The sequence below is a fragment of the Saccharopolyspora taberi genome, assembly GCF_039534165.1.
Classification (GTDB): domain Bacteria; phylum Actinomycetota; class Actinomycetes; order Mycobacteriales; family Pseudonocardiaceae; genus Saccharopolyspora_D; species Saccharopolyspora_D taberi.
Genome location: NZ_BAAAUX010000019.1, coordinates 341,316 through 572,001, shown reverse-complemented (window position 1 = coordinate 572,001; position 230,686 = coordinate 341,316). Strand labels below are relative to the sequence as shown.

The window sequence follows — 230,686 nt, the reverse complement described above, 5'->3', positions numbered from 1 at the left end:
TCGACCTCGCCGCCACCGGGCTGGACGTGGTTCCCACCGAGCTCGTCCACCCCGGGCGCTCGCCGGTCTGGCCGGTGGGCCCGTTCGTGGTCAAGCCCGCGGTGGGAGCCGGTTCGCGCGGCGCCGCCCGGTTCGACGGTGATCTCGACGCCGCGCGGGCGCACCTCGACGCGCTGACCGGGGTCGCGGTGTTGCAGCCCTACCAGCGGGCGGTCGACACCGAGGGGGAGACCGCGCTGGTCTTCCTCGGCGGCGTGTACTCGCACGCGTTCGTCAAGGGTCCGATGCTGTCGGAGTCGGCGGTCGTGGACGGGTCCGGGCTGTTCGTCGAGGAGCGGCTGCGCCCGGTGGACCCTGCCCGCGACCTGCGCCGGGCCGCGGAGGACGCGATGGACGCCGCGGCCGGAGTGCTCGGCCTGCACCGGTCGGATCTGCTTTACGCGCGGGTGGATCTGGTGCGCGGAGGCGAGGGCGAACCTCTGCTGCTCGAACTGGAACTGGCCGAGCCGTCCCTCGGATTCCGCCAGACCGACGGCACGGCGCGGCAGCGGTTCGCCTCGGCCGTCCGCGGCGCGCTGGCACGGCGCTGACCCCGACTCGCGGGCACCGGGTACTGGCTTCCGCGTTTGCCTTCGCCTATCTTTTCAGCGACGACTAAAGTCGATCTCAGAGGAGCAGGCGTGGCCGAGTACGCGCAGCGCACCGACCGTCCCGCGATGTCGGAGTGGATCGAGCAGATGGCCGCCCACTTCGAGGCGACCGAGGCCATGCCGCTGATCGCCGGGCGCATCCTGGCGTTCCTGCTGATCTGCGACCCGCCGGAGCGCACCGCCGCGGAGCTCTCGCACGCGCTGAGCGCCAGCACCGGCTCGGTCAGCACCAACGTGCGGCTGCTCATGCGGCTGGGCATCATCTCCCGGACCACCCGGCAGGGCCGGGAGGCCGCGTTGTACCGGGTGGAGGAGGACCGCTGGCCGCACCTGGTCCGCCACCGCATGCAGCGCGTCACCGAGCTCGAGGAGCTCACCGAGGCGGGCCTGCGGATGTTCAGCGGCCAGGGCGAGCGAGCCCGGCGGCTGCGCACGGTGCACGAGTTCTACCGGTGGCTGTCCGGCGAGATGCCCGAGCTGTGGAAGCGGTGGGAGCGCGAAGGGCGCCCCAAACTCCGGTTCTGACCGCCGCATTCCGGAAGCGGTGGTCAGCCGCTTGGCGGAAACGTCAGGCCGCGACGGTTTCCTTGGCGGGGCTCGGCTCGGCCGGGACGGGGCCGCGGAAGCGGGACTCGCCCCACAGCAGCGCGGTCACGATGATCACCAGCGACGCGCCGGTCACGTGCAGCACCACGAGCGCGGCGGGAACGCCGATCGCGTACTGGATCGACCCGAGCGCGCCCTGCGCGAGGACCAGCACGCACGCCGCCACGTACGCCCGGAGCAGCCCCTTGGTCGGCCGCGCGCTGCGCAGCCACACGCCGAACACGGCGAGCAGGCAGACGTAGGCCATCACCAGCAGCCCGTGCACCTGAACCAGGGTCGGGATCGGCAGGTCGAGCCGGGGCGTGTCGGGGTCGCCCGCGTGCGGGCCCGCGGCGGTGACCAGCGTGCCCGCGGTCAGCATCGCGGCGGTCACGACCGTGACCGCGACCAGCAGCCTCCGCATCGCCGGGGTGACCACCAGGACCGGCTCCCGGTCGCCCTCGCGGGCGGCCTTGAACAGCAACGTCGCCAGCCAGATCAGCACCGCCGAGGCCAGGAAGTGGATCGACACGCTCCACCACTCCAGGTCGACCAGCACGGTGATGCCGCCGATGACCGCCTGCGCGAGCACGCCGACCGGCATCACCAGCGCGAGCCGGACCAGCCGCGGCCTGCGCGGGCGCACCCGCAGCGCGGCGATGAAGCAGCCCAGCGCGATGAAGCCGACCACGCCGGTCAGCGTGCGGTTGCCGAACTCGATCACCTGGTGCAGCGTCGCCACCTCGGGGTGGGCGACCGGGACCATGCTGCCCGGGAAGCACTGCGGCCAGGTCGGGCAGCCGAGCCCGGAGCCGGTCACCCGCACCACCGAGCCGGTCACCGAGATCAGGGCCTGGGTGACGACCACGGCCAGCGCGAGCACGCGCACCCAGAACGAGGCGGAGCGAGGAGTTCGGGAACTCTGCACGGAACCGATGGTAAGTGCAAGCCCGATTCACGTTGCCGCCAGGGCTTGACAGCCCCGGGCCCGACTCTCAGCGCTTCGCGAACAGGCCCGGCGGGAGTGCTCCCGCCGCCAGCAACGCCCTGCTCAGCTGGGACCCGTTGCCCAGCAGCACGTCCAGCTGGTCGCCGCTCAGGGACTCCCACGGACCGGCCGACATCGCGTCGGTCTCGGTCTCGACCTCCTCGCGCAGCGCCGCGCCCTGCTCCGTGATCGCCCCGTCGGCGTCGACCAGACCGCGCTGCCGCAGTTCCGAAACCCCGGCCGCCCACTCGTCCTCCGACCACACGCGGGTCCTGCGCGCGGCCTCGGCCGTGAACCCCTCGCCGGTGGCCACGTGCAGGACCAGCGCCTGGAGCCCGCTGAGCCCGGCGCGCTGGAGGGCCGTGATGTGCGCGTCGCCGCGGAACTCCCGGAGCAGCGAGACCGCGTGCCACAACCGCAGGTGCGGCTCCTCCGGCCACGCCAGGTCGGCGTGCGCGGCGTAGAGCGGCTTGCCGTCCGGCCGGAGGTCCTGGGTCGCCGCCTGCGCCAGCTCGGCGGTCGTGGCCACCAGGTCGGAGGTCACCTCGGCGCCGAGCAGCCGCCGCAGCGCGCCGTCTACCGCGCGGAACCGGGCCGCGATCACGTCGGAAGGCGCGGCGATCGACCAGGCGCGCGGGATCTCCGCGGCGACTTTGGCCGGGTTGAAGTTGTAGAAGGTCGCGCTGACCACGCCGGCGCCGACGGCACCCATCGGTGCCGACCGGCCCGCGAGGTAGGACATCAGGCCGCGGTCGAGCCCGAGCGCGGCGAACTCGTCGGCGGCCTCGGGCGCGAAGTAGATCATCGAGTGCAGGAGGTCCAGGGAGCTCTTCCCCCGGCGGGCGATCGTCGTCATGCCGTCACCCTACTGCTCGGTAACCCGATCAGATGAGCTTCGTCGTGCGACTCGCGATCCAGCCCGCGACCACGGCCCACCCGGCCAGCACGGCCAGCGGCACCGGACCCGGGAACGCACCGCCGGTCAGCGCCGCGTCCAGCGCCTCGGCCAGCGCGCCCGAAGGCAGCACCCCCGCTACCGCGGCGATCGGCCCGGGCAGGTCGGAGGCGGGCAGCGCCAGGCCGCCCGCGAGCAGCAGCACGAACCAGATCGCGTTCGCCAGCGCGAGCACGATCTCGGCCCGCAGCGCGCCGCCGACCAGCACCCCGGCGGCCCCGAACGTCAGCGTGCCCAGCACCAGCAGCGGCACCGCCGCCAGCAGCCCGGCCACCGACGGGGTCCAGCCCAGCAGCGCGGCGGCGATCCCGAGCACCACGGCCTGCAGCGCCACCACGAGCAGTGTGGCCAGCACCCGCCCGCAGATCAGCGTCCAGCGCGGCAGCGCGGTCGCCGCGAGCCGCTTGAGCACGCCGTAGCGGCGGTCGAAGCCCAGCGCGATCGCCTGGCCGGTGAACGCCGTCGACATCACCGCCAGCGCGAGGATGCGCGGCATCACCGAGTTCACCCGGGGCTCCGGCAGCGACCCGATGGGCAGCGTGGACAGCCCGATCAGCAGCGCCAGCGGGATGATCAGCGTCAGCAGCGCCTGCTCGCCGTGGCGCAGGATCAGCAGCGCCTCGATCCGGGTGTGCGCGGCCAGCATCCGCCCCGGCCTGCCGCGGCCGGGGGCGGGGGCGAACGTCCCCGCCGGGAAGGTCGTCTCGGCGCTCACGATCGGAGCTCCCGTCCGGTCAGTTCCAAGAACACGTCCTCCAGGCTGCGCCTGCCGACCCGCAGTTCCTCGGCCAGCACCCCGTGCCGGGCGCACCACGCGGTCACCGTGGAGACCACCTGCGGGTCGATGACCCCGCGGATGACGTACTCGCCCGCGCGCGGTTCGGCGGCCTCACAGCCCTCCGGCAGCGCCGACAGCAGCAGGTCCAGCTCCAGCGCCGACTGCGAGCGGAACCGCAGTTCCTGCCTGCCGTCCTCGGGCTCGGTCAGCTCGGCCGCGGTGCCCTCGGCGACCGCGCGGCCGTGGTCGACGATCACGACCCGGTCGGCCAGCGCCTCGGCCTCGTCCATCAGGTGCGTGGTCAGCAGCACGCTCACGCCGTCCCGGCGCAGCGCCGAGACCAGGTCCCAGACCAGCCGCCGGGCCTGCGGGTCCATCCCGGCGGTCGGCTCGTCGAGGAACACCAGCTCCGGCCTGCCGATCAGGGCGCAGGCCAGCGAGAGCCGCTGCTGCTGCCCGCCGGAGAGCCGCTTGTACGGGACGCGCCCGACCGAGGTGAGCCCCAGGACGTCCAGCAGCCACGCCGGGTCCAGCGGATCGGCGGTGCAGGAGGCGACCAGCCGCAGCATCTCCCCGGCGCGCACCCCGGGGTAGGCGCCGCCGCCCTGCGGCATCACGCCGATGCGGGGACGCAGCCGGTCACCCTGCGTCGCCGGGTCCAGGCCGAGCACCCGGACGGTCCCCCCGTCGGGGCGCTGGAATCCCTCGCAGATCTCCACCGTGGTCGTCTTGCCCGCGCCGTTGGGACCGAGCAGGGCCAGCACCTGGCCGCGCTCCAGGCGCAGGTCGAGGCCGTTGACGGCGACCACGTCCGCGAAGCGTTTTCTCAGCCCGCGCAGCTCGACGGCCGGACTGTCGGCGTTGCTCACGACAGTCAAGCCTATGCCGTGGCACGGCGCGCACCGCTGCGGGTCGGGCCCGGCCACGGCACCCTGCCGCGCACCAGCCAGACCAGCACCGCGAACGCCACCAGCGCGGCGATCACCGCCAGCGGGATCTGGTACGCCCGCAGCTCGTAACCCGATCCGGTGGGTGGCACGAACAGCGCGACCAGGGCGCTGATCGTGGTCGCGGCGATCCGGAACCGGCTGTCGTTGGTCGAAAGCGCCAGCGGCACCAGCGCCCACAGCAGGTACCAGGGGTGCAGGACCGGGCCGAACAGCGCCAGCGCGCCGAACGTGATGCCGAGCCCGGCCAGCGGCTCGATGCGGCCGCGGAACGACAGCCACAGCATCCGCAGGCACACCGCCGCGGCCGCGCCGTAGCCGAGGATCTTGGTGATGACCAGCACCGCGTCGGTGTGGTTGCCCAGCCCGAGCAGCATCGAGATCCCGCCGCCGGTCATGCCGACCGCCGACATCGGGGCCAGCCAGGTCTTGAGCCGGTTCGGCACGTCGTAGGTCTCGATCCAGCCCAGGCCCCAGCCGCTGGCGACGGTGATGACCGTCATCGTCACCAGGAACACCGCCGTCAGCAGCGCGGCGGCCTTGACCAGGTCGGAGAACCGCCCGCCCCAGCGCCGCGCGATGTGGACGCCGAAGAAGCCCAGCGCGATGAACCCGGGCGGCTTGATCGCGCCGCCGATGGTCAGCAGCACGGCCGCCACCACGATCCCGATCACCCGCTTCCAGCGCAGCCCGAGCTCGATGGCCGCGAGCATGATCCCGACCAGCAGGGCCTCGTTGTGCATGCCGCTGACCACGTGGAACAACGTGATCGGGTTGGCCACGCTCAGCCACAGCGCGCACGACGCGTGCACCCCGCAGCGGCGCGCGAGCCGGGGGATCGCCCAGATCGCCAGGGCCAGCCCGGTGAGCATGATCACCCGCCACAGCAGCACGCCGAACACGACGTTGTCGCCGACGACGGCGGAGATGACCCGGCCGAACATCAGGAACAGCGGGCCGTACGGGGCCGGGGTGTCCCGCCAGATGTTGTTGACGTTGCTGGTCAGCGGGTGGTCCACGCCCAGGCCGGTGAGCGGGCTGAGCACGTAGGGGTCCAGCCCGCGGTGGGCGATCTCGCTCTGCGCGAGGTAGGCGTACATGTCCCGGCTGAACAGCGGCGGCGCCAGCGCCAGCGGCAGCGCCCACATCGCCACCGTGCGGGCCAGCTGGGTCACCGTCACCAGCCGGTCCCGGCCCGGCCAGGCCAGCTTGCCCAGCCACAGCCAGGAGATGACGATCATCAGCATCCCGAGCCAGGCGCAGGCCATGGCCACCGTGGGCATCCGGGCGGGCAGCCCGATCAGGCGCACCCCGGACAGCGGGTTGTCCACCGGCGCGGCGCCCGCGCCGATCGCGCCGACGGCCAGCACCAGCGAACCGGTCGTGCCGAACCGGCGGACCAGGTCCAGCTGGCGCCGCTCCGCGCGGTCCAGCGGTGCCGGTTCCGCCGGGTCGTCCTCGTTCGCCCGGCCGCTGTCGAGTCCGCTTGCGTCAGCTGCCACCACGATGACGAAGGGTAGTGGGCAGCCCGGCCGCGCTCGCCGGGCATCGCCCGACCGGTGGCTTGCGGTGGCTCGATGGTGAGTCAGGTCACGTGGTGGCCCCGGTCTCTGGTGTGCTCGCGCTAAATAGGTAACATTCGTGTTGTGAAAAACGCCGGAACGCCACCCACGGCTGCGGCGGCCGAGTCGGGCCCCGCGGCCCACCAGGCCGGGCAGCACGCGGACGGGCGCACCCGGCACGCGGTCGCGCGGTTGCTTCTGGAGCGCGGACCGATCACCGCCGCGGCGGTCGCCGACGAGCTCGGCGTCAGCCCCACGGCGGTGCGCAGGCACCTCGACGTGCTGCTCGCCGAGGGCGAGGCGTACACGAGGGACGCGTCCCCCCGCAGCCGCCGCGGCCGGGGCAGGCCGGCGAAGCTGTTCCTGCTCACCGAGGTGGGCCGGGCCCGCTTCGGGCACGCCTACGACGACCTCGCGGTGGCCGCGCTGCGGTTCATCGCCGAGACCGACGGGGAGCAGGCGGTCCGCACCTTCGCCGAACGGCGGATGGCCGCGCTGGTGGCCAACCACCGCGAGGCGCTGGCGGCCAGCGACGACCCCGCCGAGCGGGCCGAGGTGCTGGCCAACGCGCTGACCCGCGAGGGCTACGCTGCCTCGACGCGAAGCGTCGGGAGCGGCGAGCAGCTCTGCCAGCACCACTGCCCGGTAGCGCACGTGGCTGCGGACTTCCCGCAGCTGTGCGAAGCCGAGACGGCGGCCTTCGCCGAAGTCCTCGGCACCCACGTGCAGCGGTTGGCCACCATCGCCAACGGCGATGCGGTCTGCACGACGCACGTACCGCTCGCGCGGTCCGAGCGTGCGGAAACCGATCCGAAATCTGCCGCCCCGGTCCCGAAGGGACGGCAGGAGACCGCCCCGATTCCTGATGGAGGGGAGCCCGTATGACTGCCGCTGCGGAGCAGCGCACACCCACCACGGTGCCGAACACCTCTGGCCAGCTCAGCCAAGAGGAGACCCTGGCGACGCTGGGCAACTACGAGTACGGCTGGGCCGACCCGGACACCGCGGGCGAGGGCGCTCGACGCGGTCTCAACGAGGACGTCGTCCGGGACATCTCGGCCAAGAAGGACGAGCCGGAGTGGATGCTCGAGGCCCGGCTCAAGGCGCTGAAGCTCTTCGACCGCAAGCCGATGCCCAACTGGGGCGCCGACCTGTCCGGCATCGACTTCGACAACATCAAGTACTTCGTGCGGTCCACCGAGCAGCAGGCCCAGACCTGGGACGACCTGCCCGAGGACATCAAGAACACCTACGACAAGCTGGGCATCCCGGAGGCGGAGAAGCAGCGGCTGGTCGCGGGCGTGGCCGCGCAGTACGAGTCCGAGGTCGTCTACCACAAGATCCGCGAGGACCTGGAAGCCCAGGGCGTGATCTTCCTGGACACCGACACCGGCCTGCGGGAGCACCCGGAGATCTTCAAGGAGTACTTCGGCTCGGTCATCCCGGCCGGTGACAACAAGTTCTCCGCGCTCAACACCGCCGTGTGGTCGGGTGGCTCCTTCATCTACGTGCCGCCGGGCGTGCACGTCGACATCCCGCTGCAGGCCTACTTCCGGATCAACACCGAGAACATGGGCCAGTTCGAGCGGACCCTGATCATCGTCGACGAGGGCGCCTACGTGCACTACGTCGAGGGCTGCACCGCGCCGATCTACTCCAGCGACTCGCTGCACTCGGCGGTCGTGGAGATCGTGGTCAAGAAGGGCGGGCGCTGCCGCTACACGACCATCCAGAACTGGTCGACCAACGTCTACAACCTGGTCACCAAGCGCGCCAAGGCCGAAGAGGGCGCGACGATGGAGTGGGTCGACGGCAACCTCGGCTCCAAGGTCACCATGAAGTACCCGTCGGTGTTCCTGATGGGCGAGCACGCCAAGGGCGAGGTGCTCTCGGTCGCTTTCGCCGGCGAGGGCCAGCACCAGGACGCGGGCGCGAAGATGGAGCACCTGGCGCCGCACACCTCCTCGACGATCGTGTCCAAGTCGATCGCCCGGGGCGGTGGCCGCACCTCCTACCGGGGCCTGGTCAAGGTCGCCAAGCGGGCCAACCACTCGGCCTCCACGGTCAAGTGCGACGCGCTGCTGGTCGACACGATCAGCCGCTCCGACACCTACCCCTACGTCGACGTCCGCGTCGACGACGTGTCCATGGGCCACGAGGCCACCGTCTCCAAGGTCAGCGACGACCAGCTGTTCTACCTGATGCAGCGCGGCCTGACCGAGGACGAGGCGATGGCGATGATCGTGCGCGGCTTCGTCGAGCCGATCGCGCGCGAGCTGCCGATGGAGTACGCACTGGAACTGAACCGCCTGATCGAGCTGCAGATGGAAGGGGCCGTCGGCTGAGATGACGACGAGTACCACTACTCCCGACGGTGCCCAGCACGGCCTCGCCGAGCACTCCCACGGAGGACCGGTCGTTCCGCAGTCCTCCCGCGGGCAGCGCTTCACCTCCTACGACGTCGAGGCGTTCGAGGTCCCCGGTGGCCGCGAGGAGGACTGGCGGTTCACGCCGACCAAGCGGCTCAAGGGCCTGCACGACGGCACCGCCACCGCGACGGGCTCGGTCAAGGTGACCGTCGACGCCGGTGACGCCGCCTCGGTCGAGACCGTGGGCCGCGACGACGCCCGCCTGGGCGACGGCGGCGTGCCCGCCGACCGGGTGGCCGCGCAGGCGTGGAGCTCGTTCACCGAGGCCACCGTCGTCACCGTCCCCAAGGACACCCAGCCCGCCGCGCCGATCAGCATCACCGTGGACGGGCCGGGCGAGGGCCAGACCGCGTTCGGCCACCTCCAGGTGCGCGCGGAGCCGTTCGCCGAGGCCGTCGTGGTCATCGACTACCGGGGCTCCGGGGTGCTCGGCGACAACGTCGAGTTCGTCGTCGAGGACTCCGCCCGGCTGTCGGTGGTCTCCATCCACGACTGGGCCGACGACGCCACCCAGGTCAGCTCCGAGCACGCCGGCCTCGGCCGCGACTCGGTGTTCCGGCACCTGGCCGTGACCCTGGGCGGCGACCTGGTCCGGGTCAACACCACGGTCAACTACGGCGACAAGGGCGGCGACGCCGAGCTGCTCGGCCTGTACTTCGCCGACGCGGGCCAGCACCTCGAACACCGGATGCTGGTCGACCACGCGGTGGCGAACTGCCGCAGCAACGTGCTCTACAAGGGCGCGCTGCAGGGCGACGGCGCGCACTCGGTGTGGATCGGCGACGTGCTGATCCGGGCCGAGGCCGAGGGCACCGAGACCTTCGAGCTGAACCGGAACCTGGTGCTCACCCAGGGCGCTCGCGCCGACTCGGTGCCGAACCTGGAGATCGAGACCGGCGAGATCGAGGGCGCCGGGCACGCCAGCGCCACCGGCCGCTTCGACGACGAGCAGCTGTTCTACCTCATGGCCCGGGGCATCCCGCAGGAGCAGGCACGACGCCTGGTGGTGCGCGGGTTCTTCGGCGAGATCCTGCAGAAGATCACCGTGCCCGAGGTCCGCGAGCGGCTGGAGGCCGCCATCGAGGCCGAACTCGCCGTGGTCGGCGCCTGAACACCGCAAAGCTTTCGCACACACCAGGAGAAACGAAACAAATGGCCACCCTGGAGATCAAGGACCTGCACGGCTCGGTCGTGACCGAGGAAGGCGCCAAGCCGATCCTCAAGGGCGTGAACCTGACCGTGAACTCGGGCCAGATCCACGCCATCATGGGGCCCAACGGCTCCGGCAAGTCGACGCTGGCCTACGCCATCGCCGGCCACCCGAAGTACCAGATCGACTCCGGTCAGGTCCTGCTCGACGGCGAGGACGTGCTGGAGATGAGCGTGGACGAGCGCGCCCGCGCCGGTCTGTTCCTCGCCATGCAGTACCCGGTCGAGGTGCCGGGCGTGTCGATGTCGAACTTCCTGCGCACCGCGGCCACCGCGGTCCGGGGCGAGGCCCCGCAGATCCGGCACTGGGTCAAGGAGGTCAAGCAGGCCATGAGCGACCTGGACATCGACCCGGCGTTCGCCGAGCGCAGCGTCAACGAGGGTTTCTCCGGCGGTGAGAAGAAGCGGCACGAGATCCTGCAGCTCGACCTGCTCAAGCCGAAGTTCGCGATCCTCGACGAGACCGACTCCGGTCTGGACGTCGACGCGCTGCGGGTCGTCTCCGAGGGCGTCAACCGCTACACCTCCGAGGGCGACAAGGGTGTCCTGCTGATCACCCACTACACCCGGATCCTCAAGCACATCACCCCGGACTTCGTGCACGTGTTCGCCGACGGCAAGGTCGTCGAGTCCGGCGGTGCCGAGCTCGCCGACGAGCTGGAGACCAGCGGCTACGTGCGGTTCACCGGCAAGAAGGAGGCGGCTGCCCAGTCATGACCGTTCAGCCTCCTCGTACCTCGGGTGCGAGCACACCCCTGGACGTCGCGGCGATCCGTTCGGACTTCCCGATCCTGAGCCGCACCGTCCGGGACGACCGACCGCTGGTGTACCTGGACTCCGGGGCGACCTCGCAGCGCCCCCGCCAGGTGCTCGACGCGGAGCGCTCCTTCCTGGAGTCCTCCAACGCTGCGGTGCACCGCGGTGCGCACCAGCTCTCTGAGGAGGCTACGGACGCGTACGAGGGCGCCCGCGAGAAGATCGCGCGCTTCATCGGGGTCGGCGCCGACGAGGTGGTGTTCACCAAGAACGCCACCGAGGGCGTCAACCTGGTCGCCTACGCGATGAGCAACGCCGCCACGTCCGGGGCGGAGGCCGAGCGCTTCCGCCTCGGGCCGGGCGACGAGATCGTGGTGACCGAGATGGAGCACCACGCCAACCTCGTGCCGTGGCAGGAGCTGTGCAGGCGCACCGGGGCCACGCTGCGCTGGTTCGGCGTCACCCCGGAGGGCAGGCTCGACCTGTCCGACGTGGACGGTGTGATCACCGAGCGGACCAAGGTCGTCGCCTTCGCCCACCAGTCCAACGTGCTGGGCACGGTCAACCCGGTCGAGCCGCTGGTGACGCGGGCCAAGCAGGTCGGCGCGCTGACCGTGCTCGACGCCTGCCAGTCGGTGCCGCACAAGCCGGTCGACTTCGGCTCGCTGGAGGTGGACTTCGCGGTCTTCTCCGGCCACAAGATGCTCGGCCCGTCCGGGGTCGGCGTGCTCTACGGCCGCCGCGAGCTGCTGGCCGCGATGCCGCCGTTCATCACCGGCGGGTCGATGATCGAGATGGTGCACATCGACCACTCCACCTACGCCGAGCCGCCGCAGCGGTTCGAGGCCGGGGTGCCGATGACCTCGCAGGTCATCGGCCTCGGCGCGGCCGTCGACTACCTGTCGGTGGTGGGCGTCGAGCGGATCGCCGAGCACGAGCGGCGGCTCACCGAGCTCGCGCTGCACGAGCTGTCGGCGATCGAGGGCGTGCGGATCATCGGGCCGGAAAGCACCGAGAGCCGCGGGGGTACAGTGTCGTTCGTGGTCGACGGAGTGCACCCGCACGACGTCGGCCAGGTGCTGGACAACGAGGGCGTAGAGGTCCGCGTCGGACACCACTGCGCCTGGCCGCTGCACCGCGTGATGGGGGTTCCGGCCACCGTCCGCGCGAGCTTCTACCTCTACAACGAGCTCGACGAGGTCAAGGCGCTGGTTGGTGCGGTGCGCGAATCGCAGCGCTTCTTCGGTGTGGCGTAGAGGGGCGCTATGCAGCTGGAGCAGATGTACCAGGAGATCATCCTGGACCACTACCGGAAACCGCATCGGCACGGGCTACGCGAGCCGTTCGACGCGGAGTCCTTCCAGGTCAACCCGACCTGCGGCGACGAGGTGACGCTGCGGGTCCGGCTGGCAGGCGAGGGGCCGGACGCGGTCGTGGAGGACGTCTCCTACGAGGGCCAGGGCTGCTCGATCAGCCAGGCTTCGGTGTCGGTGCTGACCGATCTGGTCGTGGGCCGCACCGTCGGGGAGGCGTTCGAGACGCAGGCCGCGTTCGGCGAGCTGATGCAGGGGCGGGGGCAGGTCGAGCCCGACGAGGACGTCCTCGAGGACGGCGTTGCCTTCGCCGGAGTGGCCAAGTACCCGGCCCGCGTGAAGTGCGCGCTGCTGGGCTGGATGGCTTTCAAGGACGCCGTTTCCCGTGTCGACGCGCAGGAGGCATCGTGAGCGACCGTGCTTTCCCCGCTCGTGGTGCCGACCGGGTGCGAGTGACCCGCAGAACACAGGAGGCATCATGAGCGACGAGACCCAGGTCCAGGACGTCCAGCGCGGTGTTGAGGGCATGCCGGAGCCGCCGGCGCCGAAGGCCGATCTCGCCGCGATCGAGGACGTCGAGGAGGCCCTGCGCGACGTGGTCGACCCCGAGCTCGGCATCAACGTCGTCGACCTCGGCCTGGTCTACGACGTCCGCGTCGAGCAGGACAACTCCGCGACCGTGGACATGACGCTGACCTCGGCGGCCTGCCCGCTGACCGACGTCATCGAGGAGCAGGCCCGCGCGGCGCTGACCACCGGACCCGGTGGTGGCCTGGTCAGCGACTTCCGCATCAACTGGGTGTGGATGCCGCCGTGGGGTCCGGAGAAGATCACCGAGGAGGGGCGCGAGCAGCTGCGAGCGCTCGGCTTCACGGTCTGATCCGAGCAGTTTTCGAGGGGCGCTCTCCCGAGTGGGGGAGCGCCCCTCGCTGTTGTCTCAGCCGAGTTCGACGGGGTCCGAGGCGCGGATCCGGCCCGGCTGGACCACCTCGGCGTAGACGCCCGCGACCGCGGACGGCCCGGAGCCGGCGACGTTCATCCGGTTGTGCTGGGCAGGGATGCGCAGCGCCTCGCGGTTGACCGGGAGATCGCCGTGCGCCAGCGTCGGAATCGCGCACCTCGGCGTCGGGATCAGCACGCGCAGCACGACTTCGGCACCGATCCGCACCAGCCGCTCGCCCCAGTCGTTCTCGGCGAAGCCGGTCAGCTCGGGCGTGTCGATTATGATGTTGGGCCGGTACCGGATCGGGTCGACGGGAGCGGTCGCGTGCTCGTCGATCGCGGCCAGGGTGGCGGTGGTGATCAGGTGCACCGGGGCGAAGTCGACCAGGGTCTCCGGTGGAACGGCGGCCCCGAACTCGTTCTCGGCGACCGCCACCCGCGCGTCCAGCCCCTTGTCCAGCACCTCGTCGGGGTCGGACCGTTCGAGGATGGCGCCGCCGGGCCTGCGGTCGATCAGCGCGACCTTCCTGCCGAGGTAGCTGCTGAGCACCGCTTCGGTTTCGGCGGAGTCGGCGGCGGACACGGTCGCGTCGGGCAGCGTCATGGTGACGGATTCGCCCGTACGAGCGCGGATGGTCGGCATGCCGCGCCACAGCCGCGGGTTCTTGGCACTGACCACCCGCCCGGACTCCACGTCGAGCAGCGCGTACCTGCGGTCGCCCACAACGCCCCGCGCGGTGATCTCGCACGACTGCACGGTTTCCCCGAGCATCGATTTGACCGGATAGCGGCGCAGGGTGGACACGACTCCCACTCGGGACATTCCGGCTCCTTATGCGGTTCGGCTCCACCCCGCACGTTAGCGCTTGGCGCAGGGCGATTCCGGCGCGGAGCCGGGACCGGTGCCCCAGTCGGACGGCCGGTCCGACAACGAGTGGTCGATCGACCCGCCGCGCAGCTGCTCCAGCCCGACCCACACCTGCTCGTGCGGACCGCCAGAGACCTGCACCTGGTCGATGTACTGGAGCTTGCGTGGGTCGGCACCACGAGCGGTGATGGTCAGCGGCTTCCCGCCCGGAAGCTCCACCACCGCCCGTTCGAACCGCGGAGCGTTGAGCACGAACTGACCGGTCCCCGGCACCGCCGGGTACAGGCCGAGCGCGCTGAAGACGTACCACGCCGACATCGTGCCGAGGTCGTCGTTGCCGGTCACGCCGTCCGGTGCGTTGGTGAACAGCGTCTGCTGGGCCCGCGCGACGGCCGAGGTCTTGGCGGGCTGCCCGATCAGCGAGTACATCCACGGCGAGTGCAGGTCGGGCTCGTTGTTGGGGTTGTAGCGGAATTCGCCGTAGTAGTCGTACGGGTCGATGACCCAGTCCTCGCGGGCCGTGCGCGCGGGATCGACCAGCAGCTTGTCGTAGGCGAAGAAGGTGTCCAGCCGCTTGCCCGCCTGCTCGGCACCGCCCACGGCGTCGACGAGCCCGGGCACGTCCTGCTGGGTCAGCCATTGGTACTGCCACGCGGTGCCTTCGTGGAACCCGGCGTCGGACACCGGTTCGTAGGGCTCGACCCAGGAACCGTCCTGCACGCGGGGACGGGGGAACCCGGTGAAGCCGCGTTCGGGGTCGTGGACGGCAGGATCCCAGACGTTGCGCCAGGACCGGCCGCGTTCGGCCAGCTCCGCGGCGTCGGCCTGCCGCCCGAGCGCACCGGCCATGATGGACAGCGAGCAGTCGGCCAGCGCGTACTCCATCGTCGCCGAGCCGCCGTGGTGCGGGTCGACGTCCTGGCCCTTCTTCGGGAAATCCGTGTCGTACTGGACGAATCCCTGCGACAGGTAGGACTCGTTGCCCGCGCGCCCCTCGTACTGCGACTCCGCGGGAGGGACTTCGTCCGCGTTGCGCCGCAGCGCCCGGTACGCCTGCTCCTCAAGCCCTCGCAGCGCTCCGAAACGCCACAGGTCGACCAGGAACGGGGTCACCGGATCACCGGTCATCGTGTTGGTCTCGTAGTTGGCGTACGCCCAGCGCGGCAGCCAGCCGCCCTGCTCGTCGATGGTGAGCACCGACCGCGCGATGTCCCGCGCCCGTCCGGGAACGAGCAGCGCCAGCAACTGGTTCTGGGTGCGGTAGGTGTCCCACAACGAGAAGAACTGGTGGTAGGTCCAGCCGTCGGCGACGTGGATCCGCTCGTCGAAGCCGCGGTACCGGCCGTCCGCGTCGCTCGCGGTCAGCGGCTGGAGCAGCACGTGGTACAGGGAGGTCGCGAAAACCGCCTGGTCGTCGGCACTTCCGCCGGACACGCGGATGCGGCCGAGCTCGCGGCGCCACACGTCCTGCGTCCGTTCGCGGATGTCGTCGAAGCCGAGGAGGCGGCCCCGGTCGGTTCCCTCGGCCGCGAGGTTGGCGTCCGCGCCCGCCTGGTCGACGTGCGAGATCGACGTCGTCGCCGTGACCTGCCGCTCCCCGAAGGAAAGCCACGCCCCGCGCAGCCCTTCGCCACCGGAGACCGCGGGGCGCCCGGCCTGCCCGCCGTCGGGCTGCCAGGTGCCGAAAGAGCTGATCGGGCGGTCGAACCTGGTCGTGAACCAGACGGTGTACTCCCGTCCGCCGCAGAAGCCGATGCTGCGCACCCAACCCCGCACGGTGTGGTCGTCGACGACCTCGACCCCGCTGCCGGTGACCCGGTTCCTGGCGTTGGCCTGCCCGACGTTGACGAAGACGTTGCCGGGCGCGGCACCGTCGAACGTGTAGCGCTCCACGCCCGCCCTGGTGCTGGCGGTCGCTTCGACGTCGATGCCGTCGTAGTCGGTGAGCCGGGTCCGGTAGTAGCCGGCGTCGCCGACCTCGCCGTCGTGGGTGTAGGCGGCGGCGTAGTTGTTGTGGTCGAACTCGGCGGGCTGCGTGGTGTCGAAGTCGTTGCCCTGGCCCGGGCCGATCGATCCGGTGGTCGGCAGGGTCGAGATCAGCCCGCCCTGTTCCCAGCACCCCGCCCCGGACAGGAAGAAGTGGCCGAAGCCCCGGATCCGCTCGTCGGGGTACTGCCAGCCCGCGTAGTGCGTTCCGATCGGGCTGACCTGCGTCATTCCGAAGGGCGCTGACGCGCCGGGGAAGGTGTTGCCCTCGTCCTGGGTGCCGGTGAAGGTGTTCACCGCCTCGACCGGGTCGGCGGGCTGCGCGACGGCCGGAGCGCCCGCGGCGACCAGCGAGGTGAGCGCGGCCAAGGCGGTGATGAAGACGCGGCGCGGACGTCGTGGCATGGCTGCTCCCGTGGACAACGTTGTCATAGGGGCGAACCTCCTCAACCTATGAGGCGGCCTCGGGCGGGAGCAATGCGGAAGACGAGTGATCGCGGGTTCACCGGATCCAGCTATGGCGAACGTCAGTTCGAATCCGGGATCATCGTAGGTATGAGGCAGATGGCGAATTTTCATCCACAGTGGACGTCTTGGTGCTCGCGACTGGCTCGGTCGCGTCCACGACTGAATCGGCCGCATCCGCGACTGAATCGGCCGCATCCGCGACTGGCTCGGTCGCGTCCACGGCGGACTCGATTTCGTCCACAGTGGACCATGTCATGTCCGCGGTGGACTCGGTGGCACCCGCGGTCGACCCGCTGGGGAGCCCGGCTAGCCGTGGCTTTCCGGGTCGTGCGAAGGGAATTCGGGCGGCGGCTCGACCTGGCCGCGCAACACGTCGATGCGATCCGAGCCCGGGCGCGACATCACCCAGCTCGATCCGCGCAGCGACTTGGCGTGCCGCTTGAGCGGGGCGAGCTGCTGCGACACCTCGTCGTAGCTGGAGATCACGCTCTGGGTGCACACGAAGGTCGCCAGCGACAGGCTGACCTCGACCCCGCCCGCGGCGCGCGGCGGGTCGAGCAGCATCTCCGACAGCGGCACCAGGTCGTCGAGGTCGGAGACCAGCAGGAAGTCGTCGCCGCCGACGTGGCCGACCTGGACCGAGCGCAACGAGGCCGCGGCGTCGGTCAGGCTGCGGCCGATGGAACGGATCAGGTCGTCGCCCGCCGAGAACCCGGCGGTGTCGTTGACCGTCTTGAAGGCGTCCACGTCCAGCCAGCTCACCGCGAACACCTCGCCTGCCGAGATCCGGCGGGCGACGTCGCGCGCTATGGCGTCGCTGCCCGGCAGCCGCGTCAGCGGGTTCAGCGCGGCGGCCTCCTCGACCTTCAGGTCCGCCATGCCGCGGATCAGGTGACCCGCGCGGACCGCGCCCAGGCAGCGGCCCGACTCGTCGACCACGATCGCGTCGTCGTACATCCGGTACTGGTCGGACCCGGTGATCAGGCTCAGCGCCTCCATCGCCGTCGTGGCGGTGGTGACCACCCGGGGCTCGTCGGCCAGCCGCGACGCGGGGCGCTTGGCGTGCAGGGCGTGGCCGTAGGGGCCGGTCACCGCGAGCAGGAAGCGGTTGCGCTCGATCGTCCACTTCGGATGGTTCTGCGCGTCGACCAGCACCACGCCGCTGATCTCGGGGTGGTCGGCCAGCACCTGGCGCACCTTGTCGGCGGTGACGTCGGTGGGCAGGGTCGTGGCGGGGGAGAGGAACTCGGTGACCCGCGGTCCGGCGGCCAGCGTGGAGACCGACGGCCCGTGCGGATCGGTGACCTCGCCTGCCAGCCCGGGAACGGTCAGCACGGTCGGTGGCCGCCGGGCGGCGGGCGCGAGCAGGTTGCCCTGCACCAGGCGGATGCCGTTGCGGCGCAGCGCGGTCAGCTGCCGCTCGTTCTCGACGCCCTCGGCGACCAGCAGCGCGTCCGTCGAGCTGCACAGGTGCCGGGCGGCTTCGAGCACCGCCACGCGGCCGGGGACGTCGGGCAGGCCGTCGACCACGGCGCGGTCGAGCTTGACGACGTTGGGCTGCATGTCGGCGATCAGCGTGAGCGGGACGTCGCCCTCGCCCACGCCGTCGAGGGCGATCTGGTAGCCGTCGGCCCGGAGCTTCTCCGCCCCGGCGATGAGGTCGGCCGGTTCCAGCCGGGCGAACGGCGGCCCGATCTCCAGGGTCACCTCCTGCTCGCGCCTGCCGATGCGGTGCAGGGTCTCCCGCAGCAGGTCGAGCCGGGCGAGGTCGTGGGTCACTGTCCCGCCGAAGATGTTGATGTGCAGCGGGAGCAGGGTCTCGTGTTCGGATGCGGAGTTCAGGGCCGCGACCGCGAGCTGGACGTCCAGCTCGGTGAGCTTTCGCTGGCGCGCGGCCTCCCGGAAGAGGTCGTGCACATGCGCACCGGTTGGCCTGGCGAGCGCTTCCACCGCCACGATGGCACCGGTCTTCACGTTGATCAACGGCTGGAACGCGAAGCGCACTTCGTCCACCAGCGCAAGCACGAAGTCGATGTTGCCCGCACTCATGCCGCTCCATCGAGCTTGTTCACGACCTGTTCACCGACATCTCAGCTCCACCTCGTTTCCGAGGACGGCGGGTCCAAGGGCCCAACTTAACGGGTCTGACCAGCCTGTAACAGCAGGAGGTCCAATGCACTGTGTCGATTGACACAGCGAAGTGAAACCGTTCCGTCGCGTTCCGTGCGCGTTTGCCGCAGCGCGGTCGACTGTTCGCGGGGCGACGGATGAATTCTAGGTCAACGGGGTTGCGCGACGACAGTTCACCATTTACGGAACGGAGTAGTGTAGATTGGCGTTTTCCCAGTTCGCGGGAACTCGAGGGCTCTCCGGTCGGGGCTTCGCGGTCGAGATCGGTACAAACGTGCCAATGCTGGCCCAATGCTGTCAACAACCGGCAAATTGTGGCGGATCTTCGCCAGGTATTTACCGTTGGTGGCGCGCACTTCCGGCCGGAGATCAATGGGATGTGAACGGGCCGCGACATTGGTTCGTCCTATTCTGAGGCGAAGGGAAGTGAGATCCCCGATTCCGATCAACACCACGTCGAGATCGCTTAGTGGCGTCCCGATCTCCGAAGCGGCTCCGGTCCGACGGGGACGCTCGGGTGGGCTCCAAGGCGGGCGTTTTTGATCTTGGACGGCGGCGCGGGTCATGCGGGCGGTCGTGCGGGTCGCGTGGGTGCATGGATCGTGCGGTCCTGCGGGGTGTGGGTGCGTGGGTCGTGCGGTCGTGCTGTTGCGCGGGTCGTGCGGCGGCGCACGTCGTGCGGTCGCGTGGCTGGTGCTGCTGCGTGGTTGGTGCGGTCGCGCGGCTGGTCCTGTTGCGCGGGTCGTGGTCGCGTGGCTGGTGTGGTTGCGCGGGGCGTTTCTGAGAACGGGTGGTTCTGCGGCGCTCGCCGCCGCCCCAGTCCCCAAGCGGGTCTCCGGGCGAGAAGTGGCTCTGCCGCTTCACGCCCGCCCGGCACAATGCGCGCGGAGACTTCTGTCTTCGGCTGGGCGCGGGGCGTGGCGGTGGAGTTCGCGGCCGTTCCGCGCGAGCGGCGAGGCGAGGCGCTTACAGACCGCCGAGCCCGTGATGGGCGTGCGGGCGTCCCAGCGAAAGCCCGCCGGCGACGAGCCGACGGCGGATCCGCCAGGGCGCGCGCCCGAACAGTGCCGTCATCGCCGCTGCCGTCGCGGCCGGGTCGCCGTCTGAGGACAGGAACGCCCACTGGTGGCGCAGGTCCAGCGAGAAGAACGCCTCGAAGAACTCGGGGACCAGCTCCGGTGGGAACGCCAGCAGCGCCTGGAGCGCGCGTCGGCGCAGAGAGTGCGCGGCCAGCGCGCGCGGCGGCCAGAGGATCGACCACGCCGCCCGGGACGCGGCGATCGGTCCCGAGGGCAGCCCTGCGCTGATCGCGGCGGCGACCCACGGCGCCTGGCGGAGCGAGCTGGCGATGCTGAAGCCGGTCGCCGGGTGGATGAGGCCCGCGGTCGCGCCGAACGGGATCACCCGTCCCGGCCGGGGCAGCGGGTCGTCGACGGGGAACCGCACCCGCTCCTCGGCGGCGGCGTCCGGCACGGCGATCCCGGCGTCGGCCAGCCGGTTGCGCAGGCGCCTGCGCAGCAGTGCCAGCGGCAGCGCGGGACGGCGTGCCAGCGAGGTCTCCTCCAGCAGCACCTGGCCGTCGCCGAGGCGCACGCCGTAGAGGAACGTGGGCCAGCCGCCGCGGGTGTCGGGTGCGGGCCGCCAGTCCATGAACAGGCCGGTGCCCGGCGGGACCAGGTCCGCCACCGCGTCCTCGTCGAGCGCGAGGCCGACGGCGGTCTGCTGCGCGGGAGTGCGCGGCGGTCGTCCTCCGGAAAGGATCCGGGAGGCGCCGGAGGCGTCGATGACCACTGCCGAGGCGATCCTGCGGTCGTCCTTCAGACGCACGGTCGATCCGGTGGGGCCGTGCTCCGCCGACACGACCCGCCCGGCGATCTCGGTGATGTCCTCGCGCCAAAGGTGCTTCCACAGCGCCGTGTTGTCCACGACCGCGTAAGGCCGCGCCCACTCGTGCTGCGTGGTGCCGACCGCCCGCATCCGGTCCATGACCTCGGCCATGGCCGTGTCCGGCACCGACGCCGGCAGCTCGTCACGCCAGGAGGCGTAGGTGTGCGGCCACACCCGCCTCGGGTTCGGGTCGATCAGGGTGACCCGCAGTCCCGTGTCGCTGCACGCGGCTGCGACCGCGCGGCCTGCGGGACCCGCGCCCACGACTACGACATCCACCACGTGAGCATGAGATCACGGCGGCGGTGCGCGGTGCCGTCCGACCGGGCGGCTTCGACTAGCGTGTTGCCATGCTGAGCTCGGAACCATCCAGGACAGGTCGTCGCAGCGAACGGACCGGACACCGGCAGCTGGCCGGCGACGTGGCGGTCGACCCGTTCCGGGCGGACCGGGACCGGGTGTCGAGCTCGGCGTTCTTCGCGCGGCTCGGCGGCGTCACCCAGGTCGTCAGCCCGAGCGGGTCGGGTCTGCTGCTGCACAACCGCCTGACCCACAGCCTCAAGGTCGCCAACGTCGCCAGGGCGCTGGCCGAACGGCTGCTGCGGGATCCGGCCAACGCCGACGCCCTGTCCCGCCTCGGCGGTCTCGACGGCGATGTCGTGGAGGCCGCCGCGCTCGGCCACGACCTCGGCCACCCGCCGTTCGGGCACCTCGGCGAAGCCGTGCTCGACCGGCTGGCGCGGGAGCGGTTCGCCCTGCCGGACGGGTTCGAGGGCAACGCCCAGTCCTTCCGCATCGTCAGCCGGATCGACGTGCGCGGCATCGAGGCCGAAGGGCTCGACCTGACCGCGGCGGTCCGCGCGGCGCTGCTGAAGTACCCGTGGACCCGGCTCGCCCGGCCGCAACCGCATCCCCGGCACATGCCCTCGCCGCCGCGCGGGGCTTCCGAACCGGAGGAGGCGCCGGGCACCGGAAGCGCGAAGTTCTCCTGCTACATCACTGAACTGGATGACATGCAGGACTGCCGCGCCGCCTTCGCGGGCCGGATCGAGGACTGGCAGCAGACCGTCGAGGCGTCGATCATGGACACCGCCGACGACATCGCCTACGCGATCCACGACGTGGAGGACTTCCACCGGGTCGGCATCCTCCAGCACACCACCGTCTCGCACGAGCTGACCGCGTGGCTCGGCCAGTTCGCCGAGTTCGGCACGCTGACCGACGCCGAGCTGGCCGCGGCGAGCAGCAGGCCCGGGCTGTCGCTGGAGCGGCTGCGCCGCAGGCTGAAGGCCAAGGACGCGTGGATCGCCGACGACGAGGCGTTCGTCAGCGCCGTCAAGAAGGTGGTCGCGAACCTGGTCACCAAGCTGCTGGAGGTCCCCTTCGACCGGTCCAAGCAGGCTGAGCAGGCAGTCGCGGCGTTCTCCGGCGAGTGGACGCGGCGGCTCGTGGAGGGCATCCGGCTCGACGAGCACCCGACCACCAGGTCCGGTCACGTCGCGCTCGCGGTCGAGCAGTGGCACGAGGTCCAGGTGCTGAAGTTCGTGCACCGGCGGTTCGTGCTGCAACGCCCCGACCTGGCGCTGCACCAGCGCGGGCAGGACCGGCTGCTGACCAAGCTCGTGGAGGCCCTGGACAACTGGCTGATCGACCGCAGCGAAGCGGCCCGGCTGCCGTACCGGCTGCGCGACCTGTTCGACGGTGCCCGCGACGAACTGCGCGCGTTGCAGACCGACGCCCCGGACGCGCTGGTGCGGCCAGGGGAGACGCTGCCCTCAGGTGCGGAGCGCGAGCGGCACCTCGAACGCATGGCCCGGGGCCGCGCGGTCATCGACTTCGTCGCGTCGCTGACCGACGAGCAGGCCGCCGCGCTGCTGGAGGCCCTTTCCGGTCGCACCACGCAGCTGTGGAGCGACACCTTCGTCCTGTGACAGGCCGTCCTGTGACAGGCGGTTCCGTGCGGATCAGGCAGCTTCGTGAGGATGGGTGCAGGCGATGCCGCCCAAGGTCAGGGAACTTCCCGGTGGCGGCCGTGCCGTCGAGGTCGCGCCGGAGCGGCTGGAGGGCTGGTTCCGGCGCTTCGCCGAGGGGCACGGCGGAGTCAGGCGGACTCTGGTCGGGCCCGACCGGGTCGAGGCCGAGGCCGACGACGGTTCGACCGCCGCGGTCGCGGTCCCGTTCGGCCCGCTGCCGCCTCCGCACGGCGAGCACGACGGGCTCGCGGTCGAGTCGCTGGTCGACCACGTGACCGCGCCGAGGCGGATCGGGCTGGTGCTGGTCCGGCTCGGCGCGCACAGCGTCGGGATCAGCCGGGGCGGCCGGGTCGAGCAGTCGTCGACCGATCGCCACCTCGTGCACGGCCGGAACAAGGCGGGCGGGTGGTCGCAGCAGCGGTTCGCCCGCCGCCGGGAAGGCCAGTCGCGGCGGTCGCTGGAGGCGGCGGCCGACGCCGTGGCGCGGATCCTGCTGCCCGTCGAGCGCGAACTGGACGGGATCGTCCTCGGCGGCGACCGGCAGGCGCTCGAAGCCCTGCGCGCCGACTCCCGGCTGACCGCGCTGCTGTCGTCGGCCCAGCCGCGGGTGCTCGACGTGCCCGAACCCCGCCGGGCCGTGCTCGACGAGGCGGCCCGGCGCGCGGTGGCCGTCGAGGTGGAGATCCGCGATGTGTGAGCAGGGCTATGCGACGTGCGGACAATTCGCTGGACGCCCGTCGGTACACTCGACTGGTGGTTCATGAGCGTCCAGTAGTCCGGGTTCGGGTTACCAGAAGAACCTGGCACGCCGATTAGCGGCGACCGCGCTCACCGGTTCCCGCGCCTGCCGCGGGCTCGGCCGGTGGGCGTTCGCATGTGATCGCTCGACCACCGACTCCCGGAGTTTTCCTTGATCTCTGCCACCGGACTCGAACTGCGTGCGGGTTCCCGCATCCTGCTCTCCGAGGCGACCCTGCGCGTCCAGCCCGGCGACCGCGTCGGTCTCGTCGGCCGCAACGGCGCGGGCAAGACCACGACGCTGCGGGTGCTCGCCGGTGAGGGCCAGCCCTACGCGGGCGAGGTGATCCGCCGCGGCGAGCTCGGCTACCTGCCGCAGGACCCGCGCGAGGGCGATCTGTCGGTGACGGCCAAGGACCGGGTGCTCTCCGCCCGCGGCCTGGACCAGCTGCTGCGGGACATGGAGAAGGCGCAGACCGAGATGGCCGAGCTGGCCGACGACCGCCAGCGCGACAAGGCGGTCGCGCGCTACGGCAGGCTCGAGGAGCGCTTCGCCGCGCGCGGCGGGTACGCCGCCGAGAGCGAGGCGGGCCGGATCTGCAGCAACCTCGGGCTCGCCGACCGGGTGCTGCACCAGCCGCTGCGCACGCTCTCCGGCGGTCAGCGCCGCCGGGTCGAGCTGGCCCGCATCCTGTTCGCGGCGTCCGAGGCCGGGCCCGGCGGCAAGTCCGCCACCACGCTGCTGCTCGACGAGCCCACCAACCACCTCGACGCCGACTCGATCAACTGGCTGCGCGAGTTCCTCAAAGCCCACGACGGCGGTCTCGTGGTCATCAGCCACGACGTGGACCTGCTGGCCGCGGTGGTCAACAAGGTCTGGTTCCTCGACGCGGTCCGGGGCGAGGCCGACGTCTACAACATGGACTGGAAGCGCTACCAGGAGGCGCGCGCCGCGGACGAGAAGCGCCGCAGGCGCGAGCGCGCCAACGCCGAGAAGAAGGCGTCGGCGCTGATGGCGCAGGCCGACAAGATGCGGGCGAAGGCGACCAAGGCGGTCGCCGCGCAGAACATGGCGCGCCGCGCCGAGAAGCTGGTGTCCGGCCTCGAGGCCGAGCAGGCCCAGGACAAGGTCGCCAAGATCCGCTTCCCCGAACCGGCACCGTGCGGGCGCACCCCGCTGACCGCCGACGGGCTGTCGAAGTCCTACGGCTCGCTGGAGATCTTCAGCGGCGTGGACCTGGCCGTCGACCGCGGCGCCAAGGTCGTCATCCTCGGGCTCAACGGTGCGGGCAAGACCACCCTGCTGCGCCTGCTCGGCGGCATGGAGAACGCTGACTCCGGCGAGATCGTCCCAGGTCACGGCCTGCGCATCGGGTACTACGCGCAGGAGCACGAGACGCTGGACCACGACGCGAGCGTCTGGGAGAACGTCCGCAGGGCCGCCCCGGACGCCCCCGAGCAGCAGCTGCGCACGCTGCTCGGCGCCTTCCTGTTCACCGGCGAACAGCTCCAGCAGCCCGCGGGCACCCTGTCCGGCGGGGAGAAGACGCGGCTCGCGCTGGCCGGCCTGGTTTCCAGCGCCGCCAACGTGCTGCTGCTCGACGAGCCGACGAACAACCTCGACCCGGCAAGCCGCGAGCAGGTGCTCGACGCGCTGCGCAGCTTCACCGGGGCGGTCGTGCTGGTCACGCACGACCCCGGCGCGGTGGAGGCGCTGGAGCCCGAGCGGGTGATCCTGCTGCCCGACGGCACCGAGGATCATTGGTCCGACGACTACCTGGAACTGGTCCAGCTGGCCTAGCGCCGAGGCCGGTGCGCGGTGGCGTCCGGCAGTCGGCGCGGGGCCCCGGCCGGACCCGCCATGTGGGTCACCCGGCGGATGATCCGCGTTCTCACCAGGCACGCAGCGGTTCGGCGGCCAATACCACGTGCAAGCAGGCGCCGGTGGCTACTACGGATGGATTAGTGCATTCCGGTGATCGCCGGGGTGTGAACCTCGGCTGATGGCGGATCTTTTTCCATGATCGCCTGGCGTTTGCGGCCTTCCTGTTCGATCATTGCGCTGACAGGGGTCGCGAGCGGCCCGACCTGCTCGGAGGGAAGGCGGGGACACTGTGGCTGACCTGAAGAAGGGTGCGCGAATCACCGGAAGCGCACGGGACAAGCTTGCCAGTGACCTGAAGAAGAAGTACGAGAAGGGGGCCAGTATCCGCGCTCTGGCGGAGGCGACCGGCCGGTCCTACGGATTCGTGCACCGGGTTCTCAGCGAATCGGGCGTGCAGCTTCGGGGTCGCGGGGGCGCGACCCGCACCAAGAAGAAGTGAGCACGACCGTCGCCTGTCACCAACTGCGCAGCACCGGGCGTCGCGCCTGGTGCCGTCGGCGCCGTGCGCACGCGGAAGCTCCTTGATCGGCGGGTACGCTAGTCGCCGACCGATCAACGCACATCTGCATCGGAGGCCCGCGTGGCGGAGTCGACAGTGGACGCCGACCTGTTGGATCGTGGCGGTGTGGGGCTCACGATCCACGGTCGGCGGGCCACGATCACTCTCAATCGCCCGGACAAGCTCAACGCGCAAACCCCCCATACGTGGTTCGCGCTGCGTGAGATCGGGCAGAAACTCGATCCCGAGGTCCGGGTCGTCGTCGTGCGCGGCGAAGGCCGGGCGTTCTCCGCGGGTCTGGACCGCAGGTTGTTCGGGACCGAGGACGTCGACGGCTCACCGGGCCTGATCTCGCTCGGCAAGCGGCCGACCGAACAGGCCGATGCCGAGATCGCCGGGTTCCAGCAGGGTTTCAGCTGGTTGCGCGAGCCCGACCGGGTCACCATCGCGGCCGTGCAGGGCCACGCGATCGGCGCAGGCTTCCAGCTCGCGCTGGCCTGCGACCTGCGGGTGCTCGCCTCGGATGCGCGGCTGCGGATGGCCGAGACCAGCCTCGGGCTGGTGCCCGACCTGGGCGGAACGCTGCCGCTGGTCCGCGCGGTCGGCTACGCCAAGGCCGTGGAGATCTGCCTGACCGGGCGCGAGGTCACCGCCGACGAGGCGGCGCAGATCGGCCTGGCCAACACGGTCGTGCCCGCCGATCAGCTGGAGAGCGCCGTCGACCAGCTCGCCGAGGCCGTCGCGCAGCCGGCCGCGGGCGCGGCGCGCGAGACCCTGGCCCTGCTGGTGCAGGCCGAGGAGGCGGTGGAACCGGAGCAGCAGCTCGCCGCGGAGCGGTCGGCGCAGTTGCGCCGGATCGCGGAGATGGCGGAGCTGCTCGGCTCCTAGCCGACGACACGGGAACGGGCCCGCGGTGTTCGACCGCGGGCCCGTTCCCGTTTTCGCTTACAGGAGTCCGGGAACGCGCTTGCCGTAGTTCTCCAGGTTCGCGGCGTTGGCCTCGTCGCCGCCCACGGTGTTCGAGCTGCGCCAGACCGGGAGGGCGAGGTCCCGCTGGCCGGCCGTGTTGTGCAGTTCGACGAGCAGCATGTTCCACAGGAACACGTTTGCCAGCGACGAAAGCGGGGCGGTCACCGGGGACTCGGCCGGGTAGCTCGCGTCGCCGCCGGGCACGAGGGTGTCCAGCACGATGTCGGCCTGCTCGGCCAGCGTGGTGCCCGCCCGCTTCGGGGCTTCGGCGCTGGCCGCCGGCGAGGTGAAGGCGATGACCTGCGAGCCCGCTTTGCGGGCGGTGATCGCCAGTTCGACGGGGTAGGGGTTGACCCCGGAGTTGGAGAAGACGACCAGGACGTCGGTGCCGCCGCGGAAGCCGGCTTCGGTGATGATCTCCTCGGCCAGCCCGGTGCGGCGTTCGGTCCGGGTGCTGGGCACCGCGCCGTGCAGCGGCAGCAGGTCCGGGTGGTACAGCGGGCGGACCGCGGCGAGGCCGCCCGCCCGGTAGAAGGTCTCCATCACGGCGGCGAGCGAGTGCCCGGCGCCCGCGGTGAAGACCAGTCCGTCGGCGCTGATGTGGTCGGCCAGCACCCCCGCTGCCTCGCGCAGCCGGGTGGCGTTGTGCGCGCCGATCCGGCGGAGGTGGGCGAGGCAGGGTTCGGCGTGCGCGGGCGCGTTTTCGGGCATGGCAGGGCACTCCCCGGAGAGCGGCGATCAGGACACAAAGAGGTCTATACCAATGCGCGGAGCGAGGTCAACCGGCGTCCGCACCCGGCCCACCACTGCTGTGGTTCCCGGACTAGGGTGTTGATCACGCCGGAAGACCGATCCGCCAGGGGATACATGCCACAGCGAGGCAATCGACGCGAACTGCTCGCCGAATGCGCCATCGAGGTGCTCGCGCGCGAAGGTGGCCGCGGCCTGACGCACCGCGCGATCGACCGCGAGGCCGGGGTGCCGGAAGGGACCACGAAGAACTACCACCCGACCCGCGGCTCGCTGCTCGTGGCGGCTGCCCGGCACATCGCCGAGGAGCACACCGCCGCGCTCCGGGCGTTGCGCGACCAGATGCCCGCCGAGGTGACCAGGGCCGACATCGCCAAGCTGTACGCGACGATGCTGCGGCGGATGGTGACCGAGGCGCGTTCGCGGTTCCTCGCGCTGTTCGAGCTGCACCTGGAAGGCGTCCGGCGGCCGGAGGTGCGCGCCGCGCTCGGCGAGATCGGCCTGGCCAACGTGGACACCGCGGTGCACCTGCACGCCGCGGTGGGCGAGCGGATCAGCCGCCGCGGCGGTGGTCTGCTGGAGGCCGGTCTGCTCGGGGTCGCGCTGTCGATGCTGAGCATGCCCGACGACGTGGTGCACGAGATCGGGTTCAACGATCCCGATCCCCTGGCCGCCGCGCTGCTGTCGATGACGGCCGAGGACGACCCGCCCGTGGAAGCGGTGAACGAGGTGCGCGGCCGAGCGAGCTGAGCACCCGGTGGCGCTGCGGATCCGCGGTGTCACTCGCGGTAGTCTTGGCGCGATCAAGGTGCTGCTGGTCGGTTGGTCGGCACGACTTGGCATCATGGCCGGCGGAGTCCTTCGCGCAACAAGTCCGGGGTGTCCCCAGCGAACCAGTGGACGCCCACGAGCCATTGGATGTAGGGAAGGCATGTCGAATCCGCCATCGCAAGACGAGCCCGGCCTGTTCGAACCTCCCGCGTCGGTTTTCGCCCGGCTGACCGATGTTCCGCTGGACGTCGTCGACAAGCTGATCGAGACCACCAACGCCGTCTACGGGGACCTGAACAAGGTCCAGGGGCACCCGTACTGGGGCGATCTGGTGTACCACCAGGGCGCCGCGATGCGGGCGCTGCGCGAGGCGCGCGAGTGCTTGGAGGGGCTGCGTGCCGAAGCCGTCGGCGCCCGCAACACCGAGCTGGGCATCACGGTCGCGACCGCCGTGGTCGACGGGGAGCGGCACTACGCCCACTCCGAGGACGACAAGGCGAACCTGGTGAACAAGGTGCTGCGGCCGAGCGGTCCGGGCGCCGGGCACTTCTTCGTGTGGGACCGGCCGTTCGACAACGACGAGGTCGCGGGCCCGTTCCAGCAGATCCGGGTCGTCACCGACCCCGAGGCCGAGGTCGGGGTGCTCAACTACACCGAGGAGACCGAGGACGGCGAGCTGCTGTCCTGGCACACCTTCAACCCGCAGCCGCTGCCGGAGGCGCCGCCGCTGCGCTTCGACGCCGGGAGCGCGCTGCGGTTCCCGCGGAATTCGGTGCTGCGGTTCCGGGATCTGCGCGCCGCACTGGTGGAATTCGCCCGCGGCGGGCAGCGGCCCGGTGCGGTCGAGTGGCAGACTGCGCGGTGGGGCGAAGCCTGATCCGCCGGTTCCGGGATTTCGCCGGGTAACGGTTCGGTGCAACCAGGTGGCGAGACCCGGCGACATTCCCTGTTAAGCATTGACGAACACGGTCCGTTGATGGTTCTTTCTTCTCACTCGCCGCGAAGGAGTGGTTTGACGTGGGAAGAAAACTGGCCGTGCTGTGGGCGGTGCTGCTGGTCGGGCTGGCCTTCCCGGCCTCGGCGCCCGCCTTCGCGCAGGAGGGTGAGCGGGGTGCGACCCTGCGCGTGGGTCTGCAGCAGCAGTTCGACTCGCTGAACCCGTTCCTCGGCTACACCCTGGCCTCGACCGAGGTGTTCCGGCTGATCTACCCGACGCTGACCAACTACAGCCAGCACGACTTCTCCCCGGTGCCGGAGCTGGCCGAGAGCTGGGAGCCCTCGCCGGACAAGCTGACCTGGACCTTCCACATCCGGCCGGGCGTCACCTGGTCGGACGGAGCGCCGGTGACCGCCCGGGACGCGGCGTACACGTTCAACCGGATGATGACCGATCCGGCGGCGGGCACCGCCAACGGCAACTTCGTGGAGAACTTCGAGACCGTCACCGCGCCCGACGACCGCACGCTGGTGATCAGGACCCGCACGCCGCAGGCGACCATGCTGGCGATCGACGCCCCGATCGTGCCCGAGCACGTTTGGTCGAAGATCGGTGACGTCGCGGGCTTCCCGAACGACCAGGAGCCGGTGGTCGGCAGCGGTCCGTTCACGCTGACCGAGTACCAGCCCGAGCAGTACCTCACGCTGCGCGCCAACAAGCAGTTCTGGCGCGGTCCGGCCAAGATCGACGAGCTGCGCTTCGTCAACTTCAAGAACAGCGACGCCGCCGTGCAGGCGCTGCGCAAGGGCGAGATCGACGTCGTGCAGAAGCTCACCCCGGCGCAGTTCGACGCGCTGAAGGGCGAGCAGGACATCACCCAGGTCAAGGGGCAGGGGCGGCGCTTCTACGAGCTGATCCTCAACCCCGGCGCGGCCAACAGCACCGGCGCCCGGATCGGTACCGGGCACCCCGCGCTGACCGACGTCCGGGTGCGGCGGGCGATCGACCAGGCGATCGACCACCAGGCGCTGGTGGACCGGGTGCTGGGCGGCTACGGCCAGGTCGGTGGCGGCTACCTGCCGCCGATCTTCTCCGACTACCACTGGACCCCGCCGCAGCCGCGGCGCTTCGACATCGCCGCGGCGAACCGCGCGCTCGACGAGGCCGGGTACGCGCGTGGCGCCGACGGCATCCGGCGCACCCCGCAGGGCGAACCGCTCAACTTCGACTTCGTGCTGCACGGCGACGAGTCCGCCGACGCCCAGGTGGGTGAGTTCGTCAAGCAGTGGCTCGGCGAGCTGGGCATCGCCGTCGAACTGCAGCCGGTGTCGGACAACCAGCTCAACGACCGCACGACCGCCGGTGACTTCGACATGGTGATCAGCGGCTGGTCGGCCAACCCCGACCCGGACTACGTCCTGCGGTTGCAGACCTGCGGCGCGCGGCCCAGCCCGGACGGCGGCGGCAACGTCGACACGTACCTCTGCGACAAGCAGTACGACGACGCCTACGCGCGCCAGCTCGGCGAGTTCGACCCGACCGCGCGGCGGGCCGCGGTGCAGCAGGTGCAGGAGCGGTTCTACGACCAGGCAGCCGGGCTGATCCTGTACTACCAGAACTCGCTGGAGGCCTACCGCAGCGACCGGTTCAGCGGTTTCACCATGCAACCGGCGAACGAAGGCGTTATCACTGGACAGCAGGGCTACTGGGGCTACTACGGCGCCCAGCCCACCGAGCTGGCCAGGTCGGACGCGAGCGGTGGTGACTACGGCACCGCCGCCCTGGTGCTCGGCGGGGTGGTGGTTCTCGCCGGTGTCGTCGTGGTGCTCGTCGTCTTCCGCAGGCGGGCGACCGCGGACAACCGGGAGTGAAACGTGGCGGACCTACTGGCGAACGCCCCCGAAGCGGCACCGGAGCCCGGACGCGCCCGCCGCGGGCTGGGCACCTTCCTCGCGGCCAAGCTCGGCGGCGGGCTGGTCAGCCTGTTCCTCGTGGCGGTGCTGGGTTTCTTCCTCTTCCGGGTGATGCCGGGCGATCCGGCGCGGACCATGACGCGCGGTGCGCCGGTCAGCGAGGACCAGCTGGTCGCGCTGCGCGCGCGGTTCGGCCTGGACCAGCCGCTGTGGAAGCAGTTCCTGGACTTCCTCGGGAACCTGCTGCGCGGTGATCTCGGCACCTCCTACACCTACAGCCGGCCGGTCGGCGACCTGATCCTGGAACGGCTCGGGCCGACGCTGCTGCTGGTCGGCACCGCGACGGTGCTGGCGGTGGTGCTGGGGCTGTGGACCGGAACGCGCGCGGCGTGGCGGCACGGCAGCGCGTTCGACAAGTCCTCGACCTCGATCGCGCTGACGCTGTGGTCGGTGCCGACGTTCTGGCTCGGCCTGATCGTGCTGATGGTCTTCGGCGTCGGGATGGGCCCGTTCCCCGGGCTGTTCCCGGTCGGCGGCATCTCCTCGCCCGACGTGCCCGACGGCCTGCTGCCGCAGGTGCTCGACGTGGCGCACCACCTGGTGCTGCCCGCGCTGACGATGGTGGCGGTGATCTACGCCGAGTACCTGATGGTGATGCGCTCGTCGCTGCTGGAGGAGATGGGCGAGGACTACCTGACCACGGCGCGGGCGAAGGGGCTGCGCGAGGACCTGGTGCGGCGCAGGCACGCCGTGCCCAACGCGCTGCTGCCGACCGTGACGCTGATCTTCCTGCGGCTGGGTCTGGTGGTCATGGGCGCGATCACGGTGGAGACGGTGTTCTCCTGGCCGGGCCTGGGACTGCTGACGTTCGAGGCGCTGCGGGTGCCGGACCTGCCGCTGCTGCAGGGGATCTTCATCGTGATGGCGGGAAGCGTGATCCTGATGAACGTGCTGGCCGACATGCTCTACCGGGGCCTGGATCCGAGGGTGCGTGAGTCATGACCGCCACCGCGAAGCAGATCGCCCGGCAGCGCCGCCGCGCGCGGGCGGACGAGATGTGGCAGGCGTTCCGGCGCGACCGCGCCGGGCTGACCGGCCTGGTGCTGCTGGTGCTGATCGCGGCGCTGGCGCTGCTGGCACCGCTGCTGACCGACGCCTCCGGCCTCGACGTCACCCGGGCCACCGGCGAGGCGTTGCAGCCGCCGGGCTCGGAGTTCTGGCTCGGCACCGACGAGTCCGGCCGGTCGGTGCTGCTGCTGACCTGGTGGGGTGCGCGGGTGTCGCTGGTGGTCGGGCTGTCGGCGGCGCTGCTGTCGATGGTGATCGGCACCCTGTTCGGCGTCACCGCCGCGCACTTCGGCGGCTGGACCTCGACGGTGCTGATGCGGGTGACCGACTTCTTCCTGGTGCTGCCGTCGCTGGTGCTGGCGATCGCGCTGTCGACGGTGCTCGCGCGCGGGCTGCCGACGATCGTGCTCGCGATCGGCGTGACGGCCTGGCCCGCGACCGCGCGGCTGGTGCGCGCGCAGACGCTGACCATCGAGGCCCGCCCCTACATCGAGCGGGCGCGTGCGCTCGGCGGCGGACCCGGTCACGTCATCGGCAGGCACGTGCTGCCCGCGGTGCTGCCGCTGGTGTTCGCCAACACGACGTTGCAGGTGGCCAGCGCGATCATCGCCGAGTCGACGCTGTCGTTCCTGGGGCTGGGCGACCCGAGCCGGGTGTCGTGGGGCTCGATGCTGAAGTCGGCGATGGACACCGGCGCGGTCACCGCGGGCGCGTGGTGGTACCTGCTGCCGCCGGGCCTGGGGATCGTGGCGGTGGTGCTGAGCTTCACGCTCTGCGGCCGGGCGCTGGAATCCGTGTTCAATCCGAGGCTTCGGGGGCAGGCGTGAGTCCCATCCTGCAACTGCGCGACGTGTCGGTGTCCTACCGGACGGCCGGCGGGCTGGTGCCCGCCGTGCACGACGTGAACTTCAGCCTGGAGCAGGGCGAAACGCTCGGACTGGCGGGGGAGTCCGGCTGCGGCAAGACCACGCTGGCGATGTCGGTGCTGCGGCTGCTGCCCAAGTCGGCGGTGATCGACGGCGAGGTCCTGCTGGACGGCGTGGACGTCCGGTCCATGACCTTCGGCGAGTTGCGCGCGGCGCGGTGGGCGAGCGCGTCGGTGGTGTTCCAGGGCGCGATGCACGCGCTGAACCCGGTGCGGACCATCGGCGCGCAGATCGCCGAGCCGATCCGGCTGCACTCCAGCTCGACCGGGGACCTGCGCAAGCGGGTCGCCGAGCTGCTGGAGCAGGTCGAGCTGCCCGCGAGCCGCGCCGACGCCTACCCGCACGAGCTGTCCGGTGGCCAGAAGCAGCGGGTGATGATCGCGATGGCCCTGGCGTGCGAGCCTCGGCTGGTGATCGCCGACGAGCCGACCACGGCGCTGGACGTCGTGGTGCAGGCGCAGATCCTGGAGCTGATGAGCAGGCTGGTGGCCGAGCGCGGGATCTCGCTGATGATGATCAGCCACGACCTGTCGGTGCTGTCGGTCAGCTGCGCGCGGCTGGCGGTGATGTACGAGGGACGGATCGTCGAGCACGGCCCCTCGCACCAGGTGATGACCAAGCCCGAGCACGCGCACAGCCGCGCGCTGGCCGACGCGTTCCCCACTGTCGGCGATCCCGCTTTCCGCTACACCAGCGGGGAAGGCGCCGGCTCTGCGCTGCTGGCGGCGAAGGGCGTGTCGGTGGACTTCACCGACCGCTCGGGTAACCGGGTGCGCGCGGTGCGGGGAGTGGATCTGGACGTCGCTGACAACGAGATCGTCGCGCTGGTCGGGCAGTCGGGGTCGGGCAAGACGACGCTGGCCCGGACGCTCCTCGGGCTCCAGGAGCCGACCGGCGGTGCCGTGCACTTCGACGGTTCCGCGCTGCCGACCTCGGCTGCCGGACTTCGCGAGTACCGCAAGCACGTCCAGCTGGTCCTGCAGGACCCGACGGGTGCGCTCAACCCGCGCCACACCGTCTACGAGGCGGTCGCCGAGGGGCTGCGCATCCACGGGATCGAGGGCGACGAGCGGGAGCTGGTCGCGGCGGCGCTGGAGGCGGCGGAGCTGCGCCCGGCGGAGAAGTTCTTCCCCCGGCTGCCGCACGAGCTCTCCGGCGGTCAGCGGCAGCGGGTGGTGATCGCCGGTGCGCTGGTCCTCCAGCCGAAGGTGCTGGTGGCCGACGAGCCGGTGGCGTCGCTGGACGCGACCGTGCGCGGGGAGATCCTGGCGCTGCTGCTGCGGTTGCGCGTCGAGCGCGGGCTGTCGACGCTGGTGATCACCCACGACCTGGGGCTGGCGTGGAACATCGCCGACCGGGTGGCGGTGATGTACCGCGGCGAGATCGTCGAGGTCGGCGGGGTCGAGCAGGTGCTGCTCGATCCGCAGCACGAGTACACCAGGACGCTGTTGTCCGCGGTGCCCACGGTCCGGCGGTTCGCCGAGGACTGAAGCCTTGTCCGGCGACGCGGGATCTGGTGCTGTGATTCCGGGATCGTTGGCGGACCTGGAGGTCGTCATGAGCGACGCTTGTTCCCCGCTCGTGATGGCCGACCGGGTGCGGGTGTCCCGCATGACCTGGAGGTCGTCATGAGCGACGCTTGTTCCCCGCTCGTGATGGCCGACCGGGTGCGGGTGCCCCGCATGACAAGGAGATTCGCATGACTCGTCGTGGTGTGGCCGTGCTGGGCGGCGTGGTTGCGGTACCGATCCTGGCGCTGAGCGCCAGTTCCGGTTGGGCCGGGGGAGAGGCGCACGAGGTCAGCCTCGCCGTCCACTGTGGAACGGATGCGCTGGTGCGGGAGGAGACCCCGCCGGAGGTGGGCGCGCAGTACGAGGCGATGTTCCAGAAGGCGCTCCGGGCGGGGCACGAGGTGCTCGGCAGCGGCGGCCGGGCAGTCGACGCAGTGCAGGCGGCCGTCGTGGTGCTGGAGGACGACCCGCTGTGCAACGCCGGGCGCGGCGCGGTGTTCAACACCGACGCCGAGCACCAGCTGGACGCGTCCATCATGGACGGTCGCAACCTCGACGTGGGCGGCGTCGCCGCGGTGGAGAACGTCAAGAACCCGGTCAAGGCGGCCCGGCTGGTCATGGACGAGACGCCGCACGTGCTGCTCGCGGGCGAGGGGGCGGACGACTTCGCGGCGGCAAGCGGGCTGGAAACCGCTACGCAGGACTATTTCTGGACCCAGAAGCGCTGGGACTCGCTGCTGGAGGCGAAGCGGGACGCCGCCGCGGTCGCGGGCGAGGAGCACGGCACGGTCGGGGCTGTGGCGGTGGACTCGCACGGCGACCTCGCCGCAGCGACCTCGACCGGCGGCCTCACGAACAAGATGGTCGGGCGGGTCGGCGACTCGCCGATCGCGGGTGCGGGAACCTACGCGGACAGCAGGTTCGTCGCGGTTTCCGGTACGGGCAAGGGAGAATCGTTCATCCGGGCCAACGCCGCCCGCGAGGTCGCGGTGCAGATGGAGCACCGGGGACTGGACGTGGCCGACGCGGCGCGGGCCGCGATCGACCGGGTGGTCCGCGCCGAGGGCGACGGCGCGCTGATCGCGCTCGGCCGGGACGGCGAGTTCGCGGCACCGAGCACAGATTCGGCGAAGTACGGCTGGATCACCAGGTCCGGCGAGGTCGAGACCCGCTTCTACCGGGACTAGGCGGAGGGCGACGCCCGCGGACAGCAAGCGACCCTCCGGGCTCAAGAACCGCCGCTACTCCAGACTGTCGACGACGGCGGGACGCCCGGGCCGGTCGGCCCGGACGAGCGCATCGGCCACCCGCTCCGGACCGACTTCGTCGGCGTAGCGCCGGAAAGCGGGCAGCTGCCACGAGGTGACCCGCCGTTCGAGCGCCGCGGGCGGCAGCCACAGGTGCACCGCGAAGTCGAACGGCAGCCCCGCGCCGAGCAGCAGCGGGCCGTCGACCACGGCTACGCCGCGGTCGGCCAGCCGCACCCGGTCCAGCCGGGGCGACCGGTCGGCCGCGGCATCCCAGAGCGCGGGCAGGACCTCGCCGGTCCCGTTGCGGGACAACGGATCCAGCACTTCGCGGCGCAGGCCGGCGAGGTCGAACCAGTCCTCGTAGTAGGAGTCCGGGTCCTCGCGCCCGCGTTCCAGCCGCAGGGACGCCGGGCGGAGGTAGTCGCTCATCCGGATCCGCACGACGTCGCGACCGCGGACCCGCAGCGGTTCGACGAGCGCGTCCGCGAGCTCGGAGGTGCCCGCTTCCGGAGCGCCGTCGACGGCCACCCTGGGCCACCGCGCGTCCACCGACTCGATGCGGTCCACGAGTTCGGACACCAGCAGTTCCGGGGACACGGGGCGGACACGCATGGGGCCAACCCTAGGTGTTCCTCCCGACCTCCAGTGCCCGGCGCAGGTCGGCGCGGGCCTGCTCGGCGGCCGGACACACCTAGGCGGCCAGGAACTCCCGGAGGTGGCGGAGGACTTCGCCGGGGCGCTCCTCGGCGAGGAAGTGGCCGCACTCCGGGATTCCCGCGCCGCGCACGTCGTCGGCGTACTCGCGCCAGACGTCGAGCATCGGCAGGCGGGCGGGCAGTCCGGTCGCGCCCCAGAGGGCGAGCACCGGCATGGTCAGGCGGCGGCCCGCCTCGGCGTCGGCGTCGTCGTGCTCGGCGTCGGTGGGGAACGAGGCGCGGTAGTCGTCGAAGCCCGCCCGCAGCGCCCCGGGGACGGAGAACGCCCGCACGTACTCCTCGACCGCCTCGGGTTCCAGGCCGTGCCGGTTGTGGGTCCAGTGCTCGAAGAAGTACCCCAGGTACCCGGCGACGTCCGCGCCCGCCAGGCGTTCCGGCAGGTCCGGCTGGAGGTGGAACAGCCAGTGCCAGTAGCCCGGCGCCACCCCGGCGTCGAGCCGCCGCCACATCTCCCGGGTCGGGATGATGTCGAGCACCCCCAGCCGCCGGACCTGCTCCGGGCGGTCCAGCGCCCAGCGGTGCGCGACCCGCGCGCCCCGGTCGTGGCCGACGACGTCGACCTCGCCGAACCCGAGCTGCTCGACCAGCGCGGCCATGTCGGCGGCCATCGTGCGCTTGTCGTAGCCGTCGCGCGGCTTGTCGGTCCGGCCGTAGCCGCGCAGGTCCGGGGCGATCACGGTGTGCGTGCGGGCCAGCTCCGGCAGCACCCGCCGCCAGCAGTGCCCGGTCTGCGGCCACCCGTGCAGCAGCACCAGCCCAGGGCCCTCGCCCGCGCGCCGGTAGTGCACCCGCACCCCGTTGGCGCTGGTCACGTGTTCGCTGACGTGCATCTCACGACTCCTAACTGTCTAAGACGGTTAGAATCGTAGCCGACTGGGCGGACGGCACAATGCGGATGCGGAGGACGGAGGACGCATGGGCGATTGGGTGTGGGACGGCGGACGTCCCTGCCTCGACCTGGTCAACACCGTCCGGGACCGGTACCTGGCGGGCCGCGAACTGCTCCGGGAACCCGCCGACCTGGCCGAGTGGCTGCGCCGCGCGGAACTCGCCGACGCCGTGCCGGCCGAGGACCAGCTGCGGGCGGCGCGGGAGCTCCGCGAAGCCGTCGACCGCGCGGTCCGCGCGGAGCGGCCGGACCCGGCCGACGTCGAGCTGATCAACTCCTTCGCCCGCGACCGGCACCGCGCCGCGACCGAGATCCGGCTCGCCGGCAACGGCTCCGCGGTGGCGTGGACGCCGCCGCCCGCGGACCCGGTGCGGGCCGCGCTCGGTGCGCTGGCGGCCGACGCGGTGGACCTGATCACCGCGGAACGCGCGCAGCGGGTGCGCATCTGCGCGTCGGACCGCTGCGGCATCCGGTTCGTCGACGCCTCGCCCGCCCGCAACCGCCAGTGGTGCTCGATGGCGCGCTGCGGCAACCGGGAGAAGGCGCGCCAGCACTACGCCCGGCGCAAGGCCGGGAGCTGAGCGCGGTCACAGCGGCAGCTTGAAGCCCTCGTGCGAGGCGGTGAAGCCGAGCCGCTCGTAGAACCGGTGGGCGTCGCCGCGGGTTTTGTCCGAGGTGAGCTGGACGAGTACGCAGCCCAGGGATCGTGCTTCGTCGATAGCCCAGCGCACGAGGGTTTCGCCGAGACCGAGGCCGCGCGCGGAACCGGCGATCCGGACGCCCTCGATCTGCGCCCGGAGCGCGCCCCTGCGGGACAGGCCCGGCAGCAGCGACAGCTGGAGGGTGCCGATCACCTGGTGATCGCGCTCGGCGACGACCAGGTGTTCACCGCGGTCGGCGTCGATCTGCGCGAACGCGTGCTCGTAGGGCGCGAGGTCGTCCGGCGACTCGCGGGTGCTGCCGAGCTCGTCGTCCGCGAGCAGGGCGACGATGGCGGGCACGTCGGCGCCGGTGGCGCGGCGGATGATCACGTCGGTCACGGGTACTTCCTACAGCAGCGCCGGTTGCAGGATGCTCAGCCTGCGGGCGTCGGTGTCGAGTTCGGCGGCGACGCCGAGCGGGATCGTGCGCTGGGCGTCGCAGTGGCCGAAGCCGAGCTCCCAGACGATCGGGATCCCCAGCTCGCCGAGCCGGTCGGCCATCACCGCCCGGACCTGCTCCGGCGGGCCGCAGTCGGTCCACGACCCGAGCGCGATCCCGCCCGCCCGGTCGAACCAGCCCGCCCGCAACAGCTGGGTGAGGAACCGGTCGAGCTTGTAGGGGGCCTCGGTGACGTCCTCCAGCATCGCCAGGCCGCGTTCCGGCGGGGTGGGAGCGTCCGGCGCGCCGAGGGCGCCCGCGACGATGCTCAGGTTGCCGCCGTAGGTGATGCCGCGCGCGCGGCCGGGGACCAGCGCGTCGGCTCCGGACCGGGTCAGGATCGTGACCCGCTCCGGCTCGAACAGCGTGCGCCGCAGGTGTTCCCGGGCCGGCGGGTCCTCGGCGAAGGCGCGGGTGGCCGGCATCGGGCCGAAGATCGTCACCAGGCCCAGCTGGGTCGCGAAGGCGTCGTGCAGCGCCGTGACGTCGCTGGAGCCGACCAGGATCTTGGGTCCGGCCGCGGCCATCGCCGCCCAGTCGAGGTGGTCGAGCACCCGCATGCAGCCGTAGCCACCCCGGACGCAGAACACGGCGCGGACCTCCGGATCGCACCACGCCTGCTGGAGGTCGAAGGCCCGGTCGGCGTCGGTGCCCGCGAGGTAGTCCAGCCGCGGGTGGCGCTCGCGCACGTGCTTGCCGACGGCGACCCGCACGCCCCACTCCTGGATCCGCTCCAGGCCGGTGTCGAGCAGCTCCGGCGGGACCGGTCCGGCCGGAGCCACCAGGGCGACCGTGTCGCCGGGCCGCAGCCGGTGCGGACGGCGCAGTTCACGCATGCTCATCGGCGAAGCTCCGTTCGCGCAGACCTCGCGATCTTGACCACTGCGGCTGAGCGTATCGGCACCGGGGACGGCGTGCCGGATCGGCGGGAATCCGCCATCGAGGGTGCACGTCGCGAACCTGCCAGACCGCGCGGCGTCCGGTTGGTCGACTGGGCGCATGACCACGATTTCGCGCACCGCTGGAGAAGCGGTGACCGGCCGGGGCGCCGTCGCGGCGGTGATGCTGGGGATCTTCGCCATCGTCACCACCGAGATCCTGCCGATCGGCCTGCTGACCTCCGTCGCGACGAGCTTCGAGGTCTCGGCCGGGGCCGCCGGGCTGATGATGACCATGCCCGGGTTCCTGGCCGCCGTCGCCGCCCCGGTCGTCACCGTCTCGACGGCGCGGCTGGACCGGCGCCGGATGCTGTGCGGCTTCGTGCTGCTGCTGGCGGTGGCGAACCTCCTCGCCGCTGCCGCGCCGGACTACCGGGTCTTGCTGGTGTCCAGGGTTCTGGTAGGGATCGTCATCGGCGGCTTCTGGTCGATCGGCGCCGGGCTGGCCCCGCGGCTGGTGCCGCCGGAGCGGGAGGGGCGGGCCAAGGCGGTGATCTTCTCGGCCGTCCCGCTCGGTTCCGTGCTCGGGGTTCCGCTGGGCACGCTGATCGGGCAGGTCTTCCACTGGCGGATGGCGTTCGGCGTGCTGGCCGTGTTCGCCTTCGGCGTGCTCGCCGCGCTGGTCGCGGTGCTGCCCCCGCTGCCCGCGACCCGGCCGACCAGGCTGGGCGTGCTGCGCGACGTGCTCCGCGGGACCGGAACCCGCTTCGGCCTGGTCGTGACCTTCCTCGTCGTCCTGGCCCACTTCGGCGCCTACACCTACGTGACGCCGTTCCTGGAGCAGGTCCCCGGGGTCGGCCCGGCGGTGATCACGGTGTTCCTGCTGGTGTACGGCGCGGCCGGGATCGCGGGCAACTTCCTCGCGGGGTCCTGGGCCGAGCGGAGACCGCGCGGCACCTTCGCGGTTGTCGCGGGCCTGCTCGCCACGGCGGTGCTGCTGTTGCCGGCCGCGGGTCGGTGGGGCCTCGGTGCGCTCGCGCTGCTCGTGGTCTGGGGAGTCGCTTACGGCGCAGTGCCGGTCTGCTCGCAGACGTGGTTCACCAAGGCCGCGCCTCGGTTCCCGGAGGCGGCCTCCGTGCTGTTCACCTCGTCGTTCCAGGCGACCATCTCCGCCGGCGCGCTGGCCGGGGGAGCCGTGGTCGACGCCGGGTCGCCCTCGGCGGTCATGGTGTTTGGCGGTGGTGTCGCGGTGCTGGCGGTTGCCGTGCTCGCGCGCGCCCGCGTGGCATGAGGACGTGCTCGCCGCGCATCCGGCCGCTTGCACGTGCTCGCGGTGGCGTGATCGAAGTCCTGTTCGCGATGAGCGAACGAGGCCTCCCGCGGGTGACCTGGGCGATCGTGCAGGAAGAACGGGTCGCCCGCGGGCGTTGATCCGGCTGGTCGCCGGTGGTGCGGCGGGAATCGGGGGGACGGCCGCGCACGCACCGGCCCCGGTGGCCTAGTGTCGGAGGTGTCATGGCCCGCGTCATCCACGTCTTCCGCCAGCCCGACCGGTTCGTAGCAGGAACGGTCGGCGAACCTGGCGACCGCGTTTTCTACCTGCAGGCGTCCGAGGACGTCCGCACGGTCAGCGTGCAGCTCGAGAAGCAGCAGGTGTCGGTGCTCGCCGAGCGCATCGGCGCGCTGCTCGACGAGGTGCGGCGGCGGTTCGACACCGAGCTGCCCGCCGAACCTCCCGAGGACCTGGTCGACACCGACCCGCTGCGCGTCCCGGTCGAGGAGGAGTTCCGGGTCGGCACCATGGGCCTGGGCTGGGACGCCGAGACCGAGGCGGTGGTGGTCGAGCTGCTGGCCGTCACCGAGGAGGAGGTCGACGAGTCGGTCGTGCTCGACGACACCGAGGAGGGCCCGGACGCGGTGCGGGTGTTCCTCAGCCCGGCGCACGCGCGGGCCTTCGCCGAGCGGGCCGAGCGGGTCATCAACGCGGGCCGCAAGCCGTGCCCGCTGTGCGCGGAGCCGCTGGACCCGGCAGGCCACATCTGCCCGCGGCAGAACGGTTACCGCCGCTCGGACGAGGACTAGCCCCGGTGGCGGCCGGGGAACCCGCCGTCCGCGAACTGCTGCGGCACGGGCGGATCGAGGTCCGGGGGCGGCTGGTCGAGGCGTCCAACGCCACCCTGCTCTGCGACGTCGAGCTCGACGGGCTCGCCGCCGAGTGCGTCTACAAGCCGGTCCGCGGCGAACGCCCGTTATGGGACTTCCCGGACGGCACGCTCGCCGGCCGGGAGGTCGCATCGCACCTGCTGTCCGAGGCCACCGGGTGGGACCTGGTCCCGCCGACGCTGCTGCGCGACGGCCCGTTCGGGCCCGGCATGGTGCAGCTGTGGGTGGACACCGAGGAGGGCTCGGAGCTGGTCGACATCGTCGCGCCGGACGCGGTGCCGGACGGCTGGCTGCCGGTCCTGCGGGCGCAGGACCACCACGGTTCCCCGGTCGTGCTGGCCCACGCCGACCACGAGCGGCTGCGGCTGCTGGCGGTGCTCGACGTGGTGATCAACAACGCCGACCGCAAGGGCGGGCACATCCTGCACGCGCCGGACGGGCGGGTGCTGGGCGTCGACCACGGGGTCAGCCTCAACACCGACGACAAGCTGCGCACCGTGCTGTGGGGCTGGATCGGGCGGGAGCTGCCCGCCGAAGCCGTCGAACGGCTCGGCGAGCTGCGCGCGCTGCTGGAGGGCGAGCTGGCCGAGGCGCTGGCCGAGCACATCACGCCGAAGGAAGTGCAGTCCGTGGTCCACCGGGTGGAGCGCCTGCTGGGGGACGGGGTGTTCCCGGCGCCGTCCGGGGAGTGGCCCGCGATCCCGTGGCCCGCGTTCTGATGCCGCGCGGGAGGTTCGCCGACCGGCTCGCGGCTCCGCTGCCCGGGTTCGGCGACGTGATGCGGCTGATGTGGGCCGGTGCCGGCCGCCCGCTGGCCGACGATGTGGACCGGGTGCCGGTGCTGCGGACCGGGCTGCCGCCGGTGACCGCCGGCGACACCGCGCTGACCTGGGTCGGGCATTCCACGTACCTGGTGCGCACCGGCGGGGTCTCGGTGCTGACCGATCCGGTGTGGTCGACGCGGATCCCCGGAGTCCCGCGCCGGGTCACGCCGCCCGGTGTCGCGTTCTCGGACCTGCCGCCGGTCGACGCCGTGGTGATCAGCCACAACCACTACGACCACCTCGACGCGCCGACGATCGCGCGGCTGCCGCGCCGGACCCCGGTGCTGGTGCCGCTCGGGCTCGGCCGGTGGTTCCGCGCACGCGGCTTCACCAGGGTCGTCGAGCTGGACTGGTGGGAGTCCGCGGAGGTCGCGGGCCTGCGGTTCGACTTCGTGCCGGCTCAGCACTGGAGCAGGCGCGGGCTGCACGACACCTGCGCGAGCTTGTGGGGCGGCTGGGTGATCACCGGCGACCGGCGCCTCTACCACGCGGGCGACTCCGGGTACGGGCCGCACTTCGCGGAGATCGGCCGCCGGATGCCCGGCATCGACGCGGCGATGGTGCCGATCGGCGCGTACGCGCCCCGGTGGTTCATGCGCCCGGTGCACATCGATCCCGAGGAGGCCGTGCGGGCGGTCGGCGACCTGGGCGCCCGCCGCGCGGCGAGCATGCACTGGGGCACGTTCCGGCTGACCCGCGAGCCGCTGACCGAGCCGCTGACCCGCCTGCGCAAGGCGTGGCAGGAGGCCGGGCGCGACCCGGCCGACCTCTGGGACCTCGCGATCGGGGAAACGCGGTTCCTGTGATCACCGGGGATTCCGGGATCATCGTGGGTTCCGGGACAATCAGGGATTCCGGGATCATCGGGGGATGCCGGAACTGAGCAGGGACCCGCTGCCGCTGCGGGACCGGGTCGCCCTGGTGACCGGGGTCAGCCGCAGGCAGGGGATCGGTTACGCCATCGCCCGCCGCTTGGCGGCCTACGGCGCGAGCCTCTACCTCCACCACTACCGCCCGCACGACGTGGACCAGCCGTGGGGCCCGGACGACGTCGACGCCGTCGTCGCCGGGGTGGCCGATCAGCTGGTGCCGACCGCCCGCATCGCCCACGGCGAGGCCGACCTGACCGGACCCGAACAGCCGCAACGGGTTCTGGACTCCGCGGTCGCCGAGTTCGGCCACGTCGACGTCCTCGTGTGCAACCACGCGCGCAGCGGCTCGGACGGAGCGCTGGGCGAGCTGGACGCGTCGATGCTCGACGGGCACTGGGCCGCGAACACGAGGTCGGCGATCCTGCTGGCGCAGGCGTTCGCCGCGCAGCACGACGGCCGCGCCGGGGGCCGGATCGTGTTCATGACCTCCGGGCAGCAGCTCGGCCCGATGCCCGGCGAGGTGGCCTACGCCGCGGCCAAGGGGGCGCTCGCCGAGATCACGACCACGCTGGCCGACCAGCTCGCCGACGCCGGGATCACGCTCAACACCGTCAACCCCGGCCCGGTGCAGACCGGCTACCTCGACGAATCCGCCTGGCGTGCGGTCGCGCCGATGTTCCCGTTCGGCCGGTACGGCGAGCCCGACGACCCGGCCCGGCTGATCGCCTGGCTGGCCACCGACGAGGCCCGCTGGATCACCGGGCAGGTCATCAACACCGAGGGCGGGTTCGGCCGCTGGCGGCCCAGGTCCGCAGAGGTCTGAGGACTTCTGCTAGCGTCCGGCGCATGACGCAGGAGTTCCGGCACGGCCCGCTGGTGCCGCAGGTCGAGGAGCGGCTCCGCGAGCTGCTCCGGCAGGAGCGCTGGCCGGTCGGCGCCCGGCTGCCCAACGAGGTCCGGCTCGCCGCCGAGCTCGGGGTGGGCCGGTCGTCGGTGCGCGAGGCGGTGCGGCTGCTGGCCCGCGAGGGACTGCTCGACGTGCGCCACGGCGCCGGGACGTTCGTCGCCGAGCGGCCCGCCGAGCCGGTCGAGGTCATGCTGCGGCGGGCGCGGCTGCTGGAGGTCTACGAGGTCCGCCGCGCGCTGGAGGTCGAGGCCGCGCGGCTGGCGGCCCGGCGGGTGCGGCCGGAGGACGCCGAGGCCCTGACCGAGCGGCTGCGGCGGCGGCAGGAACTCCTCGGCGGGACGCCGGGCGAGTTCGTCGACGCCGACCTGGAGTTCCACCGGGAGGTGGTGGAGCTGTCCGGGAACGCCGTCCTGCTGGGGCTTTTCGACTCCGTGCGGCCGCTCCTGCGCGAGGCGCTGGTCGACGCGGTCGTGCACGAACCCGACCTGCCCGACGTCTCGTGCGCGCACGCGGACCTGCTCGCGGCGTTGCACCGCGGCGACGCCGACGCCGCCATCGCGGCGACCGAGCGCAACCTGGCCGACGTCATGCGGATGATCAGCGAGAAGGTGGCCGAGCAGTGACCGGTTCCAGCGTCGTCCTCCGGGCGACCGACGTCGACGTGGTCCGCGAGGGCAACCACCTGCTGCGGTCGATCTCCCTGACCGTCCGGCGGGGTGAGCACTGGGCGCTGCTGGGCGCCAACGGCGCGGGCAAGAGCACCCTGCTCGGCCTGCTCGGCGCGGTGAGCCATCCGACGCGCGGTGTCGTCGAAGTGCTGGGCCGCACCCTGGGGCGCGTCGACATGCGGGAGCTGCGCTCCCACGTCGGGCACGTAAACCCGCGCCACCCGCTCCAGTCACCGCTGCGCGTCCGAGACGTGGTGCTGACCGGCCTGACGAACACCAACGAGCTCGTGCCCAGGTGGGAGCCGACCGGCGAGCAGCTGGCGCGGGCGGACCGGCTGATCGGCACGCTCGGCATGGCGGCCAGGAGCGCGGCGCGGTGGCCGACGCTCTCGCAGGGAGAGCGCGGCCGGGTCCTGATCGCGCGGGCGCTGATGCCCCGGCCGCGCCTGCTGCTGTTCGACGAGCCGGCCACCGGGCTCGACCTCGCCGCCCGCGAGCAGTTGCTGAGCAGTATCGACGCGCTGCGGGGCGAGCATCCCGAGCTGGCGACCGTGCTGGTCACCCACCACCTCGAAGAGCTCCCGGCCAGCACCACCCACGCACTGCTCCTGCGCGCGGGGCGGTGCCTGGAGTCCGGGCCGGTCGACGAGGTGCTGACCACCGAGCACGTCAGCAGGTGCTTCGGCCACCCGGTCCGGATCGCCCGGACCGAGGGCCGCTGGGCGGCGACCGCCGCCCGCGCGGCGGCTTTCGTCTGACCGGGCGGCGGCTTTCGTCTGACCGGCGGGGGCAGAAGGCCCCGGCGGATCCGCCGGGGCGAACCGAACGCGGCCCGGACCGCTCGAAACCCAGCGCGGCGACTCCGCACCCAGCGCGGCGGCTCCGCCTCAGTCGACCAGCGCCTGGTACACGAGCTGGTGCAGCTGGGTCCGGATGGGGTGGACGCTGGACGGGACCAGCTGGGTCAGGAACAGCACCGTCAGCTCCTCGGCCGGATCGACCCAGAACGCCGTGCTGGCCAGTCCGCCCCACGAGAACTCGCCCGCGGAGGACAGCACCTTGCCGGCCACCGGGTCGTCGACCACCGCGAAGCCCAGCCCGAAGCCCTTGCCCGCGTTGGTCACCTCGGAGAACGACCCCAGCGCGATCGACTCCAGGTCCGCGCCGCCGGGCAGGTGGTTGCGGGTCATGTACCGCAGCGTGCGGTTGCCGATGATCCGGACGCCGTCGAGCTCCCCGCCGCCGAGCAGCATCCGCAGGAACCGGTGGTAGTCGCCCGCGGACGAGACCAGCCCGCCGCCGCCCGAGAGCGCCTTGGGCACCTCCAGTCCGACGCGGCCGAACTGCTCGTTGCGCACCGCGCGGCCTGCCGGGTCGGCGGAGTAGAGGGCGGCGAGGCGGTCCGCGTCGGCCTCGGCGACGCCGAAGGTGGTGTCGTGCATGCCCAGCGGATCCAGGATCCGGCCGCGGAAGAACTCGTCCAGCCGCTGCCCGGACGCCACCTCCACGACCCGGCCGAGCACGTCGGTGGAGACCCCGTAGTTCCACGCCTGGCCCGGGTCGAACATCAGCGGCATCGCCGCCCACGCGTCGCAGCAGCCCTCCAGGTCCAGCGCGCGCGGGGTGCCGAACTCGAAGCCGCCCGCCCGGTACACCGCGTCGACCGGGTGCAGGTTGTGGAAGCCGTAGGTGAGCCCGGAGGTGTGCGTGAGCAGGTGCCAGACCAGCATCGGCTCCGCCGCCGGGCGGGTCACCGGCCCGCGCGCCGGGCCGCCGGTGTAGACCCGCAGGTCGGCGAAGGACGGGATGAACCGGCTGACCGGATCGGTGAGCTCCAGCGCGCCTTCCTCGTAGAGGATCATCGCGGCCAGCGAGGTGATCGGCTTGGTCATCGAGAAGATGCGGAACAGCGTGTCGGTTTCCACCGGCAGCCCGGCTTCGACGTCGCGCGCGCCGTGCGTCGACAGGTGCGCGATCCGGCCCTGCCGGGCGACCAGCACCAGCCAGCCGGGCAGCTTGCCGCTGTCGACGTAGCGGGCGAAGTGCCGGTCGATGCGCTGGAGCCGGGCCGGGTCGAACCCGGCCTCGCGGGGATCGACGTCGGGTTCCAGTGGGCTCACGGACTTCCTCCTCGGCGTCGTGCGCGCCGGACCAGGGTGAGCTCCCCTCGCGGCGACGCGGTCCTTTCTACCGGTCGGCCCCGCGCCGCGACCAGGCTCGCGTCAGTACGCTGGGGCGCTGTGCGAGGCGATGACGAATTCCGCGACCACGTGGCCGACACGCTGGCCGGGCTCCCGGCGGTGCGCGCGGTGGCGCTGGGCGGTTCCCGCGCGACGGGCGCGAACGATCCCGACAGCGACTGGGACTTCGCGATCTACTACCGCGGCCGGTTCGACCCGCAGGACCTGCGCGCGGTCGGCTGGCCGGGGGAGATCTCGCCGATCGGCGGCTGGGGCGGCGGCGTGTTCAACGGCGGCGCCTGGCTGGAGGTCGACGGCCGCCACATCGACGTGCACTACCGCGATCTCGACGACGTGGAGCACCAGCTGGCCGAGGCGCGGGCGGGCCGGTTCCACATCGAGGGGCTGATCTTCCACCTCGCGGGCATCCCCAGCTACCTGGTCGTCGCCGAGCTGGCGATCAACCAGGTCCTGCGCGGCGAGCTGGAACGCCCGGAGTTCCCGGACGCGCTGCGCAAGACCGCGCCGGAGCGCTGGTGGGGCGCCGCGCAGCTGACGCTGGGCTACGCCCGGCACGCGCACGCCGAGCGCGGGCACCTCGCCGAGACCGCGGGCGCGATCGGGACCGCCGCCTGCCAGGCGGCGCACGCGGCCCTGGCCGACCGGGGCGAGTGGGTGACCAACGAGAAGCGGCTGCTGGACCGCGCCGGGCTGCGCGAGGTCGACGCGGTCGCGGCGGGCCTGACCGCCGAGCCCGAGGTGCTGACCAAGGCCGTCGACGACGTGCTGGAGCTGCTCGACGCGCTGGTCGCCGCGGACTGACCGCACGAATTCGTGCGGTACGGCCCCGCGCGATCTTGATCATCCGTAGGATCCAGCGGGTGGACGGTTACCCGGGACTCGAACAGCCGCTCGTCACCATCGGAGACATCTCCGTGACGTCCACGACGGTGTTCACGCCGTCGGGACAGGCACCCGTCAAGGAGGTGCACTGGACGTTCACGGACATGAGCAGGACGACCACCGCCATCCCGACCTGGGCGATCGTGCTCGCCGTGGTCTTCTTCTTGTTCTGCTTCCTCGGCCTGCTGTTCCTGCTCGCGAAGGAGGAGCGCACCTACGGCTACGCGCAGGTGACCGTCCAGGGCCGGAACCTGCTGCACGTCGTCCAGATCCCGGTCGCCAACCCGATGATGGTCGCCGACCTCAACTCCCGGGTGAACTACGCGCGCTCGCTGTCGTACGGCCAGTGAGCCGTCCCGCGACTCGACACATCTGAAATCAATTCACGGTTTACGCGCGTTCGTCGGTGCGGGGCGGTAGCGTCGGACAGGTGACGAGCATCCCGACTCCACCACCCGGTCTTCCGCGCACCGCGGGCGAGTTGCGGGCCAGCGGCCACCTCCCGCGCGGCGTGAAGGCCGAGATCCGCGGCAACCTGCTGACCGCGCTGCGCTCCGGCCGGGCCGTGTGGCCCGGAATCGTCGGGTTCGACCAGACGGTGCTCCCGCAGTTGGAGCGGGCGCTGATCGCCGGCCACGACGTGGTCCTGCTCGGCGAGCGGGGCCAGGGCAAGACCCGGCTGCTGCGCGGGCTGGTCGAACTGCTCGACGAGTGGACCCCGGTGATCGAGGGTTCGGAGCTGGGCGAGCACCCGCTGGACCCGATCACCCCGGAGTCCCGGCGCCGCGCCGAGCAGGAGGGCGACGCGCTGCCGGTGGCCTGGCGGCACCGCGGTGAGCGCTACTCCGAGAAGCTGGCCACGCCGGACACCGCCGTCGGCGACCTGATCGGCGACGTCGACCCGGTCAAGGTCGCCGAGGGCCGGTCGCTGGGCGATCCGGAGACCATCCACTACGGCCTGGTCCCCCGCGCGCACCGCGGGATCGTGACCATCAACGAGCTGCCCGACCTGGCCGAGCGAATCCAGGTCGCGCTGCTGAACGTGATGGAGGAGCGCGACATCCAGATCCGCGGCCACAGCCTGCGGCTGCCGCTGGACGTGCTGCTGGTGGCCACCGCCAACCCCGAGGACTACACCAACCGCGGCCGGATCATCACCCCGCTCAAGGACCGCTTCGGCGCCGAGGTCCGCACCCACTACCCGCTGGAGCTGGAGGACGAGATCTCGCTGGTGCGCCAGGAGGCCGTGCTGGAGGCCGAGGTGGGCGACCACCTGCTGGAGGTGCTGGCGCGGTTCGTCGGCCACCTCCGGGAGTCCTCGGCGGTCGACCAGCGCTCCGGCGTCTCGGCCCGGTTCGCCATCGCCGCCGCCGAGACGGTCTCGGCCGCCGCGCTGCACCGCGCCGCCGTCACCGGCGAGGACCCGCCGGTGGCGCGCCCGGTCGACCTCGACGCGGTTCCCGCCGTGCTGCGCGGGAAGGTCGAGTTCGAGGCGGGCGAGGAGGGCCGCGAGGACGAGCTGCTCGGCTACCTGCTGCGCCGGTCGGTCGCCGACACCGCGCGCGGCGTGTTCGCCGGTCTCGACCTGCAGTCGCTGGCCGACGCCGTGGTGGACGGCCACCAGGTCGCCACCGGTGAGCGGATCGCCGCGCACGACGTGCTGACCGCGCTGCCGGAACTGCCGGTCCTGCACCAGGTCGCCGAACGGCTGGACGTGCGCGCGGGCGACCCGCCCGGCCGGATCGCCAGCGCGGTGGAGCTGGCGCTGGAGGCGCTGTACCTGTCGAAGCGGCTGAGCAAGGACGTCGAGGACGACAGGTCGGTGTACCGGCGATGAGCGGGAAACCTCGCCGCTACCGCTACCGCGCCTGGCACGGCGGGGCGGATCCGCTGGAACCACCGGTGGACCTGCGCTCCGCGCTGGACGCGATCGGCCGCGAGGTGATGGAGGGCGCGTCCCCGCGCGCCGCGCTCGAAGAGCTGCTGCGCACCGGCACGCGCGACTCCTCGGGGCTGGACGAGCTGACCCGGCGGCTGTGGCAGCGGCGCGCCGAGCTGCAGCGCAGGCACAACCTGGACGGCACCCTCAACGAGGTCCGCAGGCTGCTCGACCGCGCGCTTTCCCAGGAGCGGCAGGCGCTTTCGGCCGAGCAGGGCGAGGACGCGCGGTTCCGCGAGCTCCAGCTGGACGCGCTGCCCACCGACACCGCCGGTGCGGTCAACGAGCTCGCGAACTACGACTGGCGGTCCTCGGACGCGCGGGAGACCTTCGAGGAGATCCGCAACCTGCTCGGCAGCGAGTTCATGGAGCAGCGCTTCCAGGGCATGAAGGAGGCGCTCCAGCAGACCACGCCGGAGGACGTCGAGCGGGTCCGGCGGATGCTCGACGACCTCAACGACCTACTGGCCGCGCACGCGCGGGGCGACGACACCGGCGAGCAGTTCGACCGGTTCATGGCCGAGCACGGCGAGTTCTTCCCGGAACAGCCCCGCGACGTCGACGAGCTGATCGACGCGCTCGCGGCCCGTTCGGCCGCCGCTCAGCGGATGCTGAACTCGATGAGCGAGCAGCAGCGCTCGGAGCTGGCGGCGCTGTCGCAGCAGGCGTTCGGCGATCCGCGCATCGGCCAGGCGTTGCAGCGGATGGACGCGCAGCTGCGCGGTCTGCGCCCCGGCGAGGACTGGACCGGCCGGGCGCGGTTCCGCGGCGACCAGCCGATGGGGCTGGGTGAGGCGACCGCCGCGATGGCCGAGCTCGGCGAGCTGGACCGGCTGGCCGAGCAGCTGGGGCAGGCCTATCCGGGCGCGCGGCTGGAGGACATCGACCTGGAGGCGCTGGAGCGCCAGCTGGGCGGGCAGGCCGTGGTCGACGCGCAGCGGCTGTCGGAGATCGAGCAGCAGCTGCGGCGGCAGGGGCTGCTGGAGCGCGCGTCCGACGGCAGCCTGCGGCTGAGCCCCCGCGCGATGCGGCGGCTGGGCGAGACCGCGCTGCGTTCGGTGATCTCGCAGCTGCGCTCCCGCCGCGGCGAGCGCGACACCGACCGCGCGGGCGCGGCGGGGGAGCCGACCGGCACGACCCGGCCGTGGGCCTTCGGCGACTCCGAGCCGTGGGACGCCGGGCGGACGGTGCGCAACGCCGTGCTGCGGCGAGCCGCCGAGGGGACTTCCTCGCCGCTGCTGGACGTTTCGGACCTGGAGGTCGCCGAGACCGAGCAGCGGTCGCGGTCGGCGGTCGCGCTGTGCGTGGACACGTCGTGGTCGATGGTGCAGGACGGCCGCTGGGTGCCGATGAAGCGCACCGCGCTCGCCCTGCACCACCTGGTGGCGACCCGGTACCGCTCGGACGCCCTGCAACTGGTCACGTTCGGCCGCTACGCGTCCACTGTGGACGTCGGAGAGCTGGCGGCGCTGGAGGGCACCTGGGAGCAGGGGACCAACCTGCACCACGCCCTGCTGCTCGCCGGGCGCCACCTGCGGCGGCACCCCGACGCGCAGCCGGTGGTCCTGGTCGTGACCGACGGCGAGCCGACCGCGCACCTGGAACCGGACGGCACGGCGGTCTTCCAGTACCCGCCCGCGCCCCGGACGCTGTCGGCCACGCTGTCCGAAGTGGACTCGCTGAACCGGCTCGGCGCGACGCTGAGCGTGTTCATGCTCGGCGAGGACCCGCGGCTGGAGGCGTTCGTCGACATCGTCGCCCGCCGCGGCGGGGGACGCGTGGTGGCACCGACTCCCGACGGGCTGGGCGCCGCGGTCGTCGGCGACTACCTGCGGACCAAGCGCCGCCGCTGAGGATCCCAGGTGTCCCGGAGGTCAGCGGCACGGCACGTGCTTTGATTCCGGGTCGTGCCGCACCACGAGACACCCGCGACCGATCCGCTCCAGCCGCTGCGCTCCCTCCGCGCCACCCGGTGGTTCACCGGTGACGACGTCACCGACGACGTGCTGCGCCGCATCCTGGACACCGCCCGCTGGACCGGGTCCGCGCGCAACCGCCAGCCTTGGCGCTTCCACACCGTCCGCGACGCCGGGACGCGCGAGCAGCTCAGCACCTGCGGTGCCTACGCGCTGCACCTGCGGTCCGCGCCGGTGGTGCTGCTGCTGGCGCTGGACCGCAGCGGGCAGGACGCCGAGTTCGACGGCGGGCGCGTCGCGCAGACCGCCATGCTCGCCGCGCACCTGCTCGGGCTCGGATCCTGCCCGGTCACGTTCTTCCCCGAGGGCAACGCCGAACGGGCCACCGCGATCGCGGGGTTCTCCGACCCCTGGCAGGTGCGCACCGGGATCGCGCTCGGCCACCCGGCGCCCGCGCCTGCCGGAACCCGGGCGATCCCGGGCGGCAGGCACCCGCTCGACGTGCTGTGGTCGGTCAGCCCCTGACTGGTCAGTCCCTGGTCGGTCGGCCCTGGTCGGTCGGCCCGTGACCGGTCGGCCCCGTGGCCGGTCGGCCCCGTGGCCGGTCGACACTGGTCGGTCAGTCCGTGGCCGGTCGGCACTGGTCGGTCGGCCCCTGCCCGGTCAGCGCGCGGGAGCGAAGCTGTTGATCACCTGCGGGTTCTGCTCCGCCCACGTCCTGGCGGCCTGGGACTCCTGACCCTTGGGCGCGCTGTTGATCGCGTTCTCCAGCGACGCCAGCGTCCGGTCGTCCAGCCGGAACTTCTTGACCATCTCGGTCACCTCGGGGAAGTCCTGGGCGAACCCGGGCCTGCCGACCGAGTGGATCTGCTCGGCCGCGCCCATCGCGCCCATCGGGTCCTGCAGGTCCTTGATGGGGTAGCGGGCGTAGGCCCAGTGCGGGTGCCACAGCGTCACCACGATCGGCTTCTGGTCCTTGATCGACTTCTCCAGGGAGGCCAGCATCGCCGTGGTCGACGAGGTCTGCAGCTGGTAGTCCAGCCCGTACCGCGGGATCGCGTTCTCCTTGGTGACACGGCTGAGCCCCGCCCCGGGGTCGATGCCGGTGATGACCCCGCCGAACTCGCCGGAGCGGCCCTTGAGGTCGGCGATCGAGTTGACGTCGACCAGGTAGTTGGGCACCGCGATGTTCAGGGTGGCCTGGTCGTACCAGATCCCGAGGTCCTCCAGCTGACCGCTGTACTGCTTCCAGTAGTCGGCGTGGGTCTCCGGCAGCCAGGCGTCCAGGAACAGGTCGAGGTTGCCCTGCGCCAGCCCGGCGTAGATCGGTCCGACCTCCAGCTCGGTGGTGGTGACGTGGTAGCCGCGCTGCTCCAGCAGCACCTTGTAGAGGTTGGTGACGGCGATGTCCTCGTCCCACGCGATGTAGCCGATGTTGATCCGCTTCTGCTCCTGCCCGGTCTGCGCCTCCCGGCCGCCGCACCCGGCGGCGACCAGCAGCAGCGCGCACAGCGCTGCCAGCAGGGCGGTGAGCGTTCGTCCTCGCGTCATCATCATGGTTTCCGCCTTTCTCCGGTGACGGCGGCGGGCGCGTCACGCACCCGCGGCGGCGGCCCGTCGGGCCGCGCGGGCCGCCGGGGCGCGGTCGGAGAGCACGGCGGTGATGCGGTCCAGGTAGACCGCGAGGATCACCACCGCGACCCCGGCCTCGAAGCCCGGTCCGAGCTGCACCCTGGTCACCGCCGTGTAGACCTCGGTGCCCAGGCCCTCCGCGCCGACCATGCCCGCGATGACCACCATCGACAGCGACAGCATGATCACCTGGTTGATGCCGGCCATGATCGACGGCATCGCCAGCGGCAGCTGGATCCCGGTCAGGATCCGGCTCGGCGGCGCCCCGAACGCCTCCCCGGCCTCGACCACCTCGGTGTCGACCTGCCGGATGCCCAGCTCGGTCAGCCGCACGCCGGGCGGCAGCGCGAAGATCACCGTCGCGACCACGCCGGGCACGGTGCCGATGTTGAAGAAGAAGATGACCGGGATCAGGTAGACGAACGCCGGCATGGTCTGCATCAGGTCGAGCACCGGCCGCACGAGCAGGCTCACCCGCCGGTGCCGCGCCGCCAGGATGCCGACCGGCACCGAGATGACCACCGCGATCACGGTCGCGACCAGCACCAGCGCCAGCGTCTGCATCGCGGGCTCGAACTCCAGCATGCTGATCACCAGCCCGAAGCCGACCAGCGTGAACAGCGCGAACCGCCAGCCGCGCAGCCACAGCGCCAGCAGCACCAGGATCGCGAGCACGACCACCTCCGGCGGCCAGAGCAGGATCGAGGTCAGGCCCGACACCGTCGACCGGATCGCCAGGTCGACGAAGTCGAACACCGGGCCGATGCTGTTCTCCAGCCAGCTGACCAGCGCCTGGAACCAGTCCCCGAGCGGAACCCGGGGCAGCTGCGCGACCACGTCACCCATGGGACGCCTCCGGAGCCGTGCTGAGCGCGCCGAACAGCGCGTCAGCGGTGATCACGCCGACCAGCCGCCGGTCCCCGGCGATCACCGGCAGCGCCGTGTTCTCGCCGGCCATCAGCGGGAACAGCCGGTTCATCGGCGTGGTGTCCAGCACCGGGTCGCCGACGGTGTGGCGCAGGCGCAGCTCGGCCAGCACCTCGTCGAGCTCGCCGGAGGCGGGCCGGGCGACCGAGGCCGCGGTGAGCACCCGGCTGCGGTCGACGTCCTGCACGAACCGGGTGACGTAGTCGTCGGCGGGCTCGCTGAGAATCTGCTCGGAGGTGCCGATCTGCACGATCCGGCCCGCGCGCATCACCGCGATCCGGTCGCCGAGCCGCATCGCCTCGTTGAGGTCGTGGGTGATGAACACGATCGTCTTGCCCAGCCGGGACTGGAGGTCGACCAGCTGGTCCTGCATCTCGCGCTTGATCAGCGGGTCCAGCGCGCTGAACGCCTCGTCCATCAGCAGCACGTCGGTGCCTGCCGCCAGCGCCCTGGCCAGGCCGACCCGCTGGCGCATCCCGCCGGAGAGCTGCTGCGGGTAGCGCTGCTCCCAGCCCGCCAGCCCGACCAGCTCCAGCGCCTCGGCGGCCCTGTCCCGCACCTCCGCGGCGTCGGCGCCGCGGACCCGCAGCCCGTACCCGGCGTTGTCGGCGACCGTCCGGTGCGGAAACAGCGCGAAATGCTGGAACACCATGCTCATGGTCTGCTGCCGCATCCGGCGGAGGTTCTTTCCGGACATCGCGGTGATCTCTTCGCCATCGACGTGGACCTGCCCGGAAGTAGGGGTGAGCAGACCGTTGAGCATTCGGATCAACGTCGATTTCCCGGAACCGGACAGGCCCATCACGACGAACGTTTCCCCGGGGTGCACGGTGAAGTTCGCATCCACCACCGCGGCCGTCGCGCCCGCGGCCCGGACATCGTCCGGACCAGCACCTTCGCGGAGCATGCGGACGACTTCGGCGGGTTGCGGGCCGAATATCTTGAAAAGTCCATCCACCCGTACCGATGTCATCGATCGCCTCCGCTGCCCCGGGGAGTCCACGCCGGTACCGGCCGTCGATGTATCCGTTCGATCGTACGACCGGAACTGCGGGCGGCCTACCTGGCGGAGGTGAAGAAATCATTTCGATCCGCCTGGCGGAATTCGATCTAGCGCCATTTCGCGCTAATCGATCCAATTCTCCGGCGATGATTCCGGGCCGGCCGGGGCGACGCCGGAGTTCCGGGCGGTGTCCCACTCTGTGATACGTGCAATGGGCCGGACGGGGGCGTCGGGTCGGAGGGGACGGATAAGGTCGAACGCATGCAACCCTGGTCGTCGGTCCCAGTGCCCAAGGTGCCTGGCACAGCCCGCCCCCTGCGCCTCTACGACACCGCCACCGGTGAGGTCCGGCCCGTCGCCGCCGGGCCGACCGCGCGGATGTACGTCTGCGGGATCACCCCCTACGACGCGACCCACCTCGGCCACGCCGCCACGTACCTGGCGTTCGACCTGGTGCACCGGATCTGGCTGGACAACGGCCACGAGGTGCACTACGTGCAGAACGTCACCGACGTCGACGACCCGCTGCTGGAGCGGGCCGAGCGGGACAACGAGGACTGGGTGGTCCTCGCGATGCGCGAGACCGCGCTGTTCCGCGAGGACATGGAGGCGCTGCGGGTGCTGCCGCCCCGGGACTACATCGGCGCGGTGGAGGCGATCCCGGAGATCGTCGAGGCGATCGGCAAGCTGCTGGCCTCCGGCGCCGCCTACCGGGTCGACGGCGAGTACCCGGACGTCTACTTCCGGCACGCGGCCACCGGCCGCTTCGGGTACGAGTCCAACTACGACGACGCGACCATGCGGGAGCTGTTCGCCGAGCGCGGCGGCGATCCCGAGCGGGAGGGCAAGGAGCACCCGCTGGACGCGCTGCTGTGGCGGATGGCCCGGCCCGGGGAGCCGTCGTGGGAGTCCGAGCTGGGCGCCGGGCGCCCGGGCTGGCACCTGGAGTGCTCGGTCATCGCGCTCAACCGGCTCGGCATGGGCTTCGACGTCCAGGGCGGCGGTTCGGACCTCGCCTTCCCGCACCACGAGTACAGCGCGGCGCACGCCGAGGCGCTGGCCGCGGACTTCCCGTTCGCCCGGCACTACTGCCACGCGGGCATGATCGGCCTGGACGGGGCGAAGATGTCGAAGTCCAAGGGGAACCTGGTGTTCGTGTCCCGGCTGCGGGGCGACCGGGTCGACCCGATGGCCATCCGGCTCGCGCTGCTCGACGGCCACTACCGCACCGACCGCTCCTGGACCGCGGACGCGCTGACCGGCGGAGCGGCCCGGCTGGCGCGCTGGCGGGAGGCCGTCGCGCTCGACGCCGGTCCGGCCGCCGAGCCGGTCATCGACCGGCTGCGCGACCGGCTCTCCGACGACCTGGACACCGAGCGCGCGCTCAAGGCCGTCGACGCCTGGGTCGACGAAGCGCTCTGCCGTCGCGGCGAGGACCGCGGCGCGCCCGCGTCGATCCGCAACGTCGTCGACGCGCTGCTGGGCGTGCAGCTGTGACCCGCCCGGCGCGGGGCCTCGCGGTCCCGCGCCGGGCCGTCAGGTCTCGACCGGTTCGAGCATCCGGTGCGGGCGCCGCAGCGCCACGCTGACCGGGTCGTCCCGGAGCGTGGCGTCGGATCCGGGGCCGGGGCGCATCTCGACGTCGGTGAGCTCGACCGGGCGCCCGCATTCGGGGCAGCTGCCGCCGGGGTCGAGGCGGCTGCCGCAGTCGGCGTGGCTGAAGATCCGGCACGGGCCCGCCCCGCTGAGGTGCCGGTCGCCCCACCGGGACAGCTGGTGGACCACCGGCCACAGCTCCCGGCCCATCTCGGTGAGCAGGTACTCGTCGCGCGGTGGTGACGACTGGTAGCGGTGCTTGGTCAGCACGCCGGCGTCGACCAGCGTCCGGAGGCGTTCGGACAGCACCGCGCGCGGAATGTCCAGGTGCGCCAGGAAGTCGCGGTAGCGGCGCACGCCGTAGCAGGCGTCCCGCACCACCAGCAGGGTCCAGCGCTCACCGACCAGTTCGAGCGCGCGCGCCAGCGAGCAGTCCTGCTTCTCGTAGTTCTTGGCCAGCGGCATCCTGCCATCCTACGCCCGTTGGTTCAGTCAACGAACCGATGCTGCTAGCTTTGGGTTCAATCATTGAACTCAAAGGAGTTGGGGATGGACGCGGGAACCCTGGACCCGGCGAAGAGCCCGCCGCGCACGCGGGCGACGCTGCCGATCGCGAGCGCGGCGACGTTGCTCGCGCTGATGAACTACACCGCGCCGACGACGGTGCTCGCCGACGTCGCGCGAGAGCTCCGAGCCGACATCGGCGGGCAGACCTGGATCCTCAACGGCATCTCGCTCGGCCTCGCCGCGCTGCTGCTCACGGCGGGCAGCCTGGCCGACAACTACGGGCGCAGGCGGCTGTTCGCGATCGGCTCGCTGGTGCTCGCGGCGTCCTCCGTGCTCTGCGCCGCCGCGCCGACGGTCTGGCTGTTCGTCGTGGGACGCCTCGTGCAGGGCGCGGCCAGTGCGGCGCTGATCGCGGCCGGGCTAGGGCTGGTCGCGCACACGTACACCGAACCCGCAGCCAGGGCGCGGGGAACCGCCGTCTGGAGCGCGATGCTGGGCCTGGGCATCGCGCTCGGCCCGCTGGTGTCGGCGCTGTTCGGCGCGTTCACGCACTGGCGGATCTTCTACGTCGCGGTCTCGGTGGCTTCGGTCGCGCTCGCGGCCGGCGCGGTGCGGTGGCTGGACGAGACCCGCGCCGAGCGGGCCCGGCGGGTCGACCTGCCCGGGATGCTGACCATGACCGGCGCGGTCGCGCTGCTGGTCACGGCGCTGACGCTGGGCCGCACCGGCTGGTCGGACCCGGCGGTGTGGGTGTCGGCGCTGGGTGCGCTCGCGCTGCTGGCCGCGTTCGGCGTGATCGAGTCGAGGCGGCCGGAACCGATGCTCGACCTCGCCCTGCTCCGGCGGCCCGCGTTCGTCGGGGCCACCCTCGCCGCGCTGGTCACCGGGCTGTCGGTGATCGGGCTGATGAACTACTTCCCGCCGGTCCTGCAACAGGTGACCGGCATCGGGCCGGTGGCGGGCGCGCTGGTGTTCGGCATCTGGGCGGTCACGTCGTTCGTGGTGGCGCTGGTGGCCCGCAGGCTGTCCTGGTCGGCGGGCCGGCAGCTCGTGTGGGGGATGGTGCTGGCCGGCGTGGGGGAGCTCGCGATGTTCGGCGCGGCCGAGGCCGGTTCCTGGTCGCAGGCAGTGCCCGGCCTGCTCGTCGCCGGTGTCGCCAGCGGCGTGCTGAACGCCGCGCTGGCCGGGCAGGCGGTGGCCACGGTTCCGGCCGACCGCGCCAGTATGGGATCGGGTGCCAACAACACGGCCCGCTACATCGGTTCCTCGGTCGGCGTCGCCGTGGTGGTCGCCGTCGTGTCGGCCGGGCGGAATCCGGCCCACGGCATCGACCTGGCGCTGATCGTCTCCGCGGCGACCGCGTTCGCCGGTGCCGTCGGCATCGCCCTGCTCTCCCGGAAGAACTGACGTCGGTGTCCGCTGTGGAAGGCCGACTCCACAGCGGACACCGGCCGCGGGACCTCAGCTGTGGCCGTCGTGGCTTCGGGCGAACTCGTTGCCGTGGTAGACGTCCCAGTTGATCGACCACGCCATCAGGCCGCGAAGCCCCGGGTAGGTCCCGTGCGGCTGGTACGGGCCGCAGCCGGTTCCGCTCCGCAGGCAGTCCAGCGCCTTGTGCACTTCGGGCACCGGGGTGAAGCCGTTGCCCGCCGGGTTGGCCGCGGGCAGGCCGATGGCGACCTGCTCGGGCCGCAGCGGGGCGAAGGTGTTGTCCGGGTTGCCCGCCAACGGGAAACCGGTCAGCAGCATGTCGATCATCGCGATGTGGAAGTCGGCGGTGCCCATCGTGTGGTACTGGTCGTCGAGCCCCATGACCGGGCCCGAGTTGTAGTTCTGGACGTGCAGCAGGTCGAGGTCGTCCCGCAGCGCCTCGATGACCGGCAGGTACGCGCCCGCGCGCGGGTCGGCGCCGGTGCCGCCGCCGTAGTGCTGGTAGCCGACCTGCACGAAGAAGGTCTCCGGCGCCATGGTGAGCACGAACCGCTCGCCGTACTTCGCGTTGAGCGCCCGCAGCGCCTCGATGAGGTTGACCACGACCGGAGTGGTCGGGTTCTTCAGGTCGGTGTCGCCGGGGGCCAGTTCCAGCGAGTGGCCCTCGAAGTCGACGTCGAGCCCGTCCAGGCCGTAGCGGTCGATGATCGCGCCCGCGGAGGAGACGAACGCGTCCCGGGCGGCGGGGGTCTCCAGCCGGACCTGGCCGTTCGCGCCGCCGACCGAGAGCACGACCTTCTTGCCCTCGGCCTGCTTCTGCTTGATCCCGGCCTTGAACTCCTCCTCGGTCTCCACGTTCGGGCACTCGGCGACCGGGCACAGCTCGAACTCCAGCTGACCGGAGGTCGGGGAGGTGGGTTCGGCGAAGGCGAGGTCGATCACGTCCCACTCGGCGGGGACGTCGGCGATGCGGGTGTAGCCGGAGCCGTTGGCGAAGCTGGCGTGCAGGTAACCGACGAGCGCATGGCCCGGGATCTCGGGTGCGACGGCGGGGTTTTCGGGCGCGGAGGCAGGGATCTCAGTCGCGGTGGCTGGGTTTTCAGTCGCGGCGGCGGGGTTCTCGGGTGCCGAGGCGGGGTTCTCAGTCGCGGTGGCGGGGTTTTCGAGTGTGGAGACGGGGATCTCGGGTGCGGGTGCGGGGATCTGGAGCGCGGCGCTGGGGTTCTCAGCCGCGGAGACGGGGATTCCCGGGGCGGGAGCGGCGATCGCGGGGACGGGAGCTGGGCTCTCGGGCGCGGGAGCGGGGGCGAAGGGCAGCAGCGCGGTGCCGAGCCCGGCGGCGAGGGTGCGGAACATGCTTCCTCCGATCCGCGGCCGGGGCCGCGCGGTGAACAGCAGGATCGCATGATTGGACTGGACCATTCTGCGCGCTGTCAACGGATCTGGTCCGTTCGCCGGACCGGAGGGTGCGAAACGGCGAACGCCGCCGCGTGCAAGTGCACGCAGCGGCGTTGTCGGCGTCTCTTCTTGTTCTGCCTTCAGGCGGAGTCAGTCGCTTGGCCCGCGCAGGCAGCCTCTACCCGAGCACCAGCCCGGATCACCTCAACCGGGCCCGGGACCCAGCGGGCCCTTGCCGCCCGGCCCCCGGCGGCGCAGGTAGCGCTCGAACTCGGCGGCGATGGCGTCGCCGCTGGTCTCGGTCAGCTTCACCTCGGCGTCCCCGCGCTCCTCCAGCGCGCGGACGTAGTTGCGGACGTCCTCGTCCTCCTCGGCCATCTCGCTGACCGTGTTCTCCCACTCCTCGGCCTGCTCGGGCAGCGTGCCCAGCGGCACCTCGAGGTCGAGGGCCTCCTCGACCCGGTGCAGCAGCGCCAGCGTCGCCTTCGGCGAAGGCGGCTGCGAGACGTAGTGCGGGACGGCGGCCCAGAACGAGATCGCCGGGATGCCCGCCTGCACGCAGGCGTCCTGGAAGATCCCGACGATGCCGGTCGGGCCCTCGTACTTGGAGCGCTCCAGGCCGTAGCGGGCGGCCGAGGTGGTGTCGTAGGCGGCGCCGGTCACCGGGACCGGCCGGGTGTGCGGGGAGTCGGCGAGCAGCGCGCCCAGGGTCACCACGGTGCCCGCCCCGGACTGCTCCACCGCGTCGACCAGTTCGGCGCAGAAGGCGCGCCACCGCATGTTCGGCTCGATGCCGTGCACCAGGACGATGTCGCGGTCCGAGCCCGGCGGCCTGCACACCGACAGCCGGGTGGTCGGCCAGGTGACCTTCCTGGTGATTCCGTCGACCATCTTCACCGTCGGACGGGACACCTGGAAGTCGTAGTACGGATCGGGGTCGATCTCCGACAGCGGGGTCGCGTCCCAGGTCAGCTGGAGGTGCTCGATCGCGGCACTGGCGGCGTCTCCGGCATCGTTCCAGCCTTCGAAGGCCGCCACCACGATCGGGTCGGTCAGCTCGGGCTGTTCGCGCGAGTCTTCTGCGGGTGTGGGATCGCGATCGGTCACGGCGTCAGCCTACGACGCTGCGCCGACGAGAGCGCCCTCCGTCGGCGAACCAGGCGTGCCGCCCGCCGGACGGGTGCCCGGCCGGTCCGCCGGGAGGGCTACCGGCGGGGTCCGGAGGGCCACAGTGGATGATCGTGATCCGGGGTGGATCCGGGTGCGGCGCAACGGAGTTCAGACCGGCGGGGCGGTCCCGGACAGCTGCCCGGCGCCGCTGCACTGCGGGCAGGTCCGCCACTCGCCCAGCGTCATCCCGGTGTGCAGGTCCGCGGTGGCCTGGACGAGGTAGATCCGCGGCTCGCTGACCTTGCGGAACCCGCCGCAGGTGAAGCACACCGCGTTCGGCCCGGATGCGATGTCGAGCCCCTCGTTTTCCCCGTCCACGCCGACAGTGTCCTACAGACGGCACCGGAACGGGCAACGGGCGTCGAAGCGCGTGCACGCGGCGTCACGTCGGACACTTTCGCTGGGGCCCGGCCAGGGGCCTCTGCTGTACTGGGGCGGATTCGACCGCGACGTGAAACTGGGGGATCCCCGCGCGATGAGCTCGACCGGCCCGGCCGCCGTCCTGTTCGACATGGACGGCACCCTGATCGACTCCGAGAAGCTGTGGACCATCGCGCTCGACGACTACGCGGTCCATCGCGGGGGCAGGCTCAGCGAGGCCACCCGCGAGCACATGGTCGGCTCCAACATGACCCGCAGCATGGTGATGCTGCTGGCCGACATCGGCCTGCCCACCGGCCCCGACGAGGTCGACCGCGCCGCGTCCTGGGTCGCGGCCCGCACCGCCGAGCTGTTCCACGACGGCCTGCCCTGGCGGCCCGGCGCGCAGGACGCGCTGCGCGCGGTCCGGGCCGCGGGCCTGCGGTCGGCGCTGGTGACCTCCACGATCCGGTCGCTGACCGAGATCGCGCTCGACACCATCGGCCGCGAGCACTTCGACGTCACGGTCTGCGGTGACGAGGTCGACGGCCGGAACAAGCCGCACCCCGAGCCCTACCTCAAGGCGGCCCGGCTGCTCGGCGTCGAGCCCGGCGAGTGCGTGGCCGTCGAGGACTCGCCCACCGGGGTCGCCTCCGCCGAGGCGGCCGGTTGCCGGGTGATCGCGATCCCGTGCGAGGTCCCGCTCCAGCCTGGCGAGCGCCGCGTGCTGCGCGAGTCGCTGGAGGGCTTCGACGTGACCGCGCTGTCGGCCGCCTGATGGAACCGATCCCGGTCCTGCTCGCCGGGTGGGGGCCGGTCGGGCGCGAGTACGCCGGACTGCTCCGCGCCGCGGGCGAGCGGTTCGGACTGGACTTCCAGCTGGTCGAAGTCCGGGGCCACCGGACCCGCGCGGCCGTCCGCGGCGGCAAGGTCCCGGCGCGTGACGAGTGGGAGCCGATCGACGACCTGTCCGCCGCGCTGTCCCGGACCGGCGCTCGGGTGTTCGCGCAGGCGGTGCCCTCCGACGGTGACGACCGGGCCGGTGCCGAGGCGCTGACGGCGCTCGGCAGCGGAGCGCACGTGGTGACCGCGACCAAGTCGCACCTGCTCACCAGGTGGAACGAACTGGCCGGGACCGCCGAGGCGACCGGTGCGGCGATCCGGATCTCCGCCGCCACCGGTGCCGCCATGCCCGCGGGCGACCTCGCGCGCTCGGCGCTGCGCGGCTTCGACGTGCGGTCGGTGCGCGGATGCCTGAACGGCACGGCGACCTTCGTGCTCGACCGCCTCGCCGCCGGGGAGCCGCTGGCGGACGCCGTGGCCGAGGCGCAGCGGCTGGGCATCGCCGAGGCCGACGTCTCGGCGGACCTGTCCGGCCGCGACGCCGCGACCAAGATGCGGCTGCTCGCCGCGCTGCTGTGGGGCTGGGACCCGGCCGCGACCGAGGTCCGCGCCGAACCGGTGGCCGCGCGCCCGGTCGAGGCAGGCCACCGGCTGCGCCAGGTCGCCGCGGCCGACGCCGCCCGGCCCGGGATCGTCGAGGTCGGACTGGTGGCCGAACCGGCCGACTCGCCGCTGGGCGCGCTGACCGGCCCGGAGAAGGCGGTGCGCTACGACTGCGGCGACGCCGGGCCGGTGACCGTCTCCGGCGGTCGCTCCAGCCCGCGCGGCGCCGCGCTGGCGATGGTCAAGGACACCCTGGGCGCGGTGCTGGAGGGCACCGCGGGGTTCCGGTGAGCGCGGTGGCCGACCGCGCTGGTCACGGGTCCGCTGTCGGCGCCCGGGGCACCGGATGGAAGGATCGGAAGACGTGAAGACCTTCGACGAGCTGTTCGCCGAACTGCAGGAACGCGCCCGCACCCGGCCCGAGGGGTCGTCCACCGTCGCGGCGCTCGACGCCGGGGTGCACGCCCAGGGCAAGAAGGTCATCGAGGAGGCGGGCGAGGTGTGGATCGCCGCCGAGCACGAGTCCGACGAGCAGCTGGCCGAGGAGATCTCGCAGCTGCTGTACCGGCTGCAGGTGGTCATGATCGGCCGCGGCCTCACCCTCGAAGACGTCTACCGCTACCTGTAGCCGACGAGTTCCCCCCCGAGAAGAAGGAGATCAGTCCCATGCTGCGTGTGGCTGTGCCCAACAAGGGCACGCTGGCCGGTCCCGCGTCCGAGATGCTCGCGGAAGCCGGGTACCGGCAGCGGCATGAGCAGCGGGACCTGACCGTGCTCGACCCGGTCAACGACGTCGAGTTCTTCTTCCTGCGCCCCAAGGACATCGCGATCTACGTCGGGTCCGGCGAGCTCGACCTGGGCATCACCGGCCGCGACCTGGCGCTGGACTCCGGCGCCCCGGTCGACGAGCGGCTCGCGCTGGGCTTCGGCGGCTCCAACTTCCGCTACGCGGCGCCGTCCGGCGCGGGGGAGTGGAGCGTCGCCGACCTCGCGGGCAAGCGGATCGCCACCTCCTACCCGCGGCTGGTCACCGACGACCTGGCCCGCTACGGGGTCACCGCCGAGGTCATCCGCCTCGACGGCGCGGTGGAGATCTCCATCCAGCTCGGCGTCGCCGACGCCATCGCCGACGTCGTCGGCTCCGGCCGGACGCTGCGCCAGCACGGCCTGGCCGCCTTCGGCGACCCGATCTGCTCCTCGGAGGCGGTGGTCATCGAGCGCCGCGGGGCCGACGAGCAGGAGGCCAAGGACCGGCTGGTCGCGCGGTTGCAGGGCGTGGTGTTCGCCCAGCAGTACGTGATGCTGGACTACAACTGCCCGCGCCAGCTGCTGGACGCCGCGGCCAAGCTCACCCCGGGGCTGGGCTCGCCCACGATGTCGCCGCTGGCCGACGAGAACTGGGTCGCGGTGCGCGCGATGGTCTCCCGCAAGGAGGCCCCGGCGATCATGGACCGGCTGGCCGCCTTCGGCGCCAAGGCGATCCTGTCCTCCGACATCCGTTCGTGCAGGCTGTGATCCTGGAGACGGCCGTCCTGGACGTGGTCGAGGACCGGACGGCGGAGTTCGAGACCGCCTTCGAGGAGGCCAAGCCGCTGGTCGCGGCGACTCCCGGCTTCCTCGGGCTCGAACTCCGCCGCTGCGTCGAGCGGGACGGCAGGTACCTGCTGCTGATCCGCTGGCGGTCGGTCGCCGACCACGAGCAGGGCTTCCGGCAGGGGCCCGACTACCAGCGGTGGAAGGAACTCCTGCACCACTTCTACGACCCGTTCCCGGTCGTCGAGCACTACGAGCCGGTCACGGCCTGCTGAGCGGCAGTACCACGGGTGCCCGCGCGGCGTTCATAATGAGCACTCGAAACGATCTTGACCTGATCGGGGGTGCCAGATGGCCGTAGTGGAACCGGGGACGTCCCCGCCGCAGTGGGACCTCTACCCGGGGATGCCGTGCTGGATCGAGCTGATCACCACCGACGCCGAGCGGGCCTGCGAGTTCTACGGCGAGCTGTTCGGCTGGGAGTACGAGCGGCACCGGGACCCGGAGGCGGGCGAGCACCTGATCGCCTCCCGCGAGGGTTTCCCGGTCGCCAGCATCCGCGCCGCGTCCGGTGACCAGTCGGTGTGGCGGCTGTACCTGGCCACCCAGGACTGGCAGGCGGCGACGGCGCAGGCCGAGCAGCACGGCGCGGTGGTGACGGTGCCGCGCAACCACGTCACGGGGCTCGGCACGAAGGTGGTGCTGACCGGGCCCAGCGACGCCGAGTTCGGGCTGCTGGAACCGGAGGAGGGCTGGCAGTTCGACGTCGGCCTGCCCGGCACGCTGATGTGGGCCGAGCTGGTGACGATCAAGGCCCAGAGCGCGGACCTGTTCTTCCAGGAGCTGTTCGGCTACACCCACGAGCAGTTCGGCACCGAAGGGCGCTCGGACTACTCGGTCTGGTACCTCGGCGACGAGTCGGTGCTGGCCCGGGTCAGCATGATCCGCGACTTCATCACGCCCAACACCCGCCCGCACTGGCTGCTCTACCTCGGTGCCGACCGGGCGCTGGGCACCGACGAGGTGGTGCACCGGGCCATCGGGCTCGGCGGCCGGGTGCGGGTCGACCCGTACGACTCCAGCATCGGCCGGGTCGCCGTCCTGCGGGACCCGACCGGGGCGCGCTTCGCCGTGGTCGACCCGAGCCAGGCGGGTACCTTCGGCACAGCCGCCAACTTCGACCCTTACGACGATTAGCTGGTGGTTCGGCCCCGGTGCGAGCAGGCGCCCGGGTGGCTGTGCTCTGCGAAGGCCGCAGCCACCCGGCGGATCAGTCGGTGCGGTCCAGGACGGTTTCCGGACCCGGGTCGGGCTCGGGCCAGCCCGGGTACTCCGGCGGCGTGCCGCCGAAGGCCGGGCACAGCGCCTTGTGGTCGCAGTAGTCGCACAACCTGCTCGGATTCGGCCGGAAGTCGCCGGTGCGCCCGGCCTTCAGGATCGCCTGCCAGATCGCCTCCAGCGTCCGCTCGAAGCGGCGAAGCTCGGCCTCGTCGGGCGTGTAGGCGAGGGACTGCTTGTCCGCCAGGTACATCAGCAGCAGCTGGCGCGGGATCCGCCCGCGGGTGCGCCAGAGCACCAGTGCGTAGAACTTCATCTGGAACATCGCCTTGGCCTCGCCGATCTCGCGGGGCGCGGCGCCGGTCTTGTAGTCGACCAACCGGATCTCGCCGGTGGGGGCGACGTCCACGCGGTCGATGAACCCGCGCAGCAGCACCCCCGACTCCAGCTCGGTCTCCACCCGCAGCTCGCACGCCTCGGGCTCCAGCCGCCGCGGGTCCTCCAGCTCGAAGTAGGAGTCCAGCAGGGTGTTGGCCGAGTCCAGCCAGGTCACCAGCTCCGGGTCGTCGGCCCCGGCGAACAGCTCGCCCAGCTCGGGCTGGCCGGCCACCAGGTCCTCCCACGCCGGCGAGAGCAGCTCGCGCGCCCGCTCCGGCCTGCGTTCGGCGGTCGGCAGCGCGAACAGCCGCTCCAGCACCGAGTGGACCACGGTGCCGCGCACCTGCGCCCGGGTCGGCGTCTCCGGCAGCCGGTCCACGGCGCGGAACCGGTACAGCAGCGGGCACTGCTTGAAGTCCCCTGCCCGCGATGGTGAAAGCGCCGGTCGTCTGGTTCCCGTGGCCTGCTGGGCGGTGTCGACCATGGACCAGACCTTAGAGGAGCCCGCCGACACACCCGACGCCCCAGGGCGGGTCACGGCCGCCTAACAGGGCCCGGTCTACCCTGCGCGCATGGCCACCACTTCCGGACGAGACCGGCTGCGCCGAGCGGACGGCGGTCTGGTGCTGTGCCGGGTGTCCGGGGTCCCCGTGCTGCTCTCACCTTCGTGGTGGGTCGGCGCCGCGGTGATCGTCCTGCTCTACACCCCGCTGGTCGGCAGGCTGCTCCCGGGCGCGGGCGTGTGGACCAGCGGGCTGATCGCGGCGGTGTTCACCGTCCTGCTCGCGCTGTCGGTCCTGCTGCACGAGCTCGGGCACTGCGTGGTCGCGGTCCGGCTCGGGCTGCCGGTGCGGCGGGTCCGGCTGTTCCTGCTCGGCGGGATCTCCGAGATCTCCCGCAACCCGCCCGCACCGCGCCAGGAGGGGCTGATCGCCGCCGCCGGTCCCGCGGTGTCGGTGCTGATCGCGGCGGTCACCGGCCTCGGCTGGCTGGCGGTGGAACCCGGCGGGGCGGTCTGGCTGCTGGTGGCCCAGACCTGCGTCGCCAACATCGCGGTCGCGGCCTTCAACCTGCTGCCCGGGCTGCCGCTGGACGGCGGCCGGATGCTGCGGTCCCTGGCCTGGGCGGTGACCGGCAGCAGGCCCGTGGGCACCACGGCGGGCGTGATCGGCGCCGGGGCGGTCGCGGTCGGCCTGATCGTGTGGGCGCTGCTCGGGCTGGTGACCGACGCCGAGGACCAGTGGCTGCGCCTGGGCGTCTGCCTGCTGATGACCTGGTTCGTGGTCGCGGGCGCGGGCGCCGAGCACGCCGCCGAGCAGCGCCGCGGCTGGCCCGCCGGGCTGAGCCTGTCCGACCTGGTGCGCCCGGTGCTCCAGCTCCCGGCGGAGAGCCCGGTGCGGGACGCGCTGGTCGCCTCGGCAGGGCGCGGGGTGGTCCTGGTGCGCGCCGACGGCCTGGCCGTCGGCCTGCTCGACCAGACCGCCGCCGAGCGCCTGGCCGCGCAGGCCCCGCGGGAACCGGCCGAGCGCGCCGCCGAGCCGGTCGGCCCGGACACGATCCTGCTGGAGGACGAGCCGCCAGACGCGGTGCTGGAGCGGGTGCGGACGGTGCTGGCGTGGCAGTACCTGGTCCTCGACTCCGACGGGCGCCCCAGCGGAGTGCTGCGCCGCGAGGACCTGCGCAACGCGATGCAGTCCCGCACCCGACAGGGATGAGCTGGGAGTCCTTCTGCGACGATGGTCCGCCGTGCCCGCTGGTCGCCAGTGACAGCGGTGGGGCGACATCTCCAGGAGGTTCAAGCACGTGAGCACCGTCAGCGGTGAGTTCCAGCCGGGCGACCGGGTCCAGCTGACCGATCCCAAGGGTCGGCACTACACCCTCGTCCTCCAGCCCGGTGGTGAGTACCACACCCACCGCGGCGCCCTCGCCCACGACGAGCTCATCGGCAGGCCGGAGGGATCGGTGGTCACCTCCGCGGGCGGAACCTCGTTCCTGGCCGTGCGCCCGCTGCTGGCCGACTACGTGCTGTCGATGCCGCGCGGCGCCCAGGTCATCTACCCCAAGGACGCGGCGCAGATCCTGATGTGGGGCGACATCCGCCCCGGCGCGCGGGTGCTGGAGGCGGGGGCGGGCTCGGGTGCGCTGACCTGCTCGCTGCTGCGCGCGGTCGGCGAGGAGGGCAGCGTCACCTCCTACGAGGTGCGCGAGGACCACGCCGAGCACGCCGAGCGCAACGTCGAGAAGTTCTTCGGTTCCCGCCCGGGGAACTGGACCCTGCGGGTCGGCGACGTCAAGGACTACGACGGTGGTCAGGTCGACCGGGTCGTGCTGGACATGCTCTCGCCGTGGGACGTGCTCGACACGGTGTTCGCCAACCTCGTCCCCGGCGGGGTGCTGGTGGTCTACGTGGCGACCACGACGCAGCTGTCCCGGGTCACCGAGGCCATCCGGGAGCAGCAGTGCTGGACCGAGCCGCAGGCGTGGGAAACCCTGATCCGGCCCTGGCACGTGGTCGGCATGGCGGTCCGGCCCGAGCACCGGATGGTCGCGCACACGGCGTTCCTGCTGGTCACCCGGCGCCTCGCGGACGGCGTGACCCCGCCACGCCCGCAGCGCCGCCCGAGCAAGGGCTGAAACGCGGCGCGGCCCGTCCCGGAGGGTTCCGGGACGGGCCGCGCCGGGGTCCGCGTCGGTTCAGCCGCCGAGCTCGCAGATCTTCCACTGACCGTCCTCGACCTTGAGGACCATCGTCTGGTCTACAGGCATCGAGTCGCCGTTGGTGGAGAACGTGCCGCCCAGCTTCACCGTGGCCTGCTCGCCCTGCTCGGTGACCGAGCCCAGGCGCACGTTGAACTTCGACGGCTCCAGCTGGTTGAGCCCCTGCTGCAGCTGCTGGCTGTTGGCCTTGCACAGGTTGCTGCGCAGCCAGCCGAAGTCGTGCGCGTTGACCTTGTCGACCACGGTCTGGGCGACCGGCCGGGCCTCGCCGGGGCCCCCGCCCCCGAACAGGAACAGCCCGCCGACGACCCCGCCCGCCACGACGACGACCGCGATGACGAGCCCCAGGATCAGCGGCAGCTTCGACTTCTTCTCCGGCGGTTCGACGTCGGCGAAGCCGTTGGGCTCCTGGATCCAGCTGCCCGGGCCGAACTGGCCGCCCCACTCGGGCGCCTGCGGCGGGAACTCCTGCGGCTGCCCGGACACCGGCTGGCCCGGCACCGGCTGGCCGGGAACGGGCTGGCCCGGCACGGGCTGCGGGAAGTCCTGCGGCTGGCCGGGGGGCTGCTGGCCCCAGGGGGTGTGCTGGTTGCCGTACCAGGCGGGCTGCTGCTGCGGTGACGCCTGCGGGCCGCCCTGCGCGGGAAACCCTTCGCCCGCCGGCTGCTGGCCCCACCCGCCTGGACCGGGCTGTTGCGGCGGATAGGTCATTGCGTGTCCTTCCCCGAGTGGTGTTTCGAGTACAACGCGCCGCGCGAAGCACGGCGGCCGTAAGTAGACCAGAGCCCGAGTGCCCAGTTGTGGGGAGTGGACTTTTTCGGCACCGAATCGTGCCCGCCGTCGCACCGGGCGCGACGGCTCCGGAACGGTCTTGTTCCAAATGATGGGAGAAGTTCTTGGGGTGGGCGCCGAGATGACACCCGGTTGCCGGAGCTGTCCACCCGGATGCCCCCGCCCGCGTCCCGAACACGTGGCGCAACGCCAACATCCGGCGTCGTCGCACCGTGTCCGGCCCGGCCCGCGCGGCCGGACGAGGAGCGCCCGTGCCATGATCATCTACGCAGCGTGGCCGAACCCGGGGTTCGCACTCCCGTCACCCTGGTACCAACCTGACGTCATTCATGTGTAATCCCCGATTTTTGTGGCACGCTGGGCGATCCGGCGGGCAATCACGACGCCGCCGTCGTCGGTGATCGCCGGTACCGTGGTGGTACGAGCACGGGAGGAGGGTGCCGACATGCAGCACGACCGTCCCGGCAGCCGACCTGAGGAGGGCGGCGAGCAGCAGATCGGCGGTAATGCCGAGCTCAACAGCCAGGTTCGTCTTCTCGAAGACGAAGTGGCGATGCTGCGCCGCAGGCTCAACGAGTCCCCCCAGCAGGTCCGGTTGCTGGAAAAGCGGCTGGCCGAGGCATCCGAGAGAGTGAGCCAGCTCACCGAACGGAACGCCAAACTCACCGAAACCCTGAAGGAAGCGCGCAGCCAGCTGATGGCTCTGCGCGAGGAGGTCGACCGGCTCGCCCAGCCCCCCAGCGGCTACGGCGTGTTCCTCGACTCGTTCGAGGACGGCACGGTCGACGTGTTCACCTCCGGACGGAGGATGCGGGTCTCCGTGTCACCGAACGTGGCCACCGAGGAACTCCGGCTCGGCCAGTCGGTGCGGCTCAACGAGGCGCTGACGGTGGTCGAGGCCGGTGCCTTCGAGCAGACCGGTGAGGTGTGCACGTTCCGGGAACTGCTGCCCGTCGACGGCGGCAGCCGCACCCCGCGGGCCCTGGTGCTCGGGCACACCGACGAGGAGCGGGTGGTCTGGCTGACCGACCCGCTTGCCGAGTCCGGGCTCAAGGCCGGGGACTCGGTGCTGGTCGACAGCAAGGCGGGCTACGCCTACGACCTGGTGCCCAAGGCCGAGGTCGAGGACCTCGTGCTGGAGGAGGTGCCCGACGTCGGTTACAACGACATCGGCGGGCTGGGCAACCAGATCGAGCAGATCCGGGACGCGGTGGAACTGCCGTTCCTGCACTCCGACCTCTACGTCGAGTACCAGCTGCGGCCCCCCAAGGGCGTGCTGCTCTACGGCCCGCCGGGCTGCGGCAAGACGCTCATCGCCAAGGCGGTGGCCAACTCGCTGGCCAAGAAGGTCGCGGCGGCCCGGGGTGACGACGACGGGCAGGCCAAGTCCTACTTCCTCAACATCAAGGGCCCCGAGCTGCTGAACAAGTTCGTGGGCGAGACCGAGCGGCACATCCGGCTGATCTTCCAGCGGGCTCGGGAGAAGGCGTCCGAGGGCACCCCGGTGATCGTGTTCTTCGACGAGATGGACTCGATCTTCCGCACCCGCGGCAGCGGCGTCTCCTCCGACGTCGAGACGACCATCGTCCCGCAGCTGCTCAGCGAGATCGACGGTGTCGAGGGGCTGGAGAACGTCATCGTCATCGGCGCCTCCAACCGCGAGGACATGATCGACCCGGCGATCCTGCGTCCCGGCAGGCTCGACGTGAAGATCAAGATCGAGCGGCCGGACGCGGAGTCGGCCAAGGACATCTTCTCCAAGTACCTCACCAAGCAGCTCCCGATCCACGAGGAGGACCTGCGGGAGTTCGGCGGCGACCAGCAGTCGTGCGTGGAGGCGATGATCCAGACGACCGTCGAGCGGATGTACGCCGAGACCGAGGAGAACCGGTTCCTGGAGGTCACCTACGCCAACGGGGACAAGGAAGTCCTGTACTTCAAGGACTTCAACTCCGGCGCGATGATCCAGAACATCGTGGACCGGGCGAAGAAGGCCGCCATCAAGGCGGTCCTGGAGACCGGTCAGCCCGGCCTGCGGGTGCAGCACCTGCAGGACGCCATCATCGACGAGTTCGCCGAGAACGAGGACCTGCCCAACACCACCAACCCGGACGACTGGGCGCGGATCTCGGGCAAGAAGGGCGAGCGCATCGTCTACATCCGGACCCTGGTCAGCGGGAAGAACCAGGAGTCGGGACGGGCGATCGACACGGCCACCAACACCGGCCAGTACCTGTAGGACCGACGCGTTCCCGGGGCCGCCACCAGCCAGGTGGCGGCCCCGGTCGCGTCGAGTGTCGATCCCGGCCCGCACCCGTTAGTTTCGGGGCATGATCTCCACCGAACGGCTCGGCCTCGGGCTCGCCGCGCTCGGCCGCCCCGCATACATCAACGTCGGACGCGCCGGCGTGCTGCCGGAACTGCGCACCGCGCAGGAGATGCGGGAGCGGACCAGGGTCGTGCTCGACGCCGCGCACGCGCACGGTCTGCGGTGGGTCGACACCGCGCGTTCCTACGGCAGCGCCGAGGAGTTCCTGGCGAACTGGCTGTCCGAGCGCGGCCACGGGGACGTCACGGTGTCGAGCAAGTGGGGTTACGCCTACGTCGCGCAGTGGCGCATCGAGACCGAGGTGCACGAGGTCAAGGAGCACTCGGTCGAGCGCCTGCGCACCCAGTGGGCCGAGACCCGCGCGCTGCTCGGCGACCGGGTGCACCTCTACCAGGTGCACTCGCTGACCTCCGACAGCCCGCTGTTCGACGACCTCGCGCTCCAGCACGAGCTGGCCCGGATCCGGGACTCCGGGGTGCGGCTCGGGTTCTCCACCAGCGGTGCCGCGCAGGCGGACGCGATCGAGCGGGGGTGGGAGCTGGAGGTAGGCGGTGCCCAGCTGTTCAGCGCGGTGCAGTCGACCTGGAACTCGCTGGAGCCCTCGGCCGGGCGCGCCTTGGCCGAGGTGCACCACGGCGGCTGGCAGGTGCTGGTCAAGGAGAGCCTGGCCAACGGCAGGCTCGCGGTCGAACCGCCGGAACAGCTGGTGCGGCTGGCCGAACGGCACGGTGTCGGGCCCGACGCGATCGCCCTGGCGCACGTGCTGGCGCAGCCCTGGGCCGACATCGTGCTCATCGGTCCGGCCAGCGTCGAGCAGCTGAACTCGAACCTGGCCGCCCGCGCGGTCCAGCTCTCCGAAGGGGACCTCGCGGCCCTGGCCCCGCTCGCGCGGGACGCGGCGACCTACTGGGGCGAACGCGCGGCCCTGCCCTGGCACTGAGCCGGCCACCGCCCGCGGAGCGCTCAGCGCGCCTCTGCGTTCCTGGCGAACCACTCCTCGATGAACTGGCGCCCGTCGGGAACGAAGGGCCACCGCGGATCGCTCAGCCGCTCCCGCAGCTCCGCGAGCGGCATCCACCAGCCTTCGGCGACCTCCTCCGGCTGGTGGACGATCGGGCCGTCCCAGAGGACTTCGTGGAGGAAGGCGTGGAACCGCACCGATCCCAGGTCGTGGACGGTGCGGAACAGCGGCACCGGCCGGGCGGTCACGCCGAGCTCCTCGGCGACCTCCCGCTCGGCCGTCCGCTCGGGCTGCTCGCCCGCGGCGACCACGCCCCCCGCCCAGCAGTCGTGCATGCCGGGGAAGACGTCCTTGGTCCAGGTCCTGCGGTGGACGTAAACCGAAGCGCGGTCGGGGGACAGGACCAGGACCTCGCCCGCCGCGTGCCAGAGCCCCTCGGCCCGCATCCGCCGCCGGGTCGCGCTGCCCACGACACGCCCGGCCTCGTCGTACAGCGCCACCAGCTCGTTCTGCGCACTCACGGCGCTGATCATCCACCCGGACGCACCGGATCGGCACCGCGCAGTTCCGTCCGGCCCTCTGCCAACGGCCGCGAAACCCGTACGCTGCGAGGTATGCGGCGGATCATGGGAACCGAGGTGGAGTACGGCATCGTCGTGCCGGGCGATTCGAGCGCGAACCCGGTGCTGACCTCCACCCACATCGTGCTCGCCTACGCGGCGGCGGCCGACATCCCCCGCGCGCGGCGCGCGCGCTGGGACTACGAGGTCGAGTCGCCGCTGCGCGACGCCCGGGGCTTCGACCTCGGCGCGGCGGCGCAGCAGCCCAACGGCTCCGACGGCGACGACCTCGGCGCGGCCAACGTCATCCTGACCAACGGTGCCCGGTTGTACGTCGACCACGCGCACCCCGAGTACTCCGCGCCCGAGGTGACCAACCCGCGGGACGCGGTCGTGTGGGACAAGGCCGGGGAGCGGGTGATGGAGGAGGCCGCGATCCGCGCGGCGAGCGTCCCCGGCACCGCGCCGATGCAGCTCTACAAGAACAACGTCGACGGCAAGGGCGCCAGCTACGGCACCCACGAGAACTACCTGATGGCCCGCAACACCCCGTTCACCTCGGTGATCGCCGGGCTGACCCCGTTCTTCGCGTCCCGGCAGGTGATCTGCGGGTCCGGCCGGGTCGGCATCGGCCAGGCGGGGGAGAAGCCCGGGTTCCAGCTCTCCCAGCGCGCCGACTACATCGAGGTCGAGGTCGGGCTGGAGACCACCCTCAAGCGCGGCATCATCAACACCCGCGACGAGCCGCACGCCGACGCCGACAAGTACCGCAGGCTGCACGTGATCATCGGCGACGCCAACCTCGCCGAGACCTCCACGTACCTCAAGCTCGGCAGCACCGCGCTGGTGCTGGACATGATCGAGGCCGGGCAGCGCTTCGACGACCTCAAGCTGGCCGACCCGGTGCAGGCGGTGCACCTGATCAGCCACGACCCGACCCTCAAGCAGACCGTCGAGCTCTCCGACGGACGCCGCTTCACCGGCCTGGACCTGCAGCGGGCCTACCACGAGCGCGCCGCCCGCCACCTCGACGAGCACGGCGGCGAGCGCTCCGCCCGCGAGGTGCTCGACACCTGGGGCGAGGTGCTCGACCTGCTCGCGGGCGACCCGATGGACTGCTCCGACCGGCTGGACTGGCCCGCCAAGCTGCGGCTGCTGGAGAACTACCGGACCCGTGACAACCTGGGCTGGGCCTCGCCGCGGCTGCACATGATCGACCTGCAGTACTCCGACGTGCGGATGGACAAGGGCCTCTACAACCGGCTGGTGGCGCGCGGTTCGATGAAGCGCCTGGTCACCGAGGAGGAGGTGCGGGCCGCGGTCACCGACCCGCCGGAGGACACCCGGGCCTACTTCCGGGGCCGCTGCCTGGAGCGCTACCCGGCCGCGGTCGCCGCCGCGTCGTGGGACTCGGTGATCTTCGACCTGGGCCGGGAGTCGCTGGTCCGCATCCCCACCCTGGAGCCGCTGCGCGGCACCCGCGCGCACGTGGGCGAACTGCTCGACGCCGCGCGCAGCGCCGAGGAGCTCGTGGACTCCCTGACCAGGGGATGAAACACCACGTTTCGTGCACGTCAGCGGGCGGGGAAAGATCGAAAAGACGCCCGCATGGCTGTGGGCGAACGGGTGGTCGGATGGGTAGTGTTCACACCATGGATGCGCGGCACTGAAGCCGGTGTCCTCGGAAGGCGACCACCGGGAGGCAAGATGTCCCAGGAAAAGGTTCAGCGGCACGGCGGCGGCGACGGCGAAGAGGAATCGGGGCCGGAGGCCGCCGGTCAGGAACGTCGCGAGAAGCTCGGCGAGGACGTCGACGCCATCCTGGACGAGATCGACGACGTCCTGGAGGAGAACGCCGAGGACTTCGTCCGCGCGTACGTCCAGAAGGGCGGTCAGTAGTCCCCAGCCCGGACGACCCGGACCGGCGTGACCGGTCCGGCGCCGTCCGGGTGCGAACCTGACCGTCCGACGCCGCACCGGATCCTCGCGGAACGTCCGGTGTGGCAGGACCACGGCTAGAGTGCAACCGAAACTTCGAGCAGGAGACGATGTCGCCGATGGAATCCAGCTCGGCCCGGTTCCCGGGTCAGGCCCTGCCCGCCGCCTACCTCACCCCGGGGTCGTCGTCGTTCGCCGACTTCCTCCGCACCACCGCTCCCGAGCTGGTGCCGGGCGGCCGCCCGGTCCCGGACGGGGTCGTGGAGGCCCCGCACGGAACCACCATCGTCGCCATGACCTTCAACGGCGGCGTCCTGCTGGCCGGTGACCGGCGCGCGACCATGGGCAACCTGATCGCCCAGCGGGACATGGAGAAGCTCTACGTCACCGACGACTACTCCGCCGTCGGCATCGCGGGCACGGCGGGCGTCGCGCTGGAGATGGTGCGGCTTTACGCGATCGAGCTGGAGCACTACGAGAAGCTCGAAGGCGTGTCGTTGTCGCTGGACGGCAAGGCCAACCGGCTGGCCACCATGCTGCGCGGCAACCTCCAGGGCGCGATGGCCGGCCTGGCGGTGGTGCCGCTGTTCGCCGGGTTCGACGTCGACGCCGACGACCCGGCCACGGCCGGGCGGATCGTCTCCTACGACATCACCGGCGGGCGCTACAACGAGCTGGGCGGCTACCACGCGGTCGGTTCCGGTTCGCTGTTCGCGAAATCGGCGCTGAAGAAGCGCTTCGACCCGGAGGCCGACGCCGACACCGCGGTGCGCAACGCCGTCGAGGCGCTCTACGACGCCGCCGACGACGACACCGCGACCGGCGGCCCGGACCTGTCCCGCCGGATCTACCCGTCGATCATCACCATCACCGGCGCCGAGGGCGCGAACCGGCTGTCCGAGGAGCGGGCCGCCGAGATCGCGACCGAGGTCGTCAACGGCCGCATGGAGAACCCGGGCGGCTGACCCCCGCCCCCGATCGCCGTCAACCTCGCCGCGGGCGACCGATCCGACCAGGAGTGCACTGTCGTGACGATGCCGTTCTACACCTCTCCCGAGCAGTTGATGCGGGAGCGTTCCGAGCTCGCCCGCAAGGGCATCTCGCGGGGACGCAGCGTGGTGGTCCTGAAGTACGCGGGTGGCGTGCTGTTCGTCGCCGAGAACCCGTCGACGACGCTGCACAAGGTCTCCGAGATCTACGACCGGATCGGCTTCGCCGCGGTCGGCCGCTACAGCGAGTTCGAGAGCCTGCGGGTGGCCGGGGTCCGCATCGCCGACGTGCGCGGCTACTCCTACGACCGCCGCGACGTCACCGGCCGGGCGCTGGCCAACACCTACGCCCAGCACCTCGGCGCGATCTTCACCGAGCAGATCAAGCCGTTCGAGGTCGAGATCTGCGTCGCCGAGGTCGGCCAGACCGCCGACTCCGACCAGCTCTACCGGCTGACCTACGACGGTTCGATCGTCGACGAGCCGCAGTTCGTGGTGATGGGCGGCCAGGCCGACACCATCACCACCGCGCTGAAGGACTCCTTCACCGAAGGCCTGGAGCTGGCCGCTGCCGCCGAGGTCGCGATCCGGGCGTTGTCGACCGGTGGGGAGGGCTCGCGGGAGCTCGGCGCCGGGCAGCTGGAGGTCGCGGTGCTCGACCGCGCCAAGCCGAACCGCACCTTCCGCCGGATCACCGGCGCGGCGCTGAAAGCGCTGCTGCCCAAGCAGGACGAGCCGGAGTCCGGAAGCGACGACGAGAAGAGCTGACTCAGTCCACTGTGGCCGGACGGTAGACGCTCAGCACGTTCTCGTGCGCGGTGAACGAGAACCGCGTGCCGGGCTCGTGCACCTCGCCGTCGGTGGCCAGCGCCACCGGCGTCCCGCGGACCACGACGTCCATCGTGGACACCCGGCGCTCGACGTAGATGTGGCTGCTGTGCAGCGCGCCCGTCATCGCCGCGAGCACGAAGCGCAGCCGGGAGAAGCGGCGGTCGGCGCGGACCATCCGCACGTCCAGCGTCCCGTTGTCCAGACGGGGGCGCCACGCGGGCGCGAAGCCGTGCGGTGCGTAGGCGCCGTTGCCGACGAACAGCACCCAGACCCGGTGGTGCCGGCCGTCGATTTCCACGTCGAGCGGGCTGGACTCGTAGAGCACCCGGATCAGCGCCATCGCCGCGGCGGGCCACTTGCCCCAGCGCGGTTCCCACTTCTCGCGGAAGCGCACCATGTCCGGGTAGCCGCCGAGGCTGGCGGTGTTGATGAACCAGTCGGTGGGCCGGTCGTCGATGGCGACCCCGCCCAGGTCGACGGTGGCGCCGGATCCGCTCGCGACCGAGTCGGCGACCGAGGCCAGGTCCTCCACCCCGATGTCGCGGGCGAAGTGGTTGAGCGTGCCCGCGGACACCACGGCCAGCGGCAGCCCGTACTCGGTCGCCACCGACGCCACCGCGGCCACGGTGCCGTCGCCCCCGGCGACCCCCAGCGCGCGGACGGAGCCGCCTGCCTGGTCGAGCCGCTGGTGCAGCCCCTCGACCAGGTCCTCCGCCGGCTCGGGGTGCACGATCACGGCCTTCGGCCAGTTCTGGCAGATCCAGTCCTCGGGGTCGAGCTGGCCGTTGCCGGACCCGGGGTTGACCAGGGCCAGCATGCCTTCGCCGTCCTCCAGCGCCGGCACCTCCGACGGGTGCTCGCTGGCCGCGGGCTCGTCCGGCCGCAGCGGCCACCAGTGCCTGGTGCCCCAGGCCATCCCCGCCCCGACGGCCGCGCCGCACAGCACGTCGGTCGGCCAGTGCACCCCGGTGTGGACTCGGGAGTAGGCGACAGCCGCCGCGACCGGGACGACGACCGCCCCGGTCGCGGGGGACTCCATCGTGACGGCTGTGGCGAATGCGGCGGCCGAGGCGGCGTGGCCGGACGGGAACGACGACGACGTGGGCGGGTCGCTGAGCCTCCGGTGCCGGGGCATCAGCTCGGCCGCCGGGCGCCTGCGCGGGAACAGCGGTTTGCCGACCAGGTTCGCGGTCGCGCTGGCGCCGGCGATGGCGGCCACGCCGCGCAGCGCCGCCCGCCGGGTCGGGCCCTTGCGGCAGGCCAGCAGCGCGGCGGTGGTCAGCCACAGCACGCTGTGGTCGGCGGCGGTGGTCAGGGCCTTGAGACCGCGGTCGGCCGGGGAGGCGGGCAACCGGGCGCTGCGCCGCGCCAGCCTGCGGTCGCCGCGGTTGACGACCTCGCGAAACCTGTCCAGCACGCGGGCGACGTTACCCGCGGGTTCGACCAGCGGCTGCCCGGCCCGGAGGGTGCGGTTGAGCCGTCCGGACAACGGGAAAAAGGCCCTTGCGGCCCTGTCATCGCGTGATGACCAGGACGAACCTCACCCTGCGACACCGTTTTCCCGCGCAACGAAGCCCGAACGGCGGACCGCCGGTTGACGCAAATACGCCTAGTGTGGACATATGCAGCGGAGGATCTTCGGCATCGAGACCGAGTTCGGGGTCACGTGCACCTTCCACGGGCAGCGTCGGCTCTCTCCGGACGAGGTGGCCAGGTACCTGTTCCGGCGGGTCGTGTCGTGGGGGCGTTCCTCGAACGTCTTCCTGCGCAACGGCGCCCGCCTCTACCTCGACGTTGGCTCGCATCCGGAGTACGCGACCGCCGAGTGCGACGACCTCGTCCAGCTGGTGACCCACGACAAGGCGGGGGAGCGGATCCTGGAGGACCTGCTCATCGATGCCGAACGGCGGCTCGCCGACGAGGGCATCGGCGGCGACATCTTCCTGTTCAAGAACAACACCGACTCCGCGGGCAACTCCTACGGCTGCCACGAGAACTACCTGGTGGGCCGGTCGGGCGAGTTCTCCCGGATCGCCGACGTGCTGCTGCCGTTCCTGGTCACCCGCCAGCTCATCTGCGGGGCGGGCAAGGTGCTGCAGACCCCGCGCGGCGCGGTGTACTGCCTGTCCCAGCGCGCCGAGCACATCTGGGAGGGCGTGTCCAGCGCGACGACCCGCTCGCGGCCGATCATCAACACCCGCGACGAGCCGCACGCCGACGCCGAGCGGTACCGGCGGCTGCACGTCATCGTGGGCGACTCGAACATGTCCGAGGTGACCACCCTGCTCAAGGTGGGGGCGGCCAACCTGGTGCTGGAGATGGTCGAGCAGGGCGTGCAGTTCCGGGACTTCAGCCTGGACAACCCGATCCGCGCGATCCGCGAGATCAGCCACGACCTGACCGGCAGGCGCACGGTCCGGCTCGCGGGCGGCCGGGAGGCGTCGGCGCTGGACATCCAGCGCGAGTACTACGGCCGCGCGGTCGACCACGTCGCCCGGCGCGGTTCGGACCCGATGTCGGAGCGCATCCTCGACCTGTGGGGCCGGGCGCTGGAGGCGATCGACAAGCAGGACTACTCGCTGATCGACCGCGAGGTGGACTGGGCGATCAAGCTGCGGCTGCTGGAGCGCTACCGCAACAAGCACGGCCTGGAGCTGTCCAGCCCGCGCATCGCGCAGCTCGACCTCGCCTACCACGACATCCGGCGCGGCCGGGGCCTGTTCGACATGCTCCAGCGCAAGGACCTGGTGGACCGGGCGACCGAGGACGGCGAGATCGAGGCGGCCAAGGACACGCCGCCGCAGAGCACCCGGGCCAAGCTGCGCGGTGACTTCATCGCCGCGGCGCAGACCGCGGGCCGGGACTTCACGGTCGACTGGGTGCACCTGAAGCTCAACGACCAGGCGCAGCGCACGGTGCTGTGCAAGGACCCGTTCCGCGCGGTCGACGAGCGGGTGGAGCGGCTGATCAGCTCCCTGTAACCCGAGCAACCCGCAAGCACGAGCGACGGCGCGGCGCCTCCGATCCCGGGGGCGCCGCGCCGTTTCGCTGGTGCGCGGCGAAGTCGCCCCCCTGGTCCTCGTGGGGGTCGGCACCCTCCGGATTCTCGGGTTCCGGCACGTGCCCTCGGGTGCGGACACCATCGAATCGGTCTCGCCAGGACGCGACTCTTCTGGTCATGGCGATGCGGCAACGCGGGCCCATCCAAAGAGACCGACGCCCCTCGGGGCTGGATTTGCGAGAGTGTCCATGAACAAGACGTTGCGGAACTTCGGGGTGATCTTCGCGGGGGCGGCGTGCTGCGCGCTGGCACCGGCCACTGCCCTCGCCGCACCAGCGCCCTCCCCGGCCGGGATCCACCGCGACCTGGGCGGTTTCCACCGGGATACCGGTGATTACGGGAGCGGTTCGTCCTCGAGCGACAGCTCCGGCTCGGGGTCGGGCAGTGGCTCGGGCAGCAGCTCGGGCGGTTCCGGCTCGGGCTCGGACTCGGGCTCCACCGGTTCTTCGGGCTCTTCGGGCTCTTCGGGGTCCGGCTCGGGCACCGAGTCCGGCAGTGACTCGGGCACCCAGCAGGAGCCCGGCAGGCAGAACTTCCTGCCCGGTCTCCCGCTGCCCGGCCTGCCCGGAATTCCGCTGCCAGGTATCCCGTTGCCGGGGATTCCGCTGCCGGGCATCCCGCTTCCGGGGATCCCCGGGATCCCGGGGCTGCCGGGTGGTCCCACGCCCCCGCCTCCGCCGCCACCGCCGCCGATCCCGAAGCCGCCGATCGACATCTGCAAGCTGATCCCACTGCCCTTCGTGTGCGGCAATACGCCGAAGCCTCCGCCTCCGCCGCCGCCACCGAAGCCGCCGGTTCCCAAGCCGCCGATCAACATCTGCAAGATCCAGCCGAAGCTCTGCGAGCCGATTCCCAAGCCGGAACCCAAGCCCAAGCCCGAGCCAAAGCCCGAGCCGAAGCCGGAACCGAAACCGAACCCGAAGCCCGAGCCGAAGCCTGAGCCCAAGCCGGAACCGAAGCCCAAGCCGAAGCCTGAGCCCAAGCCGGAACCGAAGCCCAAGCCGGAACCCAAGCCTGAGCCGAAGCCGGAACCCAAGCCGAACCCGAAGCCCTACCCGGGGCCGAGCCCGTACCCGTATCCGGGAACTGACACGGGCAAGCCCGCGACGGGCGGTGCGCCCGGTGGCGTCACCTTCGCCGGTGACGAGGCCGCGCAGGTGACCGAAGTCCCGCAGGGCTCGGTCGACACCGGTGGCGGCGGAGCGGAAGGGCCCGACGGAACCCTGCTGGCCGCCGGGGCCGCGCTGGTCGCGGGTACCGCGGTGGGCGGATACGTCCTGCGCCGCCGGGTGACCGGCACGGACGACGAGGAGCGCAGGCCGTGAACGCGACGAACACGAGCCGGAACGGGGGCCGCCTGCTGATCACGGCGGCGGTCACCGTCCTCACCTTCCTGGTGCTGCTGTCCGGCTGGGCGCTGATGTCCGGCGGGCCGTCCTACCAGCCGGAGGCCGGGGTCCAGGCCGCCTCCGCGATGCCGGAGTCCAAGCCGGTGGCGGTCGACATCCCGGCGATCGGGGCGCAGTCGTCGCTGGTCGAGCTCGGGCTGGGCCGGAACAAGGAGCTCCAGGTGCCGCCGGTGTCGCAGCCCAAGCAGGCAGGCTGGTACCGGGGCGGGCCCACCCCCGGCGAAGCGGGTCCGGCGGTGATCGCCGGGCACGTCGACGGCGGCGGGCAGAAGGGGATCTTCAACCGGTTGCACGAGCTGCGGCCCGGCGACGTCGTCGACGTGCAGCGGGAGGACGGGTCGACCGCGCGGTTCGGCGTCCAGCAGGTGGTCCAGGTGCCCAAGTCGGCCTTCCCGACCCGGGAGGTCTACGGCAGCACACCGGACGCGCAGCTGCGGCTGATCACCTGCGGGGGATCGTTCGACAGCAAGGCGCACAGCTACCGCGACAACGTGATCGTCTTCGCGAACCTCGTGGCCTGACCGGGAGCGGACGTGGCAGGTGGGTTTTCCCGCCTGCCACGTTTCCGCGTGCTACCGCAGGGGATCCTGCCCGGTGGGGCGGACGACGATCTCGTTGACGTCGACCGAGGCCGGTTGCCGCAGCGCGTACAGCACGGCTTCGGCGACGTCCGCGGGCCGCAGCCTGGGCACCTCGTGCCGCGTCGGGGTGCTCATGTCCGTCTCGACCCTGCCCGGCTGGACGATGGTGACGCGGACGCCGGTGCCGACGCACTCGGCCCGGATGTTCTGCGCCATCCCGGTGACGGCCCACTTCGTCGCGGAGTACAGGTTGCCCGGCCTGATCCCGCGTCCGGCCGCGGAGCCGGTCAGCAGCAGGTGACCGCGCGATCGGACCAGCGCGGGCAGCGCGGCGCGGGCGGTGATCGCGGGGCCGTAGACGTTGGTCAGCACCATGTCGCGCCACTGCTCCGGTTCGGCGCCGCCGTTGCCCAGGAACGAGGTCTCGACGCTCAGCCCCGCGTTGGCCACCGCCGCGTCGAGCTGCCCGAAGTGGTCCTCGGCGCGTTCGACCGCGGCGCTGACCTGCGACCAGTCGGTGACGTCGCAGATCAGCGGGATCGCGTCGGCCGGGCCGAGCTCGTCGACCAGCGTCGAGAGCGGTTCCGCGGAGCGGGACAGCAGCGCCAGCCGGTATCCGGCGGCTGCCGCCGCGCGGGCGGTCGCCGCGCCGATTCCGCGGGAGGCGCCGGTGATGAGCATGACCGGTGCGGGCATGTGGGCCAGCTTAGGGCCCTCCGGGCACCCTCGATCATATTTGCCCGCGCGATTCCTTCAGTGTCAATCGAAATCAAGCCGGTGTTGTGGCGGGGATCGAACCGCTGTGCACCGGGAACAGCTGTGCACTGAGGACGGATGAGTGGGAAACGGCCCGTGAGGCAGGTATTTCTGCTCTGCCCGCCACCGGCTCCGCCGGGTGTACTCGGCACTGCTCACGGAGAACGCTTGCGGTGGCTGGGGAAACCGCAGCGCTGGGGACGACCCGGGAGCTTCGCCGAACGTGAGGACCACATCCGGTTCTCCGGAACCGGCGACCACCAGGGGGAGGTGGGGACCGTGTCCCGCGTGCTGTCCGAACTCGACGACCCCGAACTCAACAACCGAGAACTCGCGGCCCTTCGCGCGGTCGCCGCCGGGCGGGTCGAGATGACCTGCAGCTCCGAGCCGGACCTCTACGTCGACGGCCTGCTGTTCAGCGACCAGGCGACGGCGCGGCGGCTGGTCCACCGCGGCTTCCTGACCGGCGCCGTGGCGGGCGTGCCCGGCGCGCGGGTGCCCGCCGTGCTCACCGGCGACGGCGTGGCCTGCGTCGAGTCCGCGGACCCGAACACTTGATCACATGGTGTGGAGCTAGAGTTTCGAAGTGGCCACTATGCGTGCCGAACGCCTGGTGAACCTGGTGTTGTGCCTGCTGTCCACTCGCCAGTACCTCACGGCGGAGCGGATCCGGAGCATCGTGCCGGGCTACGCCGGCGCACCCAGCGACGAGGCGTTCTTCCGGACCTTCGAACGGGACAAGGCCGAGCTGCGAGACCTGGGCATCCCGCTGGAAACCGGGCGCAACTCGGCGTTCGACCTCACCGACGGGTACCGCATCGCCCGCCGGGACTACGAGCTCGGCGATATCGACCTGCGCCCGGACGAGGCCGCCGCGGTCGCGCTGGCCGTCCGGCTCTGGGACTCGCCGGAGCTCACGGGCGCCGCCCGCGGCGCGCTGCTGAAGCTGCGGGCCGCCGGGGTCGACGTCGACGAGCGGGCGTCCGCGGCCATCGAGCCCAAGGTCCGCACCAGCGAGCCCGCGTTCGGCCCGCTGCTGGCGGCGGTGCAGTCCGGCCGCGCGGTGGTCTTCGACTACCGGCGCCCGAGCAGCCAGGAGGCGCAGCAGCGCACCGTCGAGCCGTGGGGCGTGGTGTCGTGGCGGGGCCGCTGGTACCTCGTCGGCCACGACCGGGACCGGCGGGCCGAGCGCTGCTTCCGGCTGTCCCGGATGGGCGGGGAGGTCAAGGCGTTCGGGCCGCGGGACGCCGTGCAGCGCCCCGCCGACGTCGACCTGCTGCGCGTGGTCGCCGGTGACGAGCGGGAGCCCTCACCGAGCGCCCTGGCCAGGCTGTGGGTCGAGCGCGGCCGGGCGCAGGGGCTGCGGCGCCGGGCGTCGGTGGTCGGCGAGATGGAGCTGGACGGCGTCGCGGGCGACATCGTCGAACTCGACCTGGTGTACCCGGACTCGGCGGCGACCTGGATTGCCGGGTACGGCCCGGACGTGGCCGTGCTGGAACCCGACACGCTGCGCAAGACGGTGTACGAGACGCACCTCGGCGCGGCACGCGACCGAGGGGAACCTGGGGAATGAGGAGCGCGACCGACCGGCTGCCGCGGCTGCTCGCCCTGGTGCCGTACCTGCTGAGCCGGCCGGGCATCCCGGTCGCCGACGCCGCGGCCGACTTCGGGGTCGGCGAGCAGCAGCTGCGGCGCGACCTGGAACTGCTGTGGATGTGCGGGCTGCCCGGCTACGGCCCTGGCGACCTGATCGACCTGTCCTTCGAGGGCGAGACGGTCACCGTCACCTACGACGCGGGCATGAACCGGCCGCTGCGGCTGACCGCGTCGGAGGCCACCGCGCTGCTGGTCGCGCTGCGGGCGCTGGCCGACACCCCGGGCGTCGCCGACACCGACGCGGTGCAGCGGGCGCTGGCGAAGGTGGAGAACGCCGTCGGCCAGGCCCGTCCGGCGGGCGTGGTCGTCGGGCTAGCGGGCCGGGAGGGCGCGCTGGGCCCGGGCGTCCGGGAGACGGTGCAGCGGGCCACCTCGCAGGGGCGTGCGCTGCGGATGCGCTACTACACCGCCTCGCGCGACGAGATCAGCGAGCGGACCGTGGACCCGATGCGGCTGCTGCTCATCGACGGCCGCAGCTACCTGGAGGCGTGGTGCCGCCAGGCGGGCGGGATGCGGTTGTTCCGGCTGGACCGCATCGACGACGTCGAGGCCCTCGACGAGCCCGCGCAGCCGCCGCCGGAGGCCGAGCCCGCGGACTTCTCCGACGGCCTGTTCCGGCCGATGCCGGACCAGCCCGTCGCGGAGCTGGAGCTGGACCCGGACGCCCGCTGGATCGCCGAGTACTACCCGGTGGACGAGGTCACCGAGCTGCCGGGCGGCCGGGCCCGGGTGCGGATGCGCTACTCGGACCGGTCCTGGATGGTGCGGCTGGTGCTCGGGCAGGGCGGCCGGGTCCGCGTCTCCAGTCCCGACGACCTGGCCTGTGACGTGCGTCAACGCGCTGAATCCGCGTTGACGCGGGCACGTCATCTGCCGTCCACCTGAGGGGGTTACGGTGATCGCGTGCCGTATGTGTTGAGCCTGGTCCTTCTCGGCCTGGGGCTGCTGCTGCTCCTGTTCCTGGTGATCCGGATGTTCGCCGCGCTGCGCCGCTTCCGGGCCATGCAGCGGCGGGTCGTCGAGGACCTCGACGACCGCAGCGGTCTGCTGAAAGCACGCATGGCGGGCGTCCGAGTGGCGCTGGCCGAGCGTCGCCACGGGTCTGTTTAGCGGCGCTACTGACTACTAGCCTTTCCGCGTAGCATGGATGCGCCGGAACCAACGAAAGGGTGTGCACGGATGGGTCTGCCAGGTGGATGGGAGCTCGTACTCATCGTCGGTGTCTTGGTGCTGCTCTTCGGTGCCACCAAGCTGCCGCAGATGGCGCGCTCCCTGGGGCAGTCCGCGCGGGTCTTCAAGGCCGAGGCGCGCGGGATGAAGGCCGACGAGGAAGCCGCCAAGGCGGCGAAGGCCAAGGAGCCGCAGCAGCTCGCCCCCGGCGAGTCCAGCGCGCCCACGGCCGCGTCCTCCATCGAGGAAACGCAGCGCAACGACACCAAGAAGTGACTGAGGACGGGAACTCACGGTGGGTAGTCCGCTGCGCCGCCTGAACCCGTTCCGCGCCGATCGGCGCAGATGGGGTCGTCGGCACAACCCCGACGGCACGATGACTCTCGTCGATCACCTCTTCGAGCTGCGCTACCGGCTCGGCGTGGCCATGGTCGCGGTGGTCGTCGGCGGTGCCTTCGGTTTCTGGTGGTTCTCCAACACGCTGTTCGGCCTGCCGTCGCTGGGCGACCTGATCACCGGCCCGTACTGCGCGATGCCGCCGGAGATGCGCTTCAGCCCGACTCCTGGCAAGTGCCAGCTGCTGCAGACCAAGCCGTTCGAGGTCTTCATGCTCCGGCTCAAGGTCGGTGTCTCGGTCGGTGCGGTGCTGTTCAGCCCGGTGTGGCTGTACCAGCTGTGGGCGTTCATCACGCCCGGCCTCTACGCCAAGGAGCGCAAGTTCGCCGGCACCTTCGTGGGCTTCGCGAGCGTGCTGTTCGTCGCGGGCGCGGTCCTGGCGTACTTCGTGGTCCCGGAGGGCCTGACCTTCATGGCCGGGTTCGGCGGGGACACCTTCTTCACCGCCCTCACCGGTGGTGACTACATCAACTTCGTGCTGCTGATGCTGGTGATCTTCGGCGTGAGCTTCGAGCTGCCGCTGATCCTGGTGATGCTCAACCGGGCCGGTGTCATCACCTACGCCAAGCTGAAGAGCTGGTGGCGCGGACTGGTGTTCGCGCTGTTCGTCTTCGCCGCGGTGGCGACCCCGGGGCAGGACCCGATCTCGATGCTGGCGCTGGCCGCCGCGCTGAGCGTGCTGTTCGGCATCGCCGTGCTGATGTGCCGCGCGCACGACCGCTCCAAGGCCAAGAAGCTGGAGAAGCAGGGCATGAGCGGCATCGGCCTGGACGAGGCGTCGGAGATCGACTACCGGCCGTCCCAGCTGGACGTCACGCCCTCCGCGCCGCCCGCGTCGGACCTGTCGGCACCGCCCAAGCAGGACGACGTCACCTAGCGGTACCGCTTGGTCTGAGTGCTTCAGGTGTTCGCTGGCGAGGACAGTCCCGTTCGCTTGTATGGGGCTCCGAAGCGGCAGGACCGCTTCGGAGCCTCCGCCGTCTGAGAAGCTCAGCACGTCCCGCGACGCCTGTCGGTGTGATGTGAAAACCTTGAGGGGTGGCTGCAAGCCGTTCGAACCTCACCAAGCTGTCCCCGTCCGACGGGTACGCGGCGCACGCGCGGCGCAGTGCGCACCCGAAGCTCACCGACTTCACCGGGCAGCTGTCCTTCGAGCTCGACCCCTTCCAGCGCACCGCGTGCCAGGCCCTCGAAGCGGGCCACGGCGTGCTGGTGTGCGCCCCGACCGGCGCGGGCAAGACGGTGGTCGGCGAGTTCGCCGTGCACCTGGCGCTCTCGGAGGGCCGGAAGTGCTTCTACACCACGCCGATCAAGGCGTTGTCCAACCAGAAGTACGCCGACCTGTGCGAGCGCCACGGCGATGACGCGGTCGGGCTGCTGACCGGCGACACGTCGATCAACGGCAACGCCCAGGTGGTCGTGATGACCACCGAGGTGCTGCGCAACATGCTCTACGCCGGTTCCAGCACGATCGACCAGCTCGGCTACGTCGTGATGGACGAGGTGCACTACCTGGCCGACCGGTTCCGCGGTGCGGTGTGGGAGGAAGTGATCCTGCACCTGCCGGAGTACGTGCAGGTCGCGAGCCTGTCGGCGACGGTGAGCAACGCCGAGGAGTTCGGCGAGTGGCTGGTGGAGGTGCGCGGCGACACCACGGTGGTCGTCGACGAGCACCGGCCGGTGCCGCTGTGGCAGCACATGCTGGTCGGCCCCCGCATGTTCGACCTGTTCGGCGGGGAGACCCAGGACCGCGAGCTGCGGATCAACCCGAACCTGCTGCGCCACACCCAGGAGCTGGCCCGGGTGCACACGCCCTACGGGCGCCGCGGCGGCCCGAACGGCAAGCGCAAGGGGCCCAAGCCGCCGCGGTTCTACGCGCCGTCGCGGGTGGAGATCCTCAACGGGCTCGACGCGGCCGGGCTGCTGCCCGCGATCGTGTTCATCTTCAGCCGTGCGGGCTGCGACGCCGCCGTCAACCAGTGCGTGCGCGCCGGGATGCGCCTGACCAGCGAGGACGAGGTCGACGAGATCCGCGGGATCGTCGACGAGCACACCAGCAACCTGCCCGAGTCGGACCTGGCGGTGCTGGGCTACTGGGAGTGGCGGGACGCGCTGGAGCGCGGGGTCGCCGCGCACCACGCCGGCCTGCTGCCCGCGTTCAAGGAGACCGTCGAGGAGCTGTTCGTCCGCGGTCTGGTCAAGGCCGTGTTCGCCACCGAGACGCTCGCGCTGGGCATCAACATGCCCGCGCGGACGGTGGTGCTGGAGAAGCTGGTCAAGTTCAACGGCGAGTCGCACGTCGACCTCAGCCCGGGCGAGTACACCCAGCTCACCGGCCGCGCCGGGCGGCGGGGCATCGACATCGAGGGCCACGCGGTGGTGGTGTGGCAGCCGGGGATCGACCCGAAGCAGGTCGCCGGGCTGGCCTCGACCCGGACCTACCCGCTGCGGTCGTCGTTCCGGCCCGGCTACAACATGGCGGTCAACCTGGTGCAGCGGGTCGGCCGGGAGTCGGCGCGGGAGCTGCTGGAGCAGTCCTTCGCGCAGTTCCAGGCGGACCGCTCGGTGGTCGGCGTGTCCCGGCGGGTGGACCGCAACGCCGAGGCGCTGGCCGGGTACGCCGAGTCGATGCGCTGCCACCTCGGCGACTTCGACGAGTACTTCCAGCTGCGCAAGCGGATCTCCGATCGGGAGAAGGCGCTGGCCAGGCAGAACCGCGCGTCGCGCCGCGCGGAGGCGGCGAAGTCGCTGGAGCGGCTGCGCAAGGGCGACGTGATCGCGGTGCCCGCGGGCCGCCGTTCCGGGCTGGCGGTGGTCATCGACCCGGGCCTGGAACCGATGGGCGAGCCCCGGCCGCTGGTGGTCACCGAGGACCGCTGGTCGGGCAGGCTGTCGGTGGCCGACTTCACCTCGCCGGTGGAGGCGCTGGGCAAGATCAAGCTGCCCAAGCACGTCGACACCCGCTCGCCGAAGTCGCGCCGCGACCTGGCCTCGACGCTGCGCCAGACCGGCATCAGCACCCCGGGCGGCCGGTCCCGCCGCCGGTCCGACTCCGGGGACGACGCCGAGCTGGCGACCCTGCGGCGCGCGCTGAAGGCGCACCCGTGCCACGGCTGCGACGACCGGGAGAACCACGCGCGCTGGGCGGAGCGCTACGAGCGGCTGCGCAGCGAGAACGACGCGCTGCGGCGCAAGGTCGCGACCACGACGCATTCGCTGGCGCGCTCGTTCGACCGGATCATCGCGCTGCTGGCCGAGCGGGACTACGTGCTGCCGGACGACGACGAGGCCCCGGTCACCGAGCACGGCAGGCGGCTGACCCGGCTCTACAGCGAGTCCGACCTGCTCGCGGCCGAGTGCCTGCGGGTCGGCGTGTGGGAGAAGCTGGGCCCCGCCGAGCTGGCGGCGGTGGTGTCGTCGCTGGTGTACGAGTCGCGGCGGGAGGGGCCGATGGCGCCGCAGGTGCCGTCGGGCCCGGTCTCCGACGCGCTGGGCGCGACCTGGCGGCTGTGGGGCGAGCTGGAGGACGACGAGCGCAGGCACAAGCTGGACCGCACCCGCGAGCCCGATCCGGGCTTCGCCTGGCCGGTGTACCGCTGGGCGCGCGGCGAGTCGCTGGAGCGGGTGCTCACCGCGGCGGAGTCGACCGGGCACGAGCTCTCGGCCGGTGACTTCGTGCGCTGGTGCCGCCAGGTCGTGGACCTGCTCGACCAGATCCGCGACGTGGTCGGCAAGTCCGACCCGGTGGGCGGGACGGCGGCCAAGGCGGTCACCGCGATCCGCCGCGGCGTGGTGGCCGCCGGCGTGGTGTGAACGCCCGCATGGGCGGCGCGGCCGGAAATCCGGCTGTGGTTGGATTCGGTGTCGGATTTCGGATCACCGGCTTGGTGATCGGCGCGCGGAGGTGACGATGTCGAGCCCCTACGGGCCGCCCGGGGGACCGCCCCAGTGGGGACAGCGACCCCCCGGTCCTGGGCCGTACCAGGGCGGGGTTCCGCAGGCAGGGCCGGCGTACGGCAGGCAGCCCGGTTACCCGGCGCCGTCCTACGGCGCGCCGGGCTACGGCTACGGGCCGCCGCCCGGGTTCGGTCCCGGTGCTCCGGTCCCGGGCAAGAAGAAGCGCTCCGCGCTGCCGTGGGTGCTGAGCTCGGCCGTGCTGGTCGTGGTGGCCGCTGTGGTGCTGGTGCTGGGGTTCGTGACGCCGGGCTGGTTCGTCCGCACGGTGTTCGACGCCGCGAGCGTCGAGCAGGGCGTGCAGCAGACCTTGGAGGGCTCCTACCGGCTCGGCGCGGTCGAGTCGGTCACCTGCCCGTCCGGGCAGGCGGTCCGGGCGCAGACCAGGTTCGACTGCCAGGTCAGCGTCAACGGCGCCGAGAAGACGGTCACCGTGACGGTCAAGAACGACAAGGGCGTCTACGAGGTCGGGCACCCGCGCTGAAACCGCTCGACGGTCCGGTGACCGGCGGGCAGGATCGGCGTCGTGAGCGATCTCGACGTGCGGCCGGTGGCCGAATCCGAATTCCGCGACGCCAACTCCCTGTTCCTGCGGACCCTGCACATTCCCCCGGCGTCCGACGACCAGTGGGAGCGCAGCTCCGCGCGGTACGAGCCGGGACGGGTGCTGGGGGCGTTCGTCGACGGCGAACTGGCCGGGACCGCGATGGCGCAGTCGAGTTCGCTGGCCGTTCCCGGCGGTGCGGTGCTGCCTGCCGGTGCGGTGACCAACGTCGGGGTCCGGGCCGACCGGACTCGCCGCGGGGCGCTGACCGCGCTTAAGCGGGCGCAGTTCGCCGACGCCCGGGAGCGCGGCGAGCCGCTGACCATGCTGCACGCCTCGGAAGCGGTCATCTACGGGCGGTTCGGCTACGGCGTGGCCACTCGCGCGCGCAAGGTGCGGCTCGACCGCGCGCGTGCGGTCCCGCACCCGGACGTTCCGGCCGGGGGAGCCGTGCGGCTGGTGGACGCGGCGACGGCGGAGAAGGTCCTGCCCGAGGTGTACCGCCGGATCGGGTTAACCAGGCCCGGGATGATGAGCCGCCCGGACGGCTGGTGGCGGCACCGGTTGTCCGCGCTCCAGCAGAACGCGGTCGTCGTCGTGCACAGCGATGACCACGGCGTCGACGACGGTTTCGCGCTCTACGAGGCCAAGGCCAACGACTACCGCTTCGACGACGGCATGATCACGATCCAGGTCGGCGACGTGCAGGCCGCGGACACGACCGCGCTGGCGGGCCTGTGGCGCTTCCTGCTGGAGCTGGACATGGCGCACCGGATCGAGGCGGTGGACCGCCCGGTGAACGAGCCGCTGGAGTGGTGGCTGACCGACCGCAGGCAGTGCCGGGTCACCGGTGTCGGCGACGACCTGTGGCTGCGGCTGGTCGACGTGCCCGCCGCGCTGGGGGCGCGGAGCTTCGGCGCGGCCGATCCGGTCGTGATCGCGGTCCGGGATCCGTTCCTGCCGGAGAACTCCGGCTCCTACCGCATCGGGCCCGAGGCCGTCCGGTGCGCCGACGACCCGCAGCTGGCCGTCGGCGTCGACGTGCTCGCCTCGCTGTACCTGGGTGACGTGTCGGTGTCGGAGCTGGTGGCGGCGGGCCGGGTCGAGGTGCGCGATCCGGCCGCGGTCGCGGCGGCCGACCGGCTGTTCGCCACGGCCGAACCGCCCTGGTGCGGCACGGCTTTCTGACCGTCCGGCCCGCCTGCTTCCGGGCGGGCCGCTTCTTCCCTTGAAAATAAGTAGACCGACTGTCATATTTTAAGGGTGAAGAAGGGCGAACGGACCAGGCAGCAGATGCTCGACACGGCCATGGGGCTGTTCCAGCGGCAGGGCTACCACGCGACCGGCCTCAACCAGGTGCTCAAGGAGTCCGAGGCGCCGCGCGGCTCGTTGTACTTCCACTTCCCGGGCGGCAAGCAGCAGCTCGCGGCCGAGGCGGTCGAGGTCGCGGGCAGGCGGATGTGCGAGCTGATCGAGGAGTTGCTGCGAAGGGCCGAGGATCCGGAGCAGGCGGCGGCACTGCTGGTCGACGCGTTCTCCGCGGTGCTGGAGGGATCGGACTTCCAAAGCGGTTGTCCGATCGCGACGGTCGCGCTGGAGGCCACCGCGGACAGCTCCGAGGTGCGTTCCGCGTGCGGCGGCGCGTACGGCTCGTGGCTGGAGGTGCTCGAATCCCGTTTCGTCGACTGGGGAGTTCCCGGTGACGAGGCAGGTGATCTCGCCGCGGTCGCACTGTCCATGGTGGAGGGTGCGCTGCTGCTGGCGCGGGTGCAGCGGGACGTCTCGGTCCTGCGGGCCGTCGGCCGCAGGCTGGCCGCGCTGCTGGAGTCCGCCCGCCGATGAAACTGTTGCCGACGAGGGAGAACCGATGCGGGTGCACCACCTGAACTGCGCAACGATGCGGCCACTGGGCGGACGGCTGGTGGACGCGCGCAGCCCGCTGCTGGAGCCGGCGCGACTGGTCTGCCACTGCCTGCTGATCGAGACCGAGCAGGGGCTGGTGCTGGTCGACACCGGTCTCGGCACGCTCGACGTCACCACCCACCGGCTCGCCCTGGAGCCCAGCTGGCTCCGGCTCGCCCGCCCGGTGCTCGACCTCACCGAGACCGCCGTCGCGCAGGTCAGAGCTCTCGGGTACAGCGCGGAGGACGTGCGGCACATCGTGCTGACCCACCTCGACCGCGACCACGCGGGCGGCCTGCCGGACTTCCCGCACGCCCAGGTCCACGTGCTCGCCGCCGAGCACGAGGCGCGGGGCGACCGGCGCTACCTGCCGCACCAGTGGCAGCACGGTCCGAAGTGGACGCTGCACCGGCCGGAGGGGGAGCGGTGGTTCGGCTTCGAGGCGGTGCGCGACATCCCCGGCTTGCCGCCGGAAATCCTGCTCGTCCCGCTGCCCGGCCACACCCTCGGGCACACCGCGGTCGCGGTGCGGGCGGACGGCGGATGGCTGCTGCACGCCGGGGACGCCTACTTCTTCCACGGCCAGATGGAAACCCGCCCGTGGTGCACGTCAGCGCTGCGGTACTTCCAGCACCGCATGCAGGTCGACGGTCCCCGGCGGCGGCACAACCGCGACCGCCTGCACGACCTGGCGACCGCGCACCGAGGCGAGATCGAGGTGTTCTCCGCCCACGACGCGACCGAGCTAGAGCGTTACCGCCGCCAGTAGCCGGTCCGCGCTGGCCCCGAGCCTCCAGCGCTCCTGGAGCTCGGCGACCCGGTCGGTGTCCACGGTGGATGGCAGCGCGTCCTGCTCGCGGTCGACCACGACAGGCGCGTCCCGCACGACCCGCACCACCGACGGCGCCGCGGCGAGGTAGTCGGCGGCATCGGCGAGCATCGCCCGCACCCGGGGCGTCACGCCCGTGCCGCCGGCCGCCGCCTCCAGCAGCGCCTCCAGCGAACCGAACTGGGTGATCAGCTTGGCCGCGGTCTTCTCGCCGATGCCCGCCACGCCGGGCAGCCCGTCGGACGGGTCGCCGCGCAGCACCGCCATCTCGGCGTAGGCGTCGCCCGCCCGCTCCGGGGCCAGCCCGTACCGCTCGGCCAGCTCCGCCGGGCCGTAGTCCTGGGCTTTGGCCAGCCCGCCGCCGACGTAGATCACCCGCACCGGCGTCGGCTCCGCGCGGACCAGCTGGAACAGGTCGCGGTCGCCGGTGACGACCTCGACCGGATCGCGCTGCTCGCGGTGCGCCAGCGCGCCGATGACGTCGTCGGCCTCGAAGCCCTCGGCCTCGGCGGTGGCGATGCCCAGCGCGTCCAGCAGGTCCAGGATCACCGGGATCTGCGGGGTGAGCGTGTCCGGCACGTCCTCCTCGGCGGGGTCGGCCTCGGCGACCCGGTGCGCCTTGTAGGACGGCAGCGCGTCCACCCGGAACTGCGGTCGCCAGTCGTTGTCCAGGCAGGCGACCAGCCGACCGGGCCGCCGCTCGGCCACGAGCTTGGCGAGCATGTCGCAGAACCCGCGCACCGAGTTCACCGGCGTGCCGTCCGGCGCGGTCAGCGAGTCCGGCAGCGCGTAGTACGAGCGGAACCACAGCCCCGCCGAGTCGATCAGCATCAGAGGACCTGTCACGGCTGACCAGCCTGTCATGCCCCACCGACGGTCGCGACCAAGCCCCGCCTCCCCGAAGTTCCCGTTCGTCAGAGCGCTTCGCGCGCGGCGCGGCGGGCCCGGAGCGGATCGCGCTCGCCCAGCGCCGCCCGCGCGGCCCGTTCGAACCGCGCCAGCGGCTGCTCCGACAACGCGGCGCCCACGGCGGTCAGCGCGGTCGGAACCATCGACAGGCTGGTGATCCCGAGCCCGGCCAGCACGCCAGCCAGCAGCGGATCGGCGGCGGCTTCGCCGCAGACGCCGACCGGCTTGCCCAGCTCGCGGCCCGCCGAGCCGAGCATCGCCACCAGCCGCAGGAGTCCCGGCTGCCACGGGTCGTTGAGCGCGGCCAGCGCACCGGTCATCCGGTCGGCGGCGAAGGCGTACTGGGCGAGGTCGTTGGTGCCCACGCTGACGAAGTCGACCGCGTCGAGGATCTCCGCCGCGCACAGCGCCGCGGACGGGATCTCGACCATGACGCCGACGCGGCGGAGCCCCGCGGCGCGGGCACGCTCGGCGAACCACGCCGCCTCGTCGGCGGTCGCCACCATCGGCGCCATCACCGACACGTCGGCGCCGGTGTCGCCCGCGGCCGAGGCGATCGCGTCGAGCTGACGGTCGAGGATGTCCGGCCGGTCGAACGCGACCCGGATCCCGCGCACGCCCAGCGCCGGATTCGGTTCGGCTGCGGCGTTGAGGAACGGAAGCGGTTTGTCCGCACCGGCGTCCAGGGTGCGGACCACGACCGGCCTGCCCGCGCAGGGCGCGAAGGTCTCGGCGTAGGCGGCCCGCTGGACGTGCGGGTCGGGCTCGCTCGTGGCGGCCAGGAAGCAGAATTCCGTGCGGAACAGGCCGATCCCCTCGGCTCCGGCCGCGATGGCGGCCTCGGCGTCGGCGGGGGAGCCGACGTTGGCCAGCACCTTGACGGGCTGGTCGTCGGCGGTGCGCCCGACGCCGTCCCACTCCCGGTCGCGGACGGTCGTCGAGGTCTCCACGGCCACCAGCCGGTCGAGCAGTTCGACCGTCCCGGCCTCCCCGTCCACCCGCGCCGACTCGGCGGCACCGGCGAGCACCCCGCGGGCGGCGACCACGGCGGGAATTCCCAGCGAACGGGCCAGGATCGCGGTGTGGCTGGTCGGGCCGCCCTCCTCGGTGACCAGCGCGAGCACCAGGTCCGGGTCCAGGTCGGCGGTGTCGGCCGGCGCCAGGTCGCGGGCGACCAGCACCGCGGGCCCGGTCAGCTCCGGCACGCCGGGGACCGGGGTTCCGGTCAGCTCGGCGATCAGCCGGTCGCGGACGTCCCGCACGTCCTGGACCCGTTCGGCCATGTAGCCGCCCGCCGCGGCGAGCAGCCCGGTGAACTCCTCGGCCGCCTCGAACACCGCGCGGGCCGCGGGCAGGCGGTGCGCGGTAACCAGCTTCTCGGCGTTGGCCAGCAGCGAGGAGTCGGCGGCCATCGCCGCCGTGGTCTCCAGGATCGACCGGGCATCACCGGTCACCGCCCGCGCCCGATCGGACAGCCGTCGCGCGACGGCGTCGGACGCGGGCCGGATGCGGGCGGCTTCGGCGGCGGGGTCGGCGGGAGCGGGGCTGGAGGCCGGTTCGCTCATCGGCTCGGCCACCCGCGCGACCGGGCCGGACACGCGCCCGGCGCTGACGCCCACACCCTGCACTGTCGTCGTGGTCATGTCCGCTCCTCGGGTTTCCGGCTGTTGTCGAAGCCTTGACAATATGGCAACAAGAGTCACAATCAGGCAATACCAAACACGAACCGGAGGCAAACGGGCATGTATGGGGCGGAGCGGCAACAGCTGCTGGCGCAACGCGCACGCCGCGACGGCCGGATCGACGTGATGGCCGCGGCCGAGGAGTTCGAGGTCGCGCCGGAGACGATCCGCCGCGATCTCGGCGCGCTGGAGCGGCAGGGCCTGGTCCGCCGGGTCTACGGCGGCGCGATCCCGGTCGAGAGGCTGGACTTCGAACCGGGCGTCACGCAGCGGGACCAGACCAACGCCGCGGAGAAGGAGCGCATCGCCCGCGCGGCCTTCGACCTGCTGCCCACGCGGGGCACCCTCCTGCTGGACGCGGGCACCACGACCGGCCGGCTCGCGAGCATGATCCCGGCCGACCGCGAGCTGACGGTCGTGACCAACTCGCTGCCCATCGCCAGCCAGCTGGCGGGCCGCAGCACCGTGCACATGCTCGGCGGCCGGATCCGCGGCACCACGCTGGCCTCGGTCGAGTCGTGGGCGCTCAACGTCCTGGACGGCCTCACCGTCGACGCCGGTTTCTTCGGCACCAACGGCTTCTCGGTGGACCGCGGGTGCACCACGCCCGACCCCGCCGAGTCCGCGGTGAAGGCGGCCATGGTGCGGGCCTGCCGGCGGCGGGTGCTGCTGGCCGACCACAGCAAGTACGGCGACGACCAGTTCAGCCGGTTCGCCGAGCTCGCCGAGATCGACGTGGTCGTCACCGACAGCGGCCTCGACGACGCCGCGGTGGAGGAGCTGAACGCGCAGACGAAGGTGGTGTCGGCGTGATCGTCACGGTGACCCCCAACCCCAGCCTCGACCGCACGATCCTGGTCGGCGGGCTCGTGCGCGGTGCGGTGCACCGGGCCACCCAGGTCCGGCTGGACCCCGGCGGCAAGGGCGTCAACGTCTCTCGCGCCCTGGCCGCGGCCGACCGCCCGACCGTCGCGCTGCTGCCCTCCGGCGGAGCGGAGGGGGCCAGGCTCGCCGAGCTGCTGGCCCCGGAGGCGGTGCCGGTCGTCGAGGTGCCGATCGGCATGCCGACCCGCAGCAACGTGGCGGTGGTCGAGGCGGACGGCACGACGAGCAAGTTCAATGAACCGGGACCGGAGCTGACCCCGGCCGAGGTCGCCGTGCTGGAGACCAGGGCCGGTGAGCTGGCGGGCCGCGCGGACTGGCTGGTGAGCAGCGGAAGCCTGCCCAGCGGCTGCCCGGAGGACCTGCACGCGCGGCTCGTGCGCGTCGGTCACGGCGCGGGCGCCCGGGTCGCGGTGGACGCCTCCGGTCCGGCGCTCGCGGCGGCCTGCGAGGCCGGGCCGGACCTGATCAAACCCAACCTCGCCGAGCTCGCCGAGCTCTCCGGACGCGCGCTCGCGCGGCTGGGCGAGGTGCTCGGGGTGGCGCGGGAGATCCGCGCCGCCGGGGTGGCCGGCGTGCTGGTCAGCCTCGGCGAAGACGGAGCGCTGCTGGTGGACGGGACCGGCGCCTGGCACGCGGCAGGCCCGGCGACCGCGGTGCTCAGCACCGTGGGAGCGGGCGACGCGACGCTGGCCGGGTTCCTGCGCGCCGGCGGCAGCGGGCCGGAGGCGCTGCGGGTCGCGGTCGCCTACGGCACCGCGGCGGTCGGGCTGGCGGGCAGCCGGATGCCCGCACCGGAAGACCTGCGCACGGAAGAAGTCCGTGTGCACGAAGTGGACGAATCACTAAGCCTCAGCGGAGCGGCGGCATGAGCACCGAACTGATCACCACCGAACTCGTCGACCTGGAGCTGACCGCCACCGAGCGGTCCGCGGCCGTCCGGTCGCTGGCCCAGCGCCTGGTCGACGCCGGACGGGTCACCGACATCGAGCGGTTCCTCGCCGACGTCGAGGCCCGCGAGGCGCAGATGCCGACCGGGCTGGAAGGCGGCATCGGCATCCCGCACTGCCGCTCGGCGGCGGTCACCGAACCGACGCTGGCCTTCGGCCGCAGCACCGCCGGGATCGACTTCGGCGCCGAGGACGGGCCCGCGCGGCTCATCTTCCTCATCGCGGCCCCCGAGGGCGGTGGATCCGACCACATGACCGTGCTCGCCGCCCTCGCCCGCCGACTGGTGCGCGCGGAGTTCAAGCAGACGCTGCTGGAAGCCACCGATCCGGCGCAGGTCGCCAAGTACGTCCGCGAGGAGGTCACGCCATGAAGTTCGTCGCGGTCACCGCCTGCCCGACCGGAATCGCCCACACCTACATGGCCGCCGAGGCGCTGGAGCAGGCGGCCAAGGCGGCCGGGGACGAGATCCACGTCGAGACCCAGGGCTCGGCGGGCTCCACCCCGCTGTCGGCGGAGGACATCCGGACCGCCGACGCGGTGGTCTTCGCCGCCGACGTCGGCGTCCAGGACCGCGAGCGGTTCGCGGGCAAGCCCACCGTCGAGGCCACCGTCAAGCAGGCGATCAACGACGCGGCCGGCCTGCTGGACCAGGCCAGGACGACCGCCGAGACCGAGCCGGCACCGGACGCGGCCCAGGCCGGGCCGGAGCCGGAACTGGCGACCAAGGTCGTGGCCGGTGCCGGCATCGGCAGCAAGCTGCGGCAGTGGCTGATGACCGGTGTCAGCTACGTGATCCCGTTCGTGGCCGCGGGCGGGCTGCTCATCGCGCTGAGCTTCGCCCTCGGCGGCTACCAGATCTCCGACGCACCTAGCGTCACCGAGCAGTTCGACCCGGCCAGCCTGCTGAGCTGGGCGGCGCTGGCCAACCAGATCGGGTCGGCGGCGATGGAGTTCCTGGTGCCGGTGCTGGCCGGGTTCATCGCGTTCGCGATGGCCGACCGGCCGGCCATCGCCCCCGGGTTCGTCGGCGGGGCGATCGCGGTCACCGTCGGCGCGGGCTTCCTCGGCGGCCTGGTCGCCGGGCTGCTCGCCGGTGCCGTGGTCGGCGCGCTCAAGCAGATCCGCGTGCCCAGGGCGGTCGCCGGGGTGATGCCGGTGATGGTCCTGCCGCTGCTGGGCACGCTGGTGACGGGCGTGCTCATGTTCGTGGTCATCGGCAAGCCGATCGCGGCGGCCATGACCGGGCTGACCACCTGGCTCAACGGCCTGACCGGCGCGAACGCGGCCCTGCTCGGTGCGTTGCTGGGGGCGATGATCGCCTTCGACATGGGCGGGCCGATCAACAAGGTCGCCTACACCTTCGCCGTCGGCGGGCTCACCACCGGCAGCGAGACGGCACTGGAGATCATGGCGGCGGTGATGGCCGCGGGCATGACCCCGCCGCTGGCGCTCGCCCTGGCCGCCACCGTGCGGCGCAAGCTGTTCAGCCCGGCAGAGCGGGAGAGCGCCCGCCCGGCGTGGCTGCTCGGAGCCTCGTTCATCACCGAGGGCGCGATCCCGTTCGCGGCATCGGATCCGCTGCGCGTGATTCCGTCCATCGTGGTCGGATCGGCCGCCACCGGAGCGCTGTCGATGACCGTGGGAGCGACCCTCCGGGCGCCGCACGGCGGCCTGTTTGTGCTGCCCCTGGTCGGTCAGCCGCTGCTCTACCTGGTGGCGATCGCGGTCGGGGTTGCGGTCTCCGCACTCGCAGTGATCTTCGCCAAGCAGCTCGGCCGCACCAGCGCCGCCGAACCCGTTTCCCCTGGCACGTCCGCAGTTCCCGCCTGACCCCGGACGCGTCCGGCTGTCCCTGTGTGACCCGGACACGTCCGTCCCCAAAGTGCCCCGGGCACGTCCCGCTGTTCCCCGTCCGGCCCGGACACGATCGCTGTTCCCCCCGTCCGACCCCGAAACGTCCGTTGTTCCCGTCTGACAAGGAGATCACCATGCAACGTCGCGTCACGATCGCCTCGGCCGTGGGCCTGCACGCCCGGCCGGCCACGCTGCTCTCGCAGGCCGCCGCGGCCCAACCGGTCCCGGTCCGGATCGCCAAGGTCACCGACGGGGCCGCGGGTGCCGCCGTCGACGCCTCCAGCGTGCTGGGGCTGATGACCCTCGGCGTCCACCACGGCGAGGAGGTCGAGCTCTCCGCCGAAGGCGACTCGGCCGCCACCGTCCTCGAAGAACTCGCCGACCTGCTCTCACGGGACCTGGACAACGAACCGGTGAACGCCTGAGCCGAGGAGGACGGGATGCGCTTACCACGCAGAGGGTTCCTGATCGGTGCGGGCGCGGTGCTCGGCCTCGGCCTGACCACGGCGGCGGCCCCCGCGCGGGGCAGCCGCAAGACCCGCCAGTGGCGGCCGGAGTTCCACTTCACCCCCGAACGCAACTGGATGAACGACCCGAACGGGCTCGTCTTCCACGACGGTGAGTACCACCTGTTCTTCCAGCACAACCCGGAAAGCACCGAACACGCCAACCTCAGCTGGGGTCACGCGGTCAGCACCGACCTGCACAGCTGGGAGGAACTCCAGGTGGCGTTGCTGCCCGACGACCTCGGCGAGATCTACTCGGGCAGCGCGGTGGTGGATCACGACAACACCAGCGGGTTCTTCGACCAGGAACCGGGCCTGGTCGCGATCTACACCAGCGCGGGCGAAACGCAGCAGCAGAGCATCGCCTACAGCACGGACCGGGGCCGCACCTGGACCAAGTACGAGGGAAATCCGGTCATCCCGAACCCCGGCATCGCCGACTTCCGCGACCCGAAGGTCATCCGCCACGGCGAAAAATGGGTGCTGATGCTCGCTGCGGGCGACCGGATCGTCTTCTACGACTCGCCCGATCTGGTGCATTGGAACCGGATCAGCGAGTTCGGGGTGGACCACGGTTCGCACGGCGGCGTGTGGGAGTGCCCGGACCTGTTCGAGCTCCCGGTCGACGGCGACCCCGGCCGCAAGCGCTGGGTGCTCGTCGTCAGCATCAACCCCGGTGGCCCGGCGGGCGGTTCGGCCACCCAGTACTTCGTCGGTGGCTTCGACGGCACGACGTTCACCCCGGACGGGCCGCCGGAGCAAGTCCTGTGGGCCGAGCAGGGGGCGGACTTCTACGCCCCGCAGTCCTGGTCGGACGTGCCGGACCGCCGGATCTGGATCGGTTGGATGAGCAACTGGGACTACGCCAAGCAGGTCCCCACCGATCCGTGGCGCGGGGCGATGACGGTCCCCCGAACCCTCTCGCTGGCCACCACCCCGGCCGGTGTGCGGCTGGTGCAGCGCCCTGTCGAGGAACTCGACGGACGGCGGGGCGAACCGCAGCGGTGGAGTGGAGAGGTGTCGGATCAGCAGCCCGCCCCGGAGTTCTCCGGCGCGGCGCTCGACATCGTCGTGGAGTTCCGGATCGGCTCGTCCACGTCGTTCGGCGTGGACGTCTTCGTGGGAGACGGCCAGCGGACCCGCGTCGGCTACGACGTCGCGGCGCGGCAGCTGTTCGTCGACCGGACGCTGTCGGGGAAGACGGTCGTGAGCCCGGCGTTCCCGGCCCGGCACGCGGCCGAGCTGCTCCCCGACGGAGACGTGGTCCGGATGCGGCTGCTGGTCGACCGCTCCAGCGTCGAGGTCTTCGGCGGACGCGGTGAAACGGTCCTCACCGACCTCGTCCTGCCCGACCCGGGCGAGGTCGTGCGGCCGTTCGCGGAAGGCGGCAAGGTCGAGGTCACGTCGCTGGAGCTGTACCCGATGTGATCCGCCCTCGGTGAAACCGCCAAGATCTCTTGGCAGAGCGATCTTGGCGGTTCTACCGTGGCGATCGTGTTGGAGGAACGGCAGGAACGCGTACTCGACGCCAAAAGCCTTCGCGGACTCGCGCACCCGCTGCGGATCAGGCTGCTGGGCATGCTCCGCACCGACGGTCCGGCCACCGCGACGCAGCTCGCCAACCGGATCGGGGAACGGTCCGGAACGACGAGCTGGCACCTGCGCCAGCTCGCCGAGCACGGCTTCATCGAAGAGGACGCCGAACGCGGCAACAAGCGCGAGCGGTGGTGGCGGGCCAGCCACGAGCTGACGATCCTGGAAGCCGAGAAGTTCACCCGCGATCCCGAGCTGGAAGACGCCCTCGACGTCTACATGCACGAGATCGTCACCACCGCCTACCACCGCAATGGCCAGTTCCTCAGCGAACTGCGGGGCTGGAGCGAGGAGTGGGTGAAGGCCGCGACGGTTTCCGACAGCACCCTGTCACTGAGCCCGTCCGAACTGGCGGAGCTGACCAGGCAGATCGGCAGCCTCGTCGACTGGTACCGCCGCGAGCCCAGGGACGGCGACGAGCAGGTCGTGGTGCAGTTCCAGGCGTTTCCCCGGCGGTGCGCGCGCTAGCCGGCCGGTGGGGCAGCGGCGCGTCCGTCGCTCGCGGAGATGGCGTGCTGTCGGTTCGCAGTGCTGTTGCTGAAAGCTGCGTTGCTTGGCTGTGCTGCGCCGGCTGCAAGCTGGTTGCTCGGCTTGCGCTGTGCCCGCTGTAAGCCGCGTTCCTCGGCTGTGCTGCGTCCGCTGCAGGCTGCGTTGCTTGGCTGCGCTGCAGCCTGATGCAAGTTGCGTTGCTCGGCTGTGCTGCAGCCTGATGCAAGTTGCGTTGCTCGGCTGTGCTGCAGCCTGATGCAAGTTGCGTTGCTTGGCTGCGCTGCGCCCGCTGCAAGCCGCCCTGCTTGGCTGCGCCGCGTCGCTGCAAGCTGCGTTGCTTGGCTGCGCCGCGGCCGATGTAAGCCGCGTTGCTTGGCCGTGCTGCGACCGCTGCAGGCTGCGTTGCTTGGCTGCGCTGCAGCCTGATGCAAGCCGCGTTCCTCGGCTGCGCCGCGCCGGCTGCAAGCTGCGTTGCTTGGCCGTGCTGCGCCCGATGCAGGCCGCGTTGCTTGGCTGCGCCGCGACTGATGCAAGCCGCCTGCTCTGCCGCGATGCCGGTGGCTCATAGCCGCGGCGTTCGGCTGCGGTGACGGGAAAGCTGCGCTGTTCGCTGCGATGCCGCTGTTGCAAGTCGCGCTGGTCGGCTGCGGTGGCTGGAAGCCGCGCTTCTCGGCTGCGACGTCGCTGCCACCAACCGCGCTGCCACAAACCGCGCTGTCGGCTGTGCCGCCGCAAGCTGCGCTTCTCTGCTGCGATGTCACCGTTGCCTGCCGTGGCGCTCGGCCGCGATGCCCGTTCCAGGAAGCCGCGCGGCCGGGACACTGCATGCGGTGAGCCCGGACGGCGGCGCCAGCGCCACCGACCGCCGTCATGGCGCGCGAGCGGCACGGGATTAGGGTTGAGCGCATGGCCACCGTTTCGCTGAAGCAGGATCCGTCCGTGCTCTCGGCTCGCCTGGAGCGAGCCGCCGAAACCGCCGCGAACGCGGATCTCGACGCGCTGCTCGTGTCACCCGGCTCCGATCTGCGCTACCTCGTCGGTGCGGGCGGCGAGTCGTTCGAGCGGCTGAGCTGCCTGGTGCTGCCCGCCGCGGGCCGCGACGCCGCCCCGACGCTGGTCCTGCCGAAGCTGGAAGAGCTCGGCTACGCCGACGTCCCCGCCGAGGCCCTGGGCATCGAGGTCGTCACCTGGGTCGACGGCCAGAGCCCGCACGAGATCGTTGCCGACCTGCTCCGCCGCGGCGGAGCGACGCCCGCCCGCCTCGCTGTCGCCGACGTGATGCCGGCCCTGCACGTGCTCCAGCTGCGCGACGCGCTGCCGGGCGCGGAGCAGGTGCTCGCCGGCTCCGTCCTGCGCGAGCTCCGGATGCGCAAGGACGCGGCCGAGATCGAGGCCCTGCGCAAGGCAGGTGCGGCTATCGACCGCGTCCACGCCCGCATGGCGGAGTTCCTCAAGGCCGGGCGCACCGAGGCCGAGATCGGTGCGGACATCACCGAGGCGATCGTCGCCGAGGGCCACACCGAAGCCGAGTTCGTGATCGTCGGCTCCGGCCCGAACGGCGCCAGCCCGCACCACGCCCTGTCCGACCGGGTGGTCGAGAAGGGCGACGTGGTGGTCGTCGACATCGGCGGCCCGATCGCCGAGGGCTACAACTCCGACTGCACCCGCACCTACGCCGTCGGCGAGCCCGCTCAGACCGACGTGCGGGAGACCTACGCGGTCCTGGAGGCCGCCCAGCGCGCCGCGGTCGAAGCGGTCCGCCCCGGCGCCACCGCCGAGTCGATCGATGCCGCGGCCCGCGAGCCGATCGCCGCCGCCGGTTTCGGCGACTACTTCGTGCACCGCACCGGCCACGGCATCGGACTCGACGTGCACGAGGAGCCCTACATCGTTGGCGGCAACGCGATTCCGCTGGAACCGGGCATGGCGTTCAGCATCGAACCCGGCATCTACCAGCCCGGCCGGTGGGGCGCCCGGATCGAGGACATCGTGATCGTCACCGAGGACGGCGTCGAGAGCGTGAACAACCAGCCGCACGAGTTGGTGGTGCTGCCGGAGTGAGTGACCGAGCAACGACGCCCGCAGGGGATCTGGAAGCAACCGACCGGGCCATCCTGCGCGAACTCGCCCACGACGGCCGATGCAGCTTCACCGAGCTGGCCGAGCGCGTGGGACTGAGCGTCTCGGCCGTGCACCAGCGCGTCCGCAGGCTCGAACAGCGCGGTGCTCTGCAGGGCTACGTGGCCAAAGTGGACGGCGACCAGATCGGGCTGCCGCTGACCGCGTTCATCTCGCTGACGCCGATCGATCCGGCCGCCCCGGACGACTACCCCCAGCGGCTGGAACACCTCCCGCAGATCGAGTCGTGCTATTCGGTCGCGGGCGACGAGTCCTACATCCTCCAGGTGCGAGTGGCCTCGCCGCTCGGCCTGGAGGAGCTGCTGCGGCAGATCCGCGAGGCCGCGAAGGTGTCGACCCGGACCACGGTCGTGCTCTCGACACCGTTCGAGAACCGGCCACCGCAGATCTGACGACCAGGAAGGCAACGGTGTACGACCAGTTCGCCGACGACTACGCCCGCCACTCGGAGAACAGCCCGGCCAACAGGTACTACGACCGCCCCGCCATCCTGGCCCTCGCCGGCGACGTGGCTGGGCAGCGCGTGCTCGAACTCGGCTGCGCTGCCGGAGCCCTGTCCGAGCAGCTGGTCGACCGCGGCGCCGACCTCCACGGCCTGGACCGGGAACCGCGCATGGTCCAGCTGGCCACCGACCGGCTGGGGAACCGTGCGCGGTTCGACGTCGCCGACCTCGGCGAGCCGCTCTCGATGGTCGAATCCGATTCCGTTGATCTCGTGGTTGCCTCCCTGGTTCTGCACTACTTGAAGGACTGGTCCCGACCGCTGGAAGAACTGCACCGATGCCTGGCCCCGGGCGGCTCACTGGTGATGTCGGTGCACCATCCAGCGGCGGACTGGGAATGGGCGGGCTTCCCGGAGTACCTGACGACCACGCAGATCCACGACACCTGGCGGCTGGGGGACCGGTCTGTCCAGGTGTCGTACTACCGACGACCGTTGTCGGAGGTGTTCGGCCAGCTCCACAACGCCGGTTTCACCGTTGACCACCTCGTCGAACCGCGCCCCCTGCCGGAGCTGAGGGACATCGATCCGCGGGCCTTCGAGGAGCTGAACACCAAACCAGCGTTCCTCCACCTGCGAGCCCGCACCGCCTGACCTGGCCGGACGACCCCGCTGGCCGGTCGAATCAGGGGTGCGCCCCCTGCGCAGCCACGTCGGACGTCACGGCGCGGAGGTTCCCGCGCTCGTCCGCCCGGCAGGAGGCGGCCGGAGCCTCGCTCGCCAGGAACTCGCCCAGGCAGCGACCGAACTGGGCGTGCCCGGCAGCATTGGCGTGGAACGACTCCTGCATCGCATGCGGTGCGCGGTTCTCGTCCTCCTTGGTGCCCTGCCAGTCCACGGTGAGCCGGGTGAACCACTCGTTCTCGGCGGTCCGGCCCGGATCCGTGCACGCCTCGTGGCCCCGGCCCGCCTGGGACAGGTCGAGGAAGCGGGCACCGACCTGGTCGGCCACCTCGCGCAGACCGTCCGAGAGCTCCTGAACACCGGTGTCCCGGATCCAGGCCATGTCCTGGGTGAGGAACGGGCACCCGGACAGGTTCTGCAGCGCGGGCACGACCTCCGGCGCGACCGGGGACGCGTAGGACTGCACGACCAGGGAGTAGCTGTCCGGCGCGTAGCCGGCGCTGTCCATGGCGGTGCGGACGTCGTGCAGGGCGGCGAGCACCTTGGGCTTCATCCGCTCCACACGTTCCGGCCACTCCGCACGCATCTGGCCCTCGCACCCGGTGGCCGAACGACCCGCCCACGCCTCCAGGCACCGGAAGACGACATCGCCGAACCCAGGATCGTCGTTGGCTCCGATCTGCACGACGACGTCGGTGATGCGGTAGCGATGCGCCAGCTCGGCCAGCCGCTTGGACTGCGACATCTCCGGATGTCCGGGCGCGGGGTTCGCGCCGACCTGCTCGGCACGGGCTCCCGAGCAGGCGAGGTTGATCGGAGTCACCCCGGCGGGCAGCCGCAGCTGGTGCACGGCGGCAGCAGGCGAGCGGTGGCACCAGTTGCCGTTCTCGCCGTTGGTCCCCGGCTCGTAATTCCCGCCGCCCTCGCCGGACAGCGTGCTGTCGCCGAGCGTCACCACCGCCGACGGCAGCTGCTGCTCGGGCGGTTGGGGCCGCTCCGGCAGGTACCGGGTGCTGACCACGACGGCCAGCACCAGCACCCCCGCGATCACTACGAGGGTGATGATTTTCGACATGTGCGCCCGCATCACCGCGAATTCTATGGCGCAGGCCGTGGATCACGATCCTGGCCGATCGTGGTGCTGCTAACAGTGCCCCGTTCGCGTTTCCTCCCTCCCGTGGGAGCATTTGCCCGGTCTGGGACGTTGGACTGGATGTAAGCCACCGACCGGAGGTTCCCGACATCGTGCCGATCCTGGTGTTGCTCCTCGTCGCCGCCGTCGTCGAGATCAGCGTTCTCGTCGTCATCGGGCAGGCGATAGGACTGCTGCCCACCCTCGGCCTGCTGCTCGCCGCGGCAGTGCTGGGTACCTGGCTGGTGCGCAGGGAAGGACGCCGGACGCTTCGCGAGGTCAACGACGCCTTCCGCGCGAAGCGGCCACCGACCAGGGAACTCGCCGACGGAGTGCTCATCGCGGCGGGCGGGATCCTGATCGTGCTTCCCGGTTTCGTCAGCGACGTGCTCGGGCTGCTGTGCCTGTTCCCGCCGACGCGAGCGCTCCTGCGGGGCAGGCTGCAACGCGCCGCCGAACGCCGTTCCCGGAACGTGCAGGACCAGGTCTGGCTGCACGCCCAGCGCATGCAGCGGGAGCAGGCCGCTGCCGGTAGCGGACCCGCGAACGGTTTCCGGACTCCTGGTGGCGATGTCATCGACGGAGAAGTGGTATCCGTGGACGAGGACGACGAGCCTTCGCCTCGTGGAGATGGGGACACACCGGAGATCCAGGCTCGCTCGCAGCGCTCCGATCGCGGGAACGCGCAGGCAGAGCCGCCGGAGGACCGGCCGGGCCGGTGAGCCGGTCGGCGTGACGTCGACCTCGCCAGACCTGCGGGTAAGCTCGCCGGAACGATCGTGGCCGGGTGGCCGGGACCCCACGGCGTACGACTTACCGCGCAGTAGAACACCCGCAACACGGAAACGACTGGGACATGTCCGACACCACCCTGCTGCTCGGCGGCCGGATCTATTCGCCCGCCGGGCCCGATGCCACCGCGATGGCCGTCATCGGCGGAACCGTCGCCTGGGTCGGCAACGACCAGGTCGGCCGGGCACTGCACCCCGACGCCGAGGTGGTGGACCTCGAAGGCGCGTTCGTCACCCCGGCCTTCGTCGACGCGCACGTGCACGCCACCTCGACGGGGCTGCTGCTGAACGGCCTCGACCTGACCGGTTGCGCTTCCCTCACGGAGTTCCTGCACGCCCTGCGCGACCACGTGGAGGAACATCCCGGAACGCTCGTCTGGGGACACGGGTGGGACGAGACCTGGTGGCCCGAGCGCCGTCCGCCGACTCGTGACGAGATCGATGCCGCTGCCTCCGGCGCGCCGGTCTACCTGTCCAGGATCGACGTGCACTCGGCCCTCGTCTCCACCGCGCTGCTCGCCCGCACGCCGCTGGCGGTCGGCGCCGAGGGGTGGAGCGAGAGCGGGCCGCTGACGCGGGTGGCGCATCACCACGCGCGCCGTGCCGCACGGGAGCTGCTGGGCTCCGCGCAGCGGCGCGAGGCGCAGCTCGAGTTCCTGCGCAATGCCGCGTCCCGCGGTATCGCCAGCGTCCACGAGTGCGCCGGACCCGACATCTCCGGCTCCGACGACCTGGCGGACCTGCTCGCCCTGGCCGGTGAGGGCGGTGTGCCCGAGGTCGTCGGCTACTGGGGAGAGCTGGGCGCGCTCGAACGGGCTCGGCAGCTCGGTGTCCGCGGTCTCGCCGGCGACCTGTTCGTCGATGGTGCGGTGGGCTCGCGCACCGCGGCCCTGCACCAGCCCTACGCGGACGACCCGACCACATCCGGTGTGCTGTACCTGGACGCCGAAGCGGTCGCGGAACATCTCGTCGAATGCACCCGCGCCGGGCTGCAGGCGGGTTTCCACGTCATCGGTGACGCAGGGGTCTCCGAGGTCACCGAAGGCTTCCGCCGGGCGGCGAAGGTGATCGGAACCCCGGCGCTGGCGGGCATGCGGCACCGGTTGGAACACCTCGAGATGGTCGACCTCCAGCAGGCCGCCGAACTCGGCGGCTTCGGGGTCACCGCCTCGGTGCAGCCCGCCTTCGACGCGGCCTGGGGCGGACCGGCGGACATGTACGCGCGGCGCCTCGGCGTCGAGCGCGGAATCCGGCTCAACCCGTACTCCCAGCTGGCGGCCAACGGCGTGCTGCTGGCATTCGGCTCCGACGCCCCGGTGACGCCGCTCGACCCGTGGGGATCCGTGCAGGCGGCGGTGCATCACCGCACGGAGGGTTTCGGCATCTCGCCGCGCGCGGCGTTCACCGCGCACACCCGTGGCGGCTGGCGTGCGGCCGGGGTCGACGACGGCGTCACCGGCACCCTGACTCCCGGCGCACCGGCGACCTACGCGGTGTGGGACGCGGGGGAGCTGGTGGTCGCCGCACCGGATTCCCGTGTGCAGCGCTGGTCCACCGACCCGCGCGCCGGGGTGCCGGGACTGCCGGATCTCACTCCGGGCGCGCCGATGCCGCGTTGCCTGCGCACGGTCCTGCGGGGCGAGACGCTCTACGTCCGGGATTCCGACGAAGACGACAACTAGCACCACCTCCGCGTCCATCGTGGACAGTGGGCGGGGCGCGAGGTCGTCCGGCGGACGACCTCGTTCGTGCTTGCGCCTGCGGGCTTTTCGGACGAACGGCAGCGCGGAGGCGGGCGCCGTCCATTGAGGATTCCGGCATTGAGGATTTCGGTTGGCGAAGTTGCTCGGGTTCTGGCTCATGAGACCGAGTATCCGCGCTCGAACACGCGTTCGTCATCACTTGATCCGGTGAAGAACTCCGCGGCATGGCGGGAAATGCCCGAGACGCCCAAATCCGTGTCGCCGCACCGCCCGACGTCCTAAACTGCCGCCATGGACAGCCCAGACCCGACCGGCGGCCAGTCGTCCAACATCCGTGCCTCCGATGCCGAACGCACCGAGGTCGCGCAGAGACTGACCGACGCGGTGGGGGACGGGCGGCTGACCTTGGTCGAGTACACGCAGCGGGTCGACGCCGCCTACCAGGCCGTCACACGCGGAGAACTCGACGCGCTGGTGGCCGACCTACCGGTCGAGGTGCCGAACCTGCCCGAGGCGCCGACGGACGAGACCAAGCGCCGGTGGAAGCTGGCGATCATGGGCGGCTCCGATTACAAGGGCCGCTGGCGGGTGCCGCGCAGATCCGGGTTCTTCGCGTTGATGGGCGGGTCCACGATCGACCTGCGCGACGCGACGTTGCCCGGCCAGGAGATCGAGATCACGCTTGTGTCGATCATGGGTGGGAGCGACGTGATCGTGCCGCGCGGGGTGCGCGTGGTGGTGGATTCCTCGGACTTCCTGGGCGGCAACAAGGTCGAGGTGGACGAAGACTCGGAAATGCCCAACGCGCCGGTCGTGCGAATCCGCTGCTACTCGATCATGGGCGGCAACGACATCCGGCACCCCAAGGTCAAGGCGGACCGGTGAGGGCGCCGCGACGCCGGGCCGTCCGGGGCCGGTAGCACTCGGCGTACATTTGTCAGTGCGCATGCTGCGCCCTTGCGAGATGTACGTACGTTCCGGGATGTCGCGCCGGAACCACTGGCCGAAAAGGTTGATCAGGTGGTCGTCCCCACGTTGAGTGCGCAACGCCGTGCGAAGGGCGGTGGCGACAAGACCGGAGGACGATCGTCGAACGGCCTGGTGTGGCTGCGGATGCTGCTGGCCGTCGCGGCGGGTTTCTCCGTGTACGCGGTCTCGCCGCCGCATGACGTGTGGTGGCTGGTGCCGATCGCGTTCGCCGCGTTCGTGCTGGTCGTGCACGGTCGGCGGGCTCGGGCGGGGTTCGGTTACGGCCTCTTGTTCGGGTTCTCGTTCATGCTTCCGCTGCTGGGCTGGATCCAGGACTTCCTGGGCGCGCAGTTCGGGCCGTGGCCGTGGCTGGGAGTGGCCGCGGTCGAGGCGTTGTTCTTCGGACTGGCCGGCGCCGGAATGGCCCGGGTGAGCAGACTGCGCGCGGCCCCCGTCTGGATGGCCGCGGTCTTCGTGACGGCCGAGGCCGTGCGGTCGAGCTTCCCATTCGGAGGCTTCCCCTGGGGGCGTTTGGCGTTCACCCAGGCGCGTGGAGCACTGCTGCCGCTGGCGTCGCTGGGCGGCGCTGTTCTGGTGTCCTTCGCGGTCGCCCTGATCGGAGGTGCGGTCGCTCAGATCGTGCTGCGGGCGCGGCGTCGGAGCGGCCTCGTGGCACCCGCCGTGATGGTGGTCGTGCCGGTGCTGGCCGGTCTCGCCGTGCTGCCGACGGTCGGGACCGAGGCGAACGCGGGCACCGCGAAGGTGGCGATCGTCCAGGGCAACGCGCCCAACATCGGGCTCGATCTGCTGTACCAGGACGACGTCCTCCACGACAACCACATGCGGGCGGCAGAGGCGTTCGCCGACGACGTCGACGCGGGCCGCCAGCAGCGCCCGGACTTCGTGATTCTTCCCGAACAGGTCGGTTCCTGGGGGCCGGCCCGCACCGACCCCGCACTGACCCGGATCAGCGCGAAACTCGGCGTCCCCATGCTGGTCGGAGGTCTCGGCGTCGACCAGGACGGCCAGTTGCGCAACAAGATCGTGCGCTGGGATCCGGCCACCGGAGCGGGCGCCGAGTACGACAAACAGCACCTCGTGCCCTTCGCCGAGACGATCCCGATGCGCCCGGTCGCCCGGCTGGTGAGCCCCTTCGTCGACCGCTTCGAGCGCGACATGATCCCCGGCGACCGCCCGGGTGTGCTCGATGCCGGACCGGCGCGGGTCGGGGTGGGCATGTGCTACGACGTCGCCTACGACAACGTGTTCGCCGGAGCCGCGCAGGAGGGCGCGACCCTGCTCGCGGTGCCCACGAACAACGCCTGGTACGGGCACTCGGAGATGAGCTACCAGCAGCTCGCGATGTCCCAGCTCCGGGCGGTGGAGCACAGCCGGTCGGTCGTCGTGGCCGCTACCAGCGGCGTGAGCGCGATCGTGCGGCCCGATGGTTCGATCGTGCAGCAGACGGGTCAGTTCACCGCCCAGAACCTGACCGGTGAGGTGCCCCTACGATCGAACACGACGCTCGCGACGCGGCTTGGCAGCGCCCCGATGTGGGCATTCGCCGCCTTGGGCGCGGGAGCGGTTCTGCTCACCCTCCGGCGGCGTCCGCAGGACGCGTGAGGGTTCCTGGAAAAACGATGTTTCGCGCACTGCCGACGTGGCCCGGCGTCGGCAAGGAGGAATGGATGGCGAACCGGCAAGACGGCTCCACGGGGTGGCAGGGCGCGGCTCTGGTGGTGATCCCGACCTACAACGAGCGGGACAACATCGGCCCGATCGTGGAGCGGCTGCTGACCGCGCTGCCGACGGCGCACGTGCTGATCGTCGACGACGGCAGCCCGGACGGCACCGGCGCGGTCGCCGACGAGCTGGCGGCTGAGGACGAGCGGGTCCACGTGATGCACCGCGTGGAGAAGGCCGGGCTCGGCGCTGCCTACGTCGCCGGGTTCGACTGGGCGCTGCGGCGGGAGTACGACGCGATCATCGAGATGGACGCGGACGGCTCGCACGCTCCAGAGGACCTTCCCCGGCTGCTGGGGCAGCTCGGAGCGGGCGCGGACGTCGTGATCGGGTCGCGGTACGTGCCTGGCGGGCGGGTGGTGAACTGGCCCTGGTACCGGGAGGCCGTGTCGCGCGGGGCGAACCTCTACACCCGCCTCGCGCTGGGCGTGGCCGTCAACGACAGCACCGCGGGTTATCGGGTGTACCGGGGCGAGGTGCTGGAGAAGCTGAGGCTGCACGACGTCGCGTCAGCCGGTTACTGCTTCCAGGTGGACCTGACGCTGCGGGCGCTGGACGCCGGTTTCCGCGTCGTGGAAGCACCGATCACCTTCATCGACCGGGAGGTCGGTGAGTCGAAGATGAGCGGTTCGATCGCCCGCGAGGCGCTGGTGCGGATGACGAAGTGGGGGCTGCGGCGGCGCGGCGCGCAGCTGCGGGACCTGGTGCGCCAGATCCGCCGCTGAACACGGAAAGCGCCTGGGCCGGGGCCCAGGCGCTCGCGGTGTCCTCTGTCAGGCCGAGTGGCTGCGGCGACCACGCAGCATCTCGAGCCGTTCGTTGAGCAGCTCCTCGAGTTCGGGGATGCTGCGGCGCTCCAGCAGCATGTCCCAGTGGGTGCGCGGCGGCTTGGCCTTCTTCTGCTCCGGCTCGCTGCCGTCGACGATCTTCGACTCGGTGCCGTGCAGACGGCATTCCCAGGTCGGCGGGATTTCGGCGTCGTCGGAGAAGGGCACCTCGAACTCGTGGTCCTTGGTGCACGCGTAGCGCACCGTCCGGCGCGGTGCGAGGTCGTGGTTACGGTCGGTCTCGTAGCTGACCGCTCCGAGCCGGCTGCCACGCAGAACGCGATCGGCCATGACGGTTCCTTTCACTTCGGCCCGGAGGGAGTCCAGGCGGTTGTGCTCACCGAGTGCAACGACGGTGGGCCCGTCGTCTGTTCCCGATGTGGGTCTTCTGGTCGCCGTCGGTGACGTTCTTCACCCGTCAACGATGGCTTCTGTCCCTAGAGATGCAGTCGGTCCGCGTTCGTGACGCGTTATCCCCCTGCCAATCTATAGGTGCGTTCGAACGGGTGATAGTGCCAGATGTTCGGTCACCGGGGCCACGTGAGGTCGGGACAAACCCGACACAATGGGATCTAGATCACCACCGCTGATCGTGTTACAGCTGTGCAAATTGATAACAGAATGTAGCGATAGCTTGTTCGGCGGTGCCACGACGCTGTGTACTGGCATATTCCGATCATGAGAGTGACCTCGACGGACAGTGTCACCGGCTTGGAGCAGTCGCCGTTCGACTTCAGCGGGCGACCGGGTGATCACCATGAGCACACAACGAACTGCTCACAGCACGGATGGCGGCCGGTTCCCCACCGCCTCGATGGCCCGGCGCACGGGCACCAGGGCGACCAGGACGAGCCCGACCGCGAAGAACACGACGAGTGAGATGATCGCCAGCCGGAACGATCCCGTCGCCTGCCCGACCCCGGCGAAGACCAGCGGTCCGAGCCACGACGTCGACCGCTCGCCGACCTCGTAGAGCGAGAAGTACTCGGCCTCCTTCCCGACGGGTACCATCTGGCTGAACAACGAGCGGGACAGCGCGTTGGTACCGCCGAGCACGAGACCGATCCCGACCGCCAGGCCGTAGAACTGCATCGCCTGACCGGCCTGCACGAAGTAGGCGGCGGCGAGCACGAGCACCCACACCACCAGGCTGATCATGATCGTCTTCTTGGCGCCGATGCGGCGGGCCACCAGCCCGTGCAGGACCCCGCCGACGAACGCGATGAACTGCACGATCAGCAGCGTGATGATCAGCGAGTCCTGCGGGAGCTTCAGCTCCAGGCTGCCGTACTGCGCCGAGACGTTGGCGACCGTGGCGATGCCGTCGGTGTAGATCATGTAGGCGCCGAGGAACGCGAGCGTCAGCGGGAAGTGGCGCGCCTGCTTCACCGTCGACAGCAGCTGCCGGAACCCGGCCGTGATCACCGACGCGCCGCGCTCGCTGCCTTCGGGACGCTGGTGGCGCCGCAGCGCGGCCAGCGGCAGCAGGGTGAAGGCGGCCCACCACAGACCGGACGAGAAGAAGATCAGCCGGACCGCGGCATCGGTGCTGAGCCCGACTGCGTCGTGGCCGAGGTAGATCACCAGGTGCAGGCCCAGCGCGAGGCCGCCGCCGAGGTACCCGAACGCCCAGCCCCGGGACGACAGCTGGTCCCGTTCGTCGGCGTCGGCCAGCTCGGGGAGGAACGAGTAGTAGACGACCACCGACGCGCCGAAGCAGATGTTGCCCGCGATGAACAGCACCACGCCCAGCTGCCAGTTCGCGCCGCCGACCAGCGCGAGCAGCGAGGTCGCCACGGCACCGCCGAAGGCGAACAGCGCCAGCATCGCCCGCTTGTTCTGGGTCCGGTCGGCGATCGCCCCGGTGATCGGCAGCACCAGGACCTGGATCACGGTCGCCACCGACAGCAGGTACCCCCACAGCGAGCCCGCCGGGAACGTCAGGCCGATGATCGAGATGTCGCACTGCTGGAGCGCGTTGTCACCGGGGCATGCGTTCGGCCCGTTGCGGGCGACGTCGGCGCGGGCGGCCTGGGTGGCGACAGATGTCAGGTAGAGCGAGAGGAACACGGTCGTCACCGATGTCGGGAACACCGAGTTGGCCCAGTCGTACCAGCACCAACCGCGCTGTTCCCGCCGCCGCTGTGCGGCATCCGGGGCGAGCTCGCTGCCCATCACGCTCATCCGTCCGGTCCTCCAAGCCCGTGCTCACCTGTTCGGGGGTACCCGGACTTTACTGGCTCACGGTCACCGCAGAAGGATCACGCACCAACAATGCGTAGTTCCACTCAGGAGGGTTCCGGATCACCGAGCCGGTCCTGACTCGGCTCCGGGAACTGCCCGCGCGCCCGCAAGACCTCCCGCAGCACGTCGGGGCGGTCTGTGACCAGTCCGTCGACGCCCATGTCGAGCAAAGCGGTCATTTCGCGGGCGTCGTCGACGGTCCATGCGTGCACTTCCAACCCCCATTGGTGGGCGAGTCGCAGGAAGCGGGGGTCGACGACCTGGAGCCGCCCGTGCCGGGGCGGCACCTGCGCCGCGCAGCCCTCGATCCACGACCGGAGCGGCCAGCCGCCCCACCGCGATCCGGCCCAGAGCATGGTCGCGGCCCGCTGTCCCATCGACGTCAGCAGCCGGAGTCCACCGCCGCGTCGCAGCGCGTCGAGGCGCCGGTCGTCGAACGACGCAAGGCACACCCGGTCCCACGCGTTGTGCGCGGCGAGCACCTTGAGGATCGGTTGCACCGCGGAGTCAGCCTTGACGTCGATGTTGAAGAAGGCGTCCGGTAACTCCTCGAGCACGTCGTCGAGCCGGCTGACCGGCTCCTCGCCGGCGATCAGCGCCGACCCGACCACGCGCCAGGGGAGCCGTCGGATCGCGCCGCGTCCGTCGGTGGTGCGTTCCAGCGTCGCATCGTGGTTCACCACCACCACGCCGTCCGCGGTGGCGTGGACATCCGTCTCGATGTAGCGGAAACCCTCGTCAACGGCCCGGCGGAACGCGCTGAGCGAGTTCTCCCTGTCGTGGAGATCCCCGACGTGCCACCCGCGGTGGGCGAACGCGCGTGGCCAGGGACCTTGGAGGAAGGGGTGAGTCACGGGCACCACTGTGCCGGATCGGCGTGGCGGTGCTGCGCACCCGGGGGTGCCGGTTAGCGTTACCCGCCGTGGAACCCCTGCACGAAAGCGCACGGCAACGCGTCCGGCACTGCTCGTGGTGCGGCCGGCGCATTCCGGAGGCCGGACGCCAGGGCCGGCCCCGGCTGTACTGCGCCCAGTCCTGCCGACAGCGCGCCTACGAGCGCCGGACCGCCGTGCAGCGCGGTGGTCTGCCGGAGGACGCGGTGGTGCTCTCGGCGGCGGAGCTCGCGAATCTCCAGGACCGCCTGTTCCAGTTGCGCTGCGCGGCCGAGGACGTCGTCACCGCTGCCGAGGACGGTGCTGGTGACGCGGAGTTGCGGAAGATGGCCGCGCAGGTCGTCGACGTCGCGATCGAGCTGGAGCGCATCCGGTGACAGTGGTCACGTGAGATCGAATGGAGCATTGTCACCCTGATTCCCGGGGGTAAGGATGTACGCCCACAAGCCCGCCCCGGCGTGAGGAATCGAAGCCGTGCCCCAACACACCGCGGTCCGCGGCCTGCGTCGCGCAGAACTGATCACCGCTGATCCACTGGCCACGCTGACGTTCCACGAGGCGCTGCTCGGCTGGGTGCCGCTGGCATCCGGGAGCGGGTTCGACTGCTGGGTCGGCGACCGCCGGTGCGCCTCGGTGCGCACGCCGAAAGCGGGGGAGCGGACCGAACTGCGCGTCGTGTTCGCCGGAGCGGCCCACGACGGATCCCTGACCGGGCCCGACGACACCAGCGCCGAGATGACCAGGGGGCGAGCTCAGCACGGGCCGTGGGCGCCGGGACCGCGCAAGGGCGAACCCTGCTGGGTGGAGCTGTTCGCCGCCGACACCGCTCGTGCGGACGCGTTCTGGGCCGGCACGCTGAACTGGACGGTCGCGGAGTCGCTTTACGAAGCAGGCGGGCGGGTCGTGGCGGGGCGCAGCGACCGGCAGATTGACGGCCGGTGGGGCTGGCTGTGCTACTTCGCCGTCGAGGACATCGACGTCGCGGGGAACCGGGTGCTGGAACTCGGCGGCGCAGTCGTCGAGTGGACCAAGCATCCGGTGATCGGTGAGGCAGTCGTGATCTCCGATCCGGCCGGGGCCGTGTGCGCATTGGCGAGCACGGGGGAGTCCTGGGGCGGTCAGCGGTCCGAGAGCTCGCCGAGCACCTGATGGGTCCGGTTCGCCCGGACCGACATGCGCTGCTCGCGCGCGGTGACGTCGATGTAGGTCTGGCTTGAGTTGATCGAGGCGTGGCCGAGCAGCTTCGCGATCTCGGCGGCGTTCGCGCCGTCCTCCGCGAGCCGGGTGGCGAAGGTGTGGCGGAGAGCGTGCACCATGGCGCCCCGTTGCACACGGTCGGAGATGCCCGCCGCGCGCAGGGACTGGCGGACGAGGTACTGGAGTCCGCCGCGGCGCAGCGGTTCGCCGCGGTGATCGACGAACAGCGGCTCCGAGCCCGGCAGCCGTTCGCCGAAGCGGGCCCGCCGCGACTGGAGGTACGACTGGATCACCGAATCGAGCGCGTCCTCGATCGGGATGGACCGGTTCTTCCCGCCCTTGCCGCGGACGTGGAGGCGGCGGTCGCCGGCCCGGCCGGCCAGCGAAGCGACGGTGAGATCGAGCAGCTCGGCGGAGCGCACGCCTGTGCACAGCAGCGTCGCGAGGACGGCCAGATCGCGCTCCGGCCACGGGTTCCGCGCCTGGCGCAACCCGGCCGACACCGTGCGGAGCAGGCGTTCCGGGGTGTCCTCGCCCTGAAGCGGCTTCGGGGTCGGGGGTGAACTGCGTGGCTTGGGGATGACCTGCATCGGGTTGCCCGCCACGACTCCCTCGACGACGAGGAAGCCGAAGAACCCGTTCCACGTCGACCACGCCCGCGTGACCGACGACGCGGAGCGGGCGGCGGCGTGGCGGGCGAACGCCGAGCGGAGGGTCGCGGCGGTCAGCTCGGACGCCGGGAGCTCAGGGGTGCCGCTGAGCTCCCCGGCGACCGAGGTCAGGTCGAGGCGGTACGCGCGCAACGAGTTCGCGGCGAGCTTCCTGGCCTGCAGGTGCTCCAGGTACACCTCGATCCAGTGGGCTACCGACCCGTCCGCCACGCGACACCTCCGCAGATCAACTCCGGGGAGCCGATCGAACCAGACGGCACCGACAAGCTGATCACGCGTTGCGGATGAACCGGTCCAGCACCCTGGTCCCGAAGCGCAGCGACTCGACGGGCACGCGTTCGTCCACGCCGTGGAACAGCGACGCGAAGTCGAGGTCGGCGGGCAGCTTCAGCGGCACGAAGCCGAAGCAGTTCATGCCCAGCCGGCTGAACGACTTGGCGTCGGTTCCGCCGGACATCATGTAGGGCAGGGTCCGGGCGGTGGGGTCCTCGGCGATCAGCGAGGCGGTCATCGTGTCGACGAGGCGGCCCTCGAACTTGGTCTCCACCGGCGGCAGGCCGACCCACTCGCGCTCGACCTCCGGCCCGAGCAGCTCGGCCAGCTCGCGGTCGAAGGCCTCCTCCCGGCCGGGCAGGATCCGGCAGTCGACGGCGGCTTCGGCGACCGACGGGATGACGTTGTGCTTGTAGCCGGCGGTGAGCATGGTCGGGTTCGCGGTGTCCCGCAGCGTCGCGCCGACGATGCGGGAGAGGTTGCCGAGCTTGGCGACGGAGCCGTCGATGTCGTCGTCGGGGAAGTCCCAGCCGGTGAGCTCGGTGACGCCGTCGAGGAACTCGCGCACCGAGTCGGTCAGCACCAGCGGGAACCGGTACTGGCCGAGCTTGGAAACCGCGGTCGACAGCTTCGTCACGGCGTTGTCCTCGTGCACCATCGAGCCGTGCCCCGCGCGGGCGCGCACCCGCAGCTTCAGCCAGCGGATGCCCTTCTCGGCGGTCTGCACGAGATAGGTGCGCACGCCGTCCTTGAGCGTGACCGAGAACCCGCCGACCTCGCTGATCGCCTCGGTGCAGCCCTCGAACAGCTCGGGGCGGTGGTCGGCGAGCCACTGGGCGCCCTGGAAGCTGCCCGCCTCCTCGTCGGCGAGGAACGCGAAGACCACGTCGCGCGGCGGCGTGATCCCGTCGCGCTTGAGCCGCCGGGCCACGGCGAGGCTCATGGCGAGCATGTCCTTCATGTCGACCGCGCCGCGCCCCCACACGTAGCCGTCCTGCACGGCGCCGGAGAAGGGGTGCACGGACCACTCCGAGGGGTCGGCGGGTACGACGTCGAGGTGCCCGTGGACGAGGAGCCCGCCCCGCTCGCGGTCGGCACCGGGGAGCCTGGCGATGACGTTGGCCCGCCCGGGCTGGTCACCGGACTCGACGTAGGTGATCTCGTACCCGACCTCGCCGAGCTTCTCCGCCACGTACTCCGCGGCAGCGCGCTCGCCGACCAGCGTGTCGGGGTCGCCGGTGTTGGTCGTGTCGATGCGGATCAGGTCGCTGGCGAGACTGACGACCTCGTCCTCGGCCTGCCTGAGCCCGGGGTCGTCGGAAGCGCCGGAAGTGGGATCGATGTGCTCACTCACCTGGCTTTTCTACCACCCGCGAGCCCAAGTGGGGGGTGGGTTGGGACGGCCTTGAAGCGTCGGCTAATCTTATGTACACAACACAGCGGGGCCGCCCGGAATCAAGGGCGGACCCGAGGCGTCCGAGTGGCGGAATGGCAGACGCGCTAGCTTGAGGTGCTAGTGCCCTATTAACGGGCGTGGGGGTTCAAGTCCCCCCTCGGACACGGACACTATTCACCCGGCTCGCCGGGTGAATTTTTATTTGGGCCACCCGGTCGGCCGGTTCGTAGCAGACTTGCAGGTCAACAGCCTCGTAGAGGTTCGCCAGCCGTCCGGACTTGGTGCTCGACAGTGCTGCGCCGACGTCGCCGAGCGAATCGATCATGGCGTAGATCTCGGCATCGGTGAGTGCATTGGGTGCGGGTGCGTTGTTCAGTTCGGCTTGGGCGGCTGCGCGTTCGGCTTGGGCTTCGTTGATCGCCTCGGTCAGCGCTGCCGGATCTACTCCGGCGGCGATGGCGGCTTGGAAGCGCCGTAGCCGCGCCTCGGCGTCGGTGAGCCGCTGCTTGGCCTTCTCCTGTGTCGGTGCGCTGTTGGGTGCCTCTTGAGACGCGAGCAGTGCCTGGACGGTCTTGTCGATGTTCTCAGGGGCGAACAGCTCGCCGATCCAGCCGTTGGCGGAATCCCGGATGAGGTCTTCCCGGAGGTACACGGCCGGTGGGTGGTCGGCCAGGGCAGGCGAACCGGGCGCTAGGGTGCGCGCGGGGCATCGGTAGTACATGCCGTGCGTGCGGGGGCTTCCTTCCATCTTCCTGGTGCACACCGCGCAGCGGATGCGGCCCCGGAACAGGTAGGTGTGTTTGGTGGGTCGTCCGCTGCGTTCGGTCTTGCGCGCGGTCCGCAGTCCTCCCGAAGCCTTCGAGCGCCGAAGTAGCTGGGCTTGGGTGAAGTCCTCGACCGGCACGATCACGGGGTGTGCTGGCTTGCGGGAGCGGACGATGCGGTCCGGGCTGGATCGGCGGAAGCGGGTGACGTGCCCGGCGGCGACGTCGTCGGGGTCGAGCAGGGTTTCGTGCTTCGTCCAGCGGCCGAAGAACGCATAGCCGGTGTAGCGGGGATTTTCGAGGATGGATCGCACGGTACTGCCTTGCCATCCATCGGCGAGCCGATGCCGGTTCTGGTCCGGCCGTTTCGCCGAGGGACACGGAATGCCATCACGGTTCAGCCCGTTGGCGATCGCACGATCTCCCTTCCCACCCAGGTATCCGGCGAAGATCCGCCGTACGACCTCGGCCGCGGCGTCATCGATCGCCAGAACCTTCAACCGGTAGCCCTCGGCTGCCTTGCGCGGGTTGGGGTGCGGCCCGCCGTCGACGACCAGGTAGCCGTAGGGTGCTCGGCCGCCTTGGTGGCGGCCTTCGTTGAGGACCTGGGCGTCCATCGCCGCCCGCACTCGCGCTTGCACGTGCTGGCGCTCGGACTCGCTCATGCCGCCGAGCACGCTCATGAGCATCTTGTGTGAAGGGTTGCGGGCGTCGAACTTGCCGCCGAGTTCGGGAACCCACAGATCGACGCCGTAGGCGGCGAACCGGGGCGCGATCAGCGAGAACTGGTTGCCGAACCAGCAGCGCGTCCCTTCGCCGACCACCACGGCGTCCCAACCCCGGTTCGGATCCTTCAACGCCATCAGGAGTTGGGAGGCGGCTTCGCGTCGTTCCCACGGCACGGAACGGGATTGGCCCACGTCGAAGTACTCGGCGACGACGTTGCCGCCGAGCGGATCGACGAACTTCTGGGCGTTGCCCAACTGCCAGCCGTGGGAGGTTTCCGGGTCCTGGTTGTCCTCGGTCGAGCAGCGCCCGTAGAAGGCGACCGGCCCGATCCCGGCATCGGCGGTGTCGCTGACTTCGACGCCGAGCAGATCGTCCAGAACCGCCCACGGATCGCCGCTGATTTCAGCAGTCATGTGTTCCTTCCGTCGGAGGTCCACCGGGGACCTCGATCTCGGTCAACTCGACCAGTATGCCAAGCAGTATGCGGCTCGCTTCGGTTGTCAGTACAGGCAGTTCGGCTGGTTGGTGCACGGTGACGGCGTGCTGTTCCTGTCTGCCGTCTCTCATTGCTGATCAGCCTCTGGACCACCAGTAGAGCTGATTTCATCTGACCCGGCTCGGTCGATTGCCGCTCGGATGTCGGCGGTGAAGTAGCCGCGCACCCGTCGGACCTCGCCGTCCTCCGTTGGAACGCGGTGCCGAGTCGGCCGACATTCCAGCTCGCCCATCTGCTTCGCGAACACGCTTGGGTCCATGTCCAACGCGCCGGTGAGCTCGGCTGTGGGCACGAACTCGCGCTGGTCCAGGTCGTCGCCGAGGTAGTCGACGATGGACGCGAGCGGTTCCGGCAGGTCGGCCGGTGTGCCGCTGTTGGTGACACTACTGCCGCTCATCGCCTTGACGACGGCAGTGCGGTCGATCGCTCGCGGGCTGTCGTCGCCCGCCGCGTGGCCGGACAGGGTTCCCGCAGCATCCCTGAGAGCCCTGCCGCGCTCGCAGATCGACCGCCATTCGGCGTTGTTCATGTAGTAGGTCCGCGTGGTCGTCGCGACCGTGTCGGCACCGGCGTCGGTGTCGCCGTCCGGGCGAAGGATGCCGACCCCCTTGTGGCTGGGCAGCAGTGTCGACGCATCGAATCCGCGGGTGTTCATCTGCTCGCCAAGCACGATGTTGGAGTCGCGCCAGTCCATCACTCGCAACGCGAAGCGTGACCCGAGGACAGCCCGCAGCCGGGAGGGGATCGTGTTCGAGTCCGGGCGCTGGGTGGCGAGGATGACCACGACGCCTACGGCCGGTCCCTTACGTGCGAGGTAGGTCAGCAGGTCCGCGATGTACGCGCCGAGCGTGGTTTTCTTCCCCCCATACTCTTCGCGCGTCGTGTTCTCCAAATACACCTGGACTTCGTCGATGATCACGGCTGTGATCGGCATTCCGAGGTCACGGTCCCGCGAGATCGCCGGAGTGATCTTCGATTCGGGGCAGATGTCGTCGTCCAGCGCGGACATCCGAGAGAACCGCGCTTGCACCTCGGCGACCAGCTCGACCAGGTAATCTCGGACGGCTTCGACGTGCTCCTGTTCGTCGCCGCAGACGTATCGGTGCGCGACTGCTTCGGCGGCTTGCCAGTCCTTCCCGCCCTTGCCGTCGAAGACGTACAGCTGCGAGTACGGGTCGAGGATCAGTCCGGCCGCCGGTAGTCGAGTGGCACAGGTCTTGCCCTGCCGAGGGATCGCCCCGACAACCAACGAAGTCCACACCAGTTGCAGGTCGATCCTGCGATTGCGCGCGTCGCGCCCGAAGGGAACCGGCCGCCAGGCATCCCAGAACTCCACATCCAACAGCGGGAACCTCAGCGGCGGCCCGGAGTGCGGGTCATCGTCGGCAACCCACAGGAAGACGCGCCCAGCGTGGCCCCCTCTGCCGCGCACTCGCTCAACGATGAGCTGCAACTCATCGACCGCCAGCGCCGAAGCGAGCGCTTCCCGATGCTTGATGACGTCGACAGCCTTGCGCGTGGCAGGAAGGTCGATGGTGACGGCCCAGCCGGACCCGTCATGCGCGGCACGCTCGACCAGCCGCAGCGATTCGTCCTTACCGATCAGCTTGGCATCCCGGAAGGCGTCAACGAGCACCTGTGGGTCCATCGTCCAGGTCAGCGACCGCGGACCGGCGAGCACCGCCTTGCGCCCTGGCGCGCCGTCCTTGCGTCGGCCGAACATGGCCAGCGTCGCCGAGCCGAGGCCAGTAGCGATCCACAACGCCGTTCCGCCGTACACGACGTATGCCACGGCGATCGCCGCTGCACCCGCAAGCGCTACGACGCCCGTCACCTTCCAGCGGAACAGCGTGAGCTCGCGGATCTCGATGAACTTGTCCGCCAGCTTCTCGGACTGCTCGGCAGCATCCCGGTAGTCGTGCACGCGCACCCACCGACGCCAACCGCGCGCCGACGCCACCAGGCCGCGCGCGACAGCGCGGACGAACCGCCACGGTGACCGCAGCACGAACGCCAAGGTGTCCGTGGCTGCTTGCTTCGAGGCAAGCCGTGACTTCAAGGCCGCTGGCACGCGGGGTGAACGCTGCCACCAGTTCATGAACCGTCGCCACCAGTTCGGCTGCGGCTCGGACGAGGAATTGTCGACCAGTTCGGCGTCAAAGATGTGCGGTTCAACCTCGCGAGACCGTCCAGGGGTGGGAAGCGCTGCGTCGTTCATTGCTGCTTCACCTCGGCAGACAGCGACGCGGCGAGCCGGGAGGACAGACCGCGCGAGCAGCCGGTGACCTCCCTAATCCAGGCTGGGGTCACGGTCACGTCCGGATTCCATGCCTGCCGTGCACGGATCAGGTACTCGTCGAACGACGTCCGTCGCTTGGGGGCTAAGCGGTCCTGACCTGGCTCAGGTGCTCGTTCGGTGACTGACTCGGGCGCGGCGTTCGTGAACGCAATCCGGACCGCCTCGGTGAGATTGTCCCGAAGATCGGTTACAGCCTCGGCCGCAACGAAGACCACTAGCGGGGGCACCGAGTGCAGGACCACCATGTCCGCTTCCCTGGCCGCGTACGCGGCCCAGGTGTTCATGACGTACGTGGCCGCGAGCGTGAACCACTTGGCGCCGCGCACCCATCCGCCGGTGCGGATGCCGTACTGGGCGGTGACCTGCTCGGCCCGCAGGATCGCCAACAGCACCAGCGACACCATGGGATCGAGTAGCCAAGCCGCGAACCACGGCAGCGACCACATCGGTGATCCGGCAGCAGCGAACTGCTGGACGTTGGCCATGGTGAACGCCAAGCCGAGAAGGATTCCGGTCCAGCACAACCGGTCAACTTGCTTGCGGACGTTCTCGACGGACTCGGCGTCGGCGAGGGTGGGCGGCAACTGCCGCCCACCGTTCGCCACCGGGGACATGCGGACCCTCATCGCCGGCCCTTTCGCTGGCGAGGTGTGTCCACCGTGGTCGCGGTCAAGGCCCTGGTCAGCGTGTAGGACGCGAACAGAGCTGGTACGCCGAGGACAGCGAGCAGCAGCGGCGTGTTGCCGGGGTGCGTGATCACGATCCACTGCACGCCGACGATCGCGGCGGCTGTCGTCACGACCCGACCGGCAAGCGACATCAGCCGGGCACCGGCTCTTGCACCCTCGGCGGCCCGCCGCGTGGCACGCGCACTCGCACGCCACACCATGACCAGTGCGATCAAGCCGCCAATAGCAGCCAGGACTTCGACAGGCGTCAGTTGCAAAGTCATCGTGCGTGACCCCCTTCCGCGGCGTTGTTGCGGCGGAGCCAGTACGGATGCAGCGCTCGGCGGTCGTCTTCGGCCAGCGCACCCCACACGCCGACCGTGTGGGTTCCAGCCATCCGGAGCTCCAGTTCCAGGCATTCGTCCTCGACTGGGCAGCCCGCGCACAACAGCGCTGCCAGCTCGCGGTCGGTCAGTGGTTTAGCCGCCCACAGGGGGGCACCTTCGGTGAACTCCCAAAGGCACTTGCCATTGCGTTCCACCGCCTCGGCGAGCGCGGCACTCGGTACGGCACGGAGGCGGTCCAGCCGCCTAGCGATGTCGATCAGCCAGCGGTCGTTGGTCACTTCGCACCTCCGGCCTGCTGGTCGGAGTCGGTGTCGAGCGGCGAGCCGAGCAGCCGGGACAGCTCACTGGCCGGGATCACCTGACGGCCGTTCCGCTGCTCAGTGCGAACAGCGCCGACCCGGATGGCGCGGTGAAGGGACGAGGGAGCGACGCCGAGAATCCAGGCGGCTTTCCGAACGGTGTAGGACGCCGGGCGTCCGGAGTTGGACATGTTGGTCCGCATCAGAAGAAGTCCTTCGATCAAAGGAAGCTGATTTCGTCTAAATACTGATGATTTCAGCGCTCGAAAGAGCGCGAGAAGTCGAAGGCGCGGAATTCGCGCCAGGTCATGTCACGGAATGCGGCACGTAACGGCTAACCTCGGCGCTGAGGCGGAGCGCGGAGGAGTACGTGTCGGAAGATTGGGCGGCAGTCGCCAAGGCCATTAACGAGCGCGTCAACGCGCTCGGCTGGCGACAGCGCGAGCTCGCGGAGCGCTCGCACGTCTCGCAAGCGATCGTCCGCGAGATCCAGCACCACGTTGTGGAGCGCCGCCGGAGTTCGCGGACGCTGGAGTCTCTGTCGGTTACTCTCGGCTGGCATCCGCAGCACCTGATTTCCGTGCTGCACGGACGAAAACCGCCGGAGCCCGACGAGCCGGACACTGCCGGCTCGGACACGGTGTGGTCCCGTTTGGACGCTCTTGAGCAGCGCATGATCGAGATCACCGAACGCCTCGACGACCTGAAGAGTGATCTCGCGACGGTGATCGAACATGTCCGCACGGACCGCTAGGGCCGGGTGGTTTAGCTTGCTGGACCGGACGTTTTCCATGTCCTCAATTCCAGTCCGAATCCGCCCGGCAACCCATGCACCGGCGGTGCACATCCCGTGCAAGAGCAGTGCAGGAACGGTGCAGAAAGCAGCTACCGAGGGCGCGGCGCGATGGATTTAGCGACTGGCTGGACGGGACATGCGGCGTGCGCGCTCCAGGCCGCGTTGCGAATGAGCAATGAGGGGTTCGCTGAACACCTGGGAATCGCCGTCCGAACGGTCAGCGGGTGGCCCAAGAAGCCCACGTTGCGGCCGAAATCGGAGATGCAGCAGTTGCTCGATACCGCGCTTGAACAGGCTTCGGCGTCGGTCAAGGCTCGGTTCGCCAAGCTCCTCGATGACTCGGCCGATGGTCCGACTGATGCCATTCCGGCCGATCCTCCCGTTGACGCCCAAGCGGCGGCTGACGCCGAGCTGAGGATGACCGAGGACCCCAATATCGGCGCAGCGCTCGACTGGCTGGACGAACATGCGGGCTGGGAACCAGGCGCCAGCAGGCGGGAGGTGTCATCGCGGCTGGCGCGGCTGGACGTCCGTGAGTTGCAGAGCCGGGCGAACCGCCGTGGGCGCGTAAGTCAGCGCGACGTCGCGCAAGCTCTGGGCGAGTACTACGGCGCGCAGGTGGGGAGCCACGGAAGATACAGCGCTCGCTATGGAGGCGAGGTCCAGACGGAAACCAGCGTTCTGACGTGCGCTGACTGGCTGGATCTCGCATGTCCGCTGATCGCGTCCAACGATCGGCTTGCAGTCGTCAGCGCGGGCAAGGCCGATACGCGGCTCGACCCGGAAGCCGCGGGCCGCGCAGCGCAGCGGTTGGCCGAGACGCTCGCGATGGGTACAAGGTTGGTCGACATGCCGCTGTATCGGCTGCTCGGCATCGAGCCTTCGCAGGGATCGATCGGTGGGGCGGTCGGCGTCTCGCGGTTCGTCGAGTACGCCGTGACCATGGACCTGCTCGAAGGTGAGTTGATCGACGCCATTGCGGCTGACAGCCCGGCATCGCGTGGTGCGTTGCCGCTGCGGGACAAGTACTTGCCGGACATCGTTTCCGTTGTCGATGTCTCGGGGCGACTGTGCGCGGGTGGCCCGCTCGCGCTGTGCGCGATCGCTCGCCCCGCCAGCCAGTTCCGCGGTGAGGCCGACTACGTTCTCCTGGTGCAAGAACGCTCCGGCCACGTCCTCAACGCCGCGCGTCGCTTGGCGGTGATCCCCAAGGGGTTCCACCAGCCGATGACGGACCTGCGCGCCGATGCGCAGGTCGGTGCGACACTGCGGCGGGAGATGGAAGAGGAGCTGTTCGGGCGAGACGACATCGACAACACATTCGGCGACCAGCGGATGGCCGACCCGATGCACCCGAGCCGCCTCTCCGAGCCGATGCGCTGGCTTTTTGATGGCGCGGACCGGCTGCGAATGGAGTGCACCGGATTCGGACTGAATCTGCTCAGCGGGAATTTCGAATTCGCGAGCCTGATCGTCATCGATGACGAAGAATTCTGGTCGCGCTACGGCGGTCAAGTCGAAGCCAACTGGGAATCGGCAGGGCTGCGGCAGTACTCCAGCTTGGACAAGGAGCTGCTCGCCGAGCTGGTCGGTGATGTAGCGTGGAGCAACGAAGGGTTGTTCGCGTTGCTGCAAGGGCTTCGACGCCTCAGGGAAATCGGCGGTGACCGTGTCGGCCTGCCGCCGATTGACTGGGAGGTAATCTAGTGAGTCGAAACTGGCACCACGGGAACGCCGCGAAAGACGGCAGTGAAACCCGCGGTTGGTTGCTCGGCCACTTTATCGACCCGTCCGAGGGTGTCCGGTCAACGAAGGACGTTGAGGTGAAATGGGGGGTCCACCCTGCCGGTGAAAAGCGGCCTGAGTGGACAGCCGACGATCAGCGCACAACTATGCTGTTGTTGGTCCAAGGACGCTTCCGGCTCTACCTGACCGAAGGCACTGCCGACTTGGTCGAGCAGGGCGACTACGTGGTGTGGGGACCTGGAATTGATCACTCCTGGGAAGCGATCGCGGACTCGGTGGTCATCACTGTCCGCTGGCCGTCGGCGTCCAACTAGGCTCGATCGCTGGCAGCGTCACCCGCTCGTCGCCCAGTTCGCGCAGTCGCCGAATCCCCTGTGAGAGAGCGAAAAGTCCTTCGTTGCTCCATCCCTCGTCGGTCAGCAGCTCGCTCACCAGGTGATGGTCCATAGTGGAGTACAGGCGCAGCCCGGATGCTTCCCAGTTGGCTTCGATCTGTCCGCCGAACCGTGCCCAGAACTCGTCATCGTGAATCACGATCAGACAGGCGAATTCAAAGTTTCCGCTCACCATGTTCAAGCCGAAGCCAGTGCATTCCATGCGTATACGGGCGGGGTCCTCGGTGAGCCACTGCATTGGCTCCGATAGGCGGCCGGGGTGCAACGGCGCGGCCACGCGCGGTGTGTCAACGGTGCTGTCCAGGTCGCTTCTCCCGAACAACTCTTCTTCGATTTCGCGAAGCAGCGTCGTTCCCAGTTGTGCGTCAGCATGGATATCGGTCATCGGCTGGTGGAAACCTTTGGGGATCACCGCCAGGCGACGCGCGGCATTGAGTACGTGACCGGAGCGCTGCTGAATAAGGAGCGCATAGTCCGCTTGGTTGCGATATGAATCCGAGGGCCTAGCGATGGCGCACAATGCGAGCGCACCTCCCGCGCACAACCTATTTGGCAGATCAAGAACTGACTCGATGTTCGGCAGGTACTTGTCTCGCAATGGCAGGTCGAGGCGATCCGAAATGCCGTCGCCAATCGCATCGATCAGCTCTTTTTCCAGAAGATCCATGGTCACTGCATACTCGGCAAATGGCGCGATCCCGACCGAGCCGGAAATGGCACCTTTGCTGGCATTAATGCTCAGCAGCCGATAGAGCGGAACATTCGAGACACGCACGCCAAGCGCGGCGGCTTCAGCGAAGCGCCGCACCGCTTCTCCTGTCTCGGCGGTGCCGGACGCGGTGCGCAGGCCCGGCTCGGTGCTCAACGTAAGCCGGTCGCTGCCCTGCCCGAGCGCACACGCCAGGTCCAGCCAGTCCGGCCGCGTGAGGATACTCGTCCGGATCTCCACCTGGCCGTCTTGCACGCGGTAGGCCCCATGTCCAGGCGCGCCATCCCCGTAGTACTCCGACAAAGCACGGGCGATCTGGCTCCGGCGGACCTTGCCGCGTCGTGCTTGTCGGTTCAGCAGGTCCTCGGTGTTCAGCTTCCCGAGGTGCGACATGACCTCCCTGCGAGTCGTCTCGACGCTCCACCCCACGTGTTCGTCCAGCCACGCGAAGGACATAGCCATGTCAGCGCGAGTTTCCGGCGTCTGCACAGCTGGAGTCGGCATTCCGCGGCGGCCAACGCTGTGGCGCCGAGGCGGGTCCAGCATCGGTAGCGAACACAAGGCGGGCGCGGTTCCGCCACTGCCTGACGGTGGCTTCGGGCGGGCGAGTAGTTCATCAATGCTGAGATCGAAGATCCGTTCAAGCAGCCGCGCGGTTGCCGGGCGGAGGCTCCCCAGCGGCTGACCGTTCGGCTTACGCCCTGACGCCAGACGCTGTAGGTGCCGGACGCTGAGCGTTCCCGGCTCGTTGTGCTCGCGAGCGAACCTCTCCGCGAACTCGGCGAACTCCTGGAGCGTCTGCCTCCGCTCCCTGATCTTCAGTTCGAGCACTGTCCGTGCCGTCTGCATTGCCAACTCCCGTTCGCGCTACCGAGGCGTCGTGTGTCGTCAGCAGGTCGTGTTCAAGTCGTTCCGCTGATTCAGCGCTGATGAAAGCATGATTTCAGTCTGACACGGGCCGCCTCCTGGCGGTCCCCAAATCGTCCGGCGGCGTCACCGCGCCAGGAACGCTGTCGGGCATGGACCACGGCCGAACGGAGCCGGCCGGGTGCGCTCGGTTCTGGCCGTGGTCCTTCCAGATGGGAGAGATCACCTGTGGAAGCGACAGCTGAGCAAGCACAGTGGTTTCAGATCAGGCCGGGACTCGTCGTGGAGTCCCTGCGCATCGCGCACTGCGAGATGCCGACCAGCGAAGACGACGTAGTTCAGGCGTGGTGCTGGCTGAGGTTTCGCCCGGCGGACGTGGAGGAAACGACCGACCCAACGAATCCTCTGGCGCCGGGCAAGGCTCGTCCGTGCTCTCCGTGCGGCGCCTGCTTGTTGCGGCTTATGGCCGCGGCTGCTGCGGAGAACAAGAACGTTCAGCCCGCGATCTCGGCCGAGGATCCTCAGATGGCCGTGCTTGTGCGAAAGGCGCAGTGGCTTCTTGATGACGCCGCCAGCTACCTGCCGCTGGGGCGCGGCACCGCAAGGGATCGAGACGTGCTGGTGACGACGCTGGACGAACTCGTTACTCGGGTCCGTGAAGGGGGGAGACCAGGACTCCCGAACGGTCAGGCTGTCGGATGATTGTGTTCGCCGCACGGGTGGGACGGCATCGCCTTGGCCGTGAGCCGGACGGCTACGTCACGGCGTGGCAGGGCGATCTCAACCCGGATCTACCAACCAGAATCTTGTCGATCGCGGAGTTGCAGAGACCTCCGATCGGCGGGTTCGCAAAGCCGTCGCGCGAGGTCCATGTGGCTATCCTAGATGGACTGCGCCGTCTGTAGGCCGCGCCATCGGGCTTCCCCCTTTAGTCCGTGGTTCCAAAACGAAAGTTTCGTGACATGTTTCGTGACGTCGGCTAGGTGTCGATCGCTGTCACGAAACGTGTCACGGATGGGCTTTGATATCTGCTGGTGTGTGCCTGGGATGTGGTGAGGTGTTGCCGCCAGGGTCCGGTCGTGGACGGCGGGCGCGGTATCACGGAGCGGCGTGTCGGCAGCGAGCCCGGCGGGCGCGTTTGCAGGCAGCAGGCGGGCAGGACTGGGACGCACTAGAACGGACCGACGCCGCGATGGTCGCCGCGCGGCGGGCGATGACCAACGGCGCCGACCCACGGCAGGCAATCCGCGACTTGCTGGTAGCCGCAACCGATCTCGCGAGCGCGTACGGCGTCGCCGGACCAGCTCAGAAGCGCGCGGAGGAAAGCCCTTCTAGGGGCTAGGTCACGAAAGGTGTCACGGAAGACCTGGGCGCGGGTGCCGACACCGGGCACGATCGCACAGCGGACGAAACTGGCGAACCGTCGCAGGTACAACAGCATCCGCCCCGTCTGCCAGAACGAGACGGTGGACCTGGACACGGTTCGCGTCAAGCGGTCATCGGACTTCGAGCAGACCGGGCGGTGGACCATCCTCCGTAGTGCCCCCGCGTTGATCGTTCGCTGGCGCCTTGTCTGCGTGCCGCACTGTGTGTCGAGTTGTGCTCAGGACCGGGTTCACTGTCTGTCGGTGAAGTGGCCCTGCCTTTGGACAGCGCCCGTGTCCCGGTGCTGGGCGTCGTATTTGCGGCCCAGCCATCAGTCCAGGGACGCCTTGGGACACTGTGCAACGGCCGTCCCGAGCCGAGTCGATTGAGCGAATCCGCAGGTCATCTGGTACTCCGCCTGTCCTGCCGACCTGTCCAACGACCCGTCTCAACGGGCCAGACGGGACGCCTCGTCCACGGGGATACCACCTGCTCCACTGAAATGGTGCTGACCCGGCTGGCAAACCCCGAGACCCCGTGCTTGGGTAAGAACGCTCTCACAACCTGGGAGTTGTCACCGTTCTCCTGAATGGTAAGGGCTGCCCCCGTTTAAGCGCTCTTGCTCGCATGTGCGCTATAGTGCACAATGTTTGGAATGCTTCGCGAAGGTGACTAATACGAAACGGGCTGGGGGCAAGGATGAACGACGTAGCGACACACCTTCTTTTTTCTATAGTGTCGGGCAAAGACCCAGGAAAATTTGAAGGCGAGGCAAAGGAAGAGATTGACCGCATACGTCGAGCATTCAGAGAGCGGCTCGATGAAATCTCGATTAGGAAGCATCAAGCGGCCCTGGCAAGTGATGTAGCTACAGCTTTAGCGTATGGGGCCTTGCGTGACCGCAAGTTTCAAAAGAATCTCCGGAGTCTAATCGAGCGACTGCCCGACAGGATTGAGATCGACTCGATTGGTGAGGGTCTTGCGGGTCTAGGCAGTGGTGGTGAAGTTGGTCGCCTGGATCGAGATCTGAAGCTCGCGCAGAGCACGCTAGAGCCACTCCTTTTGGCATGGAGGCTCACGGAGGCATTGTACAATCCTGGTGTGGTGGAGCCAGAATATCCCGAGGATTCACAAATTCCCGAACTTTCGCTCTACACCGTAGCTGATGAGCCAGAGGAAGGGGTGCTGGATGCTCTGGCTGATCTGTTAGACGAGTTCAAACTGAATGTTTATGGCTATTCAATAGTTGAACATGGCTCGTGGTTTCGTCGGTGGACATTGAAAGTCGAAAATTCGGGCGCGGCGGACAGGATAGCACGAGTCGCAGATCAGATCGAACGTGCTGGAGCTTTGCATTATATAAATTCTCCGAGATCTGAAGTTGACGAACGAGAGGCGAATGCTGCGGTAAAGCTAATTGAGGCAATGAAGGACGGGCCGAATACCGTCGTCAAGCTAAGCTCCATGTTGGCGGTCAAAAACGACCAAGGAATCGCTGTTAGGGTTCTAACCGAAGAGGAATTGCGCCTGCTTCGTGATAGGCCAGAGCTTTTGAAGTCGCCCAATGAAATATTGGACAATCTTGGATCTGCTCGCGAGAATAACGCCGAGGAAAATGTTGAATGCGGCAACCTTACTTCTTTAGGTGATCGGAAGCAACTCTTCTGAATCACCTGGCTGCCCGGAGGCTGATAGTTCCCGAGGGGAGGACTGAGAGGTACGTCCGCCCGCTCTCGTGGAGGGATTGGGGCGCCGCGAGTCTGCGTCGTCCACAGTGGCCTGGCAAGGCAAGGTGGGTGTCTGCTCCGTTGTTGTGCCCATCTTGAGGTCAATCTTGCTCGTCGGCCGTTTTCATGTCACCTGCACTGTGCGGACCGCGCTGGGCTTCCTTCCTCGTCAAGTTCCACCAGGTCGAAGCGGTCTGCCTCCGCACACTGGACGTTCCCGGCTGCCGCCCGGCCGTGGCGGTGGCGCGTCCTAGCGCCCCGCCACGCCGCTTACTTCGCGTACCCGTTAGCTGCTGTCGGGCAGCGCGAGCCGGGTGGCTAGTGCGCAACTCCCCCCCCCTCGGACACTCGTTTACCCCAGGTCAAGCGCTTGACCTGGGGTTTTTGGTACCGGAAGTTTCGTTTGAGCTCTGCTGAAATCTTTTGACCAGCAGTTTTACTTGTGGGGTGCACGTCCCCTCCGGATTTGCGCACTAACCACACGTCGCGATCGCTGAGGCCGCCCCCGGCAACGGGCCCCTTGGAAGGGCCGTCCCAGCCATCCTTTAACCGATGCGGGTTGGGCAGAGCACCCACGACTCCGGGCACAACGACCAAGCTAACCAGTCTGGTTGCCGAGAGCTTTGAGGACGTCGGCCAGCCATACCAACGCATACGGAGGGACTTCGCCGCCACGCTCGCTCAGCCGTGCGAGGTTGCTCCAGGGTTCCGAGCGTTGGCCGACGGTCAAGAGGACCGGTCGAACCCGCCGCGGTCGTAGATGATTCACGCGGTGGCCCGCGTCAATGAGCACCGAAACCTGGTGCTCCCAGGAACGTCCGCTCAGCGGCCAGCCGTAAATCAGCACGACGGGGATGCCGCGCCGTGGTCCTCGTAGTGCAGCTCGGTGTGGGCTCATCCACGCTCGCCCGTCCAGCCCGCAGTTGACGAGTGTTCCCGACCGCCTCCGCGTCAATAACAGGCCCGGCTCGTGTTTTTCACCAGGATCGCGCAACAGTGCGGCCGAACGGTTGAGGCGACACCAGCCGCGCCGCGCCCGGACCTTTCTGGGCGGCCGGTCGAGACACCCCGTTCAGCCCAGCCGTGTCACCGATATGCAGCAACGCCCCGCAGGCAACTACGGCTGATCCCTGCCCGACGTCGGACCCCCTGGTCACGATGGTCGCCAAGACGCATTTCGCGAGGCGAGGAGCGCTGCCAGTGACGGTGATCGCGTTCTCCGATGACGACGCCTGTGTCGATCTCGACGCCCGGCTGCCCGAACTTGGCCAGCCCACAGGCCATTTCGACCGGACCCGGTTCCACGAAGACCGCCACGGCAGCGGCCCAGGGCATCATCGGGGGCGGCGGGTGGCCCGCTGCATCGAAGGCCACCGGGTCTACCTCAAACGCAACCCGCACCACGCGTCCTCCAGCCGGGAGGAACGCGACGAACACGGCTTCCACTGGGTTCACTTCCCAGGCGAGCAAGACTGCACCGGCCACGCACCGGCCTCCCCCTCCGAAAGCCAAGAACACAAGATCCTCAAAGCCCGCGCCGTGGTCGCTTTCCGCAGCGCAGGCAACGACCCGGTGCGCACCGAAGTTAATGGCACCAACCGCAGCTACCGCTCCGATGTGCAGTTCCAACGACCCGACGGTTCCAGGTTCGCCCTAGAGATCCAGGTCAGCGGCATCGACGCGGTCACCGCCCGGCGCCGCACCGACCTGACCCGCCGCGATGGAATCGAACCGCTATGGCTGACCTCCCGCGCCGAAGAGGACTGGCAGCAGTTGGTGCCGTGCGTGCGGCTGATCCGCCCACCCGGCGGCGACACCCGCCAACTCCGTATCGAACAGGTCGAGCTGTTCGTCACCGGCACCGTCGAGCCGAGCTGGGAACGCTGCGAAAACAGCCGCGGATGCTGGCGCCGCCGCCTGCACCGCACCACCAGCTGCCCCGGACACCTGCGATGGCGCACCACCACCGAGAGCGCCGGACAGGACATCGACGAGGTGACCACCCGCTACACCGACACCGCCCGAATGCTCGGCATCGACACCTTCGCCGAGCGCATCACCCGCGGCGAACTCGTCATCGTCCACGCAGCCCGCGACGACCGCCGCGGCACTTTCCCCGTCATCTCCACTCCCACCGCCCGGGTGGAAGCCCTCGACTACTCTCGCGAACTCCAGCAATGGCGCGAGTACAACCGCCGAGCACCGCGCCTCAGCCCGGCCACCGCCTATTGCACCCAACCCGATCGCTCCCCCGCAGGCGGCCACGACAATCCCGCCGCGCACGACGCGGTTCCCCCGCCGAGGCCACCGCTGTGGGGTCGCGCCTGCGAGCTGGCCAGGGCACGCGGCGTCTGGGTCCGCCCTGTGCCGGATCCGTCCGATCTCCTGCAACAATTACAGCTCCCCGGCACCGGACTCGTGCGCGGCGAGCTCCTGCTCGTAGCCACGCACACCGACCAGGAAACTCTGGCCGACGGCGGTCTCGACCCGAACCGGATCGCCGTAGCCGCTGACCTCACCACCACCGCACCCGAAGCCGCCTAAACCGGCGCCATGGCTTCGGCAGGAATAACCACGTCGGCCGCACGGCGCTGTGCCAAACTGCCATTTTCCTGCGCTGAGCACGCCGTGCACATCAACAATCGTCTCCGCTGGAGCAAAAGCTCAACCCCGCGCCGACGAAGAAGATCACCGACAAGCCGGGGGGTCCGGCCGGCTGCGGCGTCGGGATCTCGAACGCTGCGGCGGACTTGATCACGGCAAAACCGCAATCATGGCGTAGATCTCGGCGTTGGTGAGCGCATTCGGCGCGGGCTTGTTCTCCAGCTCGGCGCGGGCGGCTGCCCGTTCGGCTTGAGCCTCATTGATCGCCTCTGTCAACGCCGCCGGATCGACGCCAGCGCCGATCGCCGCCTGAAATCGGCGTAGCCGTGCCTCGGCGTCCGGGAGTCGCTTCTTCGCTGTCTCCTGTGTGCGGGGCCAGGATCAGCCCGGCCGCTGGTAGACGAGAAGCGCCGAGCGTCACGAAATGCGTCACGATTGGGGACGATCGATGCCTGCTGGCGTATGCCTGGGATGCGGCGAGCCGCTGCCGCCGGGCTCATCACGTGGACGGCGCGCTCGATACCACGGAGCAGCATGTAGGCAGCGCGCCCGCCGGGCCCGGATCCAGGCTGGCGATGCGCGTTCATGGGAAGTGATCGAACGCGCCGACGTCGCAACGGTGGCCGTACGGCGAGCGTTGAGTAGCGGCACCAATCCCCAGCAAGCGATTCAGGATCTGCTGACGGCCGTGACCGACCTCGCGGAAGCCCACGGTATTGCCGCGCCGGTTCCGGCAGAACAAGCTGCGGATGCGGGCGCTACCGAGCCCGATGTCACGGAAAGCGTCACGGAACTTGTTCCAGGCAATGACCGGAACGTTCCTGCCGAAGGTGAGCAGCAGGAGACGACAGCGGAAGTCGACAGCCTGCCACCCACGCGCCAGCTTCCAAGGCCGATCGGCCACTCTGAGACGGTGGACTTGGACACGGTCCGCATGGAACGGACTTCGGATTTCGAGCAGACACGGCGGTGGATCTTCCTATGCGGCGCTGGTGAGAATGAGCGCCTGATCGGTTACCTGGACTCGGACGGCACCAAGACGAAGAAGTGGCAAGCCCTCGGGCCGATGCTGACTCGGTTCTCCGGTGGCCCTTGCCGAACGAGGCAGGAAGCGCTACTCCGCCTCCTAGATCCTCACGCGCCCAAGCGCTGATCCATTCACCACCCAACTGGCGGGACAGGTGCCCCCACCCCAAAAGCCCCATACCCGAAGTCGTCGAATGCCATAAGACACTGATTAATATTCATGCGAGCCAGGTGGCTCATACGGCACAGCCGAGCGTGTAGGTGCTTTAGATGCAGAAATTTTTCGACGGCAGTCGATAATAAAAAGCATAATGCCTTCCAATGTAGAATCCACACGCACTGTCCTTGCGAGAAATTCCGTGACTTCGCTCGGATCCCTTTTGTGGCACATAACTATATAGAATCCGTGCGCAGCCCCTGCGGACCTCATGTAGATCGGCAGTTGGACCGATACCCCATGGCGCATTTCATCTAGTTTTTCGTCCTTTTTGAATTCAATAATAGCGGTTGACTTGTTCAGGCGTAGAGTGAAGTCCGTAGGGCCGCTCCCATGATCAGAGTTCAAATCCATTTGGATACCAAGTGATCCGAACGCTAGCCGGGAGAACATTCGAAACATCCCTTGATGCTGGCGTTCATGCATCACGTTGCCGGAGTCATCGTAAAGAAGCTTCCAGCCCCCTTGGGTCTCAACGGCATTTTGGAAGCGCTCTATAGCGTCCGCCACCGCGCTGAGGAGTAGTTCTTGATCCGGAATCCCCTGAACATCCAGGCGCAGAAGCTTCGAGGACCATTCGCCGCCCATTGAGAGTGCGGACAAATCTGTAACGCCAAGCCATTTGCCAGTGGTCGAACCATTTTGATATGCTTTCGCAAGGCCAGGGGATTGCTCACGGTAACCGGCGGCAATCAGGTCGAATTTCGAGTAAGAAGTCAAACGGCCAACGACCAGTGAAATATCGTCGCTGCCAGACATGTTGACAGAAGCCGTGCTTGTGATATTGCATTCGGCGCGCGTAACACCTTGGATGGAGTGGGAAGCCAGATCGATCTTGGCCTCACTTAGGCCTGGACCAAGGCTACCGTAGTTTGTAACGCCCGAGTGAACAAACCAGTCCCCTACCTCTGGTTCAAACGCTGTGATCTCTTTGAGTCCCAGCGCTCGAATCAAGTCGGCAACCATGCAGCCCACAAGTGCGGATTTCTTCATTTCGACCAAGCTTGACCGCTCGGCCGATTCCCAGATTTGGTCAAACACCAACTGGCTTACAGGAGGAAGAAGTCCGTATAAGGCATTTGTTCGCGCATAGTATGCCTGGAAAGATAGATCCGCGTCATCCCGCGCTGGAATTTCGTTCCAAGCCATGCGCTTACCCTTCTAAGCGTCAGTTCAAGTCAGTACAATCTGTGCGCCAATTTATCCTACCGAAGTGAGGCGCTGTGCTCGGGGCTAGCTGACTGTCGTTCCCAATTTTGTCTTTCAGCGTCGACGCGCCTGTCTCCCGTCCACGATCAGGACCGTTGCCCACCAAGGAGTCAGTGTGTTCACAAGTGCGGCCAACGCCACGATCGGCTCCCCGCGCCTACCACCACACGGTTCCGGGACAGGTGATCGTGCCCGAAACCGAGCTCCCGCTGCATGTGCTGTGGCGGCCGTTCCGGGACACGCCGGGACACCCGACAGGACCTGTCCCGAACGCGCCATTGTCGTCATTCTCCCAGGTAAAAATGCAAATCCCGCCTGTCCCATCAGGCGTCCCAGGCGGACGCCCTGCGGGACAGGCGGGACAGCGGAAAGCCCGCTCCCTCAGCCGATTTCGGGAAGCTTGAGCCGTGTAGTTAGCGTGCAAGTCCCTCCTCGGACACATAATTACCCCATGCGGCGGGGTTGTTGTCGCTGGTCAGGCTCGGTCGGTTATCACGACCGAGCCTTTCTTGTTGTAGATGATGATCAAGCCGTGGTCGCGTAGGTACTGCGCGAGTGCTTCGGGTTGATCAGTGTGGGGGATGTCGGTGGTGATCTGGGCCAGTAGGTGGTCTTCGCGGGTGTACAGGTTCTTGGGCTGGCGGGGGGGGGGGCGGTGTCGGGTGCTGGTGTGTCCGTGGCGGCATCGGTAGCCGGGGCGGTTGTTCACCCGGTGCGAGTCCATCCGGCGTTGGCAGAGCCCGCACTGCACGAGTCCGGCGAGCAGGTAGCTGCGGGCGCTGCCGTCGCTGGTAGAGCGCCTGGCTCGGATGGTATGCACGGCGACGAAGTCGGTCTCGCTGACCAGCGCTGGGTGCGTGTCCTGTTTCGAGATCACCCATTGCTGAGGACGACCCCACAGCTGGAGTGCTGAGTCGTCTTCGTCTGGGGTGCGGTAGGTGTGCTGGCGGTTCCAGACCTGGCGGCCGGTGTAGCGCGGGTTGGTCAGGATGGAGGACACGGTAGGCACGGCCCAGGCATGACCCGCGCGGTGTGGGTTGCGGTGCGGGTCAGCTCCGGATGGGCAGGGCACGCGTTGGTCGTTGAGTGCCCGGGCGATGCTGGCGAGGCTCTTTCTTTCGAGGCGTTGGATGAATATCCAGCGCACGTGTGGGGCGGTGTCGGGGTCTGGTTCCAGGCGTTGCAGGCGGCGACCCATTGTGCGTGTGCTCGTTTGGGTGCGGGCCGGCGTCGACGAGCCGGTACCCGTAGGGAGGACGTCCTCCGAGGTAGCGGCCCTGGTCGCGAGTTTGGGCGCACATCGCTGTCAGCACCCGGTGCCGGGCTCGGAGAACTTCGCGCTGTGACTGTGCGCCGAGCATGGTCATGAGTGTTTGGTGCTGCGGGTTACTGGCCTGGAACGGACCACCGGCTTCGGGTAACCACGATCGCATTGAACCCGCGGTTCGGGTCGCTGAGCGCGGTCAGGAGTGCGGCGGCTCGGGGGCGTCGTGTCCAGGGGAGGCGCCGGGAGCATCCGGTGTCGAAGTACTCGGCGACGATGGTGCCGTGGCCGGCGATGGTGTGTTCAGCGGCATCACGTTGCCAGGCAATGGAAGTGGCCTTGTGCTGGTGATGCCGTGTGGAGGTACGGCCCGTAGAAGGCGAACCGGATCCCGTTCCCGTCCCTGCTGGGCACGCGTCGTGCCGTTCGGCGACGGGCATGCTTGACCCAATCCCCAAGCACATCCTGATCGTGTTGGTGATGGGTGGCCGTCATGCTGATCACTCCCGCCGGTGAGACCTTTCCGGTGGGACGAGCAGAGCGGTCGCCGGTGATGCCAGGCACACTGCAGCCACTCGTTCAGCCCATCGGCGATCGTCTGTCGCGCGGTGAGAATCCCGGAACGTACGGAAGCCAAGGACGGGAGAGTTGCACGAGGGCGTCGAGGGAGCCGTGTCTCGGCAACTAACGGTGTTTGGCGATGGAAGCACCTGCTGCACCGGTAGGCTGATCAGCCGGAGCGCACGGGCGAAGTTGCGTTGGGGCAAGGAGAACCATGACGTTCGGCGGTGATGACGCCCCGGAAACACGGTTCCAGGAGTCTGTGGAGCTTGCTGATCTGCTGCTCGCTCAATCTCAGCAGAACAACGACTTGGGAGACCTCGATTCCGCGATCGAGCACGCACGGCGCGGACTTGAGTTCGTAGCCGTCAATGACGGTCGTCGAGCGGGACCGCTCTACCAGCTGGGACTTGCCTATGGGCTCCGGTATGAGCGCACCGGTTCGGCCGAGGATCTGCGCGAAGCCCTCCGGAACATGCGCAGCCTGTGCGACAGCATCCCGGGCGGCAACCCTTACCGAGGTGAGATCGCGTCCAGGATGGGACTGCTGGTCGCCCGGTCCCTGGCCCGGCACGACGTCGGTCCGGACGACGTCGACGAGGCGATCAGTGATCTGACCGCGGCGGTCGAGCTCGCCGAAGGCACGGTGCCGACGTCGGTCCGCTGCTCGCTCGGACTCGCGTACGCGACGCGGTTCCTCGGTTTCGAGGGCGGCCAGGAGGACCGCGAGGTGGCGATCGCCATGCTCGCCGAGGTCATCGAACTTCCCGACACCCCTACCGACATGGCGGACACCTGCCGGTTGGCTGCCGCGCAACTCCTGCTCTGCGGAAAGTCGCCCGCCGGACTCCGCAACGGGCGCGTCAGGCTGGACCAGGTCTCGTCGGAGGACCTCCGGATCAGGGCCACGCCGGAGGAAATCGCGACCGCGAAGCAGTATCTGGCGGACGTCTCCACGTTCGCCGATGCCGACCTCAACGGCCAGCTGTCGACGCTGCGGCTGCTGGTGTCAGCTGCGGCCGGTGAGCTCGACCTCGGTGTACCGGACATAGCAGCCGAGCTCGACGTGTTCGATTCGATGATCGGCAGAACGCCTGAACTCGATTCGAACGAGCGGAACGGAATGCGCGCCGTCGTGCACGCGATCCGCGCGCACGCCACCGGAAGGCCCACGGATCTCGGGGAAGGTCTAGGTGACGCGATTGCCGCGCTCCCCGGCGGGCACGTGCTGCGTGAGTTCCTGGTCGGCGTGCTGTTTCCGGGAGATCGGAGACTGGCGGAGTCAGGTGATCGACGCCGGCTCGCCGAGAGCACTTCGACCGCCATCCCCGGCCTGGAGCGGGCCCTGGAACGGCTGCCCCTCGACGATCCCGATCGGCCGAACGTGCTGACCAAGCTGGTGGGGGCGCTGCTCGGGAACCTGTCGTCGCACCACGAGCCCGGGTCCGTGGCCCGAATTCGCGCGCTCGCCTCGGAAGCGATCGAACCGGGCCGGGCCGATGCCGAGAACGCGGGGCTCAACCACGCCGTGCTCGGGATCACCGCCATGCTCCCGAGTGACTCGGCGGCGAGTCTCGACCGCATCGATGCCGCGATCGAGCACCTGCGCGAGGCTGATCGGTTGCTTCCGGAAGGACACGAGCTCAAGGACAACCTGCGGCCGATGCTCGGGGGAATCCTGATCGCCCGTTACGTCCACAGCGGTGAGGAGGAGAACGTCGATGCCGCGCTGCACTACGTGGGGCAGGGCCGCGACGACCCCCTGAACCGGCTGACTGATGTGCAGGTTCGGATTGCGCGGCAGGCTCATCAACCGGATGTCAAGAGCTTTCGGCAAGCCATCCGCGACCTGGAGAGTCTGATCGGTCAATTCCCCGAACGGCATTTCCTGCGCGAACAGGCGATCAGCACGCTGAGTACGGTACGAGGTATCGAGGACTTCCTGGCAGGAGGAACTGGCACCGCGAAGCCCAGCGCCTCGCCCGAACCCGCGAGGGATGTGCCGGAGACCGCGCTTGACTATCCACATGAGACCGCCACAACCGGCATGTCGTGGATCTGGCAGGGAATCACGACCAAGGACAAGGCGGCGATCGACCGTGGGATCGGTATGGTGGGTACCATCGCCAGCCGCACCGACCTCAGCGTCCGGGAGCAGCTGGACGCGATCAGCACGCTGGGCATGGGCCTGCGTGTCCGCTACGAGCTCACTCGCGACCGGCGGGACCTCGACAACGCCATCGACCGGTTCGAGCGCTGGTATCGGATGTTCCAGGAGAATCCCGGCGGATTCCAGTCCGCGCTGTCGCTGAACTCGCTGGCCGACTGCTATTACACGCGCGGGGATCCGGTGCGGCGGGATCCGCAGCGCGCGGTTCGGGTCGGACTTGAATCCCTCCGCGAGCGCGCCAGGAACGTCCTCCTGCAGTCCAGTGCGTCCCGTGCGCTGAACACCGCGGCGGCAGCGGCGGGCGAGGCCGCGGCCGTGAGCCGCTGGTGCCTCGCCGCGGGTCAGGAGGAGAACGCGGTGGCGGCGTTGGAGCTGGGCAGGGGGATGGTGCTGCACGCGGCCACGGTCGACGCGACCGTCCCGTCGACGTTGCGTGCGGCCGGGCACGACGGCCTCGCGGACCGCTGGGAACAGGAGGCCGGCGCGGCCGGCTCCCAGCCGTGGGATCCGGGGGAGTGGCGGGAGTTGGGCGGCTTGGCCGACGCTCCGGTGCCCAGCGACTTGCGGTATCGGGTGCTGGAGGCGGTCGAGGGGTCGCCGGTCGAGAAACGGCTGCTCTCGACACCTCCGGTCGGCGAGATCGCCTCCGCGCTGCGTGCCACGGACACGCATGCGCTGGTCTACCTCGTATCCGCGGCGAGCGGGGAAGAAGGCTTCGCGCTGCTCATCACCGGCACCGGTCAGGTGCTTCGGCTGCGTTGCCCGTCGCTTACCGCCGACGGCAGCCCGGTCGACCGGTTCGACCGAATGCAACGCGAACGCGTCGGATCCGCACCGTCGGAGTCGTTGGAGCAGCGCTGGAAACGCGCGCTGGGCGAGGTCTGTGACTGGGCGTGGACGGCGGTGCTCAACCAGGTGCTCGATTCGGTCTCGGCCGGGCGGTCGCGGCGTCCGAGCCGGATCGTGCTGATACCGGTGGGAAAGCTGGGCGCGGTCCCCTGGCACGCCGCACGGCGTCCGGTACCCGGTGGCAGGATCCGCTACGCCTTCGAGGACGCGATTATCCGCTATGCCTCCTCGGCCCGTCAGTTCGTCGAAACCAGCCGTCGCGGACGTCGGCCGTGGCACCGCGATCCCGCGTTGGTGCGGATCGCGGGCAGCGGGTTGCTTTGGGCGTCCGAGGAGATCGAGGACATCCACCACCGCCACTACTCCCACGGCATCTACCTGGGGCGACGGCGGCAGGCCGGAAGACGGGTCCGCTCGCCGCGGCCCGCCGACGTCCGTGCGCTGCTGCCGAGCGCCACTGCGCCGGGCGCGTCACTGCTGCACCTCGGCTGCCATGCGCAGCTCGCCGAAACGCCGGTCGGCTCCGCGCTGCGGCTGGGTTCCGGTACGACGCTGCAGGTGCAGGACATCCTGCGGCAGGCGCGGGACCGCCCCGCCGACGCACCCGGCGGGCTGGTCGTGCTCGCCGCCTGCGCCAGCGACCTCACCGACCGCGAGCACGACGAGGTGCTGACCCTGGCGACCGCGTTCCTTGCCGCCGGTGCGGTCGGAGTGGTCGGCGCGCGGTGGAATGTCGACGATCTGCCCACGGCACTGGTGATGATCATGTTTCATCACTACCTGAACTCCGGCTACGACGATCCGGCCACCGCGCTGCGCGCGGCGCAGCTGTGGATGGTCGACCCGCGCCGGGCCCTGCCCGACGGGGTCGGCCGGCGACTCACGCCGGAGCTCGCCACGATCGATCCCGGTGAACCCGGAAACTGGGCGGCGTTCACCTACCAGGGCCAGTGAGGAGCACCCATGCCAGCGTCGACGACCTTCGGCATCGACCTCGGCACCACCCAGTCCTGCGTCGCCTACGTCGACGAGTCGGGACGGCCGGTGGTCGCCAGGAACGCGGTGGGAGAGGACACCACGCCGTCCGTGGTGTACTTCGAGGGGCCCGGGCGCGTGCTGGTCGGGGCGGCGGCGAAGAACTCCGCGCTGCTCGCCGTGCACCTGGTGGCGCAGCTGGTCAAGCGGGACATGGGGCGCCAGGACGTGGAGTTCACCTATCACGGCCGCGGTTACACCCCGGAGAAGGTTTCCGCGCTGATCCTGCGCGAACTGGCCAGGGCGGCGCAGGAGAGCACCGGTCGCGTGGTGCGGGACGTGGTGATCACGGTGCCCGCCTACTTCGGTGTCGCGGAGAAGGAGGCGACCCGCAAGGCAGGCGAGATCGCCGGACTCAACGTGCTCGACGTGCTGGCCGAGCCGGTCGCCGCGGCGTTGCACCACCAGGGCCTGGAAAGCGCCGGCGGGAAGCGGCATCTGCTGGTCTACGACCTCGGTGGCGGAACGTTCGACACGACGGTCATCCGGGTCGACGGGGACGACATCCGGGTGGTGTGCACCGACGGTGATCAGGCGCTTGGCGGAGCGGACTGGGACGCCCGGGTCGTCGACCATCTGCTGGAGCTCTTCCGCGCGCAGCATCCGGGGCTGGACCCGAGCGCCGACGACGAGGCGATGCAGGAGTTCCACAACACCGCGGAAGAACTGAAGAAGTCGTTGAGCCGGGTGGAGTCCCGCCGGACCCAGCTGCGGTTCGCGGGCGCCGCGGTGAACGTGGAGTTCACCCGGGCGGATCTGCAGCGATTGACCTCCGACCTGCTCGACCGCACGATGGAGATCACCGGGCGGAGCCTGGAAGTGGCGCGGCGCAAGGGGATCGAGCATTTCGACGAGGTGCTGCTGGCGGGCGGGATGACCCGGATGCCCGCCGTGGCCGAGGAACTTCGGAGCCGGTTCGGCCTCGCCGCGCGGCTGTCCGAGCCCGATCTGGCCGTGGCGAAGGGCGCCGCGCTGTTCGCGCTGCTGCGGCAGGTCAAGGGCGCGGGAGCCACCGCGGAGCAGGTCGCCGGGCAACTTGGCATCAGCGCCGCGAACGTCGAGACGGCTGCGGCCAAGAACGTGACGACGGTCGTTCCGCGGTCCTTCGGAGTCAAGGCGATCGACCCCGCCGATCCGATGGCGCACACGAATCCGTTGCGCGCCAGGCAGATCGTGACGCACCTGCTGGCCGCGAACACCGAACTGCCCGCCGACACCGGCCCGTTCCCCTTCGCCACCGGAGTGAACAACCAGCGCATGGCCGAGATCGAGGTATGGGAGCAGAACGGGCGCGAGGAATCCGAGGAGCTGGCCGACAACACCCGCGTCGGCCGCGGAATGCTGAAGGGAATACCGCCGCGGCCTGCCGGAGCGCAGATCGAGATCACCTTCTTCATGTCCGAGACCGGTACGCTCACGGTGCACGCGCGGGAACAGGAATCGGGGCGGGACGTGCGGTTCGATCTCAACATCGGTGGCATGGACCAGCGGGCGGTCGACGCCGCCCGCACCGACATCTCTGGGCACGAGGTGAGCGGGTGAACCTGCGACACGCGCTGGCCGCGCTCGCCGAGAACTGGGACGACGTCCGGCAGCGACTGGACTCCGACCGCTACACGCATCTGGTCGCGCTGGTCATCGAGTTCACGGACGAGACCGACGCGGAGGTGTCGGCCGACATCGCCGAGGACATCGCCGTTCTGCTTACCGATGCGCTGCCCGCCGAACACCGGGTCCGTCGCGAACTCGCGGCCCCGGAGGCGCGTTTTTCCACCGGGGCCGAGCAGGACTGGCGGCAGTTGGGCAGCACCCTGCACGATCGCCTGCTGTCCAGGGGAGAGATGGAGATACCCGGCTGGGTCCTCGAAGCAGAGGCGCTGGACGAGACGCAGCTGCGGGCGCGGGGGATCGCCGTCGACGATCCGGATCTGCTCTGCATCGAGCACGCGGGCGGAGACCGTTGGCCCGCCTTCCAGTTCGGCTCTTCGGGGCAGCCGCTGGAGGTCGTGCGCACCGTCAACCGGCTCCTCGACGCCGCCGACGACCCGTGGGGAGTCGCCGACTGGTGGCTCGGTGAGAACGCCTGGCTCGACGGTGTTCCGGCCCGGCTGCTAGGGCAGGTCGCCGATCAGACCCTCATCGACGCCGCCCGAGCCAGCTACTCGGAGGTGTGAGCGATGCCGGACCTCGCACCCCCGCCGAAGTACGCCGATTCCCCGGTTCGGCATGTGCTGCCGGCCGGCACCGAGCTGTTCCGGGTGCACCTGACCAAGTTCGACGCCACCAGCTTCCGGCCGGATCCGTCCGACGAGCACTTCGGCGGCGGACGGTTCGACGGCACCGAGCGCGATCCCTACCCCACCTACTACGCGGCGCCGCACTCCTCGACCGCGCTCATGGAATACCTCGGTCGCGATCTGCGCGTTCTGAGCAACGGGTTGCGCACCGCCGGATACGCGAAGGTGAAAGGACGGCAACTCAGCGCGGTCCGCACGACTCGCGAGCTCACGCTGGTGAGCCTGCTCAGCGGGCCCGACCTGGCCGCGGTCGCCCAGGACGAGTGGTTGATCCAGAGCGAGGACTACGGCAAGACTCGCCGCTGGTCGAACTGGATCCGGCAGCAGGCCGAATGGGCGCACGGCCTGGTTTGGCCGTCCAAGCGTGATGTCGGCAAGCCCGCACTGGTGCTTTTCGGCGACAGGTGCGGACCGGAGGTGCTGGAAGTCTCCAGGCAGATCGACCTGTCGACGCCGGTGGGCACCCGGCACGTCAACGTTCTGCTCAGCGCGTACCGGGTGCAGGTTACGACGGGGAAAGGCAGGAAAAGCAGGCCGGTCACGGGATGAAGGACCACACCAGGCCGAAGAGCACGTAAAGGCCGGTGAGGACCACGATTCCCAGCAGAACCCAGCGGTGCACCCGGTAGCCCAACGGCGGTTCGGGATTCATGCGCTCTCCTCGACTGATCTGCTGTTCCGGCCGCGCGGGATCGAGAACCCGCCTCGTCGTATCAACCACAGGAACGGCTCGGCCGGCGACAAGGCACTGCCCGGACGGATTCCGGTGACCGACGACGTGACGAAGAAGCGGGTCTTCGCGAAGTCGCGTTGCGCGGCCAGCACCAGGTTGTCCAGTCCCGCGGTGTTCAGCCACTCCCGGACCGCGCCGGACAGCAGTTGCCGCGCCCACGGCAGGTCGCCGAGCAGGTCCGCCTTGACCACGACGATCGCCAGCGCTCGGCGGTCCAGCGCGACCTGGTAGTCCTTCAGCCTGCGCACCGTCACCTGGTACACGTCCTCGGGGGCCTTCGACGCCGGCTGGGCGGCGACCACCCGCGGGTCCTTCGCACCTCCGAGCTGGTCCTGCACCCAGGGGATGGAGAACGGGTCGACCACGAACACCAGTCCGCGCGCGTGGTCGAGGAACTCCAGCTCGGTGTTGTCCTCCCGGTCCGCGAAGAACTCGCCTGCCGCGTCGAACAGGTTCACCAGCGCCTCCCGGCGCTTCCGGCGGACCCGGGCGGTGATGGCGGCGGGAAGCTGGCCTGCCGGGGTCTTCGCGGTGTTGCCGCCGTCGGTGACGAGCCGGGTACCGTCGTCGAACGCCTGCCTGCCCGACTCGTCGTCGAACTCCAGCGCGGCGCCTGCCGCGGCCAGTTCGTCGCGCAGCTTGACCAGACCCGCGTACACCAGGCGGGTCTTGCCCGCCGAAACCGGGCCGAACACGGGCAGCGCGACACCGGTCACGGCGGCCGACCCGGTCCGCAACGGTCGCTCGCAGCGCTCGCACAGCGCGGTCAGCTTCCGGGCCGCGCGCAACACGGTCGTCGGAAGCCGTGCTTCGCAGCCACAGCGCCGCCACACCGCGCCCAGCAGTCCGGGCCGGATGTCCCGATGTACCCGACCGCAGTTGAAGCACTTGTAGTCGGGCACGTTCTGCTTGTAGTAGCACTGCGGATGGGGACAGACGGCGTCTGCTTTGCGGATCCGGCGCACGGTGCCGTCGTAGGCGCGCAGCACGCCGATCACAGCGCCCCATCCGCCCCAGGCGATCACCAGTGCGACACCGCAGACCACCGTCACGATGAAGGTGCCGATGGCCAGCCCGGCGGTCACGCCCGTCCAGGCCGCGAACGGCACCGCCAGCACCGCCCACCGCACCGCGTTGTTCTGGAAGTCCACCCGCCAGTCGAGGATTCGCTGGTACCCGGAAGAGACGGTGTGCCGCAACGCGGTCCAGACCGCGAGCCAGTCATAACGCCATTGCGCGACAAGGTAATTGGGCCAGGCCCAGTCCCGGCCGTAGGGCTTGTCACCGCGCAACCGGGGAAGTCCCGCCGTTCCGGTGACGACGTGCTGGGGCGTTACCAGCGCCGGCTGCCAGCGGGTTCGTCCGGTGAGCGTCATGCAGGCCATGACGAAGGCCCATGCGATGCCGGCGAGGGAGCCGAGCGACGCCGCGAAGAACGCCACGTAAAGCAGGATGAAGGCCGCGAAGCAGCCCATCCCGACAGCGACGAGCAGGACGACAGGATGCATCACTCACCACGTTCTCTTCGCAGGCCGAACAGGCGGCGCGCGGCGGAGGGCTTCCTGGCCTTGTTCTTGCCGAGTTCCTGAAGCCACGTGTGCCACTCGGCGGCGTGGCTCGCGGCCTCGGCGCGGAGCAACCGGCTGATCCGGACGTGCGCGGGTTGTTTGTGCCGGGTCGCCCACGCCTCCAACGCCTTGTCGAACTCCGTTCGCATCGCCTCCGACACGGGGTCGGAGCAGCCGATGAGGAACGCGAGCCCGACCGCCTTGTCCTTGCGCTGGTCGGGCGAGTCGCTGTTCCAGACCACGGCCAGTTCGCGAACGAGCATGCGCTGCAACGCTTCTCCGCCTCGCGTCACAGCTTCTTTGCCCCTGGGCAGGTCGGCGGCCAGCAGCACGTTCACCACACCCGGTGCTCGCGCGTTCAGCACCTTCGCCGACACGTCGTCCAGAGGCACGGCGTCGAGGTTGCGTTGCACGGCGAGCATCCAGTCCTGGAGCACCCGGTCCTCGTTGCGCAGTGCTACCAACGGTTCTGTCCGCACCTGGTCGCCGAGTGCGTGCAGGACGTCGAGATAGCGGTCGTCCACCACGGAATCATTCAGCGTGGCAAGGACTTTCTGCGCCAAGGAATCCGAGATCTCGGCGGACGAGAGGAACTCCACGATCTCGGTCACCGAAGGCCGGGAGTGCTGAAACAGCGCGTCCCACACCGTGTCCGCTGTGCCGGGGCGCCCGGACTCCCGCAACGCGGCGCGGAAGGCGCCGATGGCGTCCTGGCGGTTCTGCCCGCCGGCGGCCACCGCTGCGCCGGCGACGATGGCGTCCAGCCGCATGAACGGATCGGTGACCGTCGGCAGCAGAAGCGGCCACCAGTGTTCACGGATCATCGTGGCGGTCTGCTCGGCATGCGGGCCGCGCAGGCGGAACGCGAACTCGTCGCGGAGCAGGTCGATCAGCTGCGGCCCGCACGACCAGCGGATCGGGCTGATCGGTGCGCCCGGCGTGTCCGCCCACCAGCTGACGAACCGTGCGGCGGCGGCGCCGAACCGGTCCAGCCGGGGCGTGAGGCCGAACCCTGCCGCGAGCTGCAACAGCAGGTCGACCTGTTCCGGCGGGATGCTGCCGACCGCCGCTTCGACCAGCGTCAGCGCCCGATCCTGGTCGGCCTGGGGCAGGTGCAGCGGCGGCAGCGGCGCGAGGTCGATGTTCCGAGCGCCCCGCACGATCTCGTCGAGCTGGGCCCGGAGCAGCGCATGCCGGATCTGAACGGCGAGTTCCACGGGGCCGGTGCGGACGGCTTCGGCGAGCTTGCGCAGCACGGAAGCGGAAGGCCGCTCGGACATGATCGCCTCGACCACGGGTTCCAGCGCGTCGGCCGTGGACGACGACACCAGCCAGTCGGCGAGCTCCAGCGCGTGTGCGTGGTTGTCGACCGGGTCGCCGAACGTGAGCACACCGCTGACCAGCCGATCGGCCGTCGTGGGGCGGTCGCGGTTTCCCTCGCGGGCGAACCGGTGCGCCAGCTCCACCGCGTCGATCACGTCGAACGGGTCGGCGCGCAGGAAGCGGGGAACCCAGTGCTGCGCCGACCCGGACGGTTCGACAGGTGAGTGCCTCCCGGTTTCGAGGTTGAACACCACGAACCCGTCGTCCCGCGCGGTGTCGGCCAGCTGTCCGGCCCAGTCCGGATGCAGCGCGAGCACCTCGTGCCTGCTGTACTGCGGGTTGGTCGCGAACACGCGGAATCCGATGCGCAGCGCGGTTTCCTGCGGCAGCAGCAGGGTTCCGGCGGCGATCCAGCGCACGATCTCGTCGGCGTCGGCGCCGACGAACACGAGCCGCCGGGCATCCCGGTGGTGGACCCGCTCCAGCGCGGAGTTCACGGCCACCAGCCAGCTTTCGCCGTCGGGCCTGCCCAGGACCCAGTCCCGCACCGCCTCGACCCCGCACGGGCCCGGCTCCGGCTCGGCAGGCACCGGATCGCACTGGGTGCCGGCCGCGGGCTGCTCGGACCACCACGGCGCCCCCCAGAGCTGAGCGGGACGGATCGGCCCGTACGCCTGGGGGTCCACAGTGCACACTGCGTGGGTGAACTGGTTGCCCTCCCGGACGCCGCCCATTTCGGTTCCGAGGTACACCCCGCGAGCGGTGGCGTACACGCCGTCGTGGACGTGCGTCAGCGACGGCGGGTAGTCGGCAACGGGACGCTTCGCACGCATCCAGCCCAGCGGAGCCTCGTACAGCGCCGAACGCTGGACCAGCGTCATCATCTCGTGGCTTGTTCCGGCGGACACCGCCTGGAACTGGAACCCCGCACCACCGCGCAGTCCCTGACCCTGGCGGCAGTCCGTGTAGAACAGCGACTCGAAGCTCATCGTCCACTCCGTTCGATGACCTTGAACAGGCCGAGCAGCCACAACAGCGGTTCGTCCACCCGGAACGGCCGGACCCCGCCGGGATCGATCAACTTGCGGTCGTAGTCCGGTTCGGCACCCAGCGCGGACACCGCGAAGTAGCGGAACGTCTTGTAGTGCGCGCGCAGATGCGCGTCGATGTCGTCGGCTCCCAGCTCGGCGAGGAGGGACCGCAGGTGCTCGTCGGTGTCCCGGCCCGATGCTTCGTCGTAGTAGGGCCCGGGGGAAGGCTCGCGCAGCAGGGCGTGCCCCTCGCCCAGCATTCCGTAGAAGGCGTCGATCTTGGAGAACACGACCGCGATGGGCACCGGGATCCGCTGCTTGCCGCCGATTCCGCCGGTGGTGCGCAGCAGTTCGGTGATCCGGTCGAGCACGCTCAGCGGCGGTTCGGTGTCCCGCCGGCCGGCGTCGGGAACCGTGATCCGATCCTTGGTGCCGGGAAGCTGGAACGGGTCGAGCAGGACGATCAGCCCGTCGGCCGCGCCGAGGTAGGACTGGCTGTTGACGAAGTCCTGGGTTGTCATGTCCTCGCCCGCCGCGTCGTAGAACGACAGCGTGGTGGTGCTGTGCACCTCGCGCCCGAGGGAACGGCGCGGTTGCCGCCACTGCAGGACCAGCGGTACCCGGATACCGTCCGCCGAGCTGGCGGTGGACTCGAACAGCGCGCTGTCGTCGAACAGCGCGTGCTCGTAGCGTTCCAGCCAGCTCGCGGTCTCCACTCCCGCCTGCTCCCCGGCGAAGGACATGTCGGCGTCGAAGCGGCGGCGGATGCGGTGGCGCAGCTCGTGCACCAGCACGGTGGTGTACACGGTCTTGCCGGAGTTCTTTCCGCCGACCATGCCGATCAGCGGGCTCCGGCTGTCGGCGAAGTTCGCGGGCAGCGGCGTCCGGCAGACCGGGCAGGCCCGGATGCCTGTCGACGTGCCGCAGTCCGGGCAGGCCGCTTTCCGTTGCGGCAGCCGGAGTCTCGACGGTGGCGGCGCGAACGTCGGCCAGGACGGGGAGGAGTAGCCGGTCAGCCGCTGCCGCTCGTCGTCGACGCTCTTGGCGCAGCGGTCCCTCCCCGGCGCGGCCCGGCCGGTGCACTGGTAGCGGAGATCGGCCGACTGGAACTGGTTGTAGCAGTAGGGGCAGGCGATCCTGGGCATCAGGTGGCTTTCAGTTGTGTCGTGGGCGGATCGACGAGCCGGACCCCGGCGGTCTCGGTGAAGCACCGCAGCCAGTACGGGCGGCGCAGCTTCGGCAGCCGGACGGAGACCTCGACCGGCTCTCCCGGACGGAACTCCTGCTCCAGGCGGTGGACGACCTGTCCGTCGCCCGGCCGGACCGGCATGACCCGGCCTCGCGCGACGACCACCAGCACCGCGCACGTCGGCACCGGCTGGTCCGCGGTCAACGTGACCCGCGCGGTGCCGCCGAGCAGTGGCAGCGATCGGCGCCGGACGGTGTAGCCGATGTGCGGGGGCAGGTCGCGGACGTCGATCTCGACCGGGGACGACCACGCCGCGCCGTCCTCGGCGACACCGCTGACCCGCACCCGGACCAGCCCGCGGCCCGGTTCGATCCGGCAGCCGCCGGAAGCCTGGTACTCCTGTCTGGTCAGGCGACGGTGGCCGGATCCATCCGCGTCGGTCCACGCGACCTCGGCGACCCTGGCGCGCTCCGGCCAGGTCCAGGACAGCACCAGCTCGGGGCCGAAACGCCGGAACTCCAGCCCGGTCATCGGCGGCAGTGTCGGCGCCCGGCGGCTGGTGCTGCTTTCGACCCGCACGGCGGTCGATTCGCCGTCGGTGCCGTCAGATCTGCGGTAGCGGGCGGTCAGCAGGTAGGCGCTGCCGCTCCCGCGATCGGCACCGCTGTCCCGGAACGACGTCGTCCCAGTGGTCGCCACCGAGGCGTCGCCGGAGCCGTCCCTGCGGAGCACGTCGACGGCGATGGTGTCGGGGTGGACCTTCCAGTTCGCCTGGACCGCGCCCTCGTCGACCTTCACGCGCACGTCGTGAACCGGTGGCAGGATCTCGATCTCAGCTCCGGCCGGACGGGACCAGACTCCTTCTTCGACCGCGGCGAAAACCGCGTATCCGGTGACGATCCCGGCCGGGGCACTGTCGTCCAGCACCACCGACCCGGTGTCCTCGCTGACGACAGCACCGTCCTCGGGATCGACGGGGATCCGGCCGGAGCGACGTACAAGCCGGTAGCGGGTGCCCGCCTCGTGACTGGCCGGCGGGCGCCACGACACCCGCACGGCGAGCCCGTCCGGGTGCGCCGAGACCTCCAGCACCGGTGGGAGCGGGATCCGGCGCAGCTCCGCGGTGATCCCGTCGTCGTCGGCGGCCAGCCCCGCGGCCTGCCGGAGGTGGTGACGGGCCTGCTCCTCGTCGTCATCGGCCAGCGCTCGGTGCGCGGCGTCGCGAAGCTCCCGTAACCGGGCGGACTGGCGCTCCACCAGTTCACGGGCCTTCTGCGCTTCGTCGGTGTCCACGATGCCCGTGAGCGCCTGCTCGGCTGCGACGAGACAACCGTCCTCAAGCAGCTCGGTGACCCTCGGCAGACCGGGAGACGCGCTGGGGCCGCTACCGCCGGTTTCGTCCAGCACGCTTGCCACGGCCTGCCGGGCCTCGTCCTCGTCGAGCTTGGTCAGCCGCAGCTGCCGCAACAGCACCGATGCCGGCGCCCGGTTCTCGTGATGCCTGCGGACGTCGTCGAGCAGGTGGAACAGCGTGAGCGTCCGGAGGTCGACGCCGTCGGCGGTGACGGCGGTGTTGAGGAGACCGAGCGCCTCGCGGGCGGCCCGGTTGCCGGAACGGCGGTTCTCGCGGTCGATCGCATGCCGCACCGCCTCGGAGGATAGCCCGGTGGGACGAGTCGGGGTGCTGTCGAACGAGGTGAGGATCCGCAGGCTCGTGAGTTCTCCGTGCAGCAGCTCGGGAATGCTGGCCACCTCCGCCTCGGTGAGCAGCGACTTCAACCGGCGGTACAGCGTGTCCCGCAGGCCGCTGGTACCGGGCAGCTCGACCGGGGTGCTCAGCCGGACTCCGGCGATGTCCAGCGCCTGGTCCACCTCCTCCGGCGCGAGCTGCCCGAAGGTCTCCCGCATCGTTTCGAGCTGCCGGGAGGTGATCAGACCGAGATCCCCGAAGTCCGTGCGCAGCATCGTGACCAGCTCGTCGACGTGCTGGTTGCGGCTGCCGGTGCGCGCCGCGTCGTGGTCGCGCCACCAGGAGATCCGCAACATGTCGTCGCCGTGCCGGCGCCGTAGCTCCTCGTCCTCGCGCAGGAACGCCTTGTACACGCTGCGCACGAACGACGACTTCGCGGTGGACTGGGCGCTCTTGTTCCAGTGCGAACGGATCTCGCCGACCCGCTGGGCCACGTCGGCGTCGGCGAAGTCCAGCCGGAGCGCGTAGCGCGCCACCAGGTCGTCCGGCAGGCGGCCGCTGCGCCCCCGCAGCGGCCGGACGACCTTCTGCTCGTAGTCCTTCGGGTCGAACGTCATCAGCTGGAGACCGTGATCCCGGCGACGACCTCCGTCGCCGCGGCGACCTCCTCGTCACTGCGCACGCTCACCCGGACCTTGATGTCCAGCGATCTGCCAGTGCTGGGTTCGGTGGCGTTGAGCTCCAGCAGCCCTTCGGCGTCGACGGTCATCCGGATGTTCACCGGGGAGCCGGCCGGCAGCGGCGGAAGACCGTCGATGAGCCCTTTGCCTTCGTTGAGCGCCTTGTTCTCGGCCAGCTCCGGTCCGGCGACGACACCGGACTGCTCGAACAGCTCGATCTCGACGCCCTGCTGGCCTTCCTCGACGGTGGCGGCGTCGAGCTTCCGCACCTCGGTCGGCAACGGGTCGTTGGCGTGCACGAGGTGGTGGATGTAGTGCCGTTGCGGCTTGCGCTGCCAATCGGGCTCGCTGGTGTCGACCAGCTTGACCCCGAACGCCTTCGGCAGCACGTTCCGGGTCTGCTTCGCGGCCAGGGTTTCCAACGTCCGCGAGGAGATCCCGGTCCGCTTGGCCATCGAGTCGACCGCCTCGGCCACCCGGGTGTTGACCTCCGCGGTGGTGCCACCGGCGTTCTCCGCTTCCTCCTTCTCCCGGTGCACCACGCGCCCCAGGGCGTAGAGCGCGGCACCCTTGGCCACGGCCAGATCCGGGTCGTGCAGCTTCGGCTCCCAGTCGAACTCGCTGCGCAGGCGCTCGGCGACGGCGGGCATCTTGGTGGCGCCGCCGACGAGCAGCACCTCGTCGATGGTCGTCCCGGGCTGCTTGTCGGCGAGGGTTTTCAGCGTGCGCCGGACGATCTCGATCGTCTTGTCCAGCAGGTCCCTGGTCTCCTGCTCGAACAGCTCGCGGGTGACCTCGATGCGGGCGCTGCTGCCCGCGCCGCGCAGTGCGACGGCACGGGATTCGGTGCGGGAGAGCTGCTTTTTCGTCTCCTCCGCCGTCGTGGCCAGCGACTGCATGAACTCTTCGTCGTCCTCGGCGTCGGCACCGGCGGACTCGGTGAACCGCTCAAGCAGGTAGTCCCGCAGCCGGGCGTCCCAGTCGGCGCCGCCGAGGTGGTCATCGCCGTCGGTGCACAGCACCACGATCTCCTCGGACGACACCTGGATCACGGTGGTGTCGAACGTTCCGCCGCCCAGGTCGTAGACCAGGATCGTCTTGTCCTCGGCATCGCTGGTCGCCTCGTAGTGCAGGGCGGCGGCCACCGGCTCCGGCACGATGCCGATCACGTCCAGCCCGGCGATCTTCCCGGCGTTCTTGGTGGCGGTGCGTTCCAGCATGCCGAAGTAGGCGGGCACCGTGATGACCGCCCGGTGCGCGGTGCCGCCGGTGTGCGAGGCCGCGTCCTGGGCGAGCTGCTTGAGGATCAGCGCCGAGATCGACTCGGGGGTGTAGGTGGTGCCGTGGTAGTCGTAGACGGCCTTTCCGCCCATCTCCCGCTTGATCAGCGACACGACCTGCTCGGGATAGGTGATCGCGGAGTTCTTGGCGACCGATCCGACCACGACGTTGGACTCGTTCTCGAAGAACACCACCGATGGCGTCGTCTCCAGGCTGTCGGTGTTCCGGCACACCGCGGGCCGTCCGGTCTCGTCCACGTAGGCGATGGCCGAGTAGGTCGTGCCGAGGTCGATGCCGAAGACCTTGAGGTTCTCGTCAGGCATCCGCGTTCTCCTGTTCCTGTTGCGTGCTGTCGACTTCGACGCGCTTCCACCGGTACACGTGCACCCGGGCCGGAGCGGTGATGCGGTCGTTCCCGGTGTCCCGGTACCCGTCGGCCACGACAGCGGCGACCGTCTCGTCCTGCTCGGCGCTGTCGGTGGGAACGAGCTTGACCGCACGGTGTTCGCGCGCGTCGAACCGGTCCCCGGCGGCCGGACGGATCGGCTCGCTGCCGCAGCGTTCCAGGGCGAGTTCGACGCTGAGCGCGAAGGATTCCAGCAGACCCGCGGTCCGTTCTCGGTCGACCTCGGTGGGCAGGGTGGTGGCCTGGCGCAGCAGATCGTTGCGAAGGTTCTGGAGGTCGGTGACGATCGGGCGCAGCAGGAGACTCTGCTCGCCGGCCCGCAGGCGTTCCACCTCAGCGTGCAGGTTGTCGATGACCCGTTCCCGCGCCGCCGCTCTGGCGTGGTGCTCGCGAACCTCTTCGGTGAGCGCGGAAACCGCGCCGGTCAGTTCCGCCAGCGGTTGCGGTGCTTCTCCGGTCTCCGGCGTCTGCGCAACGGTCTCACCCGCGGTTTCGGTGGTGCGAGGCTCTTCGGCACCGTCCGAGCTCGTGACTTCGGACTGTTCGGGCACTTCGTGGTGCGCTTCGTCGCTCTCCGCATGGAGACCGCCTTCGCGATGTTGTTCGCGCATGACCTCGCCGCCTCGATACACGCTTCTCTCCGCAGCAATCCGATAGCACGGAGTCACTTGTCGGGCAGACCATATCGTTGATCCAATCGGCCCTGGTGCGGATCCGGAAGTTGAGCTCTAGCCGGATGTTTTCGGCGCTTGCGTCCTGGAAACCAAGACTGCGGTCAGGAAGGCCACCGATGGTGGCGAGCGATCGACGCCGAGGTGCTGTCCAGTTGCTTGTGGGCCACCTGGCAAGGTGTTGCGGGACGGGTGGGATTGGGTGGGCACGCGCCGAACCGTGGTTTTCAGCGTCGACGACGGCAGCACACCGGAGTGGAAGAAGCCAAGCCGCTACGTAACCACTGGGACATGCTGTTCGAGGGCCGGGAGCCGGGCAAGCGCAAGATCGTCGCCACGTGTGCGCACTGCTTCAACAGCCTGGCGAATGAGTACTCGCAGCTGGGCGGGGACTTCGAGGTCGTGCACCACACCCAGCTGCTGAACAAGCTGGTCCGCGAGAAGCGGCTCGTCCCGGTCGCTCCGGTCGCCGAGGACGTCACCTATCACGACCCCTGCTACCTGGGCGCGGGTCGTCGACGACCACCCCGCGACGTAGGTGCTCATCCTGACCACCTACGACACCGACCGCGACATCGAGCGGGCGATCGACGCCGGCGCTGTCGGCTACCTGCTCAAGGATGCCGGCCGCGACCAGCTCACCAGTGCCGTCCTCGCCGCGGCGCGTGGCGAGACAGTGCTGGCTCCGCGCGTCGCGGCCCGGTTGGTCGCCCGGATGCGTGTTCCGACGCCGGTCACGCTGAGCCCGCGCGAGACCGACGTTCTGCAAGAGGTCGCCGCGGGTTTGTCCAACCCCGAGATCGGCGCGCGGCTCCACATCACCGAGGCCACCGTGAAGACCCACCTGCTGCGAATCTTCGCAAAGCTCGATGTCAGCGACCGCACCGCTGCCGTCGTCGAGGCTATGGAGCGCGACCTCCTCCCACGTCGTGGCAACTCGAAGTCCTGATCGGGCGAGCAAATCCGACTCTGCCACCCCGCGGGAGGCGCAGGGGACTCTCACGGCGCCCGTAGCGCGGCTGGTCCAGCGCGACAACACGTCTGGACAAGCACGACTGAACTCGGGCCACGCCGGGACGCCGTTGCGGCGGCGATCTCCGCTTGAAGCACCCATGCCGTCGGTAAGGAAACTCATCCGGATACAGGGGTCCACCTCGTGAGCAGAGTGTGTCAACATCACCTTCGTGAGTGAGACCCCACCGTCGCCTGAGATCGACACTTCGGTACCCAGCGTCGCCCGCGCCTACGACTACTTCCTTGGCGGCAAGGACAACTTCGAGGTGGACCGCGCGGTACTGCATCAGGCCATGGAGGTACTGCCGGAGGCCAGGCTGCTGGCGATCGAGAACCGGCACTGGCTGACGCGGGTCATCCGCTTCCTCACCCGCGAGGCAGGCATCACGCAGTTCCTCGACGTCGGTTCCGGTCTCCCGACCAGGGAAAACACTCACCAGGTGGCACGGCGGATCGAGCCCGAGACCTCGGTCGTCTACGTCGACAACGATCCCGCGTGCCTGGCCTACGGGCGGGCGTTGCTTGAGGAAAGCGGCCTCACCCACTTCGTCAGCGCCGACCTGACCAAGCCGGACGAGCTGCTGTCGAATCCGACCATCAGAACCCACATCGACTTCGACACGCCACTGGCGCTCATCCAGTGCGGAACGATCCACCACGTCCCGAACGAGTTGCACCCACACGAGATCATGAGGACATACATCGAGGCACTGCCGTCGGGTTCGTACCTCGCGTTGACGCACTTTTTCAACCCGCAAGACGAGAACGGCTACTACGCCGACCTTGCCCGCCGCACCGAGCAATCCTTCCACGACGCCAACCTGGGCAGCGGCTTCTGGCGCACCCGCGAGGAGATCCAGTCCTACTTCGACGGCCTGGAGATCGTGGAACCCGGCCTGTCCTACCTCCACGACTGGTGGCCCGACGGCCCTCGCCTGCGCCCGGTGACCGACGCGGAGCACCTTATCGTCGGGGGCGTTGGCCGAAAGCCGTGATGCTGGCTCACCGGAATTCCATCACGACCGCGTGAACGGGTGCCGCTCGCTGTTCCCGACAGGCTCCTCGCCCAGCCACGACGAGTCGCTGGACCGGCAGCGGTCGTCGAGGCAGGCGCGTCGCGATCACCCTCGGTGCGGCTTCGGCCTGGTCGCCCCGTTCACCGACTTCTGGCCGCTGCTGGGGGCTGGTGTGGTTTACGGCGCGATCCGGTGGTGCTCGGTGGCCTGCTTGTGTTCCCTGCGTGGCTGGTGTTGCGCGGGTCTTAGAGGGCGTCTGGGAACTTGGGTGAGGATCGGCGTGCGACGCCGATGGAGCCCAGACGCACGTCAGTTTCGCGTTCCGAAATGGACGCGTCGTCCACTCCGGTCGCGTTTGACCGGAGTGACCTTGGCGAACGCGGGCACCAGCCGCGGCGCCTCGACTATGCTCGAGATCGTGCCCGTCATCGATCCGTTGCAGGTGGAGGAATTCCGCGGCGAGTTGCTCGGCTACTGTTACCGGTTCTTCGGGTGCTACCCGGAGGCCGAAGATGCCGTGCAGGAGACGATGCTGCGGGCGTGGAATCGCGGGGACGGGTTCGCCGGCCAGTCGTCGGTGCGTACCTGGCTGTATCGGATCGCCACCAACATCTGCCTTGACATGAAGCGCGCCCCGCAGCGGCGCGCCTTGCCGATGGACATGTGCGGCCCCGGTGTGGTGCCCGACGACCTCGCCGGCCTGACAACCAGGGAGGCGGAGTGCTGGGTCGGGCCGGTCGCCGACGACCGGCTCCGGGTGGGCGCGGACCCCGCCGAGATCGCGGTGCATCGCGAGTCGCTGCGGCTGGCGTTCGTGACCGCGCTGCAGCTGCTGCCGCCGAGGCAACGCGTGGTGTTGATCCTTCGAGACGTGCTGGCATGGTCGGCGGCCGAGTGCGCGGAGCTGCTCGCGATGTCCGTGGCTTCGGTGAACTCCGCATTGGCGCGGGCCCGCCGCACACTGGCCGACCACGACCCGGCCGACCGTCGTGCCATCGACGACGCGTCGGAGCGGGCGCTGTTCGAGGCCTATGTCGCCGCCTTCGAGGCCTACGACGTCGACCGGCTGGTGAAGCTCCTCGCCGAGGACGCCGTGTTCAGCATGCCGCCGTATGCGCTGTGGCTGCGGGGCGCGACCGATGTCGAGGCCTGGTGGCGCGGCCCCGGCCAGGTGTGTCGCGGCTCCCGCGTCCTGCCGACCCGTGCCAACGGCGGCCCTGCCGCGGCCGTCTACCACCCGGTCGGCCACCAGCGGTGGGAGCCGTTCGCGCTGCACGTGGTGGACGTGCGCGACGGCCGGATCGCAGGCCTGACCCACTTCATGGGGCCGGCCGTGTTCGCCGAGCTCGGCCTGCCAAGCGAGCTGGTGGCGACTGGTTGAAAAAATCGGCGAGCGACCGATCAGTTCGTGTCGCTCGCCTCGTCTACCGGGCATCGCGATGATTAACCACAACCGAAAGGCACAGCGATGTCTCGCAAGACCACGGCCCACTTGTTCTCCACCGTCGACGGCGTCGTGCACGCGCCCGACCAATGGCAGTTCGATTGTTTCGGTCCCGAAGAGGGCGAGTTCATGGGCCGCGCCCTCGGCAACGCCACCGACGTCGTCATCGGCCGCACGTTGTGGCAGGAATGGTCGGAGTACTGGCCGGGCGCCGAGGACCCGTTCGGCGCCTTCATCAACCCGGTGCGCAAGCACGTGGTCACCAGCACGCTCGAAGGTGACCTCGGGTGGAACAGCACCGTGATCAACGACGACCCGGTCGCCTACGTGCAGAAGCTCCAGCAGCAGGGCGATGGCGACATCATCGTCGCGGGAGGCGTGCGAACCACCCGCTCGCTCTTCCTCGCCGGTGTCATCGACACCCTCACCCTCACCATGCACCCCGTGGTGACCGATGAAGGCACCCGCCTTTTCGACGAGTCGGTGCCGCTGACCCGCCTTCGCCTCCTCGACAGCGCCATCACCAGCGCCGGAAACGCCATTCTCACCTACGGCCTTCGCCCCCGAGGCTAGCGAATTCGTCACTCGGCCCCGCGAGCCCCACCTTCGGGGCCCGCGACCGATGAGTGACCGGGACAAGGACGTCGAGATCCTCGCCTTGCGCCATCAGATCACGGTATTAGAGGGCGTCTGAACGGTGAGGTTACGAGTCTGCGGTGTATGCGAGGCGTCGGGACATGGTCATGGTCATGGCGATGTAGACCATGGCTTCGTGATGTTCGGGCAGGGTCTCGTAGTCGCGGACGCAGCGGGGGTGCTGAGGTTTCGCCCGGCGGACGTGGAGGAAACGACCGACCCAACGAATCCTCTGGAGCCGGGCAAAGCTTGTCCGTGCTCTCCGTGCGGCGCCTGCTTGTTGCGGCTCATGGCCGCGACTGCCGCGGAGAACAAGAACGTTCAGCCCGCAATCTCGGCCGAGGATCCTCAGATGGCCGTGCTTGTGCGAAAGGCGCAGTGGTTTCTTGATGACGCCGCCAGCTACCTACCTCTGGGGCTCGGCACCGCAAGAGATCGAGACGTGCTGGTGACGACGCTGGACGAACTCGTTACTCGGATCCGCGAAGGGGGAAGACCAGGACTCCCGAACGGTCAGGCTGACAGATGATTGTGTCCGCCGCACGGGTGGGACGGCATCGCCTCGACCGAGCCGGACGGCTACGTCACGGCGTGGCAGGGCGATCTCAACCCGGATCTACCAACCAGAATCTTGTCGATCGCGGAGTTGCAGAGACCTCCGATCGGCGGGTTCGCAGAGCCGTCGCGCGAGGTCCGTGTGGCTGTCCTAGATGGACTGCGCCGCCTGTAGATGGCTCGGTGCTCCGGTCGGTGCTGCCGCGAACTTTTCGACCATCGTTTCGTGACCCCCGCCATCGTGTTGGCGGCGCGCATGTCACGAAATGTTTCACGATTGGGCTTTCGATGTCTGATCGCGTGTGCTTGGGATGCGGCGAGGCGTTGTTGCCAGGGGCCGGTCGCGGACGCCGGGCGCGATATCACGGCGCAGCGTGTCGGCAGCGAGCCCGGCGGGCGCGCCTGCAAGCAGCAGGCGGGCAGGACTGGGAAGCGCTCGAACGGGCCGATGCCGCGATGGTGGCCACGCGGAGGGCAATGACCAACGGTGCCGACCCTCGGCAGGCAATCCACGATCTGCTGATGGCCGCAACTGAGCTCGCGAGTGCGTACGGCATCGCCGGGTCAGCTCGGAAGCGCGCGGAGCCGAGCTCTTCCAAGGCGCACGTCACGAAAGTGTTACGGAAGACCACGGCTCGGGTACCGATACCGTGCAGGATCGCGCAGCGGACGAAACTGGCGAACCGTCGAAGGTGCAACGGTGTCCGAGGCCGGTCGGTCGAAACGAGGCCGTGGACCTGGACGCCGTTCGCGTCGAGCGGTCGTCGGATTTCCAGCAGACAGGGCGATGGATCGTCCTCTGTGGCTCAGGGGAGAACGAGCTTCTGATCGGGTACTTGGATCAGAGGGCATCAAGGGCAAGAAGTGGTACGCACTTGGGCCGATGATGGCTCGGGTCTCCTACGTTCCGTGTCGAACGAGGAAGGAAGCCCTGCTTCGCCTTCTGGACTCGCACGTACCCGCGTGCTGAACCATCCGGCCGACCCCGAATCGGAAGGCCGCGCCGTATAACACAACCGGAACCACTTCGGGACAGGTCCCCGTGTCCCGGTGCTGCGCGTCGTCTGTGCGGCCCTGCTACCGATTTGGGGACGCCTCGGGACACGACGTATGGGCCGTCCCATGCCGAGTTCATCAGCTGACCTCGCAGGTCATCTAGCATGTCCGCCTGTCCCGTTGGGTGTCCCAGCAGCCGACCCGACGGGACGGAACGGCGTTTAGCGCGCAAGATTCGCGTGTTCAGAGCTACCTTTCCTCATTTTTCAAGGGCGGCCCCTGCGGGGCCGCCTGCCAGCTGTATGCAAGCCCCGGCCAGGCCGGGGCGCAGAAGGACGGCAGGCGGCCAGGAACCGCGCAGGGGCCGCAGTGATGAACCGAAGCTCAACGAGCACCAGGCGACGAGGACCAGGAGCACGACGAGCACGAGGCCGCCGAGGCGCGAGGGGCACACCGCGGATTCCGCGCCGAAGACGCCGGCCTTCTGGACTGGTTCAACGGACCCGTGCTGGGCGCGCTGCGAGAGTGGGCGGCTTGCCAGTTCCTACGGGCATGCCAGCGTTCCGGCGACGTAGTGGGTTGCCTGGCTGTGCTCCCTCTGCGGTGGGCCGTACATGCAGAGAGTCCGCGAGTCCAGCGGCTGGTGGCACCCGGACGGTCCGGCGACCTCCGAGATCACCGTAGAAGTCCGCCGAACCATCGGGACCGGAGCCGTGCACGCCACGATCGCAGCAGCTACCGGCACCCGGACCTAAGCACGCACTGAGCGGCGCCCACGCCACACGGCTAGGCCTTGCCGAGCCGCAGCCAGACCTCATAGGTCTCCACACTCTGAATGATCTGGCCACTCTCGTGGGCAAGCTGTGCGCGTATCGCATTTGCTGGTCCAGCGCTGGCCTGTGCGGATTCAGCGCTGTCCCAGTACGTGATCGTCAGGACCTTGCGGGCGCTGTGGTCAACAAGGACGTCGACCCCCTGGAAACCAGCGAGCTGCTCAAGCTCCCGCGCTACCGCTATTCGGTCCATGCCTTCAAGTAGTTCTTCAAACCGTGCGGAAGTGCCTGTGTAGGTGCTCACTCGCGCTTCCATGGCCCCTCCTCCTTGCGGCCACCAGCCCTCCAACCAGGATCCCCCGACTAATGACCGTGCACCCACAGCACCAGGTCGAAGACCCGACGCGCCGGGCGCGGTAGCGATCACTCGAACTCCAGTTCTATAGTGGGGCCGTTCGGTGGCAGGGAAGGCCGCCGGGCCGTTCGGGCCGGTCACGCGCACCCCCTCGTGGCGCGGCCCGCCCCTAACGTTGGAGGCGTGTGATGGGGGACGAGCGGGATGTCTGGTCGGGGACATGCCGACTGTGCCGGTGAGTGGTTCGGTCTCGGCGATGTGGACGGCGGAGTCGCGGGGGTGCGATGCGTAGTGCTTGCCGGTGAACTAGCAGCGGTCTGGTTGAGGCGGCTACGTGTCGGTTTCCTACCTCAAGATCAACTCCATGGTTTTCCCATGGTTAACAACGTCAGACGCTCGCAATTAGTCGCCGCTAGTGGCGTTCGCATTTGCGAAACTCCCTGGCCATGTCAGGTAATGGTAGACAACGGGGGAGTGATCCCATGACCCGTCAGGTTATGGGTCCTGTTTCGAAGTCGCAGGCCCCGCCAAGTCGGGGTCAGGGAGTACGAGGCGGGTGGTTAGTGTGCAAGTCCGTCCTCGGACACAAAAGTTGGTGGTATACCCCCAAAGCGTAGAGTGTACGTGTGCACCGCACCAGCGGAGTTTTCGCTGGTGCGGCTCTTGCTGTCCCGGATGTGGTCACCGGGGTGGTGGCCATGGGTGAGCGTCTCGTGCCCGGTGTTGTGCCGTCCACCGACCAGGTGCCGAGCCGGGCGCGGAGTGTTCCGGTGCGCGGGCAGGATGCTGGACTGCCGGTGGCTGAGGTGGCCACGCCTCGGGTGGCCAGGATGATCCACGGGATGGCCCGGGTGGATGGTTCGGGCCGGGTCTTGGACCGGGCGTTGCTGCGGGACTTGGGCTGGGAGCCGGGACAGCCGGTGTTGGTCCGGGTGATCGAGCAGCGGGTGGTGCTGCGGCCGGACCCGACCGCGGTGCACCGGCTGCCGTGGCAGCCGTGTCTCGTACTCCCGATCGCCGCCCGGACACGGTGTCACATCCGCACCGGTGACCGCGTCCTGCTAACCGCTGATCTTGAACAGGACGTGCTGGTGGTGCGGCCTCTGTGGGCTGTGGAGGACCTCCTGGCAGCTGAGCACGCCCGCCTCCTCGAGGGAGGTGGGGCGTCGTGAGTGGGGAGCGGTCCTCACCGGGTGAGGCTGAAATCGAGGCGGCGCGCCTGCTGCTGTCGCGGATGGGGGTCTCGCCACGGGATCTGCTGGATGTGCCTGAGGTGAAGCCGGTGGCGCCGACGTTCGCGGAATATGTTCCTCAGGTGGAGGAGGCGGTGTCGGCGGGGACGCGTCGGGTGTATGGCTCGTATTGGAAGCGGATTGTCGGTGAGTGGGGGGATCGTCGGTTGGATGAGCCGACGGCGTTGGAGATTGAGCGTCTGGCCGAGCGGGTGCGGGTGAAGGTGGTGCGGCGTCGTAACGCGCGGGGAGGTCGAAGTGCGGTGGAGCATTTCATCGCGGCGTTGCGGTGTGTCTACCGGCATGCGGTGGCTGATGAGCTGATCGACGAACGCGATAATCCGGCCAGGCGGGTGGCCAAACCGCGGCGGTTGCCGAATACGCGTCGTGGGTTGCCGGATGACCGGATCGCCGAGATCAACGAGACCGCGGCCACGACCGGGAATGATCCGGAGTTGGATACGTTGATTCTGCGGTTGCATATCGAGACGGCGTGCCGGCGTGGTGGTGCGCTGGCGCTGCGGCCACAGGATCTGGATCCGGATCAGTGTCTGGTTCTGTTGCAGGAGAAGGGGGATTCGGTGCGGTGGCAGCCGGTGTCGCCGACGTTGATGCGGCATTTGTGTGACCACGCCGAGCACCGGGGTGCGCTGGCGTCGGGTGGCCAGTTGCTGCGGTATCGCACCGGGAAGCCGATCACGACCCGCCGCTACGACTATTTGTGGCAAAGGTTGGGAAAACACATGCCGTGGGTGGCCGCGCAGCAGATCAGCACGCACTGGTTGCGGCATACCACGTTGACGTGGGTGGAGCGGCATTTCGGGTATGCGGTGGCGCGGGCGTTCGCCGGGCATACCGACAGCAACGGCGCCGACGGTGGCACCACCACCACCTACATCCGCGCGGGCCTGGATGAAGTCGCTGAGGCGGTGGCGGTGTTGACCGGTGAACCGCATCCTCTCGCCCGGCACACCAGACCCCACTAGAAAAACGGGAAATGCGGACGCGGCCACGGCTTCGGCCGGTTTGAGCGTGATCGTGCCGGTTGTATGCCCGCGTCGTGTAGTGCACTGCGGGAGTCCGGTCGCCCTGGCGACCGGACTCCTGTTCTGTCGGGGCGTGGCGGTGAATTGTGTGTCAGGTGGGGAACACGGGCGTGGGGGGATTCGACACACGGCAACCGGTGACGGAATCGGCTGGGAGCCTGAGAGTGGTGAGGGTGATCGCCCGTTCCACAATCGTGTGCTGGCCTCGTGCCGGTCGTGGTTGTGGCCTGGGTGTCGTTGACGAACTCGCTCGCTTGGCCGGGCTGGCGCATTACGTCGGGATGTCCGAGCTCCTGCGTCGCTCACAGGTGCGCCACGACGGCTGACGGGCTGGTTCTGTCGGTGTTCGAGGAGATGTGGTGCCACCGGATGACAACATGCTCTCGGTTCCCCGCGGTGTGTACGAGCATCTCGTCACGCAGGCGGCTGCGTGGCGGGATCTCCGTGGCTGGTTGCGGACCGAATTCCCAAGGGTGGCGCTGCTGGCCGAATCCCCTCACGTCCGCGAACTGATCCGGGAATGGGTCGAGTGGGACCGCCGCCGGGGCGAGGCCGCAGCCTCCCATTCGATCGCGGATCTGGCCGACTGGCGACAGGTTGGGGTGGTTCCGTCGTTCGCGGAGTTGGAGCGTCGGCGCCGTCTACCCGGCGTGCTGGCCAAGGAGGCGTATGCCCGGCGTGGTGGATATGGGGGTGGCCCGGTGGACTGGGCCACCGGAAGGCCGCTGCACCCGGGCCAGAGCGAGGGTGCATGAGTGTCCCGTATGGACGGTCGAATCCGGATGCTGACGCGTGGTGCGACCCGGCCGACGGCGCGGTCTATCCCGGCGGGGTGACGGCGGCTGAAGGCCTGGCGGAGCGGACACGGCGGAAGCAGCAGGACCCCGACACCGCTGAGACCGCCGGGGCAGGTGCTGGGCGGCGGGTGGTGTGGCGTCGGGCGTCGGAGATCGCGGTCCGGCGGCGGGCGTGGTTGTGGACGGGCCGGGTCCCGTTGGGGGAGACGACCCTGTTGGTGGGTCATGCAGGTGTGGGTAAGTCACAGGCGGCGGCCTGGCTGTCGGCCCAAGTTTCGCGCGGCCGGTTGGCGGGTGAGCTGGAGGGGCGGGCAGCGTCGGTGTTGTATGTGGCGACCGAGGATTCGTGGGAGGCCACGGTGGCGCCGCGCCTGGTGGCCGCGGGCGCGGACATGGACCGGGTCCTGGCGGTCCACACCGAAACCACGGTCGGTACCGACATCGTCGCTGGGGGTGTGTCGCTGGCGGTGGATGTGCCGTCACTGCGCCGGGCCGCCGAGGAGACGGGGGCGCGGGTGATCGTGCTGGACGCATTGCTGTCGGCCATGACCGGGACGGACCTGGGCAAGCAAGGTGCCGTGCGGTCGTTGCTGGAGCCGTTGTCCCAGTTGGCGCAGGATCTTGGGCTGGCGGTGGTGGGGGTGGCGCATTTCCGGAAGTCGACGGGTGCGGATCCGTTGCTGGCGATTTCCGGGTCGGCCGAGTTTGGGCAGGTGGTCCGTTCGGCGATCGGTTTCGCCCGCGACCCCGAGGCGGGGGACGGGTCGGGTGTGCTGTCGGTGATCAAAACCAACCTCGCCCCGATGACGACCCCGTCGCTGCGGTATGTGATCGCACCGGCGTCGGTTCCGGCCGCCGACGGGCAGCTGACGTCGGTGGGCCGATTCCGCTTGGTCGGCGAGAGCGAGCGCGGTGTGGCCGACCTGCTCACTGACCTTCCGGTTTCGTCCGAGGAGCGCTGCGAAAGTGCGGAAGCGCGTCTGTGGCTCCGGGACTTTCTGCTGGAAGCGGGTGGTCGGGCGGAGGCGGGGGTGGTGATCAGAGCGGCGGAGGCGGCGGGGTTGTCGCGGGACCAGGTCAAGAAAGCCCGGATCAAGATCGGTGCCCGGACGGTGAAAGCCGGTTTCGCCGGCGGCCGGTGGGAATGGGTCCTGCCCGACGGCCACGCCAGCGGCGACGAAGATGCCGAAGGTGCCGGTACGTGAGCCCGGCACCTTCGGCACCTTCCACAGCACCTTCGCGCAGCGGGAGGCCCGTGGGCGAGGCCGACGAGGGTGACGGGAGGTGCCGCGATGTCGGTACCGGATCGCTGTGCGGGGTGCGGGCACCGGATGCGGTTGCCGGGGCGGTTTCATCCGTGGTGCGACCCGCAGGTCCGCGCCGGACTCGCACGGGAGCTGATCGCTTGTGTTCGGTGTGGGGAGCGGGTCACAGCGTTGACCGGTCGCGGGGTGTGCGGCTGGTGCCGCGACCGCGGTCACGATGGCCGGTGATCCCACGGCGATGGGGGCCTGGTCGGCAGTAGTGGGCCTTTGGCGAGGGGCCGTCTGGCTGTGGTGTTCAGCGGTCCACGCGGACCGTATGCCGTTGTGCGGCTGAGTCCGGTCCGGGGATGTCGGTGCGGGCGAGGACGGGGTGTACGCCATCGGCGCACAGTTTCTTCGTGAGGACCGGTAGAGGAGAGGTGCGCTGCTGGCCCTGATCGACCCCCTGGATCGGCCCTATGCGTCTACCTCGGGGCCCCGCTGCAGGACGACTTCCGGCGGTACCGTCGGCAATGCGGCGCTAGCGGCGGGGATGCGTCTTGCGGGTACCGGTGGTCCGGGACTGCTGGAGCACGGCCTTCCCGCTGGCTTCGCCGCCCACTTTCATCCTGTGTGGACAAGTCGGGTTGGTCTGCCGCGAGGTGTGTTCGGCGCGGGAGTGCGGCGATCTCCCGTGCTGTGCTGCGTGGGTGGGTATGCCCGGCGGATCGGTGGCCTAGACCTCGGGGCGGGGCTGCGGTTGTGCGGGCGTGGGGTCTGGCCGGTGCGACGGTGAGCGGCCGCGGTCGGCCGCTGGTACTCGTCGGTCTGGTGCCGCGTGGGGCGCGGTAGGCTGCCGCCCTGGTCGGATCACCCGGGGGCGGGGAAGCGGTGGACTATCTGGGGCCTCGCGTCGCGCTCGCCGCTGTCGTGGCGATCGTTGTCGTGGGTGGTGGGCTGCTGTACCGGTGGGTACGTTACCGCCGGTGGGACGAACCGCGGCCCCCACTGCTGCTGCTGGCCGTGGTCAGCGCCGTCCTCGCGGCACTGCTGACGGGGTTGCTCTCCTCGCGCTGATGCCACGCCCGCGCGCCGGTCGTCGTCGACTCGGTGAGAAATGACGGTCGAGTGCCCTGTACCGAGGGGATCGCTCGTATGGTGGTGGCGTTCGGACACGACCTGAGACCGCTGATCAAGGGAGTCAGGGCGTGGCCATCCGGCCCCGCGCCGACGAGCACTGTAGCGAGAGACCCCTTCCGTGCCCGCCGCCTCGATGCTCGTGCGCGCGGTCGCCAGGGAGCAGGCCGAGTTTGATCGTGACGCCCGCGAAGCCGCCGACCTGGCCGCGCGGATCGTCAAGCGCCCCACAGCGTCACTCGTCTCCGGAGACCTCTCCCGGCTCTCCCACGCCGTGGCCGAGCTCGTCCGCCGCCACACCCGGATCCAGGCCAGCACCGAAGCGGTGACGCTGATGGCCGCCGAGCCCACCACCGACCGCACGACCCAGTAAGACCCCCGGACCTGGCACCGCCTGACCGGCCAGCACCCGACCGGTGGCCGGCGCCGTCCGCCGCCCACCGGGCGGGTGCCGTGCGACGTCAAACACCTCGGTGCGGTCTGGTCAGCGTTCGTCGAGGACGAGTTCCGTAGTGGTTGCACAACACCGGTCGACTCCCCGCCTGACAGGTGCCTGCGGTGGTGTGTCCTTGATTCCAGTCGTCAGCCGAGGAACCTGCTCCGCCCCAAGGCTATTCGTCGCTCTGTATTACGAAAACTTCACCAGTCTTGCGTGAACATCCCCGCGTGCGCGGGGCCGACCTCTCCGACGTGCGATACCCGTCGCTGTCCGGACTTCCTCCGCGCCGGTTCCGTTGAAGTCGCCTCCACAGATCCCCGGAACGCTGTCTCGGTGAAACACCCGCAGCAGTTGCGTTGCATCGCTTTGACCCCAGGCTTGATCGAACGGCGATAACTGCACTGAACCGACCCGCAACCGACGGCCGTCGACTTCGAATACCGCGGCCACGGCGCAATGGCCACATACCGGCCAACTCGCGCTCCAAACGCTGCAGCGTGCCGCTGACGGGCCGGATCTTTGCGCAGTCACGCCACAGCACCGCGGTGTGGTGGATGATCCCACCGACCGCGACCGCGGGCTGTCCGTCGATCTCACAGCAGCGGTCCACCGCCTGGGCCAGCCTGCGCACGCCCACCGTCGCTGCGGGAAACGTCGCCGCCCGGTTCTCTCCGTCCGCGATGATCTCCTGAACCGCGATCAGATCCGGATCACGGTCCCGGATCAGCGCTTCGATCCCCGCGAACCGCTTCTGAGCCTGCTCACCGTCGCTGCCGTACAGATTCAGCGCGTTCACCGACATCACCGTGATCACGGAAACACCTTCTCCTTCATCGAGATCAGGACATGGCCAGAACACGAAACGTAGCCCGGGGGCGCCTCATGGAACTCGCCATCAGGGGACGGCGGATGCAGGATCCAATGGCGTTGATGCGGCCGATGTGGGTGTGCCAACTTGATGGATGATGTTGGTTGTCGAGTTGGTCAGTCAGCGGCTGGCGCGGGCTGTGCCTGGTAATGGTCGGCCGTGGCGATAGTCAACACGAGGAGGGCCATGGCAGCGGTGATGGCCCATCCGGCGAAGCTCGTGGCCCAGCCCAGAGGCACGGCTGCGACTGCTCCGAGCAGGCGTTCGGTGGTGCGGCCGGTGCCGAGCAGGGCCCGGTAGGCGGCGTGTCCGAGCAGGAAGATCGCGGTTCCGCAGCCGAGCCACCAGGAGTTGGTGTGATGACCGAAGTGGTGGATGGCATCGGTGATGCCTGCGGCGATGAGGACGATGCCGATCACCATGACCAGGTGGCCGAGGCCGAAGGGGTAGATGGCCAGGAGTTCGCGGCGACGTTCGGGTGAGCTTTCCAGGGCGGTCGCCGCTCGGACGTCGTCGCCGTCGAAGTAGATCCACCAGATGCCGGCGGCCACGGCGAGGCCCAGGACGACGCCGAGGGCCAGGGTGGGGCCTGCTACGGGGCCTTGGGCGCCGATGCCGATGGCGACGATGGATTCGCCGATCACGAGGATGACGATGAGTCCGTGCCGTTCGACGAAGTGGTGCGGTTCGATGACGAAACCGCGGATGCCTCCGAGCATCGGCGAGAGGAAGAACAGGAGCAGGACAGCGGCGGCCCAGCAGAACCAGGTGAGGGCCTCGGGAAGGTACGGGGCGATGAGGATGAGGATTCCCGCGCAGGCGTTGAAGGGCGCGGTTCGCAGGATGGCGGTTCTCGCGGATGCCCGGTCGGCGGTCAGGAACAGCAGGCAGTGGATGGCGACGGCCGCCAGGTAGGCGAGGGGGAAGGCAAGGCCGTCGGTGTCGAAGACGAAGGGCAGGTCCAGGCCCATGATGAAGAACGCCATCATGGCCAGGATCAGCAGGAGGCGGATCACTGTGGCATCGGGGCGGACCGCGTTGGTGAGCCAGCTGAAGCCGAGGAACATCCACCACACCACGGTCAGGGGCAGCAGCGCGTGCAGGAGGCCTTCCCAGCCGGGGTGGGACTCAATGTGGTGGGTGACCTGGGTGATGACGAAGACGAAGACGAGGTCGAAGAACAGCTCGATCGTCGTCACCCGGCCGGTTGCCGCTCGGGTATGCAGCCTGCGCCGGCGGGGTGCGTGCGGACTCATGCGTGGTGATCCCTCGTGATGTCGATGACTTCCGCATGGAACGGATGGGCGGAGAGGCGGAGAGGCGCGCTGCAGCGCGGTGGAGACCGGTTCGCGTGATTGTGGCGCATGCGCCGCGCCTTTTGCGGAAGCACCACTTCACGTGCCGTGGGATCGGCTGTCCTGGTCGGCAGGTGCAGCAGGGGAGGAGATGACTGGGCTGAAGCGTGCTCAGGCGGTGACTCCGACGATGGACTTGGTTTCCAGGTATTCGCCGATCCCGAAGTCGGCCCATTCACGGCCGTTTCCGGACTGTTTGTAGCCGCCCCAGGAGGTGTTGAAGTCGAAGTCGGCGTCGTTGATCAGGACGTAGCCGGTGCGCATCCGCTCGGCGACGGCACGGGCCCGCAGCGAGTCAGCGCCGGTGACATATCCGCACAGCCCGTACGGGGAGTCGTTGGCGGCGGAGATGGCGTCCTCGACACTGTCGTAGGCGATGACGGACATGACGGGGCCGAAGATCTCTTCGCGGGCGATGGTCATGTTGTTGGTGACGTCGGCGAAGACGGTGGGCTTGACGAAATGCCCGCCACGCAGTGTGTCGGGGAGGTCGGGCTTGCCCGGGCCTCCGGTGACGAGCCGGGCGCCCTCGTCGATGCCCTTGTGGATGTAGCCCTGGACGGTGTCCCACTGGTCGGCCGAGACGACGGGACCCACGAAGGTGTCCGGCGCGTGGGGGTCCCCGACTTTCAGTGATTGGACCCTGGTGGTGAGGGCGGTCAGGAATTCGTCCAGGCGCTCGCGGGGAACCAGGGTGCGCGACGCCGCGCCGCATGTCTGCCCGCTGTTGCCCAGGGCGTAAAGGACGGCCGTGTTCACGGCGGTGTCCAGGTCTGCGTCGGGCAGCACGATCTGCGGGGATTTGCCGCCGAGTTCGGTGACGAGCCGCTTGGCTGTGGGGGCCACGCTGACCGAGACGGGTCCCGAGCCCGTGAAGGAGATCATGTCGACCTCTGGGTGCGCGTTCAGTACGTCTCCGACGGCCGAGCCGCGGATCATGACGAGGTTGAACACCCCGGGCGGGATACCGGCTGCGTCCAGGACTTCTGCCAGCACGACTGCGGAGTAGGGGCTTAGCTGTGCCGGCTTGAGAACGGTGGTGCACCCGGCAGCGAGGGCGGAGGCGACTTTGCCAGCGGGTTGGAGGGCGGGGTAGTTCCATGGGGTGATCAGCGCGCACACCCCGATCGGCTCGCGCCTGACCCATGTCCTTCCGCGCTCCTCGACGAGTTTCATGTTGCGCAGCGCCTGTGCGGCGTTATGGAACTGCGACTGGGTGGAGGGGACGTGCAGGGTGCGGGAGAGGTTCAGCGGGGAGCCGAGTTCGGTGGTGACGGCCAGCGCCATGTCCTCGGCGCGGCGGGCGTACTCGGCGCCAATGGTCTCCAGGAGTTCGGTTCGCTCAGCGGGGGTGGTGGCGGCGAAAGCGGCGAACGCCGAGCGGGCGGCCGTGACCGCCCGGTCGACGTCGGCCCCGCCGTCGAGGGCGACCCGGCCGATCGGCCTGCCGCTGGCCGGGTCGGTCCGCTCCAGGACGGTTCGTTCGACCGGTGCGGTCCAGGTCCCGTCGATGTACAGGTTCTGCAGCTCACGCATGGGCGCCTGCCTTGCTTCGCTACTCGGGTGAGGGCGCCGGACGGCGGTGACGCCGCCGTCCGGCGGGTGGCCTGCACGTGACGGATGCAGGCCGGTGTGGTGCTGCCGGTCAGCTGTTCTGCGGCGTGAGAACGCCGCGGAAGCGCATCTTCCCGGAGGTGAGACGGTCGAAGGCGTCGGTGGCACGCGCGAGAGGGAAGGTCTCGGTGATCGGCTTGACCTTGCCCTTGGCCGCGAGGTCGAGGACCTCGCTGAGGTAGTGCTGGCCGCCGTGGGTGGAGCCGATGACCTGCTGGCGCATCATGTGGAACGGCACACCCTCGGAGGAGATGGAGAAGGGCCTGGTGAAGTCCAGACCGCTGAGGACGACGCGGCCATCCACCCGCAGGCCCGTCAGCGCTTCCTCTGCAGCGCCGAAGGCGTTGGTGGTGACCAGGAGGACGTCAGCGCCGCCGAGTTCGTTGAGCTCCTTGCCGTTGGCGACGACGTGGTCGGCGCCCAGCTGGACGGCCAGGTCGTGCTTGTCCGGCGAGTGGGTGATCGCGATGGTCTCGAAGCCGGACGCCTTGGACAGCTGCAGAGCCACGTGCCCCAGCCCGCCGATGCCCACAACGGCAATCTTTTCGTGCGGCTGCGGCGCCGCATCCCGCAGACCGCTCCAGGTGGTGTACCCGGCGCACATCATGGGCGCGGCATCCTCGTAGGCCAGGCCGTCGGGCAGCAGCACCGTCCCCTCGGCCGAGATGGCGATGTACTCCGCATGCCCGCCCTGCGCGGAGAACCCCGTCGTGCGGGCTCCGGCACAGTTCATCGCGGTCTGGCCGGTCAGAGGCCGGTTCTCACGGCAGTAGGCACAGCGGCCACAGGCGGACTGCACCCAGGTCGTCCCGACCCTGTCGCCGACCTGCCGCGTGTGCACTCCGGCACCCACCTCGACGACCTCACCGACCACCTCATGGCCCGGCGTCTGAGGGTAGATGTCCCCGCCGTAACCCTGCGTGGCCCATACGTCGGTGTAACACATGCCCGAGGCGTACACCTTCACCAGAACCTGCCCCGGCTCGGCCGTCGGGGTCGGGACGTCCCGGACCTCCCACAGCTGGTTGGCGCCGGTCATCACAACTGCCTTCATGATTCTGCTCCTTGCTTCGATGCGGCCCGCAAGCGGGATGCACGCGCGGGAAGGACGGAGGGAACTCACCCCATAGGTAACTATCTAGATAACTACACCGTAGTCCACCCCTGTTGGGCCGTCAATATCTAGGTAGTTACCCGTGCGTGAACTGCGAATCTAGGGGTGGGGCACCTGCTTGGGCCGTTGAGGCACCCCCACGGCCACCGCGTCACACGGACAGAGGGCGGATCGACAGGTGCGCCACCGGGGGATGGTGGGGCTTGAGCGGTAGATATCAGCGTAGGAGCCCCCGTGCGGCCCGCATCTTGGCCGGACCTGCAAGGGTGCGAAGCCTGCGGGCCAGGGGCCGGGACCGGACGGCGCGCACCCGTCAGCTGCCGGACAACCTTCGATTTCATCACTACCTGTATAGTTACGCCTGCTGACCATTACACTTCTCGCATGCCGCCGGATGCCACCGCCACCAAGAGACGACTGCTCGAAGCCGCCTACGACGAGTTCGCCCAGCATGGGCTCGCCGGCGCACGCGTGGACCGGATCGGCGAAACCGCACAGGTCAACAAGCGACTGATCTACGTCCACTTCGGCAACAAGGAGCAGCTCTTCGACCTCGTCGTCGCCAAGAGTCTGGCCGACCTCGCCGAGGCAGTCCCCTTCGACGCGGACGACCTCCCCCGCTACGCCGGCGACCTGTTCGACTACCTGCTGGCGCACCCCCAGGTACTCCGCCTGACCGGCTGGGCCCGGCTGGAACGCCCCGACCCCTCAGCGGCCGAGGTGGACGCCTACCGCCCCAAGATCGATGCCATCCTCACCGCCCAGCAGAGCGGAAAGGTCAACAAGGGCATCGCCCCCACGGACATCCTCGCCCTCCTGCTCGGGCTCACCACCGCCTGGGCCAGCGCCTCACCCGCCCTGCAGTCCCTGGCTCCCGAAGCCCCATGGTCCTTCGAGCGGCTGCGCCCTCACCGCGCCGCGATGATCGCTGCCGTGCAAGCCCTCATCGCCTCCTGAACCTGCTGTACAGGGGGATGCAGGCCCCCGGAGATCGCGCACGGACGTCATCAGACTGGACGTGCCGCACCAGCGCACGGAAAATGCAAGATCAAACTGCACACCGCAGGGCAGTGGTCGGGCACCCACCGGTCGTCCTCCGCGGCGGGCACTTCTACCTCCAGCCCCCGGATGTCCAACTGCCGCGATTGCTCGCCGAGCGCTTTCTCCGCGACGAGTTCTAGGAGCGCGTGCCGCAGGCGATCAGGGTGCTGATGTCCAGGTGAGCGATGTTGCGCTGTTCGAGCAGGGACAAGAACGCCTTGCGCACCGCGGGGATCGCGTCCGGCGCGAGGGCGGTCAGCGCGCCGCGAAAACCGCTGCCGAGTACGAAGTTCCACGCCCGGTCCGCGGTCAGGGGCACAGTCTGCTTCAAGGGGCGGACGGTGATGTCGCGCAGTTCCAGGGATTCCAGCCAGGAACGCATCGTCTCGGGTGTCGCGATGCGCAGGCTCGGCGCCTGGGCTCGGCTCGGCGGACCGGCCGGTTCGGTGCGGAAGGTGGCGACGGTGTCCATCAGTGCCTTGCCGAACTCCTCGACCGCGGGCCGCCACCACGCGCTGACGCCGAACCGGCCACCGCCGCGCAGGAGCCCGATCAGCCGCTTCACCGAGACGTCCATGTCCGGCAGGAAGAACACCCCGTAGCCGCACAGCACGAGGTCGTAGAGCTGATCTGGCTCCCAGGTGGTGACGTCGGCCCGGACGAAGTCCACAGTGGTCACGCCGTGGCGGTGTGCTCGCCTGCGGCCCAGGTCCAGCAACCCGTCGGCGAGGTCGATGGCGTCCACCTTTCCGCCCGGTGCCACCGCATGTCCGGCGGGCACGGCCGATGCGCCTGCTCCGCAGCAGGCATCGAGCACCCGTTCACCGGGCTCGGGCGAGGCGAGGATCACCAGAGCCTGCCCCATCGGATCCCACACCCAGGCCGAAGCGTCCTCGAACTCCGTCTGCGCCGCGCTGAACACCGCACCGAGGTCGCGCGCATCGTCGGCAATTCCCATGGCTGCCCCGCTTCCCGGATATCTGGATGAAACGAAAATCATTTCCAATGATAGGGGCGACGGCAACCCATGCCGGTGCGCATCGCACAGCCGGGCGGCGCGCTGGGAGCCGGGCGGCTGCGCTGCAGCAAGGGCGTGTCCACCTCGACGTGCCCGGAAGCGGATGTCGAGGATGACGGGGTGGAACCTACCCCGAGGACCCGTGCATGCCGCAGCGTGTGCGGGATGAAGTCGACACCGCGGCGACGGAGCGCCGCAACCCGACCCGTTCACGTAGCGGGTGGTGGGACGCGGTGTCGGCAGCGCCGCTGCCGTCGGTGTTTCTCGTATCGGGTGGTGGTTGCACCTGGCGGCTGAGCAGCAGTGTTGGACCACATGGATGTTCTGTCGTGGACCGCCGCGTTGGTTTGAACCGAGGCACTACGTCCGGATCGTGGTTCGAGGCAAGCCCGTGCGAACCCGTGGCTGCAAACAGTGTCGGGCACGACGCCACCGGGCCGTACGCCCGGTGGCGTCGTGAGGACGTGAGCGGTCAGAAAGGGTTCACGGGTGAAGGGCTTCGCGTAGGGCGCGTACCTGGTCCTCCAGGTTGCGCCGGCTGACGCGGGCCTTGGGGAACAGCAGGTCGAACCCGTGCACGGCGCCGGGGACCTGGATGAGTTCGGTGGTGACACCGGCCTCGCTGAGACGTTCGGCGTAGCGCCGGTCTTCGTCGCGCAGCGGGTCGGCCTCCGCCGCGACGACGAAGGCGGGAGGCAGGCCGCTGAGGTCGGTGGCATGTGCCGGGGATGCGTAGGGTGCGCGGCCTGCGGCGTAGTAGCGCCAGGCGACCTCGACCGCGCCTCGGTTGAGGACGGGGGTATCGGTGAACTCACGTACCGAGGAACTGGTCATGCTGCTGTCCAAGGCCGGGTAGAGCAGCAGCTGGAAGACCACCTTCGGCCCTCCCCGGTCGCGGGCGCGCAGGACCGTGGAGGCTGCGATGTTCCCGCCGGCGCTTACTCCTGCGACGGCGATGCGCTGCGGGTCGCCGCCGATGCGGTCTGCGTGTTCGGCCACCCATGTCAGGGCGGTGTAGGCGTCGTCGGCCGCGGCCGGGTAGGGGTGTTCTGGTGCGAGGCGGTAGTCGACGGAGACCACGACGGCGTCGGCGTCCAGGGCGTACCGCAGGGCGTGGTCCTCCTCGGCCTCGGGGGAGCCGTAGGTGAAGGCGCCGCCGTGCAAGTAGAGGATGACCGGCAGGTCGTGGTCGGTGGCAGGGCGGTAGACGCGCAGGCGCAGTTGGCCTCCGGGGCCGGGGATGAACACGTCGTTGACCTCCGCGCGCCCGTCGAAGGTCGTGTCGGGGCGTTCACGCAGCCGTGCGTACAGCTCGGAGGAGGACAGAACGGCATCCAGGCCGTAGAAGGGGAAGACGCCCGCGTCGGTGGTTTCGAGCAGCGACTGGATCTCGGCATCGACAGCTGGGACGGAGATGGTGGACATGAAGGGGACCGCGCCTTTCGGGTGTGGAGTGCGGAACTGACATCAGTCTCTTCCGCTCATGAACACCGCAAAAGTGGCCTGAGGGCCATCATGTGCAACTATTGGGCCATGGCCGTTGCAACTCCTCACCAAGTGGCGGTTCTCGCCCTCGCACCGGTGGTGGCCTTCGACCTCAGCATTCCGGCCCAGATGCTGGCCTCGGTCGAAACCCGCACGGGGAGCGCGGCCTACGAGGTGCGGACCGTCACGCCGGATGGCTCCGAGGTGCCGACAGTGAACGGGTACGGCGTCACGCCCCAAGGCGACCTAACCCTGCTGAAGCACGCTGACACCGTGATCGTTGCGGGCACCCGCTGCCCGGACGTGCTCGAGGACGGTGCGGTGGACTCCCGTATTGCGGAGGCGTTACGCGCGGCCCGGCGTCGCGCTCGGATGGTGTCCCTGTGCACCGGGGCGTTCGTTCTCGCCGCTGCCGGCTTGCTGGAGGGATGCAGGGCCGCGACACACTGGCGCTACGCGGAGCAGTTCAGACGGCTCTTCCCGGCGGTCGACCTTGACACCAACCCGCTGTACGTCACCGATCGCGGGGTCCTGACCTCGGCCGGCGGTGCGGCGGCCATCGACCTGTGCCTGCACCTGGTCCGGGAGGACCACGGCAGCTCTGTGGCGAATCGAGTGGCTCGGTACAACGTCGTCGCACCCATGAGGGATGGAGGCCAGGCGCAGTACATCGATCATCCGGTCCCGGAGGATGTGGGAACATCGACGGCCGGGGCGCGGACGCTGATGACGGAGCACTTGGACAGGCGGCTGTCCCTCAAGGACCTCGCGGCGCACAGCCGCATGAGCGTGCGGACGTTCACCAGGCGGTTCCGGCAGGAGACAGGTCTCTCCCCGGCTGAATGGCTGGCCTCCGCCCGCTTGAAACATGCTCGCTACCTGCTGGAATCGACAGAGCTGCCCGTGGATGACATCGCCGCCAGGACCGGTCTGGGAAGCGGCACGAACCTGCGGCAGCGCATGCGGGGCAGCTTGGACACCACCCCCTCCGCCTACCGGAGGGCATTTCGCTCGACCACCACGGCGTCCACGTGACCCGTCTCAGGCGCAACGAGGACAGACAGCAGTTCGCCAGCTCGGTCAGGACTCCAGTATGGCGCGGATGTTGTCGTGTTCCCGTTCGATGTAGCGGGCGTCGGCGTCGTAGATGCCGATGTGGTTCTGCACAGCGGGGTCGCCTTCGGCGGCGCGGTCGCGGATCCACTGCCGCATCTCGTCGAGTCGCCTGAGTACGAGTTCCGGGATCTGTGTGCGTTCTTCCAGTGGGGAGAGTTCGCAGATCCGTTGTAGGCGCGGCATCCGGTCGACGTCGTGGGACCAGCCGCCGTCGAAGTAGTTCTCGAGTGCCGACAGGGGCGCGAAGCGGTAGGCGAAGTAGGCCAGATCATCGACGCGTGCGCCGGGTCCCGCGTTGTCGAGGTCGATGACGCCCACCGGTCGCGTTCTGTCGAAGATGACGTTGTAGGGCGCGAGGTCGTAGTGGCAGATGACCTCCGGCCGGGCCCCTGGCCGCGCCGGGCGTTCCCATTGCAGGTCGGTGCGAGACAGCAGTCCGACCGTGGCGTCGTGGTAGCGGCGCAGCAGCAGGGTGCACGCTTCCGGCGCTTCGTCGCTGCGGACTTGTTGGTCATCGGGTACGCACCTGAGGTGCCGGGCAGGTAGGTCAGGATTTCCCGTCCGGCGTCGTCGTTTCCGAGAAACCGTGGCGTGTTCGGAAAGTTCTGCCTTTCGAGGTGTAGCAGCCGTTCGTGGACTGCGGTGCTCTGCCGGGCAGGGGCGCGTCGCACGGTCTGGCCGGTGCGGACGACTTCGGTGCTGTTGCCTCCGGTCAGCCGTTCTTCCACCATCCCACCATCACTTCGCAAGACGGGGAGCATGTCCGCACCACGGCGAGAAGCGTAGTGCCGTGGTCTCAAGGGCGGCGGGACAGCAGGCATCCAGCCAGCGCGGCGGCGAGACCGGCCAGCCCGGCCGCCGCGAAGCCGCCCGCTGGCGCCGAAACGTCGGTCGCCACCCCGACGATCGGGGAGCCGAGCGCGAAACCAGCGCTCATCTCCGAGGATTGCAGACCGGTTGTTTCACCCCGCACGCCGGCTGGTGCCAGCCGGCTCACCGCGTCGGCCACTGCGGAAAGGGTTGGGGCGGCGAGAAGTCCGGTGCCGACAACGGCCGCACACAGCCAGGGCCAGTCGTGGGCAAGGCCGGCGGGAATCGTCACGAGTCCGAGCAAGTCGAGCAGCAGCCACGTGGGCAGCGGCCGAGGTAGCGCGCCATAAATCAGGCCGCCGGCGACGGAGGCCACGCCGAGCACGGCTACGACGGCGACACAGGGAACCTGGCCTGCTTCTTCGAGCGTGGCGACGATGGCGAGGTCGACGCCGCTGAGCAGCGTCGTGGTGCCGAATGCCATCGTCGGCGCGGCGATCATGCCGGCGCCCAGCCACTCCCGGCGCGGAGGCCGTCCGGCCGCGCCGGTGTCCGCCTCGTCCTCGGCGTGCAGCGGCGGGTTGAGCAGAGCGATCCCGGCTCCGCCTGCCACGATCGCCGCGCCGACCCCACGCCACCACACCGGGCGACATCGTTGCCGCACAGAGGATCACCACCGCCGGGCCCACCATGTACGACAGCTCGCCCTGCACCGACTCGAGTGCGAACGCGGCCCGGCACTGCCTCGCCGTCGTCATCGTGGCGATCGCCTGCCTGGTCACCGGCTGGGCTGGCACATCAGCAGACTTGCCAGGAAGGCGGCGCCCAGGCCGACATGTGAGGTCAGCGAGACCGCCTCCGGTCTCGGCTCCGAACGGCCGGCCACCACGAGCACCGGGTGCGGCTCGTCTGCCCCGAGCGCTTCGCAGCGCACGTGCAGTCCTTCGGCCCGGGTCGCGGCTGCGGCCAGCTGCCCACTGGACATGCGTGCCAGGAGTGGAGCGAGCGGGCGCAACGTCTCCCGGGGAAAGCCTTCGATGTGCGACGCCACCGATTCGGCGTGGTTGCAGACCAGCGCGACTTCAGCGCCGGTCTGCCGGTGCAGCCAGCCGACAACCTTCCCCGCGTCCGGTCCGGCCCTGCGCGACGTCTGGCGCCGCACCTCGCGCGGCAATCCGTCCGAACCGCCGCCCCGCCACTGCGCCCCCTCAACGCCGTTCCCCTGTGCAGACATCTCGTTCTCTCCGGTCTGAGACATCCCTCGGATACCGATCACCCTTGCGTTCGGCCCAGAAGCGGTAAAGCGCCTGTTCGTGCGGAATTCGCCAGCGAGTCGAGAAAGGGCGTCGTCAGCCGCGTGCGAGCGCGGCGGTTGTGCCGGGGGTCGCCTCGTACTCCTCGACGGCGTGCGCGATCCAGCCCGCTGAGCGGGCGATGACGAAGACGGCTTCGCCCGCGCCGCGGGGCATCCCGTGCACGAAGCACATCGCGCCGAGTGCGAATTCGGCGTTCGGGGCGAGGTTGCGCCGGCTCCGCACGAGATCGACCACCGCACCGACGATGCACTGGCGGTCGTCGTCTCCGCCGCTGTCGGCCAGCAGCGCCATCATCGTCGCGGCGCGCGGGTCGGGACCCGGGTAGCGGGGCTGGCCGAAACCGGAGACCCGGTCGCCGCGCACCAGCCGGTCCGCCAGCACCCGGGGCACCTCGGTGACCGAGTCGATCTCCTCCAGCCAGGCCTGCACCGCCAGCGACGAGCCGCCGCCCAGCAGCAGGCCGCTGGCCACGCTGGTACCGGCCAGCACCACCGAGTAGGGGTCAGCTTCGCTGGCCGCCGCTTCCCGGGCGGCCCGGGTGGACGGACCCGGACCGTGCTCGGCGAGCAGGATCAGCGCACCGGAGAGCAACGACAGCTGCGCGGCGGACGGCTCGGCGTCGGAGAGCTTCGACCACAGCCGCGCAGCGAGGTCGTCACCGGTGCGCTGCTCGTCCACCGCCTTCGCACGGGTGGGCAGCGCCTCGACGAACGCCGGCGCCAGCGTGCGGGCGATGGAGATCACCGCCGAACGCGAGAGGTCGTAGCGGAACGGGTCCGACGATCCGAGCAGGACGGCCGCCGCCTTGAGCCGGTCCAGCGGCAGGCTGGCCGCGGGCATGGTGTCCTGCAGGCGGTGCAGCAGATCCCGGACCGGCTGCTCTGGCGGGCGGAGCCTGCTCGGGCCTGGTTCCCCCGTCCACAGCAGCTCGGCCACGGCGCCGTACGAGCTGGACCGGACCAGATCGGTCGCGTCCCGGCCGCGGTAGAGCAACCGGTTCCCGACGATCCCGCCGACCTCCGTGCTGGTGTCCGGCTCGGCACCGGTCGTGACCGGCTCCTCGACGATCCCCGCGCCGGCGGCCGGGCGGGCCCCGCGGCGGTGGGCGAACGCGTCGACCTCGGCCCGGGAGAGCCAGCTGCGCCGGTCCCCGGGCAGCCGCGTGCTCGCGAGCAGCCCCCGGCTGATGTAGGCGTAGACGGTCGCGGGCTTGACCCCCAGCGCGCGAGCCGCCTGCGACACCGACATCACGTCGTCCCGACGTTGCGCGGCGAGAGACATCGCCCTTCAACCTCCCTGCTCGACCGTACCCGGAGAGTTGATTGTATTGACGAGCAGCCAAACGCTCACAGCGCGCTCGGCACGACCAGCAACCCCCACGCGAAGAGCGGCCCGATCACGACGATGGCCGCGGTGTATCCGAGGAGTTGCCGGTAGATCCGCACCTGGTCCGAAGCGTTGCTCAGCACGAGTGCGCCGTTGCTGGAGAACGGTGAGGTGTCCACGATCGTGGCCGACAACGCCAGCGCGGCGACCAGGCCCGCGGCGCTGAGATCGCTGGACAGCAGCAGCGGCACGGCGATGGGGATGATCGTGGCGAGGATGGCGGTGGACGACGCGAAGGCGGAAACCACGGCCACCACGAAGCACAACAGCAAGGCGACAAGCATGGGACTGCCCATCCTGGACGCGCCCTGGGAGATGGCGTCGATGGTCCCCGCCTTCTCCAGGATGCCCACGTAAGTGATCATTCCGCCGACCAGCATGACGGTGGACCAGCTGACACCTTCGATCGCCTTGGACTGGCGCTTGATGTCGATCAGCGCGAGAAGCGCACCGGCGCCCAGCGCGAGGAAACCGATCTCCAGGCGGAACACCAGGGCGCCGACGACCATGAGGACGAGTGCCGCGAGGGTCAGCGCCTGCCGCCAATCGATCTTCGTGACCTCGTCGGTGTGGTCCTCGGCCAGGTCCGGTTCGGGCTCGGCGGGCGTGGATCGCCGGTAACCGCGCAGGACCAGGAAGCTCACCACCGCGATCAGGACGTTGAACGTGAAGTTGGCCAGGAACAGCGCGTGTGGCGCGAGGTGCAGCGGCGTCTGCTCGATCATGCCGAGCACGAGCGCACCGGACACCGCTATCGGGGAGAACGATCCGGCGTGGGCGCCCGCGACCAGCAGGGCTCCGATGAGCAGCTGGCTCATCCCGTGCCGCTGCGCGGACTTTAGCCCCACGGGAGCGAGCAGCGCGATGGCCGCAGCGGGGAAGGTGCCGAGCGCTGACAGCGTCCCGCACAACGCGAAAAGCACCCATGGGATCAGCGTGACCTTGCCGCGCACGAGTTTCACCCCGCCGCGCACGAGCAGTTCGACGGTGCCGTTGCGCTGCGCCACCGCGAACAGGTAGGTGACGCCGACGATCGTGACGAACAGGGAGACCGGGAACCCTTCGAGGATCTCGTCCTCGGTCAGGCCCAGGGACGAAGTGCCCACGAGGAAGGCCGCGATGAACGCGAGGATCCCGATATTGATCGGCAACACGGTCGCCACGACGAACATCACGCCCAGCGCGATGACCGGCAGGATTTCAGACATCGTCGTCCTCACTCGAATCTCTGTGGTGCGCGGCGAACAACCTGGAATCAATATAATCAACATTCAAGGTTGACGGACGACGGAACCGTACGAAGCGCAGCTGTCGCTGTCAACTGGCCTTTATCTGGTGTTGACAGCGAAAGGTAGCGGTTCTAGCTTGCTCTTGCGTCAACAAAATATGTTGATTATATTGATAGTGAGGATCGAGAGTGTCCCAGACCCGGACCGAAACCACCGTTGTTCCCGCCGACCTGTTGCGCTCGCTGGCGACGCGAGCCCTGCTCGGCGATGGCGTGCCGATTGATGACGCCGAGGCGATCAGCCGGGTGCTCGTGCAGGCGGACCTGTTCGGCATCCACACGCACGGCATCGGGCGGATCCCGCAGTACCTCGAACGCGGGCGGCTCGGCGGCCTCGACCCCGCGGCCCGGGTGCGCGTCGAGCGGGTCGCCCCGGCGGTGGCCCGGGTCGACGGGGCGAACGGGATCGGCCCGCTGGTCGGGGCCCGGGCGCTGGAAGCGGCGGTGGAAGGTGCCCGGGGGAGCGGGGTCGGCGCCGCGTTCGCCCGGCACAGCAACCACTTCGGGCCAGTGATGCCGTACCTGTTCCAGGCGGCCGAACAGGGCTTCGCCGCCATCATCGCCAGCAACGCCACCACCACGATCCCGCCGTGGGGCGGCCGGGAGGCCCGTATCGGCAACAACCCGCTGGGCATCGGCGTCCCGTCCCCCGGCGGGGATCCGATCATGCTCGACATCGCCATGAGCGTCGTCGCGCGCGCCAAGATCCGGCGGGCGGCCGCCGCCGGGAACACGATCCCGGACACCTGGGCGACCGACATCGACGGCAACCCGACCACTGACCCGCACGCGGCGCTCGAGGGGTTCCTGCAACCGGTCGGCGGGCACAAGGGGTACGGGCTCTCGCTGATGGTCGACCTGTTCGCCGGCCTGCTCTCCGGCGCCGCCTACCTCGACCACGTGAGCTCGTGGAGCGTCGATCCGGAGCGCGCCCAGGATCTCGGCCACGTCTTCATCCTGATCGACACCTCGCGGCTGATGGACGCCGACGCACTGGCGGCGCGGATGGCCGACTTCGCGGGCATTCTGCACAACACCCCGCCCGCGGACCCAGCCGCGCCGGTCCGCATCCCGGGCGAGTCGGAGCTGGCCGCGCACCGGGCGCAGTCCGCGAACGGGGTCGAGGTGACATCCGCCGACGTGGCCGCGCTGCAAGATCTGGCCGCGAACGCGGTCGCACGGTGAGGTGGACGGGCCACCTCACTGTGCAGGACCTAGGGCGTGTTTTGGATGTGGCGTAGCCAGATGTTGATGGCGGCGATGCTGACGGTCGCTTGGTAGCGCAGGGCGAGTTTGTCGAAACGGGTGGCGACGGACCGGTGCTGTTTGACCTGGCTGATGCCGCATTCGACGGCGTGGCGCTGCTGGTAGATCATGGGCGTCAAAGGTCGGTGGCCGCCCGCCGCGTGAGCCACGGGCTTGGCGGTGGGCGGCCTGGTCGCGAGGCTGGGCGATGGTGGCCCGGATTCCACGGCGGCGCAGGTAGTTCCGGTTGGCGCGTGAGCTGTAAGCCTTGTCGGCCAGGACCCGGTCCGGGCGCCGACGTGCGCGTCCCGGCCCGAGCCGGGGCACCGAGATCGTCTCGAGCACCACCGTGAACTGCGGGCTGTCTCCACGCTGCCCCGCGGTCACCACCAGCGATAACGGTTTACGCCCCTGCTCGCAGGCCAGATGCAGCTTGGTGGTCCACCCACCCCGCGAACGGCCCAGCCCATGATCGGCGGCCTCGGTGCCACCAGCGGAGGTGGTGGGCGGTTCGGCCTGCAGATCCCCCTATTCCGCGCACCCGCCGCATGCTGGTGCGCTCGCGTGATCGTGGAGTCCACGCTGACCTGCCACAATGCCGGTAGCGCTGCGGCCCGCCCCGGCGTTGTGGGCTGCCTTGCGGCGCTCACAAAGCTCGGCTGGCGTGCTAAGTCTCGAAGTAGAAGACCTGGACCGAAACTTTGTGCGGCTCCTCACTTGCGGTGAAGAACGCGCGAAACTCGGATTCTCGGAAGCGCGGGTCGCTTCGCAGAACAAGGTTGAATAGTTTGGCGACTTCGATGCCGTGCTGAATGTCTGTGACAGGAGAGCTTCCGTAACTCTCTGCCAGTGCGGCGCGGCGATTTCCCAACGCGGCCAAGCCCTGCTGCGCCTCGTCCCGGGCGTCGTCTACCGCCCGGGGGTCTCCGGCCAGCAGGCCCTGATCGTCGACGTACACGTCGAACTTGATCGGCTCGGGTGCCAGACGGGGTGGTGGCGGGTCTTGCTGAAGGAGCTTGGGTAGTTGGAAGGCGAAGGTGCCGCCCAGCGTGACGGCGAGCACCGTTCCCAGGGCGAGCAGTGCTCGCCTGAGTTTTGGTTTCCGCGCCGGGGGCCGCGGGCGTGTGGCTGGGTCGACGCTGGTCGGCGCGAAGGTCGTCGTCTGGCCGTCCTGTGGTGTTGGTGGTGCCGCGTTGCGGGCGAGACGTAGCGGGCGGCGTGGTCGCTGGCGCGGCGCCGGGGCTCGGGCTTGCCGTCCAGCACGAGTGCGTCGGCGACCTTGTCGAAGATCGGCCCGAGGGTGAGCCCTTCCGGCTCTCCCGGCAGGCCGCGCTCGATGGTGTCGGCCAGGTACTTGGTGAAGTAGGTCTGCGGCCGGCGGTGCTCGGTGTCGAGCTCGAACCAGGCGGTGGAGAACTCCCCGCTGGCCATCATGAGGTAGAAACCCGACGAACGCGGCAGATCCCGGTTCTGCGCCGCGAGCTGCCCGTCCCTCCCGGCGGCCAGCCCCGCGAAGCAGCAGTCCAGGATCGCGATCTTCGTGGCCGCGTTGCTCACCCGGAAGGCGTGGCGGACGTCGTCGAAGGGGAGGCTGGTGGTGGTCCGCAGGACCGGGTCGCTGCTGGTTTCGGTCAGCGCGAGACAGAGACGGTCGTCGTTGTCGTACTGGCCGTGGCCGACGTAGTAGAACAGCGCGACATCGGTGACGGGGCTGAACCAGGTCGCCAGGTCGTGTCGGAGGTCGCCGGGTCTGGCGCGGTTGGACACGACCTCGACCCGGTCCCTGGGCCAACCGCCGCACAGCGGGCTCGCCAACAGCGCCCGCATTCGGTGGAGACTGTGCTTGGCGGCCGGCACGGACTTCAGATTCGTGTAGTTCCACGTGCCGATCAGCACCGCTCGCGACCGGGCGAAATCACCGTCCAGAGCGTCAGGCATCGCCCAACAGTCTGTCCACTATGGACTCCGCGTCGTCGACGTTCGTGGCCGACACCGTGACTTTCCGATCACCGGACTCCAGCGTGACGGTCACGTCCGAGCGCCGGGAGCGGAAGAACTCGGGCAGTGTCCTGATCGCGACCACCAGGGCTCCGCCGCCGGCGGCCAGAATCTGCAGCAGGTCCAGGGCTCCCTGTTCTCCCGCTCTGGGCTCGCCGGAGATCTGGGAAACCTCGACCCCGGCCCGGCGCAGGTGGTCGCGTAGCGACCGCTGCTCGGCAGGATCGGACACCGACAGCACAACGCGTCGGGACGCGTCCTCCGTTGCCGTGTTCTCCATCGCCGTGATCCTCCATCTGCCTGGTCGGCGGGTACGCGCCAAGAACCGCATCATTTCAGGCACCGGTTCCTTCTGAGGAAGGATCCGGTGGGTTGGCAGGGGCAGATGCTGATCTGTTCGGTTGACAAGCTGCTCGCTACGGCAAGCCAGGGGACCGATTTCGAGCCTGGCGGCGCTTCGCGCGGAGTTTCGCGAGGCCATGCGGAACGAGGCGACTTGTTCATCGCGCGGAAGAACCGACACCCCAGCCCGCCCGTTGACAGGCAAGTACAAGCCCAGTCGCGTGTGTCCCTGGAGGAAGGGACTGTGGAATGGTGGCGAGTGCGGCAGGGCGCCACCACGCCTCGGGCACATCGAAGTGCGACCCGAAAACGGAACGAGCACTACGCCGCCGTCCCCGTGGCCGAGCGCCGCACAGGGGCGGCAGGTGGGAGGGAGAGTCCACACGGCTGGCCGACGAGCCTGCCGCGACACGTGTGGCGGCGAGGGTTGCGTGGTGTGCTGGAAGGGTGTGGTGGCCGTTTCGGGCGACCACACCCTTGATTCATGCTGGCTGTGCTTGACGAGGTCGCCAGGGACCGATCTCGACCCGGGGAGGCGGGTGTTGTCGAGTGGGTCGAGGACGCGGCCGACCCAGCCCTCACAACGCAGGACTTGCTGCCGCGGTAGCGGTGGCAGCCGCAGTAGTCCGACATTCCGCCGTGGCGGGGCGTGGCGGAAGTGCGCGGCGAGGCGGTCGTCGAGTGCGGGGGCACGGCGGTCGACCGAGCCCACGTATCGGACACGACGATCGATATCGGTGACGATGTAGGCGCCGCACGCCACCGACGCGTACTCGAATCCCGGCCAGGACGTCATCGACTGGGACCAGGCGGTGAAACCGGGTACCGACATCGATACCGATCTTGGTGCCTGGGCGGGGCGCGTCCAGGCTGGGGATCAGGTCGCTGAGCACGTCGTGGATCTGGACCGCCCGTGCCATCGTGTAGATGGTGGACCTCAGGCCGGTTCGGATCCGGATTCTGGCCAGACGCGGAAGAGTGGTGGAAGCCCGTCGCGGTTAGGGCAGTTCGGCGCCCGGCGCACACCAGCACGATCTTGTTCTGTCGCTTGGGCTACGGCCCGGTGTGGATGTACGACGCCCAGCGGCTGGGGTCGCCCGGATACGCGTCCCGTAGCTCCCGCACGACCTGGTGCAAGGCTCGCGTGGTGCGCGTCAGGTCAAGGCGATCGCCATCGGAGATCAGGTCGTAGACCCTTCGTGCGATGTACGGCGCTTGCTGGTCCGCGATGGTCCAGAGGGTCGCGATTACCTGTCGGTAGCCGACCAGTTGCAACGCACTGGCCATGTGGATGCTCTCGTCGAGCAGGTCAACGCTACCGACCGCGGTCTGACACGCCGACAGGAACGCGAACTCCGCGTCGGTCAGCTCAAGCGCGGCCACGTCCAGCACGGTGAGCGGACCGTCGTGCAGATAGAGCGCGCCTGCGGACGGGTCATCCACCCGAAGCCCGCCGTGGCAGGCGAAATGCACATAGGCGTGACTGCGCAGATCGTTGAGCACTTCGGCCCGGGTCGCCTGTTCACCGACGCGGCTGGTGTGCCGTGCGGCGAAGTACGCGCCGATCAGGTCCGCTTCCTTCCGGGCACCGGGCGGAGGAGGGAGATTCTCGGTCGTGGGCATGGCAACCACGAGCGCGCGTCCGTTCGCCCTCCCGACCGGCTGCCTGGCCTTGGCGAGCGCTTGCAGAGTTGGCACATACGAGGAGACGGCCCGGTCCAGGACGGTCCGTCCGTCCAGCTCGTCGTGATACCCGGCCGCATGCAGGGGCAGCACGGTGAGCGGACCGGTCGGGCACCAGATGATCCGCGGCAGTTCACCACGGTTCGGTGGGGCGAGTTCGGCGAGTACGGGTTCGGCGATGTTGTCCCACAGCCATTCCAGCGTTGCCAGCACTGTCTGGTTCGCGGCCGCCCGGTCGAGTGGCGTCGCGCCCGGGCGGTCCAGGGTCGCGCGTGCGGCCAGGTAGGCGTCGGCCCTGGCGTGTGCGGCGTCGAAGACGTTCGGCAGCTCAACCACCGTGACCCGGCCGTGCGTGACGATCAGCGCGTCGCACCTGGTGTCGAATAGGTTCACGATCACGACCGGGTGTTCCCCGAGTCCCTGTGACAGCTTCTTGAAGGTCGGTGTGCGCAGCAGGTCGGTCATGCCTGGCAACGTTCTGGCCCTGGCCAGCAGGGTGTCCCACTCGTCGGCGTGCCGGATTCGGCGTTCGCGGTCGTCCTCGCCCGCGTCGAGTTCGACGGCCAGCGTCCTGAGCCGGTCGGCGAGTTCGCGGTCCGCGGTTGCGAGCGCGGCGAAGTCGTCCCGCAGGCCAAGAGCCTGTGCCCAGAGCACGGATCGGCCCTGTTCCAACAAAGTGACCGCGCGTTCGGGTTCGCCCGCGGACAGCGCGGCGGCGGCGCTCGCCGACGCCAGCCCTTGCCACATACGCAAAGCGTGTTCCCTGGTAGCCCGGCTCGCGCCGACCCACGCGGCCCTGGGCAACAGGTCGAGGGCCTCGGTGAACCCGGCGACCGCGGTGTCGTAGCGTCCGGCCTCGTTGGCGTGCGCGCCCCACCGGACCGCCGCTGGTATCCGGATCGTGGCCGGACCGGACGTGTCCTGCGCCGCAGCCTGATAAAGGTCGATGACTTCGTCCAGGTCGTCGTCCCGCCGGGTGACGGTCAGGCGCGAGGCACGTACCTGCGCGGCGGTGTACAGCAGCCGAGCCCGGCGGGGGTCACTGTCAGCGGAGCCGGCCGCCGCGAGACCGCCGATCCTGGTTGCCTCGTCGATGTCCTCGATCGATTGGGTCCTGATGAATCGCAGCAGCAGGACCAAGCTCAGGTTCGATTGCCGCTCAGCGAGTTCTCGATGCCCGGATGGGGTCGCCTCGACTGCCGCGCGACTGACGTCGACGGCCTCGTCCAGTACCTCCACGTCGGGGGCGGCATCGGCCCGCAGCAGGAGCGCTCGTCCCAGGCCGGTGAGCCTGGTCGCCAGTTCGGCGTGATCGGGCGGCGTCCGCGTGACGATGTCCCGGGTGATCTGCAAGGCCTCGTCCAGGTCCGTGATCTCACCGGTCCGTTCGAACCTGGTGTTGAGGTCGCGGGTCAGGTTGAGCAGCACGATCTCCCGGTCCGGGGCGTCGCCGGGCATCGATTCTGCCACCGCACGCCGGTCCGCGATCGCGTTGTCCAGGTCGGTCAGATCGCCGACCCGGTCGTAGCGCATCCGCAGGTAGCTGGCCAGGTTTTGGCGGTAGGAGTAGCTGGCGGGCTTGTCGGGCGGGGTGGAGGCGACCGCGAGCCGGCTTCCAGCTGCCGGACTCCCGCCGCGATCAGCGATTCGGCGATGGCGACGCGGTCGGCGACCGGCACGAGGACGGGTTCGTCCTGCAGGCCGTCGCGCAGCACGACGTCGGTGATCGTGACGCCCACGGTTCACACCACCTTCCTGGCGCGGTACTCGGCGAGCAGGGCAGGGGAGAGCCCGAGCAGTCCGCCGAGCACCTCGTCGGTGTGCTCGCCCAGTTCGGGGCCGGGCCGGCGGACATCGCCGGGCGATCCCGGAATCCTGGGCACGACACCGGGGAAGCGGACCTCTTCGGGTTCGCCGTCGACGACGACCTTGAACGGGCGCAGCATGCTGCGGGCCCGGTAGTGCTCGTCGTCGGCGATGGCCCGGGCGTCGTGGACGGGTCCGCACGGCACGCCCGCCTCGCTGAGGACGCGCACGGCGTCCCGCGCGGTGCGGCCCGACGTCCATGCGGTGATGGCACCGTCCAGTTCGGACTCCCTGGCATGGCGGGCGTCGCCGTCGGCGAGTTCCGGGTCCGCCGCGAGGTCGTCGCGGCCGACCGCCGTCATCAGCCTGCCGAAGGCACCGCTGGAGTTCCCGGAGATCATCACTGACTGCCCGTCCGCGGTGGGGTAGACGCCGCTCGGTACCACGCCGGGCAGGTTTCCGGCCGTGCGTTCGCGCGAGATGCCGTAGGCGTCCAGGTCGGGGATCAGCGACTCCATCATCATGAACACCGACTCGTACAGGGCGACGTCCACGACCTGCGGCCCGTCCTGCGCCTGCCCCCTGGCCCTGGCGAGCAGGAGCATCAGCGCGCCCACCGCGCCGTAGAGCCCCGCCGCCGCGTCCGCGATGGGCGCCGCGGGCCGCACGGGTGGCCGGTCGGGGTGACCGGTGACGTGGCGGAGCCCGGCGAAGGCTTCGGCGACACCGCCGAACCCGGCGCGGTCGCGGTAGGGACCGGTCTGGCCGTAGCCGGAGATCCGGACCAGGACCACGTCCGGGTTCGCCTCCGCGAGCTGGTCCGGGCCGAGGCCCCACCGCTCCAGCGTGCCAGGGCGGAAGTTCTCGACGACGGCATCGCACCGTCGCACCAGGTCGAGTGCGACCGCACGGCCCTCGTCGGCGCGCAGGTCGAGGGTGACCGACTTCTTGTTCCGGGCGATGGTGCGGAACAGCATGGAGGTGTCGCCACGGGTGCGCCGCCAGCCGCGCAGCTCGTCGCCGCCGTCCGGGCGTTCGACCTTGATCACGTCGGCGCCGAAGTCGGCGAACAGCCGCGTCGCGAAGGGGGCGGCGATGAAGTTGCCGAGTTCGAGGATCCGGAGGCCGGTCAGTGGAGCGTCAGCCACAGTGCTGCTCCTTATCAAATAATGAGAAATAGACTCAATTATTGATAAGGACGGTAAGGTGCGACGACAGCGGAAGGCAAGAGCCCGAGTGGTTTCATCGGTACTGCAAGGCAGATCCGAGGCGGTCTGCAGCCGCTTCGACGAGCGCGCCGTACTGGGCGCCGGGACCGTCCGCGCCGACCCGGAACACCGGTGCGGCCAGGCAGACCGCCGCGACCACCGCGCCGCGGTAGCGCACGGCCGCGCTGACCGAGCACAGTCCGGGCGTGCGCTCGGAGACGCTTTCGAACCAGCGCTTGCCCGGCTCGTCGGCCGCGAGCGCCTTCGCCGCGGAGCCCTTCGCCGACAGCGGCAGCACCGTCCCCACCGGCACGGCGGCACGAAGCTCCTCTTCGGACTCCGCACTCGCGACGCACAGCCGTTCATCGCCTCGCAGCACCCACAACTGGGCCGTCTCCCCGGTCCGAGCGCGCATGTCCTCCAGCACGGGTGCGGCCGAGGCCGCCAGCGCGGACGAGGCGAACCTCGGTCCGATGTGGTGCTGACCGGCGGAATCGCGCATCAGCAGCCCATGCTTGACCATCGCCGAAACGAGCCGATGCGTGGTCGGTACGGACAGCCCCAGCGCACGCGCGAGTTCGCTCGCGCCCATCGGCGCCGTCTCGACCGCGTCGAGAATCTTCACCACGCGGTCGAGCACGCCCACTCCGGTCGGTTCTGCCATGGATCCACCGTAACCGGTGAGCCTGGTGCCACCTGCGGTGTTCGCCGTGGGCACCGGCCTCAGCGAGTACGCCAGGGCCAGCGTCAGCAGGACGATCGCCGCGGTTCCGGTAGCGCAGGTCGATGCGCCGACTCAGGAGCGGACGCCCATGAGGTGCTCCAAAGCAAGCTGGTCGAGGCGCTCGTAGTGCATTCCTCGTGCGGCTGCCTGGTCGACGTCGAAGTCGGTCTCCGCGAGCAGGTCGTCGCAGGTCTCCCCGTCGCCCAGGGTCGGTGTCGAGAGTTCGGGAACCCGCGACGCCGCCAGTGCTTCCTTGACCCGCGGGTCCGAGCGGAATGCTGCGGCGCGTTCCTTGAGGATCAGGTAGTTGCGCATGCAGCCGGCCGCCGAAACCCAGACGCCGTTGGCATCCTCGGTGCGGGGTGGTTTGAAGTCGAAGTGCCGCGGTCCTTGGTAACCGGCGGATTCCAGCAGGTCGACCAGGAAGAAGGCGCTCTTGAGGTCACCTGCGCCGAATCGCAGGTCCTGGTCGTACTTGATGCCGTGCTGACCGTTGAGGTCGAGATGGAACAGCTTGCCCGCCCAGAGGGCTTGCGCGATGCCGTGCACGTAGTTCAGCCCGGCCATCTGCTCGTGCCCGACCTCGGGGTTCACTCCGACCATCTCCGGGTGCTCCAACCGGTCGATGAACGCCAGCGCATGCCCCACAGTGGGCAGCAGGATGTCACCACGGGGCTCGTTCGGCTTGGGCTCCAAGGCGATCCGCAGGTCGTAGCCGCGGTCCCGGATGAAGGAGCAGACGAGGTCGACGCCTTCCTTGTAGCGGTCGAGCGCGGCTCGGACGTCCTTGCCGGCGTCGGTTTCCGAGCCTTCGCGTCCGCCCCACGCCACGAACGTCTTCGCACCCAGCTCCGCAGCGAGTTCGACGTTGCGGAGCATCTTGCGCAGCGCGAACCGGCGTACGTCGCGATCGTTGGCGGTCAGCGCGCCGTCCTTGAACACCGGGTGGGAGAACAGGTTCGTGGTCACCATCGGCACGACGACGCCGGTTTTCTCCAGCACGGCGCGGAACCGCGACAGGACGCGGGAGCGCTCGGCGCCGTCGCTGCCGAACGGGATCAGGTCGTCGTCGTGGAAGGTGATCCCCCACGCTCCCAGGTCGGCCAGCCGGTGAACTGCCTCCACCGGGTCCAGCTCGGCCCGGGTGGCCGCGCCGAACGGGTCACCGCCGCGGAAACCGATCGTCCACAGCCCGAACGAGAACCGGTCTCGCGGCGTCGGTGCGTACTCGTTCATGTGTCCTCCTCGTCATCGGCAGCCATCGATTCCGGAAGCACTGGGGTGGCACGGCGCCTCACCGCACGTACGGCCAACCCTGATCGTCCCATCCGAGCAGGTTGATGCCGAGTCGGTGGTCTCCGCCCGCGGTGGCGTCGTAGTAGTGGTACACGAGCAGGTCGCCGTCGGAGTCGGGCATGACGCTCTGCCCGCCCGGACCGATGATGGTGTCGTGGCCGGCCAGGATTTCGGTACCGCCGCCGTCGGCCATCGGCTTCCCGTCGCGGTCCAGGTACGGGCCGGTCGGATCGGCCGAGCGGCCGACCATGATCCGATACGTGCTGTCGACACCCCGGCAGCACAGGTCGAACGAGACGAACAGGTAGTACTGGCCGCCGTGCTCGATGATGGCGGGCGCCTCGACGGCGTGCGGTTCCTCCGGTCGGGAGGCCAGGCGGTGCAGGGTCTGGTCGGTGGGATGGCGTTTGCCGGTCGCCGGGTCCAGCTGGAACATCCGGACGCCGGTCCAGAACGACCCGAACGACAGCCACCAGCGTCCCCGCGAGTCGACCAGCAGGTTCGGGTCGATCGCGTTGTGGTCGTCACCGGTGGTGGTGGAGTGGACGACGCCGTGGTCCTGCCAGGTGCCGGGAAGGCCGGTGGGGCTGGTGGCGACGCCGATCGCGGAGTGGTTGGAGCCGGTCGTCGAGGCGGAGTAGTACATCCAGTACTGACCATTGTGGAACGACGTGTCGGGTGCCCACACGTCGCCGTCCGGGTTGTAGTCGTACACCCAGGACGGCGCGGTCTCGAAGGCCGAACCGGTCCGGTCGAACCGGATCCGGTCCGGCGAGGTGCGCGTTTCGACGCGGTCGTGCGTGGCGAACAGCAGGTAGCCGGCGTCGGTGCGCACCATCGACGGATCGTGCGAGGCGAGATCGCCCGTCACGACACCGGGCCCGGGGTAGTCGGCCGCCGAAGCGGGCACCGCGGTCCCGGTCACGGTCAGGGTGGTGAGGAGGAAAAGCAGATGCGTTCTCATCTTCGAGCTCCTTCCATGAACGACCGCTGGGGCTACCGCGTCGAGTCGGGCACTGGAACACCGAAGTTCGGTGTCCCGTCGGCGTTCCAGCCGAGAGCTTGGATTCGGGTGTGGCGGTTGGGATCCTTGAGCGGGTCGCCGACGATCTCCTTGTACTGGCGCGCGTGGTAGACGAGCACGTCGGTGCGGCCGTCCTCGGCGACGGTGAAGCTGTTGTGCCCCGGTCCGTACTGGCTTGTGGTGTCGTTGCTGGTGAACACCGGGTTCGGGGACTTGGTCCAGGACACCGGATCGAGCAGGTTGCTGTTGGCGTCCGCGGTCAACAGGCCCAGGCAGTAGTTGCTGTCGGTGGCGCTGGCGGAGTACGTCATGAACACCCGGCCGTTGCGCTGGATGACCGAAGGGCCCTCGTTCACCTTGAAGCCGCGGGTCTCCCATTCGTAGGTCGGGGAGGACAGCCGCGCGGGATGTCCCGCGACGGTCCAGGGATTCTCCATCGGAGCCAGGTAGATGTTCGAGTTGTTGTCGATTCCTGGTTCTCGCTGGGCCCAGATCAGGTAGCGGGTTCCCTGATGCGTGAACGTGGAGGCGTCGAGCGAGAAAGTGTCCCAGGCCGTGACGATCTGGCCCTTCTCAGTCCACGTTCCGGCGAACGGATCGGGGGAGGAGTTCTCCAGCACGTACATCCGGATCCGCCAGATGTCCTCGGTGCTGCCCGCGGCGAAGTAGATGTACCAGCGGCCGTCGATGTGGTGGATCTCCGGCGCCCAGATGTGGGCGCCCATCTCGCCGCTGTTGTGCTTGCGCCACAACACCGATTCGCCGGCGGTGCCCAGTCCCTGGATCGTTCGCGACCGGCGCAGGATGATGCGGTCGTACTCGGGAACCGTGGCGGTGAAGTAGTAGAACCCGTCCGAGTGCTTGAAGATGTGGGGATCGGCGTGCTGCCGGACCAGGGGATTCGAGTACTGGACGGCCGAAGCCGAAGCGGCCGGGGGCAGCGCCGCTGCCGCTCCCAATGCCATTGCCCCGGCCAGAAAGCCCCTGCGGCCGATCAGGTCGTTTCCGTGGCTCAACGTGTTCTCCTCACGGCTTGATCCGCATGAACGTGATCGAGTGCGGTGGGAAGTCGTAGGTGAAGGTGCGGCCGACGCCGTCGAACGTCGACTGGATCGGCCGGATGGGTTGCGACGTGGCGGTGTTCTCCGCCGCGGGATCTCCTTGCAGCGTGGTCACCCGGGCCACCGGATCGGCTTCCATCCCGAGGTCGACGCGGGTGCGCGCCGGATCGTCCTGGGCGTTGACGACCTTGACGATCAGTTCCCCGGTGGCGTCGTCGCGGGTCACCACCTGGCGGAACGCACCGGTGCCCGGTGCGGCGGTGCTGGGCACGACCCGGTCACCGACGTTGGTCATGAACAGCTTCTGCGTTTCGTAGCTGGTCGAACCCCAGGACTTCTGGTTGTCGAACCAGATCAGGTCCGGGCTCCACTGCACCGAGTCCACATTGGCCAGCAGCGGTGCGTAGGACGCCATCTTGACCACGTCGGCGTTGCGCTCCAGGCCGGTCATGTACGCGGCTTCGACCAGGGAGTTGTGGAAGCGGTTGTCCTTGGAAGCGTACTCGCCGAGGAAGACCTTGGGGCCGTTGCGGTCGTAGGCGTCGTACCGCTGATCGTTGTCCAGGAACCACTGCGGATCGTTGTAGTAGTGCTCGTCGACCATGTCGACGCCGTGCTGGCGGTTGAGTTCCCAGGCGCGGTCGAAGGTGGTGCCGCTGTCGTCCGGTCCGGAGTTGCTGATGACCGTGATGTCGGGGTAGCGCTCCTTGATCGCGTCGCGGAACTTGACGAAGCGCTCCATGAACTCGTCCGGCAGGTTCTCCTCGTTGCCGACCGCCAGGTGCGTCAGGCGGAACGGCTCGGGGTGTCCCATCTCGGCGCGCTTCTGGCCCCACGGCGAGGTGGCGGGCCCGTTGGCGAACTCGATGAGGTCGAGGGTGTCCTGGACGTGCCGGTCGAGCAGCGCGGGATCGTCGGTGGCTTGGTTCTGCCCGCAGCCGGTGACCAGCGCGGGGACCACGGGCAGTGGCATGGCGCCGATGTCCTCGGCGAACTGGAAGTACTCGTAGTAGCCGAGGCCGTAGGACTGGTTGTAGCCCCAGAAGTTGGCATTCGTCGCGCGCTGCTCGACCGGGCCGATGGTGTCCTTCCACTGGTAGGACCGGCGGCGCTCCCAGTCCGGGGCTTGGTAGCCCTCGTGGCTGCCGGTGTTGACCAGGCAACCGCCGGGGAAGCGCAGGAAACCCGGGTTCAGCGCGGCGATCTTCTCGGCCAGGTCGAGGCGCATCCCGTTCGGACGGCCCTTGAAAGTCTTCTGCGGCAGCAACGAGACCATGTCCAGCCGAACCGTTCCCGAGCCACCGGCGGATACCGCCAGGCGGCCGGCCGCGCTGGTGGTGGTCGCGGTGAGCGTGCCCGTGTACTTCGTCCAGCCGTCGCCGCGTACCGCGATCTCCAACGGCTCGGCGAGCGGTTTCCCCGCGGTGTCGTGGACATTCACGGTCAGCGGAGTACCCGCTGCCTGATCGGTGCGCGCCCACAACGAGAAGTCGTACTTCTCGCCGGACTGGAAGGCCAACCCGGTGTTGTAACCGGAGTTCGTGACGCCGAACCGCGCGTCGGGACCGCCCTGGCCGTCGAGCCGGAGTCGGAGGTAGTTGCGGTTGCGTTCGTTGAGGCGGCCGTCGTCGTCGACGACTTCGGCGGCGCCGGTCGCCCCGCCGGTCGCAGTGTTCTCCCAGGAGGTCAGCGGCGTGTAGTTCTGGTTGTCAGCAGGGGAGTATTCGAAGGACCTGTTCTGGATCAGTTCGGCGTAGAGGCCGCCATCGGCCGCACGGTTGATGTCTTCGTAGAAGACGCCGTACATGGTGTCGTCGATGGCCGGACCGGAGGCGGCCGGGTCGACGGTCAGCGAGTAGTCGGCGGCCAGAGGCGCGCTCGCGGCGTGCGGAACCGCCAGCATCATGCCCGCGAACACCACTCCCATCGCGGGGACGAGTCGCTTTCGTGGCCGGTGCTGTGCGGAAGGCTCAGGAACCCCTGTCTGCATCTGCGCTCCTCGGGGCGTGTGGGGGACTTGGGCAGCGCGGTTCGTCGGCCGGGAGGGCGAGTGGACGAGGCGACGCGCTGGGGGAGTGAGCTGCGGCGATCGACAAGGTGACCGCTAACATTTCGCAGTTGAGATCGGACCGTACGAGGAAACCCGCCGTGGGTCAAGTCACACTCGTGCGGCAGTTCGCCGAGATGGCATGCGGACGAATTGTGGCTGTGCAAACGGCTCATCGGCGAATCCGGCCCGCCAGTGCCGCTGTGTCGATTCAGGGCGGTGAAAGGTTGACGGCCGATGTGTTAGCGCTAACATCATTGTCGCTCCGGTTTGACCAACGATGGCCAGGCCGCGGACTCGGTCGGCGCAGGAGGACGCAGTGCCTGATTCCGCTCCCACCGTCTGGTTCCTGACCGGCAGTCAGGGGCTCTATGGGCCGGACGACGCCGTGCAGCGGCTCATGGCCGAGGGTTACGGATTCGGCGGCGAGGGTGACTGGAAGACCGCGGTGCTACTGCGCGCGTTCAAGGTCGCGGCCGAGGGGTTGCCCGGCGGCACGTCGTTCATGGAGGACTACACCTACCACCTGGTGCCGGGAGAGGAGCGGATTCTCGGCGCCCACATGCTCGAAGCGTGCCCGTCTCTGGCGGCGGGCACCCCGAGCCTGCACGACGACGATGTCGTCGCGCCGGATGCCCCGCTGCCGAAGCTCCCGGTCGCCCTGCTGGACCTCGCGGAGATGACCGGCACCGAACTCGCCCTCATCGACGGCCGGACCACGGCGCGCCGGTTCCGCGACGAGCTGCGGTGGAACCACGCCTACCACCGGCTGGCGCAGGGGCTCTGGCCGAACGCCGCTACAGCCGCTGTCTGAACAAGGGAGTCTTCTCATGGCACGCAAAGTGAGCCGTCGCGACGCGTTGCGCCTCGGCGCGGCGTCGGCTGTTCTCCCGGCGTTCTCCTCGCTGCTGCCGGCTTCCGCGCAGGCGAGTCCAGCGGGGTCGGCAGCGCCGCAAGCGCGTCTGCATCCGTTCCCGCTGTCGGATGTCGCGCTCGGCGACGGGCTGTTCGCGGACAAGCGCGGCCTGCTGCTGGACTTCGTGCGCGGCTACGACGAGAACCGGCTGCTCCAGGTCTTCCGGTCGAACGCCTACCTCCCGACCGGCGGGGCGGTCGCCCCCGGCGGCTGGGAGGGCCTGGACGGCGCGGGCAACGGCAACCTCCGGGGTCATTTCACCGGGCACTTCATGACCGCGCTGGCCCAGGCGTACGCGAGCACCGGTGAACCGGAGTTCGAGCGCAAGCTCCGGACGCTGATCGCAGCTCTGCACGAGTGCCGCGAAGCTCTGCGCACGCCGCCGTCGATCCGCAGCGCGCCGGGCCGGTTCGGCACCGCCATCGACTTCCAGCGTGGTGCCTACCTGCACCTCGACGTTCCCGGCCGTCCGGCCAACGGGCTGCGGGCCATGACCTTCGCGGCCTGGGTGCGTCCCGAGGCGGTGGACACCTGGGCGCGGATCCTCGACATCGGCAATGACACCAGGACGAACCTGTTCCTCACCGCGCACGACGACGGCGGCTTGCCGCGGTTCGCGATCACCCGGGACGGTGCCGGCGCGGAAAACCGGATCACCGGGCGGAATCCGCTCCCGGCAGGGCAGTGGAGCCATGTCGCGGTCGTCCTGGCCGAGGGCTCCGGTTCGTTGTACGTCAACGGAAAGCAGGCCGGCAGCGGTGCGGTGCCGCTGGCACCGGCCGACCTGGGAAGCCTCGCGCACTGCTGGATCGGCAGGTCCCACTACGACGACCGCCCGTTCGGCGGCGTGCTCGACGACATCAACCTGTGGTCGCGCGCGCTGAGCCCGGACGAGCTCGCGGCCCTGCAACAGGCGCGGGCGGCGGACACCCCGGCCGGTCCGGGAGACCGCTTCTCCTTCAGCTGCGACGAGCACGGCGGCACCACCGCGCAGGACGGTTCGGGCAGCGGACGGCACGCCGCCTTCGGGCGGACCTGGGGACAGCCGAGCCATCCGGGTTTCCTCGCGGCCTACCCGGAAACGCAGTTCATCCTGCTGGAGTCGATCACGGAAAGCAGCTATCCGGTGGTCTGGGCGCCCTACTACACCACGCACAAGATCCTCCAGGGCTTGCTGGACGGCCATGCCGCAACGGGAGATCAGCGCGCCCTCGACCTCGCGGCGGGGATGTGCGACTGGATGCACTCGCGGCTGAGCAGGCTGACCGACGCCGACCGTCAGCGCATGTGGGGGCTGTTCTCCAGCGGCGAGTTCGGCGGCATCGTCGAGGCGATCCTGCGGACCCACGCGCTCACCGGCAGGCCCGAACACCTCCGGCTGGCCCAGTACTTCGACCTGAACTCGCTGATCGACGCCTGCGCCGACAACCGGGACGTCCTGGACGGCAAGCACGCCAACCAGCACATCCCGATCTTCACCGGACTGCTGCTCATGCACGACCGGACCGGGCAGGACCGCTACCGGGAGGCCGCGCGGAACTTCTGGCGGATGGTCGTCACACCGCGGATGTTCGGCATCGGCGGCACCAGCGAACGCGAGTTCTTCCGCAAGCCAGGGGTTGTCGCCGCACTGCTCAACCAGAGCGACGCGGAAACCTGCTGTGCCTACAACATGCTCAAGCTGACCAAGGAGCTGTTCCTGCGCGAGCAGGACCCGGCGTACGCCGACTACTACGAGCGCGCGCTGTTCAACCAGGTACTCGGGTCCAAACAGGACAAGGCGGATGCCGAGAAGCCGTTGGCGACCTACTTCATCGGCCTGCAGCCCGGTGCGGTCCGCGACTTCACCCCGCATGACGGGACGACGTGCTGCGAAGGCACCGGTATGGAGAATCCCACCAAGTATCAGGACTTCACCTACCTGGCGCGCGACGACGAGGGTGCGCTCTACGTCAACCTCTACCAGCCCTCGGCGCTGCGGTGGACGGCGAAAGGCGTGACGGTCACGCAGGAAACGCCGTTCCCCTACGAAGGCCGTTCCTCGCTGCGCATCGCGGGTTCGGCGGAGTTCGCCCTGAACCTGCGGGTTCCCGCGTGGGTCGGGCCTGGGTTCGCCGTGCGCGTCAACGGTGTCACGCAGCCCGTCTCGGAGGGGCCGGGCAGCTACGTCACGCTGACGCGGGCGTGGCGGGACGGCGATGTCGTGGAGGTCGATCTTCCGTTCCAGCTCCGTGCCGAACGCACCCCGGACGATCCGGCGGTGCAGAACCTGATGTACGGGCCGGTAAACCTGGTCGCCCGGGATTCCCGGACCGGCTTCCTGCCCTTCAGCCTGTATCCGACGGCGCGGTTGTCGGGCGACCTCTCCCGCGCGCTCACGCCGGTGCCCGGCGATCCGTTGCACTTCCGTCTCGGGGAGACCGAGCTGGCCCCGTTCTTCGAGGGAACCGAGGACCCGTTCCACGCCTACTTCCGCAGGGAGGAGCCCAGGATCGTCTTCGACTCGGTCGACTCCGGCGTCCGGAACCCGGCCGGCAGCGTGGGCACGTTCCTCGACGAGGTGTGGGCCGGCGCTCCCTTCGCGAACAAGGGCGAGTTCACCGCTCGTGTCTCCGCGGTCTCGGAGCGTTGGCGGGATGGCGGTCATTTCACCGATGCCGAGCGCGACCGGATCATGCGGGCCGCTGCGGAGGCGCCGTTCTCGGAATGAACTGCTGTTCGACCAGCTTCCCGGAGCGGCTCGGCCGGACCAGCTAAAATGTGAGCGACCCTGGTGGTGGTGACGGGAGCTGGTTGGTGGTAAAGCGGTCCGACGATGTGATCGGGTCGGTCACGTCCTCAACCGAGCGCCCGCCGTCGCTCGCCGACGTCGCGGCGCTCGCGGGCGTGTCGCACATGACCGTGTCCAGGGTGGTCAACGGCACCGGCGCGGTGCGCGCGGAGACCCGGCGCCGGGTGCTCGAAGCCGTCGACCGGCTCAGCTACCGCCCGAACTCGCTGGCGCGGGGGCTGGCCACCGGGCGCTCCCGGACCCTGGGCGTGGTCACGCTCGACTCGGTGCTCTACGGCCCGGCGAGCACGCTGTTCGGCGTGGAGACCGCCGCGCGCGAGCAGGGCTACAGCGTGTCGGTGGCGAGCATCCGGGCTCCGGAGCTCGCCTCGGTCACCGGTGCGGTGGACACGCTGCGCAGGCAGGGCGTGGAGGGGATCGTGGTGATAGCGCCGCACGTCGCCGCCACCCGCGCGCTGGAGACCGCGCCGCGGGACGTGCCGCTCGTGGCGGTCGCCGACATCGAACAGGCACCGGTCCCGGTGGTGTCGGTCGATCACCGGGACGGCGCACGGCGCGCGACCGAGCACCTGCTCGCCCTCGGGCACCGCAACGTCCGGCACATCGCCGGGCCGGAAGGCTGGCTGGAGTCCGCTGCGCGTGAAGAGTCGTGGCGCGCCGCCCTGACCCGGCACGGGCTGGAGCCGCCGCCCGTCCTGCGCGGTGACTGGAGCCCGCGATCCGGCTACGAAGCCGGAAAAGCACTGCTCGCCCAGGGCGATGTGGACGCGGTTTTCGTGGCCAACGACCAGATGGCGCTCGGTCTCTTCCGCGCCGTGAACGAGGCCGGTCGCAGAATTCCCGATGACGTCCGGGTCGTCGGGTTCGACGACGTTCCCGAGGCGGCGTACTTCTCGCCGCCGCTGACCACCGTCCGCCAGGACTTCCTCGCGCTCGGCCGCGAAACGTTCACCCGGCTGTCCGGTCTGATCGACGGCAGTCCAGGGACGGAGCGCTCCATGGTTCCCGCTGAACTGGTCGTCCGGGAGAGCACCGGCATGCGGACGCGGTGACCCTGGTCATCTCCGTGAGGTCCGGCTGTCAGTCGTAGCCTCGGACGACATGATGCTCGTCCTCGTCGGCATCTTGTGCAAGGACTGCTTGTTCGGTGGTCGCCCGTTCATCCTCTGTGGACTGATTGAGCGTCCCGGGGATTGACATGACCTTGTCCTTTCCTTATCAGGAACCGATTTTCTCGAGCTCGCTGTCGTGGACTGCCCACTGTGCTAGATCGTGCACGAGCCCGTCCGCGAACAGTGCGCAGGTGCGGTCCTCGATGGCGAACACACTGAGCAGGTCGACGTCGAGCAGGCGAGCGGCGACGAACGGGCCGGTGATCCGGGTGACATCGCAGACCGCCCCGATGCGGAACAGGGAACGCGATTCGTTCGTCACGTCATCGCCACCGGCGCGCAGCACGATCCGCTGGTGCGGTGCGATCGCACGTGCTGACACCGCGACGGCGATGTTCTCCAGTCCGTCCGAGGAAACCGCCGCCAGCGCCCGTGCCTTGGGCAGCGACAGGCGACGCAACAGGAACCGGTCGCCGCCGCGGCCGACCACGACGGGGACTCCCAGCGCACGGGCGAGGGGCAGGCAGGGCGCGTGGTGATCGCGCTCGACGGCGACCACCCCGATTCCCAGTGCCTGCAGTTCGCAGCACAGGCGCAGCCCCACCTGCCCGAGACCAACCACGACGACGTGGTCGCGCCGCGGAACGGCGCGGCTGCCGACGAGGGCCGTGAGCCGGCGGGACGTCAGCCGGTCGACCAAGCCGGCGGTGAACATCGCGGCGAAGGCCAGGACCGCGAGCATTGAGACGGCGGACAGCACCTTGTACCAGTCCGGTGCGTGCTCGGCCGCGGGCGCGGAGCCCACGGTCGTCAGGGTGCGCGCGGCGTGCCAGGCGGCGTCCGGCCAGTGCTCGTGCAGCACCAGCACACCCAGCGCGGTGTCCAGGGCTGCCACGAGCAGAAGCCCGGCGAACCCGATGAGCATCGCCCGGGACGAGCCGTCCACCGGGCGGAGCTGCCCGAGTGCCTTGCCGGCGCGGGCTTTCCACGACCGGGGCCGGCGGTGGTGCCAGTCCACCCGCGGCCCGGCAGGGGAGTGCCGGACCGCCACCAGCTGGTCGCCGACGCGCCGGAGGCTGGCCAGTTCCGGTGCCACGCAGGCGCCCAGCAGCGTCGGCACGATCGCGTCGGTCATGCCCAGCACCGTGCAGTTCGGCACGGCGCGTGTGATCTCGGAGGCGACGGTGTGATCGAAGATCGTGACGACCAGCCGGACCCCAGGTGCCAGGTGTTCGACGAGCAAGGTGTAACGCAGCGCGACGATGTCGTCGCGGGAAACCACCGCCACTCCGTCGACCGGCTCACGCAGGTGATCCCGCAACGCCTCGTCGTCCGGGCGGTGCAGTCGCAGCGCTGCGTTGCCCCATCGCTGGGCGTGTTCGGCCACGGAGAGGCCCAGGTCTTCGTCGTCGCCAACGACGAGCAGCCGACGCCCGGTCGGTGGAGCGGGTGGTTCGTTCATCGCGGTAGATCCTTGGTCGGTTGCGCTGGCCTGAAGACGTGCCTCTCCGCTGCCGGTGCCGGGCGGGATCGCCGCCGGACTGGATGTGACGCACGCTACGGGCCTGGCCGCCCAGGGAGATTGTTCGATCCCACGAAGAACCGAGGACGGGTTTGTTCAGGTCACTCACCGACCGCGAAGGTGCCCGTACCGCAGGTCCAGTTCCGGCTCGTCGGCCCCGTCGGTGTAGCTGGCGGACCACGGAACCGGGCACGGGGGCTCGTGCTCCGGGTCGGGGCAGATCAGCCGGGTGAGTTCCTCGCGCAACGCTTCCGCCTGCCGGCCGGATGCCAGCACCCCGATCCGGATCTCGTGGATGTCGCGTTTCCCGGGGTCGGTCCCTGGATGCTCGATCCGCCACTGCTCGGGCAGCTCGTCCCTAGCCAGGCTGAACCTGGCGGGAGTCGCGGTCTCCCGCTGGCACGCGTCCGCACGCCCGGCCCGGAAACGCGTGTGTCGCAGCGGGTTCGCGGGTCCACAAGGTGGCGCGTGTGGTGCCTCTCGGCCGACGATCCATCGTCTGGTCACCCGCTGGTTGTTGCGGGCCAGGACGTTGTTGACACCTTCATGTCAGCGCGTAGGCGCTGGTGTGGTGGCTGACGCCGGCGGCCATGAGGATGAACGCGGGCGACAATGCGGAGCCGGCACGAGCCGCTTCGGCTCTGTGTGGCGGGTAGTGAAATCGGGCGCTGCGTCGCGCGTTACGCCGGTGGCGGCTTTACCCGGTTGGGCAGGAGGAGAGCCGCAGGTGCTCGACGTAGTCCTCGACCGCGGAGATCAGCTCCCGGTCGTCGGCGAGGGTGGCGTCCAGAGTGGACAGGACACGGCGCGGGGCGTCCGTTGAGCGGGCCAACGAGACCAGTTCGTCGGCGCGGGGGTCGCGGACCGGGCGGTCGCGCAGATGGATCAGCCAGCCGGCCAACGCCGCGACCGGGGCTTCCGGCATCCGCTGCGCGGCTCGTTCGGCGCGCAGCACCGGGAGGATCCGAGCGGGGATCTTCTGGGAACCGTCCGCGGCGATCTGCAACAGGTTGTGCCGCACCCCGCGGGAGGAGAAGCGCTCAAGCAGACGCTGCCGGTAGTCGGTCAGGTCCTCCGCCGGGAGAGACGCGTGGCGCGACGCGATGTCCCACCAGGACTCCGTCAACCCGGCCAGCACCGGGTGGCCGACGGCCTCGTCGACCGTCGCGCACCCCAGCGCGGGGCCGACGTAGGCCAGCAGCGTGTGCGCACCGTTGAGGAACCACAGCTTGCGCTGCTCGTACGCGGCGAGGTCGTCGGCGAACCGGGCACCGGCTTTCTCCCACGCGGGCCTGCCGAGCGGGAAGTCCCCGGCCAGGAGCCATTCGCTGAACGGTTCGGTCACCACGGGAGCCCGATCTTCGAGCCCGGTGAGCCGCGCGGCGTTGGCGACGTCCTGCTCGGTGGCCGCGGGCGTGATGCGGTCGACGACCGTGTCGACGAACGACACGTGGTCCTCGATCCACGAGCGGAAGCCCGGGTCCTCCCCTTCCGCGGCGGTGCGGATCGCCTCCCGCAGCACGCCGCCGTTGCCCGGCAGGTTGTCACAGGGCACGAGCGCGATCGGGGTGCCGCTCGCGCGGTGCCGCCCGCGCAGACCGGCGACGACGCGGCCGATCGCGGCGCTGTCCTGGTCCCCGGACACCTGGTAACCGGCCTCGGTGATCGTCAGCGTCAGCAGCGCCACGTCGGGAGAAGCCAGATCGGCGAGCCACTGGTCGGTGTCGCTGCCGGGATGGGCACGGCTGATCGCGTCGACGATCTGCGCCTGCGGCTCCCCGTCTCCGCGCACCTGCAGCGAGTACAGACCGTCCTGCTCGGCGAGCCTGCGCGGCAGCTCGGTGTTGCGGAACGTGTAGGCCGCGATGCCCCAGTCGGGGTCGGCCATCGTGTACACGGCCTGGTGGGCCCGGTGGAACGCACCGAGTCCGAGGTGGACGGCGCGGACCGGAGCCGGCGGGCGTGCGTGGGCAGCGGCGCGGGTCAGTCGTGTCGTCACAGTCGGAACGCCCTTCGCGGCTGGCGGTCGTGGAGGTCCTGGATGACGAGGGCGGCGTCGTCCTCGCTGAGCACGTGTTCGGCGACGAGTCCCGCCAGGTGGGCCGCGTCGACCCTGCGTGCCGTGTCGTGGCGGGCCGGGATGGAGCAGAACCCGCGGGTGTCGTCGATGAAGCCCGCGTTCCGGTGGAAGCCGGCCGTTTCGGTGACGGCGTCGCGGAAGCGGTACATCGCGCGCGGGGCGTCGAGGAACCACCACGGCGCACCGAGGTAGACCGAGGGGTAGAACCCGGCGAGGGGGGCGAGTTCGCGGGAGAAGACCGTCTCGTCGAGGGTGAACAGCACGGTCTGGAACCGCGGGTTCGTGCCGAAGCGCTCCAGCATCGGCTGCAGTGCTCGGGTGAACTCCGCCTGCAGCGGGATGTCGTGGCCGGTGTCGGGGCCGAAACGGCGCAGCGTGTCCGGGTGGTGGTTGCGCCTGCTGCCGGTGTGCAGCGCCATCACCATGCCGTCCTCGCTGGACATGCGGGCCATTTCGCCGAGCAGCTGCCGGGACAGCAGGCGGGCGTCATCGACGCTGGCCGTGCCGGATCGGATCTGATCGAACAAGCGCTGCGCCTGCGCGGCGTCCAGGAACGCCATGCGCGCATCGGGCGCGCTGTGATCGGTGGCGGTGGCGCCGTGCGCGCGGAAATGCTCCCGGCGGTTCTCCAGCGCGCGGATGAGCCCGTCGTAGTCGCTGGTGTCGATGCCGCCGGCGGCGGCGAGGTCGTCCAGCGCCGCGGTCCAGCCGGGGCTGGTCGCGTCGAGGTAGCGGTCGGGGCGGAAGGTCGGCACGACGCGGCCCGACCAGGACGGGTCCTCGGCCAGGGCCCGGTGGTGGGACAGGTCGTCGGCGGGGTCGTCGGTGGTGGCCAGCACCGCGATGGCGAACGAGTCGTACAGCGCGCGCGGCCGGAACTCGGGCTCGCGCAGCCGGGCGGTGATCTCGTCGAACAGCTCGTCGGCGGTGGCGGCCGAGGGTTGCACCGTCACGCCGAGCACGTCGTGCAGCTCGGCCTCCAGCCAGCCCCGGGACGCGGTGCCCAGGAACAGGTGCCAGTGCTCGCAGAAGGTCCGCCACACGTCCCTCGGCTGCGCGGGTTCGGTGCCGTCGGCGCTGTCGCGCAACCCGAGGCCGGTCAGCGGGACGCCGTGGGCGTGCAGCAGGCGGGTGACGTAGTGGTCGGGGGTGACCAGCAGCGCTGCGGGGTCGGTGAACGCGTCGTCGGCCGCGAGCAGGCGGGCGTCGACGTGCCCGTGCGGACTGATCAGCGGGAGGTCCCGGACGCTGTCGTAGAGCCGCCGCGCGATGCCGCGCTGGGACGGTTCGGACGGGAGCAGCCGGTCCGGGTGCGGGTTCAGCGGCACCCGGCCTGCGGGGGCGTGCTCGCGTTCGTGGTGGGTCCCAGGGGTTGCTGCCATGCCGCGGTCCATACGGGCAGCGTCGTCACCCCGCGCGACGCGTGCAACTAGTTGCCATCAGTTGTCATGCCGGGGGCGGCGGTGGAGCCGCGCGTCACGAGATGGGCGTCGAACAGCCTGGAATCCGCACCGGCGCGGTGGGTGAGCTGGGCGTGCAGGGCGTCGACCGCGGCTCGACCGAGCCGTTCGGTCGGTCCGGCGATCGTGGTCAGGCCCGGGGTGGTCAGGTTCGCGCCGAAGATGTCGTCGCACCCGATGAGGCTGAGGTCCGCGGGCACGTCGACACCGGCCGCCTGCAAGCGCTTCAGGGTGCCGATGGCGATGAGGTCGTTGTAGGCGATGGCGGCGGTCGCGCGCTGCAGCATCAGCGCGTCGGTGGCTTCGTACCCGCCCCGGAGGTCCGGCGCGTGCGGCCCCACGAACGCCGCGTCGAGGCCGAGCGCACCGGATTCCTCCTGCACGGCACGCCAGCGCGCGCTGTTGATCCAGGAGTTGCGCGGGCCGGCGAGATAGGCGATGCGGCGATGTCCGATGGCGGCCAGGTGGCGGACGGCCTTGCGCATCCCGCCCGCGGTATCGACCACGAGGCTGGGGATTCCGCCGATCTCGCGGTTGACGATGACCAGCGCGCGGTGCCGGGCGAGCTGGCGGATGACGTCGTCGGACAGGCGGGACGTGGCCAGGATGGCGCCGCTGGTGGTCGCCAGCAGCTGGCGCAGGTTGCTGACCTCCACCTGCGGTGACTCGTCGCTGTCGATCAGGGCCAGCGTGTAGTCCTTCTCCAGCGCCCGGGCCTGGGCCGCCTTGATCAGCGGGGCGTAGTACGGGTTGGCGATATCGGTGACGACCAGGGTGATCGTCCGCGTGCGGCCGGGTGCCTCCGCGCGCGCCAGCGGCCGCGGGAGGTAACCGATCTCGGCGGCGGCGGCGCGGACCTTCTCCCGGGTGGTGGGGTTGACCCGGCCGGGGTGGGAGAAGGTGCGCGACACGGTGGAGGCCGCGACGCCGCAGCGCTTCGCGACGTCGTAGATGGTCGGCCTCGTCTGGTCCACCTGGCACCTCCGCTGTTGATGTTGGCAACAAATGACAACTGATTGCCAGCCTACGGGGCGGCTCCTACGTTGAACCGACCACGAGCCGCCCGGCCACCGCGCCGATCACGCTCGTCGTTCCCAGTCAAGGAGGACCAGTGCTCATCGAGCGTGCAGACGTCATCGTCACCAGCCCGGGACGCAACTTCGTCACGCTGAAGATCACCACGGACGACGGGGTGGTCGGCTACGGCGATGGCACGCTGAACGGCCGGGAGCTGGCGGTGGCCAGCTACCTCACCGACCACGTCGTGCCGCTGCTGATCGGGCGCGACGCTCATGCCATCGAGGACACCTGGCAGTACCTGTACCGCGGCGCGTACTGGCGGCGCGGCCCGGTGACGATGGCCGCGATCGCGGCCGTGGACACCGCCCTGTGGGACATCAAGGCCAAGGTCGCCGGGCTGCCGCTCTACCAGCTGCTCGGCGGGGCCAGTCGCGAGCGGTGCCTGGTCTACGGCCACGCCAGCGGCAAGGACATCCCCGAGCTGTTCGACTCGGTGCGCCGGCACCTCGAAGAGGGCTTCCGCGCGATCCGCATCCAGACCGGCGTGCCGGGCCTGGACTCGGTGTACGGCGTCGCCTCCAGCGCGGCCGCCTCGATCGGCGACGACACCCGTTACGACTACGAACCCGCCCGCCGCTCGGCGCTGCCCGCCGAGGAGAGCTGGGACACCCGCGCCTACCTGCGGCACGTGCCCTCGGTGTTCGAAGCCGTCCGTGGCGAGTTCGGCGAGGACATCGCGCTGCTGCACGACGCGCACCACCGGCTCACCCCGATCCAGGCGGCAAAGCTGGGCAAGTCCCTGGAGCCCTACGACCTGTTCTGGCTCGAAGACGTCACCCCGGCCGAGAACCAGGAAGCGCTGCGCTGGGTGCGGCACCACACCACCACGCCGCTGGCGATCGGCGAGGTGTTCAACTCCGTGTGGGACTACCAGCACCTGATCCGCGAGCAGCTCATCGACTACGTGCGCTCGCCGATCACGCACGCGGGAGGCGTCACCAGCGTGCGCCGGATCATGGACTACGCGGCGATGTACCAGGTCAAGTCCGGTATGCACGGCCCGACGGACGTCTCGCCGGTCGGGCTCGCGGCCGCGGTGCACCTCGGCCTGGCACTGCACAACTTCGGCATCCAGGAGTACATGGTCCACAGCAAGCAGACGCGGGAGGTCTTCGGGCCGACCTACGAATTCGCCCACGGCGGCCTGCGCCCGAGCGAGGAACCCGGTCTGGGCATCCACTTCGACGACGACCTGGCGGCGAAGTACCCGTACGAGCAGGCATACCTGCCGGTGAACCGGCTCCAGGACGGCACGGTTCATGACTGGTGAGTCAATCACCCGCGCCGCCGCACCATCACCCGGGTCGTAAGCAATTCGCCAGATCGGAAGAAGTTCACGTGCGTGTCACATCACGAGTCGAGCGAGTGGAACGGGTCGGTGACCGGGTCCACGTCCACACCGACGGTGTCGAGATCCGGCTCATTCTCCTGGCCGACGGCATCCTTCGCATTCGTGCCGGTTTCGAGGGCGATTTCGCCGAGGAGTCGTACACGCTCACCACGACGGCGTGGCCGGACCGGCTCGACGAGTTCATGGGCGACGAGCGCACGCGGGTGGCGCCGCAGCCGTTCGACCTCGACGACCTGGGCGACCTCGTCAGGGTGACCGGCGGGAACCTCCGCGTGGACATCGAGAAGGGCCCGTTCCGGATCCGCGTCCACGACGAGGCGGGCACTCTGCTGCACTCGGATGTCGTCGGGCTCGGCTACCTGCAGGATTCGAACGGTCGCCGCATCCACACCAGCGAGATCTCGCGAAACGACGCGTTCTACGGTTTCGGCGAGACCACGGGGCCGCTGAACAAGGCGCAGAAGCTCATCACGATGAGCCCGAAGGACGCCCTCGGTTACGATCCGCGCGAAACCGACCCGCTGTACAAGCACATCCCGTTCTACCTCAAGATGAACAGGGAGAACCGGAAGGCCGTCGGGTACTTCTACCACAACACCTACGACTGCGATTTCGACCTCGGCCGGGAGCGGAGCAACTACTGGCCCCCGCACAGCCGCTACCGCGCCGACGGCGGCGACATCGATCTCTTCCTGATCGCCGGGCCGGGCATTCGCGATGTCGTGCGGCGCTACACCACGCTGACCGGCAGGCCACCACTGCTGCCCAAGTACGCGCTGGGCTACCTGGCCTCGTCGATGTACTACTCCGAACTCGACGCCGACAGCGACCGCGCGATCACCGAGTTCATCGACATCGCCAGGGCAGAGGACATCCCCGTCGACGGTTTCCAGCTCTCGTCGGGCTACACCACGCAGCAGACCGAGGCCGGGCCGAAGCGGTGCGTGTTCACCTGGAACGAGCGCCGTTTCCCCGATCCTGAGGGCTTTTTCGCCGGGATGGCCGAGCGCGGCATCACGGTGTCCCCGAACGTCAAGCCCGGTGTCCTGGACGTCCACCCCCGCTTCGCGGAGTTCGAGAGTGCGGATGTCTTCGTCACCCGCAGCGCCGACGCGGCTGCGACAGCCGGTGACGGCCCCGCCGCCGGTGCCTGGTGGGGCGGGCCGGGCCGGTTCGTCGACTTCAGCAAGCCCGCCGCCCGCGAGGCGTGGCAGCGCTGGCTCGTCGAAGCGGTCCTGGACAAGGGCACCACGTCGGTCTGGAACGACAACTGCGAGTACGACGGCATCATCGACACCGACTCCGGCGTCGACTTCGAGGGCGCAGGCGCGACGATCGGTCGCCTGCGCAGCGTCATGCCGAACCTCATGTGCCGGGTGACCCGCGACAGCATCGCCGCGACGGCTCGGTCGGCTCGTCCCTACATCGTGTGTCGCTCCGGGCACGCGGGCATCCAGCGCTACGCCCAGAGCTGGGCGGGCGACAACTCCACCTCGTGGGAGTCGCTGCGGCACAACATCGCCACGATCCTCGGGATGGGCCTGTCCGGCTTCCCGCACCACGGCTGCGACATCGGCGGATTCCACGGCCCCGCACCCGATCCCGAGCTGCTGGTGCGGTGGGTGCAGCACGGCATCTTCCAGCCGAGGTTCTCGATCCACTCGGTCAACTCCGACAACACGGTCACCGAGCCGTGGATGTACCCCGACCACACGCCCCACGTCCGGGATGCCATCAAGCTGCGCTACCGGCTGTTCCCCTACCTGTACTCGCTCACCGCGCGCGCCGCGGCGACCGGCTGGCCGATCATGGAACCACTGGTCAGCGCCTTCCAGAGCGATCCGGCCCTGGACGAGACGTCCGAGGAGTTCATGCTCGGCGACGCGCTGCTCGTCGCCAACGTGCTCACCCCGGGGGCGAGCGCCCGCACCGTCCGGCTTCCGGAGGGCGAGGTGTTCTACAACGCCTGGACCCGCGAGCGCTACGAGGGCGGGCAGGTCGTGGAACTGCCGGTGGACCTCGGCTCGATCCCGCTGTTCCTGCGCGGCGGCGGCATCGTCCCGGTCGCGGAGAACCAGCTGCACAGCCTCACCCGTGACGAGGTGACGGACCTGCGCCTGATCTGCGCCCCCGATCGCGACGCCCGGTTCACGCTCTACGAGGACGACGGCCTCACCCGCGCCCACGAGGACGGTGCGTTCCGTGAGACCGACATCCGGATGACCGCCGGCGAGCAGGTGCGCCTGGAACTGACCCGGCGCGGCGGGTACCGGAGCGCCGTCGAACGGCTGCTGTTCGACGTCGTCCGGCCCGGCCAGTGCCCGCATTGGGTCGCCCTCGACGGCGAGCGCCTCCCGCAGCACCTCCACCGCACTCGCTTCGACGCCGCGGAAACGGGCTGGCACTACGACATCGGGCTCGGATCCGTGCTGATCAAGACCCCCGACACCGGCGGCGATCTCGCCGTCACGATCTCGTTCGAGCCCGTCGACATGATCGGCATGTGAGAAAGGCAGTCATGCGGAAACGACTGATCAGCGGCAGCGTCGCCCTGGTCCTCGTCGCGGCCCTCGCCGCGTGCGCACCGGCCTCCGGCGCGCGGACGAGCGCCGCGGCGACGCCGGAGAACCCCCTGGTGCTGACCCTGGCGAACAACCTCAGCGACGACCACGTCACCTCCAAGGCGCTCGCCTCGTTCGCCGACGACGTCGAGCGCCGCAGCGGCGGCCGCATCGTGGTGAAGATCTACGGCAACGGTCAGCTGGGCGCCGAACCCGACACGCTCGGCCAGGTCCACGAGGGCATCGTCGACATGACCCGGGTCAGCGCACCAGGACTGGCGACCTACGACCCCGGCTACCACACCTTCGGCCTGCCCTACCTCTTCGATTCCGAGCAGGAGTTCTACGAGGTGATGGATTCGCCGCAGATGGCCGAGTACTTCCGCTCGACCTCCGACGACGGCTTCGTCGGCCTCACCTACTACAGCTCCGGGGCGCGGTCCTTCTACACCCGGAACACGCCGGTGCGGACCCCGGAAGACCTGCGCGGGCTGAAGATCCGCGTGCAGGACATGCGCTCGCAGACCGACTTCGTCGGCGATCTGGGTGGCGCCCCGGTCGTGATGGCGTTCGCCGACACCTACACCTCGCTGCAGACCGGCCTGATCGACGGCGCCGAGAGCAACGCGACGGTGCTCACCGAGAGCGCGCACGGCGAGGTCTCCCACGCGTTCTCGATGACCGAGCACACCCGGATCCCCGACATGCTCGTGATCAGCACCGAGACCTGGGAGCGGCTCTCCCCGGCCGACGAGGAGCTGCTCTCCGAGGCCGCTCGCGCATCGACCGAGCAGCAGAAGACCGACTGGGCGAAGAGCACCGAGCAGGCGATCACCGACGCGAAGGAGATGGGAGTCGAGTTCATCACCGACGTCGACACCGCCGCCTTCCGCGAAGCCACCAGACCGGTGGTGGACGCGTACGCCGGGCAGTACCCGGAGGTCGCGGAGCTCCTCTCGGTCGTCGCCGCCGGGAAGCGAGGCGCGGAATGACCACACTCGACCGACTGAACCGGGTGCGACGAGCGCTGGGTGGCGTCCTGGCGGCCTTCGCCGGTGCCCTGCTCGTCAGCATGACCCTGCTGGTGCTGTACCAGGTCTTCACCCGCTACGTCCTGGGCACGCCCGCGGCCTTCACCGAGGAGCTCGTGCGCTACGCGCTCATCTGGACGTCGATGATCAGCGCCGCGTACGCGTTCCTCCACCGCAAGCACATGGCGCTCGTCGTCCTGCGGGGCCGGTTCTCGCCCGCGGTGCGGCACGTGCTGGTCATCGCCTCGGACGTCCTCGTGCTGGTCTTCTCCGTGGTGGTGCTGGTGATCGGCGGCACGATGCTGGTGCTCAGCGCGGCCACCAACTACTCGGCCCTGCTGGGGATCTCGCGGGGGCTGGTCTACACGATCGGGCCGATCGCCGGCCTCGCGATCGCGTTCGCGCAGGTGCTCAACATCTGGGAGGACCTCACCCGCGAGGTCTCGATCGAGACGGAGGGGACGGACTGATGGGTGCTCTGACCGCTGTAGGCGTCTTATTCAGCGCGTTCTTCATCCTGCTGTTCGCGGGCGTGCCGATCTCGGTGTCGCTCGGGATCGCCTCGTTCGTCACCGCGTTGGCGTTCCTGCCGTGGGACGACTCCACCTACGTCATCGGGCAGCAGATGAACGTCGGCATCGAGAGCTTCGCGCTGCTGGCCGTCCCGTTGTTCATCTTCGCGGGCAACATCATGAACACCGGCGGAATCGCGCACCGCCTCGTCGACCTCGCGCTGGTGGTCGTGGGCCGGGTCCCCGGCGCACTGGCGCACACCAACGTCCTGGCCAACATGTTGTTCGGGGCGCTGTCGGGCTCGGCCGTGGCGTCGGCCGCCGCGATCGGCAGCACGCTGCACGACCGCCAGAAAAACGCCGGGTACGACCCGGCGTTCGGGGCTGCGGTCAACATCGCGTCGGCCCCGACCGGACTGCTCATCCCGCCGACGACGGCCGCGATCGTCTACTCGACCGTCGCGGGCGGTGTGTCCGTCTCGGCGCTGTTCATGGCGGGGTACGTGCCCGGCATCCTCATGGGCGTGGTGATCATGGTGATCGCGTACGTGTTCACCCGGCGGCAGAAGTACCCGAAGGCTGACCGCGTCACCTTGGCCGAGGCCTTCCGGGTCCTGCTCAGAGCGATCCCGGGCCTGCTGCTGGTCGTCGTCGTGGTCGGAGGCATCGTGCTCGGCGTCTTCACGGCGACCGAGGGGGCCGCGGTCGCCGTGCTGTACACGCTGGTGCTGTCGCTGGCGTACCGGAGCATGTCGTGGACGGCCTTCAAGGACGTCGTGACCCGCACGGTCGTCGCGACCGGCATCGTCATGTTCCTCATCGCGGCGTCCGCGGGCATGTCGTGGGTGATGGCCTACACCGGTATTCCGACAGCGATCACGGAGGGGCTGCTGTCGGTGGCGGACTCGCGGGCGGTCATCCTGGTGCTGATGTTGCTCGTGCTACTGGTGGTGGGCACGTTCATGGACATCACGCCGGCGATCCTCATCTTCACGCCGATCCTGCTTCCCATCTCCGGCGAGCTCGGCATGGACCCGGTCCAGTTCGGCATGGTGCTCATCCTCGCGATGTGCATCGGCACCATGACGCCGCCGGTCGGTTCGGTCCTGTTCGTCGGGACCGGCGTGAGCGAGGTGTCGATCGAGCGGGTGGTCCCGAAGCTCATGCCGTACTTCGCCGGGCTGGTCCTGCTGCTCGTCGCCGTCACTTTCATCCCCGCGCTGTCGCTGTGGTTGCCGGGCATGATGGGCCTGCTCGAGTAGCGGTCAGAGCCGCTCCGCGGCCGGGCGCAGGCCGTCGTTGACGGTGCGGAGCAGGTCCACCTGTGGGGTCCCAAAACTCGGCCAGAGGGGCTGATCTTCGGTTTCGTGCTGCGGGTTCGAATTCGTTGATCAGTCCTCTCAGGACTCGGGTTCGAATCCCGCCGTCCCGACGGTCGCGATAGCCCGCTGGGGTGGATCTTGGGGTGGTGGCTGCGGTTTTGGTTCGTTGATTGTGGCTCGTTCGCGCGGCGTTGGTGTGGTGGTCACGATGCGGGGGCAGCGTTGGCGCGTGCTTTCCTCACGCCCCGTCCGGGCCCTGTTGGTCATCTCCGTACTCGCCGTCTCGGCGGCGCCCCCCAGTGCTGTCGCGGTGGGGTCCGCTGCCGACGGTGCCGGTGTCCCGTCTTCCCCGTCGGCCTGTGCGCCGTTGTCTCAGCCCGTCACCACAGCCGGCGGTGACGTGGCCGCGACGGTTCTGCCCGGGGCGGACGGGGGCGCTTCATGGTCGGTGACCTTCCGGGGCAGCCCGGTCGTGCAGCCGTCCGCCCTCGGCTTGGTGCGGGCTGATGCCGATTTCACCCGGGGTCTGCAGCTGTGTGGCGTGAGTGCGCCGCGCCGCGTCGCGGAGACCTACACCTTGACCCAGAGCAAGATAAGCACGGTGGACGAGCCGGCGTTGGAGCGGGATCTGACGTTCCGGGGCGCCGGCGGAGAACGAATGGTCGTCACGGTCCGGGTTTTCGACGACGGTGCGGCTCTGCGGTATGCCTTCCCGGACATCGCCCCGGACCGCCAGGTCGAGATCACTCGCGAGGCCACCGAGTTCGCGGTGCCCAAGGGCGGCGACTCCCTCCAGGTCACCAACAAGTCCACGCCGCTGGCGCCGAAGAACCAGGAGTGGTATCTCGACCGCGGCGCAGACGAAAAGCGCCTGCTCAACCCCATGGGAACGAGCAACGCGGACGGCTGGAGCTTCCCCCTGACCCTTCGGACCTCCGTGGCCGATCGCCCGTGGTGGGTCCACATCGGTGAGGCCGACCTGCACGGCAACTACCCGGCCACGCATGTCCGGGGCTCGGTTCCGGTGATCGACGGGGCCGCACGCTACGGCATCGAGTTCCCCAAGGACGACGAGGCCCGTGGCGCGTACGGCACCGGCAATCCCCAGGCGCGGGGCCCCTGGACGTCTCCCTGGCGGTTCGTCGTCGCGTCGCCCGATCTGCAGGACGTGGCCGCCACCACCGCGACCACGGACCTGGCGCGCGACGCGGCTCCACGTGACTGGTCGTGGGTGGACCCCGGTGCGGCGAGCTTTTCCTGGATGAACAGCCCGAGCTCGCTCGCGACGCTGGACAGCTTCATCCCGTGGATCGACCTGTCCGCGCGGATGGGGTGGAAGTACGCGCTGGCGGACGCGCGCTGGGACCAGATGACCGACAGCAACGGCACTGTCGTCGGGGTCGAACGGATCGTCGAGGAAGCACGCAAGCGCGGCGTCGGTCTGTGGGTGTGGGTCAACTCCGGTGGCCCGAACAACGCCAACCCTGGAACGCCGAGGGACATCATCGTCGACCGGACCGAGCGCCGTGCCTACTTCGAGCGGCTCCATGCGGCCGGGGTCAAGGGCGTCAAGGTCGACATCTGGGAGAGCAACAAGCAGGACCTCTTGGCGCAGCAGCGGGCCGTGCTCGAGGACGCCGCCGACTTCAAGCTGATGGTCACGCTGCACAACACGACCGTGAGCCGTGGCTGGGAGCGCGAGTACCCGCACCTGCTCGGGGTTGAGGGCGGGATCGGTGGAACCTACGAGAACAGCACAAGCGCCCACTCCGACCGGATGCCCGAGCACAACACGATCCTTGCCTTCAACCGGATGGTGTCGGGCCCGTTCGACTACTCCCCGGCGGTGCTCAACACCGATCTGAGCCCCACGACGCCGCGTCGCTCCACAGCTGCGCACCAGCTCGCGCTGCCGGTCATCATGCACTCCGGCCTGACGACCTACGGCGGCAAACCCGAGGCCTACCTCGGCCAGCCGGCACCCGTGCGAGAGCTGCTCAGAACACTTCCGACCGCCTGGGACGAGGTCAAGTTCCTCGGCGGCGCCCCGGGTGACAGTGTCGTGATGGCCCGGCGGGCCGGTGCCACCTGGTACGTGGCCGGTCTCAACGGCAAGACCGTGTCCACGTCGACCTTCGAGCGCCCGGACCTCGACACCGGCTACACCGCCCCGGTCGGGGTCGCCCGCACGCTCACGGCAGACCTGGCGGCCCTCGGGTGCGGCCCTGGAGCGGCGGTAACCCTCTTCTCCGAGGCGGACGGAGCCGAGGCGCACAACACGATCACCGTGACCAACCCGCCACTTTCGCCGGACCGCACGCTCTCGGTCGACACCGCGCAGTTCGGCGGCTTCGTCGCCACAGTGGACGGCTGCCGGGCTTCCTGACCTCACACCGAACCGTCGCCCCCGGTTGGCTCGGCCGAACGCCGAGCACGACCGGGGGCGACGTCGATCCGGCCGAGAGTCCGTTGGAAGCGGTTATGCCCGGTCACGGTGGCGTTGTGGGCTGATCCCGCGGGCTCGTTTGAAAGCAGAGCTGAAGGCGAACGCGCTGCCGTAGCCGACCTGCCGGGCGATGGTGTCAATCGTGGCGTCCGACTCGACGAGGAGATCGGCGGCCAGGTCGATTCGCAACGCGGTGAGGTAGGCCATCGGTGGCATGCCGACGAGGTCGGTGAAGCGGCGGGCCAACGTCGCTCGGGACACCCCGGTCCGCTGGGCGAGCGCGGCCACCGTCCACGGATTGCCCGGGTCGCTGTGTACGAGTCGCAGGACGGGCCCGACGACGGGATCGCCGTTGGCTTGGTACGAGGTGTCGGGCCTGGTGAACCATTCGCGGAGGATGGTGATCAGCAGGAGATCCAGAAGTCGTTCGAGCACGAGATCCTGGCCCGGCTCGTTTCGCATGGTCTCCTCGGCGAGTACCGGCACCAGCGCCGATCCGACGCGGGCGGCACTGGGGATGACCAGCAGCGGCGGCAACGCGCTGAGCAGGCGCGTGGCGATCTCGCCCGGTCCCCGGTACTTGCCGATCAGCAGTATCGACGAGTCGTCCGCGACGTCGTCGCGGGTCCGCATGCCGTTGACCCAGGTGCGCACACCCATGTCCGTGACCTCGGGCAGCTCCGCGCCTCCCGCGGTCGTCCGCTTGGGGCCGGGCTGAACGACGACCTGGGTCGGGGTGCGGGGGTCATCGGCGAAGGTGAACGAGTCCGGGCCACGCATCACCGCGATGTCGCCCGCGTTCAGTCGCACCGCATCGCCGGTGCTGGGTACGACCCAGGGCGTCCCTCGCAGGATGGCCACCACGTTGAGCGGCGCCCCGTCCTGCACCTGCACCGACCACGGTGGGTTCAGGATGGACCGCAGCACCAACCCGTCCCTGACCCTGGCTCCGTCGAGCAGGACCGACAAATGATCCACTGGCACAGCATAAGACGCACCCTTATGGGTCTGCGAGCCTCGAACATGGCACGAAACCCGGCATTCCGGTGGACTAGTGATCATGACAGCGACTGCACCTACAACGTTGGTCCTCGCGGGGACAGGTAAGACCGGAAGCCGGGTCGTGTCCCGGCTCGCCGAGCACGACGTGCCGGTACGGGTTGGCTCGCGGCGTGGTGAGCCGCCTTTCGACTGGCAGGACGAAACCACCTGGGAACCCGCTCTGCGGGGAATCGACGCAGCTTATGTGGCCTACTATCCCGATGCGGCGTTCCCCGGCGCGGCCCAGGCGGTGCGTTCTTTCGCCGACCTCGCGGTGGCCAGCGGCGTCCGGCACCTCGTCCTGCTCGCCGACCGCGGTTCAGCCGAGGCCGAGCGGTGCGAACAGGCAGTGCGGGAGTCCGGTGCGGAGTGGACCGTCGTGCGGGTCGGGTTCATCACGCAGAACTTCAGCGAGGCGTTCCTCGCGGAGCTGGTGCGGGGCGGTGTGGTCGCGCTTCCGGCCGGCGACGTCAGGGAGCCGTTCACCGACGCGGAGGACATCGCGGATGTCGCCGTCGCCGCGCTGACCGAGAAGGGCCATGCCGGCCGGATCCACGACATAACCGGACCAAGGCTGCTCACCTTCGCCGATGCCGTCGGCGAGATCGCCGCGGCGACCGGCAGGGAGATTCGTTATCTGCCGGTCACCTCCGAGCAGTTCGTCTCGTCGCTGACCGGACGAGGTGTGCCGGCCGCGTACGCGACGCAACTGGCCGACCTGATGACCGAGGTCTTCGACGGCCGCAGGGAAAACGTGACCGACACCGTCGAGAGCGTTCTCGGCCGGCCGCCCCGCGACTTCGCGGAGTACGTCCGCAAGACCGCCGCCACCGGAGCCTGGGATGCCCGTGCCGGGGCCTCTGACGGAGGCTGACGTGCTCGGGAAGTCGGAGCACGGTTCGACCAGGCGCGACATGACCACCGGCGGACGCGGTGGTCATCGCCTGGTTCAAATGCTCACCATGTGGCTGTCGATCTATCCGGCCCTGACCCTCGCGTTGTGGCTCTTCGAACAACTCGGCCTGTCGCAGCTCGCCCTGCCGCTGCGCACGCTCGTCCTGACCGTCGTACTCGTGCCGATCATGGTCTACGTACTGGTCCCCGCGGTCACGAGCGCGCTGAAACGCGCGGCGCGGATCAAGTCATCGGCAAAGTCGTGATGCACGGAGTTCCCATCGGATACTCGGTCCGCCCGTAGTGTGGGCGGACCATCACGAGCCGATCCTCTGTACCCCAAATCATGAGTGCCCACCACGGACGCCAGGACCAGGGGGGAGTTACCTCAGTGTCGAAATCAAGCTTTCGCCGGGTACGTCCGATTCTGTACGTGTCGTTGACAGTTGTTCTTGCTGTTGTGCTGGGGGTGGGTGTGGCCGCCAACCAGACGGAGGCAGGTCCCGAGTCCCTCCAGGCTCACGGCTCGATCAGGAGTCAGACCATCACCGGGCCCGCGTGCACGTCGCCGGTCGGCAGGTGCTTTGTCGCCACCTTCGAGGGAACCATCCAGGGATCGGCTGAGTTCGTCGGGAACAGCATCACGCCGACTTCGCAGCCGGGCATGATGCTGATCAACGGAAACTTCTCCATTCACGACAAGCACGGAGACATCGCCTGCGTCGAGGATTCACTGCTCAACACTGCCCCGGGAGGCGATGGCGAGTTCGTCTTCCTCTGCGAGATCACCGGTGGCACCGGGAAATGGGACGGTTCTTCCGGCTACCTGCAGGCCACCGGGAATTTGAGAGGAATGCAGGGTGCGGCGCAGTACATCGGCAAGCTGAGCGTCAGGTAGTGGCCCGGGTGCTGAAGTAGTCCGGTGTCATCGGGCGAGGCGGGCAAACGCTGGTTGGTGCCTGCCTCGCGCGCAACCGCCGGAGTATTCTTTCCCTGTTTGTCGAGCGGATACCAGTCCTTTGCTGGACCCGCGTGTTCAACGCGGATCAAATTTCCATTCGCCACAGAATGAGGGGGGTTCAGCGGCGTGTTGGTGGACGAACAAGATCGGGCAGTGAACGAGGCCGCGACCAGCTACCGCGGCCTTGGTGGCAGTCGGCGCCTTCTTGCACTGATCGGAGGAGCGCTGATCCTGACCGGGCTGGTCGTGGCGGGGAGGTTGTTCCTGCCGCAGGCGTTCGTGGGTGTCGCCCACATCGACCCGCTCGCGCGGTTCTTGATCGCGTTGGCGTTGATCGTCCTGCTCTGCCACCTGATGGGCGGGCTGCTGCGGAAGCTCGGTCAGCCTGGCGTGGTCGGAGAGATTCTCGGCGGAATCGTGCTGGGACCGTCGGTGTTCGGGGCGCTGTGGCCGGACGGCCGCGCCTGGATGTTCCCTCCCGAAGTGGTGGCGGCACTGGAGATGGCGGCTCAGCTCGGGCTGGTGACCTTCATGTTCATGCTCGGCTGCGAGCTGCATGTGCACCACGCACGTGTGCACCGCAAGGCCGTCGGGTTCGTCGTCGTCGGCGGTATCGGTCTACCTTTCGCCGGTGGGATGGCCATCGCGGCGCTGGTACAGCCGATGTTGGCCGGACCGGTCCCGCACTCGGTGATCTATCTGCTGTTCTTCGGCCTGGCGGTGTCCATCACGGCGGTTCCCGTGCTGGCGAGGATCCTGGTCGACCTGCGGTTGGACGGCAAAGAGCTGGGTGTGGTCGCGCTGACCTCCGCCGCCATTGGCGACGGCATCGCATGGCTGGCGTTGACCGTCATTCTCGCCGCCACCGGAAGCGGCGGCACCGGACAGATCATGACCACTGTGTTCGTCGCCGCGTTGCTGACGGCCTTCGTCGTGCTTCTCGTCCGCCCGGCGCTGACCTGGGTGCTGCGGTACGCGAGTCGGTACCAGGCCGCCGACCAGCTTCTTCTTCCGCTGTTGCTGTCCGGCGCGATCGCGTTCGCCGCCGTCACCCATCTCATCGGCATGCACCCGGTGATCGGGGCTTTCCTTTTCGGTCTCGCGGTTCCCCGCGGATCTGCCGTGGTAACGCAGATAATTCGCCAATTGCACGGATTCACGGTGCTCGTCTTGCTGCCGTTGTTCTTCGCGGGAGTGGGCCTGAGCACGTCCATCGGGCTACTGGGTGATTCCCCGGTTCACTGGTTGCTGTTCGGCGTGGTGCTGCTCGTTGCCATCGTCACCAAGTTCGTCGGGACGGCTGGCGCCTCCCGGCTTGCGGGAATGCCGTCGAGTGATGCGTTGCGGCTCGGCGCCCTGATGAACTGCCGTGGTGTCACGGAGCTCGTCGTGGCCACGATCGGCCTGCAGAGTCAGATCATCAACACGCTGGGATTCACCGTCCTCGTCCTGGTGGCACTGATCACCACGGCGACAACCGGACCGTTGATAAAGCTGTTCACCCCGCGCCGGGCAAACCTGCAGAACGAGCCGAGTGTGCGTGAGCCCGACGGCCTGGTCAGATGACCGAACCAGCTCCCCGGAATTGAGCCCGGGACAACGGGCTGGCAGGAAGAACAGCGATAGCCGTGAGGAACGGGAGAGCCGTAAGGATGACTGAAGATGCAATGAGCTCATCGACGCGCGTTGTGGACGGAGCACAGGCTGCGCCGCGTCGCACGGACTGGGTGGCCTTGGCACGCGAAGTCGGGCCAGGGTTCGCGGCGCGGGCGGTTGAGAATGACGCGACAGACGCATTCGCTGCCGAGAACTACGCCGAGCTGAAGGCACACGGTTTCCTGTCCGCCGGTGTGCCGGCGGAGTTGGGTGGGGGCGGTGCCTCGCACCCGGAGCTGAGTGCCATGCTGCGCGAGCTGGCCCGGCACTGCGCTTCCACCGCGCTCGCGCTGTCGATGCACACCCACCTCCTCGGCACGAGTGTGTGGCGCTGGCGTCAGGGAGAACCGGTGGAGCCGTTGCTGCGACGTGTCGCTCAGGACGAGATCGTCCTGGTGGGCACCGGGGCTTCGGACTGGATCGACTCCTCCGGCACGGCCGAAAAAGTGGAGGGTGGCTACCGCGTCACCGGGCGCAAAGTCTTCGGCAGCGGCTCTCCGGCCGGCACGCTGCTTCTCACCAGTGCGGTGTACGAAGATCCCGAAGAAGGACCGACCGCGCTGCACTTTCCAGTAACCATTGCCGGCGAAGGCGTGACCGTACTGAACAACTGGCGAACCATGGGGATGCGCGCCACCGGCTCCAACGACATCTTGCTTGAGAATGTCTTCGTGCCGGAGAGCGACGTCTGGCTGCGCCGCCCAAAGGGCAGATGGCACGCCTTCTTCACCATCGTCGCCGCAATCTCCCAGCCGCTGATCATGTCGGTTTACACCGGTCTCGCGGAAGCTGCCTCAAATATCGCGCTCGGCATCGCGCGCAAGAAGATCAAGAGGGGTTTCGACCCCAATCTGTCGTACTTGCTCGGCGAGATGGAAAACAGCTTGGTGACCGCACAGCTCGCGGTGCAGAACCTGGTGGACCTGTGCGACGACTACGCGTTCGAACCGACCGTCGCGACTGCCGACGCCGTGATGGTCCGCAAGACAATCGCTGCCAACTCCTGCATCAAAACCGTGGAGAAGGCGTTTGAGGTAGCGGGTGGAGGCGCCTATTTTCGCGGCGTTGGGCTGGAACGCCTGCTGCGTGACGTGCACGCAAGCCGGTACCACCCTCTTCAGGAGAAACGTCAGCACTTCTTCACCGGCCGTATCGCTCTGGGGTTGGACCCGGTCGGTTAATGGTCCGCGGCTTCGCGTCTGAGCATGGCGAGCCGGGAGTGATCCGGGATCCGACCCAGCAGGCCGCAGCTTTCGGTGATCCTTCAACAAATGCGGTCCGCAAGATGTGCCGGGTGGTCGACTGTGCAAAATCGTCAGTCGACCACCCGCAAGCGTAGGCAAGGACGGCTCGGCACCACCGCTGCACAGCTCCACGCGGGTCGAGTAAGGCCGGCGAGCTGCTGAGCGAGAAGCTTTCCATCGGCCCGATCTTGACGACCTGTAACGCAAGAATTTAGATTACCCTTGAAACGGTTGTTTACGCGTGGCTGAATACTGATAGCAGGTGCTTTCTTCGACCGCCGTCCCTCAGTACCGAAGAGGAGAGGTCATGCCAATGCTCGACGACCCGTCGGAGCACCCGACTACTCCAGTCCAGTCCAGCATTGTCTCGCTCGCCTCGATGGGCAACGGCCTGCAACCGGTGGACATCGGTACCTTTCGTGCGATTATGGGAAGCCTGCCGACCGGCGTTTGTGTGATCAGTGCGATCGACAAGGACAACGAGCCGCGCGGGCTGACCTGCAACGCGGTCTGCAGTCTGTCCCAGGACCCACCGCTGCTGATGGTGTGCGTCGACTTGCTCAAAGAAAGTCTGCACGCGCTGCGCGACAGCCGTGGATTTGTGGTCAACATCCTGCGCGAGGATCGCAGCCAGGTGTCTCAATTGTTCGCTTCTCGCTCCGCCAGCAAGTTCGACGGAGTGTTCTGGGAATCGAGCGCCGTGCTCAAACTACCGCTGCTGACCACCGACGTGCTGGCGTACGCGGAATGCCGCATCGTGGCCGACCTCGAGGTCGGCGATCATGCCGTCCTGGTCGGCGCGATCGTAGGCGGCGAGCCCCCGCTGACCGGTCGTCCGCTCATGTACTGGCAACGTGACTATTCCAACTGGCCGGAAGCAGCGCTTCCGAACGGGATGGGAAGACCAACCAACAGTGCCTGACAGCAACAACAGGTCAACGTGTCCATCTTCTCGGCCGGGCACCACAATCGTGGACGGAGTATGAAGCGATGAACCTGCAACGTCACAGCAACGACAAGACACCCTACGACGTCGCGATTCTCGGTACCGGTATCGGCGGGTCGATGCTCGGCGCCATCCTGGCCCGTCAGGGTGTCAAGGTCCTGCTCATCGACGCCGGCCAGCACCCCAGGTTCGCCATCGGCGAGTCGACCATCCCCTACACCCTGCTCACTCTGCGGATCCTCGCTGATCGATATGACGTCCCGGAGATCAAAGCGTTGGCGACCTTCACCGACGCGAGCCGCACCATCGGTAACACCTTCGGGGTCAAGAAGAACTTCGGCTTCCTGCTGCATCACGAGAACCAGCCGCAGAACCCGCAAGAGGTCAGCCAGTTCACCACCCCCGGGCTGCTGCACGAGGCCGCGCATCTGTATCGGCAGGACACCGACGCCTACCTGTTCCAGGTCGCGATACGCTATGGCTGCACAGCACGGCAGAACTGCCGAGTGGCCGATGTGGACTTCGACGACTCCGGCGTGACCATCGGTACCGTCAACGGCGAGCAGTTCCGCGCCCGTTATCTGGTGGATGCCAGCGGTTTCCGCTCCCCGCTGGCGGAGAAGTTCGGACTGCGGGAAGACCCTTGCCGGTTCAAGCACCATTCCCGGTCCCTGTGGAACCACATGCTTGACGTCACGCCAACGGACAAAGTGCTGAACCGCCCGCGCGAGCACCGGCCGCCGACAGCGTGGTACGAAGGCACTGTCCACCACATGTTCGAACGGGGCTGGTTCTGGGTCATTGCCTTCGACAACAACAAAGTGTCGAGCAATCCGCTGTGCAGCGTGGGTTTGACCCTCGACGAGCGCCGGTACCCCAAGCCCACCGATATCTCACCTGAGGAGGATTTCTACCGGCACGCCGCACGGTTCCCGGACATCGCCCGGCAGTACGAGGGCGCCAAGCCGACGCGGGAATGGATTTCGACGCCTCGGCTGCAGTACTCGTCAAGCAAGACCGTGGGCGACCGGTGGTGCCTGCTCGCGCACGCGGCCGGCTTCATCGACCCGCTGTTCTCCCGCGGTATGTCCAACACCGCGGAGGCGGTGAACTCCCTGTCCTGGCGATTGATACGCGCTGTCAAGGACGACGACTTCTCGGCCGAACGCTTCGAGTACGTCGACCGGTTGCAGCAGAGCCTGCTCGACCACAACGACGAGCTGGTCAACGCAGCCTTCATCTCCTGGTGCGACTACGATCTGTGGACCGCCGTGTTCCGTTCCTGGGCGGCTGGTACGAATGCCGGCAGCTATCGACTGTCCCGTGCCCTCACCAAGTTCGCCAAGGACGGCCGCGACGAACACTTCATGGCTTTGGAGGAGCCGGCGCACCTGGGGTTGTACTGGCCGGACCACGATGGTTTCGCCAAGTTCTTCGGTTCCATGGTCAGCCAGGTCGACTCGGTTGAGCAGGGCGTGCTCAGCCCGCGTCAGGCGGCCGACAACATCTACACCCAACTGCGCGAGGCCGACTTCATCGCCAAGCATTTCGGTTTCGCCGAACGGGAACAGCGCTTCATCAGCCCCACGCCGAAGCAGTTCATCAAGACGGTGCGTTGGGCAAAGCGCGAAGGTGACCCGAAGCTGCGCGAACTGATCATCAACAACGCCAAGGACGCACTCCTGGCCCGGGCCAAGGGAAAGAAGCTGTACTAGCCGCGATGCGGATGCGGGTGCTTACCTGGCCGGACATCAACGGCGGTGTATTCAACAGCGGCCGACCCGGCCGGTCTGCACCTGCGTGACAAAAGACTTGGCGCCATTTGTGTGATCGTCGCGACAGCGCTGTCGGCGGCTTCTGCGATATCTGTGGCATTCGAGGGGTACGTGCGATGAACCTAAAGCAGAACGGACGTGGCCGCGCCGACGACGGATTCATCCGGCTGGGCGGGCTGTGGCATTCGGCGTTTCGGCGTCTTCTCAGCGGAAAAGGTCTCTGGCTCGGCGAGATCTTCAGCAACGCCGCGCGCAAGCACGCCGGGACCGAAGTGGAACTCGACCGTCCGTTGCAGTGCTTCGCCGACGACGGGCTGCACTTCACGGTCGCGCAGCTGGCCGAGATGGTCGACGAGCTGGCCGCGCGGCTGGGGGCGGCGGGGGTTCGGCCGTCCGAGCGGGTGGCGATCTACAAGACCGACAACTTCGACATCGTGCTGTTGGCCTGCGCGGCTGCCCGGATCGGTGCCGTGCCCGCCTTGCTCTCGCCGGCCCTGGACGGGGACGTGGTCGCCAAGCTGCTGGACCGGATCGGCCAGCCGTGGCTGATCACGGACGGTGACACGCTGGACGGCGAGCTACGGGACGTACCGGTCGCCGAGACCACTCGGGCGGTCCTGCTGTCCGCGGGAGCGCCGCGGCCGGATGCGATCTCGCTGAGTTCGCACGCCGGTGCACCTCGGCGTCAGCCGGTGCGCCAGCGCCCGCGCGACCCGATGGTGATCACGCACAGCTCGGGCACCACCGGATTGCCCAAGCTCGCCGTGCACTGCCCGGAGGGCTTTTGGCACCGGCAAGCACCGCAGAAGCTCATTGCCTGGCCGATCCGCGGCCGGGAGAAGGCCGCACTGAGCATGACCCTGGTGCACGCCCGGTTCTACATGGCGCTGGAGATGTTCCTCAGCCGGGGAAACTCGATGGTGGTGGCCGTTGACCCGGACCCGGCCAAGATCGGCCCGCTGCTGGTGCGGACCCGGCCGGGATTCCTGGAGACCCACCCCAACACCTTCGTCGACTGGGAGGTGCTGGCCGACGCTCCGGGCGCACCACTGTCCAGCGTGCGCATCTTCAACGCGGCGTTCGACGCGATTCACCCGAGGACGATCAGCCGGATGCTGAATGCGTCCCACCGGCGCCAGCCGCTGTTCTTCCGGTTCTACGGCCAGTCGGAAATCGGTCCGGTATCAGGCAATTGGTATACGCGGCGCAGCGCCCCCAACGCCGTCGGGCAGTGCGTCGGCTTCCCGCTGTTCGGCTTCATCTCGATGCGCATTGTCGGCCTCGACGGTCGCCGTCGGCGCGTCGGCCGATCCGGCCACATCGAGGTGCGCGGCCCAAGCCAGATCCTGACCTACCTCGGCGAGGAGGATCGCTACGCCAGGGAAGTGCACGACGGCTGGTGGCGGATGGGCGATATGGGCTACCTGGATCGATGGGGCCGGTTGTACCTGCAGGACCGGGAGGTCGACCAGATCGAGTCGATGGAAAGCAACCTGGAGATCGAGGACCGCCTCATGTCCCGGCTGGACGAACTGCGCGAAGTGGTGATCGTGGCGGGGGCGGACGGTCAGCCGGTCCCGGTGGTGGCGACGATGAGAGAACAGCCGTTGGACGAGGTGCGGTGGAAGCAGGCGACCCGAGACCTGCCGACGATGGCGCCGGTGGTGCAGTGCCGGTACGAGCAGCTGCCCTACACCGCGACGCGGAAGATCCGCAGGCGTGAGCTGACCCGCATGCTGCGAGAGGGAGTCATCGCCAACGACCAGGTGCGGTGAGCACCTGAAACTGTCTCGGCATCGATTGTGCGCGACCTGGTTCGAAACGGATGACAGGTTCATGCTGGTGGTTTTCGCCAACTCGCATGTTCGATATATTTAATTGGCCGCTCGCGGCATTTCTTCCGGTTTTGCGAGCTTATCAGTGCGCTGGCGCTCGCGTGCGCAAGGAGAGCAAACGATGCAATTTGCGGAACATTCTTCGGTTGTTTCCGGAACCGACCGATTGGCCGCTGCGGTGTCGAAGTGGGCAGAACACAGTGGCGCGCAAACTGCTGTCTGCGCGTTCGACGGAATCCTCAGTTTCGCCGAACTGGAGGATCGGACGCGGATGCTCACCGGCAAGTTGGCGGCCGAGGGGGTCGGCCCGCAGACCTCTGTCGGGCTGTTCCTGGGCAGATCCCGGCTCGGACTGCCTGCCCTGCTCGCTGTCTGGTCGCTCGGCGCCACTGCGGTGCTTGTCGACGAGCGGCACCCGGTGGACCGGATCAACTTCATGCTGCGCGACGCCGGCGTACAGCTGCTGCTGGCTGATCAGCTCCCAGAAGGCGCGGCACCGCGACGAGTCCGCACGATCAGCTCGGAAGTCACTGGTGCGCAGCCGGCCGATCCGGTGACGCCCAATCCCGACGACTGCGCCTACCTGGTCTACACCTCGGGCACCACGGGCTGGCCCAAGGGTGTGGAAGTGACTTACCGCAACCTCGGGGTCTTCCTCGACGCACTCGCGAGCCTCGAACTCAAGCCAGGTGGCAGGGGCATCAACGCGGTCTCACCCGCGTTCGACGGCTGGCTGTGGTGCACGCTGCTGTACCTGCTGCACGGACAGGGCATGGCCGTCATCGACTTCGCGGCCGCAGATGGCTCCGGCGACCTGTCCGCGCTCGTCGCCGAGCACGAACCGACGACCGTGTGCCTCACACCGACCCTGGTGTCGGCTCTGGAGCGGATCCCCGCCGCGGACGCGGTCGTGGTGGCCGGCGAGCCCTGCCCGCCGAACCTGCTCCCTCGGCTTGCGCACATCCCTCGCGTGCTCAACGTGTACGGCCCCACCGAAACGACGATCGCTGCCACCTGGGCCGACAGCGCCCATGGCGACGACCCGGCGACCATCGGCCGAGCACTGCCCGGCTACCTGACCTATGTGCTGGACGAGAACGGCCAGCCGGTCGGGCCCGGCACCGAGGGTGAGCTGTACGTGGGCGGCCTCGCGGTGGCGCGCGGCTACCGCAACCGTCCCGGCCTGACCGAACAGCGGTTCCTCCCCGATCCGTTCCTGGGCGGCGACGCCCGCATGTATCGCACCGGTGACCTGGTCCGGGAACGACTCGACGGGCAACTCGAGTTCCTCGGTAGGGCCGACGAGCAAGTCAAGGTGCGCGGCTTCCGGGTCGAGGTCGGCGAGCTTGAGAGGACCGCCCTGGGTGTCGACGGCGTGCGGGCGGCTGCCGCGTACGTGATGTCCACTGGGGACAGTCTGGGCCTGGCCGTGACCACGGTGCCAGGTACGGATGACGCCGAGTGCACGAAGCAGATCCGCGAACAGTGCGCCTCCCGGTTGCCCGACTTCATGGTGCCTTCGGTGGTGGAGGTGGTCGGCGTGCTGCCGACGCTGCCCACCGGCAAGATCGACCGGGCAGAGCTGGCTCGGACTGCCCGCGTGGTGACCACAGGACGGGCCCCTGGCACCGAACGCGAGCATCAGGTCTGCGAGGTCTGGAGCGAGGTGCTCCCGCATCCCGTCCATGACGTCGAGGCGAACTTCTTCGAGGTCGGCGGCCACTCGCTGCTGGCTGCACGCATGGTCGGAGTTCTGCGTCGGAGCACCGGACTGCCGGTGTCGGTGAAGCATCTGCTGGCCGAGCCGACCGTCGCCGCTCTGGCCCGTGAGCTGGACCTGCTCGCGCTGGCCCAGTCGGGAGACTCGTGATGGGTGGCTCCTGGCTGGTGCCTTGGCATCCACGGCCCGACGAGCGTCCGCTGCTGGTGTGCCTGCCGCCGGCGGGCGCGGGATGTGGACAGTTCGG

205 protein-coding genes, 1 tRNA gene and 4 pseudogenes (2 of these 210 only partly in view) are annotated in these 230,686 nt (G+C 69.7%); 127 read left to right on the top strand and 83 right to left on the bottom strand.

Going from position 1 to position 230,686, the window contains the following annotated elements; genetic code table 11:
• Together ABD691_RS24330 and ABD691_RS24325 are read left to right on the top strand one after the other, a co-directional pair.
• Window positions 1-590, top strand: partial view of an ATP-grasp domain-containing protein gene (locus tag ABD691_RS24330; RefSeq protein ID WP_344683414.1) — the 3' portion only. The gene continues 280 nt to the left of window position 1, outside the view; the window shows 590 of its 870 coding nt (coding positions 281-870); the start codon falls outside the window, past its left edge; its stop codon occupies window positions 588-590.
• Window positions 591-680: 90 nt separating this feature from the next.
• Window positions 681-1,175: a GbsR/MarR family transcriptional regulator gene (locus tag ABD691_RS24325; RefSeq protein ID WP_344683412.1), complete on the top strand. Its 495-nt coding sequence runs from the start codon at window positions 681-683 to the stop codon at window positions 1,173-1,175.
• 43 nt (window positions 1,176-1,218) lie between these two features.
• On the opposite strand, the gene ABD691_RS24320 is transcribed toward ABD691_RS24325, so the two are convergent.
• From ABD691_RS24320 to mptB, 5 genes are all read right to left on the bottom strand, one after another.
• Window positions 1,219-2,163, bottom strand: coding sequence for a COX15/CtaA family protein (locus tag ABD691_RS24320; RefSeq protein ID WP_344683411.1), 945 nt, complete (start codon window positions 2,161-2,163; stop codon window positions 1,219-1,221).
• A 67-nt stretch (window positions 2,164-2,230) separates the two neighbouring features.
• Window positions 2,231-3,079: an SCO6745 family protein gene (locus ABD691_RS24315; protein ID WP_344683410.1), complete on the bottom strand. Its 849-nt coding sequence runs from the start codon at window positions 3,077-3,079 to the stop codon at window positions 2,231-2,233.
• A 28-nt stretch (window positions 3,080-3,107) separates the two neighbouring features.
• Window positions 3,108-3,824 carry an ABC transporter permease gene (locus ABD691_RS24310; RefSeq protein ID WP_344683523.1) on the bottom strand — a complete coding sequence of 239 codons (717 nt, stop codon included), beginning with the start codon at window positions 3,822-3,824 and terminating at the stop codon, window positions 3,108-3,110.
• Between the two features lie 65 nt (window positions 3,825-3,889).
• Window positions 3,890-4,825, bottom strand: coding sequence for an ABC transporter ATP-binding protein (locus ABD691_RS24305; RefSeq protein WP_344683408.1), 936 nt, complete (start codon window positions 4,823-4,825; stop codon window positions 3,890-3,892).
• An 11-nt stretch (window positions 4,826-4,836) separates the two neighbouring features.
• The gene (mptB, locus tag ABD691_RS24300; protein WP_344683407.1) at window positions 4,837-6,405 is read right to left on the bottom strand and encodes a polyprenol phosphomannose-dependent alpha 1,6 mannosyltransferase MptB; all 1,569 of its coding nucleotides are present in this window, start codon (window positions 6,403-6,405) and stop codon (window positions 4,837-4,839) included.
• A gap of 144 nt (window positions 6,406-6,549) precedes the next feature.
• Here mptB and ABD691_RS24295 point away from each other — a divergent pair, with 144 nt between their 5' ends.
• The 7 genes from ABD691_RS24295 (at window position 6,550) to ABD691_RS24265 (ending at window position 13,052) form a co-directional block, all read left to right on the top strand.
• The gene (locus tag ABD691_RS24295; protein ID WP_344683406.1) at window positions 6,550-7,350 is read left to right on the top strand and encodes a helix-turn-helix transcriptional regulator; all 801 of its coding nucleotides are present in this window, start codon (window positions 6,550-6,552) and stop codon (window positions 7,348-7,350) included.
• A complete protein-coding gene (sufB, locus tag ABD691_RS24290) occupies window positions 7,347-8,810 on the top strand; it encodes a Fe-S cluster assembly protein SufB (RefSeq protein ID WP_344683404.1) in 1,464 nt (487 codons plus the stop codon). Before ABD691_RS24295 ends, sufB begins: the two co-directional genes overlap by 4 nt.
• Window position 8,811: 1 nt before the next feature.
• Window positions 8,812-10,005: a Fe-S cluster assembly protein SufD gene (gene sufD / locus ABD691_RS24285; protein WP_344683401.1), complete on the top strand. Its 1,194-nt coding sequence runs from the start codon at window positions 8,812-8,814 to the stop codon at window positions 10,003-10,005.
• Window positions 10,006-10,046: 41 nt separating this feature from the next.
• Window positions 10,047-10,820, top strand: coding sequence for a Fe-S cluster assembly ATPase SufC (gene sufC / locus ABD691_RS24280; RefSeq protein ID WP_344683399.1), 774 nt, complete (start codon window positions 10,047-10,049; stop codon window positions 10,818-10,820).
• On the top strand, window positions 10,817-12,115 hold the full coding sequence (locus ABD691_RS24275) for a cysteine desulfurase (protein ID WP_344683398.1): 1,299 nt from the start codon (window positions 10,817-10,819) through the stop codon (window positions 12,113-12,115). The genes sufC and ABD691_RS24275 overlap by 4 nt, the downstream gene beginning before the upstream one ends.
• A gap of 9 nt (window positions 12,116-12,124) precedes the next feature.
• Window positions 12,125-12,583, top strand: a complete 459-nt coding sequence (gene sufU, locus ABD691_RS24270) for a Fe-S cluster assembly sulfur transfer protein SufU (protein WP_344683397.1) — start codon at window positions 12,125-12,127, stop codon at window positions 12,581-12,583.
• Between the two features lie 67 nt (window positions 12,584-12,650).
• Complete coding sequence (locus ABD691_RS24265; RefSeq protein ID WP_344683395.1) at window positions 12,651-13,052, top strand: metal-sulfur cluster assembly factor; 402 nt, start codon at window positions 12,651-12,653, stop codon at window positions 13,050-13,052.
• Between the two features lie 57 nt (window positions 13,053-13,109).
• Here the strand turns inward: ABD691_RS24265 and ABD691_RS24260 are convergent, their stop codons facing one another.
• The 4 genes from ABD691_RS24260 to ABD691_RS24245 form a co-directional block, all read right to left on the bottom strand.
• Complete coding sequence (locus ABD691_RS24260) at window positions 13,110-13,937, bottom strand: MOSC domain-containing protein (protein ID WP_344683393.1); 828 nt, start codon at window positions 13,935-13,937, stop codon at window positions 13,110-13,112.
• Between the two features lie 36 nt (window positions 13,938-13,973).
• Window positions 13,974-16,373, bottom strand: a complete 2,400-nt coding sequence (locus tag ABD691_RS24255) for a GH92 family glycosyl hydrolase (RefSeq protein ID WP_344683391.1) — start codon at window positions 16,371-16,373, stop codon at window positions 13,974-13,976.
• Between the two features lie 369 nt (window positions 16,374-16,742).
• The gene (locus ABD691_RS24250; RefSeq protein WP_344683390.1) at window positions 16,743-18,485 is read right to left on the bottom strand and encodes a GGDEF domain-containing protein; all 1,743 of its coding nucleotides are present in this window, start codon (window positions 18,483-18,485) and stop codon (window positions 16,743-16,745) included.
• A 1,047-nt stretch (window positions 18,486-19,532) separates the two neighbouring features.
• Entirely contained in the window at window positions 19,533-20,732 is a 1,200-nt protein-coding gene (locus ABD691_RS24245; RefSeq protein ID WP_344683388.1) for a lycopene cyclase family protein, read from the bottom strand.
• A gap of 71 nt (window positions 20,733-20,803) precedes the next feature.
• On the opposite strand from ABD691_RS24245, the gene ABD691_RS24240 reads away from it, so the two are divergent.
• From ABD691_RS24240 to ABD691_RS24220, 5 genes are all read left to right on the top strand, one after another.
• Window positions 20,804-22,384 (top strand): deoxyguanosinetriphosphate triphosphohydrolase family protein, encoded by a 1,581-nt coding sequence (locus tag ABD691_RS24240; RefSeq protein ID WP_344683387.1) that lies wholly within the window; start codon window positions 20,804-20,806, stop codon window positions 22,382-22,384.
• 64 nt (window positions 22,385-22,448) lie between these two features.
• Window positions 22,449-23,123, top strand: coding sequence for an acVLRF1 family peptidyl-tRNA hydrolase (locus tag ABD691_RS24235; protein WP_344683386.1), 675 nt, complete (start codon window positions 22,449-22,451; stop codon window positions 23,121-23,123).
• A 213-nt stretch (window positions 23,124-23,336) separates the two neighbouring features.
• On the top strand, window positions 23,337-24,965 hold the full coding sequence (locus tag ABD691_RS24230; protein ID WP_344683384.1) for an ABC-F family ATP-binding cassette domain-containing protein: 1,629 nt from the start codon (window positions 23,337-23,339) through the stop codon (window positions 24,963-24,965).
• 313 nt (window positions 24,966-25,278) lie between these two features.
• Window positions 25,279-25,488, top strand: coding sequence for a helix-turn-helix domain-containing protein (locus ABD691_RS24225; RefSeq protein ID WP_009942935.1), 210 nt, complete (start codon window positions 25,279-25,281; stop codon window positions 25,486-25,488).
• A 141-nt stretch (window positions 25,489-25,629) separates the two neighbouring features.
• Complete coding sequence (locus tag ABD691_RS24220) at window positions 25,630-26,436, top strand: enoyl-CoA hydratase/isomerase family protein (protein WP_344683378.1); 807 nt, start codon at window positions 25,630-25,632, stop codon at window positions 26,434-26,436.
• A 57-nt stretch (window positions 26,437-26,493) separates the two neighbouring features.
• Here the strand turns inward: ABD691_RS24220 and ABD691_RS24215 are convergent, their stop codons facing one another.
• Window positions 26,494-27,228 (bottom strand): sugar isomerase domain-containing protein, encoded by a 735-nt coding sequence (locus ABD691_RS24215; protein WP_344683376.1) that lies wholly within the window; start codon window positions 27,226-27,228, stop codon window positions 26,494-26,496.
• A 156-nt stretch (window positions 27,229-27,384) separates the two neighbouring features.
• Between ABD691_RS24215 and ABD691_RS24210 the strand changes: the two genes are divergently transcribed.
• From ABD691_RS24210 to ABD691_RS24180, 7 genes are all read left to right on the top strand, one after another.
• Window positions 27,385-28,017: a TetR/AcrR family transcriptional regulator gene (locus ABD691_RS24210; protein WP_344683374.1), complete on the top strand. Its 633-nt coding sequence runs from the start codon at window positions 27,385-27,387 to the stop codon at window positions 28,015-28,017.
• Between the two features lie 181 nt (window positions 28,018-28,198).
• Entirely contained in the window at window positions 28,199-28,915 is a 717-nt protein-coding gene (locus tag ABD691_RS24205; protein ID WP_344683372.1) for an Imm1 family immunity protein, read from the top strand.
• Window positions 28,916-29,055: 140 nt separating this feature from the next.
• Entirely contained in the window at window positions 29,056-30,846 is a 1,791-nt protein-coding gene (locus ABD691_RS24200; protein WP_344683370.1) for an ABC transporter substrate-binding protein, read from the top strand.
• 3 nt (window positions 30,847-30,849) lie between these two features.
• On the top strand, window positions 30,850-31,890 hold the full coding sequence (locus ABD691_RS24195; RefSeq protein ID WP_344683368.1) for an ABC transporter permease: 1,041 nt from the start codon (window positions 30,850-30,852) through the stop codon (window positions 31,888-31,890).
• Window positions 31,887-32,783, top strand: a complete 897-nt coding sequence (locus ABD691_RS24190) for an ABC transporter permease (protein WP_344683366.1) — start codon at window positions 31,887-31,889, stop codon at window positions 32,781-32,783. Before ABD691_RS24195 ends, ABD691_RS24190 begins: the two co-directional genes overlap by 4 nt.
• Window positions 32,780-34,372 carry a dipeptide ABC transporter ATP-binding protein gene (locus ABD691_RS24185; protein WP_344683364.1) on the top strand — a complete coding sequence of 531 codons (1,593 nt, stop codon included), beginning with the start codon at window positions 32,780-32,782 and terminating at the stop codon, window positions 34,370-34,372. Before ABD691_RS24190 ends, ABD691_RS24185 begins: the two co-directional genes overlap by 4 nt.
• Before the next feature lie 209 nt (window positions 34,373-34,581).
• Entirely contained in the window at window positions 34,582-35,580 is a 999-nt protein-coding gene (locus tag ABD691_RS24180; protein WP_344683362.1) for an isoaspartyl peptidase/L-asparaginase family protein, read from the top strand.
• 54 nt (window positions 35,581-35,634) lie between these two features.
• On the opposite strand, the gene ABD691_RS24175 is transcribed toward ABD691_RS24180, so the two are convergent.
• The gene (locus ABD691_RS24175) at window positions 35,635-36,255 is read right to left on the bottom strand and encodes a nucleoside/nucleotide kinase family protein (protein ID WP_344683360.1); all 621 of its coding nucleotides are present in this window, start codon (window positions 36,253-36,255) and stop codon (window positions 35,635-35,637) included.
• Between the two features lie 79 nt (window positions 36,256-36,334).
• Window positions 36,335-37,189 (bottom strand): alpha/beta fold hydrolase, encoded by an 855-nt coding sequence (locus tag ABD691_RS24170; protein ID WP_344683359.1) that lies wholly within the window; start codon window positions 37,187-37,189, stop codon window positions 36,335-36,337.
• An 85-nt stretch (window positions 37,190-37,274) separates the two neighbouring features.
• Here ABD691_RS24170 and ABD691_RS24165 point away from each other — a divergent pair, with 85 nt between their 5' ends.
• Window positions 37,275-37,829 (top strand): CGNR zinc finger domain-containing protein, encoded by a 555-nt coding sequence (locus ABD691_RS24165; RefSeq protein WP_344683358.1) that lies wholly within the window; start codon window positions 37,275-37,277, stop codon window positions 37,827-37,829.
• A 6-nt stretch (window positions 37,830-37,835) separates the two neighbouring features.
• Here the strand turns inward: ABD691_RS24165 and ABD691_RS24160 are convergent, their stop codons facing one another.
• On the bottom strand, window positions 37,836-38,279 hold the full coding sequence (locus ABD691_RS24160) for a GNAT family N-acetyltransferase (RefSeq protein WP_344683522.1): 444 nt from the start codon (window positions 38,277-38,279) through the stop codon (window positions 37,836-37,838).
• Between the two features lie 18 nt (window positions 38,280-38,297).
• Window positions 38,298-39,230 (bottom strand): S66 peptidase family protein, encoded by a 933-nt coding sequence (locus tag ABD691_RS24155; protein ID WP_344683357.1) that lies wholly within the window; start codon window positions 39,228-39,230, stop codon window positions 38,298-38,300.
• Window positions 39,231-39,387: 157 nt separating this feature from the next.
• Here ABD691_RS24155 and ABD691_RS24150 point away from each other — a divergent pair, with 157 nt between their 5' ends.
• From ABD691_RS24150 to ABD691_RS24120, 7 genes are all read left to right on the top strand, one after another.
• Window positions 39,388-40,557, top strand: coding sequence for an MFS transporter (locus ABD691_RS24150; protein ID WP_344683355.1), 1,170 nt, complete (start codon window positions 39,388-39,390; stop codon window positions 40,555-40,557).
• A gap of 224 nt (window positions 40,558-40,781) precedes the next feature.
• Window positions 40,782-41,348, top strand: coding sequence for a DUF3090 domain-containing protein (locus ABD691_RS24145; protein WP_344683353.1), 567 nt, complete (start codon window positions 40,782-40,784; stop codon window positions 41,346-41,348).
• A 5-nt stretch (window positions 41,349-41,353) separates the two neighbouring features.
• Window positions 41,354-42,148 (top strand): SCO1664 family protein, encoded by a 795-nt coding sequence (locus ABD691_RS24140; RefSeq protein WP_344683352.1) that lies wholly within the window; start codon window positions 41,354-41,356, stop codon window positions 42,146-42,148.
• Entirely contained in the window at window positions 42,133-43,059 is a 927-nt protein-coding gene (locus ABD691_RS24135) for an MBL fold metallo-hydrolase (protein WP_344683350.1), read from the top strand. The genes ABD691_RS24140 and ABD691_RS24135 overlap by 16 nt, the downstream gene beginning before the upstream one ends.
• 64 nt (window positions 43,060-43,123) lie before the next feature.
• Window positions 43,124-43,948 (top strand): SDR family oxidoreductase, encoded by an 825-nt coding sequence (locus tag ABD691_RS24130; protein WP_344683348.1) that lies wholly within the window; start codon window positions 43,124-43,126, stop codon window positions 43,946-43,948.
• 23 nt (window positions 43,949-43,971) lie between these two features.
• Entirely contained in the window at window positions 43,972-44,655 is a 684-nt protein-coding gene (locus tag ABD691_RS24125) for a FadR/GntR family transcriptional regulator (RefSeq protein ID WP_344683346.1), read from the top strand.
• Window positions 44,652-45,458 (top strand): ABC transporter ATP-binding protein, encoded by an 807-nt coding sequence (locus tag ABD691_RS24120; protein WP_344683344.1) that lies wholly within the window; start codon window positions 44,652-44,654, stop codon window positions 45,456-45,458. The genes ABD691_RS24125 and ABD691_RS24120 overlap by 4 nt, the downstream gene beginning before the upstream one ends.
• 129 nt (window positions 45,459-45,587) lie before the next feature.
• Here ABD691_RS24120 and ABD691_RS24115 read toward each other — a convergent pair whose 3' ends face one another.
• Entirely contained in the window at window positions 45,588-46,820 is a 1,233-nt protein-coding gene (locus tag ABD691_RS24115) for a serine hydrolase domain-containing protein (RefSeq protein WP_344683342.1), read from the bottom strand.
• Between the two features lie 120 nt (window positions 46,821-46,940).
• On the opposite strand from ABD691_RS24115, the gene ABD691_RS24110 reads away from it, so the two are divergent.
• From ABD691_RS24110 to ABD691_RS24090, 5 genes are all read left to right on the top strand, one after another.
• Window positions 46,941-47,702, top strand: coding sequence for a nucleotidyltransferase domain-containing protein (locus ABD691_RS24110; RefSeq protein ID WP_344683340.1), 762 nt, complete (start codon window positions 46,941-46,943; stop codon window positions 47,700-47,702).
• A gap of 59 nt (window positions 47,703-47,761) precedes the next feature.
• Complete coding sequence (locus ABD691_RS24105) at window positions 47,762-48,133, top strand: hypothetical protein (protein WP_344683338.1); 372 nt, start codon at window positions 47,762-47,764, stop codon at window positions 48,131-48,133.
• Window positions 48,134-48,213: 80 nt separating this feature from the next.
• Window positions 48,214-49,620, top strand: coding sequence for an ATP-binding protein (locus ABD691_RS24100; RefSeq protein WP_344683336.1), 1,407 nt, complete (start codon window positions 48,214-48,216; stop codon window positions 49,618-49,620).
• Window positions 49,617-51,575, top strand: a complete 1,959-nt coding sequence (locus tag ABD691_RS24095; RefSeq protein WP_344683334.1) for a VWA domain-containing protein — start codon at window positions 49,617-49,619, stop codon at window positions 51,573-51,575. Before ABD691_RS24100 ends, ABD691_RS24095 begins: the two co-directional genes overlap by 4 nt.
• 54 nt (window positions 51,576-51,629) lie before the next feature.
• Window positions 51,630-52,163, top strand: a complete 534-nt coding sequence (locus ABD691_RS24090; protein WP_344683333.1) for a nitroreductase family protein — start codon at window positions 51,630-51,632, stop codon at window positions 52,161-52,163.
• A 138-nt stretch (window positions 52,164-52,301) separates the two neighbouring features.
• On the opposite strand, the gene ABD691_RS24085 is transcribed toward ABD691_RS24090, so the two are convergent.
• The 3 genes from ABD691_RS24085 to ABD691_RS24075 are packed head-to-tail and all read right to left on the bottom strand — an operon-like array spanning window position 52,302 to window position 55,170.
• A complete protein-coding gene (locus ABD691_RS24085) occupies window positions 52,302-53,195 on the bottom strand; it encodes a glycine betaine ABC transporter substrate-binding protein (RefSeq protein WP_344683330.1) in 894 nt (297 codons plus the stop codon).
• 36 nt (window positions 53,196-53,231) lie between these two features.
• Window positions 53,232-54,116, bottom strand: coding sequence for an ABC transporter permease (locus tag ABD691_RS24080; RefSeq protein ID WP_344683328.1), 885 nt, complete (start codon window positions 54,114-54,116; stop codon window positions 53,232-53,234).
• Window positions 54,109-55,170 (bottom strand): quaternary amine ABC transporter ATP-binding protein, encoded by a 1,062-nt coding sequence (locus ABD691_RS24075; protein WP_344683326.1) that lies wholly within the window; start codon window positions 55,168-55,170, stop codon window positions 54,109-54,111. Before ABD691_RS24075 ends, ABD691_RS24080 begins: the two co-directional genes overlap by 8 nt.
• Before the next feature lie 291 nt (window positions 55,171-55,461).
• Here ABD691_RS24075 and mshC point away from each other — a divergent pair, with 291 nt between their 5' ends.
• Entirely contained in the window at window positions 55,462-56,697 is a 1,236-nt protein-coding gene (gene mshC, locus ABD691_RS24070; RefSeq protein WP_344683324.1) for a cysteine--1-D-myo-inosityl 2-amino-2-deoxy-alpha-D-glucopyranoside ligase, read from the top strand.
• Window positions 56,698-56,736: 39 nt separating this feature from the next.
• Here mshC and ABD691_RS24065 read toward each other — a convergent pair whose 3' ends face one another.
• Entirely contained in the window at window positions 56,737-57,261 is a 525-nt protein-coding gene (locus ABD691_RS24065) for a winged helix-turn-helix transcriptional regulator (protein WP_344683322.1), read from the bottom strand.
• A gap of 84 nt (window positions 57,262-57,345) precedes the next feature.
• Between ABD691_RS24065 and ABD691_RS24060 the strand changes: the two genes are divergently transcribed.
• Window positions 57,346-58,710, top strand: a complete 1,365-nt coding sequence (locus tag ABD691_RS24060; protein ID WP_344683320.1) for an MFS transporter — start codon at window positions 57,346-57,348, stop codon at window positions 58,708-58,710.
• A gap of 54 nt (window positions 58,711-58,764) precedes the next feature.
• Here the strand turns inward: ABD691_RS24060 and ABD691_RS24055 are convergent, their stop codons facing one another.
• The 3 genes from ABD691_RS24055 to ABD691_RS24045 all read right to left on the bottom strand — a co-directional run bounded on the left by ABD691_RS24055 (window position 58,765) and on the right by ABD691_RS24045 (window position 61,620).
• Window positions 58,765-60,090, bottom strand: a complete 1,326-nt coding sequence (locus ABD691_RS24055) for a chitinase (RefSeq protein ID WP_344683319.1) — start codon at window positions 60,088-60,090, stop codon at window positions 58,765-58,767.
• Between the two features lie 246 nt (window positions 60,091-60,336).
• Entirely contained in the window at window positions 60,337-61,239 is a 903-nt protein-coding gene (locus ABD691_RS24050; protein ID WP_344683318.1) for a PAC2 family protein, read from the bottom strand.
• Window positions 61,240-61,410: 171 nt separating this feature from the next.
• Window positions 61,411-61,620 (bottom strand): hypothetical protein, encoded by a 210-nt coding sequence (locus ABD691_RS24045; protein ID WP_344683317.1) that lies wholly within the window; start codon window positions 61,618-61,620, stop codon window positions 61,411-61,413.
• Window positions 61,621-61,777: 157 nt separating this feature from the next.
• Here ABD691_RS24045 and ABD691_RS24040 point away from each other — a divergent pair, with 157 nt between their 5' ends.
• The 6 genes from ABD691_RS24040 to ABD691_RS24015 all read left to right on the top strand — a co-directional run bounded on the left by ABD691_RS24040 (window position 61,778) and on the right by ABD691_RS24015 (window position 65,838).
• A complete protein-coding gene (locus ABD691_RS24040) occupies window positions 61,778-62,440 on the top strand; it encodes an HAD family hydrolase (RefSeq protein WP_344683315.1) in 663 nt (220 codons plus the stop codon).
• On the top strand, window positions 62,440-63,399 hold the full coding sequence (locus ABD691_RS24035; RefSeq protein WP_344683313.1) for a homoserine dehydrogenase: 960 nt from the start codon (window positions 62,440-62,442) through the stop codon (window positions 63,397-63,399). Before ABD691_RS24040 ends, ABD691_RS24035 begins: the two co-directional genes overlap by 1 nt.
• 73 nt (window positions 63,400-63,472) lie before the next feature.
• On the top strand, window positions 63,473-63,736 hold the full coding sequence (locus ABD691_RS24030; RefSeq protein ID WP_344683311.1) for a phosphoribosyl-ATP diphosphatase: 264 nt from the start codon (window positions 63,473-63,475) through the stop codon (window positions 63,734-63,736).
• Window positions 63,737-63,774: 38 nt separating this feature from the next.
• Complete coding sequence (hisG, locus tag ABD691_RS24025) at window positions 63,775-64,623, top strand: ATP phosphoribosyltransferase (protein ID WP_344683309.1); 849 nt, start codon at window positions 63,775-63,777, stop codon at window positions 64,621-64,623.
• A complete protein-coding gene (locus tag ABD691_RS24020) occupies window positions 64,611-64,916 on the top strand; it encodes an antibiotic biosynthesis monooxygenase family protein (RefSeq protein ID WP_344683308.1) in 306 nt (101 codons plus the stop codon). Before hisG ends, ABD691_RS24020 begins: the two co-directional genes overlap by 13 nt.
• 76 nt (window positions 64,917-64,992) lie before the next feature.
• Window positions 64,993-65,838, top strand: a complete 846-nt coding sequence (locus tag ABD691_RS24015) for a VOC family protein (RefSeq protein ID WP_344683307.1) — start codon at window positions 64,993-64,995, stop codon at window positions 65,836-65,838.
• A 73-nt stretch (window positions 65,839-65,911) separates the two neighbouring features.
• Here the strand turns inward: ABD691_RS24015 and ABD691_RS24010 are convergent, their stop codons facing one another.
• Window positions 65,912-66,781 carry a RecB family exonuclease gene (locus tag ABD691_RS24010; protein WP_344683306.1) on the bottom strand — a complete coding sequence of 290 codons (870 nt, stop codon included), beginning with the start codon at window positions 66,779-66,781 and terminating at the stop codon, window positions 65,912-65,914.
• Window positions 66,782-66,869: 88 nt separating this feature from the next.
• On the opposite strand from ABD691_RS24010, the gene ABD691_RS24005 reads away from it, so the two are divergent.
• Both ABD691_RS24005 and ABD691_RS24000 read left to right on the top strand, forming a co-directional pair.
• On the top strand, window positions 66,870-68,012 hold the full coding sequence (locus ABD691_RS24005; RefSeq protein WP_344683305.1) for a site-2 protease family protein: 1,143 nt from the start codon (window positions 66,870-66,872) through the stop codon (window positions 68,010-68,012).
• Window positions 68,013-68,100: 88 nt separating this feature from the next.
• Window positions 68,101-68,931: a tRNA (adenine-N1)-methyltransferase gene (locus tag ABD691_RS24000; protein WP_344683303.1), complete on the top strand. Its 831-nt coding sequence runs from the start codon at window positions 68,101-68,103 to the stop codon at window positions 68,929-68,931.
• A gap of 60 nt (window positions 68,932-68,991) precedes the next feature.
• Here the strand turns inward: ABD691_RS24000 and ABD691_RS23995 are convergent, their stop codons facing one another.
• The gene (locus ABD691_RS23995) at window positions 68,992-69,726 is read right to left on the bottom strand and encodes an Rv0361 family membrane protein (RefSeq protein ID WP_344683301.1); all 735 of its coding nucleotides are present in this window, start codon (window positions 69,724-69,726) and stop codon (window positions 68,992-68,994) included.
• A 526-nt stretch (window positions 69,727-70,252) separates the two neighbouring features.
• On the opposite strand from ABD691_RS23995, the gene arc reads away from it, so the two are divergent.
• Complete coding sequence (gene arc / locus ABD691_RS23990; protein WP_344683299.1) at window positions 70,253-72,046, top strand: proteasome ATPase; 1,794 nt, start codon at window positions 70,253-70,255, stop codon at window positions 72,044-72,046.
• A gap of 91 nt (window positions 72,047-72,137) precedes the next feature.
• A complete protein-coding gene (locus tag ABD691_RS23985) occupies window positions 72,138-73,076 on the top strand; it encodes an aldo/keto reductase (protein WP_344683297.1) in 939 nt (312 codons plus the stop codon).
• Window positions 73,077-73,099: 23 nt separating this feature from the next.
• Here the strand turns inward: ABD691_RS23985 and ABD691_RS23980 are convergent, their stop codons facing one another.
• A complete protein-coding gene (locus ABD691_RS23980; RefSeq protein WP_344683295.1) occupies window positions 73,100-73,618 on the bottom strand; it encodes an NUDIX domain-containing protein in 519 nt (172 codons plus the stop codon).
• Window positions 73,619-73,711: 93 nt separating this feature from the next.
• On the opposite strand from ABD691_RS23980, the gene dop reads away from it, so the two are divergent.
• The 4 genes from dop to prcA all read left to right on the top strand — a co-directional run bounded on the left by dop (window position 73,712) and on the right by prcA (window position 77,352).
• Complete coding sequence (gene dop, locus ABD691_RS23975) at window positions 73,712-75,211, top strand: depupylase/deamidase Dop (RefSeq protein WP_344683293.1); 1,500 nt, start codon at window positions 73,712-73,714, stop codon at window positions 75,209-75,211.
• Between the two features lie 153 nt (window positions 75,212-75,364).
• The gene (locus tag ABD691_RS23970; protein WP_009945868.1) at window positions 75,365-75,556 is read left to right on the top strand and encodes a ubiquitin-like protein Pup; all 192 of its coding nucleotides are present in this window, start codon (window positions 75,365-75,367) and stop codon (window positions 75,554-75,556) included.
• Between the two features lie 158 nt (window positions 75,557-75,714).
• Entirely contained in the window at window positions 75,715-76,560 is an 846-nt protein-coding gene (gene prcB, locus ABD691_RS23965; protein WP_344683289.1) for a proteasome subunit beta, read from the top strand.
• Between the two features lie 63 nt (window positions 76,561-76,623).
• The gene (gene prcA, locus ABD691_RS23960) at window positions 76,624-77,352 is read left to right on the top strand and encodes a proteasome subunit alpha (protein WP_344683287.1); all 729 of its coding nucleotides are present in this window, start codon (window positions 76,624-76,626) and stop codon (window positions 77,350-77,352) included.
• A 1-nt stretch (window position 77,353) separates the two neighbouring features.
• Here the strand turns inward: prcA and ABD691_RS23955 are convergent, their stop codons facing one another.
• Window positions 77,354-78,832, bottom strand: a complete 1,479-nt coding sequence (locus ABD691_RS23955) for a bifunctional phosphatase PAP2/diacylglycerol kinase family protein (RefSeq protein WP_344683285.1) — start codon at window positions 78,830-78,832, stop codon at window positions 77,354-77,356.
• A gap of 205 nt (window positions 78,833-79,037) precedes the next feature.
• Between ABD691_RS23955 and pafA the strand changes: the two genes are divergently transcribed.
• From pafA to ABD691_RS23940, 3 genes are all read left to right on the top strand, one after another.
• The gene (pafA, locus tag ABD691_RS23950; RefSeq protein ID WP_344683283.1) at window positions 79,038-80,396 is read left to right on the top strand and encodes a Pup--protein ligase; all 1,359 of its coding nucleotides are present in this window, start codon (window positions 79,038-79,040) and stop codon (window positions 80,394-80,396) included.
• 268 nt (window positions 80,397-80,664) lie between these two features.
• Window positions 80,665-81,801, top strand: a complete 1,137-nt coding sequence (locus ABD691_RS23945) for a hypothetical protein (RefSeq protein WP_344683282.1) — start codon at window positions 80,665-80,667, stop codon at window positions 81,799-81,801.
• Window positions 81,798-82,406 (top strand): class F sortase, encoded by a 609-nt coding sequence (locus ABD691_RS23940; protein ID WP_344683280.1) that lies wholly within the window; start codon window positions 81,798-81,800, stop codon window positions 82,404-82,406. Before ABD691_RS23945 ends, ABD691_RS23940 begins: the two co-directional genes overlap by 4 nt.
• Window positions 82,407-82,457: 51 nt before the next feature.
• On the opposite strand, the gene ABD691_RS23935 is transcribed toward ABD691_RS23940, so the two are convergent.
• A complete protein-coding gene (locus tag ABD691_RS23935; protein ID WP_344683278.1) occupies window positions 82,458-83,162 on the bottom strand; it encodes an SDR family oxidoreductase in 705 nt (234 codons plus the stop codon).
• Between the two features lie 228 nt (window positions 83,163-83,390).
• Here ABD691_RS23935 and ABD691_RS23930 point away from each other — a divergent pair, with 228 nt between their 5' ends.
• The 11 genes from ABD691_RS23930 (at window position 83,391) to ABD691_RS23880 (ending at window position 93,613) form a co-directional block, all read left to right on the top strand.
• Complete coding sequence (locus tag ABD691_RS23930; protein WP_425565148.1) at window positions 83,391-83,780, top strand: hypothetical protein; 390 nt, start codon at window positions 83,391-83,393, stop codon at window positions 83,778-83,780.
• A 28-nt stretch (window positions 83,781-83,808) separates the two neighbouring features.
• Window positions 83,809-84,795: a helix-turn-helix transcriptional regulator gene (locus ABD691_RS23925; protein WP_344683277.1), complete on the top strand. Its 987-nt coding sequence runs from the start codon at window positions 83,809-83,811 to the stop codon at window positions 84,793-84,795.
• Window positions 84,792-85,763 (top strand): helix-turn-helix transcriptional regulator, encoded by a 972-nt coding sequence (locus ABD691_RS23920; protein ID WP_344683275.1) that lies wholly within the window; start codon window positions 84,792-84,794, stop codon window positions 85,761-85,763. The genes ABD691_RS23925 and ABD691_RS23920 overlap by 4 nt, the downstream gene beginning before the upstream one ends.
• Before the next feature lie 18 nt (window positions 85,764-85,781).
• The gene (locus ABD691_RS23915; protein ID WP_344683273.1) at window positions 85,782-85,988 is read left to right on the top strand and encodes a bacteriophage holin; all 207 of its coding nucleotides are present in this window, start codon (window positions 85,782-85,784) and stop codon (window positions 85,986-85,988) included.
• A gap of 69 nt (window positions 85,989-86,057) precedes the next feature.
• The gene (tatA, locus tag ABD691_RS23910) at window positions 86,058-86,324 is read left to right on the top strand and encodes a Sec-independent protein translocase subunit TatA (protein ID WP_344683271.1); all 267 of its coding nucleotides are present in this window, start codon (window positions 86,058-86,060) and stop codon (window positions 86,322-86,324) included.
• A 19-nt stretch (window positions 86,325-86,343) separates the two neighbouring features.
• Window positions 86,344-87,321: a twin-arginine translocase subunit TatC gene (gene tatC, locus ABD691_RS23905; protein WP_344683269.1), complete on the top strand. Its 978-nt coding sequence runs from the start codon at window positions 86,344-86,346 to the stop codon at window positions 87,319-87,321.
• A 161-nt stretch (window positions 87,322-87,482) separates the two neighbouring features.
• Window positions 87,483-90,257 carry a DEAD/DEAH box helicase gene (locus tag ABD691_RS23900; RefSeq protein ID WP_344683267.1) on the top strand — a complete coding sequence of 925 codons (2,775 nt, stop codon included), beginning with the start codon at window positions 87,483-87,485 and terminating at the stop codon, window positions 90,255-90,257.
• 97 nt (window positions 90,258-90,354) lie between these two features.
• Window positions 90,355-90,882, top strand: coding sequence for a DUF4333 domain-containing protein (locus ABD691_RS23895; protein WP_344683265.1), 528 nt, complete (start codon window positions 90,355-90,357; stop codon window positions 90,880-90,882).
• A gap of 42 nt (window positions 90,883-90,924) precedes the next feature.
• On the top strand, window positions 90,925-92,130 hold the full coding sequence (locus ABD691_RS23890) for a GNAT family N-acetyltransferase (protein ID WP_344683263.1): 1,206 nt from the start codon (window positions 90,925-90,927) through the stop codon (window positions 92,128-92,130).
• A gap of 75 nt (window positions 92,131-92,205) precedes the next feature.
• Window positions 92,206-92,784 (top strand): TetR/AcrR family transcriptional regulator, encoded by a 579-nt coding sequence (locus tag ABD691_RS23885; RefSeq protein WP_425565147.1) that lies wholly within the window; start codon window positions 92,206-92,208, stop codon window positions 92,782-92,784.
• Window positions 92,785-92,809: 25 nt separating this feature from the next.
• Entirely contained in the window at window positions 92,810-93,613 is an 804-nt protein-coding gene (locus ABD691_RS23880) for an MBL fold metallo-hydrolase (protein ID WP_344683261.1), read from the top strand.
• On the opposite strand, the gene ABD691_RS23875 is transcribed toward ABD691_RS23880, so the two are convergent.
• Entirely contained in the window at window positions 93,590-94,504 is a 915-nt protein-coding gene (locus ABD691_RS23875; RefSeq protein ID WP_344683518.1) for a 5'-3' exonuclease, read from the bottom strand. The two genes, ABD691_RS23880 and ABD691_RS23875, sit on opposite strands and share 24 nt — an antisense overlap.
• Before the next feature lie 83 nt (window positions 94,505-94,587).
• On the bottom strand, window positions 94,588-96,225 hold the full coding sequence (locus ABD691_RS23870; protein WP_344683259.1) for a putative PEP-binding protein: 1,638 nt from the start codon (window positions 96,223-96,225) through the stop codon (window positions 94,588-94,590).
• Window positions 96,226-96,324: 99 nt separating this feature from the next.
• Between ABD691_RS23870 and ABD691_RS23865 the strand changes: the two genes are divergently transcribed.
• The 10 genes from ABD691_RS23865 (at window position 96,325) to ABD691_RS23820 (ending at window position 105,774) form a co-directional block, all read left to right on the top strand.
• Window positions 96,325-97,077, top strand: coding sequence for a DeoR/GlpR family DNA-binding transcription regulator (locus tag ABD691_RS23865; protein ID WP_344683257.1), 753 nt, complete (start codon window positions 96,325-96,327; stop codon window positions 97,075-97,077).
• Entirely contained in the window at window positions 97,074-98,018 is a 945-nt protein-coding gene (gene pfkB / locus ABD691_RS23860) for a 1-phosphofructokinase (protein ID WP_344683255.1), read from the top strand. Before ABD691_RS23865 ends, pfkB begins: the two co-directional genes overlap by 4 nt.
• The gene (locus ABD691_RS23855) at window positions 98,015-98,467 is read left to right on the top strand and encodes a PTS sugar transporter subunit IIA (RefSeq protein WP_344683253.1); all 453 of its coding nucleotides are present in this window, start codon (window positions 98,015-98,017) and stop codon (window positions 98,465-98,467) included. Before pfkB ends, ABD691_RS23855 begins: the two co-directional genes overlap by 4 nt.
• Window positions 98,464-99,927: a PTS fructose transporter subunit IIC gene (locus tag ABD691_RS23850; protein ID WP_344683251.1), complete on the top strand. Its 1,464-nt coding sequence runs from the start codon at window positions 98,464-98,466 to the stop codon at window positions 99,925-99,927. The genes ABD691_RS23855 and ABD691_RS23850 overlap by 4 nt, the downstream gene beginning before the upstream one ends.
• Before the next feature lie 158 nt (window positions 99,928-100,085).
• Entirely contained in the window at window positions 100,086-100,376 is a 291-nt protein-coding gene (locus ABD691_RS23845) for an HPr family phosphocarrier protein (RefSeq protein WP_344683249.1), read from the top strand.
• Window positions 100,377-100,391: 15 nt separating this feature from the next.
• Entirely contained in the window at window positions 100,392-101,885 is a 1,494-nt protein-coding gene (locus ABD691_RS23840) for a glycoside hydrolase family 32 protein (protein WP_344683246.1), read from the top strand.
• Between the two features lie 66 nt (window positions 101,886-101,951).
• Complete coding sequence (locus ABD691_RS23835) at window positions 101,952-102,518, top strand: helix-turn-helix domain-containing protein (RefSeq protein WP_344683244.1); 567 nt, start codon at window positions 101,952-101,954, stop codon at window positions 102,516-102,518.
• 927 nt (window positions 102,519-103,445) lie between these two features.
• Window positions 103,446-104,600, top strand: a complete 1,155-nt coding sequence (locus ABD691_RS23830) for a M24 family metallopeptidase (protein ID WP_344683242.1) — start codon at window positions 103,446-103,448, stop codon at window positions 104,598-104,600.
• Window positions 104,597-105,070, top strand: coding sequence for an Lrp/AsnC family transcriptional regulator (locus ABD691_RS23825; RefSeq protein ID WP_425565146.1), 474 nt, complete (start codon window positions 104,597-104,599; stop codon window positions 105,068-105,070). The genes ABD691_RS23830 and ABD691_RS23825 overlap by 4 nt, the downstream gene beginning before the upstream one ends.
• Window positions 105,071-105,087: 17 nt before the next feature.
• Window positions 105,088-105,774 (top strand): class I SAM-dependent methyltransferase, encoded by a 687-nt coding sequence (locus ABD691_RS23820; RefSeq protein WP_344683240.1) that lies wholly within the window; start codon window positions 105,088-105,090, stop codon window positions 105,772-105,774.
• A 31-nt stretch (window positions 105,775-105,805) separates the two neighbouring features.
• On the opposite strand, the gene ABD691_RS23815 is transcribed toward ABD691_RS23820, so the two are convergent.
• Window positions 105,806-106,891: a GDSL-type esterase/lipase family protein gene (locus ABD691_RS23815; RefSeq protein WP_344683238.1), complete on the bottom strand. Its 1,086-nt coding sequence runs from the start codon at window positions 106,889-106,891 to the stop codon at window positions 105,806-105,808.
• Between the two features lie 158 nt (window positions 106,892-107,049).
• Here ABD691_RS23815 and ABD691_RS23810 point away from each other — a divergent pair, with 158 nt between their 5' ends.
• From ABD691_RS23810 to ABD691_RS23790, 5 genes are all read left to right on the top strand, one after another.
• A complete protein-coding gene (locus tag ABD691_RS23810) occupies window positions 107,050-107,658 on the top strand; it encodes an FxsA family protein (protein WP_344683236.1) in 609 nt (202 codons plus the stop codon).
• A 134-nt stretch (window positions 107,659-107,792) separates the two neighbouring features.
• Window positions 107,793-109,409: an amidohydrolase gene (locus tag ABD691_RS23805; protein WP_344683233.1), complete on the top strand. Its 1,617-nt coding sequence runs from the start codon at window positions 107,793-107,795 to the stop codon at window positions 109,407-109,409.
• Between the two features lie 312 nt (window positions 109,410-109,721).
• On the top strand, window positions 109,722-110,315 hold the full coding sequence (locus ABD691_RS23800) for a DUF1707 SHOCT-like domain-containing protein (RefSeq protein WP_344683231.1): 594 nt from the start codon (window positions 109,722-109,724) through the stop codon (window positions 110,313-110,315).
• 135 nt (window positions 110,316-110,450) lie between these two features.
• Complete coding sequence (lnt, locus tag ABD691_RS23795) at window positions 110,451-112,022, top strand: apolipoprotein N-acyltransferase (RefSeq protein WP_344683229.1); 1,572 nt, start codon at window positions 110,451-110,453, stop codon at window positions 112,020-112,022.
• 65 nt (window positions 112,023-112,087) lie between these two features.
• Window positions 112,088-112,867: a polyprenol monophosphomannose synthase gene (locus ABD691_RS23790; protein ID WP_344683227.1), complete on the top strand. Its 780-nt coding sequence runs from the start codon at window positions 112,088-112,090 to the stop codon at window positions 112,865-112,867.
• Window positions 112,868-112,915: 48 nt separating this feature from the next.
• Here ABD691_RS23790 and ABD691_RS23785 read toward each other — a convergent pair whose 3' ends face one another.
• The 3 genes from ABD691_RS23785 to ABD691_RS23775 all read right to left on the bottom strand — a co-directional run bounded on the left by ABD691_RS23785 (window position 112,916) and on the right by ABD691_RS23775 (window position 116,073).
• Window positions 112,916-113,260 (bottom strand): RNA polymerase-binding protein RbpA, encoded by a 345-nt coding sequence (locus ABD691_RS23785; protein WP_009945807.1) that lies wholly within the window; start codon window positions 113,258-113,260, stop codon window positions 112,916-112,918.
• 486 nt (window positions 113,261-113,746) lie between these two features.
• On the bottom strand, window positions 113,747-115,153 hold the full coding sequence (locus ABD691_RS23780; protein ID WP_344683221.1) for an MFS transporter: 1,407 nt from the start codon (window positions 115,151-115,153) through the stop codon (window positions 113,747-113,749).
• A 104-nt stretch (window positions 115,154-115,257) separates the two neighbouring features.
• Window positions 115,258-116,073 carry a glycerophosphodiester phosphodiesterase family protein gene (locus tag ABD691_RS23775; RefSeq protein WP_344683220.1) on the bottom strand — a complete coding sequence of 272 codons (816 nt, stop codon included), beginning with the start codon at window positions 116,071-116,073 and terminating at the stop codon, window positions 115,258-115,260.
• A 62-nt stretch (window positions 116,074-116,135) separates the two neighbouring features.
• Here ABD691_RS23775 and ABD691_RS23770 point away from each other — a divergent pair, with 62 nt between their 5' ends.
• Both ABD691_RS23770 and ABD691_RS23765 read left to right on the top strand, forming a co-directional pair.
• On the top strand, window positions 116,136-116,483 hold the full coding sequence (locus ABD691_RS23770) for a hypothetical protein (RefSeq protein ID WP_344683219.1): 348 nt from the start codon (window positions 116,136-116,138) through the stop codon (window positions 116,481-116,483).
• A gap of 97 nt (window positions 116,484-116,580) precedes the next feature.
• Complete coding sequence (locus ABD691_RS23765) at window positions 116,581-117,255, top strand: VOC family protein (RefSeq protein WP_344683217.1); 675 nt, start codon at window positions 116,581-116,583, stop codon at window positions 117,253-117,255.
• Here the strand turns inward: ABD691_RS23765 and ABD691_RS23760 are convergent.
• Together ABD691_RS23760 and ABD691_RS23755 are read right to left on the bottom strand one after the other, a co-directional pair.
• On the bottom strand, window positions 117,225-118,184 hold the full coding sequence (locus ABD691_RS23760) for a tyrosine-type recombinase/integrase (protein ID WP_344683215.1): 960 nt from the start codon (window positions 118,182-118,184) through the stop codon (window positions 117,225-117,227). The two genes, ABD691_RS23765 and ABD691_RS23760, sit on opposite strands and share 31 nt — an antisense overlap.
• Window positions 118,185-118,245: 61 nt before the next feature.
• Window positions 118,246-119,601 (bottom strand): M20/M25/M40 family metallo-hydrolase, encoded by a 1,356-nt coding sequence (locus ABD691_RS23755; RefSeq protein WP_344683214.1) that lies wholly within the window; start codon window positions 119,599-119,601, stop codon window positions 118,246-118,248.
• A gap of 120 nt (window positions 119,602-119,721) precedes the next feature.
• On the opposite strand from ABD691_RS23755, the gene ABD691_RS23750 reads away from it, so the two are divergent.
• A tRNA-Leu gene (locus ABD691_RS23750) sits at window positions 119,722-119,807 on the top strand.
• Here the strand turns inward: ABD691_RS23750 and ABD691_RS23745 are convergent.
• The 6 genes from ABD691_RS23745 to ABD691_RS23720 form a co-directional block, all read right to left on the bottom strand.
• Window positions 119,789-121,549, bottom strand: a complete 1,761-nt coding sequence (locus tag ABD691_RS23745) for a recombinase family protein (RefSeq protein WP_344683212.1) — start codon at window positions 121,547-121,549, stop codon at window positions 119,789-119,791. The genes ABD691_RS23750 and ABD691_RS23745 overlap by 19 nt on opposite strands.
• A 150-nt stretch (window positions 121,550-121,699) precedes the next feature.
• Complete coding sequence (locus tag ABD691_RS23740; protein ID WP_344683210.1) at window positions 121,700-123,850, bottom strand: cell division protein FtsK; 2,151 nt, start codon at window positions 123,848-123,850, stop codon at window positions 121,700-121,702.
• Window positions 123,847-124,545, bottom strand: coding sequence for a hypothetical protein (locus ABD691_RS23735; protein WP_344683208.1), 699 nt, complete (start codon window positions 124,543-124,545; stop codon window positions 123,847-123,849). Before ABD691_RS23735 ends, ABD691_RS23740 begins: the two co-directional genes overlap by 4 nt.
• 8 nt (window positions 124,546-124,553) lie before the next feature.
• Window positions 124,554-124,883 carry a hypothetical protein gene (locus ABD691_RS23730; protein ID WP_344683206.1) on the bottom strand — a complete coding sequence of 110 codons (330 nt, stop codon included), beginning with the start codon at window positions 124,881-124,883 and terminating at the stop codon, window positions 124,554-124,556.
• On the bottom strand, window positions 124,880-125,224 hold the full coding sequence (locus tag ABD691_RS23725) for a WhiB family transcriptional regulator (RefSeq protein WP_344683204.1): 345 nt from the start codon (window positions 125,222-125,224) through the stop codon (window positions 124,880-124,882). Before ABD691_RS23725 ends, ABD691_RS23730 begins: the two co-directional genes overlap by 4 nt.
• Window positions 125,221-125,448 (bottom strand): MerR family transcriptional regulator, encoded by a 228-nt coding sequence (locus tag ABD691_RS23720; RefSeq protein ID WP_344683202.1) that lies wholly within the window; start codon window positions 125,446-125,448, stop codon window positions 125,221-125,223. The genes ABD691_RS23725 and ABD691_RS23720 overlap by 4 nt, the downstream gene beginning before the upstream one ends.
• Window positions 125,449-125,615: 167 nt before the next feature.
• On the opposite strand from ABD691_RS23720, the gene ABD691_RS23715 reads away from it, so the two are divergent.
• From ABD691_RS23715 to ABD691_RS23705, 3 genes are all read left to right on the top strand, one after another.
• Window positions 125,616-125,999: an XRE family transcriptional regulator gene (locus ABD691_RS23715; RefSeq protein ID WP_344683200.1), complete on the top strand. Its 384-nt coding sequence runs from the start codon at window positions 125,616-125,618 to the stop codon at window positions 125,997-125,999.
• A gap of 150 nt (window positions 126,000-126,149) precedes the next feature.
• Window positions 126,150-127,748 (top strand): transcriptional regulator, encoded by a 1,599-nt coding sequence (locus ABD691_RS23710; RefSeq protein ID WP_344683514.1) that lies wholly within the window; start codon window positions 126,150-126,152, stop codon window positions 127,746-127,748.
• Window positions 127,748-128,101, top strand: coding sequence for a signal peptidase I (locus tag ABD691_RS23705; protein ID WP_344683198.1), 354 nt, complete (start codon window positions 127,748-127,750; stop codon window positions 128,099-128,101). The genes ABD691_RS23710 and ABD691_RS23705 overlap by 1 nt, the downstream gene beginning before the upstream one ends.
• On the opposite strand, the gene ABD691_RS23700 is transcribed toward ABD691_RS23705, so the two are convergent.
• Window positions 128,070-129,740 carry a transcriptional regulator gene (locus ABD691_RS23700; RefSeq protein ID WP_344683196.1) on the bottom strand — a complete coding sequence of 557 codons (1,671 nt, stop codon included), beginning with the start codon at window positions 129,738-129,740 and terminating at the stop codon, window positions 128,070-128,072. The two genes, ABD691_RS23705 and ABD691_RS23700, sit on opposite strands and share 32 nt — an antisense overlap.
• A 300-nt stretch (window positions 129,741-130,040) precedes the next feature.
• Between ABD691_RS23700 and ABD691_RS23695 the strand changes: the two genes are divergently transcribed.
• From ABD691_RS23695 to ABD691_RS23685, 3 genes are all read left to right on the top strand, one after another.
• Window positions 130,041-130,460 carry a hypothetical protein gene (locus ABD691_RS23695; protein ID WP_344683194.1) on the top strand — a complete coding sequence of 140 codons (420 nt, stop codon included), beginning with the start codon at window positions 130,041-130,043 and terminating at the stop codon, window positions 130,458-130,460.
• A gap of 1,362 nt (window positions 130,461-131,822) precedes the next feature.
• Window positions 131,823-132,791, top strand: coding sequence for a hypothetical protein (locus ABD691_RS23690; protein WP_344683192.1), 969 nt, complete (start codon window positions 131,823-131,825; stop codon window positions 132,789-132,791).
• Window positions 132,792-134,050: 1,259 nt separating this feature from the next.
• Complete coding sequence (locus ABD691_RS23685; RefSeq protein ID WP_344683190.1) at window positions 134,051-135,394, top strand: competence protein CoiA family protein; 1,344 nt, start codon at window positions 134,051-134,053, stop codon at window positions 135,392-135,394.
• Between the two features lie 210 nt (window positions 135,395-135,604).
• Here the strand turns inward: ABD691_RS23685 and ABD691_RS23680 are convergent, their stop codons facing one another.
• On the bottom strand, window positions 135,605-135,730 hold the full coding sequence (locus ABD691_RS23680) for a hypothetical protein (protein WP_344683189.1): 126 nt from the start codon (window positions 135,728-135,730) through the stop codon (window positions 135,605-135,607).
• A 316-nt stretch (window positions 135,731-136,046) separates the two neighbouring features.
• On the opposite strand from ABD691_RS23680, the gene ABD691_RS23675 reads away from it, so the two are divergent.
• A complete protein-coding gene (locus ABD691_RS23675) occupies window positions 136,047-136,607 on the top strand; it encodes a hypothetical protein (protein WP_344683188.1) in 561 nt (186 codons plus the stop codon).
• An 84-nt stretch (window positions 136,608-136,691) separates the two neighbouring features.
• Here ABD691_RS23675 and ABD691_RS23670 read toward each other — a convergent pair whose 3' ends face one another.
• On the bottom strand, window positions 136,692-137,846 hold the full coding sequence (locus tag ABD691_RS23670) for a hypothetical protein (RefSeq protein ID WP_344683187.1): 1,155 nt from the start codon (window positions 137,844-137,846) through the stop codon (window positions 136,692-136,694).
• A gap of 535 nt (window positions 137,847-138,381) precedes the next feature.
• Complete coding sequence (locus ABD691_RS23665; protein WP_344683185.1) at window positions 138,382-139,104, bottom strand: recombinase family protein; 723 nt, start codon at window positions 139,102-139,104, stop codon at window positions 138,382-138,384.
• Window positions 139,105-140,206: 1,102 nt separating this feature from the next.
• Between ABD691_RS23665 and ABD691_RS23660 the strand changes: the two genes are divergently transcribed.
• Genes ABD691_RS23660 through ABD691_RS23645 form a run of 4 tightly spaced genes read left to right on the top strand, consistent with a single transcriptional unit; the run spans window position 140,207 to window position 146,631 of the window.
• Complete coding sequence (locus ABD691_RS23660) at window positions 140,207-143,704, top strand: CHAT domain-containing protein (RefSeq protein ID WP_344683183.1); 3,498 nt, start codon at window positions 140,207-140,209, stop codon at window positions 143,702-143,704.
• A gap of 9 nt (window positions 143,705-143,713) precedes the next feature.
• Complete coding sequence (locus ABD691_RS23655; protein WP_344683181.1) at window positions 143,714-145,327, top strand: Hsp70 family protein; 1,614 nt, start codon at window positions 143,714-143,716, stop codon at window positions 145,325-145,327.
• Window positions 145,324-145,959, top strand: a complete 636-nt coding sequence (locus tag ABD691_RS23650; protein WP_344683179.1) for a hypothetical protein — start codon at window positions 145,324-145,326, stop codon at window positions 145,957-145,959. The genes ABD691_RS23655 and ABD691_RS23650 overlap by 4 nt, the downstream gene beginning before the upstream one ends.
• A gap of 3 nt (window positions 145,960-145,962) precedes the next feature.
• The gene (locus ABD691_RS23645; protein ID WP_344683177.1) at window positions 145,963-146,631 is read left to right on the top strand and encodes an RES family NAD+ phosphorylase; all 669 of its coding nucleotides are present in this window, start codon (window positions 145,963-145,965) and stop codon (window positions 146,629-146,631) included.
• Between the two features lie 99 nt (window positions 146,632-146,730).
• On the opposite strand, the gene ABD691_RS23640 is transcribed toward ABD691_RS23645, so the two are convergent.
• Genes ABD691_RS23640 through grpE form a run of 6 tightly spaced genes read right to left on the bottom strand, consistent with a single transcriptional unit; the run spans window position 146,731 to window position 156,594 of the window.
• Window positions 146,731-148,323 (bottom strand): TRAFAC clade GTPase domain-containing protein, encoded by a 1,593-nt coding sequence (locus ABD691_RS23640; protein WP_344683175.1) that lies wholly within the window; start codon window positions 148,321-148,323, stop codon window positions 146,731-146,733.
• The gene (locus ABD691_RS23635; RefSeq protein WP_344683173.1) at window positions 148,323-150,695 is read right to left on the bottom strand and encodes a GTPase-associated protein 1-related protein; all 2,373 of its coding nucleotides are present in this window, start codon (window positions 150,693-150,695) and stop codon (window positions 148,323-148,325) included. Before ABD691_RS23635 ends, ABD691_RS23640 begins: the two co-directional genes overlap by 1 nt.
• Window positions 150,692-151,882 carry a TRAFAC clade GTPase domain-containing protein gene (locus ABD691_RS23630; RefSeq protein WP_344683172.1) on the bottom strand — a complete coding sequence of 397 codons (1,191 nt, stop codon included), beginning with the start codon at window positions 151,880-151,882 and terminating at the stop codon, window positions 150,692-150,694. Before ABD691_RS23630 ends, ABD691_RS23635 begins: the two co-directional genes overlap by 4 nt.
• The gene (locus tag ABD691_RS23625; protein WP_344683170.1) at window positions 151,882-154,233 is read right to left on the bottom strand and encodes a SaeA-related protein; all 2,352 of its coding nucleotides are present in this window, start codon (window positions 154,231-154,233) and stop codon (window positions 151,882-151,884) included. Before ABD691_RS23625 ends, ABD691_RS23630 begins: the two co-directional genes overlap by 1 nt.
• Complete coding sequence (locus tag ABD691_RS23620; RefSeq protein WP_344683168.1) at window positions 154,233-155,900, bottom strand: Hsp70 family protein; 1,668 nt, start codon at window positions 155,898-155,900, stop codon at window positions 154,233-154,235. The genes ABD691_RS23625 and ABD691_RS23620 overlap by 1 nt, the downstream gene beginning before the upstream one ends.
• On the bottom strand, window positions 155,893-156,594 hold the full coding sequence (grpE, locus tag ABD691_RS23615; RefSeq protein WP_344683166.1) for a nucleotide exchange factor GrpE: 702 nt from the start codon (window positions 156,592-156,594) through the stop codon (window positions 155,893-155,895). The genes ABD691_RS23620 and grpE overlap by 8 nt, the downstream gene beginning before the upstream one ends.
• 354 nt (window positions 156,595-156,948) lie before the next feature.
• On the opposite strand from grpE, the pseudogene ABD691_RS23610 reads away from it, so the two are divergent.
• From ABD691_RS23610 to ABD691_RS23585, 6 genes and pseudogenes are all read left to right on the top strand, one after another.
• Window positions 156,949-157,257: pseudogene (locus tag ABD691_RS23610) on the top strand (Fe-S oxidoreductase); the annotation flags it as partial.
• Window positions 157,193-157,603, top strand: a pseudogene (locus tag ABD691_RS23605) (LuxR C-terminal-related transcriptional regulator); the annotation flags it as partial. The pseudogenes ABD691_RS23610 and ABD691_RS23605, both read left to right, overlap by 65 nt.
• Window positions 157,604-157,838: 235 nt before the next feature.
• Entirely contained in the window at window positions 157,839-158,663 is an 825-nt protein-coding gene (locus ABD691_RS23600) for an SAM-dependent methyltransferase (RefSeq protein WP_344683164.1), read from the top strand.
• Between the two features lie 439 nt (window positions 158,664-159,102).
• Window positions 159,103-160,065, top strand: a complete 963-nt coding sequence (locus ABD691_RS23595) for a sigma-70 family RNA polymerase sigma factor (protein ID WP_344683162.1) — start codon at window positions 159,103-159,105, stop codon at window positions 160,063-160,065.
• 87 nt (window positions 160,066-160,152) lie between these two features.
• Window positions 160,153-160,701 (top strand): dihydrofolate reductase family protein, encoded by a 549-nt coding sequence (locus tag ABD691_RS23590; protein WP_344683160.1) that lies wholly within the window; start codon window positions 160,153-160,155, stop codon window positions 160,699-160,701.
• 199 nt (window positions 160,702-160,900) lie between these two features.
• Window positions 160,901-161,293: a hypothetical protein gene (locus tag ABD691_RS23585; protein WP_344683158.1), complete on the top strand. Its 393-nt coding sequence runs from the start codon at window positions 160,901-160,903 to the stop codon at window positions 161,291-161,293.
• A gap of 1,808 nt (window positions 161,294-163,101) precedes the next feature.
• Here the strand turns inward: ABD691_RS23585 and ABD691_RS23580 are convergent.
• Window positions 163,102-163,404: a hypothetical protein gene (locus ABD691_RS23580; protein ID WP_344683156.1), complete on the bottom strand. Its 303-nt coding sequence runs from the start codon at window positions 163,402-163,404 to the stop codon at window positions 163,102-163,104.
• A 737-nt stretch (window positions 163,405-164,141) separates the two neighbouring features.
• On the opposite strand from ABD691_RS23580, the gene ABD691_RS23575 reads away from it, so the two are divergent.
• From ABD691_RS23575 to ABD691_RS23550, 6 genes are all read left to right on the top strand, one after another.
• Window positions 164,142-164,615, top strand: coding sequence for an AbrB/MazE/SpoVT family DNA-binding domain-containing protein (locus ABD691_RS23575; protein WP_344683154.1), 474 nt, complete (start codon window positions 164,142-164,144; stop codon window positions 164,613-164,615).
• Window positions 164,616-164,677: 62 nt separating this feature from the next.
• On the top strand, window positions 164,678-165,661 hold the full coding sequence (locus ABD691_RS23570; protein WP_344683512.1) for a tyrosine-type recombinase/integrase: 984 nt from the start codon (window positions 164,678-164,680) through the stop codon (window positions 165,659-165,661).
• 419 nt (window positions 165,662-166,080) lie between these two features.
• Complete coding sequence (locus ABD691_RS23565; protein WP_344683152.1) at window positions 166,081-166,476, top strand: hypothetical protein; 396 nt, start codon at window positions 166,081-166,083, stop codon at window positions 166,474-166,476.
• Entirely contained in the window at window positions 166,473-167,723 is a 1,251-nt protein-coding gene (locus tag ABD691_RS23560) for an AAA family ATPase (protein ID WP_344683150.1), read from the top strand. Before ABD691_RS23565 ends, ABD691_RS23560 begins: the two co-directional genes overlap by 4 nt.
• A gap of 930 nt (window positions 167,724-168,653) precedes the next feature.
• Entirely contained in the window at window positions 168,654-168,839 is a 186-nt protein-coding gene (locus ABD691_RS23555; RefSeq protein WP_344683148.1) for a hypothetical protein, read from the top strand.
• Between the two features lie 181 nt (window positions 168,840-169,020).
• Window positions 169,021-169,272 (top strand): hypothetical protein, encoded by a 252-nt coding sequence (locus ABD691_RS23550; protein WP_344683146.1) that lies wholly within the window; start codon window positions 169,021-169,023, stop codon window positions 169,270-169,272.
• A gap of 238 nt (window positions 169,273-169,510) precedes the next feature.
• Here ABD691_RS23550 and ABD691_RS23545 read toward each other — a convergent pair whose 3' ends face one another.
• The 4 genes from ABD691_RS23545 to ABD691_RS23530 form a co-directional block, all read right to left on the bottom strand.
• A complete protein-coding gene (locus ABD691_RS23545; protein ID WP_344683144.1) occupies window positions 169,511-170,152 on the bottom strand; it encodes an endonuclease/exonuclease/phosphatase family protein in 642 nt (213 codons plus the stop codon).
• Between the two features lie 170 nt (window positions 170,153-170,322).
• Window positions 170,323-171,405, bottom strand: coding sequence for a low temperature requirement protein A (locus ABD691_RS23540; protein WP_344683142.1), 1,083 nt, complete (start codon window positions 171,403-171,405; stop codon window positions 170,323-170,325).
• 267 nt (window positions 171,406-171,672) lie between these two features.
• Window positions 171,673-173,097 carry an aldehyde dehydrogenase family protein gene (locus ABD691_RS23535; RefSeq protein WP_344683140.1) on the bottom strand — a complete coding sequence of 475 codons (1,425 nt, stop codon included), beginning with the start codon at window positions 173,095-173,097 and terminating at the stop codon, window positions 171,673-171,675.
• A gap of 109 nt (window positions 173,098-173,206) precedes the next feature.
• Window positions 173,207-174,229 carry an alcohol dehydrogenase catalytic domain-containing protein gene (locus ABD691_RS23530; RefSeq protein WP_344683138.1) on the bottom strand — a complete coding sequence of 341 codons (1,023 nt, stop codon included), beginning with the start codon at window positions 174,227-174,229 and terminating at the stop codon, window positions 173,207-173,209.
• Window positions 174,230-174,673: 444 nt separating this feature from the next.
• Between ABD691_RS23530 and ABD691_RS23525 the strand changes: the two genes are divergently transcribed.
• Window positions 174,674-175,246 carry a TetR/AcrR family transcriptional regulator gene (locus tag ABD691_RS23525; RefSeq protein ID WP_344683136.1) on the top strand — a complete coding sequence of 191 codons (573 nt, stop codon included), beginning with the start codon at window positions 174,674-174,676 and terminating at the stop codon, window positions 175,244-175,246.
• Between the two features lie 220 nt (window positions 175,247-175,466).
• Here the strand turns inward: ABD691_RS23525 and ABD691_RS23520 are convergent, their stop codons facing one another.
• Window positions 175,467-176,288: a class I SAM-dependent methyltransferase gene (locus ABD691_RS23520; protein WP_344683133.1), complete on the bottom strand. Its 822-nt coding sequence runs from the start codon at window positions 176,286-176,288 to the stop codon at window positions 175,467-175,469.
• Window positions 176,289-176,831: 543 nt separating this feature from the next.
• Window positions 176,832-177,773, bottom strand: coding sequence for an alpha/beta hydrolase (locus ABD691_RS23515; protein WP_344683131.1), 942 nt, complete (start codon window positions 177,771-177,773; stop codon window positions 176,832-176,834).
• Between the two features lie 108 nt (window positions 177,774-177,881).
• Between ABD691_RS23515 and ABD691_RS23510 the strand changes: the two genes are divergently transcribed.
• The gene (locus tag ABD691_RS23510) at window positions 177,882-178,868 is read left to right on the top strand and encodes a GlxA family transcriptional regulator (protein ID WP_344683129.1); all 987 of its coding nucleotides are present in this window, start codon (window positions 177,882-177,884) and stop codon (window positions 178,866-178,868) included.
• A 45-nt stretch (window positions 178,869-178,913) separates the two neighbouring features.
• Here ABD691_RS23510 and ABD691_RS23505 read toward each other — a convergent pair whose 3' ends face one another.
• From ABD691_RS23505 to ABD691_RS23485, 5 genes are all read right to left on the bottom strand, one after another.
• On the bottom strand, window positions 178,914-179,366 hold the full coding sequence (locus tag ABD691_RS23505; protein ID WP_344683510.1) for a phosphotransferase: 453 nt from the start codon (window positions 179,364-179,366) through the stop codon (window positions 178,914-178,916).
• Between the two features lie 379 nt (window positions 179,367-179,745).
• Window positions 179,746-180,402: a hypothetical protein gene (locus tag ABD691_RS23500; RefSeq protein WP_344683127.1), complete on the bottom strand. Its 657-nt coding sequence runs from the start codon at window positions 180,400-180,402 to the stop codon at window positions 179,746-179,748.
• Window positions 180,403-180,537: 135 nt separating this feature from the next.
• Window positions 180,538-180,993 (bottom strand): hypothetical protein, encoded by a 456-nt coding sequence (locus tag ABD691_RS23495; protein WP_344683126.1) that lies wholly within the window; start codon window positions 180,991-180,993, stop codon window positions 180,538-180,540.
• 115 nt (window positions 180,994-181,108) lie between these two features.
• Complete coding sequence (locus tag ABD691_RS23490) at window positions 181,109-182,356, bottom strand: citrate/2-methylcitrate synthase (RefSeq protein WP_344683125.1); 1,248 nt, start codon at window positions 182,354-182,356, stop codon at window positions 181,109-181,111.
• 65 nt (window positions 182,357-182,421) lie between these two features.
• Window positions 182,422-183,669, bottom strand: a complete 1,248-nt coding sequence (locus tag ABD691_RS23485; protein WP_344683123.1) for an SLC13 family permease — start codon at window positions 183,667-183,669, stop codon at window positions 182,422-182,424.
• Window positions 183,670-183,878: 209 nt separating this feature from the next.
• Here ABD691_RS23485 and ABD691_RS23480 point away from each other — a divergent pair, with 209 nt between their 5' ends.
• On the top strand, window positions 183,879-184,934 hold the full coding sequence (locus ABD691_RS23480; protein ID WP_344683122.1) for an Ldh family oxidoreductase: 1,056 nt from the start codon (window positions 183,879-183,881) through the stop codon (window positions 184,932-184,934).
• A 29-nt stretch (window positions 184,935-184,963) separates the two neighbouring features.
• On the opposite strand, the gene ABD691_RS23475 is transcribed toward ABD691_RS23480, so the two are convergent.
• The 14 genes and pseudogenes from ABD691_RS23475 to ABD691_RS23415 form a co-directional block, all read right to left on the bottom strand.
• Window positions 184,964-185,125 carry a hypothetical protein gene (locus ABD691_RS23475; protein ID WP_344683529.1) on the bottom strand — a complete coding sequence of 54 codons (162 nt, stop codon included), beginning with the start codon at window positions 185,123-185,125 and terminating at the stop codon, window positions 184,964-184,966.
• Between the two features lie 40 nt (window positions 185,126-185,165).
• Window positions 185,166-185,381: pseudogene (locus ABD691_RS23470) on the bottom strand (IS5 family transposase); the annotation flags it as partial.
• Window positions 185,358-185,575: pseudogene (locus ABD691_RS33785) on the bottom strand (IS5 family transposase); the annotation flags it as partial. The pseudogenes ABD691_RS23470 and ABD691_RS33785, both read right to left, overlap by 24 nt.
• A gap of 86 nt (window positions 185,576-185,661) precedes the next feature.
• The gene (locus ABD691_RS23465) at window positions 185,662-185,952 is read right to left on the bottom strand and encodes a hypothetical protein (protein ID WP_344683121.1); all 291 of its coding nucleotides are present in this window, start codon (window positions 185,950-185,952) and stop codon (window positions 185,662-185,664) included.
• Complete coding sequence (locus ABD691_RS23460) at window positions 185,904-186,932, bottom strand: caspase family protein (RefSeq protein ID WP_344683120.1); 1,029 nt, start codon at window positions 186,930-186,932, stop codon at window positions 185,904-185,906. Before ABD691_RS23460 ends, ABD691_RS23465 begins: the two co-directional genes overlap by 49 nt.
• Window positions 186,925-187,272, bottom strand: coding sequence for an effector-associated constant component EACC1 (locus tag ABD691_RS23455; RefSeq protein ID WP_344683119.1), 348 nt, complete (start codon window positions 187,270-187,272; stop codon window positions 186,925-186,927). Before ABD691_RS23455 ends, ABD691_RS23460 begins: the two co-directional genes overlap by 8 nt.
• Window positions 187,273-188,387: 1,115 nt before the next feature.
• The gene (locus ABD691_RS23450; protein ID WP_344683117.1) at window positions 188,388-190,550 is read right to left on the bottom strand and encodes a CHAT domain-containing protein; all 2,163 of its coding nucleotides are present in this window, start codon (window positions 190,548-190,550) and stop codon (window positions 188,388-188,390) included.
• On the bottom strand, window positions 190,523-190,756 hold the full coding sequence (locus ABD691_RS23445) for a hypothetical protein (protein ID WP_344683115.1): 234 nt from the start codon (window positions 190,754-190,756) through the stop codon (window positions 190,523-190,525). The genes ABD691_RS23450 and ABD691_RS23445 overlap by 28 nt, the downstream gene beginning before the upstream one ends.
• Before the next feature lie 3 nt (window positions 190,757-190,759).
• Entirely contained in the window at window positions 190,760-191,971 is a 1,212-nt protein-coding gene (locus ABD691_RS23440) for a CaiB/BaiF CoA transferase family protein (protein WP_344683113.1), read from the bottom strand.
• Window positions 191,972-192,065: 94 nt separating this feature from the next.
• Window positions 192,066-192,695, bottom strand: a complete 630-nt coding sequence (locus ABD691_RS23435; RefSeq protein WP_344683111.1) for an IclR family transcriptional regulator — start codon at window positions 192,693-192,695, stop codon at window positions 192,066-192,068.
• Window positions 192,696-192,827: 132 nt separating this feature from the next.
• Entirely contained in the window at window positions 192,828-193,991 is a 1,164-nt protein-coding gene (gene xylA, locus ABD691_RS23430) for a xylose isomerase (protein WP_344683109.1), read from the bottom strand.
• A 58-nt stretch (window positions 193,992-194,049) separates the two neighbouring features.
• Entirely contained in the window at window positions 194,050-195,015 is a 966-nt protein-coding gene (locus ABD691_RS23425; protein WP_344683107.1) for an arabinan endo-1,5-alpha-L-arabinosidase, read from the bottom strand.
• A 32-nt stretch (window positions 195,016-195,047) separates the two neighbouring features.
• Entirely contained in the window at window positions 195,048-196,091 is a 1,044-nt protein-coding gene (locus tag ABD691_RS23420) for a glycoside hydrolase family 43 protein (RefSeq protein WP_344683105.1), read from the bottom strand.
• 10 nt (window positions 196,092-196,101) lie between these two features.
• Window positions 196,102-198,063, bottom strand: coding sequence for an alpha-L-arabinofuranosidase C-terminal domain-containing protein (locus ABD691_RS23415; RefSeq protein WP_344683103.1), 1,962 nt, complete (start codon window positions 198,061-198,063; stop codon window positions 196,102-196,104).
• Window positions 198,064-198,502: 439 nt separating this feature from the next.
• Between ABD691_RS23415 and ABD691_RS23410 the strand changes: the two genes are divergently transcribed.
• From ABD691_RS23410 to ABD691_RS23400, 3 genes are all read left to right on the top strand, one after another.
• On the top strand, window positions 198,503-198,997 hold the full coding sequence (locus tag ABD691_RS23410; protein ID WP_425565144.1) for an L-arabinose isomerase family protein: 495 nt from the start codon (window positions 198,503-198,505) through the stop codon (window positions 198,995-198,997).
• Between the two features lie 16 nt (window positions 198,998-199,013).
• Complete coding sequence (locus ABD691_RS23405; protein WP_344683102.1) at window positions 199,014-201,809, top strand: beta-L-arabinofuranosidase domain-containing protein; 2,796 nt, start codon at window positions 199,014-199,016, stop codon at window positions 201,807-201,809.
• 86 nt (window positions 201,810-201,895) lie between these two features.
• Window positions 201,896-202,942, top strand: a complete 1,047-nt coding sequence (locus ABD691_RS23400; RefSeq protein ID WP_344683099.1) for a LacI family DNA-binding transcriptional regulator — start codon at window positions 201,896-201,898, stop codon at window positions 202,940-202,942.
• A 166-nt stretch (window positions 202,943-203,108) separates the two neighbouring features.
• Here the strand turns inward: ABD691_RS23400 and ABD691_RS23395 are convergent, their stop codons facing one another.
• The 5 genes from ABD691_RS23395 to ABD691_RS23375 all read right to left on the bottom strand — a co-directional run bounded on the left by ABD691_RS23395 (window position 203,109) and on the right by ABD691_RS23375 (window position 209,038).
• The gene (locus ABD691_RS23395; protein ID WP_344683098.1) at window positions 203,109-204,464 is read right to left on the bottom strand and encodes an NAD-binding protein; all 1,356 of its coding nucleotides are present in this window, start codon (window positions 204,462-204,464) and stop codon (window positions 203,109-203,111) included.
• A gap of 165 nt (window positions 204,465-204,629) precedes the next feature.
• Window positions 204,630-204,800 (bottom strand): hypothetical protein, encoded by a 171-nt coding sequence (locus ABD691_RS23390; RefSeq protein WP_344683096.1) that lies wholly within the window; start codon window positions 204,798-204,800, stop codon window positions 204,630-204,632.
• Window positions 204,801-205,221: 421 nt separating this feature from the next.
• Window positions 205,222-206,523, bottom strand: a complete 1,302-nt coding sequence (locus ABD691_RS23385) for a mannitol dehydrogenase family protein (RefSeq protein ID WP_344683094.1) — start codon at window positions 206,521-206,523, stop codon at window positions 205,222-205,224.
• Entirely contained in the window at window positions 206,520-207,986 is a 1,467-nt protein-coding gene (gene uxaC, locus ABD691_RS23380) for a glucuronate isomerase (RefSeq protein WP_344683092.1), read from the bottom strand. The genes ABD691_RS23385 and uxaC overlap by 4 nt, the downstream gene beginning before the upstream one ends.
• A gap of 47 nt (window positions 207,987-208,033) precedes the next feature.
• Window positions 208,034-209,038, bottom strand: coding sequence for a LacI family DNA-binding transcriptional regulator (locus tag ABD691_RS23375; protein ID WP_344683090.1), 1,005 nt, complete (start codon window positions 209,036-209,038; stop codon window positions 208,034-208,036).
• A gap of 137 nt (window positions 209,039-209,175) precedes the next feature.
• Here ABD691_RS23375 and manD point away from each other — a divergent pair, with 137 nt between their 5' ends.
• The 6 genes from manD (at window position 209,176) to ABD691_RS23345 (ending at window position 218,307) form a co-directional block, all read left to right on the top strand.
• Complete coding sequence (manD, locus tag ABD691_RS23370) at window positions 209,176-210,414, top strand: D-mannonate dehydratase ManD (RefSeq protein WP_344683088.1); 1,239 nt, start codon at window positions 209,176-209,178, stop codon at window positions 210,412-210,414.
• 95 nt (window positions 210,415-210,509) lie between these two features.
• The gene (locus ABD691_RS23365; RefSeq protein ID WP_344683086.1) at window positions 210,510-213,002 is read left to right on the top strand and encodes a glycoside hydrolase family 31 protein; all 2,493 of its coding nucleotides are present in this window, start codon (window positions 210,510-210,512) and stop codon (window positions 213,000-213,002) included.
• Window positions 213,003-213,013: 11 nt separating this feature from the next.
• Window positions 213,014-214,048: a TRAP transporter substrate-binding protein gene (locus ABD691_RS23360; protein ID WP_344683084.1), complete on the top strand. Its 1,035-nt coding sequence runs from the start codon at window positions 213,014-213,016 to the stop codon at window positions 214,046-214,048.
• Window positions 214,045-214,557: a TRAP transporter small permease gene (locus tag ABD691_RS23355; protein WP_344683083.1), complete on the top strand. Its 513-nt coding sequence runs from the start codon at window positions 214,045-214,047 to the stop codon at window positions 214,555-214,557. The genes ABD691_RS23360 and ABD691_RS23355 overlap by 4 nt, the downstream gene beginning before the upstream one ends.
• A complete protein-coding gene (locus tag ABD691_RS23350) occupies window positions 214,557-215,861 on the top strand; it encodes a TRAP transporter large permease (RefSeq protein ID WP_344683081.1) in 1,305 nt (434 codons plus the stop codon). Before ABD691_RS23355 ends, ABD691_RS23350 begins: the two co-directional genes overlap by 1 nt.
• A 268-nt stretch (window positions 215,862-216,129) precedes the next feature.
• Window positions 216,130-218,307: a glycoside hydrolase family 97 protein gene (locus tag ABD691_RS23345; RefSeq protein WP_344683079.1), complete on the top strand. Its 2,178-nt coding sequence runs from the start codon at window positions 216,130-216,132 to the stop codon at window positions 218,305-218,307.
• A gap of 93 nt (window positions 218,308-218,400) precedes the next feature.
• Here ABD691_RS23345 and ABD691_RS23340 read toward each other — a convergent pair whose 3' ends face one another.
• A complete protein-coding gene (locus tag ABD691_RS23340; RefSeq protein WP_344683077.1) occupies window positions 218,401-219,345 on the bottom strand; it encodes an AraC family transcriptional regulator in 945 nt (314 codons plus the stop codon).
• Window positions 219,346-219,427: 82 nt separating this feature from the next.
• Here ABD691_RS23340 and ABD691_RS23335 point away from each other — a divergent pair, with 82 nt between their 5' ends.
• The 10 genes from ABD691_RS23335 to ABD691_RS23290 all read left to right on the top strand — a co-directional run.
• Window positions 219,428-220,282, top strand: coding sequence for an NAD(P)H-binding protein (locus tag ABD691_RS23335; protein WP_344683075.1), 855 nt, complete (start codon window positions 219,428-219,430; stop codon window positions 220,280-220,282).
• Window position 220,283: 1 nt separating this feature from the next.
• On the top strand, window positions 220,284-220,568 hold the full coding sequence (locus ABD691_RS23330; RefSeq protein ID WP_344683073.1) for a putative antibiotic biosynthesis monooxygenase: 285 nt from the start codon (window positions 220,284-220,286) through the stop codon (window positions 220,566-220,568).
• Window positions 220,569-220,735: 167 nt separating this feature from the next.
• Window positions 220,736-221,200, top strand: coding sequence for a hypothetical protein (locus ABD691_RS23325; RefSeq protein ID WP_344683072.1), 465 nt, complete (start codon window positions 220,736-220,738; stop codon window positions 221,198-221,200).
• Between the two features lie 216 nt (window positions 221,201-221,416).
• A complete protein-coding gene (locus tag ABD691_RS23320; RefSeq protein ID WP_344683070.1) occupies window positions 221,417-222,829 on the top strand; it encodes a cation:proton antiporter domain-containing protein in 1,413 nt (470 codons plus the stop codon).
• Window positions 222,830-222,915: 86 nt separating this feature from the next.
• A complete protein-coding gene (locus ABD691_RS23315) occupies window positions 222,916-224,100 on the top strand; it encodes an acyl-CoA dehydrogenase family protein (RefSeq protein WP_344683068.1) in 1,185 nt (394 codons plus the stop codon).
• Window positions 224,101-224,470: 370 nt separating this feature from the next.
• On the top strand, window positions 224,471-225,085 hold the full coding sequence (locus tag ABD691_RS23310) for a flavin reductase family protein (RefSeq protein WP_344683066.1): 615 nt from the start codon (window positions 224,471-224,473) through the stop codon (window positions 225,083-225,085).
• A 68-nt stretch (window positions 225,086-225,153) separates the two neighbouring features.
• Window positions 225,154-226,824 (top strand): NAD(P)/FAD-dependent oxidoreductase, encoded by a 1,671-nt coding sequence (locus ABD691_RS23305; protein WP_344683065.1) that lies wholly within the window; start codon window positions 225,154-225,156, stop codon window positions 226,822-226,824.
• Between the two features lie 176 nt (window positions 226,825-227,000).
• The gene (locus ABD691_RS23300; protein ID WP_344683063.1) at window positions 227,001-228,659 is read left to right on the top strand and encodes a class I adenylate-forming enzyme family protein; all 1,659 of its coding nucleotides are present in this window, start codon (window positions 227,001-227,003) and stop codon (window positions 228,657-228,659) included.
• Window positions 228,660-228,840: 181 nt separating this feature from the next.
• Window positions 228,841-230,589 carry a non-ribosomal peptide synthetase gene (locus tag ABD691_RS23295; RefSeq protein ID WP_344683061.1) on the top strand — a complete coding sequence of 583 codons (1,749 nt, stop codon included), beginning with the start codon at window positions 228,841-228,843 and terminating at the stop codon, window positions 230,587-230,589.
• Window positions 230,589-230,686 carry the start of a thioesterase II family protein gene (locus ABD691_RS23290; protein ID WP_344683059.1) on the top strand. Its footprint extends 670 nt past the window's final position, so 98 of the gene's 768 nt are visible here — the first part of the coding sequence; the start codon lies at window positions 230,589-230,591; the stop codon falls past the right edge of the window. The genes ABD691_RS23295 and ABD691_RS23290 overlap by 1 nt, the downstream gene beginning before the upstream one ends.

Excerpts from the sequence above, each read along its gene's own strand:
- ABD691_RS24315 (WP_344683410.1), bottom strand. The coding sequence starts at position 3,079 with ATGACGACGATCGCCCGCCGGGGGAAGAGCTCCCTGGACCTCCTGCAC.
- ABD691_RS24310 (WP_344683523.1), bottom strand. The coding sequence starts at position 3,824 with ATGCTGGCCGCGCACACCCGGATCGAGGCGCTGCTGATCCTGCGCCAC.
- sufB (WP_344683404.1), top strand. The coding sequence starts at position 7,347 with ATGACTGCCGCTGCGGAGCAGCGCACACCCACCACGGTGCCGAACACC.
- sufD (WP_344683401.1), top strand. The coding sequence starts at position 8,812 with ATGACGACGAGTACCACTACTCCCGACGGTGCCCAGCACGGCCTCGCC.
- sufC (WP_344683399.1), top strand. The coding sequence starts at position 10,047 with ATGGCCACCCTGGAGATCAAGGACCTGCACGGCTCGGTCGTGACCGAG.
- ABD691_RS24275 (WP_344683398.1), top strand. The coding sequence starts at position 10,817 with ATGACCGTTCAGCCTCCTCGTACCTCGGGTGCGAGCACACCCCTGGAC.
- sufU (WP_344683397.1), top strand. The coding sequence starts at position 12,125 with ATGCAGCTGGAGCAGATGTACCAGGAGATCATCCTGGACCACTACCGG.
- ABD691_RS24265 (WP_344683395.1), top strand. The coding sequence starts at position 12,651 with ATGAGCGACGAGACCCAGGTCCAGGACGTCCAGCGCGGTGTTGAGGGC.
- ABD691_RS24260 (WP_344683393.1), bottom strand. The coding sequence starts at position 13,937 with ATGTCCCGAGTGGGAGTCGTGTCCACCCTGCGCCGCTATCCGGTCAAA.
- ABD691_RS24255 (WP_344683391.1), bottom strand. The coding sequence starts at position 16,373 with ATGCCACGACGTCCGCGCCGCGTCTTCATCACCGCCTTGGCCGCGCTC.
- ABD691_RS24250 (WP_344683390.1), bottom strand. The coding sequence starts at position 18,485 with ATGAGTGCGGGCAACATCGACTTCGTGCTTGCGCTGGTGGACGAAGTG.
- ABD691_RS24240 (WP_344683387.1), top strand. The coding sequence starts at position 20,804 with ATGCTGAGCTCGGAACCATCCAGGACAGGTCGTCGCAGCGAACGGACC.
- ABD691_RS24235 (WP_344683386.1), top strand. The coding sequence starts at position 22,449 with ATGCCGCCCAAGGTCAGGGAACTTCCCGGTGGCGGCCGTGCCGTCGAG.
- ABD691_RS24215 (WP_344683376.1), bottom strand. The coding sequence starts at position 27,228 with ATGCCCGAAAACGCGCCCGCGCACGCCGAACCCTGCCTCGCCCACCTC.
- ABD691_RS24210 (WP_344683374.1), top strand. The coding sequence starts at position 27,385 with ATGCCACAGCGAGGCAATCGACGCGAACTGCTCGCCGAATGCGCCATC.
- ABD691_RS24205 (WP_344683372.1), top strand. The coding sequence starts at position 28,199 with ATGTCGAATCCGCCATCGCAAGACGAGCCCGGCCTGTTCGAACCTCCC.
- ABD691_RS24190 (WP_344683366.1), top strand. The coding sequence starts at position 31,887 with ATGACCGCCACCGCGAAGCAGATCGCCCGGCAGCGCCGCCGCGCGCGG.
- ABD691_RS24180 (WP_344683362.1), top strand. The coding sequence starts at position 34,582 with ATGACTCGTCGTGGTGTGGCCGTGCTGGGCGGCGTGGTTGCGGTACCG.
- ABD691_RS24175 (WP_344683360.1), bottom strand. The coding sequence starts at position 36,255 with ATGCGTGTCCGCCCCGTGTCCCCGGAACTGCTGGTGTCCGAACTCGTG.
- ABD691_RS24170 (WP_344683359.1), bottom strand. The coding sequence starts at position 37,189 with ATGCACGTCAGCGAACACGTGACCAGCGCCAACGGGGTGCGGGTGCAC.
- ABD691_RS24165 (WP_344683358.1), top strand. The coding sequence starts at position 37,275 with ATGGGCGATTGGGTGTGGGACGGCGGACGTCCCTGCCTCGACCTGGTC.
- ABD691_RS24155 (WP_344683357.1), bottom strand. The coding sequence starts at position 39,230 with ATGAGCATGCGTGAACTGCGCCGTCCGCACCGGCTGCGGCCCGGCGAC.
- ABD691_RS24150 (WP_344683355.1), top strand. The coding sequence starts at position 39,388 with ATGACCACGATTTCGCGCACCGCTGGAGAAGCGGTGACCGGCCGGGGC.
- ABD691_RS24145 (WP_344683353.1), top strand. The coding sequence starts at position 40,782 with ATGGCCCGCGTCATCCACGTCTTCCGCCAGCCCGACCGGTTCGTAGCA.
- ABD691_RS24130 (WP_344683348.1), top strand. The coding sequence starts at position 43,124 with ATGCCGGAACTGAGCAGGGACCCGCTGCCGCTGCGGGACCGGGTCGCC.
- ABD691_RS24125 (WP_344683346.1), top strand. The coding sequence starts at position 43,972 with ATGACGCAGGAGTTCCGGCACGGCCCGCTGGTGCCGCAGGTCGAGGAG.
- ABD691_RS24095 (WP_344683334.1), top strand. The coding sequence starts at position 49,617 with ATGAGCGGGAAACCTCGCCGCTACCGCTACCGCGCCTGGCACGGCGGG.
- ABD691_RS24085 (WP_344683330.1), bottom strand. The coding sequence starts at position 53,195 with ATGATGATGACGCGAGGACGAACGCTCACCGCCCTGCTGGCAGCGCTG.
- ABD691_RS24080 (WP_344683328.1), bottom strand. The coding sequence starts at position 54,116 with ATGGGTGACGTGGTCGCGCAGCTGCCCCGGGTTCCGCTCGGGGACTGG.
- ABD691_RS24075 (WP_344683326.1), bottom strand. The coding sequence starts at position 55,170 with ATGACATCGGTACGGGTGGATGGACTTTTCAAGATATTCGGCCCGCAA.
- mshC (WP_344683324.1), top strand. The coding sequence starts at position 55,462 with ATGCAACCCTGGTCGTCGGTCCCAGTGCCCAAGGTGCCTGGCACAGCC.
- ABD691_RS24065 (WP_344683322.1), bottom strand. The coding sequence starts at position 57,261 with ATGCCGCTGGCCAAGAACTACGAGAAGCAGGACTGCTCGCTGGCGCGC.
- ABD691_RS24060 (WP_344683320.1), top strand. The coding sequence starts at position 57,346 with ATGGACGCGGGAACCCTGGACCCGGCGAAGAGCCCGCCGCGCACGCGG.
- ABD691_RS24055 (WP_344683319.1), bottom strand. The coding sequence starts at position 60,090 with ATGTTCCGCACCCTCGCCGCCGGGCTCGGCACCGCGCTGCTGCCCTTC.
- ABD691_RS24040 (WP_344683315.1), top strand. The coding sequence starts at position 61,778 with ATGAGCTCGACCGGCCCGGCCGCCGTCCTGTTCGACATGGACGGCACC.
- ABD691_RS24035 (WP_344683313.1), top strand. The coding sequence starts at position 62,440 with ATGGAACCGATCCCGGTCCTGCTCGCCGGGTGGGGGCCGGTCGGGCGC.
- hisG (WP_344683309.1), top strand. The coding sequence starts at position 63,775 with ATGCTGCGTGTGGCTGTGCCCAACAAGGGCACGCTGGCCGGTCCCGCG.
- ABD691_RS24015 (WP_344683307.1), top strand. The coding sequence starts at position 64,993 with ATGGCCGTAGTGGAACCGGGGACGTCCCCGCCGCAGTGGGACCTCTAC.
- ABD691_RS24010 (WP_344683306.1), bottom strand. The coding sequence starts at position 66,781 with ATGGTCGACACCGCCCAGCAGGCCACGGGAACCAGACGACCGGCGCTT.
- ABD691_RS24005 (WP_344683305.1), top strand. The coding sequence starts at position 66,870 with ATGGCCACCACTTCCGGACGAGACCGGCTGCGCCGAGCGGACGGCGGT.
- ABD691_RS23995 (WP_344683301.1), bottom strand. The coding sequence starts at position 69,726 with ATGACCTATCCGCCGCAACAGCCCGGTCCAGGCGGGTGGGGCCAGCAG.
- arc (WP_344683299.1), top strand. The coding sequence starts at position 70,253 with ATGCAGCACGACCGTCCCGGCAGCCGACCTGAGGAGGGCGGCGAGCAG.
- ABD691_RS23985 (WP_344683297.1), top strand. The coding sequence starts at position 72,138 with ATGATCTCCACCGAACGGCTCGGCCTCGGGCTCGCCGCGCTCGGCCGC.
- dop (WP_344683293.1), top strand. The coding sequence starts at position 73,712 with ATGCGGCGGATCATGGGAACCGAGGTGGAGTACGGCATCGTCGTGCCG.
- ABD691_RS23970 (WP_009945868.1), top strand. The coding sequence starts at position 75,365 with ATGTCCCAGGAAAAGGTTCAGCGGCACGGCGGCGGCGACGGCGAAGAG.
- prcB (WP_344683289.1), top strand. The coding sequence starts at position 75,715 with ATGGAATCCAGCTCGGCCCGGTTCCCGGGTCAGGCCCTGCCCGCCGCC.
- pafA (WP_344683283.1), top strand. The coding sequence starts at position 79,038 with ATGCAGCGGAGGATCTTCGGCATCGAGACCGAGTTCGGGGTCACGTGC.
- ABD691_RS23945 (WP_344683282.1), top strand. The coding sequence starts at position 80,665 with ATGAACAAGACGTTGCGGAACTTCGGGGTGATCTTCGCGGGGGCGGCG.
- ABD691_RS23935 (WP_344683278.1), bottom strand. The coding sequence starts at position 83,162 with ATGCCCGCACCGGTCATGCTCATCACCGGCGCCTCCCGCGGAATCGGC.
- ABD691_RS23920 (WP_344683275.1), top strand. The coding sequence starts at position 84,792 with ATGAGGAGCGCGACCGACCGGCTGCCGCGGCTGCTCGCCCTGGTGCCG.
- tatA (WP_344683271.1), top strand. The coding sequence starts at position 86,058 with ATGGGTCTGCCAGGTGGATGGGAGCTCGTACTCATCGTCGGTGTCTTG.
- ABD691_RS23895 (WP_344683265.1), top strand. The coding sequence starts at position 90,355 with ATGTCGAGCCCCTACGGGCCGCCCGGGGGACCGCCCCAGTGGGGACAG.
- ABD691_RS23880 (WP_344683261.1), top strand. The coding sequence starts at position 92,810 with ATGCGGGTGCACCACCTGAACTGCGCAACGATGCGGCCACTGGGCGGA.
- ABD691_RS23875 (WP_344683518.1), bottom strand. The coding sequence starts at position 94,504 with ATGCTGATCGACTCGGCGGGGCTGTGGTTCCGCTCGTACTACGCGCTG.
- ABD691_RS23870 (WP_344683259.1), bottom strand. The coding sequence starts at position 96,225 with ATGACCACGACGACAGTGCAGGGTGTGGGCGTCAGCGCCGGGCGCGTG.
- ABD691_RS23865 (WP_344683257.1), top strand. The coding sequence starts at position 96,325 with ATGTATGGGGCGGAGCGGCAACAGCTGCTGGCGCAACGCGCACGCCGC.
- ABD691_RS23855 (WP_344683253.1), top strand. The coding sequence starts at position 98,015 with ATGAGCACCGAACTGATCACCACCGAACTCGTCGACCTGGAGCTGACC.
- ABD691_RS23850 (WP_344683251.1), top strand. The coding sequence starts at position 98,464 with ATGAAGTTCGTCGCGGTCACCGCCTGCCCGACCGGAATCGCCCACACC.
- ABD691_RS23845 (WP_344683249.1), top strand. The coding sequence starts at position 100,086 with ATGCAACGTCGCGTCACGATCGCCTCGGCCGTGGGCCTGCACGCCCGG.
- ABD691_RS23840 (WP_344683246.1), top strand. The coding sequence starts at position 100,392 with ATGCGCTTACCACGCAGAGGGTTCCTGATCGGTGCGGGCGCGGTGCTC.
- ABD691_RS23830 (WP_344683242.1), top strand. The coding sequence starts at position 103,446 with ATGGCCACCGTTTCGCTGAAGCAGGATCCGTCCGTGCTCTCGGCTCGC.
- ABD691_RS23815 (WP_344683238.1), bottom strand. The coding sequence starts at position 106,891 with ATGCGGGCGCACATGTCGAAAATCATCACCCTCGTAGTGATCGCGGGG.
- ABD691_RS23805 (WP_344683233.1), top strand. The coding sequence starts at position 107,793 with ATGTCCGACACCACCCTGCTGCTCGGCGGCCGGATCTATTCGCCCGCC.
- ABD691_RS23800 (WP_344683231.1), top strand. The coding sequence starts at position 109,722 with ATGGACAGCCCAGACCCGACCGGCGGCCAGTCGTCCAACATCCGTGCC.
- ABD691_RS23790 (WP_344683227.1), top strand. The coding sequence starts at position 112,088 with ATGGCGAACCGGCAAGACGGCTCCACGGGGTGGCAGGGCGCGGCTCTG.
- ABD691_RS23785 (WP_009945807.1), bottom strand. The coding sequence starts at position 113,260 with ATGGCCGATCGCGTTCTGCGTGGCAGCCGGCTCGGAGCGGTCAGCTAC.
- ABD691_RS23780 (WP_344683221.1), bottom strand. The coding sequence starts at position 115,153 with ATGAGCGTGATGGGCAGCGAGCTCGCCCCGGATGCCGCACAGCGGCGG.
- ABD691_RS23745 (WP_344683212.1), bottom strand. The coding sequence starts at position 121,549 with ATGACTGCTGAAATCAGCGGCGATCCGTGGGCGGTTCTGGACGATCTG.
- ABD691_RS23740 (WP_344683210.1), bottom strand. The coding sequence starts at position 123,850 with ATGAACGACGCAGCGCTTCCCACCCCTGGACGGTCTCGCGAGGTTGAA.
- ABD691_RS23735 (WP_344683208.1), bottom strand. The coding sequence starts at position 124,545 with ATGTCCCCGGTGGCGAACGGTGGGCGGCAGTTGCCGCCCACCCTCGCC.
- ABD691_RS23730 (WP_344683206.1), bottom strand. The coding sequence starts at position 124,883 with ATGACTTTGCAACTGACGCCTGTCGAAGTCCTGGCTGCTATTGGCGGC.
- ABD691_RS23720 (WP_344683202.1), bottom strand. The coding sequence starts at position 125,448 with ATGCGGACCAACATGTCCAACTCCGGACGCCCGGCGTCCTACACCGTT.
- ABD691_RS23710 (WP_344683514.1), top strand. The coding sequence starts at position 126,150 with ATGGATTTAGCGACTGGCTGGACGGGACATGCGGCGTGCGCGCTCCAG.
- ABD691_RS23700 (WP_344683196.1), bottom strand. The coding sequence starts at position 129,740 with ATGCAGACGGCACGGACAGTGCTCGAACTGAAGATCAGGGAGCGGAGG.
- ABD691_RS23690 (WP_344683192.1), top strand. The coding sequence starts at position 131,823 with ATGAACGACGTAGCGACACACCTTCTTTTTTCTATAGTGTCGGGCAAA.
- ABD691_RS23670 (WP_344683187.1), bottom strand. The coding sequence starts at position 137,846 with ATGGCTTGGAACGAAATTCCAGCGCGGGATGACGCGGATCTATCTTTC.
- ABD691_RS23665 (WP_344683185.1), bottom strand. The coding sequence starts at position 139,104 with ATGGGTCGCCGCCTGCAACGCCTGGAACCAGACCCCGACACCGCCCCA.
- ABD691_RS23660 (WP_344683183.1), top strand. The coding sequence starts at position 140,207 with ATGCGCAGCCTGTGCGACAGCATCCCGGGCGGCAACCCTTACCGAGGT.
- ABD691_RS23655 (WP_344683181.1), top strand. The coding sequence starts at position 143,714 with ATGCCAGCGTCGACGACCTTCGGCATCGACCTCGGCACCACCCAGTCC.
- ABD691_RS23645 (WP_344683177.1), top strand. The coding sequence starts at position 145,963 with ATGCCGGACCTCGCACCCCCGCCGAAGTACGCCGATTCCCCGGTTCGG.
- ABD691_RS23640 (WP_344683175.1), bottom strand. The coding sequence starts at position 148,323 with ATGCATCCTGTCGTCCTGCTCGTCGCTGTCGGGATGGGCTGCTTCGCG.
- ABD691_RS23635 (WP_344683173.1), bottom strand. The coding sequence starts at position 150,695 with ATGAGCTTCGAGTCGCTGTTCTACACGGACTGCCGCCAGGGTCAGGGA.
- ABD691_RS23630 (WP_344683172.1), bottom strand. The coding sequence starts at position 151,882 with ATGCCCAGGATCGCCTGCCCCTACTGCTACAACCAGTTCCAGTCGGCC.
- ABD691_RS23625 (WP_344683170.1), bottom strand. The coding sequence starts at position 154,233 with ATGACGTTCGACCCGAAGGACTACGAGCAGAAGGTCGTCCGGCCGCTG.
- ABD691_RS23620 (WP_344683168.1), bottom strand. The coding sequence starts at position 155,900 with ATGCCTGACGAGAACCTCAAGGTCTTCGGCATCGACCTCGGCACGACC.
- grpE (WP_344683166.1), bottom strand. The coding sequence starts at position 156,594 with ATGCGCGAACAACATCGCGAAGGCGGTCTCCATGCGGAGAGCGACGAA.
- ABD691_RS23590 (WP_344683160.1), top strand. The coding sequence starts at position 160,153 with ATGTCTCGCAAGACCACGGCCCACTTGTTCTCCACCGTCGACGGCGTC.
- ABD691_RS23580 (WP_344683156.1), bottom strand. The coding sequence starts at position 163,404 with ATGGAAGCGCGAGTGAGCACCTACACAGGCACTTCCGCACGGTTTGAA.
- ABD691_RS23575 (WP_344683154.1), top strand. The coding sequence starts at position 164,142 with ATGGGTGAGCGTCTCGTGCCCGGTGTTGTGCCGTCCACCGACCAGGTG.
- ABD691_RS23570 (WP_344683512.1), top strand. The coding sequence starts at position 164,678 with ATGGGGGTCTCGCCACGGGATCTGCTGGATGTGCCTGAGGTGAAGCCG.
- ABD691_RS23560 (WP_344683150.1), top strand. The coding sequence starts at position 166,473 with ATGAGTGTCCCGTATGGACGGTCGAATCCGGATGCTGACGCGTGGTGC.
- ABD691_RS23535 (WP_344683140.1), bottom strand. The coding sequence starts at position 173,097 with ATGCGTGAGCTGCAGAACCTGTACATCGACGGGACCTGGACCGCACCG.
- ABD691_RS23530 (WP_344683138.1), bottom strand. The coding sequence starts at position 174,229 with ATGAAGGCAGTTGTGATGACCGGCGCCAACCAGCTGTGGGAGGTCCGG.
- ABD691_RS23525 (WP_344683136.1), top strand. The coding sequence starts at position 174,674 with ATGCCGCCGGATGCCACCGCCACCAAGAGACGACTGCTCGAAGCCGCC.
- ABD691_RS23520 (WP_344683133.1), bottom strand. The coding sequence starts at position 176,288 with ATGGGAATTGCCGACGATGCGCGCGACCTCGGTGCGGTGTTCAGCGCG.
- ABD691_RS23515 (WP_344683131.1), bottom strand. The coding sequence starts at position 177,773 with ATGTCCACCATCTCCGTCCCAGCTGTCGATGCCGAGATCCAGTCGCTG.
- ABD691_RS23510 (WP_344683129.1), top strand. The coding sequence starts at position 177,882 with ATGGCCGTTGCAACTCCTCACCAAGTGGCGGTTCTCGCCCTCGCACCG.
- ABD691_RS23495 (WP_344683126.1), bottom strand. The coding sequence starts at position 180,993 with ATGTCTGCACAGGGGAACGGCGTTGAGGGGGCGCAGTGGCGGGGCGGC.
- ABD691_RS23490 (WP_344683125.1), bottom strand. The coding sequence starts at position 182,356 with ATGTCTCTCGCCGCGCAACGTCGGGACGACGTGATGTCGGTGTCGCAG.
- ABD691_RS23485 (WP_344683123.1), bottom strand. The coding sequence starts at position 183,669 with ATGTCTGAAATCCTGCCGGTCATCGCGCTGGGCGTGATGTTCGTCGTG.
- ABD691_RS23475 (WP_344683529.1), bottom strand. The coding sequence starts at position 185,125 with ATGATCTACCAGCAGCGCCACGCCGTCGAATGCGGCATCAGCCAGGTC.
- ABD691_RS23460 (WP_344683120.1), bottom strand. The coding sequence starts at position 186,932 with ATGCCTGACGCTCTGGACGGTGATTTCGCCCGGTCGCGAGCGGTGCTG.
- ABD691_RS23455 (WP_344683119.1), bottom strand. The coding sequence starts at position 187,272 with ATGGAGAACACGGCAACGGAGGACGCGTCCCGACGCGTTGTGCTGTCG.
- ABD691_RS23450 (WP_344683117.1), bottom strand. The coding sequence starts at position 190,550 with ATGCGCTACGACCGGGTCGGCGATCTGACCGACCTGGACAACGCGATC.
- ABD691_RS23435 (WP_344683111.1), bottom strand. The coding sequence starts at position 192,695 with ATGGCAGAACCGACCGGAGTGGGCGTGCTCGACCGCGTGGTGAAGATT.
- xylA (WP_344683109.1), bottom strand. The coding sequence starts at position 193,991 with ATGAACGAGTACGCACCGACGCCGCGAGACCGGTTCTCGTTCGGGCTG.
- ABD691_RS23425 (WP_344683107.1), bottom strand. The coding sequence starts at position 195,015 with ATGAGAACGCATCTGCTTTTCCTCCTCACCACCCTGACCGTGACCGGG.
- ABD691_RS23415 (WP_344683103.1), bottom strand. The coding sequence starts at position 198,063 with ATGGGAGTGGTGTTCGCGGGCATGATGCTGGCGGTTCCGCACGCCGCG.
- ABD691_RS23405 (WP_344683102.1), top strand. The coding sequence starts at position 199,014 with ATGGCACGCAAAGTGAGCCGTCGCGACGCGTTGCGCCTCGGCGCGGCG.
- ABD691_RS23395 (WP_344683098.1), bottom strand. The coding sequence starts at position 204,464 with ATGAACGAACCACCCGCTCCACCGACCGGGCGTCGGCTGCTCGTCGTT.
- uxaC (WP_344683092.1), bottom strand. The coding sequence starts at position 207,986 with ATGGCAGCAACCCCTGGGACCCACCACGAACGCGAGCACGCCCCCGCA.
- ABD691_RS23360 (WP_344683084.1), top strand. The coding sequence starts at position 213,014 with ATGCGGAAACGACTGATCAGCGGCAGCGTCGCCCTGGTCCTCGTCGCG.
- ABD691_RS23355 (WP_344683083.1), top strand. The coding sequence starts at position 214,045 with ATGACCACACTCGACCGACTGAACCGGGTGCGACGAGCGCTGGGTGGC.
- ABD691_RS23350 (WP_344683081.1), top strand. The coding sequence starts at position 214,557 with ATGGGTGCTCTGACCGCTGTAGGCGTCTTATTCAGCGCGTTCTTCATC.
- ABD691_RS23345 (WP_344683079.1), top strand. The coding sequence starts at position 216,130 with ATGCGGGGGCAGCGTTGGCGCGTGCTTTCCTCACGCCCCGTCCGGGCC.
- ABD691_RS23335 (WP_344683075.1), top strand. The coding sequence starts at position 219,428 with ATGACAGCGACTGCACCTACAACGTTGGTCCTCGCGGGGACAGGTAAG.
- ABD691_RS23315 (WP_344683068.1), top strand. The coding sequence starts at position 222,916 with ATGACTGAAGATGCAATGAGCTCATCGACGCGCGTTGTGGACGGAGCA.
- ABD691_RS23310 (WP_344683066.1), top strand. The coding sequence starts at position 224,471 with ATGCCAATGCTCGACGACCCGTCGGAGCACCCGACTACTCCAGTCCAG.
- ABD691_RS23305 (WP_344683065.1), top strand. The coding sequence starts at position 225,154 with ATGAACCTGCAACGTCACAGCAACGACAAGACACCCTACGACGTCGCG.
- ABD691_RS23300 (WP_344683063.1), top strand. The coding sequence starts at position 227,001 with ATGAACCTAAAGCAGAACGGACGTGGCCGCGCCGACGACGGATTCATC.
- ABD691_RS23295 (WP_344683061.1), top strand. The coding sequence starts at position 228,841 with ATGCAATTTGCGGAACATTCTTCGGTTGTTTCCGGAACCGACCGATTG.